Below are 221,932 nucleotides of genomic sequence, written 5' to 3'. Positions count from 1 at the left end.
TGAGCGTCCGGAGGCGGACGCGGGCGAGGTGCGGGCCATGGAACTACAGTACGGCGGCGCTCCCGGGGCGGCCATTCCGGCGTGCCGCGGGCGCGGAATCTTCACGAAGCCGATGCCGCGCCGTGATCCGGGCCGGTCCCGTGCTCCGCTGCGCGTGCGTCTCGTCTTTTTTGCCATGTGGCGACCGTCTCCATACAGTGGGGCGCAGAACGGATCAAGGTCGATCCGGGAGATGGAGGGACGGAGCATGACCATCGGGGGAGGCGCCTTCACGGGCGACAGCAGCTGGGCCACGCGCGGAGCGTGCGTGTCGATGGATCCCGACGGGTTCTTCGTCCAGGGCGCGGAGCAGCACGCCGTCAAGGCGGCCTGCGGCGCGTGCCCGGTGCGCACCGAATGTCTCGCCGACGCGCTCGACAACCGCGTCGACTTCGGTGTGTGGGGCGGGATGACCGAGCGCGAGCGCCGTCGGCTGCTGCGCCGCAACCCGCACGTCACCGACTGGTCCGCCGTGCTGCGGCGCGTCGAGCAGGAGGCCGTCGGAGGCTGACGCTCCCGGGTAGGCTCGCCCCATGAGCACACCGACCCGCTGGGAGTACCTGACCGTTCCGCTGCTGATCCACGCGACCAAGCAGATCCTGGACAACTACGGCGACGAGGGCTGGGAGCTGGTCCAGGTCGTGCCGGGCCCGAACCCGGAGAACCTGGTCGCCTATCTCAAGCGCCCCCGCGTCGAGGGCTGAGCGGATGACCGAGCCCGCGTCCGTCGCCGACGCCCGCAGCGCCCGCATCCGTGCCCGGCTCGCCGAGCTCGGGCACACCCTGCCCGAGGTGGCCGCACCGGTCGCCGCCTACGTGCCGGCCGTGCAGACCGGCGCCCACGTCCACACCTCCGGGCAGCTGCCCTTCGTGGACGGCGCCCTGCCCGCCACCGGCAAGGTCGGGGCCGAGGTGACGGCCGAGCAGGCCGCCGAGCTCGCCGCGACCTGCTGCCTGAACGCGCTCGCCGCGGTCGAGGCCCTCGTCGGGGACCTCGACCGCGTGGCGAGGATCGTGAAGGTGACCGGCTTCGTCGCCTCCGATCCCGCCTTCACCGGGCAGCCCGGCGTGATCAACGGGGCGAGCACCCTGCTCGGCGAGGTCTTCGGCGAGGCCGGCCGCCACGCTCGCTCCGCGGTCGGCGTGGCCGTGCTCCCGCTCGATGCCCCGGTCGAGCTCGAGCTCGTCGTCGAGCTCTCCGCGCCGCTCGCCCCCACCGCCTGAGACGGGGCGAGCATGGACGAGCACCTCGCGCAGCGCGCGCCCGACGCCCCGCCCGTCGAGCTGATCACGGTCCGGGCCGACAACCCCGGCCCGATGACTCTCACCGGCACGAACAGCCACGTGCTGCGCGACGGGGACCAGGTCTGGGTGGTCGATCCCGGCCCGAAGGACCCTGAGCACCTCGCCGAGCTGCTGCTGAGCTGCGGCGACGACGCCAGGCCCGAGGGGGTGCTGGTGACCCACCGGCACCTCGACCACGCCGCGGGCGCGGCGACCCTCGCCCGTCAGCTCGGTGCCCGCAGCGGCCGCGAGGTGCCGCTGTGGGCCGCGGACCAGGCCGCGGTGCCGGGCTCGCGCCCGCTGCCGGCGACCCTCCTTGGCGACAATGGCACCGTCGGCCATGTCATCCATCTGCCCGGGCACACCTCCGACTCGGTCGGCGTGCTCGTCGACGGGGGGCGGCTGCTGACGGGGGACACGCTGCTGGGCGGCTCCTCCACCGTGATCGTGCCCGACGACGGCGGCTCCCTCGCCGAGTACCTGCAGTCCCTCGCGATCCTGCGCGCCCTCACCGAGGACGGCCGGATCGCCTCGCTCCACCCCGGGCACGGCCCGGCCGTCGACTCGCCGCTCGAGGTGCTCGCGACGATCGAGCAGGCGATCGCGCACCGGCAGGAGCGGATCGAGCAGGTGCGCCGGGCCCGGATGGCCGGGGTGTTCACCCTCGAGCGCCTGCTGCGCGTGGTCTACGGCCCGGAGCTGCCCGAGGAGCTGCAGGGCGCGGCGCGCTGGAACCTCCGCGCGACCCTCGACCACCTCGCCCAGGAGCGCTGAGCGGGGCGGCGCCGTGAGTCGCTGCACCGCCCGGCGGACGTCGCGGCACCGTCGGCGAGAGTCATTACTCCCCGGTATCCCGTGTGGGGTGTCGGAATCAGGGATGATTCCGACACCCCACACGGGATGCTCCTGCTGGCTCGTGCTTCGCGTCGTGCGTCGGCGCGGGGCGCGCCCGGCGGGCCTCAGCGGGCGCGGCGGCGCAGGCGCTCCACGTCGACGATCAGGACCGCGCGGGCCTCGAGCCGGATCCAGCCGCGGGAGGCGAAGTCCGCCAGGGCCTTGTTCACGGTCTCGCGGGAGGCCCCGACCAGCTGGGCGAGCTCCTCCTGGGTGAGGCCGTGGGCGACCATCACGCCGTCGTCCGTCTGGCGGCCGAAGCGCTGGGCGAGGTCCAGCACGTTCTTCGCCACGCGGCCGGGGACATCGGCGAAGACCAGGTCCGCGAGGGACTCGTTGGTCTTGCGCAGACGACGCGCGAGCGAGGCGAGCAGATGGCGGCCCACCTCCGGACGCTGCGCGAGGACCCGGTACAGGTCCTGCTGGGAGAGGGAGTAGAGCGTCGACTCGGCGACCACGGTCGCGGTCGCGTTGCGCGGCGCCGGGTCGAAGAGCGAGAGCTCGCCGAGGGTCTCGCCCGGGCCGAGCACCGCGAGCAGGTTCTCGCGGCCGTCCCCCGAGGCATGGCCCACCTTGACCTTGCCGGAGCCGATGATGAAGAGCCGATCGCCCGGATCCCCCTCGCGGAAGATGATGGCGCTGCGGTGGTAGTCCTCCTGCTTCATCGACGCCAGCACGGCCTGCTTGCCGTCCTCGTCGAGCGCGGCGAACAGCGGCGACGACCGTACGATGTTCTCGTCCACGGAACCTCCTGGATGTGGGGTCCCGACATGTCGGGACCGTGCTGTGCAACCTGTGGCGGACGCCACGTTGAGCGGTGGCGGCTGTCACACGATGGTCAAACACTATCGCGCTCATGGCGTCGTCGCCCATCTCCCGGGAAGGAAGGGCCTCCGGCATGTCGAGCAGAACGTCTGTGCGGACCGCTGCGGAGCCGCGTCGCGGCCCCGCGGACGCGGGGCTCGTCGCACAGCGTCTCGAGCAGCTCCACGCCGGGGCGCGCACCGAGCTCGACCACACGGACGCCTTCGAACTGCTGGTCGCGACGGTGCTCTCCGCCCAGACCACGGACGTGCGCGTCAATCAGGTCACGCCCGGGCTGTTCTCCCGCTGGCCCGGCCCCGCCGCGCTCGCCGCGGCCGACGAGGCGGAGGTGACCGCCCAGGTGCGGCCCCTCGGGATGGGGGCGACCCGGGCGCGTCGGATCATCGGGCTCTCCCGCGCGCTGCTCGCGGACCACGATGGAGAGGTCCCCGACGACCAGGCGGCGCTCGAGGCGCTGCCAGGGGTGGGGCGCAAGACCGCGCATGTCGTCCGCGGGGCCTGGTTCGGCCACTCCCTGCTGGCCGTGGACACGCACGTCGGCCGACTCGCTCGCCGCCTGGGCTGGACCTCGGCCACCGATCCGCGCGCCGTCGAGGAGGACGTCGTGGCCCGGCTCGCGGCCGACGGCACCGGTGCCGAGGCCGAGGACCTCACGATGCTCGGGCTGCGTCTGATCCTCCACGGACGCCGCGTGTGCACCGCCCGCACGCCCCGCTGCGGCCAGTGCGTCCTGGCGGACATCTGCCCGAGCGCGGAGGTGGTCGCATGAGTTCCGCCGGCGGCGGTCTGCCGGAGGGCGCGGGCTTCCTCGCGCCGCTCGCAGCCCGGGCCCGACGAGGCGAGGTGCTCGTCCAGAACCGGCCCCGGCGCGGCTCCCCGCCGATGCCGGCCGACGGCGGCCGCCGCAGCGCCGTGCTCATCCACGTCGCCGGCAGGGACCTCGGCTCCGCCCGGCTCGTGCTCGAGGAGCGCGGCCACGGGCTGCGCTCCCAGCCCGGTCAGTTCTCCCTGCCCGGCGGGAAGCGGGACCCCGGCGACCGCGACGACGTGCACACCGCCCTGCGCGAGGCGCGCGAGGAGACCGGGCTCGACCCTGCGGACGTGCACGTCCTGGGCGCCTTCGCCCCGATCCCGATGCCCTGGCGCGGCCAGCGGGTCATCCCCGTGCTGAGCTGGTCCACCGTGCCGCCGCCGCTCGGGGTGCAGGACCCGGTGGAGGTCGAGCGCCTGGTGTGGGCGCCGCTGACCGGGCCCGGCTCCCTGGGCGATCCCGCGCTGCGCAGGCGCGGCCGGCTCGGCGGGCACGACGTCGGTCCCGTGTTCGAGCTGCCCGGGGATGCCTTCGTGTGGGGCTTCACCGCCATGATCCTCGAGCAGGTCCTCGCCGGGCTCGGTCTCGATCCCGTCCCGGACGACGCACCGGTGCGGGAGATCCCGCCCGAACGGCGCCGCTGAGCAGTCCCGTCGACCCGGGCGGTGGCCGTGGTCACCTCCGAAGAACCGGCTCGCCGCCCCCGCTCGCCGCGCGATAGCATGGAGCGTTGCCGGACCCGCTCCGGCAGCCTCCGGGGCGGAGGCGGCCGGCACGCACGGTCCGCACGCGCCCCGGATCCAGGAACACACCGCGACGACCACCAGATGAGGAATGGGATCCAGGTGCCACGAGGCAAGGTGAAGTTCTACGACGCCGAGAAGGGCTTCGGCTTCATCCTCGACGACGAGGACGGTCAGAGCGTGTACGTGCACGCCACCACCCTGCCCGAGGGGGTCACGACCCTGCGTCCCGGCGCCCGCGTCGAGTTCGACATGGTCGACGGCCGTCGCGGCCCGCAGGTGCTCTCGCTGCAGCTGCTCGAGCCCGCCCCGTCGGTCGCCCGCGCCCGCCGCCAGAAGCCCGAGGACCTCGCCGGCATGGTCGAGGACCTCATCCGGCTCCTCGACGACGCCGGGACCGGGCTGCGCCACGGCCGGTATCCCGACCGCGGCCACTCCCAGAAGATCGCCACCGTGCTGCGAGCCGTCGCCGACAACTTCGAGGCCTGAGAATGACGTCCCCGACCACCGCCCCCCGCCGCCCCCGCACCGCGCGCCCGAAGCTCGACGCGGTCGCCGCGGCCGCCGTCGAGCTCGCCCGCGAGGCGCTCGCGGACGTCACCGAGCCCGGACAGGTCGGTGAGCACCTCCGCGTCGAGGCCTCCGGGGAACGGCTGGTCACGCACGTCTTCGAGTGCACGATGCCCGGCTACCGCGGCTGGTCCTGGGTGGTCGTGCTGACCCGAGCCTCCCGCGCGAAGGCCGCGACGGTCGCCGAGACCGCGCTGCTGCCGGGCGAGGACGCGATCCTCGCCCCCGACTGGGAGCCCTGGTCCGAGCGGCTGAGGCCCGAGGACGTCGGCACCGAGGACCTGCTGCCCTATCGCGAGCAGGACGAGCGGCTCGAGCAGGGCTACGAGGCCACCGGCGACGAGGACGAGGACCGCGTCGCGCAGTGGGAGCTCGGCCTCGGCCGCGCCCGCGTGCTCTCCCCGGAGGGTCGCTCCGAGGCCGCCGAGCGCTGGCTGGCCGGGGAGTTCGGGCCGCGCCAGATCTCCTCCCGCGGTCGTCGCGGCACCGTCCAGGCGAGCTGCACCAGCTGCGGCTTCCTCATGAAGCTCTCCGGATCGCTGCGCCAGGAGTTCGGGGTGTGCACCAACGAGTGGTCCCCGGCCGACGGTCGCGTGGTCCACCTCGACTTCGGCTGCGGCGCCCACTCCGAGACGGGCCAGGACGACGGCGAGCACGAGATCCCCCGCGCTGGGAACGTGATCGTCGACGAGCTCGACGTCGAGGTCGTCGAGGGCGGCGGCACCGAGGCACAGGCCGAGGCCGCCGGAGACGCGACGCCGGCCGAGGAGTCCTCGTCCGCGGCGGCACCGCTCGCCGACGAGGTCCCGGAGGCGGATTCGCCCGAGGACTGATCCTCCCCGGTCGCCCCGGTGCCGGGTACCCACGAGCCATGTGCGCCCCTGTTCCAGATCCGGAACAGGGGCGCACATGGCTTTCCAGTAACCCTCTCGCGGGCACGGGCACGGGCTCGGCCCCGGGGCGCGGCGCGGGGCGTCAGCGCTGGGAGACGGCGATCCGGGTGAGCAGCGCCTCGACGGCGAGCAGCGGCGGCACGTTGCCGGCGATCCTCTCCCGCGCCTCCTGCACCGCCTCCAGCAGCGACAGGGTGATCCGGCCCGTGCCCTGCGCCGCGGCCTGCTCGATCTCGCCCGTCACGTCGACGTTCACGAGCTCCGCGCCCGTACCCAGCTGACGGCTGAGCACATCGCGCAGCACCGAGTGCGCATCGAGCAGATACCGGTCCAGCACGTCCCGGACCAGACGCGTCTGGCGCCGCTTCGCGTCCTCCTCGAGCTGACGCACCTGCGAGCGCAGCGACGGCGGCACCTTCCCGTCGTCGATCCCGGCCGAGCGCAGGAAGCGCGCCTTCTCCTCGAGCGCGACCTGGTCGGCGTGCTCCTTCGCCTCGGCCGTCGCCCGCTCCACCAGGGCCTGGGCGGCGAGGACCGCCTCCCCGGCGCCGCGCAGCCCCAGCAGCGTGCGCGCGGACTCCACCCGCGCGGCGAGAGCACCCTCCTGCGTCGCGTAGCGCAGCGCGAGACCGATATGACCCTGCGCGGCGCGCGCTGACCGCAGGGCGAGGTCCTCCTCGACGCCGTCGCGTCGGCGCAGCAGCTCGGCGACCACGTCGGAGCCGGGCACCGACAGGGTCACCAGCCGGCAGCGGGAGCGGATCGTGGGGGCGAGGTCCTCCGCAGAGGGGGCGCACAGCATCCACACGGTCGCCGGAGGCGGCTCCTCGATCGACTTCAGCAGCACGTTGAAGGTGCCGGCGCTCATCCGGTCCGCGTCCTCGACCACGAGCACCCGGTGCCGCCCCGTCGCGGGGGCGCGCTGCGCGGTCATCACCAGCGAGCGCACCTCCTCCTTCGCGATGGAGAGCTTGTCCGTCGCGACCACGGTGACATCCGGGTGCGTGCCGGCCAGCGAGGTGCGGCAGGCGCGGCACTGCCCGCACCCGGTGCCGTGGTCGCACTGGAGCATCGCTGCGAAGGCGCGCGCGGCCGTCGACCGGCCGGAGCCGGGCGGGCCCGTGATCAGCCACGCCTGGGCCAGCGAGCCGCCCGGCGAGGCGGCACGACGGAACTGCGCGACCGCCGCGTCCTGGCCCACGACATCCGCCCACACGCCCGGCGCGGAGGGCGCCGGCTGACCGGGCTGCCCGCTCAGATCGGTCTGCACCGTGCTCACTGCTCGTCCCGGTGGCGCGGCGGGGGCGCCGGCTCGAAGGTCGGGTCGAACAGGCTCAGCACCTCGGAGACGGCGGCGAGCACCGCGGCATGGACCTCCTCGCGAGGCAGGGTCCCGTCGATCACCGCGAAGCGCTCGGGGTCGGCGCGCGCGAGCTCGAGGAACTCCTCGCGCACCGCCTCGTGGAACTCGAGACCGGCCCGCTCGAGCCGGTCCCGGCCGGTCTCGTCCCGGCGCTCGTCCAGGGCGCTGGTGGGCACGTCCAGCAGGATCGTGCGATGGGGGAGGAGCCCGCCGACCGCCCACAGCGACAGGGCCGCGATCTCATCGGACTCCAGCTCCCGCCCCGCACCCTGATAGGCGACGGAGGAGTCGAGGAAGCGGTCCCCGAGCACGAGGCCGCCGCGTGCGAGATGAGGCCGCACGACGGTGGCGATGTGGTGGGCGCGGTCGGCCGCGTACAGCAGCGCCTCGGCACGGGCATCGACGTGCTCCCCGTGCAGCAGCAGCTCGCGGATGCTCTCCCCGAGCGGGGTGCCGCCCGGCTCGCGGGTGGTGAGCACGAGGTCCTCGTCGACGGAGCGCTCGGTGACCAGATGGTCGTGCAGCATCTTCATCTGGGTGGACTTGCCCGCCCCGTCCCCGCCCTCGAAGGAGATGAACACGCCGCGGCGCGGCGGATGGGTGGCCGGCACGCGCAGCGCCGGCACGCTGAGGGGGCGATCGCCGAGGGGGTGATCGCCGAGAGGGTGGTCCTCCTCGAGCAGGCTCATGCCGCCTCCTCCCCGGGGTAGACCACGCCGAGCGCGGCGCGCACCGCATCCATCGTCTCCATCACGGAGAGGGTGTCCGCCCAGCTCATGATCGGGGACTCGAGGTCCCCGGCGCTGATCCGGCGGGCCGCTTCCGCGATCTCGTAGGCCATCCCGTCCTCGGGCGCGCCCGGATGCTCGAAGCGCGCCGAACGGCCGTCCAGCAGCTCCACGGAGAGGGTGCCCGGGGCGAAGAACGCCCCGGCCAGACGCGCGATGCCCGCGGTGCCGGAGACGAGCGCCTCCGTGGGGGTGCGGGCGCGCAGCGTCGTGCCGAGGCGGGCCGTGCCGCCCCGGGCGCCGCGCGCCAGCAGGCTCGCGCTCGCGTCCACGCCGGTGGGGGACAGCTCGCCGCGCACCGCGAGATCGCCGAGGTCGCCGAGCACCATCTGCGCGAAGGAGATCGGGTACACGCCCAGGTCCAGCAGCGCGCCGCCACCAAGCTCCGGAGCGTTCATGCGGTGAGCGGGATCGGTGGGCATCGCCTGCCCGTGATCGGCCGTGACCTCGACGATCTCGCCGAGCAGCCCGGACTCGAGCACCTGTCGCAGCACGTCCTGCTGCGGCAGGAAGCGCGCCCACATCGCCTCCATCGCGAACACGCCGCGGTCCCGGGCGAGGTCGAGCAGGTCGCGTGCCTGGCCGGTGTTCAGCGTGAACGCCTTCTCCACCAGCACGGGCACGCCGGCCTCGAGCACGGGGCGGGCGAGCGCATGGTGCTGGGCGTGCGGGGAGGCGATGTAGACCGCGTCCAGCCCGCCCGCGGCGAGCATCGCGCCGACGTCGTCGAAGGAGCGCTCCACGCCGTGCTCCGCGGCGAAGGCCGCGGCCCGCTCGGCGGAGCGGGAGACGACGGAGACCACGCGCGAGGCCGTCGCCCGATGCGCGGTCTGCGTGAACTGGGTGCCGATGTGCCCCGGCGAGATCACGCCCCAGCGCAGGCCCGGAGCGCCCGCGGGATCGGGGACGGCGGACTCGGGCAGGACCAGTGCGGGCAGCGCGGCGCCGCGGGTCTCGTCGGTCTGGCTCATGGGGTCCAATCTATCGAGCGTCCCCGACACCACGGGGGTGCCGGGGACGCTGTGGACGGGTTTGCGCCGATGGCTGAATCGGCTCGAGACGCTGCCGTCGCTCAGCCCTTGACAGACCCCGCGGTCATGCCGCGCACCAGGAAGCGCTGCAGGGAGAAGAACACGATCATCGGGATGACCATCGACAGGAAGGCGCCTGCGGTCAGCAGCTCCTCGCCCTGTCCCTGGGTGCCCAGCATCTGCTGCAGGTCCACGATGACCGTCTTGTTCGCCCCGCCGCCCAGGAACAGCTTCGCGATGAGCAGGTCGTTCCACACCCACAGGAACTGCAGGGTGGCGAAGGCGGCGATCGCCGGCATCGACATCGGTGCGGCGAGCCTCCAGAAGGTCTGGAAGTGCGAGGCGCCGTCGATCTTCGCCGACTCGATCACCGAGTTCGGCAGCGTGGCCATGTAGTTGCGCAGCGTGTACACCGCCAGCGGCATCCCGAAGCCGGTGTGCAGCAGCCACACCGCCACGAACTGCCCGTTGATCCCCAGGCCGCGCGGACCGAGCAGGTCCAGCATCGGCTGGAACGCCACCTGGATCGGCACCACCATCACCGCGACGATGAGGATGAACAGGAGCTCGCGGCCCGGGAACCGCATGAAGGTGAACGCGTACGCGGCGAAGGCCGCGAACATGATCGGCAGCACCGTCGCCGGCACCGCCACGATCACCGAGTTCAGCAGCGAGGACCCGGCCGTGGTGGACTCGAAGAGCCGTTCGTAGTTCGCCAGCGTCCAGCCGGCGCCGAAGGGGTTCAGCAGCGCGTCCCACCATCCCGAGGAGGCGACGTCCTCGCGAGCGCGGAACGACGTGACCAGCAGCCCGATCGTCGGGACGGTCCACAGCAGGGCGAGCACCACCATGGTGACGATCGCGAGCAGGGAACGGGGACGGCCATCCTTCATCGTGCCCATCATCGGTTCGCCTCCTGCGCCTTGAAGGACCGCACCTGGTAGATCAGGATCGGGACGATCAGCACCAGCAGCACCACCACGATCGCGGAGGACTCCCCGGCCTGACGTTCCACGAACAGCTTGCGGAAGTACAGGTTGGCGATGACGTCGGTGTTGTCGCGGCCGTTGGTCATCACGTAGATGATGTCGAAGACCTTCAGCACCAGGATCAGCACCGTGATGAACACGGCGAGCAGGGTGGGTCGCACCTGCGGGAAGATGATCTGCCAGAAGATCCGCGCCTCGCCGGCACCGTCCATCCGGCCCGCTTCGATGGTGTCCTCGGGAACGCCCTTGATCGCGGAGCTGATGAGCACCATCGCGAAGCCCGTCTGCAGCCACACCAGGATCACCATGAGCAGCAGCGAGTTCAGCCGCGCCGCGTCGATCTGCAGCCACGCCTGCGGCTCGCCGCCCAGCGCCACCACGATCGCGTTGAGCAGCCCGGTCTGGGAGGCGCCGGGCGGGCGGAACGCGTAGATCAGGCCCCAGATCGTCGAGGCGCCCACGAAGCTGATCGACATCGGCAGGAAGACCATCGACTTCGAGACCCGCTCGCCGGTGGCCGAGAGCTTGTCCGCCAGCACCGCGACCGCGAGGCCGAAGGCGACCGTGATCAGCGGGACGATGAGGATCCACAGGAAGTTGTTCAGCATGGCCTGCCAGAACGCCCCGGAGCCGAAGATCGCCCGATAGTTGTCCAGCCCCACCCAGGCGGTGGAGTCGGCGTTCGCGAAGGAGTACACGATCGTCTGCACCGTCGGGTAGATCAGCATCAGGCCCAGCAGGGCGAGCGCCGGCAGCAGGAAGGCGTAGGGGATCAGCCCCTCGCTGAGCCGTGAGGGGAGCCCCTCGATGATCATGTTCAGGAAGCGGAAGAACACGACTGCGCCGCCGATGCCGAACACAAGGCCCAGAGCGCCGATGAGGAGCTTGGAGTGCAGGAACCACTGCGGGTAGTAGGCGAAGGCGAGGAACGCGTTGCACACCAGCCACACGGTCGCCACCAGCCCGATCGCCCCGAGGATCAGCAGCGCGGGACGGGCGGGGGAGCCCGCCCGTTCGCGCGGCGGGATCGGGGGCGAGTCCGGGGAGCGGGTCTCCGTGGCGGTCACTGCGGCCACCCCGCCTCGATCTCGTCGCACACCTGCTGGGCGCTCTTCGAGCCGTTCAGCCACTCGACCATGCCGGTCCAGAAGCTGCCGCCGCCGACGGCGTTGGGCATGACGTCCGAGCCGTCGTAGCGGAAGACCTCGGCGCTGGAGGCGATCTCCGCGACCCGCCGCGTGGTCTCGTCGGCGTAGTGGGAGGTGTCGAAGGTCTTGTGCGGGCTGAGCCAGCCGCCGGCCTGCGCCCACTCGGCGCCGAAATCCGGGGAGGTCAGGAACTTCATCAGCGCGACCGAGTCGTCGTTGAGGGTGAACAGCGCCGCGAGGTCGCCGCCGCCCAGGATCGGCTGGCCCTCGAATCCGCCCTCCCAGGTGGGCATCGCGAACACCCCGACCTCCTCGTCCATGTTCGCCAGGATGTCCTCCGGGAAGAAGCCGGTGACGAAGTTGCCCTGCCGCACGAACATCGCCCGGGGCGGGTCCTCGAACAGCGGCAGCGGCGCCTCGGAGAAGGGCGTGTTGATGATCGTGGTGGGGCCGCCCAGCACGTTCCCGTCGGTCTTCAGCAGCTCGCCCACGATGTCGAAGACCTCGACGACCTCGGGGGAGTTGAAGGGGATGCGGTGGTGGATCCACTCGTCGTAGACGTCCGGGCCGTGGACCCGGAGCATGAACTCCTCGATCCAGTCGGTGCCCACCCAGCCCGTGGCCTGGTCGGCGTTCCAGCCGTCGGACCACGGGGTGATGCCCGTGTCCTTGATCTCGTCGGCGATCGAGTAGAGCTCCTGCATGGTGGCGGGATCGGTCGCGTACCCGCCCTCCTCGTACGCCTTCTTCGGGTACCAGATGAGGGACTTGCACGCCATTCTCATCGGGGCGCCGTACACGCGGCCCTGGTAGCGGGCCGAGTCGAGGAAGCCCGGGATCAGGGTCGAGTTCAGGGCGTCGTAGTCGAGGAAGGCGTCGATCGCGGTGATGTGCCCCTGCGCAGCGAGGTCGAAGAGGCCGCCCGGCTGGGGGAACAGCGCCACGTCGGGAGCATCCCCGGAGCCCACCCGCTGCTGGATGGTGGTGGTGAAGTCCTGGTCGGGCGTGTACTGGACGGAGATCCCCGTCTCCTCCTCGAAGGGGGCGAGCGAGGCCATGAAGGCCTCCTCCTCCTGACCGCCGAAGGCGCCGAGGACGCTGACGGACCCGGGCCCCGGGACCTCGCCCTCGGTGTACTTCTCGGAGCCGCCTCCGCCGCCGCCGCGGCTGGGATCGGGATTCTGCAGGCATCCGGTCATCCCGACCGCGGCGGCCGCCGCGGTCCCGGCCATGACCGTGCGCCGACTCGGTCGTCGATCCATGAGATCACTCCTTCGTGAGTCCTCTGAGAGCACGTGCGCACACTGTAAGCCAGATCCGCTGGTCGTGGCGTGCCTCGGGTGCCGACGACGCCGCGTCGTGACCCAGGTGCGCGCACTCCTGACCGCTTTCCGCTCGAATACGGACATTTCGGGCATCGAGGGTGCCGGGGTGATCGCGCGACGGGCCCCGCCCTCCGCCGGGAAGCCGACGGACCCCGCCCTCCTCGGCGAGGTGGACGGGGCCCGGTGGTGCCGATGGGTCGACCCCCGGCGAGGGGCGACGACCCGAGATGATCGGGGGCGCGAGGCGCCGGCTCACTTCTTGGCGGCCGTGGACTTCTTCCGCGTGGTGGTGGAGCGCTTGGCGGGGGCCTTCTTCTTCGCGGGGCCCTTCGCGCGCTTCTCCGCGAGCTTCTCGATCGCGACCTGCTCGGTGATCTCCTCGACCTTCTCGGTCGCCCGCAGCGAGACGTTCGTGGTGCCGTCGGTGATGTACGGGCCGAAGCGGCCGTCCTTGATGACGATCGGCTTCTCCGAGGTCGGGTCGGTGCCGAGCTCCTTCAGCGGGGGCTTGGCCGCGGCCCGGCCGCGGGTCTTGGGCTGGGCGTAGATCTTCTCGGCCTCCTCGAGGGTGATCGAGAAGATCTGCTCCTCCGTCTCCAGCGAGCGGGAGTCGGTGCCCTTCTTCATGTACGGGCCGTAGCGGCCGTTCTGGGCGGTGATCTCGGTGCCGTCCGCGGCGGTGCCGACCACGCGCGGCAGGCTCAGCAGCTTCAGCGCGTCCTCGAGGGTGACGGTCGAGAGGTCCATCGACTTCAGCAGCGAGCCGGTGCGGGGCCTGGGCTGCTTGGACTTCGGGACCTTCTTGCCGCCGGTCTCCTCCGGATCGGGAAGCACCTCGGTGACATAGGGGCCGTAGCGGCCGTCCTTGGCGATGATCTCGTGGCCGGTCTCGGGATCGGTGCCGAGCACGCGGCCGTCGTCCTTGGCGCGCTCGAGCAGCTCCTTCGCCTTCTCGACGGTGAGCTCGTCGGGCGCGATCTCGTCGGAGACGTTCGCGCGGCGCGGGTCCGCGCCCTCGACGACGTCGCCGTCCTCGTCGGTCGGGAGCTGCTCGACGTAGGCGCCGTAGCGGCCCACGCGCAGGGTGATCCCCTCGCCGATCTCGATCGAGTTGATCGCGCGGGCGTCGATCTCCCCGAGGTGGTCGACCATGGGCTTCAGCCCGATGGGGCCGTCGGTCCCATCGGAGAGGTAGAAGGAGCGCAGGTAGTCCGCGCGGCCCAGCTCGCCGCGGGCCATGCGGTCCAGCTGAGCCTCCATCTGGGCGGTGAAGTCGTAGTCGATGAACGGTCCGAAGTGCTCCTCGAGCAGACGCACCACAGCGAACGCCGTCCACGAGGGCACCAGCGCCGTGCCGCGGCGCAGCACGTAGCCGCGGTCCTGGATCGTGGCGACCGTCGAGGCGTAGGTCGAGGGGCGGCCGATGCCGCGCTCCTCGAGGGCCCGCACCAGCGAGGCCTCGGTGTACCGCGGGGGAGGGGTGGTGGTGTGGCCGTCCGGCACCAGCTCGCGGGTGGGGAGGGACTGGCCCTCCTCCATCTGCGGCAGGCGCTTGTCCCCGCCCTTGTCGTCGTCCGCGTAGCGGGAGGCGTCGCGCCCCTCCTCGTAGGCGGCGAGGAAGCCGCGGAAGGTGATCACGGTGCCGGAGGCGCGGAAGGTCGCGGTGCGGCCCTCGTTCTCCACCTGCAGCTCGACGGTCGAGGTGGTGCCCTTCGCGTCGGCCATCTGCGAGGCGACGGTGCGCTTCCAGATCAGCTCGTAGAGGCGGAACTCGTCGCCCGAGAGCTGCCCGGCGACGTCCGCGGGGGTGCGGAAGTGGTCGCCGGCGGGGCGGATCGCCTCGTGCGCCTCCTGCGCCGCCTGGGACTTGTTCTGGTAGTAGCGGGGCTTGTCGGGCACGAACCGGGAGCCGTAGAGCTCCGCGGCCTGAGAGCGGGAGGCGCGGATCGCCTCGCCGGAGAGCGTCACCGAGTCGGTGCGCATGTAGGTGATGTAGCCGTTCTCGTACAGCGACTGCGCGACCCGCATCGCCTGGCGCGCGCCGAGACGCAGCTTGCGGCTGGCCTCCTGCTGCAGCGAGGAGGTGGTGAAGGGCGCAGCGGGCCGACGCGTGTACGGCTTGGACTCCAGCGAGGTGACGGTCGCCGGGGTGGCGCCGAGGGTCTCGACGAGCTCGCGGGCGGAGGCCTCGGTCAGCACCGTCGCGCTCTTCGCGCGGGGCTTGAGGGTGCCGTCGTCGGCGAAGTCGCTGCCGGTGGCCACGCGCGCGCCGTCGACGGTGGCGATCTTGGCGGTGAACTGCTCCGCGTCGGGGCCGAAGGTGCCGGTCACGTCCCAGTAGTCGGAGGCCACGAAGGCCATCCGCTCCCGCTCCCGCTCGACCACCAGGCGCGTCGCGACGGACTGCACGCGACCGGCCGACAGGGACGGCTTGATCTTGCGCCACAGCACCGGGGAGAGCTCGAAGCCGACCAGCCGGTCCAGGATGCGCCGCGTCTCCTGCGCGTCGACGAGGCTCGTGTCGAGGTCGCGCGTGTTATCGAGCGCTCCGCGGATCGCGTCCGCGGTGATCTCGTGGAACACCATGCGCTTGACGGGCGTGGACTTCTTGGGCTTGAGGGTCTCCAGCAGGTGCCAGGCGATCGCCTCCCCCTCGCGGTCCTCATCGGTGGCGAGGTAGAGGGTGTCGGCCTCCTTGAGAGCCTTCTTCAGCTCCGCGACGGTCTTCTTCTTGTCGGGGCTGACGATGTAGTACGGGTCGAAGCCGCCCTCGACGTCGACGCCGAACTTCCCGTACGGGCCCTTCTTCATCTCGGCCGGCAGGTCGCGGGGCACGGGGATGTCGCGGATGTGGCCCACCGACGCCTTGACGTCGTACTCATCGCCCAGATACCGGCCGATGGTCCGCGCCTTCGCCGGGGACTCGACGATCACCAGATGCCGTCCGCCTGTCACGTTGCCTGCGTCCTTCCTCGCCGCGTCGCTCGCGGCCCGTCCGTCGCGACCCCGTCGCGGGGCCGTGGATCCACCGTGCGCTCACGCGGCGCTCGGCGAGTGCTCACGGTACACGCTCGGCGGCATCGGCCCGCAGGACCCTCGGCGTGCGCAGCACCATGACCAGAGCCACCCAGGCCGCGGTCGCGCCGGCGATCACGGCGCTCGTGGCGCGGAACGCCGCCTGCTGCAGCGCGCTGTCCGCGAGGTCCAGCGGCAGCGGCAGCCCGGCGAGAGCGACGACCCCGTACAGCAGCCCCGCGGCACCGGCCGCGCCGAGCACCGCCGCGCACGCCGTCTCGAGGTGCGGCGGGCGTGCCGCGGCCCGGCCGGCGTCCCTCCCGCGGCGGCGGCGACCTCGCGCGCCGGGGGAGGCGGCACGGCGCAGCAGCGACCGGGTGCGCAGCCCGTCCAGGCCCAGGACGAGGAAGGTCCAGGTCGCGGTCACGGCGACCGCGCCGAGCACGTCGCTGGGCCGGTGCCAGCCGTTGACGAGCGTGCCGAGACCGACCGCGGTGCTCCACAGCACTCCCAGCGGCGCGATCAGCGGCCGGGCCCGGCCGGAGGCCAGCACGAGCGCGATCATCGCGGTCGCGGCGAGGGTGGTGTGCCCCGAGGGGAAGGAGTTCGCGGTCGGCTCGATGCCGGGGCCGAGCACCTCGCGGCTGAGCAGCAGGTGCTTGACCACCTGGGTGGTGAGGTTCGCGCCGAGCACGAGGGCCGCGAGCGGCACCAGCAGGCCCGGCCGGCGCCGCAGCAGCGCGATCGCCGTCGTCAGCACGAGCAGGGCGATGATCACCGGCATGCTCACCGTCCCCACCGCGAGCTCGGCGAGCTGGGCGAGGCGTCCCTCGTGGCCGCGCGAGCCGGAGAGCGTCAGCTGGTCCAGCCGCTGGCCGCTCGCGGTGCCCACGGCGCTGCGGGCCAGCAGCGCCGTGGCCGCGGCGCACAGCGCCGCGACCAGCAGCGACAGCAGCGGCCGGACGAGGCCGACGGGACGACCCGCGCGGTCGGAGCGATCGGGGCGAGGGCCGCCGGCGGGCAACGGCCCGGCCCCGGTCTCGGGCGCGGTCACAGCGCGACCATCCCGGTGATCGCGAGCTCCCGCACGGCGGGCAGGATCCGGTCGCGGGTCTGCTCCTCGTCGGCGTCGGTCAGCGCGCAGACCGCGGCGACGACCTGGCCGAGGGTGAGGGTGCCGTCGAGCGCGCCGACGGTCGCGGCGAGCGCCTGGTCGGCGCGGACCGTTCGCGCCAGGCCCGCTCCCTGGACGAGCTCGATGAGCAGCGGGTCCCACTGTCCGGGCGTGAGATGGCGGCGCTCGACCACGTCCTCGGCGCGGACGGGGCGGCTCGCCGCCAGCTCCTCGTCCGTCAGCGCGGACACGGACCGCAGCGCCGCGAGGGAGGCGGCGAGGTGCGCGGCCAGCGGTCCGCTGCCGGTGCCCGGCGCCTGCTCGGTGCGCAGCAGTCCGTGGCCGTCGGCGGCGGGGTCGGGGCGGCGCAGCAGCACGTAGCCGAATCCGATCGCCTCCACCTCGCGGGAGGCGAAGTCCTCGAGCCAGGCGCCGACGAGCGCTCCCCAGCGCGCATCGCGAGGGGTGATCCCGCCGTCGCGGGCCCAGGTCGCGGCGTACTCGGCGGGGTCCTCCTGCTCGCGCTGCAGCACCCAGGCGTCGACCCCGGCCTCGCGGGCGGGGGCGAGCCAGGCACGGGGGTGGGTGTCCCAGTCCTCGCCGGCGCCGATCTCCCAGTTGCCGAGCATCACGGCGCTGCCGCCCGGGGCGAGATGCGCGGGGAGCTGCGTGAGCAGCTCGCCGAGCAGGGTGTCGCCGGCGCGGCCGCCGTCGCGGTAGGTCCAGGCGCCGTGCTCGGCGTCGGCCGAGCGCGGGGTGATGACGAAGGGAGGGTTGGAGACGACGAGGTCGAAGCTCTCCCCGGCGACGGGCTCGAGCAGTGAGCCGTGGCGCAGCTCCAGCTCGATCCCGTTCAGCGCCGCGTTGAAGGCCGCGAAGGCGAGCGCCCTCTCGGAGAGATCGGTCGCCACGACGTGCTCGGCATGGCGGGAGGCGTGCAGCGCCTGGATCCCACCGCCGCAGCCGAGGTCGAGCACCCGGCGGACAGGGGAGCGGGGCGTGATCCGCGCCAGGGTCAGGGAGGCCCCACCCACCCCGAGCACGTGCTCGGGGGAGAGCGGGGCGCCGGTCGCGAGCTCGGAGAGGTCCGAGGCGATCCACCAGTCGACGCTCCCGGCGTCGTCCTCGGCGGAGTAGGGGGCGAGGTCCACGAGGGCGCGCACGCAGGGGCCGTCGGCCGGATCCGGGGCGTCGGCCGGGGCGAGGAGCCCGAGGCGCTGCGCCCCCTGGATCCCGAGCGTCGGCAGCGCGGCGGCGACGCGCGCGGCGGGCAGTGCCGCACCGAGGGTGAACAGGTCCAGGAGCGTCGCGGCCGGGTCCTCGCTCGCCGCGAGACGGCGCCGCGCCGGGACGGGGTCCTCACGGCGCAGCGCGGCGGCGGCGACCTCGCCCAGCAGCTCCTCGACGTGCTCGGTGACGTACCGGGCGTCGAGCAGGTCCCTGCGCAGGGCGGAGATCTCCGCGGACAGGACGATCGGGGCGGCCGGTGGGAGGGCCGCGGCGGCGGTCGACGCGGAGGCCGGTGCGGTGTCGGGCATGGCTACGATTGTGCCCCAGCGCGCCGGGACCGATCCGGGGGCGAGGTGCGGAGGATGCGCAGACCCTGTGGGGATGCGGAGGGAGCGGTGAGGGATGCGTGCAGGCAGGGCGTCCGAGCTGCTCAGCGACCTCAGCGCGCCGCTGACGCGCCGCGACTGCCTCACCCACGTCGAGCGCCGGCCCGCTCGTCCGGGCCGCCGGGGGAGCTTCCCGGAATGGACCGATCCGCGCCTGGTGCTCCACCTCGCCGAGCGCGGCATCACCGCCCCCTGGATCCATCAGGAGCAGGCCGGGCGCCTCGCCCACGACGGGCAGGACGTGGTGCTCGCCACCGCCACCGCCTCCGGCAAGTCCCTCGCCTATCTGCTGCCTGCACTCACCGCGATCGGCGCGAGGGAGCTGGATCCGGAGGCGCCGCGCGCGACGGCGCTGTATCTCGCGCCCACCAAGGCGCTCGCCGCGGACCAGCTCACCAACATCACCGCGATGGCCGACGGCGCCGGGATCCGCGATGCCCGGATCGCCGTGTACGACGGGGACACGCCGACCGAGCAGCGCCGCTGGGTGCGCCGCCACGGCACCTTCGTGCTCACCAACCCCGACATGCTCCACTTCGGGATCCTGCCCGGCCACGAGCAGTGGGCGCACTTCTTCCGCGCCCTGCGCTACGTGGTGGTCGACGAGTGCCACAGCTACCGCGGCGTGTTCGGCAGCCATGTGTCGATGGTGCTGCGACGCCTGCGCCGGATCGCCGCGCACTACCGCGCCGACCCCACGTTCGTCCTCGCCTCGGCCACGACCGCGAACCCGGAGCTGTCCGCCTCACGGCTGATCGGCCGGGACGTCGAGGCAGTGACCGAGGACGGCTCGCCCCGGGCCGGGCTCACGATCGGTCTGTGGGAGCCGGGCACCCGCACCCGCGTCGACGGCCGCGGCGACCCGGCCCGCTGGGAGGAGCCCGGGCACGGCGGCCCCGGGGACGCGGGCGACGGGGAGGCTCGCCGCGAGGACCCGCTGCGCCGCTCGGCGACGAGCGAGGCGGCGACCCTGCTGGCCGATCTCGTCGAGCGTCAGGTGCAGACCCTCGTCTTCGCCCGCTCCCGCCGCGGCGCCGAGCTCGTCTCCTCCGGAGCGCGGAGGCTGCTGGGGCAGAAGGCCGAGGAGCACGCCGACGCGCGCCTGGCCGCGGACGCGCAGCGCATCGCCGCCTATCGCGGCGGCTATCTCGCCCGCGAGCGGCGCGTGCTCGAGGACTCCCTGCGCAGCGGCGAGCTGCGGGCGCTGGCCTCGACCAACGCCCTCGAGCTCGGGATCGACATCTCGGGACTGGACGCCGTGATCGTCGCCGGCTGGCCCGGCACACGGGCCTCGCTGTGGCAGCAGTTCGGCCGCGCCGGACGCCGTCAGGACGCCGGCGGCGGCTCCCTCGCCCTGTTCGTCGCGAGGGAGGACCCGCTGGACACCTACGTCGTCCACCACCCCGAGACGGTCTTCGGCGCGGAGGTCGAGGCCGCGGTGTTCGATCCCGCGAACCCGTACGTGATGACCCCGCACCTGTGCGCCGCCGCCTCCGAGCTCGCGATCCGCGACGGCGAGGAGGAGATCTTCGGCCCCACGGCGCGCGAGCTGCTGACGACCCTCGCCGCGCGCGGCGTGCTCCGCTCCCGCGCGACCGGCTGGTACTGGACGCTCAGCGAGTCCGCGCACGAGCTCACCGACCTGCGAGGCAGCGGCGGCGAGCCGGTGCGGATCGTCGAGGAGGCCGGCGGGGAGCTGCTGGGCACCGTCGACGCCGCGAGCGCCCACACCCAGGTGCACGACGGCGCCGTCTACCTCCACCAGGGGCGCAGCTATGTGGTGAACCGTCTGGACGTGGACCAGGCCGTGGCCTTCGTGCGCCGGGAGGACCCGCTGCACTCCACCCATCCGCAGACGGCCTCGACGCTGCGTGTCCGCCAGGTCGATCGGGAGCTGCCCTGGGCGCAGGGGGTGCGGCTGTGCTTCGGCACCGTGGACGTCACCGACCAGGTCACCGGCTACCAGGTGCGGGACGTGTTCACGCAGGCCGTCCTCGCCCAGCACCCCCTGGACCTGCCGCCGCGCACCCTGACCACCAAGGCCGTGTGGTGGGTGATCCCGCGCGAGCGCACCGATGCCGCGGAGATCCCCGGCGAGGAGCTGCCCGGCGCGCTGCACGCCGCCGAGCACGCCGCCATCTCGATGCTCCCGCTGCTGGCCACCTGCGACCGCTGGGACATCGGCGGGCTCTCCGCCGCCCAGCACGAGGACACCGGCGAGCCGACGATCTTCGTCTACGACGGCGCGCCCGGCGGGGCGGGCTTCGCCGAGCGCGGGGCCGACGACGCTGCGGCCTGGGTGCGGGCCACGGCCGACATGATCGCCGAATGCCCTTGCGAGGCCGGCTGCCCGGCGTGCGTGGTCTCCCCGAAGTGCGGCAATGGCAACGAGCCGCTGTCGAAGGCGCAGGCGGTGCGCCTGCTGGCCCTGCTCGAGGAGTGAGCCGGGCCCGGTCCTCGGGCGGGGGCGGCTGTCGGGCGGGGGCGGCTGTCTGGCGGGGGCGGGGTCGCAGGCCAGATCGTGTGCAGGGTGCTGCCGGCACCCCTGAGGGCTCATCGCCGCCGCCTCCGTGTCGCCGTCGGGCCTATGGTGACGAGAGGTGGCCATATAGCCAGCTCGTGTCGCCATAGGCCCGCGGACGACGGCCGGCGTGGCCAGGCGCCGCTCCGAGGCCCGCACCGCCCCGGAGCCCCCCCCACGGCACGCCCCGGCCGCACACACATCGTGGCCAGTCACCCCGCGGATGCCCGCCCGTGGACGAAATGTCCGATTCGGGGTCATACTGTGTCGCGTCGCCCGGTCGGGCGGAGCCCGCAGGGCCCGAGCGCCGCACGGGCCCCTCGAGCGGGCAGCGGCGCTGAGCCGCGCACGGAGGAGGAGCCGCCCATGAGCAGTGCAGTCCTGCACGCGCCCGTGCAGAAGCGCACCCCCGCCGCGACAGGCCCGCGCCGGCGACTGCGCGCACTGGTCTCGCCGCCGCGGATCAACGCCCTCGACATCGCACGGGCGCTCGCGATCCTCGGGATGATCGGCGCGCACGTCGGCGACATCCCGCCCTTCGACCCGACCTGGCCGCCGAGCTACCTCGCCGTGGTCCACGGACACTCCTCGATGCTCTTCGCCGTGCTCGCCGGCGTGTCCATCGCGCTGGTCACGGGTCGGCAGAGCATCCCCGCCCGCGCCGAGCTGCCGCGGCTGCGCTTCGCCCTGCTCGGGCGGGGCGTGACGATCTTCCTGATCGGGCTCGTGCTCGAGCTCCTCGGCACCGGGGTCGCGGTGATCCTCACCTTCTACGGCGTCGTGTACATCGCGGCGATGCCCGTGCTGCGCCTGCGTCCCTCCCGGCTCCTGCTGCTCGCGCTGCCGATCGCGCTGCTGGGCCCCGTCCTCGTCGCGCTCGCCGAGGTGCTCTCCCTGGGCTCGACCGGCAGCGGCACGGATCTCGTGCTCACCGGGAGCTACCGCTTCACCGCCTGGGCGCCGCTGATCCTGCTCGGCATGGCGCTGGGACGGATGCCGCTGGGCCGACCGCGCCTGGCTGCGGCGCTGACCGGCATCGGCGCCGGCGCCGCCCTGCTCGTCACCGCCGTCGGGCTCGGGCTCGCGGCGCTGCTGGGGACCCTCGCGCCCTCGACCTTCGGCCCGGTCGAGGAGACCTCCGGTATCGAGGAGACCTCCGGCGTCACCGCGAGCGAGGCCGCCTCGAGCGAGGACCCGGTCGACGAGGAAGCGCCCGAGCTGGGCTGGGACGGCTACGGCGAGGCGTTTGCGCAGACGGACCCTTGGCGCACGCTCCAGGAGGCCGTGCTGTCCCCGTCCCCGCACTCCGGCTCGACGATCGAGATCATCCGCTCCGCCGGGCTCGCTCTCGCCCTGATCGGAGGCCTGCTGCTGGTGGCCCGGCCCCTGCGCTGGGTGCTGCTGCCGCTGTCCGCGATGGGGTCGATGCCGCTGACCTCTTACACCGTCCATCTGTTCTCCCTGGTCATCCTCGTCGGCCCCGGCGGCTGGATCGCCGACAACCGGGTGTGGGCCGTCTCCGCCCTGGCCCTGCTCGCCGCCTGCACCACCTGGTCCGCGCTGAAGGGGCGCGGCCCGCTCGAGCGCGTGACCGCCTGGGCGGCTCGGCGCGCGGGCGAGTCCGTCGGCGAGACGGTCAGGTCTCCGGCAGCTCCGTAGGCCCCGGCCCCGCCCGTGCGCGTGCGGACATGGCCGGCAGCGGCCCCGCATCGACCTCCACCCGGACCAGGACATCCCACTCGCGCAGCTCGCAGCTGCCCAGCCGCGCGCCGTTGCGCTCGGCGACCGCAGCGGCGACCTGGCAGGGATGCGGATGGGCGACCGCGAGCGCGTCGGCGCCGGCGAGGGAGGCGAGGTCCGCGGCGGTCCCCGCCTGGGAGCGGGCAAGCACCCCGCCGCCCAGCAGCGCGAGCGCCGCGACGACCGCGGTGGTGGTGCCCGTCCACGCCAGCACCGATGCGCCGCCCGTGCTCATGTCCCCGCTCCCTGGGCCGCGCCCTGCTCGAGCAGCTGCGGCTCGAGGCGGGCCTCCGCGTCGGCGCTCAGCGCCCAGGAGGCCCCGCCCAGAGCGCCCGACGGGGCATCCAGCGTGCGCGTCACCTCGACCCGCACCCACTCGCCGGACCCGGAGACGGCCACCTGGGTGCCGGGGCCGCCGATCCGCTCCGCCGCGGCGACCGCGACAGCCTGGTCCTCGCCGCGGGCGAGCTCCCGTGCCGCGCCGCGCGCCGCGCTCTCCAGACGCAGCTGGGAGCCGAGCCCCGCCCCGGTCAGCAGCACCAGCACCACCATCACCACCACGACCGGCAGCACGATCGCCGTCTCCGCCGTGGCGGACCCCCGGTCGTCCCGCAGACGGGACGACCGGGCGGACCGCGTCCTCACGACCCCATGGACAGCGCCGAGGTGATGATCCCCATCAGCAGCGTCCGCACCTCCCCGGATGCCAGCAGGGCGACCAGGACCGCAGCGAAGCCGCAGGCGGCGGCCATGAACGAGCTAGGGCATACTCAGCCAGCTGTCCCCCTGGCCCGCCCATGCCGTGGTCAGCGTAGACGAACACCAGGCGACTCTGTAGCTTGACCTACGAGGCGACCCGGTCGCAGGGCGGCGTCCCCGCCCCGCTCTCTCGACCGGTCAGGACGCGAGGAGAGGCATGGATCGGAACGAGAAGAAGCGGCTCCGAGAGCGCATCGGAGAGCACCTGGACGTGTCCGGCGCACGACTCACCGATGACGAGGCGCTGCAGCTGGCTGACCTGGTGGACAACTACGAGAACTACCGGGGGCAGAGCGAGACGCGGACCAGCAGCTACGACGGCTGGAGCTCCGACGGCAAGTACACCCGCGAGGTGACCGTCACGCACACGTTCACGGACGACGTCGGCATCAGGACGGACTCGTCGTACCGGGACGACGACGGCCAGAGCGGAGAGTCAAGCACCGAGACGAAGGACGCGCGCGGCATCCTGAACTGGCTCCGGGACCACCGCTAGGCGGGTCCCAACTGTCGGAGGCAGGGACGAGACTGGCCCCATGCCCCGTCGCCAGCACCTCCCCGATGACCTCACGCCCGGCCAGGTCGTCGCGCTGCAGGACGCCCTGCTCTCCAACGCCGACCGGCTCCTGCAGGCCGCCGTGGCGATGCTCGAGGGCGACAGCGCGCCGCTGGCGCGGTCGCTGGCCATTCTCGGCATGGAGGAGTCCGGCAAGGCGATCGCGTTGCACGAGCGCCGCGTCCGCATGGCCTACGCGCCCGAAGGCGAGCCGTTCGTCGACGTGCGGCTCCAGGAGGTCTGGGGCGACCACGGCCTGAAGCTCGAGACTGTGCACCGCTTCCTCGTGCACGAGGAGTACTGGTTCGGCGTGGAGCCGTCCGACCCCGAGGAGAACGCCCGCGTCCTCGGCGCGATCGAGCAGTGGCGGCGCGACCACAACCAGCTCAAGCAGCGCGGCTTCTACGTCGACGTCTCGCCGGAGGGCGATCCGGTGACGCCCGAGGGGGTGGCCGACGTCGACGCCGTGCGCGAGGTAGTCGGCCACGTCCACCAGATCGGGTGGCAGCTGCGCCTCGGCGAGCACATCGAGGGCAAGCGCCGCCTCGAGCGCGAGCAGGACGTCCCCCCGGCGACGGAGGAGCACATCGAGGACATGCGGCGGATCTTTCGCCGCCTGGACCCCGCGATGGCCGAGCGGATGCTCGAGTCCATGCGCGAAGGGACGAAGGGCGAGAAGCTCAACAACGCCGCCTACGCGTTCGAGCTCCCAGAGAACCCGTTCGAGACCGTGGGCAGGCTCGGGCACGAGGCGGAGGACCGCGAGCTGCGGGCGCTGTGGGAGCACGTGCACCCAGAGAGCCCGGAGGACCCTGCCAGCAGCTCCTGAGGGGCAGCCCGCGCGGCCGGTGCGCCGTGCCGGCGCGGCTCACCTCAGTGCTCGACGCCCTGCAGGCCCTCGAGGCGGTGCTCGGCGTAGGCGAGAGCCAGATCTGCGTCCCGGACGGCGTGCTCGCCCTCCTGGATTCGGTCCAGGAGGCGCTGCACGGGCACGGCGTCGGCCTCCTGGGCCACGAGCTCGCCTGGGATGTGGACTCCCTGGTCGAGCAGCCAGTACGCCGCCCGCACGGCGATGCGCTCGTCGACGGTGAGGTGCTCATGCCGATCGCGCCTGAACGCGAGGAGCTCCATGGCGGCCGCGAGGTAGTCCCGCTCCGCCGTCCGATGACAAGGCTGGCCGAGGCGGCCGAGGTGCATCGCAAGTCGATCATCCAGATCGAAGCGGGTCGGGTCGTGGCGAAGGTCTCCACGCTGTACGGCATCGCCCACGCGCTCGGCGTCCCGCTGCCGGAGCTGGTCGCGCCGGTGTGCGCCCGGCACCCAAAGGCCGTGGGGACGCCCACGCCCATCGTGTAGGGCCACCCGCCGCTCACACTCCCTCCCCCACGGCCACCGGCTCCGCGGCGGCGACTGCCCTCGTCGTGCCCCTGAGGAGCGCGGCGACCACGCCGATGATCACGATCGCCGCCACCGAGACGATCGCCGCCCTCGAGGATCTCCTGCCCCAGTCGTGGCCCACGGCCGAGGGGCCCCTGGAGGAGCTTCTGACGCTCGCGCACCTCACGGGCGAGGACCGAGTCCTGACGACCGCGATCGCCACGGCGCTGCGCGACGAGGTCACGCTCGACGACGGCACCCTGCCGCTGGGGATCAGGTTCCTGTCCAAGCATGGGCACCCCGCCCAGGGCACCGGGACCTGTTGGGCGTACTGGATGCGGTACGTCGATCGCGGTCTCGACGAGCCGGCGACCAAGACGCGCCAGACGGAGATCCGCGAGGATGACGCTGATCTGATCGCCGTCCAGACCTACTGCAAGATCAAGAGCCGCTGAGCTCACCGCGGTGAGGGCCACGGGAGGGCTCCTCGCTCGGCTGTATGCGGCCGGGTCGGGGGCTGGCGCTCTGGGCCTCCGGTCGGCCGGCCGCGCGGGCGATCTCCTGCCCCATCGCCTTTGCCTCTTCGCCGGTCAGCACCCTATGTCCGACCAGAACATCAACATCAAGCTCGACCGCGGCGGCCCCGAGAACCACGCCTGGACGGTGCTGGGCACCCTGCTCGCCTGCGGCGCTGTCGGCATGGCCGCCTGGGCGATCTCCAATGCCGGAGCCCTGGACCTGGCTGTGACCGGCATGTCCTTCTTCTTCATGCAGCTCATCTCCATGATGTTCAAGGCTGGGCTCATCGTCGTCCCGGAGAAGAACAGCAAGGACTTCGGCGAGACGCGCGGCCTGCTCAAGACCGCCTGGCGCGAGTTCCAGGAGTTCCAGGGTCGCTCGCCCATCTGGCGGATGGCGCTGCTGGCGCTCGGCTTCACCCTCGGCTACATGATCTTTCGCTGGGGACTCTCGGTGGCGCTCGGCATCTTCAGCAACATCTGGATCGCCGGTGCCGCCTCCGCGCTCATCGCGTCCTTCATCGTCGCGCCGCAGCTGTTCATGAACCTGGTCTCGAAGATGAAGACGAAGTCGGGCGTCCAGGTGAAGACGACCACTGGTACGCCCGATGCCGAGAGGGGTGACGTCTGATGACGAAGGCGGCGATCACGACCATCGGCGCAGCACTGCTGGTCGCCGCTGCTCTCGCGCTCAGCGGGTGCAGCTACCGCGGCGACGACGAGGACCGCGCCGCGTTCCATGCCGAAGCGCAGGATCCAGTCCCCTCGGCACCGGCTACCGAGCCTACCGAGCCGGAGACCCCGGCCGAGGAGACAGGCGACGAGAGCACCGAGGAAGGCGGCCAGGGCGAGAAGTCGGGCGCGACCGCGGAACTGGGCGTCGAGGACGGGCAGGTCCAGTATCTCCGCGCGATCCAGAACTTCTCGCCCGCGCTTGAGCGCTGGGTGCTCGACGAGGAGGCGGGCGAGGTCACCTACGGGATCGTCAACTGCGCCGGCCAGACGAAGTCCGAGGGCGTCGCCACCTTCGAGCGGGTCGACGGCGGCGATGGAACAGCGTTCGAGGCGACGTGGATCGGCAAGTCGCCGTTGGAGAACGTCGCGGCGGAATCGATCCGTCTCGAGATCAATGACGAAACTCCCACCAACTTCTCGGACGTCGCCACCTCGCGCACGAAGACCGAGGGCGGGAACTTCGCTTCGATGTGCGCCGAGGCCGGCGAGACAGCCGCCGACTTCGTCTTCTGAGAATGACCACAAGAACGCCCCCAGATCTACTCCGGGGCCTTCTCCGCGCGAGCAGGGTCGGACGCGACTCGGGAACAATGGTGCCGTGGCAGATTTCGATCTCCTCTGCGCGGCGCTTGTCTCCGCCCCGAAGACACCATCGAAGGTCTCGTCGCGGGCGTTCCGAAGCTCCGGCACGACGAAGCCTGATCGTCGTCGTCCCGAGAAGATCTAGGCTCGTCCGGCGCGAAGGGCGATGAGGGCTGCTTCTACGCGGTTGCGCGCTTCAGTGGTCCGCAGGATCGCGGACACGTGCACCTTGACGGTGCCGGGAGCGAGGTGCAGCGCTGTCGCGATCTCAGCGTTCGTCTCTCCTTGGCTGAGCCGGATCAGGATCTCTCGCTCGCGAGCCGTGAGGCGTTCGAAGCGTTCGACGGCGCTCGCGTACTGGGTGTACGTCGTCGAGACGCCGGAGTCGAGCAGACGCCGGGCGACCGAGGGCGAGAAGAACGCTCCGCGACCGGCGACGGCGTGCACACCGGCGATCAGCTGGCGCGGATCGCCGGACTTGAGGACAAACCCGTCTGCGTCGAGCCGGATGGCCTCGGCGATGTAGTCGTCCTCCCCGAACGTGGTGACGAACAGGCAGGGGAGCGCGCTCCCGTCGGAGCGGAGCCGTTGCAGCGCGTCGAGTCCGCTCATCCCGGGCATCTGGATGTCGAAGAGGGCGACGTCGGGACGGTGCGCGTCGATCTTGCGCAGGGCCTCTGCTCCGTCGGCGGCCTGGGCTACGACCTCGATGGCGGGATCGGTGTCGAGGATCCCGACGATGCCGGTCCTCACGAGGGGGTCGTCGTCGGCGACCAGGACTCTGACCGGGGCCTTGGTCGCTGTCATCGTTGTCCTCCTGCGATGTACTCGGTGCTGGAGACCTTGTCCTGCGCGAAGCAGATCCGGTACACGTCCCCGGCAGCGTCGTCAAAGGTGTTCGCGGTCACGGCGTAGTCGTGGCAGTCGTCCGGTCGGTTCTCGCCCCGGCTGGCCGGCAGCTCGTGGCCGGGCAGGATCCGCTCGGTCTCCGCCCGCGTGTCTCCGACGCTGATGCTTGAGAAGGCCCCTGCCGACAGCAGCGCGCGGTGGTTCTGCACCACCGTCAGCGCCTCGACCGCTGCGAGCCCGACGACGACGATCGCCGCAGTCGAGGCGAGAATCAGTCGCTGGCGGAGCTTCGTTCTGCCGGTCGAGCGCTCATCGACGTCTCTCGTCGTCTCCACAGCGCGATCATCGTGCGTGCTCTGCTCCTGACGGCGAGCCGGGAGGGCCGCTGAGAGGACGAACGCACTGTCCGTCTTCTCCGCGGCGAGTTCTCCGCCGTGGGCGCGGAGCTCACTTTCCAAAGTGCTCAGGCCCGTGCCCGCTGTGTGCGCGTCGGCAGGAGTCTCGCCGAGAGCGTTCTCGATCTTCAGACGCAGCTCGGCACCGGCGTCGGCAGCGGTGATGTCGATCGGGGTGCCGGGAGCGTGCCTGCTTGCGTTCGTGATCGCTTCTTGTAGGACCCTCGTGACCTGCTCGCCTCCAAAGTCCTGCAGCCGCCTGGGTTCCGGCAGTCCTTGCACGGTGATGCGCGCACCGGCTGCGCGGGCCCGGGCCAGCAGTGCATCGACAGATGCTGCGCCCATTGGCAGCACGGGAGCGCCGGATCTGAGGTCGGAGACGGAGTCCCCCAGGCGTTCGACCGCGTGGGCGAGGTCGTTGCGGGCGTGTAAGAGCGAGGTGCGGGCGCTCTCGGGCAGTGCCGGGTCGATCTCGAGCCGTCCGAGATTGAGCGCGACGAGGCTCAACGAGTGGCCGAGGTCGTCGTGCAGCGCCTGCGCGAGGGCGAGCCGGTCGGCGGTGGCGCGCTCCTTGAGCTCGGCCAGGCGCTGGACCTGCCGCAGCTCTCGCTCGCGGTCTGCCCTCCGCCCGAGGACGATGTACTGGCGCACGGCGAGACCGATCAGCCAGGGCACACCAGCGCGCATGAGCGCCGGGGGCAACTCCTCCGCGACGTAGAGCCAGTGTCCGTCGAGCCACGTGGCCCGGGCCATGCTCACGACGACCAGCACTGCCAGTCCTCCCAGGCCCGCGCGCGGACCCCTGGACCAGAGCCCGATTGCGATCGCGGCGATGCCGGTGAGCAGGGCCATGAAGAGGCCCGGCTCCGGCGCGGAGGCCAGCACCCCGAAACCGATCGCCGTTAGCGCGTCGACGCTCCGGCGCGCAGACGGGCGATCAATTAGGGTCATGCGCTCCATTTTACCGGGGACCGTGGGCTCGCCGCCTCCCCCGATCGGGCGTGCGCAGCACCTCGCCGGTATGACCGTGGGCATAGACGAGTCGCCCCGCATGGCAGATTCTGAGGCCGAACCGCGTCCATAGCGTGGATTTCATGACTCACGAAACTTCGACGCGCACGCTTTCGTCGCCGCGCAGATCCTCGTCCCGCCCCGTGCCGTGGCCCGCGCTGTTGATTGCCGTTGCAGCTCTTGCTGCCCTCGCTCTGGCGACGTATCCGGTGCGTGAGCGCCTCTTCACCGCTGTCGCCGGTCTCGCCGAGGGCTCGGCACTGGCCTCGGCGGTGGGATCCGTGGCCGAATTCGGTCTGCTTGCCCTCGTGGCGGCCGCCGGCGTCCTCGCTCTCTGGTGCTGGCTGCGCGAGCGCCGGCGGTTCTGGCTCCTGGCGCTGGCTGGACTCGGCGTGATCACGGCCTACGGATTGAGCGAGGCCGTCAAGCTGCTGGTCGAGGAGCCGCGGCCCTGCAGCGTCGTCGACACTGCCACTGTGCTCAGCTGCCCCGGGAGCGGGGACTGGTCGTGGCCGTCGAATCACGCCGTCCTGGCCGCTGCCTTCGCCACCGCCTGCATCCTCGTCGTCCCCCGCCTCGCCTGGTTCGCGTTGCCTCTCGCGCTGGCGATCGCCGCCTCTCGAGTGGCCGCCGGAGTCCACTACGTCCACGACGTGCTCTCCGGTCTCGCGCTCGGTGCCCTCGTCGTCGCGGCCGTCGTCGCCGCGGCGTCGCCGGTGCTGGACCGGCGTCTGACTGGCGGACGGGACGGCCATCCGGATTCGGCCAGCCGGTCCCAGGGCGGGCGCGCATGATCGAGGTCGACCGTCTCTCGAAGCGCTACGGCCAGGTGACCGTTGTTGAAGGATTGAGCTTCACGGTCCCCGACGGATCCATCACCGGGTTCCTCGGCCCGAACGGAGCCGGCAAGTCCACGACCATGCGATGCCTCCTCGGGCTCCACAAGCCCACCACCGGAACCGTGCTCATCGACGGGCTCCCGCTGACCGCCCAGACGAGGCCGGCCGAGGTCGTCGGAGCCGTCCTCGACGCCTCCTGGTTCCACCCCGGCCGGACCGGACTGGCGCACCTGACGACCATCGCTGCTTCTTCCGGCCTACCCGACCGCCGTGCCTGGGAGGTACTCGAGGCCGTCGCGATGACCCAGGCAGCTCATCGCAGGATCGGCGGCTACTCGCTCGGGATGAAGCAGCGCCTGGGGCTCGCGGCCGCCCTGCTGGGCAGACCACGCAACATCGTCCTCGACGAGCCGATGAATGGCCTCGACCCGCAGGGGATGGAGTGGATGCGCGCCTTCCTGCGCGATGCCGCCGCGAGCGGCCACGCCGTCCTTGTCTCCTCCCACCTGCTCGGCGAGATGGAGACCCTCGCCGACCGCCTCCTCGTCATCGACAACGGCCGCTCGCTCGGCCAGTGGGACGTCGCCGATCTTCTGCACGCGCGCAGCCGCCAAGCGCTCCTCCGCACCGACGACGACGAACGCCTCGAGCAGGCTCTGCGCGGACTGCGGGTCCCCGTGACCGCACTTCCCGAGGGACTCTGCGTGACATTCGACGAGACGGTCCCCGACGCGCTCACGCTCTCGCGGACCTGCCGAGACCTCGACGTGCTCATCACTGCCCTGACGGACAAGCCGATCCGGCTGGAAGAGGAATTCCTCCGCCTCACCGACCGATCATCCGAAGCCGAACATGGCACAGAAAGGCCCGAGCGATGACACGAGCATTGACAGCTGAGGTGCGCCGACTGCTCACCGTGCGCTCCACAGGCATCTTCGCTGCGCTGCTGATCGGCTGCTGCGTCGGCCCTATCGTCCTGATGGGCATCGTCTACGACCCGGCCTATCGAGGGCCGATCGACGCCGGTGATCTGGGCAAGTGCGTGAGCATCTTCCATGTGCTGGCCATCGTGTTCGCCGGCACACACACCGCGACCGAGATCAATGCGGGGTCGACGGCGCTGTCCTTCCTTACGCAGAAGAGTCGATGGGCCTCGTTGGCGGCACAGGCAGCGGTCCAGTGGGCGTTCCTCGCATTCGCGTACGTCGTCGGCATCGGCCTCGCACTCGTCGCGGCGAGGTTCTATCCCGACGGGCTGGCCATGTCGCCGCGGGGGTGGGCCTATCTCGCGGCCTATCTCCTCGTCGTTCTCCTGTGGGTGACGATGGCGACGGCGCTTGCCGTCCTCACGCGCTCCGTCGCGGTGTCCGTCGCCGCGCCGATCACGTGGATGCTCCTGATCGAACAGCTCGCGTCCATGGTCCCGATGCTCGAGGCGATCACGCCGTGGCTGCCGTTCAACGCCAGCCACATGCTCCTCGCCCAGGCACTTGGAGAGGCCCCTGCAGGCATGTCCGTGTGGCCTCCTGCCGTCGCGCTTCTCGTACCGGCACTCGGCCTGGCGGGCGCGGGGCTATGTGCCCATGTCCGACGGGACTCGGCGTGATGGGCAGGCCTGCGCCTCGCATCCGCCGCCCAAGACGGTTCGTGGCGTCGCAGGGCTGGGGCTGACTCACACCGCCGTTCAACAAACGGTCGTTGACGTGAACAGTGGTCCGGAGGAGCCGATCGCGAGCATTTCGCCGAGTGGGTGTTCACAAACCCGTTCAACTACTTCTAGACTAGACAGAGGCAGTTGAACGGGTTAAATGGCTCTTCAGAGCTGAGTGTGGGCGCGCCGGTGGTGCGGCGTAGCTGGGTGCAGACGTCGAGGTCCTCAATGATGAGCGGACTCTTACCTCTGCTCGCACCAAGGACCTCGACGATGCCTAACCCTAGTTGCGTATGCCCGAACGCGCTCGATCGCTGCAACCTATATCGCTCTAGGGAGTATTTAGTTCCGTTCGCTGGGGTGCCTGTGCGGACAGGCTGAGGGGTGGCGAGAGTTGACAAGACCTGATAGGATCGCGTTAGTTCTTGTCGGTCGCGATCGTGAGGCTTGCAGGAAGGGATAACCCCGAGGGTGGATGCGAGCTACGATCTCGCACCACGGAGTAGCGCTCCGAACGGTCAGCGGCCGGTAGATCCTCCGACACGTAGAGAACGCGTAAGCCCTGGAGTGGCAGGCCAGGCGGCGATTAGAGGCTGGGTAGGGAGTCAGCGCTCCCGTAAAGCGATGGTGGCTCCGGCCGCCAGCGAGTAGAGCACGGCACACGCAGGCCGCCCAGACAGCAAGCCGGGAAAGCACCCCTCTCCGGACAGTTCAAGCTGTCTGGAGTTCCATCATGGCCGCACCGGCCCTCCTGTCTTTGAAGTCGCTATCCGAGCGCTTCGACACCCCTGTTTCTACCCTCCGCTACCACATCCGCACCGGGAAGCTGAGCGCCGTCAAGGTCGGCGGTCGGGTGATGGTGCCTGAGGAGGAGGCGGTCGCCTTCCTCCAGCCCGTCTGTCCGGCGGGCAAGGTCGACGCCGCGGTCAAGGCGATCGTTGACGCCGCACCCAGACTGACCACCGAGCAGCGCGAGCAGCTCGCGGTCATCCTCGGGGGTGCCGCATGAGCGCCTCGACGACTGTTCTGGACCTTGGCGATAAGGCCAGCGCACTTGAGGATAAGGGCTTATCGTCAAGTGAAATCGCGCAAAACCCCAGGTCAGAAGTGCTGGCGGCAACGCCGTATGGGGAAAGCCCAGTTGCCGCCGCCGCCGCCAATGGGTGGCGCGCCACGGTCGTGGAGGACACCGCCACGTCCAAGAAGCACCCGGCGAGCTTCGCGGTGCTGACCCGGACCATCGACCGCGCCAGGCGGAGCGGCACCGGCGGCTTCGGCACCTACCAGTCCGTCGCTGCCATGGGCTCGGGCACCGGGTCCGTCGTGATCGGCTTCGACACCGAGTTCGTGGGTGTCAGCGAGACTGACCCCGAGCGTGGGTGGGTCGGGGAGAGCACCGAGGTGGTGCGGCGCATCGTCTCCTATCAGTTCGCTGCGATTGATCCCACGGACGAGACCAGGCTGCGCCTGGTTGTGGTGTTGCCGCAGACCTACGACGGTCCCTTGGGGCCGCGCCAGGCGCGCCTGTCGGTGGAGAAGGCCCTCGGCATCGCCATCGAGCACCTTGGGCTCCACGAGCACCCGCTCGCGGTGGGGTGGGGCGCACAGGGGGCTGCACGCGACGACGTGAAGGACTCCGAGGGCAAGTATCGCCCCAGCCGGTGGTTCACCACCAAGGTGGACTCGCGGGCGCTGCCGATCACGCTGGTGGCGCACCTCCAGCATGCGGACCTGACCACGTTTGTGGACCGGCGCAAGGCCCTCGACACCTGGAATCTCGCCTATCCCGATCGTGCTCGGGAAGCACCCTCGCGTGCGGGCTGGTCGGGCTACAGGGGGCGCTGGCTGGACTCTGACGTGCCGGACATCCTGCGAGCGGTGATCTCGGCCAGCGCAGGCATGGTCTCGCCGACCCCCGTGCGCATGGTGCTCGACGGGGCGAACTGGTGGTGGGCGCGGCCTATCGAGCTTTCCATCCGCGACACCATGGCGCAGTCCGGTGCGCAGCCGCTCCGCGCCCTCGGTGAGGCGGTTGGGGTGCCGAAGCTCAAGGTGCCCGGCGGCCGGATCAAGCGCATGGACGAGTACCTCGCCAAGCACCCGGTCGACTTCATGGACTACGCCGCGAACGATGCGGTGATCGCGCTGGAGTACGTCTCCCAGGTCTACGGGGACCACAAGTCGGTGCCGCTCACGCTGCCCACGGCTGCTGCCCGCGTAGTCCGCGAGAGCATCACCTGCGCGATCGAGAAGGGCGGGTTCAACAGCGTCTTTGGCGGGCTGGTGAAGGTGGACAAGACGGTCGATGCCATCACCAGCGTGGAGAACCAGCTGGACTACTACCGCAAGCGCGAGCTCCAGCCCATCGACGGCTCGGCCGCGACGTGGATTCACGCGAGCGCTCTGGCCTTCCGAGGCGGCTACAACATGAGCGCCGAGCTCGGGCTGTTCGAGCAGGAGACGCATGACCTGGACCTGCAGTCGTGCTACCCCACCTCGAGCTCGACGATCTGGGACGTGGACTACCTCCATCCCGACGGCGTGATCCGCAAGACGGTCAACAACCAGCAGCTCAAGCTCGAGGACTTCCAGGAGGGCGGTCCGCTGACCCCGTTCGTGGGGTTCGTCAGCTTCGAGTTCCCTGAGGGTGTGGCCTTCCCGTGCCTGCCGGTACCGGTCGAGGGGTCGATGATCTACCCCCGTACTTCCGGCGATGCGCGAGGGGTCTGGGCTGTGGGTCCCGAGGTCTGGCTGGCTCTCACGCTCGGCGCGACCGTGACCTGCCAGATCGGCCACTTCGGGCACACGCGGCGAGATGAGGAGGGCACCCCCTCGCGCCTGCTGCGCGGGGCCTACAAGCAGCTCCTGGATGACCGCTCGCGGGCGAAGCGGGAGTACGGGCCAGAGTCCTTCCAGCAGGGCGTGCTCAAGCTGATGGCCAATGCCCCGTACGGCAAGCTCGCGCAGGGTGTCATGGGCCAGCGCGGCTGGGATGCGTGGGCTCAGGAGCGCGATGCTGTGGGCGGCTCCGCCATCACTTCGCCGTGGCATGCGTCGATGACCACGGGGCTGGTGCGTGCGGTGCTGCTCGCTACGCTGAACCAGCTTCACGACCTGGGGTGTTCCACGCCGAGCTGCACAACGGATGGGTTCATCACCGATGCAAAGCTCGATGTCGTTGATGGGCTCGACCTCTACGGGCTCGGTGATCTGTGGCGTGAGACCCGCGAGGCGCTCACCGGATCACGGTCCATGTGGGAGGAGAAGCACGCCCAGACCGACCTGCTGAACGTCACCACGCGGGCGAACTTCTCGCGCCAGCCGGGCGGCGTCCTCGCTCATGGCGGGTACAAGCTGCCCGAGGGCATCAAGAAGGACAGCCAGAAAGACCGCGACCACATGTACGAGCTCATGGTCACGCGGGACGGTGCCCTGCCGGTGACGATGAAGGTCTTCCCCTCAATGCAGGAGCTCACCCGCACGGAGAACCGCCTGGACTTCGCGCCGAAGACGGTGCGCAAGCAGCAGACCATCGAGTTCGATCGTAAGCGGCGTCCCGTCCCCGAGGGGATGACCGCGCACATGGTGATGATCGGCGAGAAGGTCTACGAGGTCGCCCACGTCCACACCGTGCCGTGGGAGTCGCCTGCTGACGCTGAGCTCGGGCGGTCGGTGGACAAGGGCCTGAAGCGCTGGGACGACGAACTGGGTGAGCCGGTCTGGGAGCGCTCGCCCGTGCGCCGTACCCGTGAGCAGTGGAACGACTACTTCGAGCGCCTCGAGGCCGTGCTGGATGAGGACGGTCGGGTCGCTGAGGCGGAGCGCCGGGATCGCATTAGCAAGGGCATTGTCATCGCGCACCGCCAGGAGATCATCCACATTCCGTGGTTGTCGGCCTCGCGTCCGCTGGCTGACCGTCTCGATGCGTTCGAGGAGTTCGGGCTGCCCCGGCCACGTGAGCGGTTCTGGTCGCACGCGCGCTCGAAGGCCGAGCGGCAGATCGACGTGGACCTCGATGCCATCGCCCCGTACGTGGCCGAGATGTTGGCCATCGACCCGTTCGAGCCGACTGAGGAGGGGCGATGAGCTACACACTCGGCGGCCAGCGATTCGCCACCAAGCGCGACGTCCGCGCTCACGCCAGCGCCGTGCTCAACCGAACTGGTCTTGGCGAGGTCATGCAGGGCGAGGACGAGCTCTTCACCCGTGAGCTGCTCGCCCAGCACCCCCGAGTCGCCCAGAAGCACGGCGTGGGTGTTGCGGCTATCACGGTCGCGGTCATGCCCGAGTGGGGTACCCGGAACTTCCTCGTCCTGCGCGAGGACGGGTCGGTCGACAACTGGTCGATCAAGAAGTGCATCACCAACCTGCGGCCCGATGCCGCGCCTACCGGAAGGAGCAATCATGTCCACTCTCGCTGAGGAGATCGCCGCCGCCCAGGCCAAGGTCGCCGCGCTCAAGGTCCAGCAGGCTGAGCAGGAGAAGAGGGAGCGCCGCGAGCTCGCGGACACCCTTCTTGTGCTGGTCGAGGAGCGCGCCGACGGTCCCGAGCACCACACGACGGGCACCGAGCTGCTGACCGAGGCCAGGCGTCGTGTCAGGCGCGAGGCCGAGGCTGTCAGGGCCCGGCGTCGGGAGGCTGCGCGTAAGGCGGCTGCCACGAGGAAGCAGGCTCGCGCTGCTGCCGAGAACCACGCGCAGGAGGTCACCCATGACCACTGACCAGCGTGGGACAACGGGGAGGGGTCCAGGGGAGGGGCGTAGCCCACTCCCCGGCCAGCACGATGAGGCGGCAGCCGAATCGTCTGCTGGCCGTAGTACCAGCACCAGGGACCCGCACGAACGTAGTTCGGACGGGCAAGGGGCTGGTACTACCTCCCCGGCGGGCGCGGCGTCCTCCCCTCGGTCACGAGATCAGGGAGGCGACCGCCGGGGTGCGCGCCGCCAGGCGCGCGGGCACCGCCTCACTGTACGGCTTGACGATGAGGAGGCGGGGCAGGTCGCAGACCTCGCCGAGCGGTACGGCATCTCGGGCGCCGGGGTGTTTCGGGCCGGGGTGGCCGTGCTGGCTGGTGCGCCCGTGCCGCAGCCGCCGAACGTGGACTTGCTGGCCGTGCGGCGTGAGGTGAACGCGCTGGGCGTCAACGTCAACCAGATCGCGCGGCGTGTGAACGGTGGCGAGCGTGTGGCGGCGGTCGAGCTGCAGCAGATGGTCGACATGTTGCACGAGCTGGTGCGGAGGTGGTCATCATGAGCGTCACCAAGGTCTCGCCGTCCGTGCGGGCTGCAGCGTCGATCATCTACGCCTACTACGGACGGCCTGCGGACTTTTCACGCTCGCGTGCGGCGGGTGAGCTCTCCGACTTCGCCTCGCCGATGGACGCGGTCGAGCAGATGGAGGCGATGACGCGGGGCACCGGGCGCAAGAACCAGGCGCTCACGATCATCCAGTCCTTCTCGAAGGAGGAGATCGACGCGAGCGACCCCGAGCAGCTCGCGCTCGTCACGGAGGCGGGCTACCGGCTCGCACGGCGGGTCGCGCCCGGCTCGCCGTGCGTGGTCGTGACGCACGATGACAGCGAGGGCGGGCACCCGCACAACCACATCATCATCGCCAACCATGACCTGGAGACAGGGATGGCGGCTCGTGGCGGGCAGGGCCTTCGTCATCACGAGCTGGCCGGGGCGAACGACGCCGTGATGCGCGAGATGGGCCTGCAGGTCGTGGCGCGCACCGAGCTGGCCCACGACGTGAACCGCTCCCGCGCTGTGGAGAAGACCGACCTCTCCCAGCTCAGCGTGGACGAGCTCGACAAGTCCACGTGGCGGGAGTTCCTCGCTGACCGCGTGGACGAGGCCCTCCAGGACTCGCGCTCGGTTGACCTCGACTCCCTGGCCGAAGTGGCCAAGGAGCACGGTGTCTCGATCCGGGCGAAGACAGGCAAGCGGGCGACGGGTCTGACCTACGCCCTGGTGGATGAGAACGGCGAGGTGCGCAGGGCAGGCCGCTCGAAGTTCGCCAGCACGGGCACGAAGCTCGGCGCTGATTACACGTACGAGGGCGTGCTGGCGAGCATCCAGCAGCTCCGGGAAGCAGAGAAGGAGATCGACGATGAGCAGGGCTATGGAGAAGGTGATGAGCTCAGCGCAGCCGTCGCACGGCTCGCAGCAGACGGACCCCGCCGAGGCGGTGGGGGTACTCGTCACCGCGATGGAGAAGCAGGCGGAACGGCTGGGGTATCTGGAGGCGGCGATCGAGGAGCTGGAGAAGGAGATGTCCACGCGCGCTTCGACAGCGGACAGCTCGCTGCACTCCGAACTGCGCTCGCTCGCGAACGCTCAGAGCGAGATGAGCAAGACGCTCGCCGAGATCGGCAAGACCGTGAGCGACGAGCGCGTCGTGAAGACCAGCGACGGCGAGACCGTGAGCGCCTCGCAGCTCTCAGCTCACTCCCTGGTGTCGAGGCTGGAGAAGCAGATCGCGGTGATGAGCTCGAGCTCGGCTGAGCTCGCGGAAGCTGTCCGCAAGCGCGGCAGGATCACCTTCGACATGAAGGAGCTGCAGAGTCACGTGGCCGGGCTGCTCGACCAGCGCCTCCAGCGCGCCGTGGAAGCGCCTGTCGCGCGTCTGGAGAAGGCCCTGGGTGGTCGGATCGATGCTGTGGGTGCGGAGGCTCGTGAGGCTGGAGAGCGGGCGGAGGCGGCGTCGAAGCAGGCTGCTCGGAGCATCGAGGCCAGCGCCTCCCGCATCGAGAAGTCCCGGAAGGTCGGCTGGCCCGAGGTCGGTAACCTCGCCGCGGCACTGCTCCCCTTGCTGGTCGCGGTCACCCTCGTGCTCGGGCTCGGGCGCGTGCTGGTCGTGGATGTGCTGGGCTTGCCGGTGGTGACCGCGTGGCTGTGGGGGCAGGTGTCCGCTGCGTCCTCGTGGTGGGCGGCTGGCCTGTGGGTGCTCGCTCTGGTCTCTGTGGTCGGCGGGACGGTGGCGCTCGTGGCGTGGGCATCGAGGCGGCTCTACGAGTGGTATCAGCGCTGGTGAAGAAACGAAAAGAAGAACCCCAGCCCGCGAGGGCTGGGGTTCATCGCTATGCGTCAGAGGTTGTGGAAGACGTACACGCCGCCGTCGGGCGCGTCCTCCACGGTGTAGTCATGGCGCAGGTCACGGGTCCAGGAGTCCCAGTTGAAGTACCGCTGGGCATCCGCTGACCACCCGGCCATCATGCCGGTGGACTCGACCTGATCCTCGGCGTACTCCCGGAAGCTCTCCCAGTGACCGACGTAGCGCTCAAGGAAGTCCGGTACAGACGGGATGTCGCCGGTGCCCTGCGCGACGTAGCAGCCCGAACGAACCCAGGCGCACAGTGCGGGCCACAGTTCCTCGCCTACCTCCTCGTAGACCTCGCCCCACTCCGCAGCCTCCAGGAGGTCCATCTCGCGGTCCACGGGGAGGTTCTCCACGTCGAGACACCAGATCTCTTCGCAGTAGGGGCTACGACGGCGCTGGCCACGGTGGACGGACTCGAGGTCAACGGCCCCGGCCTCGGTGCAGTTGAACCAGTCGCCGACGAGATGGCCGTTGTTGCAGCAGCTCAAGCACACCGCCCAGACGCGTGGGACGTAGCTGACGATGATGGTCGTGGCGGTCATGATGGGTCTCCTTCGAGCGGCAGGCGGTAGAGGCTGTAGAGCCCGAGCTGGTGGTCGATCAGCAGCCAGTAGTGCTGGTGACCGACATGCGCGCTGTGGAGCTGATGGGATAGTTTTCCGAGGTCAGAGGCGGTCGAGCGGTAAGGATCGAGCTCAGCGGCCGCGTCTGTCTCATCGCCGTAGTCCCACGCCGAGAGCACCGCGGCCACAGCATCGACGGAGCCGCCCATCGCGTTCGCCTCGTCCACGACCTGCTCGTATGCGTCACCAGTGAGCGTGATGATGTGGCTCAGCGGCTCGCTGGTACGCAGGTAGGGAGGGTTGAAGCGGACATCGGCGCTCACAGGCACACCACCTCGTCCAGCACGCGCACGCGGTAGGCACGGGACGAGAAGGGCCCTACGCGCAGGGACTCCAGGGGCGATACGACGCCAGCGATGGCCAGCGCATCGGCGAGGCCAGCGTGCTCGGACCAGTCCTTGATGAAGACCTCGCCCATACCTGCGACGTAGCCGTAGACGGAGAGATCGGTGGACAGGCGCTCCACACCTTGCTCATCGAGGAGGTCGAGCGTGCCTGCGCCGCGGTCGTGCCGGATGTGGCCGGTGAGCGTGATGTGCGGGAGGACGAGGCTGACGGGGATTGCCGTGGTCGTGGACATGGTGACTCCTTCGATCGGTTCACCACCTCTCCCGGCGCGGCCTCGCCGCGTCCTGGATGCTCTCCCCAGGAAGGTGCTGAGCCAGGGATGCCACGGTGTCCACAGATCGGTGTCGCGGTTGTGCGACGTGCGGTAAGATCCTCGACAGGAATATTGGACACTTTTCTGGGCCGTCCTCGGGGCTACGGGGCTGCTCAGCGGGGTGTCCAGCAATGGACCGGTCTTTTCACACGCGAGAGTTGAGGGCAGATGGCGAACACGAACCTGGGCGAAGCTCGGAAGAAGAAGAAAGACGAGTTCTACACGATGTACCCCGACATCGAGCGGGAGATGGTCGCGTACTGGAACTTCAACAAGGACGTGTTCCGAGACAAGGTGGTGCTGTGCCCCGCCGACGACCCCGAATGGTCGAACTTCGGCAAGTTCTTCGCCGACGTGTTCGACGAGTGGGGGCTGAAGAAACTCATCTGCACGAGCTACGCACCGAAGTCGAACCAGGGCGCACTGTTCGCAGTCGACATCCCCGAAGAGCAGAACGCGCCCCACTACGACCCGGACCTGTCCATGACGCGGGGCCGAGTGCGGGTGCTGGAGCGCAAAGACCTCAACGGCGACGGAAAGTTCGACCGCCAGGACATGAGATGGTCCTACCTCGAAGGCGACGGCGACTTCACATCACCAGAGGTCACATCCCTCCGCGACGAGGCGGACATCGTGGTGACCAACCCGCCGTTCTCGATGTTCCGCGACTTCGTGGCATGGCTCATGGCCGGCGACGTGCAGTTCTCGATCATCGGCAGCATCAATGCCGTCACCTACAAAGAGGTCTTCCAGCTCATCCGGGACAACAAGCTCTGGAAGGGTGCGACCGCGAACTCGACAGACATGATCTTCCGAGTGCCGGAGAGCGCGGAGGTGAAGCCGGACGACCGTGCGAAAGCCATCCGCATGCTCCGGGCCATGGGCGGGCAGTATGCCAACCTGCCGGATGACGCGAACTACACACGGCAGGGGAACTCCTGCTGGTTCACGAACATCGAGCACGGCAAGCGCCACGAGTGGCTCGACCTCGACACGATGGAGCGCAACCGGACCAAGCGCAAGGCGAAGAAGGTGATCCGCGACCGCGGCTACCCCAAGTACGACAACTACGACGTGATCGAAGTGGGCTTCACCGACGCGATCCCGAGCGACTACGACGGGGTGATGGGTGTGCCCATCTCCTACCTGGACAAGCACAACCCGGAGCAGTTCGAGATCATCGGGCTGGCGGCCGGGAATATCCGCGGCCTGGCCGGCGTGCCGACGAGCACAGGCAAGGACGGCCCCTACATCGACGGGAAGCTGAAGTACGGACGCATCTTCATCCGCAACCGCAATCCGGAGGCATCAGCATGAAGACCACACTGCTGCAAGACACGACCGTCCGCGACATCCTGGACGGCTTCACCTGGGACCCCACGGAAGACAAGGGCCTCCACGGGTGGGGCGGCAAGCTCACCATCCAGCCCGAGTACCAGCGGAACTACGTCTACGGCCTGGACGGCGGCGCGAAAGAGGTCAAGGTCATCGAGTCGCTGCTCAGGGGTTACCCCCTGGGCCTGCTGTACTTCGTCCACGACCCCAAGAAGACGGATCACCCCTATGAGGTGCTCGACGGGCAGCAGCGGATCACCTCGATCGGCCGCTACCTGCAAGGCCAGTTCTCGGTGCTGGTGGATGGCTACGAGAAGCGCTATGCCAGCCTGGACCCTGCCATCAAGGACAGGATCCTGGACGCGAAACTTCTCGTGTACGTCTGCGAGGGCACGGAGGCCCAGATCAAGCGGTGGTTCGAGACGATCAACATCGCAGGTGAGCCGCTGACGAAGCAGGAGCTGCGCAATGCGGTCTACGCCGGACCGTTCGTGACGGCCGCCAAACGGTCCTTCTCGAAGGTCAACAACAACAAGAACCTGGAGCGGTGGCTGGAGTGGCTGCCGTTCAGCCCGGCGGACGCGAAGCGGCAGCGAGTGCTGGAACGCGCACTCGAATGGGTCAGCTCCAGGGACGATCCGGCTGAGGCCGATGACGACCGCCGAGTGAACCTGTATATGGACGCCCATCAGCCCAGTGGTGACGTGAGCGCGATCGTGGGGCACATGGACACCGTCACCGGCTGGGCCGAGTCGCTGTTCCCGAACGGGGGCAGCGGCCGGCTGGGTCTGACGAAGCAGGACTGGCACCAGCTGTGGACCGACTACCGCGGCGTGGTCGGTGATGACGCGGACGCACGCCTCACCGCCGCGGAGTTCGAAGCGCGCTGCATGGAGCTGGTCAAGGACGATGAGATCAGGGGAGCCAACGGCATCATCGAGTTCGTGCTCGGCGACGAGACCGACGGCAGGCTGCTGAACCTCAGGGGGTTCGACCCGTCCACGAAGAAGCGGGTCTACAACCGGCAGACGGCCGAAGCTCAGCGCAGGCAGGTCAGCAACTGCCCCGACTGCGCGCAGTATCCGGCCGATCGCAACGACCAGGGCACCAGAGTGTGGGCACTGTCCGACATGGACGGCGACCACATCAAGCCCTGGTCGAAAGGCGGGAAGACGGTCGAGGACAACTGCCAGATGCTGTGCAAGAGGCACAACAGCGCCAAGAGGGACATCTGGTGACCGGCTGATGCTCATCGGATATGCCCGAGTGTCCACACGGGACCAGGAGGGCTCTCTGGCGGGCCAGGAGGCTGCTCTGAGTGATGCGGGATGCGAGAAGGTCTTCCACGACCGTTTGAGCGGCGCGAAGGCCGACAGGCCCGGTCTGCAGGCCGCGCTGGACTACGCCCGCGACGACGACACGCTCGTGGTCGCACGTCTGGATCGTCTCGGACGGTCACTGCCGGATGCGCTGCGGACGGTCCAGGACCTGACTGAGCGAGGCATCGGTCTCAAGGCGCTCGACGTCGAGCTGGACACGTCCACGGCTGCGGGGAGGCTGATGCTCAACATGTTGCTGGTGCTCGCGGACTGGGAGCGTGACCTGCTGCGCGAACGCACGCGGGAGGGGGTGGCACGAGCACGGGCTGCAGGCAAGCGGCCGGGGCCACGACCCAAGCTCTCGGACGAGCAGATCTCGGCTGTGCGGGCGGCCGTGGCCGGTGGCGAGACGGTCTCTGCTGTGGCTCGGTCGTTCGGGGTCAGCCGACAGACGGTCTACAAGGCCCTGAATGGGGCCGGGAGCGCCACATGAGCGACGTGCGGGGCGTCCGTGGGGACGAGTCACTTCCCGGTCCGTTCATGCCGCTGGAGGGCGTCCAGGAGGTCCTGAGCATCTCCAGGGCCCAGGCGTACGCGCTCGTGCGCTCGGGTGAGCTACGGGCTATCCAGGTCGGCGGGCGTGGCCAGTGGCGCGTGGAGGAAGCGGAGCTGGAGGCGTATATCGAGCGTGCCTATGCCGCCACGGCGGAGGAGCTCGGGATCAGCCCTTCGCCCCGCGCTTCCAGCTGATCGTCAAGGTCGGCGCGATCTCCTCGAAGGTGCGCAGGCGCTTCCCGTACCCGACAGGGTGGATCACGATGTCCATCAACGCCTCGATGATTGCCCGTCGGCGCGCCAGGGTGGCTGCCTCCCACCAGGCCCGGGCGTCATCGGAGGCTGCGACCTCGGCCAGCGGGTCTTTTGAGACGGCATCAGCGATCTGCTGGTTGACCACGGCGAGCTCGCGGGCAAGTTCATCGAGGGAATCCTCGGCGGCCTTCGGGGACAGCTTGCCGCGCACCAGCAGGCCAGCGATGGCGGCATCACGGCTCTCAAGCTCGGTACGCTGGGCGCTCAAGACCGCGAGGTCAGGGCCATCTGCCGGGCGTTCAACCAGGTCGACAGCATCTGGCCGTGAGAGGCGTTCGATGCAGACTTCGGCGATGAAGGCGTCGATCAGCTTGCCCCGGCGGACGAAATGGCCGTCGAGGCACCGGTAGCTCGCGTTGTACTTCTGGGGCGCACGTCCCCCGTCCTTGCGCGTGGTGGGGTGGGTACGAGCTCGCGACGATCGGACTGGCCCGCCACAGACGCCGCAGGTGGGGATGCCGGAGAGCAGGTGGGCACGGGCGGTGCCCTGGTGGTTCGGTGCCTTGCCGACGAGCAGTCCACGGGCGGCCAGCAGGTGCTCGATCTCGATGATGGGCTCCCATGCGCCGGGCACACAGTCCTCGATGGCGATCTTGGCCTGGTCGTTCTGCCCCTCGGGCTGGGCAGGTGGGAGGAGTGCCGCATAGTGGGGGTTGATGAGGATGCGGCGCAGGGTGGGGGTGTGCCAGCGGAAGCCCTCGCGCGTCCGGAGTCCCTCGCTGTTGAGGTCGCGGGTGATCTGACCGAGAGGTGCCTGGGCCAGGAACTCGCTGAAGATGCGCTTGACGATGGCGGCTTCGTCCTCGTCGATGCGGAATCGAGTGCCCTTCTCGTCGCGGTCAGCGGCGCGGACCCACCGGTACCCGAAGGCAGTTCGTCCGGCGGGCGGGTGGCCCTTGGCGCGGCGCTCCTTGGCGTAGCGGGCGGAACGGATGGTCTTGAGCCTGACCTCACGCTCGGCCAGCACGACCAGGAGCTTGAGGGTGGTGTCGTCCTCGTGGGTGTCGATGCCGCCTCGGACGGTCAATACGCGCACATCGCGCTTGGGTGGGCGGAGTTCGAGGACGTCCGTGAGGCTGCGGGTGAGGCGGTCTACGTCGTTGGCGAGCACCGCCTCGAACTTGCCCGCATCGAAGTCGGCGAGCATGTGTGCCCACTGCGTCTTCTCCCCACGGGCCTTGGTCCCGCTGACGTCATCGTCGGGGTAGGTGTCGATGACCGTCCACCCACGGCGCTGCGCCTCGACACGACAGTCTTCGAGCTGCTGGAGGATGCCCTGCGGCTCCTCGACGGACTGCCGGGCATAGATCGCGACACGGAGTGAACTGGTCATGTACTAAGTATGCCCTAGCCAGTAGTTTGTGGCGAGCACGGTGATCGCGTACTCCGCGGTGGAGGCGCCCGTCTCGTCCCGCCAGCGGCGGGCGAGGGTGCGGCGCAGTCGGTTCCTCGTGCACTTCATGATGCTCCTCCTTCGTAGGGCGGGATCGGCGCTCGCCGTCCCGCGGCGGCGGCCGCAGCCGCCGTCGTCGCCCCCTGGCGGGGGAGACGCACCGGGACCGTCCCGGTGGTTCAGGGCCTCACGCATCGGGGCGTTCACGCTCCGGGGGCGGTGAGGGACAGGGGGCCGCCGAGCAGCGAGATCACCGTCGGCACGATCCCGAGGGCGACGAAGGCCGGCAGCAGCGCGACCCCGGTGGGCAGCACGAGGCGGACGGCCAGCTCGGCGGCCCGCACCTCGGCATCGCGGGCCCGGCCGCGCCGGGCATCCCGCGCCGCCGAGCGCAGCACCCGGGCCAGATCGGCGCCGGTCTCCTCGGCGAGCGTCGCCGAGCGCCCCAGCGCCTCGAGCTGCGCGGGCAGAGCGGCGACGGCGACCCGGGCGGGCACTCCCGAGGCGAGGGCTGCGGAGACGGCGCGCATCGACTCGGCATCCTCCCCGGCGGGAAGCGCCGTGCCCACTGCGTCGAGTGCCCGGGACAGCGGCAGCCCCGACTCGAGCGCCCCGGCGATCAGCTCGAGCACCACCGAGGCGTCCACCTCCGCACGGTGCGGCGGATCGGCGCTGCGCAGCAGGCGGCGCATCCACCACCAGCCGAGCGCCGTCAGCGCGAGCCCTGCGGCGCCGAGCAGCCGTCCCGAGGTCGAGGCGACCAGCAGGTGCAGCGGATCCCCGCCCAGCAGCATCCCGAGGCCGAGCCCGGCCAGTGGCAGAACCAGCAGGATCCGCGCGGTCGAGCGGGGGCCCGCGAAGGCGCTGCGCCGCGCCTGGGCGGCGTCGTGCAGATCGCGCAGCGCCTCGGCGAGGTGCTGCAGCATCACCGCGGCCGGTGCCCCGGTCCTCTCGCACACCGCGAGGGCCGCCCCGAGCGAGGCCACCGTCGGCGTGCCCTGCAGACGGCCGCCTGCCGCACGCCGCACGTCCGCCCCCGACGCGGAGGCGCGCGACAGGTCCCGCAGATCGCCCTCAGGCAGGGTGCGCTCGAGCGCCGCCCAGCCCTGCCGGATGCTCGCCCCGGAGGCGATCACGCTCGAGAGCTGCTCGACCAGGCGCGCCATGTCCAGGGCGGCGGCGGGCGCTCGCCGCGTCCGGGCGGGACGGGCCGGCCCCGCGGAGGGGCGACGCGGCGGGGCGAGCACCCACGTCAGCAGGAGCCCGAGCGTCACGGCGGCGGGGATCATGCCGCCCTCCGTCCCGGGGCCCGGGCTGTCTGCTCGGCGGGACCGGCGCGGAGCCGTGCCTGCTCGCCGGCACCCGTGCGCAGCCGCGCCGCGAGCGCGCCTGCGGCGGGGCCCTCCCGCAGCTCGTCCGCTCCCGAGCGCAGCGCGGTCTCGGCGAGGAGCATCCCGTCCTCCCCGCGGCGCAGCACCGCGATCTCCTCGAGGATGCGCACGCCGTCCCGCCGGCCGAGGTGGACGACCACCTCGAGAGCGCTCGCGACCTGCGCGGCGAGCGCCGCGCGGTCCAGGCCGCCGAGCGCGCCGAGCGCCTCGAGCCGGGCGGGGACGTCCGCGGCGGTGTTCGCGTGGACGGTGCCGCAGCCGCCGTCGTGCCCGGTGTTCAGCGCCTGCAGCAGCTCCCGGATCTCCCCGCCGCGGCACTCGCCGAGCACGATCCGATCCGGGCGCATGCGCAGGCTCTGGCGCACGAGCGCGGTGAGATCCACCGCCCCGGCACCCTCGCTGTTCGCGTGCCGGGACTGCAGATGCACCACGTGCGGGTGCTCCACCGCCAGCTCCAGCACGTCCTCGACCACCACGATCCGCTCGCCCGGCGGCGCCTCGTGCAGCATCGCGGCGAGCAGGGTCGACTTCCCGGTGCCGGTCCCGCCGGTGACCAGGAACGGCACCCGGGAGCGGACGAGCGCGCGGAGCACCTCGCGCACCGCAGGGGTCAGCGCGCCGAGGCGCTCGAGATCATCGAGGTCCAGCCGCTCCCGCGAGGGCAGGCGCAGGGAGAGGATCGCCCCGCCGGGGGACAGCGGCGGCAGCACCGCGTGGAAGCGGATCCCCGAGGGCAGATGCGCATCGGCCCACGGCACGGCGTCGTCGAGGCGCCGCCCGCCGGTGGTCGCCAGGCGCACCGCGAGGTCCCGTGCCTGGCCGGCATCGAGCCGGAGTCCGGCCTCCCGCAGCCCGTCCGCGTCATCGATCCAGACGCTCCCGTCGTCGTTGACCAGCAGATCCGTGACCCCGGGCGCGACGAGGCCCTGCAGCGGGCCGAGCCCGTCGACGTGATCGCGCACCCGGGCGGTGAGCTCGAGGGTCGCCGCGGCGCCGAGCACCCGTCCCTGCGCCCGCAGCACGCGCGCGATCCGCGCGACGTCGACCGCGCCGGGGGAGCGCACCAGGTCCTCCCGCACCCCGGCCAGGAGCGTGGTCAGCTCGTCCTCGCCGGTGCCGCGACCGGTCGCGGCGGTGCCGAAGTTCTCGGGGGGCGCGGCAGGCGCGGCCGTGGTCATGAGCCCTCCTCGGCCAGCAGCGCCGCGAGCAGCTCCCGGGCGGCGCGGTCCGCGCCCCGACGGCGCACGTCCAGCAGAGGGACGGTGCCGCGCGCGCTGTCGCGGAAGGCGGCGGCGAGCGGGAGGGCGAGATCCTCGGCGACCTCGGACGGGGTGAGCCCGCCGCCGCGCCGCACCACGAGCGAGATGAGCCCGGATGGGGCGGACCAGTCGCGCAGACGTCGTGCCGCGGCGCGCACCGCGTGGTCGGCGGCGGGCACCACGAGCAGCAGCTCGTCGAGATGCTCGAGCGCGCACGGCACGAGGGAGGCGGCGAGGTCCACGACGACCGTGCCGTCCAGCGGGGCCAGCGCACCGAGCACGCGCGGGAGGTCCTCCTCGTCGGGGCCGGGCTGCTCCCCGGCCACGAGCAGGCGCACCTCGTCCACCCGCGGCAGCCCCGCCCGCAGCGCCTCCCCGTCGTCCGCCCCGAGGGCGAGGGTCCCGGACCAGTCCAGTCCCGGCGCCCCGGCCGCCTCGACGAGCAGGTCGAGCCCGCCGCCGAGCGGATCCGCGTCCAGCAGGGCGATGGGGCCGTGACGGCGGGCGGCCGCCGCGAGCCGCGCCGCGAAGCTCGAGGCCCCGGCACCGCCGCAGCCGCCGGTGACCCCGATCGTCCGGGCGCCCGCCCGGGAGCGGGTCAGCTCCGCCAGGCGGGAGAGCAGCTCCTCCGAGGCGGCGGGCAGGGGCAGGACGGCGAGGGCCCCGGCCTCGAGGGCACGCGGCCACAGCGCCGCCGGCACCTCGTCGCCCTCGACGATCACGAGCAGGGGCGTGCGGCTGCGGGAGGGGAGAGCGGTCGTGCCGAGAGCGTCGGCGGCGACCACCGTGCAGCCGGAGCTCTCGGCGGGGTCCTCCAGCAGCCAGGAGCCGGCCGCGGTGGCGTGGTCCGCGACGAGCCCCTGCAGGGAGCCGGCCGGTCCGACCCAGCGGACCCCTCGTCGGGGTGCTCCGGGCTGCGCGGAGGACGGCCCGCCGGCGCGCGGGAAGCGCGAGCGGCGTCGTCGCGGAGCACCGTCCGGCGCCGTCCCGAAGGACGCGCCGAGCGAGCCCGCGGCGGCGACGCCGGGCGCGCGGATCGCGGGCTCGGGCTCAACGGAGGAGCGTGCGGCGGAGGCAGTGGTCGTGCTGGTCATGCCGCCATCGTGGCGAGGCTGACGGCCGTGCGACAGGGCGATGCCCGCGCGGTGGATGACGGGGTGATGTGGAGGAGAGGTCGCCCCTCGCGCGGTGCTTGCGCCCTCCCGAGCGAACGCGTAGTGTGATCTGCACAACGACGGATACCGGCATCGGAACCCACGTACGACTGGTCCCCGCAACGGACCGGCTGTGAGACGTCGACAGCGTCACCGCAGCTGCTTCACGTGTACGCCTGATCCCGATGCAGAAGGCCCGTCAGGAGCGGCGCCGCGGCTCGATCCCGGCGCCGCTCCGCCATGTCCGGACGCAGACCGGCATGTCACGTCACGTCCGCGTCACGTCGACGGTCCTGGGTGATAGGCCGAGATATGGGTATGGCCGGGACATGTCGTGGGGGCGCCGGGGCGGTGCCGGTCTCGGAGCGGCCTCCGGCGAGATCGGCGGTCGTCCGCGGGCCTATGGCGACACGAGCTGGCTATATGGCCACCTCGTGTCCCCATCGGCCCGACGGCGACACGGAGCCGGCGGCGACGAGTCCTCGAGGACCGACACCACGACAGCACTCCGGGCGTCGCCCGGCGGGCAGGGCCCCGGCCGCCCGCAGACCGCACCCACGGACTGCCCCACGGACCGCACCAGCGGACCGGGGCCCGCTGACGACCTCTCCGGCGCGCTCCTCAGAGCTCGAGGTCCACCACGACCGGTGCGTGATCCGAGGCGCCCTTGCCCTTGCGCTCCTCGCGGTCGATGAACGAGCCGGTCACCGCCTTCTGCACGGCGGGGGAGCCGAGCACGAAGTCGATGCGCATGCCCTCCTTCTTCGGGAAGCGCAGCGCCTGGTAGTCCCAGTAGGTGTACACGCCGGGTCCGGGATGCTCGGGCCGCACCACGTCGGCGAAGCCCTCGTCCACGACCGCCCGGAAGGCGGCCCGCTCCGGCTCGGTGACATGGGTCTTCCCCTCGAAGAAGGCCATGTCCCACACGTCCTCGTCCAGCGGGGCGACGTTGAAGTCGCCGACGAGCACCGACCGGGCGGCCGGATCCGCGGCGAGCTCGCGCGCGCCCTCCGCGCGCAGCGCCTCCAGCCAGCGCAGCTTGTAGCCGTAGTGCGGGTGGTCCAGCTCCCGGCCGTTGGGCACGTACAGCGACCAGATCCGCAGGCCGTCGCCGACGATCCCGCCGAGCGCCCGCGCCTCGACCACGCCGGTCCCGTCCTCCGGCCAGGTGGGCGCCTCCGGCAGCTCCGTGCGCACATCGGACAGGCCCACGCGGGAGATCAGCGCGACCCCGTTCCACTGGTTCAGGCCGTGCGCGGCGACCTCGTAGCCGGACGCCTCGAGCGCGGTGAGGTCCAGCTGGGCGGGCCTGGCCTTGATCTCCTGCAGGGCGAGCACGTCCACCTCGTGCCGCTCGAGGAAGGCGAGCACCCGGTCCATCCGGGCCCGCAGCGAATTGATGTTCCAGGTCGCGATGCGCATGACCCCGATCCTACGGGGCATGCTCGGGGCGTCGGCCGGGATGGTCCACGGCATCGCCCGGACCTTCGTACACTCTGTCCATGGCGCGCGCACTCGTCACGGGATCGACCTCAGGACTGGGCCTCGAGTTCGGCTGGCAGCTGGCCGGCACCGGGCATGACCTGGTCCTCGTCGCGCGCGACGAGGACCGTCTGCGCGCCGTCGCCGAGCAGATCCGCGACGTCCACGACGTGCAGGTCGAGGTGCTGCCCGTGGATCTCTCGGACCGTCGCCAGCTCGAGCGCGTCGAGACGCGGCTGACCGACCCCGTGGACCGCGTGGACCTGCTCGTGAACAACGCCGGCTACGGGCTGCGCGGCGGCTTCCTCGAGGTGGGCGTCGAGGACCACGAGATGCAGATGGACACCCTCATGCGCGCCGTGCTCGTGCTCTCCCATGCCGCCGCCCGGACCATGGTCCAGCGTCGCCGCGGAGCGATCCTCAACGTCAGCTCGTTGGCGGGCTACACCACCGCCGGCCCCTACGCCGCCTCCAAGAGCTGGGTCACGGTGTTCACCGAGTCGCTCGCCATGGAGCTGAAGGGCACGGGCGTCACCGCGACCGCGCTGCTGCCCGGCTTCGTCCAGACAGAGTTCCACGAGCGCGCCGCGATGAGCATGGACGGCCTGCCCCGCATCACCTGGCTGAAGGCGCCCTATGTGGTCGAGCAGGCGCTGAAGGACACGGCCAAGGGTGCGGTGCTGTCGATCCCCTCGGTGAAGTACCGCACCGCGAGCGAGGTCTCGCGGCTCGCGCCGCGCCCCCTCGTGCGGGCGATGACCTCCCCGAACTGGTACCGCCGCCTGCAGGCCCGCTCCGTGGAGCGCTCCCGCCGCCGCGCCTCGCGCCGCAACCTCCGCGCCCCCTGGCAGCGCGAGGACGGCGCCGGCTGAGCGCCGCGGGCACGCCCTCGGCCGACGGCGCGTCCCGCTCCCGGAGCGCACGATCCATTACCCTTGCCGCATGCCCTCCACCAGCACGGATCCCGCCCACCTGCTCCCGATCGACGAGGCTCGTGAGCGCCTGCGCGTCCTCATCCGCGACCTCGCCGTGGTGCGCGGCCGCGTCACCCTCTCCTCGGGCGCCGAGGCGGACCACTACGTCGACCTGCGGCGCATCACCCTCCATCACGAGGCCGCGCCGCTCGTCGGCCGCGTGATGCTCGACCTGCTGCGCCGCGAGGGACTCGTCCCCGGCGTCGAGGCCGTCGGCGGGCTCACCCTCGGCGCGGACCCGGTCGCGACCTCGATCCTCCACGCCTCCGCGGCCGACGCCGCGCTCGATCCGCTGGACGCCTTCGTGGTGCGCAAGGCGAACAAGGCCCACGGCCTGCAGCGGCGCATCGAGGGTCCGGACGTCACCGGCCGTCGCGTCGTCGCCGTGGAGGACACCTCCACCACCGGCGGCAGCGTGCTCACCGCGTGCGAGGCGCTCGCCGAGGCCGGGGCGGAGATCTCCGCGGTCGCCGTGATCGTGCACCGCTCCGACGCCTCCCGCGAGGCTGTCGAGCAGGCCGGGCACCGCTATCTGGCCGCCTACGACATCTCCGAGCTCGAGATCTGAGGCCGCGGGCCCTGCCCCGCGGGCCCTGCCCGGGCCTCACACCTCCGGGGCGGCGAAGGTGTCGCACGAGCCGATCGTGCCCTGCTCGTAGCCGGTGGTGAACCAGCTCCGGCGCTGCTGCGAGGAGCCGTGGGTCCACGTGTCCGGCTGCACCCGGCCGCCGGCGACCTCGCCCTGGATGTGGTCGTCGCCGACGGCGCTGGCCGCCGAGAGCGCGGAGTCGATGTCCTGCTCGGTCAGCGGCGCGAGCATCGCGTTGCCCTCGTCGTCCACCGAGTTCGCGGCGTGATGCGCCCACACCCCGGCGTAGCAGTCGGCCTGCAGCTCGAGCCGCACCCCGTCGGACTGCGGCCCGGTCCGCGAGCGGTCCGCGCTCGCCATCACGCCCGAGAGGTTCTGGATGTGGTGTCCGTACTCGTGCGCGATCACGTACATCTTCGCGAGCTGCCCGTCGTCGGCCCCGTACTGCGTGGCGAGCGCATCGAAGAAGGACACGTCGACGTACAGGGTCATGTCCGCCGGGCAGTAGAAGGGGCCGACGTCGGCGGTGGCGGCGCCGCAGCCCGTCTGGACCTGGTCCTCGAAGATGACGCCCTGCGCCTCGACGAAGTCGATGCCCGCCTCGGGCGCGAGCCTGCCCCACGTCGAATCCGCCGACTCGACCGTGGCCTGGACCAGGCAGTCGTCGCGCTCGTTCGCATCGGCACCGGTCAGGCAGCTCTCCAGCGAGCTGCCCGCGGCGGCCGGGCCCTGCTGCGTGCTGTCGCCGACGAACAGGTCCAGCGGGTTCCCGCCGAGCAGCGCATAGACCAGCACGACCACCAGCAGCAGGCAGCCGGCCCCGCCGCCGAGTGCGAGCCCGCCCCGACCGCCGCGTCCGCCTCGGCCGCCGCGCGGCGAGAAGCCGCCGCCGCCCCGCCCAGCGGCGGAGACGTTGTCGGAGCGGATCTCCGCGTTCGGGTTGAACGTCATGCGCACAGGGTAGACCGCGCGCACCCCTCGGACCGGGGGAACCGAGGAGAGCGTGCGTACGGGATGAACAGCAGGAACTGTACGCGTGAAGGTCCTGGGCAGGTGACCTCCCGGTCATCGGGAGCCGCCCGCGGCCGCTCTAGACTCGGACCCGGATCGCGACCGGTCCGATCCCGCCTCCGCGCCCCACAGGAGCCCCCGCATGAACATCGTCGACTGGGCCGTCTCGACCATGGACGCCCTCGGGCCGCTCGGCGTGTTCCTGCTGATCTTCCTCGAGAACGTCTTCCCCCCGATCCCCTCCGAGGTGATCCTGCCGCTGGCGGGCGTGACTTCCGCCGGACCCAGCCAGTCCTTCTGGGTGATGCTGCCGGCCTCGATCGCCGGCTCCGTGGTCGGGGCGTGGCTGCTCTACGGGATCGGGCGCCTGCTGGGCCCCGAGCGGCTGCGGGTGCTCTTCATCCGCCTGCCGCTCGTGCACGTGGAGGACTACGACAAGACCGTCGCCTTCATGGACCGCCACGGCTACAAGGCCATCTTCTTCGGCCGCTTCGTCCCCGGCATCCGCTCGCTGATCTCGATCCCGGCCGGTCTGTACGCGATGCCGCTGGGGATGTTCACCCTGCTCACCGCGCTCGGCAGCGGGATCTGGAACACGATCTTCGTGACCATCGGCTACGTCATGGGCTCGAACTGGACCGTCATCGAGCCCTACACCGACATCTTCTCCGACGTCGCCTACGCCATCATCCTGCTGGTCCTCGTCGTGATCGGGGTCCGGCTCCTGCTGCGAGAGCGCAAGCGCCGCGCCCTGGGCCTGCCCGACCCGGACCAGGAGGAGATCGAGGCGCTCGACGAGAAGAAGGCCGCGCACCAGGACGCCGCGCAGGAGGACTCCGAGAAGCGATGAGCGAGCCATCCCGCGAGGTCGGCGTCGGCCCGCACCCCGAGCCCTGGCCCGACGACCCCCGCCTGGACCCCGAGCTGCTCGCCGCCGGGGACCGTCGCAACGTCGAGGACCGCTTCCGCTACTGGCGGCGCGAGGCCATCGTCGCCGAGCTCGACACGCGCCGCCACGACCTCCACGTCGCGATCGAGAACCTCGAGCACGACGCGAACATCGGCTCCGTGGTCCGCACCGCGAACGCCTTCGCCGTCGGCGCCTTCCACATCGTCGGCCGGCGCCGCTGGAACCGGCGCGGTGCGATGGTCACCGACCGCTACCAGCACGAGATCCACCACCCCGACGCCGCGCATCTCGTGGACTGGGCTCGCGAGCAGGGCCGGCCGCTGGTCGCGATCGACCTCGTGCCCGGGGCGCTCCCGCTCGAGCGCACGCCCCTGCCGCGCGACGCGGTGCTGATCGTGGGCCAGGAGGGGCCCGGGCTGAGCCCCGAGCTGCTCGCGGCGGCGGACCTCGTCGTCGGCATCACCCAGTTCGGCTCGACGCGGTCGATCAACGTCGCCGCCGCCGCGGCGATCGCGATGCACACCTGGGTCCTGCAGCACGCCGAGATCCCCGACGGCCCGCTGCGCTGAGCGAGGGGCGGCCCGCGCCGGGACGCCGGGCGCCACCTCTCCACGGACGGGACCTGCGCCGACGGCCACCTGCCCGCCGCGCCGTCCACGCGGGACCCTCGGTCGTTCCGGCCCGGGCGCGCTGTGGAACAATGAGGACGATCGGACGACCCCGTGCGGAGACGCGCCGGTCGTCACGGACCCCCACCGACGAAGGAGAGTGCCTCATGGCAGTCGTTACCCCGGATCAGTACGCAGAGATGATCGACCGCGCGAAGGCGGGCAAGTTCGCCTACCCGGCCGTGAACGTCTCCAGCTCGCAGACCGCCACCGCCGCTCTCCAGGGCTTCGCCGAGGCGAACTCCGACGGCATCATCCAGGTCTCCTTCGGCGGTGCCGAGTACCTCTCCGGCTCCACCGTCAAGGACCGCGTCGCCGGCTCCATCGCGCTGGCCGAGTACGTCCACGCCGTCGCGAAGAACTACCCGATCAACGTCGCGCTGCACACCGACCACTGCGCCAAGGAGGTCCTGCCCACCTGGGTCGAGCCCCTCATCGAGTGGGACCTCGAGAACCGCGTGAGCAAGGGCCTGGACCCGCTGTTCCAGTCGCACATGTGGGACGGCTCCGCCGTGCCGGTCGACGAGAACCTGGAGATCGCCGAGAAGCTGCTCGAGAAGTCCGTCGCCGCGAAGAAGATCCTCGAGATCGAGGTCGGCGTCGTCGGCGGCGAGGAGGACGGCGTCGAGGCGAACGTCTCCAACGACAAGCTCTTCTCCACCCCCGAGGACGGCCTGAAGACCGCCGCCAAGCTCGGCCTGGGTGAGAACGGCCGCTACCTCACGGCCCTCACCTTCGGCAACGTGCACGGCGTCTACAAGCCGGGCAACGTGAAGCTGCGCCCCTCGGTGCTGCTGGACATCCAGAAGGCCGTCGGCGCCGAGTACGGCAAGGACATGCCCTTCGACCTGGTCATGCACGGCGGCTCCGGCTCGACCCTGGAGGAGATCCAGGAGGCGGTCGACAACGGCGTCATCAAGATGAACATCGACACCGACACCCAGTACGCCTTCACCCGCCCCGTGGTCTCGCACATGTTCGAGAACTACGACGGCGTGCTGAAGGTCGACGGCGAGGTCGGCAACAAGAAGGCCTACGACCCCCGCGCCTGGGGCAAGAAGGCCGAGGCCGGCATGGCCGCCCGCATCGTCGAGGCCTGCGAGAACCTCCGCTCGGCCGGCACCCACGTCTGAGCGACGAGCTGCGAGTCCCGGGGCGTCGGTGAGGAACGAGCCGGCGGTCCGGGACGAGCGGGAGGAGCTCGGACAGAGGGATCACATCTGAGCGACGAGCTGTCCCTGAGCGTCCCGGCGCTCGAGCAGGAAGGACCCCGGAGCCCGCGGCTCCGGGGTCCTTCCGCGTCCGCGGCCGGGCCGGGAGCCCGGGCTGTCGGCCATGATGTGCGTGTGGTCGGGGCGTGTCGTGGGGGCTCCGGGACAGGGGCGGCCCCGGAGTGTCGTTCAGCGCCCGGTGCCCGGAGACATCGGCTGTCGTCCGCAGGCCTATGGCGACACGAGCTGGTCATATAGCCACCTCTTGCCGCTATCGGCCCGGCGGGGCGAGGGGGTCAGCTCACCAGCGGCTGCCCTGGGCGCGGCCCATGACCCGCTTCAGCGCGGGCAGCACGTCGGCCAGGAAGATGCCGGCGATGATCACCCCGGCCAGCATGAACAGCATGCTGCTGCCGCGCCCGATCGGGTAGGGGAGCGAGAGGAAGCCCAGCAGCATCGCGACACCGGTCAGCACGCACCAGAACACCTTGGTGCGCTTGCTCGCGGCGGTGTAGGCGTCGGGGCGGAAGCGCAGGGCGTTGACGAAGGCCCAGATCTCGAGGGCGAGGAGGGCCAGGGCGAGGATCAGGAAGATCCACATCTGGATGAGGGCGATCATCGGACCAGGATAGGGGCGGCGCCTGGACGCACCCCGCAGACGCGCCCCGCTCAGCCGCGGCGGTCGGGGTCCGAGCGGTCGGCGATGAGCAGCTCGAGCGCCTCGGTGGTGGCGGGCGGCTCGACCGCCTTCATCTCCACCGTCATCGGGCGCGGACCGATCGCGTCACCGTCGGAGGCGATGACGAGGCTGGGCAGGAACCGCTTGGCCTCGACGGAGGTCAGCCCCGTGGCCTGCAGCAGGTCGATCGCGAGCGAGCGCAGCTGGACGGTGAGGGTGACCCCCTCGAAGTGCCCGGCGCGGCCGGGCCGCAGGCCCTCGTCGTTGCGCAGCAGCATCTCGGGGGAGAGGTACGAGCAGAACAGGCGCAGCTGACGTCGCGCATCGGTGAAGTCGACCTCCTCGTGGGAGACCGCGACCCGCAGCTCCTGCACGGCGTCGCGGGCGGCGAGCAGCGCGTCGGCGAGGGTCGAGTGGGCGTCCCCGCGCACCGCCTCGAGGAACTCCACCTGACGTCGCGCGATCATGCGCATGTTCCGCATCGCCCGGTCGGAGCCGACCAGCAGGTGCTGGATGCGGCCGACGTCCTCGGCATGGCGCAGCCCGGAGGGGGAGAAGGTCGCCATCTCGTTGGCGACGTCGTTCGCGAGCCGCCACTCGTCGGTGTACTTCTGGGAGACGTCGCGCAGCGTGCGCAGGGTCGCACCGGCCACGCCCCGGTCCCCGGTGCGTGCCGAGAGAGCGAGGCTGACCAGGGCGTCCTCGAGCTCGCGGTAGAAGGACTGCGCCGCGCGGGTCTGCAGGCGCCGCGGATTGCCGGAGAGCAGCAGGTGGATCAGCAGCGCGACGGTCACGCCGGTCAGCGCGTCGAGCGCCCGTCCGCCGGGGCTCATGCCGGGGGTGACCGGCATGATCATCACCAGCAGCGACTGGATCGTGACCTGGAAGCCGAACAGTCCGCTGGAGTCGAGGAAGCGAGCGAGCATCCCCGCGCAGAACACGACGATGAAGATCTGCCACGGCCCCGAGCCGATCACCTGACGGGCGAGCTCTCCCAGCAGCACCCCGAGCATCACCCCGCCGGCCATCTCGACGACCTTGCGCATCTTCTTCTCGATGCCGAAGCCGATGATCACGAAGGCGACGATCGAGGAGAAGAACGGGAACTCGTGCCCCCAGATCAGGCCGCTGGCCAGATAGGCGAGCCCTGCGGCGAGGGCGGCGCGGGCGATGGTCAGGGCGTCGTTGCGGCCGCGGTCGGCGCCGCCGCGCAGCCAGTCCCGCACCGCGCCGCGAGCCCGCTCGACCACAGGCAGCGGAGCGGTGGTGGTCAGCGGGATGCGGTTCATGCGGGCACCGGATCCCGCCGGCGCATGCGCAGCAGCTCCTCGATCCCGAAGGTGTCCCCGTCACGTGCGCCGCGCCCGACGACGAGCGGGGCGGGGGAGGGGTCGGGAGCCTCGCCGCGCAGCCGGGAGAGCAGACCGCCCTCGACCCGCAGCACGTAGAAGCGGCCCTCGGCGTCCACGGCCAGGGAGCGGTCCTGCTTGAGGTACCAGCCCTCGAGGCCTGTGCGCACGCTGCCTCGGCCGCGATAGGGCCGGGCGCGCAGGGGCACGGGCGCGATGCCCGCCTCGAGGAATCCCGCGACGGCCTCCCGGATCAGGGCCGTGGCGCGCTCGTGCTCGTCCTGACGAGCCGCCTTCAGGGCTCGCTCCTTGGCCTCGACCGCCTCGCGGCGGTGGCGGGACCATTCCTCTTGCTCTCCCTGCTCACGCTGCTCGCCCTGGCTGTTCATGCCGTCATTGTTCCAGGCCGGCGTGTTCCGCACAGCGGATGACGGGTAGGAAGGCGGTAGAGGGGATGTGCGGGGAGCGTGGAGACGCGACGGCGCCGGGTCGCAGGAGGTGCTCCGCGGTCGGGGTCAGAGCTTCGCGGTCGCGGGGCGGGTGCCGTGCTCGCGCGGCAGCACGATCGGCTCCTGGGAGGCGTCGATCCACACCTCGGCGCTCTCGCCGTCGGCCTCCCCGAGGTGGACCTGCACGGACAGGGCCGCATCCAGCGGCGCCGCCCGTCGCACCACGGCCAGGGCGATCGGGCCGAGGTCCGCGTGCAGGGCGGAGGAGGTGATCGTGCCGACGACCTTCCCGTCCGAGCCGCCCAGGCGCACCTCGCCGCCGGCGGCGACGGGGACGTCCTGGGAGCCGTCGAGGTGCAGCATCACCAGGCGACGCGGCGGTTGGCCGAGGTTCAGCACCTTCGCGACGGTCTCCTGACCGCGATAGCAGCCCTTCTCGGTGTGCACCGTGGTGCGCAGCAGGTCCAGCTCGTGCGGGATGGTCCGCTCGTCGACCTCTCGCGCGAAGCGGGCCCGATGGTCCGCGATCCGCAGGGCCTCCCACGAGCTCATCCCCGCCAGCTGCCGCCCCTGCCAGGGCAGCGCCTCGAGGGCCTCGGCCGGGAACAGGGAGAGCACCTGGCCGACGGGGTCCTCCGGCGGCGGGCCGTAGGCGACACCGCCGGGGGCGACCTCGGGCCACGGCTCGGCCCACACGGCGACGGGCTCGGGCAGGTCCAGATCGGTCAGCACCTCGCCCGCAGGGGCGAGGGCGCCGAGGACCCGCAGGTCGTCGCGGTCGACGATCTCGACCCGCGCCGCGAAGCGCATCATCTCCAGATAGCCCCGCAGCCCGGCGCGCGCCCCGGGATCGAGCACCAGCAGCAGCGTCTCCTCGCCCGCGACCACGGCAGAGGCCATGTGCTCGACCCGACCCTGCGGGGAGAGCACGGCGAGGGATGCGGAGGCGCCGACGGGACGGCCGGTGACGACCTGGGTGGTGACGGTGGTCATCCAGGTGCGGGCGTCCGCGCCGCTGACCTCGAGGACCTCGAGCTGGCCGAGGTCCACCACGGCCTCGCCGTCCAGCAGGCGGCGCTGCTCGCGCAGCGGGGCGCCGTAGTGGGCGGGCACGGCCTGATCGGGTCCCTCGCCGAGGACGGCCCCGGCGGTGAACAGGGGGCGGACGGTGCGGGCTGTGTCAGACACGGTCGAGCTCCAAGGAGAGGTGGGGGAGGAGCGCCGTCTCGCCGGCGGCGCCCTCGGGGGCGGGTCCGCGCTGCTCCCACAGCCACATGAGGCGCCCGCTGATGTAGCCGAACATGCGGGTCGCGACGACCTCGCCGTCGGCGCCGGCGAGCGCGAGCTGCACCCGCGGCCCCCGCACCTCGCCGCTCCAGGTCTCGGCGCTCTCGCCGCGGCGCTCGAGACGGGCCTCGAGATGATGGGAGAGATGCCCGGCGGGGCTGCCGGGCCGGGCGGCCTCGGCGGCGGCGACGTCCTGGCCGGGCAGGAGATCGCCGACGGTCCAGATCCCGTCCTCGCGGTGCAGCAGGCTGCGCTCCCCGGAGGAGGCCGCGGCCGGTGCCGGCTCCTCCTGCTCGCGGGCGAAGACGCTCGTCGGGGGCAGCGGGGCGGGCGCGTCGACCCGATGGATGATCGAGCGCCAGGCGAGGGTGCCGTCCTCCTGCGCGGTGCACTCGAGACGCTGCTCGATGCGCAGGTCGGGGGTGTCGGGCGAGGGAGCGGTCAGAGCCCCGCTGCCCTCCCAGCTCCCGATCAGCCAGGCGAGCGGGTACAGCGAGCGCGGGAGCGAGGTGTCGAGCGTGATGGGCATCGGCGCCGGGATCCGCTCAGTGGTCGAACAGGCGGGTGATCACCAGCACGGTGAAGCCGAGGACGATCAGACCCACCAGGATGACGAGGGCGAGGAAGAACAGCGACAGCGCGGACATGGTCAGGAGTCTAGCGCCCGTCAGCCGACCACGGACAGCGTGAGATGGGCGAGCACGCCCACGGTCGCCACCGGCACCGCCGCGACCGCGAGGGAGGGGACCGGCTCATGGGCGACCAGGGAGGAGCCGACCAGCAGATGCGCGCTGCTCGCCCCGATCGCGGTCGCGGCCCCGAGCAGCGCCGCGATCGGCAGCGCGAGGGAGGCGAGGGAGACCGCGAGCACGCCCGTCAGGACGGCGCCGGCCAGCACGGAGAGCACGAAGCGGGGCAGCGCCGGCAGCGGGGTCGAGTCCAGCAGCAGCGTCGCGGCGAGCCCGGCCGCGACGGCGGTGACCACCTCCGTGCCGCCCAGCGCGAAGCCGTCGGCCTGGGCGATCACCCAGGTCGCCGCGATGCCGGCGAGGAACACCCCGGCGACGGTGCCGGTGAGGGAGGCGGTGAGGTCTCGGCGTTCGCGGCGGAGCATCTGCTGGACGAAGGAGGCGAAGACCCCGATGGCGCACAGCATCACGATGGCGGGCACCGGGGAGAGGCGCTCGGGGGCGAGGACCGCCAGCAGCGCGCCGCCGATCCCGGTGCCGGCGACGACCACGCGGGTCCCCGCCGCGGCGGGCAGCTCCAGCAGATCTGGCCAGGCGATGCCGATCAGCAGGCCGAGCAGTCCGATCGCGATCGCCATCAGCACGGGGGAGAGAGGCCCGGTGAGCGAGACGAGCGCCAGCAGCAGCGCGAGGGCGGCGCCGAGGGGTGCGCGCTCGGGAGCGGTCACGGGGCCTCCCTCGCTGTCGGTGCCGGCTGCTCGATGGGCGCGGACGAGCCGTCGTCCGCAACATTACTGTGGCAGTCTACGAGTGCCCGCAGGTGGAGGCATACTCGTGCCCCGCACCACCACCCGCAGACGTCCCCGGAAGGACCTCATGATCTCCACGGCCGAGCTGTCGCGCGAGCACCGTGACCAGGTCGAGAGCCTGCTCGGCGCGGTCACCGCGCACGACGGCGTCTCCCCGCTCGATGAAGCGGCGCGCCTCGCCCTCGCCGGCGGATCGGCCCAGCACCTGCTCCTGGCGGAGGACCAGGCGGTGATCGCCTATGCGAGCGTGCTCGCCGACGGGACCGTCCAGGGGATGGTCCGCCCCGAGGCGCGGCGCCGCGGCCACGGCACCGCGCTGCTCGAGGCCGCCCTCGCGCAGCGCGCCGATGCGGGCGTGTGGGCGCACGGCGCGCTCGAGAGCTCCCTCGCCTTCCTCTCCGCGAACGGGCTCGTCGAGACCCGCCGCCTGCTGACGCTGCACCGCGAGCTCGCCGCCGGCACCCCGATCGAGGTGCCCGCCTCGACCCTGCCGGGCCTGACCCTGGGCACCTTCGAACCCGCGCACGACGCGGACGCCTGGGTCGCGGTCAACGCGCGCGCCTTCGCGTCCCATCCCGAGCAGGGCTCGATGACCCGCGAGGATCTCGAGCAGCGGATGGCCCAGCCCTGGTTCGACCCCGAGGACATGGTCGTCGCCCGCCGCGACGGGCAGCTCGTGGGCTTCGTCTGGGTCAAGCGGGAACGACCCGGCGCGACCGATGCCGACGCGGAGATCTACGTCGTGGCGACCGACCCCTCGGTGCAGGGCCACGGGATTGCGGGAGTGCTCCTGGCGACGGCGCTGGAGCGTCTGGTCCAGGGCGGCGTGCCCGGCGTCGAGCTGTACGTCGAGGCCGACAACGCCGCAGCGCTGCGCCTGTACGAGGCGTGGGGGTTCGCCGTCTCCGGCCGCGACGTCCAGATGCGTCGGCCTGCGCCGGCCGGGGCGTGAGCGTGAGCGTCGCCCCCGGGAAGCCGCCGCCCGTCCTCGCCGCCGGCGCGCTGGCCTGGCGGGAGAAGGGCGGACGGCTCCAGGTGCTGCTCGTGCACCGTCCCCGCTACGACGACTGGTCGATCCCCAAGGGCAAGCTCGACAAGGGCGAGACCTTCCCCGCCGCGGCGGTGCGCGAGGTCGCGGAGGAGACCGGATACCGGGTGCGCCTGCATCGGCCGCTGCCGGCCTCGGTGTACCTGCTGCCCGACGGTCGCACCAAGATCGTCCAGTACTGGATGGGGACCGTGCGGGCGAAGATCGGGCCCGGGCCCGAGAGCGCCGCGGAGATCGATCGGGTGCGCTGGGTGGGGCTCGACGAGGCCGAGTCGATGGTCACGCGGCAGGGCGACCAGGTCCCGCTGCAGACCCTGCGACGTCACGCGGAGGCGGGGGAGCTGCGCACCGCACCGATCGTCATCCAGCGCCACGGCGCCGCGGTCTCACGCTCCAAGTGGCGTCGCGGCGAGGGGGAACGGCCCCTGAACTCCAAGGGGAAGAAGCAGGCCAAGGCCCTTCCCGCTCTGCTGGACGCCTTCGATCCGGTGAGCGTGGTGAGCAGCCCCTGGGAGCGGTGCCTGAGCACGGTCGAGCCGTTCGCGCGCGCCGGGGGGTTGAAGGTGCGGACCAAGGACGAGCTGACCGAGGCGGGGCATGCGAAGCATCCCTCGCGCACGGAGGCCGTGATCGACCGGGTGCTGCGTGAGGCGCGTCCGACGGTGGTGTGCACCCACCGGCCCGTGCTGCCCACCGTCATCGAGGCGGTGCGGCGCTCCGCGCAGCCCGGGGCGTCCCTCGAGCTGCCGCGCGAGGACCCGTATCTCGCCGCCGGTGAGGCGCTGCTGCTGCATGTCACGCCCGACGGGGCGGTCGTGGCGATCGAGAGACATCTGCCGAACATCGGCTGACGACGGAACGGAGAGGGGACGCGGATGAGCACGCAATGGGGGCAGGACCCGGACGGGCACGAGCAGGACCCGTACGCCGCCCAGCAGTCGCCCTACGGCGCGGCGCAGTCGCCGTACGGGGCGGAGCAGAACGGCTACAGCGCCCCGCAGTTCGATGCGGGCGCCCAGCCGTACGGCGTCGGCGTCCCCGGCCCGTACGCCTCCCCGCTGGTCATGGCCCCGCCGAGCTCCGGACTCGGCATCGCAGGTTTCGTCCTGGGCCTGCTGTCGATCACGCTCTGCACCGGGATCACGGGACCCTTCGGGCTCGTCCTGTCGATCATGGGCATGCGGGAGACCTCCCCGGAGGCGGCCTCGCCCAGGAGCGGCCGGGGCCTCGCGATCGCCGGTCTGGTGCTGTCGATCCTGGGCACGCTGCTCCTGCTGGCCTTCGTGGCGTACGTGATCTTCGCGATCGTCGTGGTCGGGCTCAGCGCGAGCTCCGGCCGCTGAGCGAGACGGGCTCCGCGCCCGACCCCTGAGCGGACGTGGCACGGCCCACCCCGGCACGCGTCGGCCCAGGCCGACCTGACGGTGTGACGCAACCGTAATTGCGTTCCCACCAGCGAGTTCATCGACTGCGGCGGCCTGTTCACCTGCTGTTCACACAAGGACGGGTCCCGTGTCACCTGCCCTCCCTAGGTTCGCCGCTGACAGACCTCAGCAGGCAGACCTCGGGCCCCTGGGCCCCGAAAGGACTCGCAGTGAACGTTCGCCAGAACAAGCTCGTCTCGCTCGCAGCGCTCGGACTCGTCGGCGGCCTCGCGCTGTCGGCCTGCGGCGGCTCGGATGCCGGCGAGAGCGGCGGCTCGGACGCCGGCGGCGCCGCGTCCGGCGGCTACGCCGAGCTGACCGGCAACCTCGCCGGCTCGGGCGCCTCCTCCGCCCAGAACGCCCAGACCGCGTGGAGCGAGTCCTTCATGGGCCTCACCCAGGCCGAGGGCGGCGACCTCACGGTCACCTACGACCCCACCGGCTCCGGCACCGGCCGTGAGCAGTTCCTCTCCGGCCAGGTGCAGTTCGCCGGCACCGACGCGGCCCTCGACGAGGAGGAGCTCGCCTCCTCCGCCGAGGTCTGCAACGACTCGCAGGCCTTCGACCTGCCGATCTACATCTCGCCGATCGCCGTCGTGTTCAACATCGAGGGCGTCGACTCCCTGAACCTCACCCCCGAGGTCATCGCCGGGATCTTCGCCGGGGACATCACCAACTGGAACGATCCGGCGATCGCCGAGTCGAACCCCGATGCCGACCTGCCCGACCTCGACATCGTGCCGGTCCACCGCTCCGACGACTCGGGCACCACCGAGAACTTCACCGAGTACCTCTCCGAGAACGCTCCCGACGCCTGGACCCACGGCCCGGTCGAGACCTGGCCCATCGACGGCGGCCAGTCCGGCGACGGCACCTCCGGCATGATCTCCACCGTCGAGGGCGGCAACGGCACCATCGGCTACGCCGACGCCTCCCAGGCCGGCAACCTCGGCACCGCCGCGATCCAGGTCGGCGAGGAGTTCGTCGAGTACAGCGCCGACGCCGCCGCCAAGGCCGTCGACGTCTCCCCGCGCGAGGAGGGCCGCGAGGAGAACGACATCGTCGTGGAGCTCGACCGCACCACCACCGAGGAGGGCGTCTACCCGATCGTCCTGGTCTCCTATCTCGCGCTGTGCGGCTCCTACGCCGACTCCGCTCAGGGCGAGGCCGTGAAGGCCTACGCCTCCTACATCGTCTCCTCGGAGGGCCAGCAGGCCGCCGCCGAGGCCGCGGGCTCCGCCCCGATCTCGGACGAGCTCAGCTCCGAGGCGCAGACCGCGATCGACGCCATCACCGTCGGCTGATCGAGCCCTCGTCCCCAGACCGTGTCGCCGGGCCGGACCGGCCCGGCGACACGGCCGTCCCCGCCCACGTCATCCCGGCCCCGCGGCCCGCACGCGGGACGCGCTCGCAGGAAGGTCCCCATGAGCACAGCTGACACCGCCCCGGAGAAGGAGCGGTCCGCTCCGGACACCATGAGCTCCGGCGGCCGCAGGGCGGGCGACTCGGTCTTCTCCGTCCTGAGCATCGGCTCCGGGCTCCTCATCTTCGTCACCCTCGCCGCGGTCGCGATCTTCCTGACCACCGAGTCGATCCCCGCGATCACCGCGAGCCGCGAGTTCTCCGGCACCGCCGAGTTCTCGCTGGTCGAGTACACGCTGCCGCTCGTGTTCGGCACCGTGCTCGCCTCGGCGATCGCCCTGCTGATCGCGATCCCGGTCTCCGTCGGCATCGCCCTGTTCATCTCCCACTTCGCGCCGCGCCGCATGGCCTCGGGCCTCGGCTACATGATCGACCTGCTGGCCGCGGTGCCCTCGGTCGTCTACGGCCTGTGGGGCGGGGTGTGGCTGGTGCCCAAGCTCGAGCCGCTCTACGTCTTCCTCAACACCTACTTCGGCTGGATCCCGCTGTTCGCGGGGGAGCCGACGGCGCCGATGCGCAATCTCGCCTCGGCCTCCGTGGTCCTGGCCGTGATGGTCCTGCCGATCATCACCGCCGTCTCCCGCGAGGTGTTCCTGCAGACCCCGCGTCTGCAGGAGGAGGCGGCGCTCGCCCTCGGCGCGACCCGCTGGGAGACCATCCGCACCGTCGTGCTGCCCTTCGGCCGCGGCGGCGTGGTCGCCGCGTCGATGCTGGGCCTCGGCCGCGCGCTCGGCGAGACGATGGCCGTGCTGATGATCCTCGCGCCCGGCGCGACCTTCTCCCTGCACATCCTCGAGGTCGGCCGCCACAACTCGATCGCTGCGAACATCGCCTCGAAGTCGGCGGAGGCCTCCGGCGTCGACATGTCCCTGCTCATCTTCACCGGCCTGGTGCTGTTCGTGCTGACCTTCGTCATCAACGCCATCGCCCGGTGGATCGTCGCCCGCAGCGGGCCCAAGAGCTGAGAGGTCCCCATGAGCACCCCCACCGACACCTCGGCGAGCACCTCGAACGACATGCGGCCGACCGGCTCGTCCTCGTCGTCCTCGGCCCACCGGCCCCGGGACGAGCGGCGCCTGCCCTGGTACCACCTCCTCCTGACCGGGCTGGCGGGCCTGCTGGTCGCCGTCGCCGTGCTCGCGATCGCCGACGCACTCTCCGTCGCCAGCGCGATCCTGCTGGGCTTCGTGCTGCACCTCCTGTTCGGCTGGGGCTACTCCCTGGTCCGGGAGGGCCCGCGCTGGGCGAAGGACCGGCTGATGACCCTGCTGGTCATCGGCGCCTTCGCGATCTCGATGTTCCCGCTGCTGTCGCTGCTGTGGTCCGTGGTCGCCCGCGGCATGACCCGCGTCCTCGCCGCGAAGCCCACCACCCTCGCCTTCTGGACCACGGACATGTCCGGGATCATCGGAGGGGCGGACGCCGGCGGCGTCTCCCACGCGATCGTCGGCACCCTGCTGATCACGCTGTGGGCCTCGCTGATCTCGATCCCCGTCGGCCTGTTCACCGCGATCTTCCTGGTCGAATATGCGGACCAGGGCTGGAAGCGCACCCTCGGCCGCGGCGTGACCTTCCTCGTGGACGTCATGACCGGCATCCCCTCGATCGTCGCGGGTCTGTTCGGCCTCGCCCTGTTCATCACGTTCATGCCCGATCAGAGCGTGCGCATGGGCATCATGGGCGCGGTCGCGCTCTCGCTGCTGATGATCCCCACCGTGGTGCGCAACAGCGAGGAGATGCTGCGGCTGGTCCCGATGGACCTGCGCGAGGCCGCCTACGCGCTCGGCGTTCCCAAGTGGCTCACGATCGTCAAGGTCGTGCTGCGCACCGCGATCGCGGGCCTGACCACCGGCATCACCCTCGCTATCGCGCGCGTGATCGGCGAGACCGCCCCGCTGCTGCTCACGGTCGGCATGGTCACCTCGGTGAACTGGAACATGTTCGACGGACGCATGGCGACCCTGCCGACGTTCATCAACCAGCAGTACCGCAACGGCAATGCGAACTGCATGTCGGACACCGTCACCAACCCGGTCAACCAGGAGGTGTACGCCTGCTCGATCAGCACCAACATCGATCGTGCCTGGGCCGCCGCCTTCACCCTGATCGTCATCGTCATGATCCTGAACATCATCGCGCGACTGATCAGCCACTACTTCTCCCCGAAGCTCAGCCGCTGAGCCGGGCCCCACGCGAAAGGACACCTGATGGCAGCGCCCCAGCCCATCAACGTCGAGGACCTGAACATCTACTACGGCGACTTCCTCGCCGTGGAGGGCGTCGACATGCAGATCCGGCCTCGCTCGGTGACCGCGCTCATCGGCCCTTCCGGCTGCGGGAAGTCGACCTTCCTGCGCACCCTGAACCGCATGCACGAGGTCATCCCCGGCGCCTACGCGAAGGGGCGGGTCGAGATCAACGGCGAGGACATCTACGACCCGAAGATCGACCCGGTCAACGTGCGCCGCCGCGTCGGGATGGTGTTCCAGAAGGCCAACCCGTTCCCGACCATGTCGATCCGCGACAACGTGCTCGCCGGCGTGAAGCTCAACAATCGTCGGATCTCGAGATCCGATGCCGACGAGCTCGTCGAGCGGGCGCTGAAGGGCGCGAACCTCTGGAACGAGGTCAAGGACCGCCTGGACAAGCCCGGCATGGGGCTCTCCGGCGGGCAGCAGCAGCGCCTGTGCATCGCACGCACCATCGCGGTCAAGCCCGAGGTGGTCCTCATGGACGAGCCCTGCTCGGCGCTCGACCCGATCTCCACCCTCGCGATCGAGGACCTCATCCACGAGCTGAAGGAGGACTACACGATCGTGATCGTCACGCACAACATGCAGCAGGCCTCCCGCGTCTCGGACCGCACGGGCTTCTTCAACATCGCCGGCACCGGCAAGCCCGGCCGCCTCATCGAGATCGACGACACCGACACGATCTTCACCAACCCCACGAACACGCAGACCGAGGACTACATCTCCGGTCGCTTCGGCTGATCGACGTGCTGGGGAGGGACGAGCCGGCAGGAGATCAGCGGGTGGGTGGAGCCTGATCGACGTGCTGGGGAGGGACGAGCCGGCAGGAGATCAGCGGGTGGGTGGAGCCTGATCGACGTGCTGGCGAGGGACGAGCCGGCAGGAGATCAGCGGGTGGGTGGAGCCTGAGAGGGCGGCCGGCGGTCGCACCCTCGTGTCATCCCACGGTCTGATCCCGCAGGCGCGGAACCGCTCCGGGGGCTGACGCGCGGGGACAGGGCCGCGGCGGATCGTGGATGCCATGAACACCGCACCGCCCGCCCCGCATCAGAATCACGCTCCGCATCAGGGACCCGCTCCCGCGGCCGGCGCCGCCCCGTCGGGCGCGCACCCCGCGCCGATCCTCTCCGCCCGAGGCCTGGTGCGCACCTACGGCCGCGACCAGGCCGCCACCCGGGCCCTGGACGGCGTGGACCTCGACATCGCCCGCGCGGACTCGCTCGCCGTCATGGGCCCTTCGGGCTGCGGGAAGACGACCCTGCTGCACGTGCTCGCGGGGATCCTCGAACCCACCGCCGGCACCGTGCGCCTGGACGGGAAGAACCTGGCCGAGCTCGGCGAGAAGCGCCGCACCCTGCTGCGACGCAGCGACTTCGGCTTCGTCTTCCAGGACGGGCAGCTGCTGCCCGAGCTCACCGCGCTCGAGAACGTGATCCTGCCGCGCATGCTGGGCGGCACCTCCCGTCGCGCCGCGACCGCCGAGGCACGCTCCTGGCTGGACCGGCTGGGCCTGGGCGGGATGCACGACCGGCGCCCCACCCAGCTCTCCGGCGGGCAGGCCCAGCGCGTCGCGGTCGCGCGCGCCCTCGCCGGCCGCCCCTCGGTCGTCTTCGCCGACGAGCCCACCGGCGCCCTGGACCAGGAGACCGGCCGCTCCGTGCTGTCCACCCTCGTGGACTCGTGCCTGGAGACCGGCGCGAGCCTGGTCATGGTCACGCACGACGCGAAGGTCGCCGCGGCCTGCCGCCGCACCGTCGCCATGCGGGACGGCCGCATCGCCCGCGAGTACGTGCGCCCCGAGTCCGCGCCGGCCACGGCGCAGACCCCCGCCCAGGTGGCCGAGGCGCAGGCAGCGGGGATGCCCCGATGAACGCGCTGCTCGCCTCCGCTCCGCTGCTGCTGCGCCGGCGCGGCGCCCTCGCCGACCTCCTGCCCGTGATCGCCTTCGCCGCCGCGACCGCGATCACCGGCACGGTGCTCGGCGGCGCCGCGGCGTTCGTGGGACGCCTGCCTGCCGAAGACGCCCCCGCCATGAGCGGGGAGGCCTCCCTGATCCCCTTCCTCGTCATGTGTGCGATGGTCGCCTCGGTGCTGCTGATCCCGAGCGCCGTCGGACTCGGCGGCTCCGCGGCCCGGCTGTCCCTGGCCCGCCGGGAGCAGGACCTCGCCACCATCCGGCTCGTCGGCGGGACCGGCGGGCAGGTCGGCGGCGTGGCCGTGCTCGACGTCGCCGCGCAGGCCCTGCTCGGGGCGCTGCTCGGCGTGGGGCTCCACCTCGTGGTGACCCCTGCGCTGACCGCCCTCGACTTCGGCATCACCCCGTTCACCACGGCGGATCTGCTCATGCCCTGGTGGGCCTACCCGCTGCTCGTGCTCGGGATGGTGCTGCTCGCGGCCGGCTCCGCCGCCGTCTCCCTCACCGGCGTGGTGCTCAGCCCCCTCGGCGTCGCCCGCGACTCGCGCGTGGTGCGCATGTCCGTGCTGCGGGTCATCATCTGGGCGGTGCTGATCGTCGGCTTCCTCGTGTTCGCGCAGTTCGGCTCGATGCTGCTGGGCCCGATCGCCGACGGGATGGTCTTCTTCGCGGTGATGATCCTGTTCATCGGTGCGGTCGTCGCGGGCGTGAACGTGGTCGGGCCGTTCATCGTGTGGGGCGTCGCGCTGTTCGTCGCCCGGACCGCCCCGGTGCCCGGGCTGCTGGTCGGCGCGCGCCGACTGGCCGCCGATCCGAAGGCCGGCTGGCGCGCCGTCTCCGGGATCACCTTCGCCCTGGTGATCGCGGGCTTCCTCACCGTCCTCGCCCTCCTCACCCGCGACGACGGGACCGGCGGGGCCGAGGACGCCATGATGGCCACCGCCATGTCCACCGGCGGGCTGCTCACCCTGGGCATCGCCGCCGTGCTCGCCGCGGTCAGCACCGGCGTCACCCAGACCGCGCGCGTCATCGACCAGGCCCCGGTGCTGCGCTCCCAGCACATCGCCGGCGCCCAGGTGGGCCAGCTCCACCGGGCCCGGATCGCTGAGATCGTCCTGCCGGTGCTGCTGAGCTCGGTGCTGGCGACGTTCACCTCGCTGCTCGTGGTGATGGCGGTGCTGGGCGGCGCCCCGAATGATCCGATCGTGGCGGTGCAGTACCTCGCGAGCGTGCTCGGGGCCTATGCGCTGGTGATCGCCGCGGTGCTCATCGGGTCCCCGCTCGTGCGCCGCTACGCCGAGCGCGGCGCCTGAGCGCCCGCCGAGCCGGCCCCGCCCCGCCGCGCCGAGCCGGCCCCGCCCCGCCCCGCCCCGCCGAGGCGAGGGCGGATGGTCAGGTGGTGGCGTATGGCGTCCCACTATGCCAATAGAGGCGTAGCGGGACGCCATACGCCAGTACATGACCATCACCCTGCCCCGCTCCTCCACGCCCCGCGCGCAGCCCTGCCAGGCCCTGCCCCGGGCCGTTAGGCTGGGCCGATGGACATGGAGGACATGCAGACCGTCGCCCCGAAGGACGTGCCCGAGGGCGCGCATCTGATCGACGTGCGCGAGCAGAGCGAGTGGGACGCAGGCCATGCGCCCGGTGCCCAGCACCTGCCCGCGAGCACGCTCCTGCAGAACCTGGACCGGCTCCCGGAGACCGACGACGACCTGTACATCGTCTGCCGCACCGGCGGGCGCAGCTTCCAGGTCACGCAGTGGCTGAACGCGAACGGCTTCGACGCGATCAACGTCGGCGGCGGCATGGACGAGTGGTTCGAGTCCGGTCTCCCGATCGAGGCCGACGGAGACGGCGAGGCCTTCATCCTCTGAGCTGCGCCCGGTGCCGCGCCGTCGCCTGCCGCCACGGAGCCCCGCGCCGCCATGAAGCCCCCACGGCGGGTCGGGGCTCAGATCCCGAGCACGTCCTTCAGCAGCGCGTAGCCCACGAAGGCGACCACGTCCAGCAGGGTGTGCGCGATGACCAGCGGCATCGCGCGCCGGGTGCGCAGGTACCAGGTCCCGAACACGAGCCCCATCACGAGGTTCGCGAGCCCCGGACCCACCCCCTGATAGGTGTGGTACGCCCCGCGCAGCACGGCCGAGGCGAGCACGATCGCGCGCGGCGACCAGCCCAGGCGCTCGAGGCGCTGGACCAGATAGCCCACCACGATCACCTCCTCGAGCACCGCGTTCTTCAGCGCGTGCAGCACCAGGACCGGCACGCTCCACCAGTGCTCGCCGAGCGCCGCGGGGATCACCTCGACCGTCGCGCCGAGCATCCGCCCCAGCGCATACACGGCGAGGCCCGGGATCCCGATCCCCGCCGTGATCAGCACGCCGTGCAGCAGGTCCCGCGCCGGCCGGGCGAGATCGAGCCCCAGGTCCCCGAGCGCCTGGCGCAGCGAGCCCGCGGTCGCCGCGAGCAGCAGCACCACGAGGCCGACGGGCGCGAGGGTGAAGCCGATCGAGAGCAGCTGGCGCAGCAGGTCCAGCCAGGGGTTCTCCTGCAGGGAGGGGTTCAGCGCGGTGGACTGGGTCGAGAGCGGACCGGCCGCGAGCGCCTCGGCGAGGGCGAGCAGCGAGTAGACGGCGCTGCGCCCCAGCGACAGCGCGAGGACGACCAGCACCTCGGCGCGCACCCACCCGCGGCCCGGACTCCAGCTCTGCATCCGCTCATGCTCTCACCCTGCATGGCGGGGGACCGCGAGCACCCCTGCACGGCGGGGGTGCGAGGGACCGGGTGCGCAGAGCCCACCGGCACCCAGTCGTGCCAGACTCGGGGGCATGACCACCGCACAGCCTGCCGCCCGTCCCGCCGTCCTCGTCACCGGGGCGAACCGGGGGATCGGGCGGGCCCTCGCCCATGAGCTCGCCGCCGACCACCACCTGATCCTCGGCGGCCGCGACGAGGAGGCCCTCGCCGCGCTCGCCGCCGAGCTGTCGTCGGCCGAGCCCTTCGTCGCCGAGCTCACCGATCCTGTCGCGACCGCCGCGGCCGTCGCCGCGCTCGACCTGCCCCACGGCCTCGACGGGCTCGTCCACTGTGCGGGGATCCTGGTCAGCGGGTCCGTCGCGGAGCTCAGCGCCGCGGACTGGGAGCGGAACTTCGCCGTGAACGTCACCGCCGTCTCGGAGCTGACGCGACTGCTGCTGCCCGCGCTGCGCGAGGCGCGCGGCACAGTGGTGGCCGTGAACTCCGGCTCCGGCTACAACGCCAAGGGCGACCGCGGCGCGTACTCCGCCTCGAAGTTCGCGCTGCGCGCCTGGACCGATGCGCTGCGCCAGGAGGAGACCTCCCACGGGGTGCGGGTCAGCTCCGTGCATCCCGGACGGGTCGACACCGACATGCAGCACGAGCTGCGCGCCGCCGAGCAGGGCGAGTACGAGCGGGAGCGCTACCTGCGCCCCGCCACGGTCGCCGCCGCGATCGGGTACGTGCTTCGCGCCCCGGAGGACGCGGTCGTGGCGAGCCTGGACCTGCGACCCCGCGCGATCGGCTGAGCCATCGGGGCACCCGCCCCGCCCTCGTGCCGCCGGCCGACGGCCCCTCGGCCTGTCGGACGGCCGACGGCCCCTCCTGCTCCGGTGAGCAGGAGGGGCCGTCGGCCGTGCGGGACGCCGCGCGCCGCGGGGGTCAGCCGCGCGCGTCGTCCAGGTGGTCGACGAGCCGGGCGGCGAGGCCCACGTAGGTCTGCGGGGTCAGGGCCAGCAGCCGCTCCCGCTCCGCCTCGGGCAGGCCGAGCGAGGAGATGAACTCGCGCATCCCCGCCCCGTTCACGCGGTGGCCGCGGGTGAGCTCCTTGAGCCGCTCGTAGGGGTTGTCCAGGCCCTCATGGCCCTGCACGCCCAGGGTGCGCATCACCGACTGCACCGCCTCGCCGAGCACCTCCCAGTTCCCCTCGAGGTCTGCCGCCATCGCGTCCGCATCCACGTCCAGGCCCGCCAGGCCCTTGCGGATGTTCGCGATCGCGAGCAGGGAGTGCCCGAGCGCGGGGCCGACGTTGCGCTGCGTGGTCGAGTCGGTGAGGTCGCGCTGCAGGCGCGAGGTGACCAGGGTCTGGGAGAGCACGTCCAGCAGCGCGCCGGAGATCTCCAGGTTCGCCTCCGCGTTCTCGAAGCGGATGGGGTTGACCTTGTGCGGCATCGTCGAGGAGCCGGTGCCGCCCTGGGCGGACAGGCGCTGGCGGAAGTAGCCCAGCGAGATGTAGGTCCACACGTCGGTGGCGAGGTTGTGCAGGATCCGGCCGGCGCGGGCGATGTCCGCGTAGACCTCGGCCTGCCAGTCGTGGGACTCGATCTGGGTGGTCAGCGGGTTCCACGTCAGGCCCAGGTGCTCCACGAAGGTGCGGGCGACGCGCTCCCAGTCCGCACCCGGCACGGATACCGCGTGCGCGGCGTAGGTGCCGGTCGCTCCGTTGATCTTGCCGAGCATCCGGTTCGCGGAGATGCGGCGCGCCTGCCGGCCCAGGCGGTGCGCGAAGACCGCGATCTCCTTGCCGAGCGTGGTGGGGGTCGCGGCCTGGCCGTGGGTGCGCGAGAGCATCGGCACCTCGGCGGTCTCGCGGGCGAGGGCCTCGAGGTCCCCGATCAGCGCCTCGAAGGCGGGCATCCACACCTCGTGCACGGCCCCGCGGATCATGAGGGCGTAGGCGAGGTTGTTGACGTCCTCGCTGGTGCAGTAGATGTGCACGACCTCGGCGAGCGGCTCGAGGGAGGTGCCGGCCAGGCGGCGCTTGATGTAGTACTCGATCGCCTTGACGTCGTGGACGGTCTCCCGCTCGATCTCGGCGTGCTCGGCGATGCCCTCTGCGCCGAAGTCCTCCGGGATCGCCCGCAGCAGCGCCCGCTCGTCATCGGTGAGGGTGCGCAGGCCGGGGATGACCTCGCCGTCCAGCAGGTGGATCATCCACTCGGTCTCCACCACCAGGCGGGAGCGGTTCAGCGCCGCCTCGGACAGGTGGTCGACCAGCGGCGCGACCTGGCCGCGGTAGCGGCCGTCGAGCGGGGTCAGGGCGATCGGGGGAGTGATGTCCGCGAAGGAGTGAGCCATGGCGGCATTGTCCCAGACCGCCGCGCCCCCGTGCCGGAGCGTCCCGCGCCCCGCCGTCACCCGGCCGGGCGCGGCGTCACCCGCAGCCACAGCACCCCGTGAGCGGGCAGCGTGAGCCCGTCGCCGAGGTCCGTCGCCTCGTCGGCGAGCAGCTCGTGAGCACCGGGCTCGAGCCCGGAGAACGTCACCGCGGGCACTCGAGCGGGGTGGTCGCCGACGTTCGCGAGCACCAGCACCCGCTGACCGGGAAGTCCGTCGGCCCGCTCCTCGAGCCCGGGCCGCTGATAGCCGAGCACCGCGGGATGCGGCACGTCGAAGGGCAGCAGCGCGTTGCCGCCGAGCTCGGGGGTCCGCTTCCGCACGGTGATCATCCGCCGCAGGCGGGCATGGATCCGTCCGGCCACGGTGCGGGGATCGTGCCGGGCCGCATAGGCCTGGGCCGGGCGCATCGGCCGGCCCACCCAGCGGCTGTCGTCGGCCTCCGCCGGGCGGTTGCGGTGGTCGTGGTCGTTGAACTGGCCCACCTCGTCGCCCAGGTACAGCAGCGGCAGCCCACCCGTGGACAGCGCGATCGCGTGGGCGAGGAGCACCCGGTCCTCCCCGCCGGCGTCGGCCGTCTCCACCCCCGCGAGCGCCGCCGTCGTGCCCGCCACCCGGGCGTCCCCGGTGCGGGGGTTCTCCTGGAAGGCGGCGCCGCGCGCGAAGCTGCCGGGGAAGCGGCCGGTGTAGAAGTCGTTGAGGAAGCGGCGATGGGAGAAGCCGTCGATGCCGAGCTCTGCGGCGTCCTCGTCCGCGAAGGTCCAGCCGATGTCGTCGTGGGAGCGCACGTAGTTCACCCACGCGGTCCCCTCCGGCAGGGCGTGGCGCCGCACGAGCGCCTGGGACAGCAGCCGCGCATCCCGCGTGGCCAGCGCCTCCCAGGTCAGCGCCATCTGCAGCGGGTTGTAGGAGAGCTGGCACTCGAGCGGATCGATGTACTCGACCACCTCATCGGGGTGGACGATCGCCTCGGACTTGAACAGCACCCCGGGCGCGGCCATGCGCAGCACCGCATTGAAGGCCCGCAGCAGCAGGTGCGCCTCCGGCAGCGACTCGCACGGCGTGCCCAGCCGTTTCCAGATGAACGCGACCGCATCCATCCGCAGCACCTCCACTCCCTGCCCGGCGAGGAACAGCATCTCCTCGGCCATCGCCCGGAACACGGCGGGGTTCGCGTAGTTCAGGTCCCACTGGAAGTGGTAGAAGGTCGACCAGATCCACCGGCCGTCGCCCAGCTGGACGAAGGAGCCGGGATGGTCCTCGGGGAAGATCTCGCGGGTGGTGCGCTCGTAGGCGTCCGGCAGGGTGCGGTCCTCGAAGATCAGGTAGAAGTCCTCGAACTCCGGGTCGCCCGCGACGGCGCGCCGCGCCCATTCGTGCTCGTCGCTGGTGTGGTTGAAGATGAAGTCCAGCACGAGGGAGATCCCGGCCTCGCGCAGGGCGGCGGCCAGCTCGGCGAGCTCCTCCATGGTGCCCAGCCCCTCGCGCACCTTCCGGTAGCTGCTGACCGCATAGCCGCCGTCGTCCTCGCCGGCGGGGGAGTCGAACAGCGGCATCAGGTGCAGGTACGTCAGGCCCAGCTCCTGGAAGTAGCCGATGTGCTCGTGCAGGGCGCGCAGCGAACCGGCGTAGCGGTCCACGTAGCAGACCCCGCCCAGCATGGCGGGGGACTCGAACCAGGTCGGGTCGGCGGTGCGGCGTGCGTCCAGGTCGCGCAGCGCCGCGGGCCGGCGCTGCCAGGAGTCGACCACCAGCTCCATCACGGAGGCCAGCGCATCGAAGGAGTCGTCCCTGTCGCCGTACAGCTGCACGAACAGGCTGTGCAGGGTGGGCAGGTGCTCCTCGATGCGGGCGGCGAGCTCCGGCTCGGGCGGCACGGGGCGGGCGGCGAGCAGGGCGCGGAGACGGGGCAGATCGGCGGTGATGTCGGTCTGGAGACGACTCATACCTCATGATCGCAGGCCCTCCCGCCCCGTGGGGCCGGGACGGGAGGGCCGGCGGCGGTGCTCGTGCGGGCGGGAGCGATCAGCCCTCGGAGCGCTCGCCGAGCCCGGTGACGGCCTCGACGATCGCGGAGAGGATCCCGATGATCACGCCGGCCAGCAGCGCCCACCAGAAGGAGTCGAACTCGAGGGTGAGCCCCACCAGGCCCGACACCCAGCTCGCCAGCAGCAGCATGAGCGTGTTGATCACCAGCTGGAACAGCCCCAGCGTCAGGCACGTGATCGGGAAGGCGAGGAACGACAGGATCGGCTTCACGAGGGTGTCGATCAGCGCGAGGATCAGCGCGATCGCGCCGATCGTGAGCACCTGCGTGAGCACGCTGGCGCTGTTCTGGCCCAGATGCATGCCCGGCAGGAGCAGCGCCGTGATCCACAGCGCGAGGCCGGTGACGATGATGTGTCCGAGGAATCGCATGGGGCCATTGTCCCTGCCTCGGCCGGACGGTGCACCGGGGCTATCCCCACTTCCTGCCGCATCGGCCGGCCGTCTGCCGCGCCGGTCCGGCGGGGGTGCTCCGGCAGCGTCGTCGTCCGGATCACGCCTCGTCGACGTCGAACCCGACCTCGCCGTCGCAGATGGAGCGGATGGTGATGGTCCAGGCGTCGTAGCGGCTGCTCTCGCCCACCTCGCCGTCGAAGTTCCCGTGAGCTCCCGGTTCCCCGGAGGTCGAGAAGGAGAGTCGTGCACGGGGCCCGTCCTCGGCGGTGTAGCCGAGGGAGACGGCGAGCTGTGTGCCGTCGGGTGAAGGGGCGTCGTCGAGAGTGCGCTCTGCCGAGGAGTCGACCGAGTAGGCGCCCTCGCCGTTGCAGGCCTCTCCGTAGGCCTCGTCGTCCGCGTCCTGACCTCTGATCCCGGTGGGGGTCGCCGGGAGGGTCGGCCCCTCTGCGGACGGCTCCGAGGGAGCGCCGGGGCCCAGCGGCCCGCAGCCGGCGAGCAGCCCGAGGGTGAGGAGCAGCAGCGCGCCGCGCCGGGCACGGCCGTTCCTCGGTCCCCGCGCCGATCCTGTTCGGGCCGTCGTGCGCTCAGTCATCATGACCCTCGGGCAGCAGTCGCAGCTCGGCACCCTTCTCAAGGCTCAAGCGCAGGACCTCGAATCGCCAGGCACGACTGCTGAACCGGTCTCCGACGTGCAGGTCCTCGTGCTCGACGGTCGCTGACCCCTCGACTCCCGCAGGACCGGTGTAGATGCGAGCACGGAGTCCGGAACGACCGGGGGCGACATAGCCGAGGGAGACGTCGAGACGCTCGCCGCCTCGCTCCGGGAGCGGGGGGAAGGCACCGGGGATCGAGGGTCGGACGGAATGGATGGTGCCCCTGGGGGAGTCAGTCATGGTGGACCTCCGCGCTCGAGGTGTACTTCTCGTACTGTTCACGGGTCAGCTCGACGGTGGGGGTGTCGGGGCCGTGCGGATTGCGCAGCACGATCACCTCTTCCCCGGAGTCGTCGGTGCTGACTCCGTCGACCCAGTATCCGTGCCCGCCGAGCCAGCCGCTCGGTGGGGTGTCCCCCTCCGAGAGCTCCACGGCGGTGCCGACGACCATCGGCTCGCTCCTCCGGGCCGCGTCGAAGGCGGCATCAGCATCGGTCGGCGGGATCGTCTCGACGTCGAGGCCCGTCAGTCTCGGGCCGACCTCCGGGCTGCCGTGGCCTTCGATGCCGGAGTAGTCGCCGCCCATCTGGATCGCGAGTGCCCGCTCCACGTAGCTCGGCCAGGTCGCGGAGGTCGGGTCGTCTGCGAGCGGCCCTCGGCCCGCGCCGACGACTCTCCCGTCCTCGGCGGGGAGCTCCTCGGGCATCGTGATCGGCTCCGGGTCGCCGTTCTCGTCGTAGAGCGTGACGGTCACGGTGCCGTTGCCGTTGTCCTGCACGTGCTCCGCCGCCCAGCCAGGGTCCTGGTCCATCATCATCGCGAGCGTCGCCATGGAGACGCAGTCCCCGTAGGAGCCCTGGCTCACGTCCCGCCACGAGGCGTCCTCCGGCACCACCTCTCCTGGCGGCGTGACGGTGCCGTCGGGATTCACGTCGTAGGTTCCCTGGGCGGCATCGCCGCCGCCGCGGCCGTCGGGGTGCAGCTCGGGGAAGAGCTCGGAGATCCGCTCGACGTCCGCGGGGTCCGCGTCGCGCAGGAGCTGGTCGAGCAGCGCTCGACGGGACTGGTCCGTGTTGCCGCCCATCCAGAACAGCCCGTCCCCGTCGGCGGCCATGGCGTCCCTGAGCGCGGCGAGCTCGTCGTCCTCGAGCCCGGCGATCCACTCCGCTCGCTCCTCGGGGGTCAGCTCCGCGAGGCGCTCGGCCAGGGCGTCGAGATCCCGCGAGTTGCCGCGCAGGTCCTCGAGGCCGCCGTCGTGGAGCGCGTCGGCCAGCAGGGAGTCCAGCTCGTCCTGCGTCTCGGGGGTCAGGGCGGCGGCGACGGCGGGGCAGCCCTGCCCGTCGTCGCCGTCGGAGGCGTCGTCCTGCTCGTCGGAATGGCCTGTCAGCTCGGCCCCGAGACCGCGCAGCAGATCGGCGGCCGCGAGACCACGGGCCACCTCTGCGCGTGCGCGCGTCCGGAACGACTCGGCGTCCGCCCCCGTCCATTCCGTCGAAAGAGCCACCTGCTCGATCGTCCCCAGCAGGGTCTCCAGTCGTGCCGCCCCGCCGTGTGTGACTGTCGCGTGCTTCGACAGCTGTGTGGTGTCCGCACCCCAGAACATCATCCGTCCTCCCCCTCGCGGCACGGTCCTGTGCCGCTGCCATCCTGCACCGCCCACCGCGCCGGAGGACATGGGGAGGACTCCCCACCCGGACCTCCGCACGGGACGCCGCGCGGCTCCGGACTCCTCCGCCCCGCGGCCGACAGGCGGCATACCCTGGCGGCATGTCCGCCCCCTCCGCCCGCCCCGACGAGCCCGCCGAGAACATCCGCCTGCGCCCCGCCCTCGAGGACCTGCCCGCCTACGTGGCCGGGAAGCCCGCCGCCGACGACGGGATCCACCGCTACAAGGTCTCCTCGAACGAGTCGCACCTGCCGCCGATCGCCTCGGTGCGCGAGGCCGCCGTCGCCGCGTTGGAGTCCTCGCACCGTTATCCGGACGCCGCCGCGCAGGAGCTGCGGGATGCGCTCGGGCGCAAGCACGGGGTGGCTCCCTCGCAGATCGCGCTGTCGACCGGCTCGGTCGCCGTCTCCGGCGACCTCGTGCGCGCCGTGGTCGGCGAGGGCGACGAGGTCGTCCACCCCTGGCGCTCCTTCGAGGCCTACCCGATCCTCGTCGGCTCCCACGGCGGCACGCCCGTCCCCGTGCCGCTGACCGAGGCGGGCGAGCACGACCTCGCCGCGATGGCCGCAGCGATCACCGACCGCACCCGACTGGTGCTGCTGTGCACCCCGAACAACCCCACCGGCCCCTCGCTCACCACCGAGCAGGTCGAGGAGTTCCTCGCCGCGGTGCCGCAGGACGTCGTCGTCGCGATCGACGAGGCGTACCGCGAGTTCCACGACCCCGCGACGGTGCTCGGCACCGCCGGGATCTTCCGCCGCCACGGCAACGTGGTGCTGCTGCGCACCTTCTCGAAGCTGCAGGGCCTGGCGGGGCTGCGGATCGGCTACGCCGTCGCGCACCCGCGCCTGGCCCGTGCGCTCGGCCAGGTCACCGTCCCCTTCGGCGCCTCCGCCCCGGCACAGGCCGCGGCGCTCGCCTCGCTCGAGCCCGCGGCGGCCGAGGAGCTCGAGCGCCGCGCCGAGCGGATCCGCGCCGAGCGCTCCCGCGTGCTCGCCGGCCTCCGCGCTCAGGGCTGGAACCTTCCCGCCAGCCAGGGCAACTTCGTCTACTTCCCCCTCGGGGAGCGCTCGGGTGAGTTCGCCGAGTTCGCCGACGCGCGCGGGCTCGTGCTGCGCGCCTACGGCAACGACGGGGTGCGCGCCACGATCGCGGAGGAGGAGGCCGACGACCGCCTCCTCGCGATCGCGCAGGAGTGGCGCGGGGTCTGACCCCCGGGCCCCGCCCGCTCCCGCGCGGCCACGTCCACGCGAACCACCCGATCAGCCCGTGCACCGCGGCGGAGGAGCCGGGCCGCGCGGCAACGGGCGGACATCACTACCGCCGGGACCTCGGTCCCGGATAACCTCGATCGAGGTCGGGCCCCTGCCGCTGCGGGACGGGCGCCCGAGGCGCCCGGTCCGACTGCTCGCCGCCCCGCACCTCCTGTCACGAAGGACTCCATGACCGCCCGCGCCGTCTCCGTCCCCGCCGCCGCCCTCGGCGGTCCCCGCGCCTACGGGGTGTGGATCGCGGCGGTCACCGCCTACGCGATCGCGGTGCTGCAGCGCACCACGATGGGGGTCGCCGGGCTCGAGGCGGCCGACCGCTTCGGCGCCTCCGCGACGATCGTCTCGACCTTCGTGGTGCTCCAGCTGGGCGTCTACGCCCTCACCCAGATCCCGGCCGGGGTGCTGCTGGACCGCTTCGGCTCCCGGGTGACCCTCACCTCCGGTGCCGTGCTGATGGCGCTCGGCCAGGTGCTCATGTCCCAGACGGAGACGGTGGGCGTGGCGATGATCGCCCGCATCGTCCTCGGGGCCGGCGACGCGCTCACCTTCGCGAGCGCCATCCGCCTGGTCCCGGCGTGGTTCCCCGCCGCCCGGGTGCCGCTGCTGACCCAGCTCACCGGCATCCTCGGCCAGGTCGGCCAGATCCTCTCGGCCGTGCCCTTCGTGGCCCTGCTCAGCGTCGCGGGCTGGACGCCCGCCTTCGCCTCCGCCGCCGGGATGAGCGCGGCCGCGGCGCTGCTGGTGCTGCTCGCCGTGCGGGCGACCCCGCCGGGGGTGGCGCGGCCGCGCGTGAGGCAGGACCTCGCCCGGATCCCCGTCGTGCTCGGGCGGATCATCCGCCATCCCTCGACGCAGCTGGGATTCTTCACCCACTTCACCGCCGGGTTCCCCGGCATCGCGTTCTCGATGATGTGGGGCTATCCGTATCTCACCGCGGGGGAGGGGCTCAGCCGCCCCGTGGCCTCCGCCGTGATGACCGTGCTGGTCGTGGTCGCGATCGTCGGCGGCCCGCTGATCGGAGCGCTCACCCAGCGCCATCCGCTGCGCCGCTCCAGCCTGGTGCTGCTGATCGTCGCCACGATCGTGGTGCCCCTGCTGGCGCTGCTGCTCTGGCCGGGGCCTGCCCCGATGTGGCTGCTGATCGTGCTGGTCTCGGGCTTCTCGATCGGCGGCCCCGCGAGCTCCGTCGGCTTCGACTTCCCCCGCACCGACCTCGCCCGCCACCGGCTCGGCACCGCGACGGGCGCCGTGATCATGGGCGGCTTCATCGGCGCGCTCACCGCGATCCTGCTGATCGGCGTGGTGCTGGACCTGCTGCGGCCCGGCGGGGACTACGACCTCGTCTCCTTCCGCCTCGCCTTCGCGGTGCAGCTGCCGCTGCTGGCGATCGGCGTGGCGGGGATGCTGATCACCCGCCGGAACCTGCGCCGCCGCATGGCCGCGCAGGGCCGCGAGGTCCCGCCCTGGCGGCACGTGTGGCGCTCGGGCCGCTGGCGCCGGCTCTGAGCCGCGGGGCCGACGTCGACCGGCCCGTCGGCTTCACCGCGGCCGACGCGGGCCCTGCGCCGGGCTTGCCGTCGGCTCCCGCCGTGCCGTAGCGTTCCTCCCAACACTTTGTTTCAAGGAGGAATTATGTCGTTCACGCTGGGCATCGTCGGGATCGGCCAGTTCGGATCCCATTTCGCGGAGCTCTTCGCCGCCCACCCCGAGATCGAGGCGCTCTACGCCGTCGACTCCGTCCCCGAGCGGATCGACGCCGTCGAGGCGCGCGGCGTGCACTTCGCCGGCCGCTACGACACCCTCGAGGACCTCCTGGCCTCCGACGTCGACGCCGTCGCGATCTTCACCCAGCGCTGGACCCACGGCGAGCACGCCCTGGCCGCCCTCCGCGCCGGCAAGCACGTCTACTCCGCCGTGCCCATGGCCATCCGCGAGGACGAGATCCGCGCGATCACCGAGGAGGTCCAGCGCACCGGGCTCGTCTACATGATGGGCGAGACCAGCCAGTACAACGCCGCCGTCGTCCTCGCCCGCCGCATCCACCGCTCCGGCGCCTTCGGCGAGGTGTTCTACGCCGAGGGCGACTACGTCCACGACATGGACCTCGGCTTCTACGACGCCTACAGGTACTCCGGCGGCGAGGAGTGGAAGTCCACCGCCTCCTACCCGCCCCTGCTGTACCCCACCCACTCCCTCGGCGGGATCCTCGGCGTGCTCGAGGGGCGCCACGCCGTCTCCGTCTCCGCGCTGGGCCGCCCCGACACCCGCGGCGACGGCGTCTTCGACAAGGACGTCTCGATGTTCGCCAACGACGTCTCCAACGCCTTCGCCCTGTTCGAGATGGACAACGGCGGCGCCTTCCGCACCAACGAGCTGCGCCGCGTCGGCTACCCCTCCCACAAGCGCGAGAGCCGCTTCCGCTTCTTCGGCGAGGAGTCCTCGTTCGAGGAGACCATCGACGTCACCTACTGGCACGACAAGAAGGACGTGCTCGAGGTGACCGAGCTGATCCGCACCGAGGGCACCATGAGCCTGGACGACCCGCGCCTCGCCGACGTCTCGCCCACCCTCCGCGACGCCTTCGTCGCCGGTGCCGCCCGGGCGCACCACCAGGAGCGGCTGCCGGCCGAGTTCCAGGGCATGCCCAACGGCCACGAGGGCGCCCACCACTTCCTCGTCGACGACTTCGCGCGTGCTGTCGCGGACTCGCACCAGCCGGTCGTCAACGCCTGGCAGGCCGCCCGGTACACGCTGCCCGGCGTCATCGCCCACGAGTCGATGAACCGCGGCGGGGAGCGCCTGCCCGTCCCGGACCTCGGCGACTGCCCGCTGCCCGTCGTCGACCTCGACGCCGGCCAGCCGGTGCTCGCCCCCGAGGCGCTCGCCGCCGCGGTCGAGGCGGCCGCCGCCGTCCGCGCCTGACCGACCGGCGCGCACAGGCCCGGCCTCGCCTCGGACCGACCAGCTGATCGACGATCCGTTCCGCCTTCCTGGAACGGCTCGTCGATCAGCTCGTCCGGGACGGAGCTCCAGGAGGCCGGGCCCCGCCCCCAGCATCACCGCCGGCGCTGTGCAAGGCTGAAGCATGCCGCAGACCGCCGACGATCCCGCAGCCGCCCATGACGGCCGCCCCGTCCATGACGCCGACGTGCTCGGCGTGCTCATGGCCCCCTTCACCGGCACCGCCGTGCCGCCCTTCCTCCAGGAGGCCCTCGACCGCGGCCTCGCCTCGGTGATCCTCTTCGGGCACAACACCCCTGATCCGCGGACGGCCCGCGACCTCGCCCGCGCCGTCCACGCGAGGTCCGAGGACTGCGTGGTCGCGATCGACGAGGAGGGCGGGGACGTCACCCGCCTGCAGGCCGCGACCGGCTCCTCCCTGCCCACCGCCTGGGCTCTCGGCGAGGTCGGCGACCCCGACCTGAGCCGCCGCGCCGGGCGGGCGCTCGGAGACCTGCTGAGCGCCTGCGACATCGACCTCGACCTCGCCCCGGTGCTCGACGTCTCCACCGACCCGGCGAACCCCGTGATCGGCACGCGCGCCTTCGGGGACGAGCCGGACCGGGTCGCCCTGCACGCCCGCGCCGTCGCGACCGGGCTGATCGAGGCGGGCCTGGGCACCTGCGCGAAGCACTTCCCCGGCCACGGCGCGACCGCCGCCGACTCCCACACCGCCCTGCCCCGGATCGACCTCGACGCCGCCGAGTTCGAGCGCGAGCACCTCGCTCCGTGGAGGATCGCGCCCTGGCTCGACGCGGTGATGACCGCTCACGTGCTCGTGCCCGCCCTGGGGGAGGGGCCCGCCTCCATCTCGCCCTGGTCCCGCCCGCTGCTGGACCGGGCCGTGGGCGGCGACTTCCACGGCCTGGTCATCACCGACGCGCTCGACATGGCCGCGGTCGCCGAGCGCCCCGGCTACGGGGAGGCGGCCGTGCGCGCCCTCGAGGCGGGCGCGGATCTGCTGTGTCTGGGCACCTCGCTGCGCCGCGACGACGAGCAGATGCTCCGCGAGGCGCACGACGCGGTGCTCGCCGCGGTCCGCTCCGGGCGCATCCCGCGCGAGGACCTGCACGAAAGGGCCGAGCGCACCCGGCAGCGGCTGCGCAGCCTGCGCACCCGGCGCCGCTTCGTGCCCGCCCCCGAGCTCGAGGACGCCCTCGCCCGCCTCGAGCAGCTCGGCGCCGAGGCCGCCGCCCGCGCCGTCCGCTCCCGCCACGACCACGCCCGCCTCGAGGGCCGATGCCCCGTCGCCGTCGTCGACCTGCGCGCCCGCGCCCAGCACGCCTCCGGTGCCCGCGCCCAGCAGCTGGTCGCCGCGCTGCGGGAGCGCGGCATCGACGCGGAAGCGCCCGAGCCTCCCGCGCCGATCGACCCCGCCGCGCAGCTCCTGGCGGTGACGCGGCTGCCGCGCAGCGACGCCGAGGAGGGCCGCCGCCTCGCCGCTCTGCTCGCCTCCCGTCCCGACACGATCGTGATCCACACCGGCGTGCCCGACGCCGCCCCCGACCACCGCCTGCTGGTGCGCGCCCACGGCGCGGGCCGCACGATGATGCGCGCCGCCGTCGACCTGCTCCTGCAGGGCGGAGAGCACGGGCGATGAGGGTCCTCGGCATGATGTCCGGCACGAGCCTGGACGCGATCGATGTGGCGCTCGTGGAGTTCACCCGCGACCGCACCGATCCCGCCGTGCTCGAGGCGCGCCCGCTCCACCTCGGCGAGGAGCCCTGGCCCGCCCGGACCCGCGACGCCCTGCGCGCGGTGCTGCCTCCGGCCCCCGCCGACGTCGCGACCTGGAACCGCCTGCACGCCGCCGTCGGCGACGCCTTCGCCGCAGCCGCCGCCCGGGTGCTGGGGGCCCACGGCGGCGCGGACCTCGTCGCCGCCCACGGCCAGACCGTCCACCACGACGTGCGCGAGGACGGCACCGTCGCCGCGACCCTCCAGATCGGCGACGCCTCCCGGATCGCCGCCGCCACGGAAGCGCCCGTCGTGCACGACCTGCGCGCGGCCGACGTCGCCGGCGGCGGCCAGGGCGCGCCGCTGGCCCCGCTCCTGGATCAGCTGCTGCTGGGCCACGAGCAGCCGACCGCGGTGCTGAACATCGGCGGGATCGCGAACCTCACCCTCGTCGGCGGCCCGGAGATCGTCGCGGGCGACACCGGCCCCGGCAACGCCCTGCTCGACGCCGCCGTCCACGCCGCGACCGGCGAGGCCGCCGACCATGACGCGGCCCTGGCCCGGCAGGGGAGCGTCGACGAGGCGGCGCTCGCCGCGCTGCTGACGCGCGAGCCCTTCTACGCCCGCCCCTTCCCGCGCTCCACCGGCCGGGAGCACTTCGATGCCGAGCACGTGCGCCGCCTCCTCGGCGAAGAGGCGCTGGCCGCGCTGACCCTGCCCGATCTGCTGGCGACCCTCGTCGAGCTGACCGCCGTGACGATCGCCCGCGCCGTCGTCCCGCTCGGCGCCCGCCGCGTCGTCGCCTCCGGGGGCGGGATCCGCAACCCCCTGCTGCGCGAGCGGCTCGCCGCCCACCTCGCACCGCTCCCGCTGCTGGACGCCGATGCCCTCGGCATCCCCGCCGACGGGAAGGAGGCGCTGCTGATCGCCCTGCTCGGCCATCACGCCGTGCACGGCCTGCCCGGCACCCTCGCCCTCCCGGGCGGCACCGCGCACACCGGCGCCCGCGCCCCCGTGGTGCTCGGCTCCCTCACCCCGCCCCACGCCGCCCCCGCCGCCGGCGCCGCCGCGGAGGCTCGCGGCCCCGTCACCCGTCTGCGCCTCGTGCCGGGGGAGGGGCGATGAGCGCCGCCGTGGTGCAGGGCCTCCGCGGCCGCCTCCCATGAGCCCGCCTTCCGCGCCGCGACGGCCGCCGAGCGCGCCGACGGACGGTTCCTTGGAACTTACGGCACCGTAGGTTACGCTCGCCCCCGTGAGCATCTTCCGATCCACGATCCCCGACGTCGCCACCGAGGAGCCGATGGTCCAGCTCCTGGGCCCCGACGGCACCCGCACCCCGCACGAGCAGCTCGACGCCGTGCTCGAGGAGGCGGATCTGGCAACCCCCGAGCGCCTGCGCGGCTACTACCGCGACATGGTGATGATCCGCGCGGCGGACCTCGAGGCGACGAGCCTGCAGCGCCAGGGCCAGCTGGGCCTGTGGGCGAGCGCGCTCGGCCAGGAGGCCGCGCAGATCGGCGCCGGCCACGCCTCCCGCGAGCAGGACTATCTGGTGCCCACCTATCGCGAGCACGGCGTCGCCTGGGCCCGCGGCATCGAGCCCTGGCGCCTGCTGGAGATGTTCCGCGGCGTCAGCCACGGCGGCTGGGACCCCAACGAGCTGCGCACCCACCCGTACATGATCGTGCTCGGCTCCCAGGCCCCGCACGCCGTCGGCTACGCGATGGGCCTGCAGCGCGACGGCGTCGTCGGCACGGGCGACGCGGAGACCGACACCGCCGTGCTCGCCCTCTTCGGCGACGGCGCCTCGAGCGAGGGAGAGGTCTCCGAGTCCTTCACCTTCGCCGCCTCCTTCCAGGCGCCGGTGGTGTTCTACACGCAGAACAACCAGTGGGCGATCTCCGTGCCCACCTCGGTGCAGTCCCGCGTCCCGCTCGCCCAGCGCTCCCGCGGCTGGGGCATCCCCTCGGTGCGCGTGGACGGCAACGACGTGCTCGCCGTGCTCGGCGCCGTGCGCAGCGCGCTGGACTCCGCGCGGGCAGGGAAGGGGCCCGTCTTCGTCGAGTCGCTCACCTACCGCATGGCCGCGCACACCACGAGCGACGACGCCTCCCGCTACCGCCCCGCCGCGGAGGAGCAGGAGTGGGCCGAGCGCGATCCGATCCTGCGCCTGCGCCGCCACCTCGAGCAGCTCGGCGAGATCGACGAGGCCTTCGTGGCCCGCTGCGACGAGGAGGCGCACGACCTCGCGATGCAGCTGCACCACCACATCCACGGCATGGAGGACCCCGACCCCGTGCACATGTTCGACCACCCCTACGCCGAGCCGCACCCGATCGTCGACGCCGAGCGCGAGGAGTACCTCGCCTACGTCGCCCAGTTCGAGGACGAGGAAGAGGGGGGCCGATGAGCACCTCCACTGCGACGACCACGCTCCCGATCGCGAAGGCCATCACCGCCGGGCTGCGCGATGCGATGACCGCCGACGACAAGGTCCTGCTCATGGGCGAGGACATCGGCCCTCTCGGCGGCGTCTTCCGCGTCACCGACGGGCTGCATGCCGAGTTCGGCTCCCAGCGCGTGGTCGACACGCCGCTGGCGGAGGCCGGGATCGTCGGCACCGCCGTGGGGCTGGCCGTGCGCGGCTACCGGCCCGTCGTCGAGATCCAGTTCGACGGCTTCGTCTTCCCCGCCTTCAACCAGATCACCACCCAGGTCGCGAAGATGCACAACCGCACCAGTGGCCGCGTGAACATGCCGCTGGTGATCCGCATCCCGCACGGCGGCGGGATCGGCGCGGTGGAGCACCACTCCGAGAGCCCCGAGACGTACTTCGCCCACACCGCCGGGCTGCGGATCCTCGCCCCCGCCACCTCCCACGACGCCTACTGGATGACCCGTCAGGCGATCGAGAGCGAGGACCCGGTGATCATGCTCGAGCCCAAGCGCCGCTACTGGGTCAAGGGCGACGTCGACATGGACCACCGCCCCGAGCTCTCCCCGTGGCAGGCCGCGGTGGTGCGCCCCGGCACGGATGCGACCGTGCTCGCCTGGGGGCCCAGCATGCCGCTGGTGCTCGAGAGCGCCGAGGCCGCCGCGGCCGAGGGCATCGACCTCGAGGTCATCGACGCGCGCTCGCTGGCCCCCGTCGACTACCCGACGATCGCGGACTCGGTGCGACGCACCGGCCGCCTGCTGATCGTCCACGAGGCCTCCGTGCTCGGCGGGCTGGGCGGCGAGATCGCCGCACGGATCTCCGAGCAGTGCTTCTACCACCTCGAGGCGCCCGTGCTGCGCGTGGGCGGCTACCACCTGCCCTACCCGCCCGCCCGCATGGAGCACGCCTTCCTGCCGGACCTCGACCGGGTGCTGGACGGCGTGGACCGTCTGCTCGAGCACTGACCCGCGCGTCCACCGCGTGAAAGGATCACGACCATGAACGCCTCCTCGATCGTCACGATCGCGCTCACCGACCCGGGCGAGGGCCTCACCGAGGCCGAGATCCTCGAGCTCAAGGTCGCCGTCGGCGACCGCCTCGAGATCAACGACCCCGTCGTCGAGGTCGAGACCGCCAAGAGCGCCGTCGAGCTGCCCAGCCATGTCGCCGGCACCGTCGTCGAGATCCTCGTCGCCGTCGGCGAGGAGGTCCCCGTCGGCGCACCGCTGCTGCGCGTGGACACCTCCGGCGGCCCCGCCCCGGCCGCCGCGAGCCCGGAGCCGGACCCGTCGGCCGAGGAGCTCGCCGAGCAGGCCGGCCCCGCTGCTGAGCAGGCGACTCCGTCTGCGGAGCAGGTCACCCCGGCCGCCGAGACCGGCGCGGAGCCGAAGAACCTCGTCGGTTACGGGGAGCGCTCCAGCTCCGCCGCCGGTCCGCGTCGTCGTCGCCGTCGCGCCGCCCCCGCGCAGGAGAGCACGGCCGGGCAGGTCCCCATCGACCGCATCCTCGCCAAGCCGCCGGTGCGCAAGCTCGCCCGCGACCTCGGCATCGCCCTGCACGACGTGCTCGCCACCGGCCCCGAGGGCACCGTCACGCGCCAGGACGTGCTCAACGCCCAGCAGCGCGCCTACGGCGCCGAGACCGACGGCGACTACTTCCCCGAGGAGTCCCCGCAGGCGCCCGAGCACCTCGGCACCGTCATGAAGACCACCCGCGACCAGCCCTTCTCGGGCGTGACCAGCGATGAGCGGACCACCCGCGTCCCCATCCGCTCGGTCCGCAAGCGCACCGCCGAGGCGATGGTGGCCTCCGCCTTCACCGCCCCGCACGTCACCGTCTTCAACGAGATCGACATGACCGGCGTGATGCGGATCGTCTCCCAGCTGCGCGCCGCCCGCGAATGGGCCGACGTGAAGGTCAGCCCCCTCGCCGTGATCGCGAAGGCGCTGCTGGTCGCGATCCGACGCAACCCCGAGGTCAACGCCTCCTGGGACGAGGACGCGCAGGAGATCGTCTACAAGCACTACGTGAACCTGGGCATCGCCGCCGCCACCCCGCGCGGCCTCATCGTCCCGAACCTCAAGGACGCCCACCTGATGACGCTGCGCGAGCTCGCCGAGGGGATCGGGGAGCTGGCCCGCACCGCCCGCGCCGGCCGCACCTCCCTGCGCGACACCCGCGACGGCACCATCACGATCACGAACTACGGCGTCTTCGACATCGACTCCGGCACCCCGATCCTCAACCCCGGCGAGTCCGCGATCCTCGGCGTCGGCGCGATCAAGGAGAAGCCGTGGGTGGTCGAGGGGCGGATCGAGCCGCGCCGGGTCGCGACCCTCTCGCTGAGCTTCGACCACCGCCTGATCGACGGGGCGCTCGGCGCGGAGCTGCTGCGGGACGTCTCCGCCGTGCTCGAGGACCCCTCGCTGGGGCTCGTCTGGGGGTGAGGGTCGCCCAGCCTCTGCTCGGTACCCTGTTCCGGTGACCTCGAGCCCCACCCCGCCCCCGCGGCGCGACGACCCGCGGATGCAGACCGTCGAGATGGCGGCGCTGCGCTTCGTGGACGTCACGGAGTCCGACACGCTCGGCTCCGGCCCGCCGCCCGTCCGCCTGCCCACCTGGCAGGTCGCGCTGCTGGTCGCGGTCGGCGGCGGCCTCGGGGCGGTGCTGCGCTTCGCCCTGTCCGTGCTCGCCCCCGCCGTCACCACCCCCACCCTGGTCGAGATCCCCTGGGCGACGCTCATCGTGAACCTGCTGGGCTGCCTCGGCCTCGGCACGCTCAACGGGTACCTCGAGATCACCCCGGGCCGGCCCTGGATGCACCCCCTGCTGGGCACGGGGCTGTGCGGCGGCTTCACCACCATGTCCACCGTCGTCCTCGAGGGCTCCGCCATGATCGGCGCCGACTTCCCTATCCTGGCCCTGATCTACGCCGGACTGACGCTCGTGCTGTGCCTCGCCGCGGTCGTGGCCGGCCTGCTGCTGGGGCACCGGCTGGCCGCGCGGACCGAGGCCCGGGCATGAGCGCCGGGCTGGTCGTGCTGACCTTCGTCCTCGTCGGCCTCGGCGGCGGTCTCGGCGCGCTCGCGCGCTGGGGCGTGCAGATCGGCGGCGCGCACCTGATCGCGCGGCGCGGCCTCGAGCACGGCGAGAAGCTCACACCCTGGCTGACCTTCCTCGTCAACGTCGCCGCCTGCTTCGTCCTCGGAGTGGTCGTGGCCCGGCTGGGCTCCGCGACGGGCACGGGCGGGGTGATCTACACGCTGCTCGGCGCCGGCTTCTGCGGCGGTCTGTCCACCCTCTCCACCGCCGCGGCGGACATCGTCGAGATCGTCCGCCGGGGCGCCTACTCGATCGCGCTGGCCTATCTCATGCTCAGCGTCGGCGCCGGCATGGGCGCGCTGTGGGTGGGCCTGGTGATCGCCTCGTGACCGCGCGCCGCACCCTCCTCGCCCTGCTGCCCGCGCTCGCGGTGCTGTGCCTGCTCGCCGTGCTCGCGGCCGACGCCGCCGGCGGCGACAACCTCGTGCTGCTGGACGCGGGCCCCGTCGCCCGCCTCGGCGCCCCGATCGCCGCGACCCTCGCCGACCTCGCCGGCGCGCTCACCATCGGCGGCGCCGTGGTCGCGGGCTGGCTCCTGCGCGAGCGGACCGACCGCGCCCGCGCCCTCGGGATCGTGGCGGGCGCCGCCGCGGTCACCACCCTCGCCCGCGGCGCCTCCCTCGCCTTCTCCTACGCGATCGCGACGGGTCAGCCCGTCGGATCGGACCGCTTCGGCTCCGACCTCGGGGTGTTCGTCGCGACCGAGCTCGGCGTGTGGCTGCTGGTGGGCCTGCTCGCGGCGGCGGCGACGACGACCGTCGCCGTGCTCGGCACCTCCGCGCTGCTGGCCCGGACCGTCGCGGTGCTCGCCTCCGTCGTCGCCTTCACCGCCGCGATGACCGGGCACGCCGCCGGCGACGAGACCCACGAGATCGCCACCTCCACGATGCTCGTGCACCTGCTCGCCGTCGGGATCTGGCTGGGCGGCCTGGCCGTGCTGCAGGTGCTGCCCGGCCGCGGCCGGGACGACGTGCGCGTGCTGCGCGGCTACTCCCATCTCGCGCTGATCTGCTGGATCGCGCTGGCCCTGTCCGGGGTGCTCGCGCTCGCGGTGCGCATGAACACGCCCGCGGAGATCCTCACCAGCGCCTACGTGCAGATCGGGCTCGGCAAGGCCGTGCTGCTGCTGCTCCTGGGGCTGCTCGGGGCGCTCCAGCGCCGCCAGCTCGCGACGGGTCTCGGCGAGGGCGCCGAGGGGCGCCGCGCCCTGGACACCTACCGACGACTGGCCCTGCTCGAGCTCGCGCTGATGGGGCTCGCCGTCGCGCTCGCCGCCGCGATGAGCTCCTCCCCGCCGCCCGCGGAGGCCGGCACCCCGCCCGCGGGCACCGCGGGCACGCTCACCGGGTACCCGCTGCCGCCCGCGCCGGATCTCCTCACCGTCGCGACCCAGTGGCGCCCGGACCCCTTCGGGATGGCGCTGGCCTGCGTGCTGATCCTGATCTGGTGGCGGCCTTCCGCCCCGGCCCGTCCGCGGGCCCGCACCGTCATGCTGGTGCTCGGCGCGGTGGTGCTGGTGCTGCTCACGTCCGGGCCGCTGAACGTCTACAGCAAGGTGCTGCTCTCCGCGCACGTCCTCCAGCACGTGCTGCTCCTGCTCCCCGCCGGGGTGCTCCTGGGCTGCGCGGCGACCGTCCCGTCGTGGCTGCGCATCCCGCTGAGCGGGCGGTGGCCGCTCGCGGCGCTCGCCGCCGCGGCGGGGCCCGCGCTGCTCGGCGCGGTCTACGCCATCCCGCCGGCGCTGCGCCTCGCCCTGGACAGCCACGCCGCCCATCTCGCGCTGCAGATGCTGGCGCTGGCCGCCGGGGCGCTGATCGCGCTCGCCGCGCGCCTCGCCCCGGCGCCGCGGCGCGTCGTGGTGGTCGCGGCGCCGCTGCTGCTGGGCCTCGCGGGAGGGGTCGCGCTGCGCGTCACCGACGTGCTGCTCGCGGCGAGCTGGTTCGGGGCGACCGGGCGCACCTGGCGGGCCGACGCGCTCGCCGATCAGCGCGACGCGGGCACGCTCGTGCTCATCGTGGTGGCGCTGGCCGCGCTGCTGCTCGGCGGGGCGGCGCTGCGGGCCCGCCGCCGCGGCTGAGCCCGCCCGGTCAGTCGAAGAGGCTGCGCACCGAGCGGAGCCGGGCGAGCTGCGTCTCGCGGTCCGCGGCCGGGATCAGCCCCTCGCTCGCGCCCTGCCCGGAGGGCAGCTCGCGGGCGGTAACCCGGCGGGTGCCAACGACGGTCTCGAGCCGTCCGCGCAGCCCCTCGGAGGCGGGCGCGGGCCGGGCCGGGATCGCGCTCTCGGCGCCGCCGCGCACACGCCGGAACTGCTCGAGCGCGGGGGAGGAGCCGCCGTCCCGGGTCGCGGCCATCATGTACGCGGCGATGTCGGCCTGCTCGACGAGGATGGGCAGCACCCCGCCGGAGACGCGCTGCTGGCCCAGGATCACGAGGTCGTCGCGGCCGCGCGCGAAGGCGCCGAGGAAGAGGTCCGCCTCGCCGCTCGCGGTGCGGGGCACGAGGTCCTCGGGGAGGTGGTCGGCCCCGGTCTCGTATCCGGTGGCCAGGACGATCACGTCTGCGGAGTAGGCGTCCGTGCCGGGCAGCCCCTCGCTGCGGGCGAGGGAGACGGTTCCCTCGGCGTCGACGCCCTGGACCGCGCCGGCCGGGGTGATGCGACCCTCGCGCACCCGCTGCAGCAGGTCGTCGGAGACGATCACCCGGTCCTCGAGCAGGGGCAGCGCGGGGCGGGGCAGGCCCGCCTCGACGGGGTCGCCGACGGTGCGGCGGATGACGGTCTCGGCGATCCGGGCGTTGAGCCCGCCCAGCAGGGCCGGCTCGCGGGAGGCGGCGACGTCGCCCGGCATGCCCGCGATGCGGCGCGGCACGATCCAGTGGCCGGTGCGCATCGACCAGCGCACCTCGAGGGCGCGCCTCGCGGCGTCGACGGCGATGTCCGCAGCGGACTGCCCGGAGCCGACCACGAGCACGCGCTTGCCCTCGAGCCCGTCGGCCCCGGTCCACTCCGAGGAGTGCAGGACCCGCACCGGGTCCGGCACGTCGGCGGCCCACCCGGGACGGTGGGGGCGCGAGGAGATGCCGTGCGCAGAGATCACCGCGCGGTAGATCCCGATCTCTCCCGTGGAGAGCTCGACCTCCCACACGCCCTCCTCGAAGGGGCGCGCGGAGCGCACGGCGGTGCGGGGGCGGAAGTGCTCGGTGATCCCGTGCCGGGAGGCGTAGGCGCGCAGGTACTTCGCCATGTGGGCGGGGGAGAGGAACTCGGGGAAGGAGACCGGCTGGAGGAGGTCCTCGTACTGGGTCTGCTCGCGTGAGGAGATCATCTCCATCGCGGGCCAGACCGGGGAGTCCTCGCGCTCGGGATCCCAGATCCCGCCGACGTGATCGGCGCGGTCCACGATGTCGAAGGGCACCTCGAGCGCCGTCAGCGAGGCGGCCGCGGCGAGGCCCGCCGGGCCGGCGCCGATGATCAGCACCTTCTCACGGGTGGGGATCTGGTCGTGGAGCTCGGGCATCGAGGGGAGCCTTCTTCCGGAGGGACGGCGCGGACGCCCGCCATCCTAGTCGTCGCGAGGGGCGTCGGTGCCCGGGAACGAGCCGCTCATCGACGGTCCCGATCGGCGTGCTCGCGCGCCAGCAGCAGCGCGCCGGGCAGTCCGTCGGGGGCGGCGCGGACCGTGCGGCGTCGGTCCTGCAGGGAGGCGGTGACCTCGTCGTGCAGGGGGCCGGGGCTGGTCAGCACCGAGCCGGCGAGCACCACGGCCAGCACCGCCTCGGGGTCCAGTGCTTCGATCGTGTCCAGCACGTGCGCGATCGCGGTGTGGAGGATGTCGCTCGCGACCGGGTCGGTGCGCACCCGGGCGGGCAGCGGGGCGAAGCGTCCCAGCGCCGCGGGCGCGCCGGCGGGCAGCTGCTCGTCCAGCGCGCGGATCAGATCCTGGCGCGGGTCGCCGGTGGGGGAGGGCGGGCGCTGCCCCTCGCGCAGGTCGAGGCCGAGGGCGGCGCCGACCTCCTCGGTGAGCAGGGTGCGGGGGCCGCGCCCGTCGAGGTCCGCGGCGACCGCCTCGAGGGTGCGTCGGCCGAGCCACACCGCGGAGCCGATGTCGCCGAGCAGCCAGCCCATCCCGTCCCGTCGCGCGACCGCCTGCCGGTCGTGGAAGCGGACCGCGACCGCGCCGGTGCCGGCGAGGACGAGCAGGCCGTCGTCGCCCACTCCGCCCGAGAGGAAGGCGGTGTGCAGGTCGTCGGTGATCAGGAGCCGCCGCGCGGGGATGCCGAGGCCCGTCAGGTGCTCGGCGACCGCGGCGCGCACCTCGGCCGCGCGGGCGGGCCCCGCCCCGGAGATGCCGAGCGCGACCGCCGCGACCTCGGCGCCCTCCGCGCACGCCCCCTCGGCCTCGAGCGCGCGCCGGGCCCGGGCGAGGACCTCCCCGATCGTGTCGGCGAGGTCCTCGAGCGCCGACGCCCCGGAGGAGCGGAGGTTCGCGCCGGGGCCGTCGAGCCGGGCGAGGACCGCGCCGTCCGGCGGTGCGGCGACCAGGCGGGAGCGGGTCCCCCCGACGTCCCCGGCGATCACCAGGTGCTGGCCCATCGATCTCTCCTCCCCGAGCGGTCACCACATCGTAGGGGCCGCCGCCTGTCCTACGCTGTCCCGTGCGACGCCCAGCGATCATCGGAGACCACGTGAGCACTGCCGGCCAGGACCCGAGCCCGTACGACGCCGACCTCGTGGGGCTCGCCTCGCCCACCGAGGAGCGCAATCCCGCCAGCGCCGAGCTCGACACCCTCGACGCCCGTGGGATGGTCGACGTGATCCTCGGCGAGGACGCGACCGTCGCCGCGGCGGTCCAGGCGCGGTCCGCCGAGATCGCGGAGCTGGTGGAGACGTGCGTGGCGGCGATCGCGGGCGGCGGCACGGTCCACTATCTCGGGGCCGGGACCTCGGGCCGGCTCGGGGTGCTCGACGCGGTCGAGCTCGCGCCCACCTTCGACGCCGACGAGTCCATGGTCACCGCCCACCTCGCGGGCGGGCCCGGTGCCTTCCTCACCGCGGTCGAGGGTGCCGAGGACTCCGCCGAGCAGGGCGCGCAGCTGGTGCGCGAGGCATGCCGAGAGGGCGACGTCGTGATCGGCCTCGCCGCGAGCGGCCGCACCCCGTTCGTGCGCGGCGCGCTCGAGGCGGCCCGCGCCGCGGGGATGCCCACCGCGCTGATCTCCGCGAACCCCGCCGCCGAGCTCGCCCCGCTCGCCGACCATCCGATCCTGCTGGACGTCGGCCCCGAGGTGGTCACCGGCTCCACCCGCATGAAGGCCGGCACCGCGCAGAAGCTGACCCTGAACGCCCTCTCCACCGCGACGATGGTCAGGCTCGGCACCACCTTCGGGAACCTCATGATCCAGGTCCGCCCCACCAACGCGAAGCTCGTCGCCCGCACCGTGCGGATGCTCGTGCAGGCCAGCGGCGCCGCCCCCGAGGAGGCCGCACGCGTGCTCGAGGCCGCAGGCGGCAGCGTCCGCGTCGCGCTGGTCGCGCTGCTGGCCGGGGCGGACGTCGAGGCGTCGGCCGCTGCGCTCGAGGACTTCCCGCAGGACCCCCGCCGCCTCGGCGACCCCGCTGGGATCCGCTCCGCGGTCGAGGCGCTCGGCGGGACGCCGCGCCCCGGGGACCCGCGTCGATAATCCGTCGACACGGTCGGGGCGCCGCCCCTAGCCTGGTCGGCATGCTCCTGTGATCAGCCCCGTCGCCCGTCGTCCCTCCGCGCCGAGGAGCTGATCCATGACCGCGCACACCCCCACGCCCGATCCCGCCCTGCACCTGCGGGCCGACGGGATCTCCTTCTCCTATCCCGGCCAGGCCGCGGACCGACGCGTCCTGACCGACGTGAGCCTCGTGGTGCCCGCCGGGCGCCCCACCGGTCTGCTCGGCGAGAACGGCAGCGGCAAGTCCACTCTGCTGCGCATCCTCGCCGGGGACCTGGCCGCCGACGCCGGGGCCTGCGACGTCCCCGGACCGGTCGGGATGCTGCGCCAGGAGCTGCCCTTCGGCCCGCGCACCCCGCTCGCCGACGTCGTCGCCGACGCGCTCGAGCGCTCCCGTCGGCTCGAGCGGGAGCTGGTCGCGGCGGGGGAGGAGCTCGCGGACGGCACCCCCGCGGCCGCCGCCCGCTACGACCGCCTGCTGACCGAGGCGACCCTCGCCGACGTCTGGAACGCGGGGCGCCGCGCCGAGGAGACCCTCGCCGGGCTCGGACTCGAAGCCCTGGCCGGCGACACCGCGCTCGGCGAGATCAGCGGCGGCCAGCGCGAGCGGCTCGCGCTCGCGCACCTGCTGATCGCCCGCCCCACCAGCTGGCTGCTCGACGAGCCGACGAACCACCTCGACGACGAGGCCGCCGCCTTCGTCGCCGCCGCGATCGCCGAGCATCCCGGCCCGGTGCTCATCGCGAGCCACGATCGCGCCTTCCTCGACGACGCGACCTCCGCACAGCTCGACCTCGACCCCGCTGAGTCTCCGCTCGGCGAGCAGCCCGGCGGGCTCACCGCGTACACCGGCACGTTCAGCGACTACCTGCTGGCCCGCTACGAGGCCCGCGACCGGTGGGAGCATCGCCATCGCACTGAGCAGGAGGAGCTGGCGCGGCTGCGGGAGGTCGCCCGGGACGCGCACACCCTGGGCCGCGAGTCCCATAGCCGGGCGGAGGTGCGGATGGCCCGGAAGTTCTTCGCCGACCGCAACGCCGTGCGTGTCTCCCGGCACGTGCGCGACGCCGAGCAGCGCCTCGACCAGCTCGAGCGGGACCAGGTGCGAAAGCCTCCGGCCGAGCTCGAGCTCACCCACCTGCCCGCCGCCCCTCGCGGCGCCGGCCAGGTCCAGCTGGCCCTCGCCGACGTCGCCGTCGCGGGACGGCTCGCACCCGTGTCCCTCGCCCTCTCGGCCGGGGAGCACCTGCTGGTCACCGGGCCGAACGGCAGCGGGAAGTCGACCCTGCTCGAGGTCGTCGCCGGGCGTCTGGAGCCGACCTCCGGCACCGTGAGCCGACCCCGCGCGCTGCGGATCGGCCACCTCGGGCAGGACGACGCGCCCGTGCCCGGCCGCACCGTCGGCGCGCACCTCCGCGCCGCCGCGGGCCTGCCGGACGAGGCGGTGCCGGAGCTGTTCGGGCTCGTCCACCCCCGGGACCTCGCCCGGCCGATGGAGACCCTCTCGCGCGGCCAGCTGCGCCGCGTCATGCTCGCCGCGGTGCTGCTGGACCCGCCCGAGCTGCTGATCCTCGACGAGCCCACCAACCATCTCGCCCTGGTCACCGCGACCCGGCTCGAGGCCGCGCTCGCGGGCTGGGACGGGACCGTGCTGATCGCCTCCCACGACCGCTGGCTGCGCAGCCGGTGGCAGGGCGGGGTGCTCGCCCTCGGGGCGTGAGCGGGGCGGCGCGAGGGCCGCCCGGGGCGGATCCATGCCGCACCGGGGCGGACACAGACGTTCACACTGCTCGCCCCCGCGCAGCGCCGCGGACAGGCTGAGCCCTCCCGCCCCCTGTGAAGGAGCACCGCCATGACGCAGCAGCCCCAGCAGTTCGAGACCCTCGCCGTCCACGCCGGACAGGCCCCCGACTCGGACGCCGGCTCGCGCGCCCTGCCGATCCATCAGACGACCAGCTTCGTCTTCCCCTCGACGCAGTCGGCCGCGGACCGCTTCGCGCTCGCCGAGCCCGCCCCGATCTACACCCGCATCACCAACCCCACCCAGGCCGTGGTCGAGGACCGCATCGCCGCACTCGAGGGCGGGGCGGCCGGCCTCCTGCTCGCCTCGGGCCAGAGCGCGATCACCCTGTCGATCCTGAACCTCGCCGGCGCCGGCGACTCGATCGCCGTCTCCCCGAGCCTGTACGGCGGCTCCTTCAACCTCTTCAAGCACACCCTCACGAAGCTGGGGATCACCCCGCAGTGGGTCGCGGACCCCACGGACCCCGAGTCCTGGCGCGCCGCGGCCGACGACACCACCCGCGCCTTCTTCGTCGAGTCCATCCCGAATCCGCAGCAGGACATCCCCGACCTGCGCGCCCTCGCCGACGTCGCCCACGAGGTCGGCGTGCCGCTGATCGTCGACAACACCGTCGCGACCCCGTGGCTGCTGCGCCCCCTCGAGCACGGGGCCGACGTCGTCGTCCACTCGGCGACCAAGTTCCTCGGCGGCCACGGCACCTCGATCGCCGGCGCGATCGTGGACGGGAACAGCTTCGACTTCACCGCTCACGCGCAGAAGTACCCCCAGTTCACCGAGCCCGACGAGTCCTACAACGGTCTTGTCTTCGCGGGCGTCCCCGCCCCCTTCGCGACTCGCGCCCGCACCAACCTGCTGCGCGACCTGGGCCCGGCCGTCTCCCCGTTCAACGCCTTCCTCATCGGGCAGGGCCTGGAGACGCTGCCGCTGCGGATGGAGCGCCATCTGGCCAACACCCACCGCGTCGCCGCCTTCCTCGAGGCCGACGAGCGGGTGGGCGCGGTCACCTGGGCCTCGCTCGAGTCCTCCCCTCACCACGAGCGAGCCCGGCGCTACCTGCCCCAGGGCGCCGGCAGCGTGCTCGGCTTCGAGCTGCCCGGCGGTCTCGAGGCCGGACGCCGCTTCGTGGACGCCCTGACGCTCCACTCGCACGTGGCGAACATCGGAGATGTGCGCAGCCTGGTCATCCACCCCGCCTCGACCACCCACTCGCAGCTGACCGAGCAGGAGCAGCGCGCGGCCGGGATCGCCCCCGGCTTCGTGCGCCTCTCGGTCGGCATCGAGCACATCGACGACATCCTCGCCGACCTCGAGCAGGGCCTCGCCGCCGCCTCGGCCTGAGCGGAGGAGGGGGGCGGAGGACGCGCCGATAGGCTGGGGGCATGAGTCCTCAGAGCGAGACCGCGGCCCCCTCCCCGCTGGAGACCTGGCCGCCGCAGTGGAGCCCGTCGGCCGTCGTCCTGGACTGCGACGGGCTGCTGGTGGACACCGAGGCGCGCTGGCTCGCGCTGCAGGAGGACTACCTCTCCCGTCATGGCGCCGGGCTCGACCCGGTCGCGCGCCGTGCCCTGACCGGCCGGCCCATCGAGGTGGTCGTCGCCGCGCTCGCCGAGGCCGTCGGGAAGGACCCGCACCTGGCCGGGGCGGAGCTGCTGGCCGAGCACGAGGAGCGCATGGGCGGACCGCTCGAGCCGCTGCCCGGCGTGGTCGACACGGTGCGGGCGATCGCGGCACGGCGCCCCCTGGCCGTCGCCTCGAACTCCCCGCGGGACCTGCTCGAGGGGACCCTCGAGGGGCTGGGCCTCGCCGACGCCTTCGACGCCGCGATCTCGTTCGACGACGTCGTCGCGGCGAAGCCCGCCCCGGACCTCTACCTCGCCGCCGCCGCGGCGCTCGGGGCCGCGCCCGCGGACTGCCTCGCGGTCGAGGACTCGGAGACCGGTGCGCAGGCCGCGCTCGCCGCCGGGATGCAGCTCATCGCGGTGCCGTCGATCCCCGGGCAGGAGCCCGTCGCGCCGCGCCGACTGGACTCCCTCGCCGATCCGGTGCTGGCCGAGTGGATCGCGGGCTGGGAGGTGCGGCGATGACTGCGATCCCGGAGCGCTTCGCCCGTGCCTTCGGGGACTGGACCCCGCGCGCCGTCGTCTTCGACTGCGACGGCCTGCTGCTGGACACCGAGTCGGTGTGGCAGCGCGCCCAGGACCGGGTCGTCGCCGCCCACGGCGCCGTGCTCGAGCCCGCGGACGACGCGGCGCTGCACGGCTCGACGATCGAGATCGCGGCCGAGCTGATCGCCCGCCGTGCCGGCCGCGACCAGCAGATCGTCCTCGCCGACCTGCACCGCGAGTTCGAGCGGGAGCTCGACGGAGGGATCCGCCCCCTGCCCGGCGCGGCCGAGGTGCTGCGCGCCGCCGCCGCCCGGAGGAGGCTCGGCTGCGCCTCGAACTCCTGGCTCGAGTCGCTGGACCACAAGCTCACCGCCGGCGGGCTGCGCGAGCACTTCACCGTGCTCGAGGCCTCCGACACCGTCGAGCGCCCCAAACCCGCCCCCGACATGTACGCGCAGGCCGCGATCGCACTCGGCGAGCGGCCCGAGGACTGCCTCGCGCTCGAGGACTCCGGGACCGGGGCCCGCGCCGCGCGCGATGCCGGGCTGCGCCTGATCGCGGTGCCCGCGCCCGGTCATCCCGTCCCGGCCGCGGACCTCGCGCTGACCTCCCTGACCGACCCCGACCTCGCCGCCTGGATCGCGACCTGGTGAGCGGCGGCGGAAGTCCGCGCATGTCACCTGAGTTGGCCCCGGGGCGCCGATCCGGTGTTCACTGGACCCCATGACCACACCGTCGGACCCTTCTGCGCCCCTGACCTCCCGCGCTCACGGCTCGCCGCTGCGCGGCCGGGGCTGGCTCAACACCGGCGGCGCGGAACTGGATCTCGAGGCGCTGCGCGGCAAGATCGTGCTGCTGGACTTCTGGACCTTCTGCTGCGTGAACTGCCTGCACGTCCTCGACGAGCTGCGGCCGCTCGAGGAGAAGTGGGCCGATGAGCTCGTCGTCGTCGGCGTGCACTCGCCGAAGTTCGAGTTCGAGAAGGACCCCGAGGCGCTGAAGGCCAACATCGAGCGCTACGAGGTCTCCCATCCCGTCATCGACGACCCCGAGCTCGAGACCTGGAGCGCCTACGGCGCCCGCGCCTGGCCCACCCTGATGGTCCTGGACACCCACGGCCGCATCGCCGGGAACCTCTCCGGCGAGGGGCACGCCGCGAACCTCGACCGCCTGGTCGCCGAGCTCGTCGCCGAGGGGGAGGCCGACGGGTCCCTGCGCCGCGGCCCCGCCCCGACCGTCCTCGCCGACCGTCCCGAGCAGACCCTCCGCTTCCCCTCGAAGCTCGCCGTCCTGCCCGACGGCCGCCTCGTCGTCTCCGACGCCGGCCAGCACCGCCTGGTCGTCTTCCAGGCCGACGGCGCGACCGTCGACGCGATCATCGGGACGGGGGAGCGCGGCCACACCGACGGCGACGAGACCGTCGCCCGCTTCGCCGAGCCCAACGGGGTCCTCGCCCTGCCCGCCGAGATCGCCGACGAGGTCGGCTACGACCTGCTGGTCGCGGACACCGCCGGCCACCGCCTGCGCGGCGTGCGCGTGGGCCAGGACCGCCTGTTCCGCTCCCGCAGCGCGACCGAGGTCATCACCGTCGCCGGCACCGGCGAGCAGTGGATGCAGGGCGAGCCGCTCCCGCGCGGCGAGGGCGACGCCCGCTCCTTCTCGCTGTCCACGCCATGGGACCTCACCTGGTCGCACGCCCTGAACCGGGCCGTGATCGCGATGGCCGGCATCCACCAGCTGTGGACCTTCGACCCCGCCACCGGCGCGCTGCTCGTCCTCGCGGGCACCACCCAGGAGGGCCTGGTCGACGGGCCGGCCGTCACCTCCTGGTGGGCGCAGCCCTCCGGCCTGGACGAGATGCCCGACGGGCGGATCGTCGTCGCCGACTCCGAGTCCTCCGCGGTGCGGCTCCTGGACCCGCAGACGATGCAGGTCAGCACCCTGGTGGGCAAGGGCCTGTTCGACTTCGGGCACGTGGACGGGCCGCTGGACCGCGCCCGCCTCCAGCACCCGCTCGGCGTGACCGCCCTGCCCGACGGCCGGGTCGCGATCGCCGACACCTACAACGGCGCGATCCGGCTCCTGGACGAGGAGACGGGCGATGTCGTCACCGTCGCGACCGACCTGCGCGAGCCCTCGGACGCGATCGTCGGCCCGCCCGTGGACGGGATCGGCCAGCTGATCGTCGTGGAGTCCGGCTCCCACCGCATCACCTGGGTGCCGGTCGCGAAGGCGGCCGAGCGCGTGATCGACGAGGGCGCGCAGCGCTCCGAGCGCCCCGCCGTCGAGGTCGGTCCCGGACCGCTCGCCGTGCGGGTGCTGTTCACCCCGCCGCCCGGGCACAAGCTCGACGACTCCCTCGGCCCCTCCACCCAGGTCACCATCGCCACCACCCCCACCTCGATGCTCACCGGCGGGGGAGGGGTCGACACGGCGCTCGAGCGCACGGTCACCCTCGACCCCGCGTACACCGAGGGCGTGCTGCACGTCAGCGCCCGCGCCGCCTCCTGCGACGCGGACCCTGCCGTGGAGTTCCCCGCCTGCCACATGCACCAGCAGGACTGGGGGGTCCCGCTCCGGGTCGTCGAGGGCGGCCCCGACCACCTGGACCTCTCCCTCCTCGCCTGACCCCCGCCGCCGACGGAAGCTGAAGCCGACCCGTGGACCTGATCACGCAATTCCCCCTCGGCGACGACCTCGCCGTCAGCCTGCTCGTCCTCGGCCTGCTGGCCGTGGCCGCGCTCGTCGTCGGGGCGGTCGTCCCCACCCGGCTGCGGCGCGACGAGGACACCGCCGAGGTCGACGCGGCGCTGGGCCGACGGCTCGGCGCGCCCCTGCTCTCCTCCGCCTCGATCCTGCTGTGGGTGGGGCTGCCGCTGGCCGTGCTGGTCTATCTCGCCCCCGGCGCGACCGACGACCGGATCCTGCGCTCGGCCCTGCTGCTGGTGGGGCTCGCGCTCGGCCCGCTCGCGGCCTGGCGCGGGCTCGCGATCCAGCTCGCCGCGCTCGGCGTCGAGCCCGAGCGGCGCGGCGCGATGGTCTCCCGCCTCGGCGCGCTGACCGTCGCCGGGGCGCTCGCCCTGGCCGTGCTGCCCGTCGTGATCGTCATCTGGTTCCTGCAGACCACGGCCGGTCCGGCGCTCGTCGCCCTCGCCGCGGGGGCCGCGATCTCCGCGCTCGCCGTGCGAGCCAGCGCCGCCCCCGTCGAGGCGGGAGCGGTCGCTGCGGCGGTGCTCGTCGGCACCGACGAGCACGAGCTCGAGCCCGACGACGAGGACAACCTCGGCGGCCCCCACCTGCGCAGCGCCCGGATGGTGCGGCGCGGCGGGGCGACCAGCGCCGACCTCGTGGCCGTCGCGACCGCCGGCGCGGCCCTCGGCGTGCTGCTGGGCGTGCCGGTGCTCGCCGCGGAGGGCTTCGTGGTGGTGCTGCTCGCGCTCGGCGTGGCGATGCTCGCCGCCGGAGCGAGCGCCGTCGTCCCGCACACCGGCCGCGCGGGCCACGAGCGCGGGGCGCTGCGGCTGGGCGGGCTGATCCCGTCCGTCCTCGGCACCGCCGGGGCCGTCGCCGCGGCCGCGCTGTGGCTCCCCTCGCAGTACAAGGACCTCCGCTTCGAGGACGTCGGGATGGAGAACTTCACCGACCCCGCGATCACCGGCGGCACCGACACGCCCCGCGAGGAGCTCGAGCCGCAGATCGAGGAGCTCGGCGGGGACCTCAGCCAGTTCATCTCCCAGACCGACGACTCCCAGTACGCCTCCTCCTTCCTGGACATGCTGGCCCTGTACGGCATCACCCCGAACGTGGTGGTCGCCGTCGCGCTCGGCCTCGGGGCGCTCGCCGCGCTCGCGACCGTGCTGCTGCTGGGCGGGACCGGGAACCGGCTCGGCGGCTCCGTGCTGCGCACCGCCCGCACCTCCCGCACCGGCGGGGCGCTCGGGATCACCGCGGGCCTCGGCGCGACCGCGCTGACCGCCGCGGGGGCCCTCGCGCTCGTGGTGCTGATCGCGGCGGTCCTCTCGGTGCTCGCCGCGGGCGTGCCCTCGCTCGCCCTCGCCCTCGCCGCCCATGCGGGCCTCGGCGCGCTGATCGTCGTCGCCGGCCACTCCGGCTCCCTGCTCGCCTCGACGCTGCTGGACCGGCCCGGGACGGAGCCGGGGCCGCGCCGCGCCGCCGCCGGGCTCGCGACCGGCACGCTCGGCGCGCTGCTGCTGGCCGCGGTGCTCATCGGCCTCGGCGCCCTCGGCCCCGTCGTCTCCGCGCTGCAGCTCGCGCCGCGCGCCGCGACCGTGTGGGAGGACCGGGCCCTGCACGGCGCGACCCCTGCCTCCCTCACCGTGCTCGGCGGCGTCGGGATCGGCGTGCTGACCGTGCTGCTGATCACCGCCTCGCTGCTGGACGCCGCGCGGCGTCTCGGCGCGAACGCCGTCGTCGGCACGCGCGCGGCGATGCTGGAGGGGCGCGACGGGACGGAGCTGCCGGAGCTGCCCGAGATGGTGCGCCGGGCGGCGGTGACCCCTCTCGTCGTCGCGGTGCTCGCCCCGGTCGTGGCCGGCTTCGGCCTGGGCCCGGCCGCGCTGGCCGGCCTCGTCGTCGGCGTCGTGCTCACCGCGGCGGGGCTCGGGCTGTGGACCCTCGGCGCCTCCTCCACCCTCGCCGGCGCCGCCGCCGTGATCGGCTCCGGTCGCTACGGCGGGCCCGGCTCCTGGGGCCATTCCGGGGCGCTCGGCGGTGCGGTGCTCACCTCCGTGCTGCGTTCGGTGATCGGTGCGGTCGCGCTGCCGCTGTCGCTGGTCGTGTCCCTGCTCTCCGCGCTCGGGGTGAGCGCCGTGGTGGGCATGAGCACCGACGGCACGAACGCGTTCCTGCGCTGGGGCATCGCCGTGCTCGCGATCATCATCGCGCTGACCTGCTGGGTGATCACCGCCACTGCTCCCGAGGTCGACCTCGAGGACGAGCACGAGGAGCTCTCCCGCCCGCTCTTCTCCCGCGCCGAGGAGGAGACCCTCGACGCGATGGACTGGGAGGTCGAGGAGGAGTCCCCGACGCGCAGGAAGCGCCGGGGCTGAGGCGCGGGGCCCGGGGCGGCCCTCAGACCTCCGCGCCGAGGCCCCGGAGCACGAAGCGCTCGAGCGCCGAGCGCGAGTAGCGCTTCGCGGAGGAGCCGACGAGCAGGCCGTTGATGATGCGGACCGTCGCGACCACGTCGAGGTCCGCGGCGAAGTCGCCGGACTCGATCCCCTGCTCCACGATGGTGCTGAGCACCTCCTCGATCAGGACCACGTGCTCGCGCATCCGTGCCGCGGCGTCCGGGGTGAGCGAGGCGCGACCGGCGGCCTGCGGGACGTGGAAGGACACGTTGAGGTCCAGCTGGGTGCGCACATAGGCGACGACGGCCTCGCACGGGGTCGCGGAGTCGCTGACCCCGGCGCGCAGCTGGGCGATGTAGTCGGTCGTCTCGTGGATCGCGTACTCGATCAGGAGGGTCTCGCGATCGGGGAAGTGGTTGTACATCGCGGTGCGGCCCACTCCCGCCGCGCTCGCGATCCGCGAGAACGTGACGGTCTCGAACTCCTGGGTCTCGAGCAGCTCGGCCAGCGCGGCGAAGATCTTCTCCCGCGTGCGTTCCCGGTGCTCCTCGAGCGACCCTCCGATGATCTTGGGCATGCCGCATTCTTACACCGGCCGGGGCGTCCGACAGAATCCTGGGCCGGAACAGGGGCGTCCGGAGGGATCACGGGGCCTGGAGCGAGGCGGTCGGGGAGCTCCCCGATGCCGGATCCGGGGGCTGAGAGCGATGGAGCCGCGACCTCCGGTGCGGGAGGTCGCGGCTCCGGCCACGAGAGCGGGTGACGGGAATCGAACCCGCGCTGTCAGCTTGGGAAGCTGAAGTTCTACCATTGAACTACACCCGCGAAGAGCTGCCCGGCCGGTGCGGAGGCCCCGCCGTCCGAGCGAACGGGTCACAGCATACCCCCTTCCCGGCGTGCTCCGCGAACCGGAGGAATCGGGACGGGCTCCCCCGCGGCGCCGGTCGGGGGCTAGTCTGTTCGCCGTGCTGCTGAGCGATCGTGACATCCGGGCCGAGATCGAGGCCGAGCGGGTGCGGCTGACCCCCTCCGACGAGACGATGATCCAGCCCGCCTCGGTGGACGTGCGGATCGACCGCTTCTTCCGCCTCTTCGACAACCACAAGCACGCCCTCATCGATCCCTCGATCGAGCAGGCGGACCTCACGCGCGAGGTCGCCGTGGACCCCGACGAGGCGTACATGCTGCACCCGGGGGAGTTCGTGCTCGCCTCGACCTACGAGCAGATCGCCCTGCCAGGCGACATCGCCGCCCGCCTCGAGGGCAAGAGCTCGCTGGGACGGCTGGGCCTGCTGACCCATTCGACGGCCGGGTTCATCGATCCCGGATTCGAGGGGCACATCACGCTGGAGCTGTCGAACATGGCCACCCTCCCCGTCGCGCTGTGGCCCGGGATGAAGATCGGCCAGCTGTGCTTCTTCCGCCTCTCGAGCCCGTCCGAGCGGCCCTACGGCAGCGCCGGGAACCTCAACCGCTATCTCGGCCAGCGCGGCCCCACGCCCTCCCGCTCCGCGCAGAACTTCCACCGCACCCGGATCCCCCTCCAGGAGGAGCAGCAGTGACCGAGCCGGTCCGCACCAGCCATCGACTCCAGCTGCCCCGGGACACCGATCCCGCGGAGGTGCTCACGATGATCCGCAACGTCCGCCCGGAGGCACGGGAGCACGAGGAGGGGGTGATCGAGCTCGGCGAGGACGTCCGGCTCGTCCCCGACCGCACGCCGCGGGGCGTCGGCCGCTGGACGCTCGAGACGCCGCAGGTGCGCGAGGACCCCGCCCCGGAAGGGATGGGCGACTCCCACGGCTATGCCCGCGCCTTCCCCGAGGGGATGCCCTTCGGCGTCGAGCGCGACAGCCTGGACCTCGCCTGGTCCCTCGCCCGGCGCCTCTACGGCGCGGTCGTCACCGACGGCCACGTCCGTCTCGAGCCGCATCCGTATCACGTGCGGGACCTGACGGTCACGAGCCCTCACGCCCTCGCCCCGGAGTCCCTCGCGCAGCTGATCGCCCCGCTCGAGCCCGAGGCCGAGCTCGACCGGGTCCCCGAGGACGCCCCTCGTGCCGGCTACGGGCTCACCGCCCCGCTGGCGGGCGGCGACGTGATCGAGGTGCGGGTGGGGCGCAGCTCCCGTCCGGCGGCGCTCACCGCCCTGGACTGGCTCGAGGACGCCGTGGACTACCAGCTCGTGCACGTCACCGCCGACGAGGAGGAGGATGCGATCGAGACGCCCGACGCGGCCACCGTCGAGCGCTGGCAGGACGCATATCGGAGGATCGGGCTGATCGCCGGGCTGATCGCCGAGAGCGTCGGGGGCTACGTCACCGACCTCGAGGGCCTGCTCGTGGACCCCGCCGACCTGGCCTGAGCCCTGCTCACCCCGGCTGGTCCGCGCCGGCCCGGCCCCTTCTCGCCCGTGCCCGGCCCGGGTCATGGTCAGGTGGTGGCGCTGGGCGTCCCTCTATGCCACATGTGGCACAGAGGGACGCCATCCGCCAGCAGTCGACCATGCCGTGCGGCGAACCGGCACAGGCGAACCGGCACAGGCGAACCGGCACAGGCGGCGCGGGCACAGGCGGGCCGCCGTCACCTGACCAGCTCCGTCACGGAGCGACCCGCCGTCGGCCGGCCGGTGCGCTCGCCGCGCGGCCGGCGGCGCCGAGCCGGATCGGCAGGAAGGCCGCCAGGCCCAGCACCATCACCAGCACGATGCCGAGGATGCCGGTGCGGGTCTCGCCGGAGATCGCGACCGCTGCGGCGAAGGCTGCGGTGCCGAGGAAGCCCAGTGCCCGGCCCGTCGTCGCGTACAGCCCGAAGTTCTCCGTCTCGCGGCCCGGCAGCGACAGCCGGGTCAGCAGGTTCCGCGAGGCGGACTGCACGGGGCCGACGAACAGGCAGATCGCCAGGCCCGCGACCCAGAACACCGCGGTCGCGTCGAGGGCCAGCACCACCAGGCCCAGCACGATGATCCCCACGCAGCCGGCGATGATCACGGGGCGGGGGCCGACCCGGTCGTCGACCCGCCCGCCGAGGAACACCCCGAAGCCCGCGACGAGGTTCGCGGCGATGCCGAAGACGATGATCTCCACCGTCGAGAAGCCGTAGGCGTTCGCCGCGAGAACGCCCGCGATCGAGAACACCGCCCCGAGCCCGTCGCGGTAGATCGCGGAGGCGACGAGGTACTGCAGCATCACCGGCTCCTCCTTCACCGCCCGGATCACGCGGCGCACGATCGAGGCGTAGCCCTGCCAGGGGGTCCACCGCTCGCCGGGGGCACCGGCGGGATGCCGCGGGGTGCGCAGCATGAGCGGGAGCGTCCCGGCGAGGATCCACAGCGCCACGAACAGGGGGATCGCCCGGTAGTTCCAGCCGTCCTCGTCCGTGATCCCCAGCAGCCCCGTTCCGGGCATGACGAAGAGCACCAGCACGAGCCCCAGGCACACGATCGAGCCCCAGTAGCCCACTGCCCAGGCCGTGCCCGAGACCCGTCCCCGGTTCGCGGGCGTGGAGATCTCCGGCAGCACCGAGTTCACGAACACCCCGGCGAGCTCGCTGAACACCACAGCGAGCGCGATCAGCACCGCCCCGAGGGTCAGGTAGTCCGCGTCGAGGGCGACCAGCGGCATCAGCGCGATCGTCACCACGGTCGCGAGGGTCGTGATCCGCAGCAGCGCGTTGCGCGCGCCGCCCGCGTCGGCGAGGTTCCCCAGCAGCGGGGCGAGCAGCGCCACGGCGACCGCGCCGATCGACTGCCAGGTGGTCAGCACCTGCGAGCCGTGGGACTGTGCGGCGCGGACCGCCTCCTCGCCCACGGCGCCCTCGGAGGCGACGGCGCTGGCCACATAGGTGGCGAAGACGAAGGTGAGGATGACGGAGCTGAAGGCGGACATGCCGCCGTCCCACAGCGCGAAGGGGACGACCGGGGGACGATGCCGACGGGGCGAGGTCATGGGGCACACTCTACGGATCCGACCTGCGGGTCCGGCCCCGGCACGGGGCTGAGGATCCGGCTCGTGGTCCGGCCCTCGACCTGGCCCGCGATCCGGCTCCCGGATCCGCCTCCGGATCAGCGCGGGCCCAGGAACGCGATCCCGCCGTCCCGTAGGATGGTCCCGGCCCTTTTCCCGCCTCCGGATGGAGAATCCGTGATCACGATGCTGCTCGCCCACCTCGTGGCGGCGCTCGTGGCCCCTTTTCTCGTCCGCTGGATCGGACGCAGCGCCTTCTACCCCCTCGCCCTCGTGCCCGGAGCCTCCGCGGTGTGGCTGGCGACCTTCGACCCGCGCACCCTCGGCGACGCCCCCGTCGACGTCTCCGTGCCCTGGATCCCCGCCTTCGGCATCGATCTGGCGTTCCACCTGGACACCCTCAGCTGGGTGCTCGCCGTCATCGCGACGGGCATCGGTGCGATGGTGCTGCTGTACTGCGCCCGCTACTTCAAGGACACCGAGCCGGGGCTCGGCCGCTTCGCCGGGATCCTGACCGCCTTCGCGGGCGCGATGGTGGGCCTGGTGCTCTCCGACGACGTCATGGTGATCTACACCTTCTGGGAGCTCACCACGATCTTCTCCTACCTGCTGGTGGGGCATTACCAGGACAAGCAGGCCTCGCGTCGCGCCGCGCTGAACGCGCTGATCGCCACGACCTTCGGCGGTCTGGCGATGCTGGTGGGGATGCTGATGGTCGCCGCGGAGGCCGGCTCCCTGCGCCTGTCCGAGATCGTCGCGGACCCGATGTGGGCCGAGGCCGGGCCGTTCCTGATCACCGCCATGGTGCTGATGCTCGCGGGCGCGACCAGCAAGTCCGCGCTCGTGCCCACCCACTTCTGGCTGCCCGGCGCGATGGCCGCCCCCACCCCGGTCTCCGCCTACCTGCACGCCGCGGCGATGGTCAAGGCGGGCGTCTACCTCATCCTCCGCCTCGCCCCCGCCCTCACCCATCTCGAGGTCGTCACGATCGTGCTCTCGGTGCTGGGCGCCGCCACGATGCTGCTGGGCGGATGGCGGGCCCTGCGGCAGACGGACATCAAGCTCCTGCTCGCCTACGGCACCGTCTCCCAGCTGGGCTTCCTCACCGCGGTGACGGGCCTGGCCACGCACGACGCGGTCCTGGCGGGCCTGGCCATGCTGATCGCCCACGCGCTGTTCAAGGCGCCTCTGTTCATGGTCGTCGGCATCATCGACAAGAAGTTCGGCACCCGCGATCTGCGCGTGCTGTCCGGGGTGTGGCGGGTCGCACCGGTGGTGACGGTGATCGGCACGCTCTCGGCCGCCTCGATGGCCGCGGTCCCGCCGCTGTACGGCTTCGTCGCCAAGGAGTCGATCTACACGGCCCTGTGGTACGCGGGCGGATGGCAGCGTCTGCTGCTGCTCGCGCTGGTCGCCGGCTCGATCCTCACCGTCGCCTACTCGTGGCGGTTCGTGCGCGGCGCCTTCGGCAACGCTCCGGGCGCGCCGCGGGTCGCGGGCGTCGGCATCACCCCGCTGTACTGGCTGCCGCCGGCGCTCCTGCTCGTCGCGTCCCTCGCCCTGGTGGCGCTGACCTCCCCGCTCGAGGAGGTGCTGCGCGCCTACTCCTCGGCGTTGCCGGAGACGGGGGAGGGGATCCACCTCGCCGTCGTCCCGCACCTGGGCGTGCCGCTGCTCGCCTCCGCCCTCACCCTCACCCTCGGCATCGTGCTGTGCCTGCTCCCGCGCCGCGTCTCCCTCGTGCAGAAGGCACTCTCGCCGCTGACCTGGGCGTCGGAGCGGATGCTGGACGTGCTGGACGCCGAGCGCGGGTTCCGCCGGATCCTGCGCACCGTCGACAAGCTCTCCATCGTCGTCACCCCCCTGTTCCAGCGGGGCTCGCTGCCCTACACGCTCGGGACCATGCTCGTGGTGCTGCTGGCGCTGGTCGCCCCGGTCGCGCTGACCCAGTCCCCGCTGCCCAGCAACCTCGTGCTCTTCCAGCACCCCGTCGAGCTGATCGTGCTGCCGGTCGCGGCGCTCGCGGCGATCGGCGCGGCCCGCTCGCGGCGCCGTCTGCGCGCGGTCTTCCTCATCACCGTGACCGGCTACAGCGTCGCCGTGCTCTTCCTGGTCGCGGGCGCCCCCGACGTCGCCACCACCCAGGTGCTCGTCGAGACCGCGATGACGGTCGTGCTGGTGCTGGTGCTGCGGCGACTGCCGCTGCACTTCTCCCGTCGGCCGCTGCGCATCGGCGCCTGGGGCCGCTGGGCGATCGCGATCTCGACCGCGCTGGTGCTGTGCGGAGGCACCCTCTACGCGGCCGACGCGCGCTATCGCGAGGCGCTCGGCAAAGGCCTGATCGAGCCGGCCTACGAGATCGGGGGCGGGCACAACGTCGTCAACGTGACGCTCGTCGACGCCCGCGTCTGGGACACGATGGGCGAGATCTCGGTGCTGCTCGTGGTCGCCACCGGCGTCGCCTCCCTGATCTTCGTCACCCGGCGCGAGCGGCCCATCGCCCGCGTGCGCGACCTCGACTCCACGCGCACCTCCATCTGGCGCCGCCGCGCCGACGCGGACCTGCCCCAGAACGCGCTGGACTTCGACGCGCGCCCCGACGACGTCACCGGCGGCAACCGCTGGCGCACGTGGCTCTCGGCCGGGCTGACCCTCGCGCCGGAGCGGCGCATGGTGGTCCTCGAGGTCATCACCCGCATCGCCTTCCCGATGATGATGATGTTCTCGGTGTACCTGCTCATGGCCGGGCACAACCTGCCCGGCGGCGGGTTCGCGGGAGGCCTCGTGGCCGGGCTCGCCCTCGCGGTGCGCTATCTCGCCGGCGGGCGCTACGAGCTCTCCGAGGCGGCGCCGGTCCAGCCCGGATTCGTGCTCGGCGCGGGCATGGCGCTCGCGGTGGTCTCCGGCGTGCTGCCCGTGCTCTTCGGCGGCAGCGTCTTCTCCCAGGTCACGCCCGTGGTGGACGTGCCGCTGCTGGGGGAGCTGCACTTCCCGACCGCGCTCCTGTTCGACCTCGGCGTCTACCTCGTGGTGGTCGGCGTGGTCCTGGACTTCCTGCGCTCCCTCGGCGTCCAGATCGATCTGCAGCAGGAGGCCGACGCCGATGCACGTTAGCCTCGCCCTCCTCCTGACCGCCGGGGTGCTGATCGCCTGCGGCATCTACCTCGTGCTCGAGCGGACCCTGAGCCGCATCGTGCTCGGCTTCGTCCTGGCCGGCAACGGCGTGAACCTGCTGTTCATCGTCGCTGCCGGACCGATCGGGAGCCCGCCCTTCGAGGGCAGCGGCGATCCCGAGTCGATGACCGATCCGCTGCCCTTCGCGATGGTGCTCACCGCGATCGTGATCTCGCTGGGCATCACCGCCTTCGGCATGGCTCTGGCCTACCGCGCGTGGCAGCTGTTCGGCCACGACGAGGTCCCCGACGACGTCGAGGACCGGCGCGTGCTGCGCCGTCGCCGTCGGCGCAGCGAGGACGCCGAGCGGCTGCCCTGGTCGCAGGCGCTGTCCGAGGAGGCGCGTCGCGGCGCGATCGCCCACTCGCAGGGCCTGGGCACAGGGGAGGACGAGGACCCGCTGGGCTCGGACCTCACCAGCGCCGAGGACGTCCCGCAGGATGCGACCGAGGCCGACGAGGGAGACGCCGACTCGCTGCGCGAGGCGATGCGGCGCCGCCGGGAGCACCGGCGCGGGGACGCGGCGGCGCTGCGCCACGAGATCCGCGACCGCACGAGCGACGAGGAGGACATCTGAGCATGGAGCTCCTCCTCGCGCTGCCCGTGATGCTGCCGCTGCTCGGCGCCGCGATCACCCTGCTGCTGCGCCACCACACGCGGCTGCAGCTGGGCCTGGCCGTGGTGACCCTGGTCGCGATCTTCACCATCGCCCTGCTGCTCGCCTGGCACGTCACCCAGCACGGAGTGCTGGTCCTCCAGATCGGCAACTGGACCCCGCAGCTGGGGATCGTGCTGGTCGCGGACAGGCTCACGGCTCTGATGCTGACCGTCTCGAGCTTCGTCACCCTCGCCGTGCTCGTGTACTCGAGCGCCCAGAGCGTGAGCGAGAACGTCGAGCGGACCCCGGTGGCGATCTACCACCCCACCTATCTCACCCTCGTCGCCGGCGTGTCCATGGCGTTCCTCGCAGGGGACCTGTTCAACCTCTACGTCGGCTTCGAGGTGCTGCTCGCCTCGAGCTACGTGCTGCTCACCCTCGGCGGCTCCGCGAGCCGCGTGCGCGCCGCGACCACCTACGTGATCGTCTCGGTGCTCAGCTCGGTGATCTTCCTGTCCGCGATCGCGGCGGTGTACGCCGCGGCGGGCACCGTGAACATGGCCGAGCTGGCGGTGCGGCTGGACGGCCTCGAGCCCGGGACCCGCATGATCCTCGAGCTGATGCTGCTGGTCGCCTTCGCGATCAAGGCCGCGATCTTCCCGCTGAGCGCCTGGCTGCCGGACTCCTACCCGACCGCGCCCGCGCCGGTCACCGCGGTGTTCGCGGGCCTGCTGACGAAGGTCGGCATCTACGCGATCCTGCGCCTGGAGACGCTGCTGTTCCCGTTCTCGCAGATCTCGAACCTGCTGCTGGCCGCGGCGGGGCTGAGCCTGTTCATCGGGATCCTCGGCGCCGTCGCACAGACGGACCTCAAGCGCGTGCTGTCCTTCACGCTCGTCTCCCACATGGGGTACATGCTCTTCGGCATCGGCATGGTCACCCAGCTCGGGATGGCCGCGACGATCTACTACGTCGCCCACCACATCACCGTGCAGTCCACGCTGTTCCTCGCCGCCGGCCTGATCGAGCATCGCGGCGGCACCACCGATCTCATCAAGCTCGGCGGTCTGCAGAAGCTCGCCCCGCTGATCGCGGTGCTGTTCTTCATCCCGGCGATGAACCTCGCCGGGATCCCGCCCTTCTCCGGCTTCATCGGGAAGGTGGGCCTGATCGAGGCGGGCATCGCCTATGACCGCACCTCCGGCTGGATCCTCATCGCGGTCAGCGTCCTGACGAGCCTGCTGACCCTCTACGCGATCGCGAAGATCTGGAACCGCGCCTTCTGGCAGGAGCCCAGCGAGGAGATCATCGCCCGCGACGTGCCCACGCCCCGGGTCATGACCGGCGCGACCACCGCCATGATCGCCTTCTCCCTCGCGCTGACCGTGTTCGCGGGCCCGCTGATGACCTACGCCGACGAGGCCGCGCACTCGGTCCTGCAGCGCACCCCGTACGTCGGGGCGGTGCTCGGCGACGAGGCGGCCGGGGACCTGCGCTACCGGATCGACGATCAGGGCCAGCGCGTCGACAACGGCATCACGCAGCTCGACGGCGCCGCGCAGGAGGTGGGGGGATGATCCGCCGACGCCTGAAGGACCTGCGCGGCTCCCTGATGTGGATCCTCGCCGCGGTCGCGGTCTGGTGCCTGCTGTGGGGCGGGATCGATCTGAAGAACGTCCTCGGCGGCGCGCTCGTGGCCGTGCTCGTGTTCGTCATGTTCCCGATGCCGCCCACGGGCCACGAGCTCACGCTGCGGCCCGTGCGCTTCACCCTGTTCGTGGTGCGCTTCCTCGCCGACTGCGCCGTCTCCGCGGTCCAGGTGGGCTACTTCGCGCTGCGGCCCGGACCGCAGCCGCCCAGCTCCGTGATCGCGGTGCAGATGGCCTCCCGCTCCGACTTCTTCCTGACCTTCACCGGGGTGCTGTGCACGCTGATCCCCGGCTCCGTCGTGGTCGAGGCGCAGCGCGCCACCGGCACCCTGTTCCTGCACACCTTCAACGCCGGCACCCCGGAGGCGGTCGAGAAGGCGCGCCGCGACGTGCGCGCCCAGGAGGAGCGTCTGCTGTGGGCGGTCGGCCGCCGCGAGATCCTCGAGGAGGCGGGTCTGCGATGAGCGCCTTCGAGATCCTCCTGGTCCTCTACGGGGCGGTGCTGGCGCTGGCCGCGCTCGCCGTCGTCGTCCGCATGATCATCGGCCCCACCATCCTGGACCGCGCGATCGCGAGCGACTCCCTGGTCACGCTCGTGATCATGGGGATGGCCCTGCACGTCGCGCACAGCGGCGCGAACTGGGCAGGGCCGGCGATGATGAGCCTCGCCGGCCTCGCCTTCGTCGGCACCGTGACCTTCGCCCGCTTCGTCGCCCGGGAGGATCCGCTGCAGGGCCGACGTCGCCATCCCGACGAGCCCGTGACCGACACCGGCCCGCACGACGCGATCCACCTCGAGACCGATTCCTCCTCCGAGAACGGCTTCGCGGAGGACGGCGGCTTCGGGGACGGCTTCGTCGAGGAGCACGGCGCCGCCGACGGCGCTCCGTACGAGCCCGAGAACGTCATCGGCGAGGACCTCGGCCCCGACCGGACCGAGGAGGGCGCCGTGGACGGCGTCGAGGAGGGCTTCGGGGCGGCGGACGAGACGGGCTTCGGGGCCGAGGGCCCGCGCGGGTTCGAGGACGAGCCGGGAGGAGGGGCGCGATGAGCGCGACCGAGATCGTCTCCGCCGTGCTGATGGGCGGCGGGCTCGTGCTGGGCGTCGTCTCCGCGGTCGGGCTGAACCGCTTCGACGGGGTGCTCATGCGCATCCATGCGGCCTCGAAGCCGCAGGTCCTCGGCCTGATCCTGGTCTTCGCCGGGGCCGCGCTCGCGGCCGGGTCGTGGAGCCTGGCCGGCTTCCTGCTGCTGGTGCTGCTCGCGCAGATGCTCACCGTCCCCGTGGCGAGCGTGATGGTGGGACGCGCCGCCTTCCGGCGCGGATTCGTGCGCGGGGGCGACTACGCGATCGACGAGCTCAGCGAGAGGCTGGCGAGCCCCTCGGACGACGATGACGACGAGGACGGCTTCGTCGACGACGAGGGCGACGACCACGAGGGCATGCACGAGGGGACCCGCGAGTTGTTCCCGGAGAACGTCGTGGTCGACACGGTCACCCCGCTCACCGATCACAACTGGGTGGAGCCCGAGGACGTCGCCGACGACGTCGAGGACGAGGACGTGCTGGACATCGATCTCGAGGACGAGACCGAGCTCGAGGCCGGGCAGGTCGCCGAGCGCGACGAGCGGCGCTGACCGCAGCCGCGCAGCGTCCCGGGTGCCCCTGTCGCCCGGATCCGGCCTCAGAACAGCCCGATCGACTCCCCGGCGTCCGTGACGCCCATGCGCAGGGCGGCCGGCTCCTTCGGCAGGCCCGGCATCGTCATGATCGCGCCGGTCAGGGCCACGACGAAGCCCGCCCCGATCTTCGGCACCAGATCGCGCACGTGCAGCACGTGCCCGGTGGGCGCGCCGAGCGCGGCGGGGTCGTCGGAGAAGGAGTACTGGGTCTTCGCCACGCACACCGGCAGCGTGTCCCAGCCGTTGCGCTTCAGCATCCGCAGCTGCGCCGGGGCGCGGTCCTCGAAGACGACGTCGTCGGCGCCGTAGACCTCGCGGGCGAGCGTGCGCAGGGACTCCTCGATCCCGGCTTCGGGGTCGTAGAGGTGGTGGAAGTCCGGGACGTCCTCCTCGATCGCGGCGAGGACCTGCTCGGCGACGGCGCGGCCGCCCTCCCCGCCCCTCGCCCACACCTCGGACAGCGCGGCGCGGAAGCCCTGCTCGCGCGCCCAGTCGAGCACCGCCTCGAGCTCCGCCTCGGTGTCGGAGGGGAAGCGGTTCAGCGCGATCACCGGCTCGATGCCGAACTTGCGCAGGTTCTCGACGTGCCGGGCGAGGTTCTCGGTGCCGCGCAGCGCGGCTTCGACGTCCTCGATCTCCAGGTCCGCCTTGGCGACGCCGCCGTGCAACTTCAGCGCCCGCACCGTCCCGACCACCACGGCGGCATCGGGGGAGAGGCCGCCCACGCGGGACTTGATGTCGAGGAACTTCTCCGCCCCCAGGTCGGAGCCGAAGCCGGCCTCGGTGACGGTGATGTCCGCGAGGGAGAGGGCCAGGCGGGTCGCGGCCAGGGAGTTGCAGCCGTGGGCGATGTTCGCGAAGGGGCCGCCGTGCACGAGCGCGGGCGTGCCTCCGAGGGTCTGCACGAGGTTCGGCAGCAGCGCGTCCTTGAGCAGCATAGTGATCGCCCCGCCCACGCCGAGGTCCGCGACCGACACCGGAGCGCGGTCGTAGCTGAAGCCCACGACGATCCGGTCGATCCGGGCCTGCAGGTCCTCGAGGTCCGCGGCCAGGCACAGCACCGCCATGATCTCGGAGGCGACGACGATGTCGAAGCCGTCCTCGCGCGGGACGCCCTGCGCGGGCCCGCCCAGCCCGATCACGATGCTGCGCAGGGCGCGGTCGTTGACGTCCACGACACGCTTCCACTGGATGCGGCGCGGATCGATGCCCAGCGCATTGCCCTGCTGGATGTGGTTGTCCACGAGCGCGGCGAGGGTGTTGTTCGCGATCTGGATGGCATGGAAGTCACCGGTGAAGTGGAGGTTGATGTCCTCCATCGGCACCACCTGGGCGTGCCCGCCGCCGGTCGCCCCGCCCTTGATGCCCATGATCGGGCCGAGCGCCGGCTCGCGCAGCGCGACCATCGTGCGCCGGCCCATGAGCGAGAACGCATCGGCGAGGCCGACGGTCGTGGTCGACTTGCCCTCGCCGGCCGGGGTCGGACTCATCGCCGAGACCAGCACCAGGCGCCCGGTGCGGCCGGTCGGCTCCATCCTGCGCACATCGACCTTGGCCTTGTCGGTGCCGTAGGGCACCAGCGCCTCGGCCGGCACCCCGGCCCGTTCGGCGATCGCGGTGATGGGCTCGAGCGTCGCCGCCTGAGCGATCGCGAGGTCGGGGTTCTCGGCTGACATCATCGTCCTCCACTGAGTGGTCGTCGCGTCGGGGCGTCGGTGCCCGGGCGGTGTCGGGCCCCAGCCTACGGGGCGCGGGCCTGCAGCCCGTGCCTCCGTCGGCACCTGGTCACCTGCCGGCGGATGGCGTCCCACTACGACGATATCGCCGTAGCGGGACGCCATCCGCCACTGCATGACCATCCAGCTCGGCCGACGTGCCGCAGACGACGACGAAGCCCCCTGGCGGACCAGGGGGCTTCGTGGTGGTGGCTCCGACCGGCGTCGATCCGGTGACCTTTCGATTTTCAGTCGAACGCTCTACCAACTGAGCTACAGAGCCGTGGTCGCGCAGGCGACCGAGGACAAGCGTAACAGCCGCGGAGGGGTGCCTCCCACCCGGCAGGGCCCGGTGAGAGGCACACCACGGCGCCGCTCGTCAGGAGACCCTGATGAGCGTCTTGCCGAGGTTGTCCCCGCGCAGCATGCCCACGAAGGTCTCCGGTGCGCGGTCCAGCCCCTCCGTGACGTCCTCGGTGTAGCGCACCTGTCCGTTCTCGACCCAGGTGCTCATGTCGCGCAGGAAGTCGTCGAAGAGAGTCGGCACGAACTCGCGCTGGATGAAGCCCCGCAGGGTGAGGCTCTTGGCGAGCACCTGGCCGAGGAGGGCGCCGCTGCGGTCCGGCCCCTCGGGCAGGGAGGTCGCGTTGTAGCTCGCGGCCAGCCCGCACACGGGCACCCGTGCGAACTCGTTCAGCAGCGGCAGCACGGCGTCCCACACCGCTCCGCCGACGTTCTCGAAGTACACGTCGATGCCGTCCGGTGCGGCCTCGGCGAGACGGCCGGGGAGGTCCGGCGCACGATGGTCGAGCGCCGCGTCGACGCCGAGCTCCTGCAGATGGGCGACCTTGCGGGCACCGCCGGCGATACCGATGGTGCGGGCGCCGCTCAGGTGCGCGATCTGGGCGACCGCGGAGCCGACGGGGCCGGTCGCCGCGGCCACGGCGAGCGTCTCCCCGGGACGTGGTCGACCGATCGCGGTGAGCCCGGCGTAGGCGGTGAAGCCTGGCATGCCGAGCACCCCCAGTGCCGTGGTGACGGGCGCGCGGGACGGGTCCAGCACGCGCAGCCCTGAAGCGTCCTCGACGCTGTACTCCTGCCAGCCGCCGTAGCCGAGCACGATGTCGCCGGGGGAGACGGCGTCGGAGGCGGACTCGACGACCTCCGCGACGGTGCCGCCGACGATCACGTCCCCGACCTCCATCGGTGCGGCGTAGGACTTCGCATCGCTCATGCGCCCGCGCACGTACGGGTCCAAGGAGACGTACCGGGTGCGCAGCAGCGCCTGGCCGGGCCCGGGCGAGGGGACCGGTGCGGTGTCGCGGAGGAAGTCCGACGGGACCGGTTCACCGTGCGGGCGGGAGGCGAGGCGGATCAGATGATTCCGGAGGTCGGTGCTCATCCCTCGAGCGTAGGCGGTGCGGGCCGGGCCGGGACAGCGAGAAGGCCCCGGAACGATGTTCCGGGGCCTTCTGGAGGGGCGACCCTGACCGGGCTTGAACCGGCGACCTCCGCCGTGACAGGGCGGCACTCTAACCAACTGAGCTACAGGGCCTTGCTTGGTGTCTCCGCTGCTCGCTTCGACCTGGATAACTCTACCGGACGTTCCCGGGGCTCACGACCACTTTCGCTGTGAGCCGCCTCGCACCTCGGCGGAGCAGTACCCCCAACGGGATTCGAACCCGTGTCGCCGGCGTGAAAGGCCGGTGTCCTGGGCCACTAGACGATGGGGGCCCGAGCAGTCGTGACTGCCCGTGCCAGAGCATACCCACCGGCCCGGCACGGGCGCCCGCGAGTTGGGCGCGATGCGTCCTATCCGACACCGCGGGCGGCCCGGCGGCGTGGTTCGATGGCGGCATGATCAGCATCAGCCGCGAGGAGTTCGAGGAGGCGGTCGACGACGCCCTGGACTCGCTGCCCGAGGAGATCGCGCGCGCGATCGCCGAGGCGAACCTCGCGATCCTCGTCGAGGAGGAGCCGACGCGCGAGCAGGCGGGCGGCGCGGAGCTGCTGGGCCTGTACGAGGGGGTGCCTCTGGATCGGCGCTCGGTGTTCGACGGCTTCCGCCAGCCGGACCGGATCTTCGTCTTCCGCGGTCCGCTGCAGCGCCACGCCCGCTCCCGCGAGCACCTGGTGCGGGAGATCGCGGTGACGGTGCTGCACGAGCTGGGCCATCTCTTCGGGATCAGCGACGAGCGCCTCCACGAGCTGGGCTGGGGGTGAACGACGCGCTGTCGCGCCGACGGGCCGCCGTCGCCGGTGCGCCGTCGCCGGTGCGCCGTCCGCTCAGACCTGGTCCGCGTCCAGGTCCGTCAGCCCGGCCTCGTGGGCGATGATCGCGATCTGCACCCGGTTGGTGCAGTCGAGCTTCGCGAAGATCTTCGAGACGTGCGCCTTCACCGTCGCCTCGCTCATGAACAGGCGCATCCCGATCTGCGCGTTGGACAGCCCCGCGCCGACCGCGCCGAGCACCTCGGTCTCCCGCTCGGTGAGCTGGTCCAGGCCCGGGTGGCGCTCCTGCCGGGCGCCGGGGTTCGCGTCGGAGAAGTGGGAGAGCATCCGGCGCGTCACGGTGGGGGAGAGCATCGCCTCGCCGCCGGCGACCACGTGCACGGCCCGGGCGAGGTCCTGGGGCGGGGTGTCCTTGAGCAGGAACCCGCTGGCCCCGGCCTCGAGCGCCTGGAAGACGTACTCGTCCATGTCGAAGGTGGTCAGCATGATGATCTTCGGCGGGCTGGGCAGCGCCGTGACCGCCTTGGTCGCGGCGATTCCGTCGAGGGTGGGCATGCGCACGTCCATCAGCAGCACGTCGGGGCGGTGCTTCTGCACGAGCGGCACGGCCTCGGAGCCGTCGGCCCCCTGCCCCACCACCTCGATGCCGGGATCGGCGCCCAGGATCATCGCCAGGCCCGCCCGGACCAGGGAGTCGTCGTCGATCAGTCCCACGCGTCTCACGTCGCCGTCGGCCACGGGATCACCGCCCTCACTTCGAATCGTCCGTCGTCGGTGGGGCCCGAGGTGATGGACCCTCCCGCGTGGGTCACGCGCGTCTCGATGCCGGAGAGCCCCATCCGGGCCCCCGGCAGATCCGTCGTGAACCCCTTGGGGAGCACATTACTGACCTCGATCACGAGGTCGGTGCCGGGCTCGCCGATCAGCGCGACGCGGGCCCGCGTGTGCATGGCGTGCTTGTGGATGTTGGTCAGCCCCTCCTGCACCACCCGGTAGGCGGTGCGGGCCAGGGGGTCCGGGACGGGGTCGTCGATGAAGTCGAACAGGTCCACCGACACCCCCGCCTCCTGCGAGGTGGTGACCAGGCGCCGCACGTCGTCCCAGGTGGGCTGCGGGGCCAGCGGCGCCTGGTCCTCGTCGCCGCGCAGCACCCCCAGCACCTCCCGCAGCTCCGAGAGCGCGGTCGTGGCGGTGCCGCGGATGAGGGCGGCGGACTGCTGGACCTGCTCCCGATCCGCCCCGGGGTTCACCTCGAGCGCCCCGGCCTGCAGCGCGACCAGCGAGATCTTGTGCGCGACGATGTCGTGCATCTCGCGGGCGATGCGGGTGCGCTCGGCGCGGCGCGCCTGCTCCTCCGCCGCGGCCCGTCCCGACTCGGCCTGCTCGGCCCGCTCCCGCAGCTCGGCGAGCAGGGCGCGCCTCACCGACGTGTACAGCCCGATCGAGGTCGCCGCGGCGACCAGCAGCGTGGTCAGCGCGATCGTCATCATCGCGGCCGCGGGCTCGTCGCCCATCAGCAGCAGCGGGGTCAGCGTCGCGGTCCCTGCGGCCAGCAGCGCGAACAGCAGGGTCAGCAGCCGGTTCGGGCAGCGGGTGGCGAAGGTGTAGGTCGCGATGACCAGCACCGTGATCGATCCCGAGACGGCGTTGAGCACCTGCACCAGCGGCAGCAGCCACGGCCAGTGCCGGTGGCGGGCCAGCAGCGCGAGGCCGAGCAGGAGGGCGAGGCCGCCCTGCCAGAGGCCCAGCGCGGTGGCGGCGAGGAGCGTCTGCGTCCCCGCCTCCGCGACGACGGCGGCCACGATCAGGCCCTCCTGCCAGCGGCGACGTGCAGGCGCTCCCGGATGATCCACCCCGTCACTGTAACGGCGTGCGCCGCGCGACCGAGCCCGTGGGCCTGCCGACGGAGGCGTCGGCGACGATCGTCGATCGGCCGACGGGCGGGGCCCGACGATGGTCGCCCGGGCGCGGGCCCGAGGTCGCTGTCGCGGCGGCCGACGGAGGAGGAGCGTGGAGCCCATGACCTCCACGACCTCCTCGGCGCCGACCCTCGAGCTGCGCGCGCTGACCAAGCGCTACGGCGCCCGTCCGGCCGTCGACGGCCTGAGCTTCGAGTGCCGCCCCGGCACCGTCACCGGCTTCCTGGGCCCCAACGGTGCGGGGAAGTCCACGACCCTGCGCATCCTCACCGGCCTCGCCGAGGCCGACGAGGGCGCGGCGCTGATCGGCGGTCGCCGCTACCGCGAGCTGGAGCGCCCCGCCCGCACGATCGGCGTGATGCTCGACGCCGGGTCGCTGCACGGCGGCCGCAGCGGGCTCGAGACCCTGCGCCTGGTCGCCCGCACGCTCGGGATGCCCGCCGCCCGGGCCGAGGAGGTGCTGGAGATCGTCGGTCTCGCCGCCGCCGCGCGGAAGCGGGTCTCCGGCTACTCCTACGGCATGCGCCAGCGGCTCGGGATCGGCGTCGCGCTGATGGGCGACCCCTGCGTGCTCGTGCTCGACGAGCCGGCCAACGGCCTGGACCCCGAGGGGATCCGCTGGATGCGCCGGCTGCTGCGCTCCTTCGCCGACGCGGGCGGCACCGTGCTGCTGTCCAGCCACCAGCTGCGCGAGGTCGAGGCGACCGTGGACCACCTGGTGGTGATCTCCGGCGGGCGCCTCGTGCGCGAGGGGCCCCTCGAGGAGCTCACCGCGGTCGCCGGCACCCGGGTCGCCGCCCTGGACGAGACCGCGCTGCGTCGAGCCCTGGACGCGCACGGCATCGCCTTCGAGCCGCGCGCGGACGGCGAGCTCGCCGTGAGCCTCGCCCCGGAGGACATGGGCCGCCTCGCCCTGCGCGAGCAGCTCGTGCTCACCTCCCTCGGCGCGGACGTCGGAGCCGGCCTCGAGGAGGTGTTCTTCTCCCTGACCGGGCAGGAGGAGCCGATCGCCGACGAGCCCGCCCCCGCCCTCCGCACCGCCTGAAGGAGACCCCGTGCGACCCGACATCGACCTGCGCGCCGCCCTCGACACCCGCGGCGCCGCGATCCTGCTGCCCCTGTCCCTGCTCGCGGTGATCGGCTTCGCCGCGCTCGGTGGGCTGCTCCAGCCGGCGCTGACCCCCGATGCGACCTCCGACCTCGAGTCGACGGTCTTCGTGCTCACCCTGCCGCTGAGCCTGATCATCCCGGTGCTGACCGTGTGGATCACCGCGGGGGAGTGGTCCGACCGCTCCATCCAGACCACCCTCCTGCAGCGCCCCGGCCGCCTCGGCGTGCTCGCCTCGAAGTGCCTCGCGGCGCTCACGGTGTTCGCGGTGCTCGTGGCGGTCTCGATCGGGCTCGCCGCGGCGAGCACGTGGATCGGAGGGGAGCTGATCGGCGAGGGCGCGGACCTCTCCAGCATCGACGGCGTGATGACCACGCAGCTCGCGACGCTCACGGCGACCTTCCTGTTCTCCCTCGCGATGGGCGTCGCACTGCAGTCGACGGTGCTGGGCCTGGTCGCCGCGATCGGCGTGCCCTTCGTGGTGGGGACCGCCGGCACGCTCGCGGCGGCCTTCGGCTCGGAGACGCTGGCCGACGTGATCCGCGCGGTGGACCTCTCCTCCGCGGCGGTCGCGCTGGCCGACGGGTCCGCGGGAGCCTTCGAGCTGCTGCCGCTGCTGCTGCTCGTGGCGGTGCCCGTCGTGCTCGGGGCGCAGCGGTGGAGGCATCGCGAGATCGGCTGAGATGCCGCCTAGGATGGCCGGGCCCGTCGGATGCTCCCCCATGGACAAGGACCCCGCATGACGCCTCTTCCCGGCACCCGCAGCCCGCTCTCCCGCCTCGCCGCCGCGACGGCCGTGGCGGTGATGCTCCTGGCGGGGTGCACCGAGGGCTCCGTGCCCCAGGGCGGTGCCTCCGAGGGCGGGTCCTCCGCAGCGAGCGACGAGGGCGGCGCGACCGCCGCACCCGAGGACGACTCCCCGGCGCTCCAGGAGACAGGGAGCTCCGCGGCGCTGGACCTGCCGACCGACCCCGCCGAGGACCCGGCCTACGAGGCCTACTACTCCCAGCAGATCGACTGGGGCACCTGTGAGGACCTGATGGTCGAGGACGCCGAGTGCGGCACGCTCACGGTGCCGCTGGCCTGGGACGACCCGGGCGCCGGCGACATCGAGATCGCCGTGGCGCGGGTCGCGGCCGAGGGCGAGTCCCGGGGCTCGCTCGTGGTGAATCCCGGCGGCCCCGGCGGCTCGGGCGTGAACTTCCTCGAATCGGCCCCCTATCTCATCTCGCCCGAGGTGCGCGCGGGCTATGACCTGGTGGGCTTCGATCCGCGCGGCGTGAACCGCTCCGCGGGCATCGAGTGCCTCGACGACGCGGAGACCGACGAGTACCTCTCCGCGACCGGCGAGCCGGGCACCGAGGAGGCGAGCGAGCTCGCCGAGGAGTGGGGCACCCGCGTGGCCGAGGCCTGCGAGGCGAACTCCGGGGACGAGCTGCCCTACGTGGACACCTACTCCGCCGCGCGCGACATGGACGTGCTGCGCGCCGCGCTCGGCAGCGAGGAGCTGGACTACCTCGGCTACTCCTACGGCACCTATCTCGGGGCGAGCTACGCCGAGCTCTACGCCGACCGCGTGGGCCGCTTCGTGCTCGACGGCGCGCTGGACCCCGACATGTCGATGAACGAGTTCTCCGCCGGGCAGGCCGAGGGCTTCGAGCACGCGATCGAGGCCTTCCTCGCCGACTGCCTCGAGCAGGGGGACTCCTGCCCCTTCCGCGGCGAGGTGCCCGAGGCGAAGCAGCAGCTGCAGAGCTTCTTCGACAGCGTGGACGAGACCCCGCTGGACACCGGCGACCCCGACCGTCCCCTGACCGGGGCGCTGGCCCGCTCCGCAGTGCTGGTGCTGCTCTACGACGACGCCCAGTGGGAGATGGGCCGGCAGGCGCTCGCCTCGGCGATGAGCGGCGACGGCGCGGATCTGCTGTACATCTCGGACCTCTCCTCCGAGCGCCGGGCCGACGGCTCCTATCGCACCAACGCCGCCTTCGCGATCTCCGCGGTGAACTGCCTGGACCATCCCGGCGTCGCCGACGAGGAGTGGGTCGCGCAGGAGGCCGACCGCCTGGCCGAGGAGTTCCCGACCTTCGGTCCGATGCTCGGCGGGGACGGCTGCGCCCAGTGGCCCGTCGATCCCGTCCGGGAGCCGGGTCCGATCAGCGCCGAGGGCTCCGGTCCCATCGTCGTCATCGGCACCACGGGCGATCCCGCGACGCCGTACGAGTGGGCGCAGAACCTCTCCTCCCAGCTGGACGAGGGCGTGCTGCTGACCTTCGAGGGCGAGGGGCACACCGCCTATGGCCGCTCGGGCGGCTGCATCGAGGAGCAGGTCGACGCCTATCTCCTCGAGGGCACGGTGCCCGAGGACGGGCTGCGCTGCGGAGGCTGACGAGGGGGCGACGAGGGCTGCGCCGCCGAGGGTGACGCGGATCGCGCCTGCGCGCTTTGCGCCTGGCCAGGCAGGTCACGTACAGTGAACCGGTCCGCCGCGCATGCGCGGCGACGCCGCCTTAGCTCAGTCGGTAGAGCGATTCACTCGTAATGAATAGGTCGCCGGTTCGATTCCGGCAGGCGGCTCCCCAGGTCAGGCCCGGCACTCCTCTCGGAGGCCGGGCCTGTCGCGTGTCGGGGATGCCCATCCTGAGGCCCGAGCACGTCGAGCCCGGACGGCTGGTGCCGTGCCCGCGCCCCGTTCGCGCCCCTCGTCCGTCCGCTGCGCTGCTCGCTCGACTGGGCCGAGACGCTTTCTTGAGATTGTCCAGATAAGTGGTTACAGTGGAGCCATGACGACCACCGACCACACCTCCGCCCTGCGCGGAGTCGGCCTGCGCGTGACCGCTCCGCGGCTCGCGACGCTGGCCGCGGTCGAGGCACATCCGCACTCGGATGCGGAGACCATCGCCCAGGCCGTGCGCGAGCACCTGGGCACCGTCTCCCGCCAGGCCGTCTACGACGTGCTCAACGCCCTCTCCGACGCCGAGCTGCTGCGCCGCGTCTCCGTCGGCGGTCGCAGCATGCGCTACGAGATGCACCGTCACGACAACCATCACCATCTGGTGTGCCGCAGCTGCGGGCGTCTCGAGGACGTCCCCTGCGCCGTCGGCGCGGCCCCATGCCTCATCCCGCACGAGGACCACGGCTTCTCCATCGAGATGGCCGACGTGGTCTACCGCGGCCTGTGCACCGAGTGCCGCGAGCGAGAGGCCACCACCCCCCGAACCCCCTGAGCCGGTCCCGCCGGCGCAGGGTCCCTGACCGCCCACCACTGTCAGAACGTTTAGACACGACCTGTCAGAAAACCATCCCGAGGAGAACTCCATGACCCAGCTGGATCCCACGGCCCATCACGATTCGTCGATCGCCTCGACCACCGAGTCCGGCGCGCCCCGCGAGTCCGATGCGCACTCGCTGAGCGTCGGCGCCGACGGCCCGCTCCTGCTCCACGACGTCGCCCTGGTCGAGAAGCTCGCCCGCTTCGATCGCGAGCGCGTCCCGGAGCGCAGCCCCCATGCGAAGGGCTCCGGCGCCTTCGGCGAGTTCGAGGTCACCGAGGACGTCTCGCAGTACACCAAGGCCGGCTTCCTGCAGAAGGGCGTCAAGACCCCGCTGCTGGCCCGTTTCTCCACCGTCGCCGGCGAGCTGGGCTCGCCCGACACCTGGCGGGACGTGCGCGGCTTCGCGCTGAAGTTCTACACCCAGGAGGGGAACTTCGACATGGTCGGCAACAACACGCCGATCTTCTTCGTGCGCGATCCCATGAAGTTCCCCGACTTCATCCACTCCCAGAAGCGCACCCCGGATTCCGGCCTGCGCTCCAACACCATGCAGTGGGACTTCTGGGCGAACTCCCCCGAGAGCGCCCACCAGGTCACCTACCTCATGGGCGACCGCGGCCTGCCCAAGACCTGGCGTCACATGAACGGCTACTCCTCCCACACGTACCTGTGGGTGAACGAGGCCGGCGAGAAGTTCTGGGTCCAGTACCACTTCCTCACCGAGCAGGGTCTGGAGTTCCTCACCAACGAGGAGGCCGACGAGCTCGCCGGCACCGATGCGGACTACCACCGCCGCGACCTCTTCGAGTCCATCGAGAACGGGGACTTCCCGTCCTGGCGGCTCGAGGTCCAGGTCATGCCCTACGAGGACGCGAAGACCTACCGCTTCAACCCCTTCGACCTCACCAAGACCTGGTCGAAGAAGGACTACCCGCGCATCCCGGTGGGCCGGTTCACCCTGAACCAGAACCCCGTCAACCACTTCGCGCAGGTCGAGCAGGCCGCCTTCAGCCCCTCGAACACGGTGCCGGGCACCGGCGTCTCCCCGGACAAGATGCTGCTGGGCCGTGTCTTCTCCTACCCGGATGCGCACCGCAACCGGATCGGCACCAACTTCAACCAGCTGCCCGTGAACCGTCCGATCATCGCCACGAACTCCTACGACAAGGAGGGCGCGATGAACTTCTTCCACAGCGGCGACGCGCCGGTCTACGCGCCGAACTCCTTCGGCCGCGCCTACCAGGACGAGCAGGGGAAGGTCGACAACGGCTGGGAGTCCGACGGCACGCTGGTGCGCTCGGCCTACTCCCTCCACGCCGAGGACGACGACTTCGGCCAGGCCCACACCCTGATCCGCGAGGTCATGGACGAGGCCGAGCGCGGGCGTCTGATCGACACGGTCACCGGTGCGCTGTCGACCGTCGAGGAGCCGGTGCTCTCGAAGGCCTTCCAGTACTGGAAGAACATCGACCAGGAGGTCGGCGAGACCATCGAGGCCAAGGTCAAGGCTGGTCAGACGGAGCAGGTCCCCGGCGCGGACCCCGTCTCCGAGTGATGCTCCGTCGCTCGACCGTCTGAGCGGTCCTGCACAGCACGGCGGCCCGGCCCCTTCCGAGGAGGGGTCGGGCCGCCGTCGTCGTGCCGGGGAACGCCGTCGTGCTCGGCGTCGTCGTCGCGGTGGCGCGCTCAGACGACCAGCACGTCGCTGGGGGAGGAGAGCAGGAGCTTCTGCACGGTCAGGCCGAGCAGGTGGCGGGCGAGGTCGTTCTGGCGTCGCACGCCGAGCACGAGCAGCTCCGCCTTCTCCTCCTCGACCACCTGCAGCAGGACGTCGGCGATGTCGTCCTCGGTGGTCTCCTGGCGGAAGGCGACGCGCACGGTCGCGCGGCGGAGCTGGTCGCGGGCGATCTCGAGCTGCTGGTCATCGGCGTGGCGAGGATCCTCCTCGACCCCGGCGCGCAGCACGTTGACCACCACGAGCGGGCCGCCGCGCTGCTCGGCCTCCTCGCGAGCCGCGGTCAGCGCCTTGAAGCCCACCTCGGTGGGGATGAATCCGACGACGACGGCCATCTGCTCTCCTGGCTGGGATGCGGTGCGGGCATCGGCCGCCACTGCGGCGTGCGGCCTGCTGTGATCCTACTGGTCCTGGGGCCGTGCTGAGGAGTCGTAGGCCCTGCGCTGACCGGACAGCGCCTGGATCTCGTCCATGACCCGCGCGGTCAGCAGGCGACGACGCACCCCCTTCGAGGCGGTGGGGTCGATCTCCTCGATCCGGATCGGGGTGCCCACCCGGATCGTCATCTCCCCGCGGCGCGGGATCAGGGAGGAGAACATGTGCTGGGTGCCCTTGACCCCGACGGGGATCACGGGGCAGCCGGACTCGAGCGCGAGCCAGGCGGCTCCCTGCTTGCCCGGATGGAGCAGGCCGTCCTTGGAGCGGTGCCCCTCGGGGTAGACGGCGAACCCCTCGCCGCTGCGCAGCACCTCGAGGCCGGCCTGGAGGGCGCCCTTGCCGGAGGAGAGCGCCTCGCGGTCCACCGGCACTGCGCCGACGGCGTCGAAGAACCAGCGCAGCACCGCCCCGTGCGGCCCCTTCTGCGTCCACAGCGAGTCCTTGGCCACGAAGCGGACCGGGCGCGGCAGCACCACGGGGATCATGAAGCTGTCGATGTTGGCCAGATGGTTCGAGGCGATGACGAAGCCGCCTTCGCGAGGGACGTTCTCCAGCCCGCTGACCCGCGGGTTCCACAGCAGTCCCACGGGACCGCGCACGACAGCGCGGGCCCCGGTGTAGAAGCGTCCGACCACAGGTCCTCCTCAGGCGTTCGGTCAGCGCCCTACGATAGCGCCGCGTCGGAGGCCGGGGTGACGGTGACCGAGAGCTCGAGCTCCGGGCCGGTGTGGTAGAACAGGCGTGCGATCGTGCCTGGTCCTGGCGCGATGCCGGAGAGGGCCCGGCGCCCGTCGGCCCGACGGAGCAGCCGCCCCCGACTGCCGAGCCCCCGAGGAGCCTGTCGATGCCGAAGATCCTGAACGTCGCCGTGATCGGCGCCGGAACCATGGCGCAGGCCGTGCACCTGCCCGTGCTGCGCCGGCGCTGGGACCGGTTCGCCGTCGCCGCGCTGGTCGACCACTCGCCCCGTCGGCGCCGCGAGGCCGCGGACGTGTGGGGGATCCCTGAGGAGCGGCGCTACGAGACGGTCGCCGATCTCGTGGCGGCCGTGCGCGCGCGGACCCTCGCGCTGGACGGGGTGCTGCTCTCGACCGACGGCCTGCACGTGGACGACCTGCTCGCCCTGGTGCGCCGCGGCATCCCGGTGATGGTCGAGCCGCCGCTGGGCTACTCCGCGGAGGAGATCGCGAAGGTCACCGAGTTCGAGCGGATCGCGGGACGGCGCCTGGTGATGATGGCCCACCCCCAGCAGTACGACGACTCCGTGACCCGGATGGCCGAGCACATCGCGGTGAAGGACCTGCGGATGGTGGACCACGAGGTGCTGATGCCCGCGAGCCAGCCGCTGTTCGGGCAGGCCCACGTGACGACCTCCTCCTACGACCTGCCCACCGAGAAGCGGACCGAGCGGCGCAAGGCCCTCCAGGCCGCGGTCGAGGCGGGGGCCGGGGACGGCGCCACCCAGCGCGACCGCGACCTCTACGTCAAGGGGCTGCTGACCGGGGTCGCCCACCAGATGGCGGTGACCGAGGCGGCCTACGGCCCGATCGCGAAGCTCGTCGCGGTGCGGCACTGGCCCAAGGGCGTGATCCCCGGCTCGATCGAGCTGCTGGGCGAGCTCGACAGCGGCGCGCAGGTGCGCCTGGTGTGGCACTACCTCCCCTTCGCCCCCGAGTACTCCGAGACGGTGCAGGTGCTCTCGGCCCGACGCCGCATGCGGCTGGAGCTGCCCGCCCCCTCCCACGGCGACTCCCGCTCGACCCTCTCGCTGCGGGAGAAGAAGTCCGGCGTCGTCCAGGAGACCGCGACCAGGGCGCCGAAGGGCGCGGCCGAGCTGATGTGGGAGGCGTTCCACGCCTTCGTCGAGAAGGGGGTCGCCCCCGTGGCGGGCGCCGCCGAGGCGCAGCGCCAGGTGACGCTGCTGCGTGAGGTGCTCGCGACCATCGTCGAGGCCGACGGGCGCAGCCTCGAGAAGGAGCCCGAGCAGGAGTCGGCGGAGACCGGCATGGAGTCGGAGGCGGAGACTGCGGAGCAGGCCGACGGCGAGCAGGCCGACGGCGAACCGGGTGCGGCCGAACCGGGTGCGGCCGAGCCGGACACGGCTGAGCCGGGCGCGGCCGACGCACCGGCCTCCTCGGCGACCGGCGAGGGCGAGCCCGCGCCGGAGACCCTCGAGCAGCCTGCCGCCCCGAGCGCCGAGGAGGTCGTGGACGTGTGGTCCGCGGAGCCGGTGCCCGAGGCCGAGCCGGACCCGACCGCCGAGCAGGGCTCCGCCCCCGCCGAGTCGGCTCCCGCCGCAGGGCAGGACCCCGCCGGCGGACCCGAGGCGGAGGACTCCGCGCGCTGAGCCGCCGCCTCGAGAGCCCCCGTCGTCCCCGTCCCCGGGGAGGGCGGGGGCTCTCGCCGTGCCGGGCCGGTCGCCGGGCTCCGCGCTGCAGCCGCGCGCCGGGCCGCGCACCGGGGGACGGGCGGGGGACGGACGGGGGACGACGGGGGAGGAGCGCGGGGACACGCCGACGACACGCCGAGGAGGTCGCGTGACACGCCGGGATCCACCTCACCCGAAGGCGCCGTCCGAGGGCTGCGCGGCCGGTTCCCGCGTCGGTCGTCCACCGCCGGCGTCGGGCACCGCAGCCACCGTCCACACCGGGATGTGCACGTCCCCGCCGTGTTCGCACGGGGCGCGGAGGCTCCGTCCCCAGCGAGTCCTCGTCCATCCACATGCCGTCAACATCGCATTGTGGATGACAGAGATGTAGTTCAGTACATCTTGTGGTCGTCTCACCCGGGCACCACTAGGTGTAGTGTTGTCGATGTCGCGGCGCGCCGGACTCCCCCGAGGAGTCCACAGCCTCGCGGCATGGTCCTCGGACCTCCGGAACATCTGCTCGACGCCCCGTCCTGCGCTTCGGCGCGACGCTCCTGAAAGGCCCTTCCCTTGGACATCACCGTGTACTCGAAGCCCCTCTGCGTGCAGTGCGATGCGACCAAGCGCGCGCTGAACAAGGCGGGTGTCGCCTACGACGTCGTCGACATCACCGAGGACGCCGACGCGCTCGCGAAGGTGAAGTCCCTCGGCTACGTCCAGGCCCCCGTCGTCATCACCGGCGAGGACCACTGGTCCGGCTTCCGTCCCGACAAGATCAAGGCGCTCGCGGGCGTCGGCGCCGAGCAGCGCCGCACCGCCGCGATCTGAGCAGCGGGGGAGGCGTCGGCGTGACCCGTCTCGTCTACTTCTCCTCGGTATCCGGCAACACCAAGCGCTTCGTCGAGAAGCTCGGCATGCCGGCCCGCCGGATCCCGCTCTACGCGAAGGAGGAGCCCCTCGTCGTCGACGAGGACTACGTCCTCCTGGTCCCGACCTACGGCGGGGGCAACGGCCGCGGTGCCGTGCCCAAGCAGGTCATCAAGTTCCTCAACGACGAACGCAACCGGCAGCACATCCGCGGCGTGATCGGTGCGGGGAACACCAACTTCGGGGAGGCCTACTGCTTGGCCGGGGACATCATCTCCGCCAAGTGCCAGGTCCCCCACATGTACAAGTTCGAACTGTTCGGTACTCCGCGCGACGTGACGCGGGTCCATGACGGATTGGAAGAGTTTTGGCGACACTGACCGAGATGCCCCCGGTCGAGCACAACCGGCGGCTCGACTACCACGCGCTGAACGCGATGCTGAACCTGTACGGGCCCGACGGCAGCATCCAGTTCGACAAGGACCGCGAGGCCGCGCGGGAGTACTTCCTGCAGCACGTGAACCCCAACACGGTGTTCTTCCACTCGCTGCGCGAGAAGATGGACTACCTCGTCGAGAACAAGTACTACGAGCCCGAGATCCTCGAGCAGTACGACTTCTCCTTCATCGAGTCGCTCTCCGAGCAGGCCTTCGCGAAGAAGTTCCGCTTCCCCACCTTCCTCGGCGCGTTCAAGTACTACACCTCGTACACGCTGAAGACCTTCGACGGCAAGCGGTACCTCGAGCGCTTCGAGGACCGCGTGGTGATGGTCGCCCTGACCCTCGCCCGCGGCGACGAGCAGCTCGCCCGCAACCTCGTCGACGAGATCCTCGACGGCCGCTTCCAGCCGGCCACCCCCACCTTCCTCAATGCCGGCAAGGCCCAGCGCGGAGAGCTCGTGAGCTGCTTCCTGCTGCGCATCGAGGACAACATGGAGTCCATCGGCCGCTCCATCAACTCCGCGCTGCAGCTGTCCAAGCGCGGCGGCGGCGTCGCGCTGCTGCTCTCGAACCTGCGTGAGTACGGCGCGCCGATCAAGCACATCGAGAACCAGTCCAGCGGCGTCATCCCCGTGATGAAGCTGCTCGAGGACTCCTTCTCCTACGCCAACCAGCTCGGGGCCCGCCAGGGCGCCGGTGCGGTGTACCTCAACGCCCACCACCCCGACATCCTGCGCTTCCTGGACACCAAGCGCGAGAACGCCGACGAGAAGATCCGCATCAAGACCCTCTCCCTCGGCGTGGTCATCCCCGACATCACCTTCGAGCTCGCGAAGAACAACGAGCCGATGTACCTGTTCTCCCCGTACGACGTGGAGCGCGAGTACGGCAAGCCCTTCGCGGACGTCAACGTCTCGGAGGTCTACCACGAGATGGTGGACAACCCCCGCATCTCGAAGAAGAAGATCAAGGCCCGCGACTTCTTCCAGGTCCTCGCCGAGATCCAGTTCGAGTCCGGCTACCCGTACATCATGTTCGAGGACACCGTGAACCGCGCGAACCCCATCGCCGGCAAGGTCACCCACTCGAACCTGTGCTCGGAGATCCTGCAGGTCTCGACCCCCTCGACCATGAACGTCGACCTCACGTACGACGAGCTGGGTCGGGACATCTCCTGCAACCTGGGCTCGCTGAACATCGCCAAGGCGATGGACTCCGAGGACTTCGCCCTCACCATCGAGACCGCGATCCGCGGCCTCAGCGCGGTCTCGGACACCTCGGACATCGAGTCCGTGCCCACGATCGCCGAGGGCAACCGCAAGTCCCACGCGATCGGCCTCGGCCAGATGAACCTCCACGGCTATCTCGCCCGCGAGCGGGTGTTCTACGGCTCCCAGGAGGGCATCGACTTCACCAACATGTACTTCTACGCGGTCACCTATCACGCCATCCTGGCGTCGATGAAGATCGCGAAGGAGCGCGGGGAGAAGTTCTACGACTTCGAGAACTCGAAGTACGCCACCGGCGAGTACTTCGAGAAGTACACCCAGCAGGTGTGGGAGCCCGCGACCGACAAGGTCCGCCAGCTGTTCGCCGACTCGAAGGTGCACCTGCCCACCGTCGAGGACTGGAAGCAGCTGCAGGCCGACGTCGCCGAGCACGGGATGTACAACGCCTACCTGCAGGCCGTGCCGCCCACCGGCTCGATCTCGTACATCAACCACTCCACCTCCTCGATCCACCCGATCGTCTCCAAGATCGAGATCCGCAAGGAGGGCAAGATCGGCCGGGTGTACTACCCCGCGCCGTACATGACCAACGACAACCTCGAGTACTACGAGGACGCGTACGAGATCGGCTACGAGAAGATCATCGACACCTACGCCGCGGCCACCCAGCACGTGGACCAGGGGCTGTCGCTGACGCTGTTCTTCAAGGACACCGCCACCACGCGCGACGTCAACCGGGCGCAGATCTACGCCTGGCGCAAGGGCATCAAGACCCTCTACTACATCCGCCTGCGGCAGATGGCGATCGAGGGCACCGAGGTCGAGGGCTGCGTGAGCTGCATGCTCTGACCGGTCCCGCCCGGATCATGATCGGCCCGTCCCGAGAGTTCTCGGGGCGGGCCGTTCGACGTCCCCGGGGAGGATCAGCGGCCGCAGCTCCCGGGCACGTGCGACGAGTGGCGCTGAGCCAGCATCCATCCCCGTATGCAGGGATGGATGCTGGCTGAGCGCCACCTGGTGCAACGGCCTGCGCCGCCGGGACCCCTCAGCGGTGGAACGGGAGCCCTCAGCGGTGGAGCAGGGCTCAGGCCCGACGGGCGCGCGGGCGGGGGTCGTCCTCGTCCCGGCGCAGGGCGACGGCGAGCCCGGACAGGCCCGCGTAGAGCACCCCGGCCACCGGCCACAGCACCCAGGAGAGGTGCCAGTCGCCGCTGAGGAAGCTCCATGCCAGGTAGGCCGCGACGACGACCGGCCAGTAGACCGCGGCGATCGCGCGGATCCCCGGGCTGCTGCTGTGCTCCGGCGAGTCCTCGTCCCTCTCCTGCAGCAGGGTCCCCGCCGCCGACTCCGCCCAGGTCCCTCGGATCATGACGGCGAGTCCCAGCGCGACCATCGCCAGGGTCAGGCCGACGCCGTAGAGCACGGTGAGGTCGTTCGCGCGGACCAGGAATGCGAAGAGCAGGGTGGGCAGGGCGCACAGGATCCACAAGCCGATCGCCACGGCGCCGCTGAGCGTGGAGGTGCGCCGGTGCTCGCGCTCGACCCGCTGGGCGTGCCCCCGCACCTCGGCGGTGAGGGTGAACTCCCCCTCCTCGATGTCCGCGAAGTCCTTCATGAGGGCGTCGCGCGCCACCAGCAGGAGCACGCCCGCGGTGACCAGCACCAGCACCGCGGCGATCCCGGACGCGACCGCCCAGCCCGCCGGGTCCCCCTGCGCATCCGGTGTGGCGGCGATCAGCAGCAGCAGCGGGACCGCGCAGAGCACGAACAGGGGCACCGCGGACGCCAGGAGCCACTGGGTGCGTCGCACGGCCTGGACGTAGGCGCGGGCGCGGTCCGTGCCGAGCACGGGGGCCGACGGCGTCGAGGTCGCCGCGGCGGTGGAGGAGCGGCCCAGCTCCGCATCGATCCCGAGCTCCGTGGCGACCTCCTCGAGGCTGCCGAACTCGGCGATCACGCGGCCCACGGCCTGGGACTCGGTGAGCCCGTCCGCGAGCAGGCCCTGCTGCTGGTCCTCCATCATGGCGCGCAGCTCGCGGCGTGCTTCCCGCAGCCGGGCGGTGTCGGGGTAGGGGGAGAAGAGGGTGTCGAGATAGGAGTCGATGACGTTCACGGGGCGTCCTTCCCTGTGGCGAAGTGGTCCACGAGCTCGCGGGTGCTGCGCCATTCGGCGCGTTTGGCCTCGAGCTGGTCGAGGCCGTCGGCGGTGAGCTCGTAGTAGGTGCGGGGCTTGCCCGTGGCGGAGACGTCCTCGTAGCTGTCGAGCTGGCCCTGGGACTGCAGGCGCTTGAGCGCGGTGTAGAGCGTGGTCTGCTTGATGAGATATTCCCCGCGGGAGCGGTCGGTGATGGTCCTGGAGATCTCGTAGGCGTACGAGGGGCGGGTCTCGAGGATCGCGAGCAGGATCAGGTCGATGTGGCCGCGGATCGCGTCGGCTCCGATCACTCCGGTGCCCTTCCTTCCGGTGGGTGACGGGGGATGCTCCGCCCAACGTACTACGGCACACGTAGTACGGCAACAGGGGTGCCGGAACGGCTCTCCGGGGCGTCCGATCACGGGACCTCGGTCCCGATGTGGGGCGCCGGACGGAACCTTGCGACCCAACATGTCGTGGTGACGGCGTGGCGCCGCCACTAGATGTTGTGTCTCGTGCCTAACGTGAGCCCATCGCCGCCATCGGCGACCGCTCCGGGCATCCGCCCCGGGGTCTCTCCCCACCCCACCCCAGATCAGGAGAGAGCCATGACCTCGACAGCCTCCACCCCCTCGGCAGCCACCGGTACGGCCAGCCTCACCGCGGCCGACACCGCCGCCGCCCGCCCTCTCGTCGACCCCGTCACGACGATCACCGAGTACGTGGACCGCTCCGACTGGCGCGTGAACGCCAACGCCAACCAGGGCTACTCGGTGGGCGGGATGATCCTCAACGCCGCCGGGAAGATGACCGCCGAGCACTGGCTCGGGGAGGTGTTCAGCCCGGCGGCCGGGCGCGCCCACCGCGAGGGCGACCTGCACATCCACGACCTCGACATGCTCACCGGGTACTGCGCGGGCTGGTCCCTGCGCGCCCTGCTCGAGGAGGGCTTCAACGGGGTCGCCGGGGCGATCGCCTCGCGCCCGCCGAAGCACTTCTCCTCCGCCTGCGGCCAGATCGTGAACTTCCTGGGCACCCTCCAGAACGAGTGGGCCGGGGCCCAGGCCTTCAGCTCCTTCGACACGTACATGGCGCCCTTCGTGCGCCTGGACGCCATGAGCTACGAGCAGGTGCGCCAGCACATGCAGGAGCTGATCCACAACCTGAACGTCCCCAGCCGCTGGGGGTCGCAGTGCCCCTTCACCAACCTCACCTTCGACTGGACCTGCCCGGCGGACCTGCGCGAGCAGCGACCGCTCGTCGGCGGCGAGGTCCAGCCCTTCGCCTACGGCGAGCTGCAGGCCGAGATGGACCTGATCAACCGCGCCTACCTGGACGTGATGACCGAGGGGGACGCCGACGGCCGCGCCTTCACCTTCCCGATCCCCACCTACAACATCACCGCGGACTTCGACTGGGACTCCGCCAACGCCGAGCGGCTGTTCGCGATGACCGCGAAGTACGGCCTGCCCTACTTCCAGAACTTCCTGAACTCGGACCTGGATCCGGGGATGATCCGCTCGATGTGCTGCCGCCTCCAGCTGGACATGCGCGAGCTGCTCAAGCGCGGCAACGGCCTGTTCGGCTCCGCGGAGCTGACCGGCTCGATCGGCGTGGTGACCGTGAACATGGCGCGGCTGGGCCACCTGCACGCAGGGGACGAGGCGGCGCTGCTGGGTGCGCTGGACGCTCTGCTCGAGCTCGGGTGCGACACCCTCGAGCGGCGCCGGGCGACGGTGCAGGAGCTGATGGACGCCGGCCTCTACCCGTACACGAAGCGGTACATGGGCCATCTCGAGAACCACTTCTCGACCCTCGGCGTGAACGGCATGAACGAGATGGTCCGCAACTTCACCGGCGACCGCCACGACCTCATGGACGAGGAGGGGCTGGCGATGTGCCTGCGGACCCTGGACCATGTGCGGGCGCGGATGGTCGAGTTCCAGGAGGCCACCGGCCATCTCTACAACCTCGAGGCCTCCCCGGCCGAGGGCGCCACCTACCGCTTCGCGAAGGAGGACCGCGCCCGCTTCCCCGGGATCCTCACCGCCGGGACCGCGCAGAACCCGTACTACACGAACTCCTCGCAGATCCCCGTCGGCGCCACCGAGGACCCCTTCGAGGCGCTCGAGCGGCAGGACGAGCTGCAGACGAAGTACACCGGCGGCACCGTGCTGCACCTCTACATGAACGAGGCCATGAGCTCCGCGACGACCTGCCGGGAGCTGGTGCGGCGGGCGCTGACCCGCTTCCGCCTGCCCTATCTCACCGTCACGCCGACCTTCTCCATCTGCCCCACCCACGGCTATCTCTCCGGCGAGCACCTCGAGTGCGAGCGCTGCGGGCAGGCCTGCGAGGTGTGGACGCGGGTGATGGGCTACTTCCGTCCGGTCGCCTCCTTCAACATCGGCAAGAAGGGCGAGCATGCCGAGCGCACCTTCTTCACCGAGCGGGCCGCGCAGGTGGGCGCCCCGGCCTCCGCCCCTGCTCCGGCTGCTGCTCCGGTGCCGACGGCGTGAGGACCGTCCAGATCGCGGCATCGGACCTGCAGATCGCAGGTCTGGTGCCGCTGTCCACGGTCGACTGGCCCGGACATCTCACCGCGACCGTCTTCTGCCAGGGATGCCCGTGGTCGTGCGCCTACTGCCACAACACGGCGATCCTCGACCCCGCCGTGCCGGGGGCGGTGCCCTTCGCCGCGCTCGAGGAGCTGTGCGCGAGGCGGCACGGGCTGCTGGACGGCGTGGTGTTCAGCGGGGGAGAGGCCACGGCGCAGCACGCGCTGGTCCCCGCGGCCCGGCAGGTGCGGGCGGCGGGCTTCGCCGTCGGCCTGCACACCGGCGGCGCCTATCCCTCCCGGCTGCGCACCCTGCTGGGCCTGGACCGGGAGGGCCGACGGGTCGAGGACCCGCTCGTGGACTGGGTCGGCTTCGACGTGAAGGCGGCGCCCGCCGGATACGCGGCGCTGGTGGGCCGCGGCGGCGCCTTCGCGAAGGCGGAGCAGTCGCTGCACCTGCTGCTCGGCTCCGGGATCTCGCACGAGCTGCGGATGACCCTCACCCCGGCGCTCGCGGCGCAGGTCGAGGACGTCGTCGACCTGCTGGCCGGGGTCGGGGCGGACCATCTGGTGCTCCAGCGCGCCCGCCCCGACGGCACCGACCCCGGCTTCGCCCGCGAGCTCGGTGCGGTGGCGGACTGGCCGGAGCGCTTCGAGGCGGCGGCCGACCGCGCTCGCCGGCACGGCCGGGACCGCGGGGTCGAGGTGAGCCGACGCGCGGACTGAGGGTCGAGGCCCCGCAGGGCCCCGGAGGGTGCGCCACGAGACGTCCTCGGGCTGCGCGCCCTCCGGGCGGTGCCGCTCACCGTCCCGCCGGGTCGATCGTCCCGTAGGTCATCCGCCGCAGCAGCTTCTCGGCCGGTCCGCGCAGGCCGCGCGAGCCCATCCACGCCGCGATCGGGAGGGAGACCAGCCACACCCCGAACGCGATCGCGAGCGCGGGGGCGGTCGACAGGGTCCCGCCGAGCCCGAGGCCCCAGGCGGCCATGAGCGGCGCGAGCAGGAGCGACTGGAACAGGTAGAAGGTCAGCGAGCGCTGGCCGACCGCGGCGAGGCTCCGCTCGAGCCGGCCGGGCTCGCGGGTGCGGGCCGGGGCGGTCTCCGTGCGGGGCGCGCCGTAGGCCCGCTCGGCGGGGGAGAGGTCCCGGTCGGCCGACGGGTCGGGGCGCGGCGCCTCCTCGCCCGGCTCCCTCCCCTCGAGGTGCAGCGCGAGCAGCCCGAACAGGGCCGCATAGCCGAGACCGCAGGCGACGCCGCTGAGCGTGTTCCAGCCCGTGAGCATCCAGGGCGCCGCGGCAGGCAGCTCGTACGCCCCGAGGATCGCCAGCGCCTCGGGCAGGCCGCCGAGCCAGCCGATCGCGATGCCGACCACCGCCGTGCGCCGCAGCAGGCGGCGGTGCCGCCACGGCTCGTCGAGGATCCTCCGCCGTGCCGCGAGCCAGCCCAGCAGGATCGGCAGCGGGGCGCCCATCAGCGCCGCGGCGGGCAGGGTGACGCTCCACAGCCCGAGCCGGTACAGCATCGAGACCAGGTACGGGGTGTCGTAGGCGAGGGGGCGCGCGAAGCCGGTGCCCATGTCCACGCTCGCCATCTCGGCGGTCACCTCCGCCGGCACGAACAGCGCCAGCGCCACGCCGCTGACGATGCTGAACAGGGCGAAGAGCGCCATCAGCGCAGCGAGCACGATCGCCCAGATCCGCAGGGTCCGGGAGCGTCGGCCGAAGAGGCACCACACCAGCACCAGCGCGCTGAGCGCATACACCCCGAGGATGTCGCCGTAGAACAGCAGCGCGGCATGCAGCGCACCGAGCAGCAGCATCGCCCAGTGGCGGCGGCGCATCATCGTCCGCACCGCGCCGGGATCCAGGCCGCGATCGATGCGCGAGCGGTAGAACTGCACCATCCCGTAGCCGAACAGGAAGGCGAACAGCGGCATCGCCCGGTGGTCCACCGCGACCGTCATCACGGCCTGCGCGATCGCATCCAGCGGTCCGTCGGCGGGGATGTGCGGGGTGCCGCCGACGGACTCCGTCGAGCGCCACAGGAACCAGGAGACGTTGGCCACCGCGATGAGCGCGAGCATCAGGCCCCGGGCGATGTCCGGGGCGAGGGAGCGGTCAGGCGCCGTGGGGGCGGCGATGTCGACGGCGGGGACGGGAGCGGAGGTCACGGCAGGGCCTTCCGGAGGAGCGGGCGTCGTCGCGCCCACGCTAGTGCGGCGGGCGCCGACCGCCCCACGACGAAAGTCATGGATCGCCCGTCCGATCGGTGGCCGGAACCACCTCGGCACCGGCGGGCCGGAGGGCCTTTCACGAGCCGCGGATGCCTAGACTGGAGGGCATCCGACGCCGACCCCCTGACCCCCTGAGGAGCAAGTGAGGCTGTGGTGAACGACCACCTGAAGACGACGGTCCAGGCGATCAACTGGAACCGGATCCCGGACCCGAAGGACCAGGAGGTCTGGGACCGCCTGACCGGCAACTTCTGGCTTCCCGAGAAGGTGCCGCTGTCCAACGACGTCCAGTCCTGGAACCGCCTGGCCGAGTCCGAGCAGCAGCTCGTCATGCGCGTGTTCACGGGCCTGACCCTGCTGGACACGGTGCAGGGCACCGTCGGCGCGGTCTCCCTGATCCCCGACGCGATCACCCCGCACGAGGAGGCGGTGTACACCAACATCGCGTTCATGGAGTCGGTGCACGCGAAGTCCTACTCCCAGATCTTCTCGACGCTGGCGAACACCAAGCAGATCGACGAGGCCTTCCGCTGGAGCGAGTTCAACGAGCCGCTCCAGAAGAAGGCGAACATCGTCATGGACTACTACCAGGGCGACGATGCGGAGAAGCGCAAGGTCGCCTCGACCCTGCTGGAGTCCTTCCTCTTCTACTCCGGCTTCTACCTGCCGATGCACTACTCCAGCCGCGGCGAGCTGACGAACACGGCGGACATCATCCGCCTGATCATCCGCGACGAGGCCGTGCACGGCTACTACATCGGCTACAAGTTCCAGAAGGCCGTGGAGAAGTCCGACGCCGCCCGCCAGGCGGAGCTGAAGGACTACACCTTCTCGCTGCTCATGGAGCTGTACGAGAACGAGGAGGAGTACACCGAGGACCTCTACGACCCGGTCGGCTGGACCGAGGAGGTCAAGACCTTCCTGCGCTACAACGCGAACAAGGCGCTGATGAACCTCGGCTACGAGTCGCTGTTCCCGCAGGACCAGACCGAGGTGAACCCCGCGATCCTCGCCTCGCTGTCCCCGAACGCGGACGAGAACCACGACTTCTTCTCCGGCTCCGGCTCGAGCTACGTCATGGGCAAGGCCGTCGAGACCGAGGACGACGACTGGGACTTCTGAGCCCCACGGCTCGCACCCGGCCCGCACGAGGCTGACGAGAGGCCCGGACCTGCACAGCGCTGCAGCTCCGGGCCTCTCCCATGCGCGCCGATGCGTGCCGGGCGGGGGCGGTCCCACGGCTGGGTGGAGCACCTCGCCGGGGCGGTCCGAGCGAGGGGATCGCCTCGCACGAACCGGTCGGTCATCGTCGTGACCTGCACTCTTGTGTATTCCCGCGCCATGCGGGCGGGAGAAGCGCACAATGGGGCCAGCACGTCCACCCTTCCCCCTCAGAAAAGGAGCACCGTCATGGGCTTCATCGGACTGATCATCTCCTGGCTGATCATCGGCGCGATCATCGGCCTCCTCGCCCGCGCCGTCATGCCCGGCAAGCAGGCCATGGGCCTGGGCATGACGATCATCCTCGGCATCGTCGGCGCGATCGTCGGCGGCTTCATCGGCGGCCTCCTCGGCGGTGACGGCGTCGGCGGGATCATGAGCAACCCCTGGAGCATCGGCACGATCCTCCTCGCCGTGATCGGCGCGATCATCGTCATGGTCGTCTACGGCCTGGCCACCAAGAACCGCGCCTGACCCCGCGCCGCACCGGCGCACCCCTCTCAGCGCGGCGCCGTCCCGGATGCTCCGGGGCGGCGCCGCCGTGCGTCCGCGACCACCTGGCGCTCTGCGCGGCGAAGGGCGAGACTGGGGCATGGACACCTTCGAATCGCTGATCACCGCCGATCTGGCGCGCGCCGGCCGGGCGCTGTCCCAGGTCTCCCTCGACGATCTCACCGACCGCACGGGCATCGACGCCGAGCTGCTCCACGCCTTCGAGCGCGGCCGTCACGACCTCACGGCCGAGCAGAAGCAGAGCCTCCGCCACGCGCTGGAGGAGTACGGCGTCCACTTCCTCCCCGCCGACGACGAGGCGGGGGTCGGCCACGGGGTGCGTCAGAAGTTCAACCCCCGCACCGTCAAGCGCCTCGAGAACTGGGAGAACGAGGGCGGGCCCGCCCGCGAGGACGACATCTGAGGCCGACGAGCGACGGGCCGCGCACGACGGGCGTTCGAGCGGGCATGTGCGAGAACTGGCGCTGAGCCAGCATCCACCCGCGTATACGGGGATGGATGCTGGCTGAGCGCCACCCGGTGCAACGTCCTGATCCGCCGCGACCCCATCACGGCGGATCAGGGCTCACAGCGGCACATCGGCCGTGCGGCGCCCCACCTCCCGGACGGTGCGCCGACCTGCGGACCAGCGGGCCGTGTCCTCGCGCAGGTCCTCGAGATCCGCGGGATCCACGAGCACGGTGAGGACCGCGGACCGGGCACCGTACTCGGTGGGCTCCACCGCGGCGGCGTGGGCCGCGGCCCAGATCCGCACCGCGTTCTCCGCGATGCCTGCCTCCGCCGGCGGTACCTCGATCCGCGCCACGAGCAGCTCCTTGCGGCGCAGCAGCGAGGCGGCGGCGACGGCCTGCTCGATGCCCGCGGTGTAGGCGCGCACCAGGCCGCCCGCCCCGAGCTTCACCCCGCCGAAGTAGCGGATCACGATCGCGAAGGCGTCCACCAGCCGTGCGTTCAGCAGCGACTGCAGCATCGGCATCCCTGCGGTGCCGGCCGGCTCGCCGTCGTCGTTGCTGCGATGGACCTCGGCGCGCTCGCTCGTCTCGTCCAGCACGAGGGCGGTGCAGTGGTGGCGGGCGCCGGGATGCTCGGCGCGGGCCGCGCGCAGCAGGGTGTCGGCCTGCTCGACCTCGCTCACGCGGTGCAGGCGGGTGAGGAAGCGGGACTTCTTCTCGACCAGCTCGGTCTCGACGTCGGTGGCGAGGACGAGGGGAGCGGGCATGCAGGCGAGTGTAGGCGCGATGGACGCGATCCCGCCCTGCCGCTCGCGGCGGGCACCCGCTAGCCTGTCCCTGTCGTCGCGGGTCGGCATCGCTCCTCGTCGGCGTCCAGTCCGCGAACGCTCCAGGAGCTCACCGTGACCCAGCCTCCCCCGCCCTCCTCGCCCTCCGGACCGCTCGCCCCGCAGCCGGCCGGCTGGAACCAGCCGGGCTCGCAGCCCGGGGGCGGCTGGAACCAGCCCCCTGGTGCGCCCGCTCCGGCGACGAAGCCGTCGAAGGCGCCGAAGGTGCTGATCATCCTCGGTGCGGTGGTGCTCGCGCTCAGCCTCGTCATCGGGATCGTCGTGGCGGTGATCGGCTTCGGCGGCGTGGCCAGCGGCGCCTCGAAGTACCAGGTCTTCGAGAGCGGCAGCGGCACCTACGCCGCCGAGGCCGACGAGACCGTGCAGCTGTACGCCGAGGAGGGCGTGCCCGCCCCCGAGTGCGTGGTCGACGGGCCCGCGGTGGGGGAGGGCACCATCCAGACCAGCGGCTTCGGCAACGAAGGGCGGGAGTGGGACTCCTTCGACTCCTTCACCGCCGAGCAGGCCGGCGACTACACGATCGACTGCGCCGGCACCCCGGTGATGGTGGGTCCGCCCGTGTCGATCGGCGGGATCTTCGCCGGGCTCGGCGGGATCTTCCTCGCCATCGGCGGCGGGGCGCTCGGCATCCTGCTCCTGCTGATCGGGGTGATCATCCTGCTCGTGCGGCGCAGCCGAGCCTGAGCCGCAGGGCCTGGACCGTCGGCGCTGACGGCACCATGACGGACGGGCCCGGCCGGAGCGATCGCTCCGACCGGGCCCGTCCTGGCGAGGAGAGCGCTCAGGCGTCCTCGGTGATCAGCGGGTACACGCCGTTCTCGTCGTGCACCTCGCGCCCGGTGACGGGCGGGTTGAACACGCACACGCAGCGGATCTCCTTGCGCACGCGCACCTTGTGCTTGTCGTGGTCGTTGAGCAGGTACAGCGTGCCCGGGGCCAGCTGGTGCACCTCACCGGTGGCGAGGTCCTCGATCTCGCCCTCGCCGTGGGTGATGAACACGGCCTCGATGTGGTTGGCGTACCAGAAGTAGCTCTCGGTGCCCTCGTAGAGGGTGGTCTCGTGGACGGAGAAGCCGACACCCTCCTTCGCCAGGATGATGCGCTTGGAGCGCCAGTTCTCCGACTTGATGTCGGCGTCGGTGTCCTCGATCTCGGCGAGCGAGCGGACGAGCATGATGGGGGTCCTTCCGGTGGTCGGTCCAGGGTCGGGGGCTGCGCAGGGTGGTCCCGGCGCAGAGCGTCGGCCCGCCGACGGCTGTCGACGGGCCGACGAGGATGTGGTCAGGCGCTCGCGAGCGCCTCGTCGACGGCGGCCTCGATGATGTCCAGGCCCTTCTCGAGCAGCTCCTCGGGGATGGTCAGCGCCGGCAGGAGCTTGACGACCTCGTCGGAGGGGCCGGAGGTCTCCACCAGCAGGCCCTCCTCGAAGGCGCGCGCGGCGATGGCGCCGGCGATCTCGCCCGAGGGCATCTGCAGGCCGCGGGCGAGGCCGCGACCCTTGACGATCAGCTCGTGCTCGGGATGCTTCGCCGCGATGCGGTTGAAGCGGCTCTCCACGTAGGCGCCCTTGGCGATGGTCGCCTTCTCGAACTCGTCATCGCCCCAGAACAGCTCGATCGCCTTGGTGGCGGTGGCGAAGGCCGGGCCGAAGCCGCGGAAGGTGCCGTTGTGCTCGCCGGGCTCCCAGATGTCCAGCTCGGGCTTGATCAGGGTGAGCGCGAGCGGGTGGCCGTAGCCGCTGATGGACTTCGACAGGGTGACCATGTCCGGCTCGATCCCCGCCTCCTCGAAGCTGAAGAAGCCGCCGGTGCGGCCGCAGCCCATCTGGATGTCGTCGACGATCAGGAGGATCTCGTGCTCCTTGCAGAGCGCCGCGAGGCCGCGCAGCCACTCGGCGCGGGCCGCGTTGATGCCGCCCTCGCCCTGCACGGTCTCGACGATCACGGCGGCGGGCTTGTTCAGGCCGGAGCCGCCGTCGGTGAGCAGCCGCTCGAGGTACATGAAGTCGGGGATGACCTGGCCGAAGTAGTCGTCGAAGGGCATCGGGGTGGCGTGCACCAGGGGGATCCCGGCGCCGCCGCGCTTCATCGAGTTGCCGGTGACGGACAGGGCGCCGAGGGTCATGCCGTGGAAGCCGTTGGTGAAGCTCACGACGGACTCGCGCCCGGTGACCTTGCGGGCCAGCTTCAGCGCGGCCTCGACGGCGTTCGCGCCGCCCGGGCCGGGGAAGGCGACCTTGTAGTCCAGGCCGCGGGGCCGGAGGATCTTCTCGTCGAAGGTCTGGAGGAACTCGCGGCGCACGTCGGTGAACATGTCCAGGCCGTGCACGACCCGGTCCTCGAGGTAGTGGTCGATCACGACCTGCTTCAGCTCGGGGTGGTTGTGGCCGTAGTTCAGGGTGCCGGCGCCGGCGAAGAAGTCGATGTACTCGCGGCCGTCCTCGGCGGTCAGGATCGAGCCCTTGGCGTGCGTGAACACGGCGGGCCAGCCGCGGGAGTAGGAGCGGACGCCGGACTCGAGCTCCGTCGGGTCGACGGTCGGGGCGCCGGCCGTCTCGGCCGGCTGCGGCTTGGCGGTGGTCTCGGTCGGTGCGGTCATGGTCATGACATCTCCTGGGTGGGGGGTGCGGTGGTGTGCGGGGGCAGGAGGGCGCGCGGCGGCGCCCCTGCCCGGTGGGGCACGGGCGGGGGACTCAGCTCCCGGCGTGCAGGGGGCTGATCGTGTGCAGCAGCTCGGCGCCGTGGCCGGCGTCCGGGAAGTGCTGCTCGGTGATCAGCGGCTCGATGCGCTCCTCGGCGCCGTGGCGCCGGGCGAAGGAGGCGAACAGCCTCTGGGAGGCGGTGTTGTCCTCGGTGATGGTGGTCTCCAGCTGCGTGACCTGCGGGAGGTCTTCCAGCAGCGCGTCGAGCATGCGCCCGGCGACCTGCTTGCCCCGCTGGGAGGCGTCCACCGCGATCTGCCAGATGAACAGCGTCCCCGGCGCGGTGGGCCGGAGGTACCCGAGCACGAAGCCCACGGCCTCGCCGTCCTGGAGGACGAGGCGGGAGCTGGCCGCGAAGTCGCGGGCCAGCAGGAGGTAGGCGTAGGAGGTGTTCAGGTCGAGCGTGCCGCTGTCACGGGCGAGGCGCCACATGTCGGCGCCGTCGGCCAGGGACGGAGGGCGGATCTGCAGGTCCTGGCTGCTGTCGGGAGCCTGCTCGGTGGATGAATGGTGGTCTGCGCTGTGCGTCGTCAACGGGCCCATATCGCCGTCCACGCTAGCCCGGCTGCGCGCGCTTCGGGACCCCTCGGTCGGGCCGGGGAGGGGGTTCCTCGGTGTGTCGTGACGCAATCGTGACGATCGGACGTCTGTCCGGCGGATTGTCCGACAACCCCGTTCGATGTGTGGCGACCTGCGGTGTTGCCATGCAGGCCGGGGCGTGGATCGGGGGCCTCGACCGTGCGCAGTGGCGTGTGTCACATGTCCGTGCTGTGGGACGCACTCCTCGCGCGCGCGGGTATCCAGAGGACTTGCCGTCCCGCGCGGGCGGCCGGGCCACGAGGGCGGTGCATGCCGCGCCCGCTACCGTCGAGCCCATGAATCCCCTCGAATCGCTCAACGAGTTCCTCGGCAACGCCGAGGGGTGGCTGTGGACCTGGGCAGGGATGCCCGTGGTCATCGTGCTCGGCCTCTACTTCAGCGTCCGCACCGGCGTGGTGCAGCTGCGGATGATCCCCGCGATGTTCTCCGCGATCGCGCAGAAGCCGGTGCAGGAGGAGGTCCAGGCCTCCGGCGGCGACGCGAAGCGCTCGAAGTCCCTCAGCGCCTTCCAGGCCTTCTCCGTCTCGGCCGCGGCCCGCGTGGGGACCGGCAACATCTCCGGCGTGGCCGGCGCGATCTTCCTCGGCGGCCCCGGCGCGGTGCTGTGGATGTGGGTGATGTGCATCCTCACCGGCGCGGCGAGCTTCATCGAGTCGACCCTCGCCCAGTTGTGGAAGACCCGCGCCGACGACACCTACAAGGGCGGACCCGCCTTCTACATCCACCGCGGTCTCGGCTCACGCGGCTTCGGCGCCTTCTTCGCGGTGCTGTTCATCTTCTGCTTCGCCTTCGCCTTCACCTCGCTGCAGGCCAACACCATCGTCGACGCTGTCTCCGGCGCGGTCGCCGTCTACGCCGATCCCGAGGGCATGCCGTGGCTCGCTCCCGTGCTCGGGATCCTGCTCGCGGCGCTCACCGCCGGGATCATCTTCGGCGGCATGCGCCGCGTCGCGAACGTCGCCCAGAACATGGTCCCGATCATGGCCGGTCTCTACCTGCTGATCGGCATCGTCATCGTCGGCCTGCACCTGGGCGAGCTGCCCCGCGTGCTCACCCAGATCGTCACCGAGGCCGTCTCGCCGCAAGCCGCGATCGGCGGCGGCCTCGGCGCCGTGATCGTCAACGGCGTCCAGCGCGGCATGCTCTCGAACGAGGCCGGCATGGGCTCGGTCCCCAACGTCGCCGCGACCGCCTCGGTGAGCCACCCGGTCAAGCAGGGCCTCGTCCAGACCCTCGGCGTCTACTTCGACACCCTGCTGATCTGCTCGATCACCGCGTTCATCGTGCTGGTCTCCTTCCCGGACGTCTCCACCGGCGGGGAGGGCCTGGTGATGGTCCAGCAGTCGCTGTCGACGACCCTCGGGCCGTGGGCCGCGATCGTGCTGGCGCTGATCATGTTCCTGCTCGCCTTCACCTCGGTGCTGGGCAACTACTCCTACGGCGAGGCGAACATGCACTTCCTGACCTCGAAGCGGGGCTGGCACATGGCGTTCGGCGCCGCCGTGGTCGCGCTCGTGCTGATCGGCTCCGTGATCGCGGTCGACCTCGCCTGGACCATCGCAGGCGTCTCGATGGTGTTCATCGCACTGATCAACCTCGTGGTGATCGCGCTGCTGGCCCCCACGGCGGTGAAGCTGCTGAAGCACTACAACGCCCAGCGCGCCCAGGGCCTGGATCCGATCTTCCTCGCCTCCGACCTCCCCGAGATCAAGAACGTCGAGGTCTGGGTCGACGAGGACGTGTGCGACTACCAGGACGAGCGCGAGGAGGCCGCCGTGGCGGGGTGATCCTCCGGCCGGCCATCGCCGTGCCACGAGGCCCGCGCCGAGGACTCCCGTCCTCTGCGCGGGCCTCGCCGTGTCCGGTGCCGACGGGTGGTCAGGGCGCCCGACAGGGCGCCCCGCGCCGGTAGGATGGACCGGTCCGCGCAGCGGGCAGGGGCCTGTAGCTCAGTGGTAGAGCATCGGACTTTTAATCCGCGGGTCGAGGGTTCGATCCCCTCCGGGCCCACCCTGGTCAGGACTATGCTCGTGGTTGCGGGCCTCGCCCCAAAATGGGCAATGACAGCAACGCTGACAGCAACGCGGCTGTGTGTGCTGTGCGGGACGAGGGGTGACAGCAACCGATCCTTCGCCACTCCGCGAGCGCCGTCGGGACAGATTCAGAATGCCTCGGCCACAGTGCTCCACGTCCTGGTGGAGGGCGGGCGAGCATTCCGAACATCAGCTCCTCAGTCACGGAGGTATGTGCATGAGTGCCGCCGAACGGCCCAGAGTTGTCTGCCTCTGCGGTTCGCTGCGCTTCCAGAGCCTGTTCGAGTCGGAGCGGCGTCGTCTTACTGCGCTCGGGATGATCGTGCTCGCCCCCGAGGCGATCGATGAAGACCTGACACCAGCCCGACGTGAGGCTCTGGGGGAGCTGCATCTACGCCGTATCGACGTGTCGGACGAGGTGCGAGTGGTGAGCGAAAGCGGATACCTCGGATCGGCAACGCGGCGTGAAATTGCGTACGCGAGAAAGAGGTGCAAGAGCATCAGCTCAATGGATCCGATCCTCGACCTCTAAAGCCATCGGGGCATCCCCCTTTTCTTCATCGCGCGAGTTGCGGGATTAATGGCCGGTTCCGATTCTCGGTGTCGTCTCGACGCTCATGGTGGGCCTTGATCGTGGAGTACTGCGTTGACGACGATCATGAGAGGTTCCGTTCTGTGAGCGGGATCAGCGTCGGTCGCGCAGGGCCGCGACAGTTGCTTCCGGGTGCAGGTCGAGGCGTCGCAGGAGCTGGGCGTTCATCGCGACGACGACGGTGGACAGGGACATGAGGATCGCGCCGACGGACATGGGCAGCACGAATCCGATAGGGGCGAGGATTCCGGCGGCGAGCGGCACGGAGATAAGGTTGTAGCCGGCTGCCCACCAGAGGTTCTGCTTCATCTTCCGGTAGGCGGCGCGGGAGAGCTCGATCACTGAGAGCACCGAGCGAGGATCGGAGCTGGCAAGCACCACACCGGCCGAGGCGATCGCGACGTCGGTGCCGGCCCCGATGGCGATGCCGACATCGGCCTGGGCGAGGGCGGGGGCGTCGTTGACGCCGTCGCCGATCATCGCGACCTTCTTGCCCTCCTTCTGGAGCTGGGCGACCTTCGAGGACTTGTCCTCGGGACGTACCCCGGCGAAGATACGGTCGATGCCGAGCTCACGGCCGACGCTGTTCGCGACCGCCTCGGCGTCGCCGGTGATCATGACGACCTCGACCCCCAGGCTGTGCAGGGCATCGATGGCTTCGCGAGATTCGGGGCGCACTTCGTCGTGGAGCTTGAGACCGCCGATCACCTCGCCGTCCCGGAGGACGTGGAGGATGATCGCGCCCTCCTGGCGCCAGGCCTCAGCGTCTTCGATCTCGCGTGCTCCGGTTTCCTCGAGCAGGCGGGGGCCGCCTACGCGGATCTCGTCTCCATCTACTTGGGCGCTCACTCCCAAGGCAGGGGTAGAGCTGATGTCGGAGCCCGTCGGGATCCGGACTCCCTCGGCCTGCGCCTTGGCGATGATGGCGCGGGCGAGCGGATGCTCGCTCTCGGCTTCGGCGGCAGCTGCCAGGGCCAGCACGTCGGTCTCCTCCGCGCCGCGGGTGATGATCTCAGCGAGGACGGGCTCGCCCTTGGTGAGAGTGCCGGTCTTGTCGAACAGGACGGCGTCGACGGTGCGCATCGCCTCCAGCGCCAGGCGGTCCTTCACCAGGACGCCGCCGCGGGCAGCCCGCTCTGTCGCGATCGAGACCACCAGCGGGATCGCGAGCCCCAGGGCGTGGGGGCAGGCGATGACCAGGACGGTCACCGTGCGGACCACTGCCTCATCGGGCATTCCGAGCAGTGACCAGGCGATTGCCGTGATCACGGCAGCGCCGAGAGCGAACCAGAACAGCCAGGCCGATGCCTTGTCTGCGATGCGCTGTGCCCGGGAGGTGGAGTTCTGCGCCTCGGTCACCAGGCGCTGGATGCCGGCGAGGGCGGTGTCGTCACCGGTGGCGGTGACCTCAATGCGCAGGCTGGAATCCGTGGCGACGGTCCCCGCCACGACGGAGTCTCCGGTGGAGCGCGTCACGGGACGGGACTCGCCGGTGACCATGGACTCGTCCACGTCGGCGCGGCCTTCGCGGATCGTGCCGTCGGCCGGGACGCTCGCCCCCGGGCGCACCAGGACCAGATCCCCGTGTTGCAGCTCAGTCGGTGAGACATTCACGATCTCGTCACCGTCGATGCGTTCTGCCATGTCGGGAAGCAGTGCGGCCAGGGAGTCGAGCGCGGAGGTCGTCTGGGCGAGGGATCGCATCTCGACCCAGTGCCCCAGCAGCATGATGACGATCAGCAGGGCGAGCTCCCACCAGAATTCCAGCTGGTGGTCGAGGAGGCCAAGGGTGGCTCCCCAGGAGGCGATGAACGCAACCGTGATCGCGAGCCCGATCAGGAGCATCATTCCGGGTTGACGGGAGCGGATCTCGGAGACTGCGCCGGTGAGGAACGGGCGGCCGCCCCAGATGTACATGACGGTGCCGAGGAGCGGGGCGATCCACATCGCGCCGGGAAGATCGGGAACGCTGTAGCCGAGCAGCATCGCGAACATCGGCGAGAATGCGACAACTGGGACCGCGATGATCAGGTTGATCCAGAACAACCGCCGGAACTGCCCGACGTGGTCTCCATGACCGGAATGGCCACCATGTCCTGAGTGACCCTCGTGGCCTGAGTGGTCCTCATGGTCGCCGTGAGATCCATCGTCGCTATTCGCGTCGGATGCGTCGCGCTCAGCAATGCCGGTGCCGGGAGATGTGTGGGAGGGATGAGGGTGCTGCATGTCGGGTTCTCCGTGGGCGTGACGGTGTGTGGGGTTGCCAGCGTTCATACGCCTGACCATATACCCCTGGGGGGTATGGGTCGAGGGGTTGGAGTCCGCTGTGAGCATCGGCGTGATCCAGGTGCGGAGGTGTGGCACTCGAGATATCACGTCGGCGCCAGAGTCCAAGCCGCTGACTCCGACCTGCTGGCCCGCTCACCCTTGAGCGAGGCCCAGGAGAGCGACACCAATGTCAGCCTTCTTCGGCGCCGGGGGCCGGAACGCACGGCGTCAGGATGCGTAATCGATCCCTGTCATCATGCCGGCTTCCTGGTGGTAAGCGTTGTGGCAGTGTGCCGCCCATCGACCCGGATTGTCCGCATCGAAGTCGAGGGCGACCGATTCCATGGGTGCCAGCAGCACGGTGTCCTTGCGGAGACCGGAGGGCAGGGCGAAGGTGTGGCCGTGGATGTGCAGGGGATGGGTCATCATCGTCTGGTTGGACGCGATGATCCGCACCCGCTGTCCTTCGCGGATGCCGAGCGGAGTGTTCTGCCCGTAGGGTCTTCCGTTGATTGCCCAGCGGTAGGGCTGCATCGAGCCTTGGAACGCAAGCTCCAGTTCGGTGTCGACGGCGCGGTCCTCGAGCCGCGCGGTCTCGGCCGGTTCCAGGGTGGACCCGATGAGAACCTCCCCGTCGAGCTCTCTGACCTGGACGTTCGGAGCGGGAACGGAACCGGAGCCGGTCCTCAGCACCGCGAGCCCCTGGCCGCCGCTGGTCTTCCCGACAGGACGGGCCACCAGAGGGAACATGCCGTCCTTCACGGTGACCACCACGTCGTACCGTTCACCCATGCCGAGATAGAGCGCCTTGGCGGTGACGGGTTCGACGGCGAATCCGTCCGAGTGGGTGACGGAGAGGTCGTGGTCGCCGAGCGCGAGGGCGAAGATGGTGTCGGCGGAGGCGTTGATCAGGCGGACGCGCAGGCGCTGGCCAGGCTTCGCCTCGAAGATCTCCGGCGCTTCGGGAACCTGGCCGTTGACGAGGAAGTGGGGGTAGGCCACGTCACCCGCGTCGCCCCAGGGCTCGCCCCCCATCGGCATGCCGCCGTGGTCCATGCTGCCGGGTCCGTCGTCGCCCATGGGCATGTCGCCGTGGTCCATGCCGCCGGCATCTGAGGGCCCGGCGCCGGTGAGCGCGGCCAGGACCTCGTCTGGGGTCTGCCCGGTGCCATCGATCCAGTCATCGAGGGTCACGATCCATTCCGCGTCGTAGTCACCGTTTTCGTCGGGATCATCGATGATCAGTGGTGCGTAGAGCCCGCGGTCGAGCTGCAAGCCGACATGGGAGTGGAGGAAGTAGGTGCCGGGGTCGGGGGCGACGAACTCGTAGGTGAAAGAGGCTTCCGGCTCGACGGCGTCCTGCGTCATCCCCGGCACCCCGTCGGCTGCGTTGTGCAGTCGGATGCCGTGCCAGTGGATCGTGGAGGTCTCGGGAAGGCGGTTCTCGAGCGTGATGTGCAGCAGGTCGCCGGCCGTGGCGCGGATCAGCGGCCCGGGGAGGCTCTCGCCGTATGCCCAGGTCGAGACCGTTTTCCCTCCGAGGTCCACCGTCGTCGGTGCCGCGGTGAGGGTCTGGGTGACGACGTTCTGACCGGCTTTCGGCGTAAGGGCAGGAGGCGGTGCGAAGGTCCCCGCCTCAGTCGGGGTGGTGCGGTTACCGCATGCCGCGAGTGTCAGCGCTGCCGCGCCGAGGCCTCCGGTGAACACGGTGCGGCGGGAAAAGGTCTTCACAGGTGTAGTCCTTCTGGAGTGAGGGGGTGGTGTCATGGCCGAAATGCGTTCAAGACCAGTCGTTGCCGTTGCTCGGACTCGTCGGCCGTGATCTCTCCTCGAGCCAGGCGCAGGGAGAGTTCCCCGATCGCCTCGTTCTCGTCCCGAGCGCGTCGGGGGCGCCCGGGCAGCACGGTGCGTGCCAGCAGCAGTGCCGAGGCCCAGAGGAGAACGAGGAGACCGGCGACCATCGCCCACATCAGCCACGACATCGCATCGGTCGGCATCATCGAGGGTCTCCCTTGGTCGAGTACGTACGCGGCACGGTCCACATCAGATTCCCCCGGGGCGGGCGAAGTTCTCGTCGAGAGTTCCTCAAGATCTGGTCCAGATAGTCCGTCTGCGCCTCCGTAGACGCGCGGTGTCCAGGAACGGAGACCAGACTGGAGCCATGAGGAGCGAAGCGGATCGAGCAGCGGCGATGGTTCTCGTCGTCGAGGACGAGGTCGCGCTGTCGGACGTGGTCCAGGCGTATCTCGCGAAGGCCGGCTACGCGACTGCGAGCGCGCGGAGCGGTCCGGAGGCGGTGGAGGCAGCCCGCACTCTGTCACCGGACGTGATCGTCCTCGATCTCGGCCTGCCCGGGCTCGACGGTCTGGAGGTGATGCGCAGGATCCGCGCCTTCTCCGACTGCTACGTGCTGATCACGACGGCACGGTCAGAGGAGGTGGACCGCCTGGTGGGGCTGTCGGTGGGGGCGGATGACTACCTCACCAAGCCGTTCAGCGTGCGTGAGCTCGTCGCTCGGGTCCAGGCCGTATTGCGCAGGCCCCGCGCCGATTCCGGGACGGCGTCTTCGGACACAGTGCGCACTTTTGGAGAGCTCGAGATCGACACAGCTGCCCAGGAGGTGCGGCTCGCCAGCCGGCCACTTCCGCTGACCCCCACCGAGAGGGGACTCTTGATGACCCTGGCGCTCAGTCCTGGCCAGGCCTTCAGTCGCAGACAGCTGATGGAGGCCGTCTGGGGCGACAGCTGGATCGGAGACGACCATCTCGTCGATGTGCACATCGCCAACCTCCGACGAAAACTCGACGAGACGGCTGAATCTGCACGGTTCGTCACCACGGTGCGCGGTATCGGATACCGGATGGGGAAGGGGTGAGCTCGTGACCGCACCGAATACATCTGTGCGAACGGTTCGCCCTAGCACCAGCTTGGCCTCGCGCCTGATGATCGGCCAGCTCATCGTGCTGCTCGCCGGCGCGCTCACCATCACGGTGCTGACGGTGATCATCGGGCCCGCCGTCTTCCACTACCACCTGCTCCAGACCGATCTCCCGGTGGGCAGCGACGAGCTCGTCCACATCGAACGCGCCTACCGTGACGCGCTCGCACTTGCCCTCGGGGTCGGACTGGTGGTCTCCCTCCTGGCCGCCGGCCTGGTCACCTGGAACCTGGCACGACGACTCCGCCAGACGCTTCACGGCCTCACCTCGGCTGTCGATGAACTGTCCCGCGGCCACTACTCCACGCGCGTGCCCTCCGTCGGAGCCGGGACCGAACTCGACTCCCTGGCCGCCACGCTCAACGACATGGCAGCGCGCCTGGACGCCGTCGAGGAGACCCGACGCCAACTGCTCTCCGACCTCGCCCATGAGCTGCGCACCCCCATCGCCACCCTCTCGGCACATCACGAGGCCATGGCCGATGGCGTCATCGAGCCGGAGGCAGCCATGCCCATCCTCGCCAGCCAGACCATGCGACTTTCGCGGCTGGCTGACGACATCAGTGAAGTGTCCCGGGCCGAGGAGGGCCAGCTCCCGGTACAGCTGCACCCCCTCACCGTCGACGACCTGCTGGAGTCGATACTCCCGGCATGGGATGAACGGTTCGAGACAGCGGGCGTGGCACTACGACGAGAAACGGCCCTGCCCCACTCCGTGACGATCCACGCGGACCCGGACCGCCTCGCCCAAGTCCTCGGAAACCTGCTGAGCAACGCTCTACGGCACACTTCCCCCGGAGGCACCGTCACGGTCTCGGCAGCCACCCACGGCAGCACGGTGGAGATCACGGTAGCGGACGACGGCGAAGGCTTCACCAATGAGGACCGGTCACGCCTGTTCGAACGGTTCTTCCGCGCCGACAGCTCACGCACCCGTGACAACTCCGGCTCAGGCATCGGCCTGACGATCAGTCGAGCCCTGGTCGATGCGCACGGCGGGACCGTGGCCGCGGCCAGTGAGGGCCCAGGACGGGGCGCCACCTTCACCATACGGTTGCCGCGAGCGATCACTGATCGCTGAGCCGGCCGCGTACGGCGGGCTCAGCTCTCAGACGATCGTGGTGAAGGTGCCGATCCGCACCTGCAGCAATGCCATCCACTGCTCCCACACGCCGGTGACCAGCAGGAGTCCGATGGCGATGAGCACGGAGCCACCGACGATCTGGAGCGTCCGGCGATGCCGGGACAACGCTCGGGAGATGCCCAGGGCACGCCGAAACACGAGAGCGAAGAGGATGAACGGGATCCCGAGCCCGATCGCATAGCCGAAAGCCAGGAGAGCGCCGCGACTGGCGGAGGCCTCCCCGAGGCTGAGCGCCGCGACTGCGGCGAACGTCGGCCCGATGCACGGGGTCCACGAGAAGCCGAACGTGATCCCGAGCAACGGGGCACCGGCGAGTCCGGCATCGGGGCGCTTCCGGATCCGTTTCTCACCGGAGAGGCGGGGGAAGATTCCCACAAACACCAGGCCCATGAGGATCACCAGCACCCCGGAGATCCGATTGATCGCTGTTGCGTACTGAATCATCAATGACCCGAGTGCACCGACGAAGCCGCCGATGACCAGGAACACCGTAGTGAAGCCCGCGACGAACAGCACCGCTCCGGTGACCAGGCGCCATGGCCGTTCCCCAGGATCGCCGGTACGGCACGGCCCGGCGTTCTGTCCTGTGAGCCCGGTGATGTATCCGAGGTAGCCGGGGACCACAGGAAGCACGCACGGAGACAGAAACGCGACCAGACCAGCCACGATCGACAGCAGCAGGGCTGCGGCCAGGGGTCCGCTCAGCACGGTGGTGGCGAACAGTTCACCCATCAGGCGGCCTCCGCCAGCACGGTATCCAGGAGGCTCTCGAGGGTGCTCTGGTTGGCCGCGCCCGTGATCCGGGCGGCTACTCGTCCTTCAGCATCCAGGATCAAAGTCGTGGGGACGGCGTTGGGCGAGACGCTGCCGTCCATGGAAGAGATGACGACTCCGTCGGGATCGGGGATCGAGGGGTAGGTGATGCCGAAGGTCGTTTCGAACGCGGCGGCCGGCCCCGCTTGGTCGCGGGTGTTCACGCCCATGAATGCCACTCCCGGGCGTTGTATTCGCTATGCACGGCCTTCAGCGCGGGGGCTTCGAGCCGGCATGGTGGACACGAGGCGTACCAGATGTTGAGCACCAAGGGTGCGCCGCGCAGCGCCGTGGAGTCGAAGTCGTCGCCGTCGTAGGTGGTTCCCTGGATCGCCAGAGGATCGGCGCGTCCCTCTGGGGGGATCTCGACGACGACGCCATCGCCGGAGACGTACCCGGCGTTCGCCTCACTCGCCACATCTGAGGAATTGCTGCACGCCGCAAGGACGGGGGCGAGGACGAGCAGGCTCCCGCCCAGTCGGAGCGTGGTCCGACGACTCAGGCCTGGTGTGACGCTCCGCCCAGCTGGGCCGACCACCGAGTGCCAGAAGGCGGACCGGGTGTTTCGCCTGCTCACGTCAATTGGAGACTGGTCAGACAGGTCAGATCATCCTCCGCCTGGGTCGAGATGGACGCGGTCCCTGTGTAGTCCTCGAGGGTGCACGTGAGCTCCGCGGTGATCCCGCGCGGCAGCCAGAGACCGAGGAACCCGTTGTCATGCGTGGTGCGAGGGCCCTCCGCAAGGACGTCGCCCGAGCCGCTGTCGACCACGCTCACAGTGAGCTCGCGGCTGCGCAGTTCCCCGCGGCAGGTGGTCAGGCTGTGGAAGGCGCACTCGTGGGTGGTCTCCACGAACGGGGCCACCGACAAGTAGAACTGGTCCTCGGGAAGGGGCAGCTCGGCCTCTCGCCCTGCATCGTCTTGGAGCTGAAGAGACGTCGCGGTGACGCTGGCGATCAGGTCCTGCGGTCGTTCAGCCACCGGGAGCGCTTCGAGCCTGTCGATGATCTCGTGCGCGTCCGCGTCGGCGAAGCCATGTTCCTGGAGCAACTCCTGATCACTCGTGACGGATGCGGGCTCGGACCCGCCGGTCCCGCAACCGGCGACCACGAGCGGGAACAAGCCAGCACCGATCAAGACCGATCGCCGGGGCAGCCGCACAGTGCGACGACGCGGCCCATCCCCGGAGGAGGCGAATGCACTTCGAGGGCTCGACGGGGTGGTCATCACGCAGGCTCGATCTCGCTCTCGACGACCCACTTGTGGTTCGTCATCATCATCCCGTCGGCCTCGTAGTCGACCATGTACACAGTCTCCTCGGTGGCACTGTCGATGGTGGCTTCAGCACCCTCCATACCCGCCATGTGATCAGCGGTGATGACCACCTCGGTGCCCTCTGCCAGCGGTGCCTTGCCCGGGTTCTCGAGCTCCTCATGGACGACCCACTTGTGGTCAGTGACCGGCTCGCCGCCGTCGGTCGGGGTGAAGCTGACCGAGTAGGTCGTGGTGTCGAAGGCACCGGAGATCGTCGCTGTCGCTCCCTCCATGTCCTCCATGTGGTCCGCCGTGAGCGTCACCTCTGTGCCGACTGGGAACTCGGGATCCTCCGCAGGCACCATCCCCTCAGGCGCAGGGCCGCCATCCATCGGGTGCTCCATGCCCCCGTGGCCACCACCATCGGACGCCTCCGATGCTTCGGACCCACCGGACGTCTGACCGTCGTCAGACCCGTTGTCGGTGCATCCGGCAAACACAATCGCACCGGTGAAGACGACGGCCGCGAGACGGCCGAAAGAGCGACGAGAACGCATTATTACTCCTAGTCAGAGGACATTTTGCGCCAGCCTACGACCCTCAGATCAAGGTCTCCTCAAGGTCAGGTTTGGACTTCTTGAGCACAGCGCTGACCAGTCGGCCCGCACTGCCTGCGAACGAACGGTCTGCTCGCTTCCGTCATTGGTGACGCCCCGGCTACCGTCGTCAGAGCGGGCCGGTATCCGCGGTCTGTTCGGAACGAGAAGGAGCACGACCATGAACCATCACGTCGCCTCAATGCTTCAGACCTACCCGAAGGGCCTCGGCACCATCGACCAGCAGAAGCTCGCCGCATGCATCGAGGCCTGCTTCGAGTGCGCCCAGACCTGCACCGCCTGCGCGGACGCCTGCTTGGCCGAGGAAATGGTGGCGGAGTTGACCCAGTGCGTCCGACGGAACCAGGACTGCGCCGACGTCTGCGAGACGACCGGCCGGGTCCTCTCCCGTCAGACGGGTAAGAACGTCGCCCTCAACCGTGCACTGCTCGAGGCGTGTCAGGCGGCGTGCCAGTCCTGCGCCGGGGAGTGCGAGAAGCACGCCGAAATGCACGAACACTGCAAGATCTGCGCCCAGGCTTGCCGTCGCTGCGAGCAGACCTGCACCGAGCTGCTGGCCTCGATCAGCTGACGACGCTGCCTCTGCACGCAGAGGGAGCCCCGACCGGTGGTCGAGGCTCCCGCTGCGCTGGCGTTGTGGCGTGCGGTCAGCGGAAGGTGACGAAGGTCGGCGAACCCCAGATGGTCCGCTCGGTGACGGCACCCGGGGTGCGTCCCGCGTCGATGATCGTGTCGCCGCCGGCGTAGATGCCGAGGTGGCCGGGCCACACGACCAAGTCACCCGGCTGGGCCTCGGACTTCGAGATCGTGGTGCCGGCCGCAACCTGCTGCGACGAAGTACGGGGCAGGTCGATACCGGCCTGCTTGTATGCGTACGAGCTCAGGCCCGAGCAGTCGAAGCTGACACCCGGCTTGGAGGAGCCCCACGAGTACGAGGCACCGATCTGGCTGCGCGCGGCGTCGACGATTGCCTTCTGCGAGTTCGTCGCAGAGTGTGTCGGGGCGGGAGCAGAGGTCCCGCCGCCCGAGATGGAAGCGCCGCCGCCGTTCAGTGCACCGCGCGTCTCGGGGCCCACCACGCCGTCGACCTTCAGGTCGTGCGTGCCCTGGAAATCCTTCACGGCCCCATGGGTGAGCTTGCCGAACTTGCCGTCGACGGCCAGCGAGGCACCATGCTCATTGAGCGTGGTCTGGAGCTGTTCCACGGCAGAGCCCTGCGAACCCCACCGCAGCTTCTCGGCGGCCAGTACAGACGTCGCATGGGCAGGAGCCGGCGCCGCGGGTGCGGCAGCCTGCGCAGCAACGGCCGGTGCGGCGGGCGAGACGGCGGGGGCGGCCTGCGCGGGGCCCGCGAGTAATGCGGAGCCGATCACGACCGTGCCGAGCACAGCGGCACCGCCGGTGCCCCGCAGAGCGCGGCCAGCGGTCCCGACGGGGGTGACAGCGCGGCCGAAGGCGCGGTGGGTGTTGTTCTGGGCCATGGTTCTACTCCGTAATTTTCCCTCCTCGATACGAGAGGGAGTCGATGAATGCGTCTGTGCCCCAGCGACAGCGGAACGAGCAACAAGGTGACGGCTCATGTCGGGACGGCGAGATCAACCTACGGTCCTGGACGGCCCAGCAGAACAGCGATGGGCAACCCCGCCCGAGGATTTAGCTGAGGCTTGACGCCGTCCCCACAGGTACCCCCGGAGGGTAGCACTCGTCTTTACACCTTGGGGGTATGAACTTGGGTGCGGGATCAGCTGGTACTCAGCTACTTGGGTGATGCCAACTTGCCGAGAACCTACAGAAGTCAAGCGCGTCGACTGAAACGCAGAGTCGGGAGGATGCCTACGAGCGGGAGGGTTGAGCTGCCGCGACTCAAACTCGTGGCGTCTGCTGCCAGCCGCGGCTGAGTGCCACCGAACATGGCGCGTCGCGGGGCCTACGATCGATGTGCTCCTACAAACCACGCTCCCGACTCCGTGATCCGCCGTGCTCACCGCGCCGGACGCGAAAAAGGACCGATTGCAGCGGCCGCCGGGTTAGCGAAGTGTCGCCACTCATCGCGGGACGCTAGCTCATCAGCGTCGAGCCAAGCATCTGCGAGCAGCACGGTTGACTGCAGCGTCAGCCCAGGGATTCCCGCCCATACGATCGCCGCACGGTAGATGGTCAGGTAGGCATCTCCATCGACCAGCGAGGTCTGTTTCGCAGCTCCGAGGAATGCTCGAGCGCTCGCGATGTCAGCGAAGGGCAGCGCACAGCAGCTACCGGCGCCGAACGACGCCGACGCGATGAAGCAGTGCTCGACGGTAACTTCGCTGTCTGACTCTGCGGGCAGCGTCTCGACCTCGTAAGCCGGCCCGTTGAACAACTCCCATGGAATCGACTCACGGTCAATAACCCCGATCGGATGCCTCAAGACCACGTAGTTCATCTCCTTCACCTTGACTGGCAATATTTGTAGATTGCTGTAATCAGCGCGAGTGCTTGGCGGGGTGGATCTCGAGTGGGCTTGCCCACTGCACTTCCGTCCCCGGCTGCCACTCGAGAGCTTCTGCATCGACGACGATCGATCTATCGTCAATCTCAGTGGTGGGATTCCATTTTGTGATCGACGCGGCGCGAAACAATAAGGAGTGGTCGCTATTAAATCCCTTCATCGCCAACCGACCGAACTCCAAAGCGTCGTCGAAGTCCTCGAGGAGGACTCCCTGAGCGACTCCGAGGTGAGTGGCCCACGCGACGATGAATCCAGCTCCGATGATGCAGTCGGGCCTGCTGCATCTTCTTGGGAGGCGGTCGACATAGAGGACCTGAGATGGTAGTTCCTTCTGGTACCGGCGAGCAGCGACTCGGTCGTATGCGTCGAGTTGGGCGATCGGCTCAACCCTGTTCCCGTAGATCGACTGATCATTCAGGTGGGTCAAGGGAAGCGCACCGAGCACTTCGATGGATGGTATGAGCGGATGCTTCACGGAAATCTCCTCTTGGTGAGTCCATGAAAGATAGGTCGCAGATAGAGTCATTTGCAAGTTCAGACGGAAATCCGTAACCTCGCACTGTCGTAACCTCGTAACCTCGTAACCTCGTAAACTAGGCTCGGAAAAGGGCATCCATCCGCTGAGCGGAATCGTCCTGCAATGCAGGAATGACGTGCGAATAAGAGTTCATGGTGACAGCGATGGCGGAGTGCCCCAGCAGTTCCATGACGACGCGCGGAGCGACGCCTTCAGCGAGGAGCAGGGAGGCGCAGGTATGGCGGAGGTCATGCAGCTTGACCCGGCGCAGCTCCGCCTTCTTCAGCAGTGCCTCGAAGGCACGGTTCACATTGCGGGGCTCGATCGGAGTGCCGGCCTGGGAGGTGAAGACGAGTGTTGTCGGGCCAACGGGCAGCCCGAGCGAAGCAAGCTTCTCTCGCTCGGAAGTGCGGTGACGGGTGAGTGCGTCGATGCAGAAGGCGGGAAGCACGATCCGTCGGCGCGAGGTGTCCGTCTTGGGGCTCTTTAGGCGCAGCTCGCCTCTGGAGCGCTGAAGGGACTGCACGATCCGCAGGCGACCGTTCTCGAGGTCGACGTCGCTCCACCGGAGCCCGAGGGCTTCACCCCGTCGCAGCCCAAGCCCGACGTAAAGGGTCCACAAGGCTTCCCAATCGTGACCCTTCGCCGCTTTCAGAAGCTTCTTCGCCTCCTCCGGCGTCAGCGGCTCGACCTCCTTGCGCACCGGATTGGAGACCACGACCAGCTTCGCCACGTTCCTTGGGACGAGGTCTTCCCGCATTGCATGCTGGAGTGCGGAGCGGATGATCGCGTGGATCTGCTTGACCGTCGCGGCGCTCTTGCCCTCACGTCTCTTCGCGCCGAGGAACTCCCTCAGATCCGAAGCGGTGAGCTGCCCCAGCGGCTTTGACCCGAGCGCGGGCACGACGTGGTTCCGGATGTACCCCTCGTAGGTCTGGTAGGTCGCCGGGCTCAAACGTGGTTCCTGCACGTCCTGCATCCACGACTCCAAGAAGGCCTTCAAGGTGAGGCGGCCGGGCGTTGCAGCGATGCCAGAGCGGGACTTCTCCTGCATGCCGGCGAGTTTCGTGGCGACGTCCTTGCGGGTCTTCCCGTAGGCAGTCTTCCGCTTGCGGGTGCCGTCCGGGGTGAGGATGTACGCCGCACCTGCCCACCGACCATCTGTGCGCCGGTAGATGCTGCCCTCCCCATTTGCGCGGCTCATGCGACGACGGGGGCCGGTTCGAGGTTCTCGACGTACGCGAGAAGATCGACGGCCTTAATCAGCCGGGAGCGACCGAGCTTGACGCTGGGCAGCTCCCCGCAGCGCATCAGGTCGTATACCCGGGTCTTCGAGACGCTGAGCCGATCAGCGACCTCGTCAGCTGTGAAGCAGAGCTTCTCCATTGTTCTTTCCTTTCTCGTGGAGTCGACGGGCGGCGCAGCGAGAGTCCTTCCACTCGCGTGCTGCGTCGGCAGCAGAGCGGGCGAGCTCGGCATCGCCGGGGGTGAGCCAGCCCTGTCCGGCGAAGCGGAACTCGTTGATCACGACGGTGTATTCAGTGCCGTCGAACGAGCCAGCGGTTCCCGTGGAGCCTGCGGGTGTCCTGAGCTGCTCACGGTCGCGGTGGTACTTGCGCCGCGCATCGCGGAGCGCGCCGAGGGTCGTGGAGAACCGGCGGGACTTGCTCGCAAAGTGACCGCGGAAGCCCAGGGCATCAGCCCACTTCCCGAGCAGCGCGTAGGGGCTGGTGAATCCGTCGGTGAGGAGCGCCCGCCCACACAGCTCGAGGCAGGTCTCCCGCAGGCGTCTGAGGTGGCGATTCGGTTCGCCCTCCGCTGCGACATCACCAGCCGCCTTGGTGGCGTACTTGGCAAGGTAGGCCGCCACCATCTCGGGGGAGACGTCGCCGCCATCGTCTGTGTGTCGCTGGACAGGGCGAGCGTCGACCTGACGCCCGAAGCGGAGAGCGCGAGCGGAGTTATTGCAGTCGACCGGCGCAGCGTCGACCTCAACGTCCTGCGCGGCTTCGAGACAGCGCTTAGCAAGCCAGGAGGCGGGGACGTCGATTGCGGGGGAGGGGAAGGGCTCCTCGTCCGTCGGGGCCCCATCGAGCCGGACAAGTGCGTGCAGGTGGATCGCGCCGCGCTTCTGATACTCGCCGACCTTGGCGAACTGCACGCGAAGGAGATCCCTCGAGGCCTTCTCGCTCATGCCGAGATGAGTCGCGACCAGACGGCGCAGGCGGATCGTGAAGCGCCGCCAGAGTTCGGGGCAGTGCCACTGCCAGACGGTCTGCCCCTCGTAGTCGTAGCAGTCCGGGCACAGTGGCTGCCCGATCCGGGCGTCGTCGGCGTCGTGGTGCTCGGTGCAGCGGCGAGGGCGACCGTGCTCGCACAGGCCCGGCGCAGCGTTGACGGTGCACTGCCGAGGCTGGGCACCGGCACGAGTGGACGAGTGCACAGCGCCGAACGACGGTGCGGTCAGAGTGAGGAACACCAGCGGGTGCGTGGAGACGCTCTCCGGGACCCCCTTGTCCCCGCCGGAGACCCCTGCCGAGAGGAGGTGCCACATGTCGCCCTGGTACTCATGAGAGCACGAAGGGCAGCGGGAGGCCCGCCGGTTGCCGCAGCGGACGTAGAGAACGCTGTCAGGGAGGTCGCGGCTGTCGAACGTGTGGAGGTGCTGGCCGGACCTGCGATCGAAGGTGCGCGCCCGACCGAAGAGGCGCACCGGGCGGGAGCAGAACCCGGTCGAGGCGGCCTGCTTGGACCAGTCCTCGAAGCCGTCGGAGAGCATCCGTGTCAGTGCGGTGGGGTCCTCGACGTCGAGGGTGTAGAGATCGGGGTCGATCACGATGCGGCTCCTTCCGAATCCGACTTGCTCCGAGCGCGAGCCCGCGAGCTACGAGGCTTCTCCGTGGGCTCCGGGACGACGACGGGGATCGTCGACGGAGCCGGGAACTGCTCGGCCGCTGCCCGGATCAGGTCGTCATCGACGAACGCAGCGCGCACGCGGATCGGCTCCGAGCCGTCTTCCGGGACCACATAGCCGATGCCCGGAGAGGCGAGCGGAATCTTGTGACAGAGGGCCCCAGATGCCACTGCACCGTCACCAAGGACCATCGAGGTCTCCTCGCGATCCCGCAGACGAAGCCCGACCATCTGCGTGAACAGGCCGCGGTTGGGGATCGTCTCCTTCCGGGGATCCTGGATGCAGGCAACCACGGTGTAGCCGACGGCGCGCCCCTGGGAGCAGAGCAGCGACATCGCGGTGCGCGCGCGGCTCTTGAGGTCGCGGTCCTCGATGTACGACGTCAGCGCGGCCACCTCGTCGATCAGCACGACGACCAGCGGTTCATCGGCACTCGCGGTGTGCTGGCGAGTATGACCGGCCATCCGTTCGAGGCGAGCACTCATTGCCTCGACGGCGTCCTCGAGCACCACCACGGCTTCAGCAGGCGTCACGGCGTAGCGGCTGAACAGATCCTTGCCCATTCCCAGCTCGACGCCGCCCTTGAGGTCGATCCCGTGTACCTGGGCTTCGCCGCGAGCGATGGCGGGAGCGAGGCCGATGGTGACGCCCCAGACGAGCGATGCCTTCCCGGAGCCCGAGGAACCAGCCACGAGGGTGTGTGTGCCCGCGATGCGGAGCCACCAGTCGTCGTCCCTGGTGTCGATGCCCATCCACACCGAGCGGCCATCCCAGGGATCTTCTGCTTCCGGGAGCCCGCGGTGGACGATCTCGGAGAGGGCATCGCCGAACGTGAAGATCAGCGTGAGGGAGAGGTCTCCCATCACGCGAATGTCTGTGGCGCCTGCCGTCGTGCGGAGGCGGTCCGCGACCTTCTGGAAGTCCTCAACGGTCTGGCCAGTGAGCAGTCCGGGCACTACGGCGAGCTCGTTGCGAGTCCACGTCTTACTCACGATGGTGGGGCAGACGAGGCGCTTCTGCCCCTCGCGATCAATGCTGGACGATGCCAGCCCGCACTCCTCCATCAGCAGCGGCCATGACTCGAGCAGGTCGAGCCACACGGACCGGCGTGTCAAAGGGTGTGAGACGGCCCGGCAGTACGTGTGGGGCTGGAACCGGGCCCAGAGTGCGAAGTACAGCGCGATGGCTCCGACGACGGCGAAGGGCTTCCAGCTCCCGAGCAGGTCGGCCGAGAGCCAGGTGAACATCGCGACGACGAACCAGAACCGGTGGAACCAACGCACGTGACCCCAGAGGCCCGTGAGAATCCACCGCAGCTCGGCGAGGCCGAAGCGGAAGGCGAGGGAGGCGGTGTGCATGGCTCACGCACCCCCGAACGCCAGCTGCCAGCAGAGCGGGATGACCTGCCAGAGCAGTATCCCGATCGCTGCGACGTTGAGCAGACGCATCGCCTTCCGCTCCATGATCACGCCGCCTCGGTGCTCGAGGTGCGAGCGGAAGCCTTCGCCTCGGCGAAGCCCGTAGCCCTCAGCGAGTACGCGATCTTCGGGAAGTTCCCGTTCTGGTCGACGTACGGCGTGAGGGTGAGCCCTTCGAAGGCGACAGCGCGGAAGGGGCCGGTAATCGGTCCCTTGGGCGGCACCGGCTGGTGGTCGGAGGAGACCTTCACGGTCACCTCGGCCTGACCCTTCCGGCTTTCGGGGTCCGGATCCAGAACCCTGACCTGCCAGACGCGCAGTCCGGAGACCTTGTCACGCACCTGGGGGTCGACCTCACCGGCTCTCTTCTTGTCGAAGTCTTCGGTGGCGGTGACCTCACCGATCATGTACGCGCCCTGGGGGAACACGTCCTCCATCTGGACGGGGAAACGAGTCTGCACAGCCATGGTTGGCCTCCTTGGGTTGGGATCAACTGCCCGACCAGTAGACACATGACACTTGACGGAAGTCAAGTGACAATGTGAGGGCATGCGTATGATGAGTGCATGAGCCAGCCGTACATCGCTACCAACGCGCAGGTCGGAGACGCCTTCAACCTGCCCGAGCCGATCCGCGATTTGGCGGAGAAGCTGAGGTTGCGTGCGCTTGAGACGAGCCACGAAGCAAGAGAGGAGCTCGAGGCGGGCCAGCGCGACGAGCTGTTCCTGCTGGCGTCTCTCGGGTTCGCGAACGAGGCCGAACGCGAAGCCAAGGACCTCCGGACGCTCCTGACGGCCTATGCTCACGCGGTCGCGAGCGAGCGGCCCAGCCTTCAGGAGGTCGCGAGCTGGCAACGAGTCACCCCGGGGAACCTGCGGCGAAGGTACTCGCCAATCCACGTAGACGCTGTCAAGTCCCTCCTGGGCGACCGAGTGTCCTTTGACCTGGTCGAGACCGCCTTTGCATCAGTCGATGATGAGATGCTGCGTGATCGGAACGACCAGGCTCGGAATGACTACCGCATGCGTGCGGATATCCGCAGCGCATTCACGACGTTCATTGATGAGACTGCCGATGTGCTGCACGGCGAAGGGTGGCGAGGTCGCACGTTGGTCGAGTCTCGCTTCGACCCGAATCCGCTGCGCGGATACACGGGGGTAAGCGCGCTAAGCGTGGAAACCAAGAGAGCGCTGACAGATGTCTCGCCGAACCTTATGGAACACGCACTGTCCCGCCTCAGCGACGACCACGCAAAATACTTTGAGTTCGAACGGCATGCCGTGGAGCAGGCTGGTGTTGTCCCGCGGGCCTGATCGCTACCGTTCCGAAGATCGAGAAGGTCGCCTGATCGTGGAACGGTGTGCAGGAGCGATATCAGCCGGCGAAGGAGTCTTCCACGACGGCATCCGCAGCGCGTGCGACGGCGGCAAGTCGGCCTTGGCGTAACGCGTCCACAGGCGACTCGTCGTCGAGCCACGGGTTGGCCCCCGTGAACCATGTGCGTGCGACTGCCTCGCCCTCGGCCTCAGAGACCGTGCACCAGGCGGAGTAGGCAGCGCGAAGACGTCGTTCGCTTGCTGGACCCGGGGCTGCTGATCCCGCTACCCACGCACGAGCATGCTGAGGACCTCTGGATCCGGCTAGGGCCGAAACCAGCGTGGGTCCAAGACGCGCGTTGAGCCTCCTGGTGCACTCGCGGAGCTCGATGCTCAGGCCGGAGGGCTCAAGAGTCGAACTCGGCTCCCCGCCATGTCTGGTGAACGTTTGACCTGCCTCAGAGGACCCCACTGATGTGCTCCTTCCAGAGGACCTTGGTCAAGGAGGCTACCTCGAAGGCTTCCGGGCGCGCCGTCGGGCAGAAGCGAAGGCGCTTCATCTGGGCGGAGCGCCCCTCGCCGGCCGCCGCCAGGGGGTAGATATCGGACTTGCTGCCGTGAAGGTTCCCGACACACGAGCCCCGTCAGCTCCGCCCCACTACCATCAACCGCATAGCTGCACCATCGCAGTGGTGTCAGAAGCTGACCTCGGGAGTTCCTGCCGGACGTCAGGGCCCGAGGTCAGCGCCCGCAATTCCACTGGAGGTCTCGACGTCGAGTACTGGCTCGTGAGAACTTTCCCTACTCCTTCAAGGGGCGGCTCCGCCGCCCGCCGTGAGTGGCACATGATCGCTTCCGGTCCTCGCTTCGCTGCGGGCCTCAGCGCTCACCGTGCCACTCACTCCGCAAGCCGCACCTGAAATTCGCTTGGTAAAACTGTAACTATTGACCCAAGGAAAGTCGATTGGCCCAGCACAAACGCAATCTCCAGCTATCATTCGACTATGTAATCTGCGAGCGCTGCGATGAACAGCGGCTTCTCGCCCGCCCGTGCATCAACTGCGGGAGAGGGCCGGAGCCTGATGAATGTCAGCAGGATCTCTCGCGGAGAATCGGTCTTGTGGACGACTTTCGAGCGACCCGGAGCTCCCCGACTTCGCCATCCGGTGCCGATCTGAGCCAGCTCGAACGACAAGTGGACGAAACAACTCGAACAGTTGAGCGCGCGTTAGCTAAAGCGTCCCGAGAAGGCGAGGCGCCGGGAGCTCTTCTGGCCGCTTTCTATCAGCTCGACAGCCTTGTGCTTTCGTGGCAATCGCCGCAGCCTCGACCAAATAGAAATCTAGGAAAGCTCATCGGTCGCGCACTCGGGCAGTTGCGGGCTGGGTACGAGAAGTTCCTTGATGCGATGTGTGCCCCAGACATGAACGAGGCACAAAGGTTCGAAGCTGAAGGCAACGCAGAGATTCGGTTGGGCGAACGCCATCTTGCGCAAATCGAGGAGTTGATCTGGGCGGACGAGGTTTCCAAAGACTCAGACCCCCTCCAGGTGGCTAACAGTGCCGGCCGGGCTATTCGCGACAGGCTAGGCAACCCGGCCACAATCGAGGAGCTGGAGCTTGAGCTCAGGCGTATCGAGGGTGCGAGTTCGGTAAGTGGAGGATCAGGCATTGAGTATCAAATGATGCGCATTATGGCGCTCACGCAATTTGACTTTGATCGCTTCACCGGTATTCGGGACCGAGTTGCGGATGTGCTCGGGAAGTCCAGTGCCTTCTTGGAGCTGGGAAAGGGTGAGGCGTGGCGGCGTCAACATGCAAGGGCGCAGGCAAACCTTTCGGGCTCACTTGGTGCGGCAAATCTTGTCGTGAACTCTGAAGACTCGGGGGAGCTGGACATTGTCAACAGTGCGGTTCAATGTGTTGCAACTCTTCGAGATGGCGTATTACGACACGCAGTTGCAACTGTCGTGGCTCTCGAACCGGGCGAGTATGATTCGTTCGTAAGTAAGAGTGGCGGACATTCTCTCAAGGCTGCCGATAGGCGTTTTCCAGAGATCCCGATATCTGAGGGGCTCGAGTCGAGTTTTCGTAACGCCGGGGGGCATGGGGGAGTGGACGACCTGAACGGCGACGAGGTGACTATTCAGGGGAAAACATTCTCTTCTGAGCAGTTCACCGATGTGTATCTGGCTTACCTTGAAACTGTTCTTTCTGTTTGGAGCGGCCTGAATCTCGCGCTCGACCGGTTTGGGGGTGAGTTCAGGATGCTGGACTACATTTCACCCAGGGATGTGAAAACAGCGATCACTGCCGGGGTGGGAATCTTGGGCGTGGAGTGCGCCTCGATTGAGATGCGCGGAGATTGGCTCAGTTTGAAGGTCCAAAGTTCTGAACACGATTGGCTGCGAGTCGCGGCGTTCATTAGTGGAATTGAACTAGTGGAGGCGGAGTCGTTGCTAGTTGAGTTTCTGGACGGCGGAGACGTTCGTCATTTCACGGCTAGTCTGAGTGTGTTTAGGGAGGCGGATTATGGCGCGGCGGCCATGAGTGATGAAGAGAATGCACTTCTGGTTGCTGGAGCGCTTGCGGGGTGCGCACTGGACGGGGTCTCGTTATGGCATAGGCAAGATTGGTCTGCCGTCTTGTCGAAATTGACCTCGCGAGATGGTGTTGAGGATTATAAGGCTTGGATTGCTCGACTTAAGGCCTTCAGGCGTCTAGCGATCGAAGTTGGTGATGATAATGCTGCGGCGTCATGCCTGTCTGCAATTCGGAGTTTTCGGATGGCGTGAGTGTGGTTCGGGCATAATTGCCATTGATGCGCCCCCAAATCCCTGACAGCAACGATGACAGCAACGCGATGGTGTCCGTCGGCCTCGAATCTGCTGTACGAGCTCGCTGACCTGGTAGAACCTGGTCGGCCACCCGTGTCCGGACGGACTTTTAATCCGCGGGTCGAGGGTTCGATCCCCTCCGGGCCCACTGGTCAGAGCTCATTTTCGGCGACACCATCGTGTCCTGCGGAGTGGTTTGACAGCAACGTGGTAGCGATCCCGGCTCGCTTGACGGGGGAGCACGCCTGCCGGCCGCGTTCGCGGGACGAGAGCGATATCCGCGATGAGAGTCTTGCGGGAACGGCAGTCCGGGGTCGGGGCTGATTCCACCGCACGGCAATCTTCGGGATCGAATTTTCTCTGTGGGGCATCGGTCAGTTGCTCTACGGCGAAGTTTGGGCGCGCGCTCGGAATCTGGTTACCTGTTGGGTTTTTGCAGACCGCAAGCAATCGCGCTGGGTTGTGGTCCGGTGCAGCACGATTCCTAGCTGGGTGCGGACGCTCCGCAGACGTCGGTGGCCTTCGTGGGCGCATCGCAGCTGCCGCCGAGGTCGGTGGTGCACACGCCGGTCTCGGGCAGTTCGAGGTGGACCGCGTCTGCTGCGTCGCGGTCGCCGGCGAGAGACGCTGCGATGGAGCGGACCTGCTCATAGCCGGTCGCCATGAGGAACGTGGGGGCGCGTCCGTAGCTCTTCATGCCGACGATGTAGAAGTTCTTCTCGGGGTGGGCGAGGACTCTCTCCCCGTGAGGCTCGACAGAGCCGCAGGAGTGGAACTCAGGGTCGATGAGCGGTCCCAGTTGGGCGGGGGCCTCGACCGCCGGGTCCAGGTTCAGCCTGAGCTCGGAGAGCATCCTCAGTTCAGGACGGAACCCGGTCGCAGGCACCAGCACGTCCACAGTGACCTCGCGCTCTCCGTCCGGGGTCACCGCGTGAACGGTAAGCGCGTCCTCGCCGGAGAAGCGGGTGATGGTGAAGGAGGTGAGGACCTTGATGCGTCCGGAGTCGACCAGCTCGCGCAACTGGGAGCCGAGCGCTCCTCGGGCCGAGAGCTCGTCCTGTTCACCGCCGCCGTAGACGCGAGTGAGGTCCGCGGTGCGGACGGCCCAGGTGATCACGGTGGTCGAACCCAGTTCTGCGAGGTTTAGCAGGGTGTTCGCGGCCGAGTGGCCAGCGCCGGTGACCATCACGCGCTTGCCGGCGACACGATCGCGATCACGACCCAGCACATCCGGCAGTGGCGGGGTGATGCGGCCCGCAGCGACGGCCTGTCGTTCACCGGGGGCGAGGAGACCGGCCTGGCCCAGCGGGTTAGGGGTGGACCAGGTGCCGGAGGCATCGATGACGGCGGAGGCTAGGACGTCTTCGCTGTGTCCGTCAGCGGTCTCGGTCCGGATGAGGAAGGGGGTCTCCTCCCGGCGTGCGGTACGCGTCCTGTCCATGCCGGCTCGGGAGACGGCGGTGACGCGTGCGTCGTAGCGGATCGACTCGGCGAGCTGCGAAAGCTGGGCGAGGGGTTCAAGGTACTGCTCGCGCAATTCGTGGCCGGTTGGCAGGGCGTCCACGTCGGGAGCGGTCCAGCCGTCGGCCTCGAGGAGACGCCGCGCGGCGGCATCGAGGTTGTACTGCCACGGGGAGAAGAGGCGTGTGTGCCCCCAGTCGGCGATCGCTGCTCCTGCTGCGGTCCCGGCCTCGAGGACGAGGAACGGCAGGCCACGCTCGGAGAGGTGGGCGGCGGCCGACAGGCCGATGGGGCCAGCGCCGATGACGACGACGGGATGCGAGCTCGTTGCGGTTGTCAGCATGATGGGTCTCCTTGCTGCGGGTGCGGTCAGTTCGCGGTAGGGGTGAGGTCGTTCATGAGTGCGCGGACGTGGGCGTCGATGTCGTCCCGCACCAGGCGCATACGCTCCATCCCTTCGATGCCCCGCTGGGAGGGCTCATCGGTGTGCCAGGTGGTGACCGGCGCGGTCATTCCCTCGACGGGTTCGATGACGGCTTCGCCGCCGATGACGATCACGTGGTCGACGCTGCGCAGCAGCTCGGGGGTCACCGGCTGCGGGACGGCGGAGGACATGTCCGCGCCGACCTCGGCGATCGCCTCAGCGGACTCGGCATTGATGGCGGTGCCGGGGCGGGTGCCGGCGGAGTGCACCTCGACGGCATCTCCGGCGTGGTGGCGCATGAGGGCGGCCGCCATCTGGGACTTGCCGCCGTTCTTCACGCACACGAACAGGACTGCGGGGCGTTTTGCGGTCATGGTGACTCGAACTCTCTGCTGGTTCATCGGGTGGGAACGGTTGGGTCGCCTGGGAAGAGCCGGCGGCCCATCGCGAGAGCGACGTAGACGAGGGCGACGAGGACCGGGACCTCGATCAGGGGGCCCACGACGCCGGCGAGGGCTTGGCCGGAGGTGACGCCGAAGGTGCCGATGGCGACGGCGATGGCGAGCTCGAAGTTGTTGCCTGAGGCGGTGAACGCGACGGTCGTGGACTTCGCGTAGTCGAGGCCGATCGCGCGGCCGAGCAGGAAGGACCCCAGGAACATGACCACGAAGTAGACCAGCAGGGGCAGGGCGATGCGGGCCACGTCGCCTGGGGCGGAGAGGATCGCGTCGCCCTGGAGGGCGAACAGCAGCACGATGGTGAACAGCAGCCCGTACAGCGCCCACGGGCCGACCTTCGGGAGGAACCGCTCCTCGTACCAGGTCCGGCCCTTCGCCCGCTCCCCGAGGACGCGGGTCAGGAACCCGGCGACCAGAGGGATCCCGAGGAAGATCAGCACGCTGAGGACGATCGCGCCGATCGAGAACTCGGCCGACGTGGTCGGCAGTCCCAGCCACGACGGCAGCGCCTGGAGGTATAACCAGCCCAGGGCACCGAAGGCGATCACCTGGAAGACGGAGTTGATCGCGACCAGCACGGCGGCAGCTTCGCGGTCACCGCAGGCGAGGTCGTTCCAGATGAGCACCATCGCGATGCAGCGCGCGAGACCGACGATGATCAAGCCGGTCCGGTACTCCGGCAGGTCGGCAAGGAAGATCCACGCGAGGCCGAACATGAGGGCCGGTCCGACGAGCCAGTTCAGCACCAGCGAGGTCACCAGCAGGCGTCGGTCAGCTCCGATTCTCCGGGTCTCGTCGTAGCGGACCTTCGCCAGGACCGGGTACATCATCACCAACAGCCCGATCGCGATGGGGAGGGACACAGACCCGATCTTCACCGCCTCCAGCGCGGTGTTCAGGCCGGGGACGAACCGCCCCAGCAGGAGTCCCACGGCCATGGCGGCCAGGATCCATACCGGGAGCCAGCGATCGAGGAAGGACATCTCCTTCATCACGCGCGGTTGCTCCACATCCTTGGTGGTCGTACTCATCAGGGCTATGTACCTTCCATCGACGGTTATCGATGAGTACGCTATGTTCCACATCGATGACTGTCAATGTAAGGTGAGGGCATGACCACGACGACCGACGCCACAGCCACAGGATTCGCGGCGAGGACCGGCTCTGAGGAGTGCTGCTCGCTGTCAGCAGGGCCGGTCGACACCGTCGACGCCGAACGGATCGCCACCCTGCTCAAGGCGCTGTCCGACCCCACGCGGCTCCGGCTCCTCTCCCACGTCGCCGCTCAGGGTTGCGAGTCGGTCTGCGCATGCGATCTCACCGAGCCGCTCGGCATCAGTCAGCCCACCGTCAGCCACCACATGAAGAAGCTCGTCGACGCCGGCCTGCTCACGCGCGAGCAGAAGGGCCGCTGGGCCCACTACTCCGTCGTCCCGTCAGCCTTCGCCGAACTCCGCGCGTTCCTCGACATCGCCTGAACCTCACCCCCGGTCGGGAGGCTCCCATGACCGCTCGCCCCAGCGTCTTGCTCGTCTGTGTCCACAACGCCGGTCGATCCCAGATGGCAGCCGGGTGGCTGCGGGAGCTCGCCGGAGACCGCATCGAGGTCCGCTCCGCCGGGTCAGCGCCCGCCGACTCGATCAACCCCGCAGCGGTGGAGGCCATGGCCGGAGGTCGGCATCGACATCTCCCACCAGAACCCGAAGATCCTCACCCCCGAATCCGTCCAGGCCTCCGACGTGGTCATCACCATGGGATGCGGCGACGCTTGCCCCTACCACCTCGGCAAGCGGTACGAGGACTGGAAACTCGAGGACCCAGCCGGCAAGGGCGTCGCGGAAGTCCCCCCGGTGCGCGACGAGATCCGCACCCGCATCGAGGAGCTCATCGGCAGCTTGCTGTCCCGCGAGCCACTCGACATTCCAGTCCAAGGTTGAGGAAAGCCGAGCGCACGTGTGACTAGGGCTTCTGGAGACACCATCCCCAAGGAACAGATGCCGACTCGTCTCGAACACCTCTTGACAGCAACGCTGACAGCAACGCGATGGTGTCCGTCGCGCTTCGGGTAGCAGTACGAGCCCTCTGACCTGCTTGTGCACGCTCTGCGGCCGATGCTCTGGCGGACTTTTAATCCGCGGGTCGAGGGTTCGATCCCCTCCGGGCCCACCGTGACCAGACGTCCGTGGTCCTGCCCCCGCATCCGAACTCGCTGATGACAGCCACTGGACCGCAGCGCGCCGTTGGCGGCACGGACTCTCGGCCGCTGATGGCACCATGGTGGCATGAGGATCGAGCTGACGAGGTTCCGCGTGCGCGAGGGCAAGGCTGAGCGGGTCGATGAGTGGATGCAGATGCTCAACGATCACCCAGACGCTCTGCGAGAGACGCTGGAACCGGAGCACATGTACGTAGAGACGATCTTCTCCGAGTCGATCGATGGAGTCGACTATCTCTACTGGTACAGCGTGCAGGGCGAGGAAGGCTGTGCTGACGTGACGGAATCCAGCCACTGGCTGGACGAGAAGCACGTGGAGTTCTGGCGGGAGTGCATCGACGATAGCTACCCGCCTCAGGACCTCACGAGTCGGGTCTTCACGCTCCCCGAGCGAGTCGCGGCCGCCATGAGGCCGAGATCTGCAGGCGTGCTGTAGAGGACCATTGGTCGCGCAGGGCTTCTTCGCGTGGAAGCCTCCCTCTCCGTGAGCTGCCTGAGAGGGCTGGGCCATGACACCGACATCGTGCGTGTTCTGCGGCCTCCTTGCGGGGCACGGCGAGGCGAGCTGGGTGGCAAGGCGGGACGGGGCTTTGGCGCTTCTTCCCCTGGCCGAGGGGCGGCTGTCTCCTGCCCGCACGGTCGTCCTGCCCAACGCGCACGCCGCGGGTTTCCACGATTCTTCTGCCGAGTCGTTGCAGGCAGTCGTTCTGCTCGCTCAGGAAGTGGCCCGCGCCATGGAGAAGTGCATTGGCGCGAGGGGCGTGAACATCTTGAGCGCCAGCGGGCCCGACTCGGATCAGTCCGTGCCGCACCTCCACCTGCATGTCATTCCGCGTAGGAAGGGCGATGGCCTCGACACCTGGCCATCGACCGTCACGAGCCACCCTCTCGAAGATGCGTGGCACAGCGCGGTCCGCGCAGCGATGACCTCGTAAGAACGTCTCGGACCATCCGTTCCGGGCGCTGTTTGTGAATCGGCCATCGAGTTCTCGTCAGGTCCGGGGAAGCCCCGTCCGTGCGCGGTGTTCCCTTCGCAAGCGTCGTTGCGTCCGTGGCCAGCGGGGTACAGCACCTCAGGCAACGGGATCGCCGAGATCCGCGTGACCACGAGCGCCAGGAAGAAGGGGATCGTGAGCAGAGTGGCCGGGAGGCGCAGCATCTCGTCGTCCTTCCAGCGACGAGCCATCGCGCTGAGGCAGAGTCTGCGCCGGATGACGTGGACGACGATCGCCAGTGCGATCACCGCAGCGGCGAGCGCGAGCTGCAAGTGGGGAATCACCTCTGCTGTCTGCCAGCAGCCCCTTTCCAGCCCGGCTATCCGGATCGTCATCCGAGCTGCCCCGCGATCGCCTGCCATGATGAGCCGATGACACCCCTGCTGCAGGTCCCTGGCACCTTCCGCCGGCGTCTGCTCCACCAGGACCGCTCGACGGCCTCGTGGCTCGACGCCGCACCGGAGCACGCCGCGCGGATGCTCGGCCGCTGGGAGCTCACGGCCGACGGGGAGGCGATGTACGGCGGCACCAGCATCGTCCTGCCCGTGCGCACGGCCGACGGGGACCCGGCCGCGCTGAAGCTCGTCTCCCCGCTCGCCGAGCCCGCCCTCGAGATCTCCGCGCTCTCGGCCCTCGCCGGTCACGGCGTCGTGGACCTGCTGCGTGCGGACCGCGAGGAACGGGCGCTGCTGCTGGAGCGCCTGCCGGGCCCGTCCCTGATAGAGCATCCCGACCCGCTCGCGGCGGCGCGGATCGCGGGCGCAGTCGCGGCCCGGATCGCGACCGTCCCCGCCCCACCGGACGCGCCGCGCCTCGCGGAGACCTCCCGGGCCTGGGCCGAGGCGTTCCAGGCGCAGCACGCCCGCGCCGTCGCCGACGGGCTGCCGATCCCGGCCGGGGCGGGGGAGCGGGCCGCAGAGGTCATCGACGACCTCGCCGCCGACACCTCCCGCACCCTCACCCACGGCGACCTGAGCTTCGAGAACGTGCTGCGCTGCGGCGACGGGCGATGGGTCGCGATCGACCCCGGCCACCTGTGCGGTCCCGTCGAGAACGAGGCCCACACCGTCGTGCGCAGCGTGCTGCCCGCCATGCTCGAGGCGTCCCGTCCGCGCGAGGCGCTGCGCGAGGTGGTCGCGGCGTTCTGCGAGGCCGCCGGCGCAGACGCGGACCGGGCCGAGGAGATCTCCTTCGCCCGCGCCGTCGCCTCCTGGTTCTGGGAGGCACAGCACACCGGCCGCACCGACGACATCGAGCGCCTGCGCCGTCTCGTCGAGATCACCGTAGAGTAGACGAGCACGGCGCCGCGGGTGCGTCGCGCCCGCGAGGACCCGGCGAAGGCCAGCACGCCTTCTGCGACGGCGCCTTCTGAGCCGTCCCCCTCACCGGATAGGCTCGCGAGCGGGGGAGCGCATCAGCGCTCGCAGAGCCGGGCACGTGAGAGGGACATGCATGTCGGAGTCGAACCAGCCCATCGGCGACCAGGGGAACGGTCGCAGCGACGCGGTCCCGGGGGCCGGCAGCGCGTACGGATACGGCATCACGCCGCCCGGCGCCGCGCCGGCGCCCGAGCCCGCAGCCACGCCTGGACCCGCGCCGGCGCCCGGGTCCGCTGCTGAGCACGCAGTGCCGTCGGGCTCCGATCCTGCGGGGACTCCCGGGCCTGCGGCGTGGGGGCCTGCGGCACGGGGGCCCTCCGCGCCGTCCGCCCCGGCAGCTCCCGCGCCGGAGGCGGTGGGAGCAGACAACGCCCCCGCCGCTGCGCAGCCCCCGTCCGCAGCGCAGGTCGGTGCCACGCTGCGCAAGGTCGGGATCGGCACCCCGGTGCCGACCCTCGTCATCGGCGCTCTGGCCTATGTCGTCGCGCTCGGCGCGGCGCTGGTCGTGATCGCCTCGGCCATCCTCTCCGTGCTCACCCTCGACCCCGGCGGCACCCCGGACCCGACCGGCGGCGCAGCCGCCCCGTCGGCCGACGACGCGGGATTCGAGGGGCTCATCGGCCTGCTCGGCATCCCGTTCCAGCTGGTCGCCCTCGCCTGCTTCGGCTCCTATGACGCCGAGCTCGGCATGGGCTTCTTCGGCACCATGACCCTCAGCTGGCGCGGGCTGCCGCTGCTGATCACCGTCGCCATGACGGCCGTGGCCTTCCTCGCCGCCCGCTCCGCCCAGCGGCGCTGGAGCTCGAACGGGCCGCTCGGCGCCGCGGTGTGGTCCGGTCTCTCGGGCTTCGGCGTCGCCCTGTTCGCCGTGCTCGCCACGCGCCTGACCGCCTTCTCGATCGAGGACGACTCGATCGGGCTGACCCTGTCGATGCACTCCGCCGGGTCCGACATGTTCTTCGGCACCTGGGCGCTGATCACGCTGCCGCTGCTGCTGGGCCACCTCGCCGGTATGCGCAAGCCCGCCTGGTGGCCGCTGGTCGCCGACCTCGCCGCCGCTCCCCGGCTCGCCCTCGTCCACGCCCTGGTGTTCGCGCTGCCGGTCGGGATCCTCGCCCTCGCGGGCGGAGCCATCGCGCAGATCGCCGACGGGGAGGGGCAGTCCGTGCTCGGCATGCTGCTGTCCCTGCCGATCTGGGGGCTCACGGCCCTCGGCCTCCTGCCGGGGCTCGGAATGCTGGTCGTGCCCGTGCGCGCCTCCGCCCGCGGGGACGTGGAGAGCCTCGGGCTGGACCGCACCCAGGGCTACCTGTGGTTCTTCGACCTGCCCTGGTACGTGTGGGTGCCGATGGTGCTGATCGCCCTGCTGGTCCCGCTGCTGATGGCCCTGCTGTGGCACCGGGACCGGGAGATCCCCGGGAACGCGATCGCACAGGTCACCTCCTGGGCGGCGCTGCCGCTGGCCTACACCGCCTGCTCGCTCGTGCTGCTCGCCCTGGTGCCTGTGACCGCGAGCGCCGAGATGGGGATGCTCGGATACGTCGGCGTCTCGCTCTCCCTCGCGCTGTGGATGCCGGTCGTCGCCTTCGTCATCGGCCTGGCCGTCGAGGTGCTCGCCCGCTTCGGCGCGCCCTTCGCGGACCGCTTCGTGCCCGGCGTCCTCGTCAACTGGTTCCGCCGCTCGGCCCGGGCACGGCGGGCCGACGGGACAGCGACGGCGCAGACGCGCACAAGGAGCGACGCATGACGGACCAGGACGCGATGGAGCAGACCACGGTGATGCACACCGGCGCCGACGGGACCGACCCTGCGGCCTACTTCGGCCCCGTCGGCCCCGACGCCTACCTGCCCACCGAGCACGTGGGCGGCGCATGGAGCGACGACGAGCTGCACATCAGCCCCGTCGGCGCCCTGCTCGTCCACCACCTCGAGCGGTGGCGGGCCGAGCACGCCGACCCGGACAAGCTGATCGGCCGGATCTCGATCGACATCCTCGGCCGGCTGCGCCGCGGCGAGATCTCGCTCAGCACGGAGATGCTCCGCCCCGGCCGCACCATCGAGCTGATGGAGACCACCGTCGACATCGCCGGCCGCACCACGCTGCGGGCCCGCACCTGGGCGATGTCCGCGGGGGAGACCGCGCAGGTCGCCGGCGGCGAGCACCCGCCGCTGCCCGGACCGGAGGGCCTTCCCGAGCGGGACATGGCCGAGGTCTGGACCGGCGGGTTCATCCATTCCCTCAGCCTGCGCGACGCCGAGCCGCCCCGCCCCGGCCGCGCCCGCTCCTGGCTGCGTGCCGACCATCCGCTCGTGGCGGGGGAGGAGGCGGGCCGGCTCGCGAGCTTCCTCATCCCCGTCGACGCCGCCAACGGCATCGCGGTGCGCGAGCATCCCCGTCAGTGGATGTTCCCGAACCTCGACCTCACCGTGCACCTGTTCCGGCAGCCGGCGGGAGGCTGGCTGGGTCTGGACACGACCGTCTCCTTCGGCCCCGCCGGGCAGGGCCTGACCAGCTCCGTGCTCCACGACGAGCAGGGGCCGCTCGGCTCCGTGCAGCAGACGCTCACCGTGCGTCCGCTGCCTCCGCCCGCCTGTTCGAGCTGTCCCTGATCACGCAGGCCGAGCCGGGACGGGTCAGCGGCCTGGGTCCGCGTGTCCGTCCGCGTCGGGATCGGCCTCGGGCTCGGCCGTGCGCAGCACGGTCAGGGCGATATCGCGCGGGACCCGCTTGCCGAAGGCGTGCACGTCGGCCGCCACGACCCCGCGATGCTCCGCGATCACGTCGCGCACCCGGTGCTCGAGCTCGTCGAGCGTCGGGGCGTGCACGGACAGCGGCGGGTCCAGCACCACGCCGACTTGCACCGGGCCCTCCGCGTAGTAGGTGAACAGCGCCCACTGCGATGCCGGCCCGAACAGCCCCTCGCGCGCGGGCTCCGGCAGCACGCCGAGCGCCGTGAACAGCGCCGACGACTCCGCGGCGCGGGCACGGGCGTCCCGTCGCGAGCCGGCGTCCGGATCCGTGAGCGCTCCTCCGGCGGCGCGGAGCGCGAGCGTCGCGCGGCGGTCCTCGTCCTCGTCGACCATGATGCTTCGATGCCTCCCAGGATGCGGTGGTCTCCAGTATCCCCGACCCGCGCGCTCCCGCCCAGCCCTGCGAGGGCTGCCGCCGACCGCAGCCCGCCTACCCTGAGAGCCATGCCGTTCCTGCTCTGCCTCGACCTGGGCACCTCCGCCGCGAAAGCCGCCCTCCTCGACCTCCACGGCACGGTCCGGGCCCGGGCCGATGCCGCCTACCCGACCCGTCGCGCGGCCGACGGGACCGCCGAGCAGGACCCCGCCGACTGGGAACGCGCCGCACACCGGGTGCTCCGGGAGCTGCTCGCGGAGGTGGCGACGGGGGAGGTGCTCGCACTCGCGCTGACCGGGCAGATGCAGGACCTCGTGCCCGTTCCGGCGCGGCGCGCTCCGGTGCGGAGCGGGACGGCGCAGAGCCGCGAGCGTCCCGCGGTGCTCTACTCCGACACGCGAGCCGCCGCCGAGGCGGAGGAGCTGCACCGTGCGCTCTGCGCGACCGGGACCGGCTGGGAGGAGGTGACCGGCAACCGGCAGGACGCGACCAGCTGCGCCGCGATGCACCTGCGCCTGCAGCGCATCGATCCCGCGCGTCTCGCGGATCTGGAAGGACTGGTGTTCGGTCCCGCCGGGTACCTGGTCGCGCGGATGGGGCTGGGCCTGTGGTGCGATCCGACGACCGCCTCCGCCACCGGGCTGCTCGATGCCCGCACCCGGGACTGGTCCCCTGCCGTCGCACGGGCCGCAGGGATCGCCCCGGGGCTGCTGCCGGCGCTGACCCGAACGGCCGGGCAGGTGGTCGGGCGCACGGGGAAGAGAGCGGCCGCCCAGCTGGACCTGCCCGAGGGGATCCCGGTCGTGCTGGCGCCGGGCGACGCAGGAGCCACCACCTGCGGGATCGTCGGCCTCGCGCCGGGGGACAGCTATGCCTACCTCGGCACCAGCGGCTGGCTGGCCATGGTGCAGCCCTCCGCGCCCGCCGGCCCCGTGACCGGGAGCTCGCACCACCTCGCCCTCGGCGGTCCGACGGCGACGGTGCGGCCCCGGGAGGAGAGGTCGAGGGCGGCGCAGCGGTGGACGACGACCGCCGTCACGGGGACGAGCACGAGTCGGACCGCCGGCGAGGGGGCCGTGCTGCGGATCTCCGCCCTGCTCGCGGCGGGCGCCGCCGCGGACTGGGCTCGCACAGCCTTCCTGGGCGGTGTCGGCACGGACCAGGCCGATGCGCAGCTCATGGCCCGCGAGCGCGAGCTCGGACGGGCGCCGACCGGCCTGCTCGCCCTGCCGTCGATCCTGGGGGAGCGGTTCCCCGTGCGCGACGCGGAGCTGCGCGGCGCGGTGCTCGGGATGGGGCCGCGGACGCGCGGGATCGACCTCTACGCCGCGGTGCTCGAGGGCGTCGCGCACGGACTGGCCCACGGACTCGAGGAGCCGGGGTCGGAGCACGCCGCGGGCGGTGACCGCGCCCGGACCGCAGTGCCGGGCCAGGAGCCCGTCCCGCTCCCGGTGGCCGGAGGCGGGGCGGCCTCCGCGCCGTGGCTGCGGATCCTCGCCGACGTCACCGGGCGCCCCGTCCGCACCGTCGACGGAGCCGATGCCGCGCTGCTGGGATGCGCTCTCGTCGCCGCGGACGCCCTCGGCCTCGAGCATTTGCTGCGACCGCTGGGGGAGCGGACGGCGGCCGGGACGACAGCGCCGGACCCGTCGGCCGCCGCCGCGCATGCTGCGCTCCGCCCGGCGCACCGCGCTCTCTACGACGCGGTCGCGCAGATGCAGGCGGCGGCTCGAGGGACAGGCTCGGTACCCTGGTCGGACGTGCGCCGCGACAGGTCGGCGCGATCCGACGGGGCAGGAGCGGGACCTCGATGAGCCAGGGGCAGTCGTCGCCGAGCTCGGCCGAGCGTGCCTACGACGCGCTGCGTGCCCGGATCCTCGACGGCGAGGTGCCGCCCGGCACGATGCTCGGGGAGTCCGGGCTCGCCGCCGAGCTCGGCATGAGCCGCACCCCGGTGCGTGCCGCGCTGTCCCGCCTGCAGGACGAGGGGTGGATCGCCATCTACCCCAGGCGAGGTGCTCTCGTGCGCGGACTGGGACAGCGGGCCGTCGGCGAGCTGGCGGAGGCGCGAGTGCTGCTGGAGACATCGGGGGAGAGGGCCGCCACCGCTGCGGCTCGGGTCGAGATCGTGCCCCGCCTCGAGGAGCTGATCGCCACCCACCGCCGCGCGCTCGCGGCGGGTGACCTTCCCCTGCTGGTGCGAACGCTGCAGTCCTTCCACCGCTGCTTCGTCGAGGCCGGTGGCAATCGCGTGCTGCTCGAGCTCTACGGCCGTCTTGCCGACAGGCACCGCTTCGCTCTCTCGAGCGCCGGTGCCTCCCTCTTCGATCGCGGTGAGGAGGCGATCTCCGAGCACGTCCTGCTCCTGGAGTGCTTCCGCGACGGTGATTCCGCGGGCTTCGAGCGCACCCTGCGCGCACACGTCTCGGAGCACGGGGCACCGTACGAGGCCGACTGAGCGCCGTCCCGGTCGTCCGGGGGCCGGGATGGCGGAATCTCTCTCCGCGCATCTAGGATACAAGTTGTGTCCGAGCGAGGTGGTGCCCGAAGCGCCACGAGGGAGGAGCGGTGCGATGACCGCGACCAGCACGACAGCCACGGCAGGGCCCGGCGGTCCGGCGCCTGCCGGGATCGCCGCCGATCCGATGCAGAGGCGCACCCTCGTCGTGCTGGTGGTCGCGCAGATCCTCGGCACGATCGGGCTCGGTGTCGCGCCGTCGATCGGCATCCTGCTCGCGGGCGAGGTCACCGACAGCGAGGCCTGGGCCGGCCTCGCCCGCACCTCCTCCACCCTCGGCGCCGCGGTGCTCGGGGTCCCGCTGGGCTCCCTCGCCGCCCGTCGCGGCCGTCGCATCGCGTTGACCACCGGCTGGTGGACGGCGGCCGCCGGCGCCGGGCTCCTGGTCGCGGCGGCCCAGTGGCAGCTCGTGGGGCCCCTGTTCCTCGGCCTGCTGATGACCGGGGCGGGGACCGCCGCCGCCCTCCAGGCCCGATTCACCGCGACCGACCTCGCGACTCCCGGCACCCGTGCCCGTTCTCTCTCCCTCGTCGTATGGATGGGCGCGATCGGCAACGTGCTCGGGCCGAACCTCGGCGTGCCCGGTGAAGCGCTGGGTACGGTGACAGGGCTGTCCACGTACGCGGCCGCCTTCCTCATCGCCGCCGTCGGCTCCGCGTTCGCCGGCACGGTGATCCTGGTGCTGCTGCGTCCGGATCCGCTCCATGTCCTCGCCCGGCGCCAGGCCGATGTGCTCCCCTCGGAGGACTCCGCTCCCGCGGACGGGCCGGCTCTCGCGTCGGCGGTCGGGGCCGCGCTCCCGGCGACTCCGCGCCCCGGCGCCGTCGTGCGCCTGCGCCGCGTGGCCGGTGCGCTGCAGGGCAACCGGCGTGCGCGCACCGCCCTCATCGCGCTGCTGACGTCCCAGGTCGTCATGGTCTCGCTGATGACCATGACTCCGGTGCATCTCGAGCACCAGGGTGACTCGCTGACCATCATCGGGCTGACCATCAGCCTCCACGTGGCCGGCATGTACGGGCTCTCCCCCGTGGTCGGATATCTCGTGGATCGTCTCGGTCCTCGCGCCGTCGTGGGGCTCGGGATCGTCCTGTTCGCCATGTCGCTCGGTCTCGCGATCGGTGCCTCCGGCTCGACGGTGGGGATCGTGGCCTCCCTGATCCTGCTGGGACTCGGCTGGTCCTTCATGAACGTCGCGGGGGCGGCGATGTTCAGCACCGTCGTCGAGGACCGCTCGCGCGCCTCCGCCCAGGGCGGAGCCGATGCCCTGTCGAACCTCTTCGGGGCGAGCGCCGCCTTCGTCGCCGGGCCGCTGATGGCCGTGACCAGTTTCGCGGCACTCGGCGTCGCAGCGGCAGTGGTGATGATCCCGGTCGTGCTGCTGGTGCTGCGACCGGGCGCCTGGAGCGCCCCTCCGCTCTCCTCGAGCCCGCCGATGTCCGGGAGGGCGCCGGACGCTCGTGACGGCCCACGGCCCACGGCCCACGGCCCACGGCCCACGGCCCACGGCCCACGGTGCTCCCGTGACCGTCGGTGCCCAGCTCAGTCGAGGCAGAACTCGTTGCCCTCCGGGTCGGTCATCACGATGAACCCGCCGCTCATCGGCGGCTCCGGCTCATGGCGTCGTATGCGAGCGGCGCCGAGGGCGACCAGGCGCTCGCACTCGGCCTCGAGCGCCGCCATCCGTGCCTCGCCCTCGAGCCCGGGAGCTGCACGGACGTCGAGATGGACACGGTTCTTGGCGGTCTTGTCCTCGGGGACACGCTGGAAGAACAGCCGCGGCCCGTCGCCGTCGGGGTCCTCGAGCGCGGAGACGCCGTTGCGCTCGGAGGCCGGCACCCCGATCCGGTCGAGGAAGCCCTCCCAGGCCTCGTGGGGATCCGCACCCGTCGCATGGTCGAATCCCGGTGGGCCGGGATGCACGTAGCCGAGCACCTCCTTCCAGAACAGAGAGAGGCGATGCGGGTCGTGGGTGTCGAAGGTGATCTGGATCGTGGCGCTCATGGTGACTCCGTCGTCGTGGTGGGCTGTGCTCTTCGATCCTGCCGACTTCGGAGGACAGCCTCTGTCCTCGAAGCGGTGCCGGCGTGGTCCTGTATCCGAGGGGCCGACGGCGGCGAGGGGTCAGGCCTGCTGCGCGGCCTCGACCGCACGGGCGAACTCCTCGTCGGTGACGGGGTCGAGCCAGGTGACGGTCTCGTCGTCCTCGTCCGCCTCCTGCGCGGCGATGTGCGCCATCCGGGTCCCCGCCATCGCACCGTGCCAATGCTCCTCCTGAGGCGGGATCCAGACGGTGCGTCCGGGCTCGAGGGTCAGCACCTCCCCGGCGCGCGTCACGACGAGCCCCACGCCCGCCGTGCCGTGGAGGGTCTGACCCCGCGGGTGGGTGTGCCAGGAGGTGCGCGCACCGGGCGCGAAGTGCACATGGGCCATCGCCAGGCGTGACCCCTCGAGCGGCCCGCGCAGCGACTCCACGAGCACGGAGCCGGTGAAGGCGTCGGCCGGCCCCGGGGCGGACGGGGGAACAGGGAACTTCTGCATCGATGCCTCCTCGACGGACGGTGCGGCTCCTCCTATGAGATACCCCCGGAGCGGGCGCGGCAAGAGGTCGCAGCAGATGGGGATCGAGGAATCCACTGTCCCTCCACAAAGAATGCTTCCAAGAATCGTGGCGGGGAATCGATGTGGAGGAAAGGTCGCGGCACGTACCGCCGGTGTCGTGCCGCGTGGTGAGTGGCAAAGCCCCAGCTCACAAGGGTGGGGATGGGTGGCGGTCGGCAGGGTGCAGGGCGTCCGCACGGCCGTGGGTCGAGACCGCGGGCGGCTGCATCCACAATTTCCGCCGCCCCTTCCGGATGCTCGGGGCGCGCGGGAGCATGGAGCCATGTCCACGACGATCTCCCCGCAGCCCGCTCCGGAGCGCCCCGCTCCCGAGGCGGCTCTGGCTGCGCTGCACCGGGGAGGCCCCTCCGCGCTCGCCGAGATGCTCGGGGACGTCGACCACCTGCTGACCTCCGTGGCCGTCGATCCGCAGGAGATGTTCCAGGTGGGGACCCGGCCACGGCAGGAGATCAAGAACCTCCTCGACATGGTCCACGGCATGCTCAGCTCCCTCGCCGCGCTCGAAGCACGCACCCTCGTCGCCTTCGCCGAAGCCCATCGCCGAGATCGGGTCGACGCAGCCCGCGACGACATCGCGCACGAGGATGACTTCCTCCCGCCGCTCGAGCAGCTCATCCGCCAGGCCGATCGGCGCGCCTCGGCGGACATCACCCTGTCGACCCACCGTTCCCCCTCCACCGCGAGCTCGAGCCTCGCCGCCGCCCGTCGCCTCGTCGGCTCGATGCCGCGCATGCTCAGCGCCCTCGGCCGCGGCACGATCACCCCCGGCATCGCCTATGCCGCGGCCACCACGTCCGCACCGCTCACGGATCAGCAGCGGCGAGACGTGGACGAGGTCCTCTACGAGCGGCTGCCCGAGATGGAGGGCGCCGGGGTCAAGGCGTGGCGGGGAGCGGTCGCGGCGGTCGTCAGCGAGCTCGACCCCGAAGGTGCTGCGCACCGCCATCGCCTCGCGCGCACGACCCGCCACGTCACGCTGACCCCCGGAGAGCACGGGATGGCGACGCTCAGCGCCCATCTCCCCGCCCTCGACGCGAAGCGCGTCCACAAGCGCCTCTCCCTCGAGGCGGAGCGCCGCCGAGCCGAGGGCGAGCGATCAGGGCACGGTGCGATCATGGCCGACGCCATGGTGGGAACCCTGCTCGGCCGCGACAGCGGGATGGAGCTCGAGACCCTCGATGTGGGCGTGGTCATCACGGACCGTGCACTGCTCTCGCCCGAGCACGGCGATCCCGCACACATCGAGGGCTACGGTCCCGTCCCCGCCGAGGCTCTGCGTGAGGAGCTGCGCCAGGCGCTCGCCGAGCCGGAGGGCCCGGACCAGGACCGCTTCGGTGCGGACGGGCCACAGATCAGAGCAGTCCTGCGCACGCTGTTCACGCACCCCACCGCCGGGGAGGTCGTCGCCGTCGAGTCGACGGCGCGAGAGTTCCCACCCGCGTTGAAGCGGTTCCTGCTCCTGCGCGACGGAGGATGCCGCGCCCCGTACTGCAATGCCGCCGTGCGCCAGTGCGACCACATCACCCCGCACAGCATGGGCGGTGCGACCAGCCTCGACAACGGGCAGGGTCTGTGCGGGCGCGACAACCTCGGCAAGGAGGACGCATACGCACGCGTCGAGCGCCACCGCGGGCAAGGGGACCGCGCCGCCGCCGACGGCGCATGGCCCGACCGCTCAGCCGTGGAGGAGCGCCCGGATGAAGGACACCAGGTCGCCTGGACCGGCCACAGCGGGGACAGCGTCGTGCGCCGAGGCCAGCGCCTCGGACCTGTCGCCGCTCCCGACAGCCCGGGGCAGGAGAGCAGCGGCACTGCCGACACGGACGCCTGCGCCACGACCCCGACGGGCGCCGTGCAGTCCCTGACCTGTACGGTCCCGCCCGAGCCCGAGCCCGAGCCCGAGCCCGAGCCCGAGCCCGAGCGACCGGCGGCTCCGCCGACGATCAGCGCGACTCGCGCCGCAGCCAGACCGTGGCCGCGCCGATCACTTGACGGCGCCCTGGGTCAGGCCGGAGATCACCCACTTCTGGGTGAGCACGTACACGACAACGGCCGGCGCCATCGCCATCAGGTACGAGGCGAAGGCGATGTTGTAGTTGTTGCTGAACTGGGTCTGGAACATCTGCTGCAGCACGGGCAGGGTCTGCAGCTCGGGATTCGTGGTGATCAGGCTCGGCATCATGAAGTCGTTCCACGATCCCAGGAACGCGAAGATGCCCACCGTCGCCGACATCGGCGCCAGCAGCGGGAAGATCAGTCGGACGAACACCTGCCAGGTCGACGCGCCGTCCACTCGCATCGACTCCTCCAGGGAGAGCGGGATCGAGCGGAGGAAGGCGGTGAACAGCAGCGTGTTGAACGCGAGCGCGAAGACGATGTGCAGGATCGCTACGCCGATCGGGTTGTCGAGCCCGACGATGCCGGTGAGCTTCACCTGCGGCAGCGCCACCACCGGGAACGGGATGAACATCGCCGCCAGCAGGTAGAAGAAGGACCAGCGGAACAGGCGCCGGTCCCAGTTGCGCACGATCGCGAAGGCGGCGAGAGCGGAGATGACGATCTCCCCGATCACGGACACGGCGGTGATGAAGGCGGAGATCGCCAGCCCCCGTGGGAAGTTCGTCAGCTGCCATGCCTCGGCGAATCCCTCGAGGGAGAACGGTGCCGGCGGCGTGAACGCGGAGCCGTCGACCGCCTGCGCGGTGGTCTTCAGCGACATGTTGATCGTCACCAGCAGCGGCACCAGCACCGCGAGCGAGCACACGATCAGGGCCACGGTCAGCGGCCAGTTGGGCCGGTCGGTGCCGATGCCGGTGCGGCGTCGGCGCGGGGCCTCGCCCGCGAGGTCGGGGCGGGGGACGGTCGGCTGGATGGTGCTCATGCTCCGAAGCTCGCTTTCCCGGCGGTGAGCCGCAGCTGGATCCCGGCGAGGATCACGGTGATCACGAAGAAGACGGCCGCATTGGCCATCTGGTAGCCGTAGTCGCCGCCGCCGAAGCCCTTGAAGATCGACATGGCGATCGAGGTGGTGGCGGTGCCGGGTCCGCCGTCGGTGAGGCCGACGATGACGTCGTAGGCGTTGAGGAAGCCCTTGAAGCCCAGGATCGTGTTGATGAGGATGAAGCCCGAGACCATCGGCAGGGTGATCCGCATCAGACGCTGTCGGCCGGAGGCGCCGTCGATCGCGGCGGCCTCGTAGAGCTCCGCCGGGATCGTCACGAGGCCCGCGATGTAGATCAGCATCGCGCCCGGGATCGCGGACCAGGCGGTGACGATCACGACGGCGATCCAGGCGAGGTTCTCGTCGGCGAGGATCGACTCGGACAGCACGCCGAGGCCGAGCGTCTGCCCGAGGGCGGGCAGCGAGTTGGCGAACAGGAACTTGAACACGAAGGCGATGATGATCCCCGAGATCACCATCGGGATCACGAAGATCGTGCGCAGCGCCGTCTGGAAGCGGATCCGCGCGGTGAGCGCCACGGCGAGGGCGAAGGCGATCGCGTTGACCACGATCACCGTGACCAGGGCGAAGCCGAGGGTGAAGAGATAGGCGTGGAGGATGTTCGGGTCCTGGAACAGCGCGATGTAGTTGCGCAGTCCGATGAACTCGAAGTCCCCGAAGCCCACCGAGTTGGTGAAGCTGTAGAAGAAGCCGATCACGGCGGGCAGGGTGATCGCGAGGGTGAAGATCGCGAGCGCGGGGAAGAGGAACAGGTAGTAGATCGGATCCACCCGGTGGCGCGTGGTCCGGGCGGGGGAGGGCGAGGAGGTCGCGGCGCGATCCTCCTCGATCCTGGGAACGGATGATGTCTGCACTGACATGGTGACGTCCTCGGGGTCGACGGCGGGGGAGGCGCTCAGGCGCGGTAGGCGAGACGGGCGAAGTCGGAGTCGAGCTGGGCCAGCACCGGCTCCGGATCGGCGCCCAGCACGATCGACTGCACGTAGTTCCCGAACGGGATCGTGGGCGGCACGAACTGGGAGGGGCCCATGTAGAAGCGGCCCTCGTCGTAGTACGGCTGCATCTCGGAGATCCGCGGGTCGGTCACCTCGGGGGCGTCGTCCGTGGTGGAGAAGGCGAGGGCCATCTCGTTGTAGGGGAACTGGATCTCGGGGAGCATCAGGTGCTGCAGGAGCTCGCGCGCCCCCTCCTTCTGATCGGCCTGCTCCGGGATCCACAGCGAGAGGTCGATGTTCACGCGGATCCTCAGGTCCGCGGGATCGTCGGTCACCGGCAGCGGGAACGAGCCGAGCTCGATGTCCGTCCCCGCCTTCTCGATCTCGACCAGCGCCCACGGCCCCTGGAGGTACATGGCCGCCTCGCCGTTCGCCATCGCGGTGTTGCCGTCCCCGTAGGAGCGCGCCGAGGCGTCCTCGTTGAAGTACGGCAGCAGCTCGAGCATCTGCTGCACCGGCTCGGCGAGCGTGCGCTGGAAGGAGACCTCCGAATCGGGACCCACGTCCTCGCCGATCGCGTTCAGCTGGTCGAAGAAGTCCCGCACGTCGATCCGGCCGCCGACCACGTAGTCGAAGATCCCCTGGGTGACCGTCCAGATCTCGGGGAAGGTGCCGTAGATCGGGGTGACGTCGGCGCCCTCCAGCGTCTCGCAGACGGCGAGGAGCTCGTCCCAGGTCGTCGGGACCTCGAGGTCGTTGTCGGCGAAGATCCGCTTGTTGTAGATCACCGAGGCGGCCGCGACGGAGAAGGGGATCACGCTGGTGCGTCCTTAATATCCCGGGTACCACTCAGCCAGTTCCAGGACGTCGTCCCGGATGCGTCCGGCCTCGGGGAGATCCGCGAGGTCGGAGAGCGCGCCGCGCTCCATGAACCTCGCCATGTCCAGGTTGTAGTTCTGCAGCGCGATGTCGGGCGGCGAGGCTCGGACGAACCCGGCCTGCAGGTTCGTGGCCATGTCGTGCACGTAGGTGTAGTCCGACTGCGCGCTGTTGAACTCGCCGATCAGCTCACGGAAGTGGGGGACCACCTCGCGTTTGGACTGGTAGAAGGTCACTCTCGGCCGCGCGGAGCCGCCGCAGCCGGTGAGCCTCCGACGGCGAGTGCGCCGGCGGCACCGGCGGTGAGCAGGGAACGACGGGACGGTCGACCGACCGCTGGGGTCCTGGATGACAACTCTGTCTCCTCGACGGCATCGCAACGACTGGATGGCGAACCAATAGATTCAGTTGCTAGATTTAATGCGTGGAGAAAGTATGGGTCCCGTCACAGCCGACGTCAAGGACCCTCTGAGGAGGCGGGCATGGCGGCATCGATGAGCGAGCTGCGCCGGCAGAACAGCCGCGCGCTGCTGCGCCACGCCCTCGAGGCCGAGCACTTCACCGCCGCCGAGGCGATGGCTGCGACCGGCCTGACCAGGGCGACCGTGCTGGGGCTCTGCGATGAGCTGACCGTCTCCGGCTGGCTCGAGGAGATCGACGACAGCCGCGCGGCGGGGCTCTCCCGGCGCGGCCGTCCCGCCCGTCGGCACCGACTGTGCGAACGCGCGGGGATCCTCGTCGGCGTCGACGCCGGGCGCAGCGGCTTCACCGCAGTGGCCGCCGATCTCCGCGGCACGGTCCTCGCCTCCGCGCGTCGCGATCTCGCCGGCCGGCAGGCGGACCGAGCCCTGCGCGTGCGGACGGTGCAGGAGCTCGTCGCCGAGGTGCTCGCGCCGATGCACCTCGACGGTCCGCCTCTGCTCACCGTCATCGGCATCCCCGCCCCGGTCGACGAGCACGGCGTCTCCCCGGTGGGCGTGAGCGACTTCTGGCACCTGATGAACGCCGACTTCCCCGAGCACCTCGAGGGCCGCGTCAGCGTGGAGAACGACGCGAACCTCACCGCGCTCGCCGAGCACGCCCTCCACCGCAGCGAGAACATGGCAGCCCTCCTGGTGGGGGAGAGGATCGGCGCGGGGCTCGTCGTCGACGGCCGCCTGCTGCACGGCGCCCGCGGCGGTGCCGGTGAGATGCGGTTCCTGGACGCCGTGCTGCAGGACGACGCGGGCGCCGAGGGCGTCGGCGCGCTGGCCCGCCGCTGGGCGCTCGAGGCGCTCGAGCGCGGAGCGGACTCGCCCGCGCTCGCCGACGTCGACCCCGCTCGGCTGAGCGCTGTGGACGTCTTCGCCGCCGCGGAGGACGACGACCCGCTCGCCCGCGAGATCCTCGATCGGCTCGGCGAGCGCGTGGCCCGCATCGCCGCGACCCTCGTGAGCCTCCTCGGCATCGAGCGGGTCGTCGTCGCCGGTGCCGTCGCGGAGTCGATGACGCCGGTCCTCGAGCGCGCCCGTGCGACCCTCCCCGAGATCGCACGGGCTCCGTTCCCCGACATCGTCGCCAGCACCCTCGGCCGTGACGTCGTGGTGCACGGCGCGATCCAGCTCGCCCTGGATCGGCTGCGACGCGACCCCCTGGAGCTCCTCGAGCCGTCCCCGGGGCGGCGAGAGGCGGAGGCCGAGGCGACGGCGGCGCCGTCGTCGCAACCGGCCCCACCGCACGACCCGACCGCACGACCCCGAAGAGAACACCACCGAGAAGAGGAACCCGCATGACCTCAGCAGCACCCGAGGACGCCCCTCGCCGCCTCCGCGCCGGAGTGATCGGCCTGGGCTGGGCCGGCCAGCAGCACGTCGCCGCCTACGCCGAGGACCCCACCGTCGACCTCGTCGCGCTCTCCGCGATGGAGGAGCACCTCCTGGCGGAGTTCGGCGAGCGCCACCAGGTGCCCGGCCGGTACCAGGACTGGAAGGAGATGCTCGCCGAGGCCGAGCTCGACGTCGTCTCGATCGCCACCCCGACCTTCCTCCACGCCACCATGGCGATCGCCGCCCTCGAGGCCGGCGTGCACGTCATGACCGAGAAGCCGATGGCCCAGACCGGTGAGGCCGCCGCCACCATGGTCGAGGCCGCCCGACGGGCCGGTCGCGTGCTCGAGGTGTCCTTCAACCACCGCCAGCGCGGTGACGTCGCGGCGCTGAAGTCCGTCATCGACACCGGCGTGCTCGGCCCGGTCTACTACGCCAAGACCGGCTGGATCCGTCGCCAGGGCATCCCCGGGATGGGCACCTGGTTCACCAAGGCGGCCAGCTCCGGCGGCGGCGCGATGATGGACATCGGCATCCACATGCTCGACATGACCCTCCACCTGCTCGGCGAGCCCGAGGTCACTGCCGCCTCCGCCTCGACCCACGCCGAGTTCGGCCCCCGCGGCCGCGGAGGGTCGGGCTTCGGCATCTCCCAGGTCGAGAGCGGCGCGCCCTTCGAGGTCGAGGACCTCGCCACCGCCTTCCTGCGTCTGGAGGGCGGGGCCACGATGCTGCTGGAGTCCAGCTGGGCCCAGTGGATCCCCGAGGACCTCTGCTACGTCACCCTCTACGGGGCCGATGGCGGGGCGACCATCGAATGGGGCGGCGGCCCCGGCAACCACCGGATCACCGTGTGGACCGAGGTCGCGGGGATCCCGGCCGAGCTCAGCCCGGAGGTCGGGGAGGACGGCCGGCACGCGGCCGCCGTCGCCCAGTTCCTCCAGAAGGTCCGCTCCGGGGATGTCGCCGCGCACGACGGCTCCCTCGCCCTGCGCCGCGCGCGGGTCCTCGACGCCTGCTACGCCTCGGCGCGGGCAGGGGCGGAGGTGCAGATCGAGGGCTGACCGGTGCCCGACAGCGCAGCGCCCCCGGCACCGCATGGTGCCGGGGGCGCTGCGCAGGGGGCGTCCGCTCAGGGACGCCGACGGGGCCGGGTCACTCGCCCTCGACGGGCGGGAGGACGTCGGGGTTCTCCTCGAGCCAGGCCTCGACCGCCTCGGCCTCCTTGCCCTCGCCGAACTCGTTGACGACCTTGTCCTCGAGGGAGCCGAACTGCTCGTCGGTCAGCTTCGCACCGGCGATCCACTCGGCGGCGTCGGGGAAGTCCTCCTTGAAGCCGCTGCGGCCCAGGTGGTGCAGCGCCTCGGCCTCGCCGAAGTTCCCCTCCGGGTCCTCGAGCGCCTTCATGTCGTAGGCCGGCATCGCCCAGAACGGGGTCCACAGCGTGACGACGATGTCCTCCTCCGCCTTGATCGCGTTCTCGAGCTCCGTGATCATCGCGGCGGTGGAGGAGGTGACCAGCTCGTAGTCGTCGAGCCCGTAGCCGGGGATCACCTTGTCCTGGGTCGCCTCGGTGATGCCGGCGCCGGGCTCGATGCCGACGATCCGGCCGCCGAAGCGGTCGGCCTGCCCCGCGAGGTCCTCGATCGAGTTGATGTCGTCGATGTACGGGGGGACGGCGAGGTTCAGCACCGCGCCCTCGTAGTAGGCGACGATGTCCTCGATGTCGTCGCCGTACTCCTCCATGTAGGAGGCGTGGGTGACCTCGGGCCAGGCCGAGGGGTACATGTCCACATCGCCCTGGGCGAGGCCCGCGTAGAGCACGCCGGCCTCGGTGATCTGCTCGTGCTCGACGGTGTAGCCCATTGCGGTCAGGCGGTTGTCCAGCAGGTATGCGGTGGACAGTCCGTCGGTCCAGGAGGGGATGTAGCCGAGCGTGATGGTGTCCCCGCCGCCGGAGCCGCCGCCGTCGGAGCCGCCGTCGCCGCCGCTGCAGGCGGCGAGGCCGAGGCCCATCAGGCCGGCGCCGCCGAGCAGGGCGGAGCGGCGGGTGAGCGGCCGGCGCGCCGCGGAGCGGCTGCCGGAGGTGAAGGGGTCTCGTCGGGTCCTCATGATCAGAATTCCTTTCGTGGGGCGTTCTTCGGAGGGGTCTCGGGGTCGCGATCGGGGCGTCCCGATCGGACCGTCGTGATCAGATCGTCGTGGTGGCGCGCTGCGCGATGGTGCGCTGGGCCAGGGCGATCAGGGAGCCGCGGTACTCGCCGGGGCTCCCGAGCGCCGCGGTGAGGCGGTCGAGGTAGACGGCCAGGACCACGACGCCGAGGCCGGCCTCGACGCCGAGGGGCAGGTTCTGCGTGGAGATCGCCTGGACGACCTCCTTGCCCAGGCCGTCCGCGCCGACCATGCCGGCGACCACGGCCATCGACAGGGACAGCATGATCACCTGGTTGACGCCGGCCATGATCGTCGGGATCGCCAGCGGCAGCTGGATGCCGCGGAGGATCTGGCCGCGGGTCGCACCGAAGGCCTCGCCGGCCTCGACGGTCTCGCCGTCGACCTGGCGGATGCCGAGCTCGGTCATCCGCACGCCGGGCGGCAGGGCGAAGATGATCGTGGAGAAGATGCCGGGGACCACGCCGATCGAGAAGAAGGTGACCGCCGGGATCAGGTAGACGAAGGCAGGCATCGTCTGCATGAAGTCCATGACGGGCTTCACGATCGCGCTGACCGTGCTCGAGACGGCCGCGAGGATGCCCAGCGGCACCGCGATCACGACCGCGAAGACGGTCGCGACCAGCACCAGCGCCATGGTCTGCATCATCGTCTCCCACTGCTCCATCGAGAGCACGATGGCGAAGCCGATGAGGGTGGCCAGCGACAGCTTCCAGGAGCGCACCAGCAGGGCGATCGCGGCGAAGACCACGACCATGACCAGCGCGGGGGCGAGCAGCAGCAGGTCGGTGAGGTTCCCGACCAGGAAGTTCATCACCGTGGTGAACAGGTCGAACAGCCAGGACACGTTGTCCTTGAGCCAGTCGATCCCGGCATCGATCCAGTCGCCGATCGGGAGGCGGGGCATCAGGGCGTCATCGGGGTTCATCGCGCGTCACCTCCGCGGCTGTCGTCGGCGGTCAGGGCAGCCGGGGCGTCGGCCCCGTCCGGTGTGTCGGGCGCCTCGGGAGGCGGGACGGCGGGATCGCCGTCGGCGGGCGCGTCCGCGCCCATCGTGCCGAGCGCGGTCAGGAGGGTGACCCGCGGGATCACGCCGGCGAAGCGGCCCTCGTCGTCGACGACCACGAGGGGCGAGTCGTGCTGCGCGGACTTCCCGAACAGCTCCGCGACGGGGGTGTCGTGCCGGACCACGGGCATGTCGTGCCGGTCGGACCAGGGCAGCTCCTCCCGGCCCAGGCGCACGGCCTCGGCGACGTCGTCCTGCCACAGCACCCCGGCGGGGGTGCGATCGCGCTCGAGCACGACGAGCCAGGAGTTCTGGGTCTCGCGCAGCAGCTTGTGGGCGGTGCGCGGCCCCTGGCCGGCGCCGAGCGTCTCGGGCGGCTGCTCCATGATGGCGCCCGCGAGCAGCACGCGGGTGCGGTCCACGTCCTGGATGAACTTCGCGACGTAGTCGTTCGCGGGCTCGTTGAGGATCTCCTCGGAGGTGCCCACCTGCACGATCCGGCCGTCGCGCATCATCGCGATCCGGTCGCCGATGCGCATGGCCTCGTTGAGGTCGTGGGTGATGAACAGGATCGTCTTCTCCAGGCGCTGCTGGAGCTCCACGAGCTGATCCTGCATGTCGCGGCGGATCAGGGGGTCCAGGGCCGAGAACGCCTCGTCCATCAGCATCACGTCGGTGCCCGCGGCGAGGGCGCGGGCGAGGCCCACGCGCTGCTGCATGCCGCCGGAGAGGGCGGAGGGCCGGTAGGAGTCCCAGCCCTTCAGGCCCACCATCTCCAGCGCCTCCTTCGCCTTCTTCTCGCGCTCGGAGCGGTTCATCCCGCTGACCTCGAGCCCGTAGGCGGCGTTCTCGCCGACGGTGCGGTGGGGGAGCAGCGCGAAGTTCTGGAAGACCATCGAGATCCGACGGCGGCGCACCTCGCGGATCTGCGCGGGCGTCATCCGGGAGAGCACCTCGTCGCCGATGCGCAGCTCGCCGTCGGTCGCGGGCAGGAGGCCGTTGACCATGCGGATGAGGGTGGACTTCCCGGAGCCGGACAGCCCCATCACCACGAAGATCTCTCCGGGGTCGACGCTGAAGCTCGCATCGATCACGGCGGCGGTGAGGCCCTGCTCCCGCAGGTCCTCGCGAGTGCGGCCGCTGCGCAGCTCGCGCACTCCTCGCTGTGGGCGGCGGCCGAAGATCTTGTACAGACCCTCGGCGGAGATGACTGGCGTCACGAGGACTCCTTCGGAGGGGACGGGGTGAGGTGTCGATCGAGCCCTCGGCGGAAGACGGCGCGGAGGGGCAGGACGGCACGCGGCGGTCTCCCACCTTAAGCCGCTCCGCTGGTGAAAACCGCTCCGGAACAGGCATTTCAGAGCTCGGCGGGGAGATGCGCCCGGGGTGTCGGGCCGGGACGGCGCGGTGGAGCAGGCCTCGCGGAGGGGCTGTGGCCTGCGCCGATGTGCGCCTCGACGAGCCCCTGCGACGGCGGATCCGCCTGTCCGACAATCAGGACATAACTATTCGGTCACGTCAGGTGTCGAGCGCCACTCGGGCTCCCGAGACGGCCGACGGGACGGGTCAGTCGGGGCGCGGCGGGGTCAGCCGCGAGCGGGCAGGACCTCGGCGAGGACGTCGAGGGTCTGCCGCCAGGCGGCCTCGGACGCCGCGGCGTGGTGCAGGCCGGGATGGGGGTTGTCGAAGGCGTGGCCCGCTCCCTCGTGGAGCACGAAGCGCACCTGCTCCCGGTCACCGCCGGCGGTGACCGCCTCCCGGATCCGCTCGACCTGCTCGAGGGGGATGAAGGCGTCGGCCGTGCCGAAGTGGTGCAGGCTCGGCACGTCCACCGCGGGGGCGCGGTGAAGCAGCGTCGGCAGCGCGGAGCCGTAGTAGCTCACGAGGACCGAGACCGGGCGGTCCTCCTCGGCGGCGGAGGCCGCGGCGGAGAACGCGAGCCCGCCGCCGTAGCAGAAGCCGACGAGCCCCACCCGCTCCGCGTCGACCGCGCCGTGGGCGCGCAGCGCCCCGATCGCGGCGAGGGCGTCGGCCTCCGCCCGCTCCCAGGGCAGGCGCGCGGTGAGCGCCATGCCCTCCTCGAGCCAGGGCTCGAGCTCCTCGCCGTCCTCGATCCCGGCGACGGGCGGGTCGAGGCGGGCGAAGAGCTGCGGGGCGAGCACCGCGTAGCCGCGGGCGGCGAGGTCGGCGCAGCGCTGCTGCATGGAGGCGGAGAGACCGAAGATCTCCTGCAGCACGACGAGGCCCGGCACGGGCTCCTCGAGGTTCTCGGGCAGCCAGAGCATCCCGGGCAGGTCTCCGGCGTCGGTCGGGATCGGAAGCGTCGTCGCACTCACGCCGCGACCTTACCCCGCGCGCGCCGTGCGGGGCCCGGCGCTCCACGGGGCGGCGGCCCAGCGGCGGCCCGGGGTCAGGCGAACAGCGCGAGCGCGTAGACCGCGAACAGCAGCAGGTGCACCACGCCGTGGACGGCAGTGACCCGGGGCGCCGCCGCGGAGACCGCCGAGACCGCCAGGGTCGCGCCGAGCAGCAGCAGGTTCGCGGGCGACTCCGCGAGCACGACCGGGCTGCCGGTGGCCAGCCCGATCACGAGCACGGTCGGGATGGTCAGGGCCAGCGTCGAGACCAGCGCGCCGTGGCACAGGTTCACCACCCGCTGCATCTCGCCGCCGAGCGCGGCCCGCACCGCCGTCAGCGACTCCGGGGTGAACACGATCGCGGCGATCAGCGCCCCGCCGAGCGCGAGCGGGGCGCCCAGCCGATCCAGCCCCTCGTCGAGCAGCCCCGCCATGTCGTGGGAGAGCAGCACGATCGGCAGCACCGTCGCGACGAGCAGCAGCACGCGCAGCGTGAGCTCGCGCCGGTGCAGAGAGAGGGTCTCGGTGATCGCGGGGGAGTCCGACGGCTCCTCGGGCGAGGGCTCCGCGGCCGAGGGTCCCGGCGCCACCTCCTGGAAGTCCTCCGCCTGTGCGCCCGTCTGCCGCCACAGGAACAGCGCGTACAGCACCACGGTGAGCGCAGCGATCACGAGCGCCTGCCCGGGCGCGTACCGGCCGCCGTCGCCGAGCACCGCCGGGAGCGCGAAGGCCGTCGTCGCGAGCGCGATCAGCAGCACCAGATAGGTCGAGGTGCCCACCCGGTGCACGGCGAGGTCCCCGTGGCGCAGGCCCCCGACCAGCAGGCACAGCCCGAGCACGAGGTTCATGATGATCATCGACACGGCCATGACCGAGTCCCGCGCGATGGTCGTGTGATCGCCCGGGCCCAGCATCACCGCGGCGATGAGCACCACCTCGATCACCACGATCGACAGGGTCAGCACGAGCGTGCCGTAGGGGTCGCCGAGACGGTGCGCGAGCGCCTCCGCCTGCGCGACCACCCCGCCCGCGGCGACCACGATCACCGCGACGATCGCGGCGAGGAGGAGTGCGAGCAGCGCCGGGGCGAGCACGGCGGGGGAGGGGGAGAGCAGGGCGAGGGCGGCGACGCCGGTCCAGCCGGTGCCCAGGCGCACGAGGGCGCTGCGGTCCAGGACGGTGCGCGCGAGGGCGCGGCCGGTCAGGGCAGGTTCGCTCCGGGTGGTGTGCGACGGGGTCATGAGGTCTCCTCCGAGGCCGTCCCCGTCGTGCTCCCGCGGGCCGGGTCGTCCCGGCCGGGGCGCCGCCCGGCCGGCGGCGCGCCCCCACCGTAGCCGGTCGCGGCCGCGCGGGTCAGCTCATGGTGAGCGGCCTGACCGGGGCGGGGCGGCTCAGCCGCCGACCGTGCCCTCGATCCCGACCAGCACCCCCGGATCGTTGTCGGCATAGGTGCCGGGGGCGACGTGCAGCTGCCAGGTCGCGCCGTCGGCGGTCGCCGCAGTGCAGCCCACGGTGCGGAAGTCGGTGAAGTCCAGGCCGTCCTCGCAGGTCACCTCCGACCAGTCGGCCTCGTCGGCGACCTGCACGTAGGCGTTCTCGGAGGTGAGGGTCTGCAGGGTCGCATCAGCGAGCTCCTCGGCGCTGAGCGGCTCCACGCCGAACATCGAGCCGACGCCCACCCCGGTCAGGGTCACGCCCTCCCGGGCGAGGTCGCTCGCCCCCTCGGGCAGCGCGGTCCCCGCCGAGAACAGCACCGCCACCCGGTAGCCCTCTCCGAGAGCGGCGTCCTCGGACGGGACGGCCACGGCCGTCGCGGCCCAGTCCTGGTCCTCGTCGTCGCCCTCGAGCGAGGCCGGCCCCGTGCACTGCGCGCTCTGCCCCAGCTCGAGGACGAGCTCGTCCGTGCACTCCGCCTCGCCGCCGAGGGGCTCCGCGAGCAGGCCCGCGAGATCGTCGGCGGTGAGCGTCGGGGCTCCCTCGCCGGAGCCGTCGTCGATGCCGAGCTCCGTGACCAGGATGATCGAGGTGCGTTCTGCGGTGGGGCCCGGGTCCTCGTCCGTCGCGTCCTCGTCGTCGGAGCTCGAGGCGCCGCCGTCCGACGCCTCCGCGCTCGACTCCTCGGCGCTCGAGGCCTCGGGATCCGCCCCGGACCCGTCGTCCGTGCCGCAGGCCGACAGGCCCAGCAACGCGGTGCAGGCGGCGAGCGCCATGCCGCAGCGCAGTCGGCGGGCGGTGGTGGTGCGTGCCCCGGTCCTCATGGCGGTCTCCGTTCCGGCCGGCCCCGGCGCGGCTGCGGCGGCGGCCGTCGTGGACCGGGAGCGGTGGCCCGCGTCACACCGTGCCAAAAGGTCAAGAGACGGTCAAGCGGTGAGCCGGCGGGAGCCGCGGCGGAGCTGTGGAGATCTCGTGCACACGCAGCTGCAGGTCAGTGCCGCTCGCCCGGGCGCGGATCGCCGTGACGGCGACGGTACTCGTCGTCCTCCGCGTCCTCGTCCCGGGTCAGCGCATCGCCCCCGCCGCGCAGGCCCAGCAGCACGCCGAGCAGGGCGCCGACGAGCACTCCGACGATCGCCCCGATCAGCAGGTCGTCGACGACGGCGAGCCCCATCCCGACCCCCACCACGAAGCCCAGCATCATCCCGAAGGGCAGCCAGGTGGCGTCGAAGCGGCGGCGAGCGGGCGGGGCCATGGAACCTCTGTCGGACGGGAGGGCGGGAGCCACAGCGTAGACCGCCGCGAGCGCGGATAGCATCTCCGCGTGACCGCCTCCCCCTCCTCTCCCACCTCGCTGCAGGCCCTGCGCAGCCCCCGTCTGCTCACCACCGAGGTGCTCGCCGGCGCCGTGACCACCCTCGCCCTGATCCCCGAGGTGATCTCCTTCTCGGTGATCGCGGGCGTGGACCCGAAGGTGAGCCTCATCGCCTCCGTGGTGCTGACGATCTCGATGTCGTTCCTCGGCGGCCGCCCCGCGATGATCACCGCCGCCGCAGGCGCCGTCGCCCTCGTCGTCGCCCCGCTCGTGCACACCCACGGCGTCCAGTACCTGCTGCCCACGGTGATCCTCGCGGGGCTCGTCCAGATCGTGTTCGGCCTCGCCGGGCTCGCGCGGATCATGCGCTTCATCCCGCGCTCGGTGATGATCGGCTTCGTCAACGCGCTGGGCATCCTCATCTTCACCGCGCAGCTGCCGCACGTCCTCGACGTCCCCGCTGCGGTCTACCCGCTGTTCGCGCTCACCCTCGTGGTGGTGCTCGCGCTGCCGCGCGTGACCAGGGCGGTCCCCGCCCCGCTGGTCGCGATCATCCTGGTCACCGCCATCGCGATCCTCGCCCACCTCACGGTCCCCACCGTCGGCGACCAGGGCGAGGTCTCCGGCGGGCTGCCCGGCATCACGCCCCTCGAGGTGCCGCTGACCCTCGAGACGCTGCAGCTGATCGCCCCGACCGCGCTGTCGGTCGCCTTCGTGGGCCTGATGGAGACGCTGCTGACCGCGAAGCTCGTCGACGATCTCACCGACACCCGCTCCTCGAAGAGCCGGGAGTCCTGGGCGCTGGGCGCGGCGAACATCCTCGCCGGGCTCTGGGGCGGCATCGCCGGCTGCGCGATGATCGGCCAGACGGTGATGAACGTGAAGCTGGGCCGGGCCCGCACCCGCATCTCCACGCTCGTCGCCGGGGTGCTGCTGCTGATCCTGGTCACCGTGCTCTCGGACCTCATGGAGCAGATCCCGATGGCGGCGCTCGCCGCGGTGATGATGGTGGTCGCGGTCTCCACCGTGGACTTCCACAGCGTCCGGCCCGCGACGCTGAAGCGCATGCCGCTGTCCGAGACGCTGGTGATGGTCACGACCGTCGTGGTCGTGGTGCTCACCAGCAACCTCGCCCTCGGCGTCGCCGCCGGGGCGCTGCTGGCCGTGGCGCTCTTCGCCCGGCGCGTCGCGCACGTGACCACGGTGCGGCGCGCGGAGGACGAGGACCGCACCCGCTACGCCGTGCACGGCCCGCTGTTCTTCGGCTCGAGCAACGACCTCGTCGAGCAGTTCGACTACGCGGCAGACGCGCAGCGCGGCACCCCGGTCGCCGTGGACTTCACCGCGGCGCAGATCTGGGACGCCTCCACCGTGGCGGTGCTCGACTCGGTGCGGACCAAGTACGCCGAGCACGGCCTCGAGGTCACCTTCACGGGTCTCGACGAGCGCTCCGCCGCCTTCCACGGCCGGCTCACGGGGACGCTGAACTAGCGGCGGAGCCCCGCGGGCGGGCGGCGTTCCGCCGGCCGGCGGGGTCTCACCAGCTGATCGCCGCGTCCGCGCTCGGACCGCCCAGCACGTGCTGATCGCAGAAGGCGAGCACGGCCCGGTTCCAGACCACGGCGTTGGACGGGGTGAGCACCCAGTGGTTCTCGCTGGTCAGCTGCAGGAAGCGGTGCGGCATGTCCGCCGGGTCTCCGTCCCAGGCCGAGACCAGGTCCCACCACAGCCGCAGCGCCTCGGAGATCGGGACGCGGTGGTCGCGGTTGCCGTGGGTGACCAGCATCGGCGTGGTGATCGCGTCGATCTCGTGATGCGGGGAGAAGGCGCGGTACCAGTCCGGGTCCTCGTCCTCGTGGCCGTGCACGCGCATCTTCCATGCGGCGGCGTCGGTGGTGCGGTGCTGCTGGGGCAGCGCCCACAGCCCCGCATGCGAGACGATCGCGTCGAAGCGGTCGCTGTGCCCGGCGATCCAGTTCGCCATGAACCCGCCGAAGGACGCCCCGAGCATCGCGGTGCGGCTCCCGTCCAGCTCGGCCCGCTCGAGCACCGCATCCAGCAGCGTCTCGCACTCGTGGAAGACGACGTCGGGGCGGCGCGGCCAGCCGCGGTTCAGCCCCGCGTCCCCGTAGCCGGTGGACATCGCCGGATCCGGCATGAGCACCGCGTAGCCGCGCTCGACCGCGAGCCACGGGCACCAGCGCCAGCTCCAGGCGTTGTACGAGCCGTGCGGCCCGCCGTGGACCCACAGCATCACCGGCGCCGGCTCTGCGGCCGACGCCTTCGCGGGCACGCACAGCCAGCCGCCCACCTCGATCCCGTCCACGTCGATGCTCACCCGTTCCAGGGTGCCCGGCAGCGCCCCGACCGCGCCGGGGGCGGGCAGCTCCCGGACCGCGCCGTCCGGCGAGATCCGCACGGGTCGCGGCGGGGTGCCGACGTCGCTGCGCAGGGCATGGACGGTGCCGTCCTCGGCGACCGAGAGGGAGGAGAACACCCCGTCCGCGGCGAGGGTGCGGGAGGCGCCGGTCGCGGCGTCGACCGCGAGGACCGCGCCGGAGGAGTGCAGGTCCCCGGCCACCAGCAGCGTGCCCGGATCCTGCCATTCGAGATCCGTCGCGGTGAGATCGCCGAGCTCGGCCGTGACCGTCTCGCCGGTCGCGAGGTCCCGCAGCTCGAGGCGGGCGAGGCTCGTCCCGGCCGGGGAGGGCAGCGTGGAGCGGATGTAGGCGAGACGTTCCCCGTCGGGGGAGTAGCACGGGGAGGAGAACTGCGCCTCGTCGTCCGCGGCGAGCAGCACGGTCCGCTCGGTGGAGCCGACGTCCAGCAGCACCAGGTCGCTGCGCGTCTCCCCGCCCGTGACGCGGCGGGTCCACGAGGTCGCGACGGTGCGGGCGTCGGGGGAGAGGCCCGCGGAGGCGGAGGTCAGCGCCACCGTGCCCACCCCCGGGGTGAGATCGGCGAGCTCCCCGGCGGGGGAGACGAGCACCAGGTGGCGCTCCTGGTCGCCGATCTCGTGGTCCCACTGCCGGATCGGCATGCCGGTGTGCCAGATCGCGGTGCGCTTCGCGTCCTTGCGGGCGGTGCGCTGCTCGGCGTCGTCCTCGAGGGTGCCGCCGGGCAGCACGCTCGTCGCGGCGAGCATCGAGCCGTCGCGGGCGACGGAGAGCAGCTCGAGCCCGCCCGGCGCCGCGGCGACCAGCTCCGCCTCGCCGCTCGCCGGCAGGCGCCAGATCGCCGCCCGGTCCTCGAAGGTCCTGCCTGCGGGGTCGGGGCGGGCGGAGGTGAACAGCACCGTGCCGTCCGGGGCGGGGCGCGGACCGGACTCGCCCTCCTCCGAGCGCGTCAGCCGCCGCGCGGGCGCGCTGCCCGCAGGATCCAGCTCCCACAGGGCCGACGGGGTGCGGGCGCCGTGCTCGTCGGCCTCCTGGATCGTGGCGAGCGCGCGCCCGCCCGGCAGCGCGGTCACGGAGGTGAGGCGGGGCAGGCGCAGCAGCGCCTCGGGATCGGAGAAGTCGGTGAACGCGCCGGACGGCGCGGTGGGGACGGGTGAGGCGGCGGTGTCAGCGTCGGTGGTGGTCACCCGCTCCACGCTACCGCCGGGTCAGCAGAGGTGGGGCGAGTGCCAGGGGATCTGCGCGCGGTCAGGGGATCAGCACGATCTTGCCGGCGCTGTGCCCCGTCTCGACCGCGGCCATCGCCTCGGCCGCGGCGACCAGCGGGTACCGGGCGGTGATGTGCGGGTCCACCGCACCGCTCGCTACCAGTCGCGTGATCTGCGCGAGCGCGTCCGCGGAGGAGGGGCGGCCGGCGCCGCCGAGCTCCTCGGCGGTGGTGTGGTCCGCGGCGGAGAGGATCCGGGCGGGGTCCGTCACGAGCGGGGCGAGGGCGCGCAGCGGGTCCCCGCCGACGAGGTCGACGAGGAGGTCCGCGCCGTCCGGGGCGAGGCCGCGCACCGCCTCCGCCGCGCCCTCGCCGGAGGGCACGTGCTCGGCCCCGGCGGATTCGACGAGCTCCCGCTTGCCCCGCGAGGCGACACCGAGCACGCGGGTGCCCCGTGCGACGGCGACCTGCACCGCCATCCGGCCGACGCCCCCGCCCGCGCCGAGCACCAGCACCGTCTCGCCGGGGGCGGCGGAGGAGGCGAGGTCCCAGGCGGTCGTGCCCGCGACGGGCAGCGTCGCCGCCTGCTCGCAGGCGACCTCTGCGGGGCGGTGCACGGCGGCGGAGGCCTTCAGGACGGTGTGCTCGGCGAAGGTTCCCTGGCCGCGGGCGGGCGGGCCGAGCACGTCGTCCCCGACGGTGAAGCCCGTGACGCCCTCGCCGAGCGCGGTGACCACGCCGGCCGCCTCGAGGCCGAGCGCGAGCGGCAGCGCCCCGGAGGTGCCGAACAGGCCTTCGCGACGCTTCGCGTCGGCCGGGTTCACCCCCGCCACCCGCACCTCGATCGCGATCTCGCCGGGGCGCGGCGCGGGCGCCTCCCGCTCGATGAACTGCTGGTTCTCCGGTCCGCCGTAGGCGGTGGTGACGAAGACGGTGCTCATGCCCGGATCCTTCGCCGGTTCACTGCGCGGGTCAAGGGGCGTCCTCGGCGCGGGGGTCACGGGGCGTCGCGCCGTCGTCGTCGGCGGCGGGAGCGCCACGGCGCTCTGAGCCATTCGGCGAGGACGTCGACCACGATCTCCAGCAGGAGTCCCATGCGGTGATCATAGGGACCGGCTCGACCCGCCCGCTCAGATCTCCTGACGGCGCACGATGTGCACCAGCGCAAGCTCGCCCTGTCCGGGCCCGGCAGGGTGTGTGCTGAAGGAATCGGCGTACATCATGTACATCGTGTACGCCGCTCTCGGCATCACACGCGCCCGCCGGGCGGCGGCGCCGGTCGGCGACGGCTGTTTCGGGCGGAGCGGCCGGGCCGGACGGCCAGATCGCGCCGGTGAGCGCGGCTGGCAGGCGGTGCTTGTGGTGCCCCCGGCAGGATTCGAACCTGCGACACCCGCTTTAGGAGAGCGGTGCTCTATCCCCTGAGCTACGGAGGCGCTCGGTCCCGTCGCGGGAGACTCCCCGTGACCGAGGCCTGGGTCATCGTAGCCTCCCGTGGCAGGATCGCTCCATGTCGACCGCACCGCACGAGACCACCGCCACCGTCGCCGCCGTGATCCTCGCCGGGGGCGCCGCCTCGCGCCTCGGCGGCACCGACAAGACCCGTCTGCCCATCGCGGGAGCGAGCGTGCTCGAACGCGTGCTGCGCGCTGCCCCCGTCGGTCGCCGCATCGTCGTGGGCCCCAGCGGCGCCGACGGCGGCGACCTCGCCGCCCGCCACGGCGCCCGCTTCGTGCTCGAGGACCCGCCGCGCTCCGGGCCGCTCGCGGCGCTCGCCCGCGGGATCGCCGAGATCTCCGAGGCGCCCGACGAGGCGACCGTGCTCGTGCTCGGCGGGGACATGCCGCTGCTGCGCCCCGAGACCCTCACCACGCTCGCCGCCCGCAGCGCGGAGCTCGCCCGCGTCGTCGCCCTCGAATCGAAGTACGGGCACGTGCAGTTCCTCGGCGCCGCCTGGCCGCTGGGCCGGATGCGCGCCGCGCTCGCCGCCGTCGAGCGCGAGGACGGCGGCTGGGCGGACCTCAGCCTGCGCCGCCTCTACGGCGCCCTCGACGAGGACGAGCTCACGAGCCTGCCCGTCACCGGCGCGGAGGCCGCCGACATCGACACCCCCGACGCGCTGGACCAGGTGCGCCGCGCCGCCGGGCCGCGTATCGCCCTCGCCCAGATCGAGGTGCCCACCGACCATGACTCGATGGTCGCCGTGGTGCGCGGCGCCGTCGCCGAGGCCGCGCAGCAGGGCGCCCACCTCGTCGTCCTGCCCGAGGCGACCCTCACCCCCTTCGGCACCGACCTGCGCGCGGCCGCCGAGACCCGCCACGAGGGCTTCGTCCGCCTGCTCGAGGAGCTCGCCGAGGAGCACTCGCTCGTCGTGGTCGCCGGCTCCTTCAGCCCCGCCGCGGACGGCCGGGTCCACAACACCGTGCTCGTGCGCGGCCCCGGCGGCAGCCCCTCGCTCGAGTACCGCAAGATCCACCTCTTCGACGCCTTCGACGCCGACGAGTCCGCGACCGTCGCTCCCGGGCAGGAACTGGTCACCTTCGACCTCGCCGGCACCTGCTTCGGCGTCGCCACCTGCTACGACATGCGTTTCCCCGAGCAGTTCACGGCGCTCGCCCGCCGCGGCGCGCAGGCGATCGTGCTGCCCACCGCCTGGGCCGCGGGGCCGGGCAAGCGCGAGCAGCTCCAGCTGCTGCTGCGCGCGCGGGCACTGGATTCCACCTCCGTGATCCTCGCCGCGGACCAGTCCCCGCCCGCCTGCTACGCGGGCAAGGCGCCGCGCGGGATCGGGCGCTCCGCCGCCGTCGGCCCCCTGGGGCGCATCCGCCAGGAGCTCGGCCTCGAGCCGGGAACTGCTGATGGTCGACCTCGACCTCGCCGAGATCGAGGCCGCGCGCGCCGCCCTGCCGGTGCTGCGCCACGCCGTGCCGCTGCCCGAGCGGTGAGCGGGGGCACAGCCCCGTCGCAACCCCCTGGCGTAGCCTGCCGGGGTGAACACAGTGCTCAGCCGTCGCACCACCGCCCGTCCTGCCGCGTTCGCCGCGGTCTTCGCCGCCCTGCTCGCCGCGCTCCTCCTGCTCGGCGCGCCCGCGCAGGCCCATGACACGCTGCTGGAGTCCGACCCGGCCGACGGCGCGACGCTCGAGACCTCGCCCGAGGCGATCACCCTCACCTACTCCGCGGACATCCTCGACGTGAGCCCGCTGGTGCGGATCACCGACGAGGACGGCGAGCAGCTCGCCGAGATCACCCCGAGCATCGACGGCCCCGTCGCCACCGCCGCCCTCGAGGAGCCGCTGCCCGCCGGTGAGAGCACGATCCAGTGGCGCGTCGTCTCCAGCGACGGCCACCCGATCGAGGGCACCTTCACCGTGACCGTCGAGCAGGACGCCGCGGAGGAGCCCGCCGACGAGGAGGCCCCGGCCGCGAGCGACGGCGGCGAGGACTCCGCCGCGCAGGACACCGCCTCCGACGACGCGGCCTCCGATGCCGCCGACGACAGCGCCGCCGAGGACTCCGCGGCCGAGGAGGACAGCGGCTCCTCCCTCACCCCGATCCTCGTGGTGCTCGGCGTGGTCGTCGTCGGCGCCGTCGTCGCCGTCGTGGTCATCGTGCGCCGCCGCGACTGACCTCCGGAGCCGGGTGCGGCCCGCCGGCTCGAGCCGCCGAGCCGGGCGCGGCCCCGAACGCAGAAGAACCCCCGAGGATCTCTCCTCGGGGGTTCTCCGCTGTTCAGGGGGAGCCGGGACTCACTTGTCCTTCTTGTCGTCCCCGCCGAGTCCGAGCTTGTCGCGGGCGGCGTCCGCACCGGTGTCGACGTGCTGGTCGACGTTGTCCGGGGTGCGCTCCTTGACCTGATCCGCGGCACCGTCGATGCCCTTGCTGACCTGGTCGGAGTGCTCGCCGGCGAGATCCTTGGCCTTGTTCAGCGCGTCATCGAAACCCATGATCATGTCCTTTCGTTCGCGGAACCACCCCGTGTCCGGGGCGACGGCGCCAACGTAACCACCGATCCGGGCGTGACTCAAACGTGACCTGAGAATCCGTCCGCAGCTGGACGGTTCTGCGCGGTTCTCCGCCATCTCGTCACCGGTCGCGCAATACTGGCTGCGTGACCATGCGCGATCCCGGGCCCGGCCCCACCTCCTCCTCCCCGTCGGCGCCCCCCTCGCCGCCCCGAACTGACGCGCACGAGCGCGCAGCCGCCGCCGGCGCTCGCCGCCCGGGGACCACGGGGCGCAGCGCCCGCTGGGACCACGTGCTCTCGCAGCTGACCACCACCAAGCGCCTCAGCGTTGCCGAGGTCGCCGTCGAGCTCGGCGTCAGCGAGTCGACGGTGCGACGGGACTTCATGGAGATGGAGCGCGCGCAGCTCGCCCGCCGCACCCACGGCGGGATCGTCGCCGTCGACGTCGCCTACTCGCTGGCGACCGTGCCGCGTGCGGCCGACGAGGGCTCCGCCCAGCGCGAGCGCGTCGCGGACCGCGCCGCGTCCCTGGTCGAGCCGGGTCAGATCATCGGCTTCAACGGCGGGCGCACCACCACCTCCGTCGCCCGACGGGCCGTCTCCCGCCCCGACCTCGACTCCCGCGACGGCTCCCCGGGGCTGACCGTCGTGTGCGCGGCGCTGAACATCGCGACCGAGGCAGTGCTGCGCCCCTCCGTGCGCACGGTCGTGCTCGGCGGCGTCGCCGAGCCCTACTCCTTCGAGCTCACCGGCCCCCTCGCCACCGCGACGATGCGCGACCTGTGGCTGGACACGATGTTCGTCGGCACCGTCGGCCTCGACCTCGGTGCGGGTCTGACCTGCAACTCCGACGCCGAGGCCGGGGTCACCCGGATCATGATCGGCCACTCCCGCCGCGTCGTCGGCCTCGCCACCGCAGACAAGATCGGCCACCGGGCGCTCGCCGGGATCTGCCCCGTCTCGGTGCTCACCGACCTCGTGATCGCCGGCCCGGTCCCCGAGGATCTCCGCGCGCATCTCGAGGAGAGCTCGGTGCGCCTGCACGAGGTGTGATCCGGTCCCGTCCTCCCGGCGCGGCACGCCTGCGCGGACGCCCGCCGCGCTGCCGGTAGCGTGGGCTCCCATGTGGAGTTTCCTGCGCGGGAAGAAGCGTCCGGAGGGCACGGACCAGGCGGCGTCGTCACGTGACGACGCCCTGTCGGCCCTGGCCCGGGAGCGTCGCGGCGAGCGGGACGGGACCTCCCCGGAGCCGACCGACCGGCCGGAGACCGCCCCCGAGAGCGCCGCGCGGGAGCAGCCCGCCGAGCAGCAGCCCGCACCGCACCGCGGCGGCCAGGGCGGCGCACCGACCCGCACGGGCGGCTACGAGGTCGTGCTCGACCCCCACTACGACGAGGTCGGTGCCGGGATCGCGCCCGAGCAGGACGAGGACGGCATGCCCGTCATCCGCCGGGAGCACCGCCCCCTCAGCCGCGAGGACCGCGTCGCCGACGCCCTGGACCGCTGGGCCCAGCAGATCACCGGCGGCGTCACCGCCCCCTCCTTCCTCACCCAGATCCGCGCCGGCGGCACGGTGCTGGACCTCACCCACTCCCACCCCTCCGGGCTCGCCCAGCTCCTCGCCGGGCGCGGCCCCACCCGCCTGTCCTCGCTGGTGCGCGAGGTCGGCGCGCTCGCCGACGCCCGCGCCCACGCCCGCACGATCCGCGAGGCCGCCGAGCGGCATGCGGAGGAGGTGGGCCTGACCACCTGCCATCTCGGCATCGGCGAGGCGATCTGGTACCCCGAGGACGGTTCAGAGCCGATCCACGCCCCCGTGCTCGTGCGCCCCGTGACCCTGCGCCTGCGCGGCAACGCCCGCGAGGACGTCGACCTCGAGGTCGACGCGACCGCGGACCTCAACCCCGTCCTGCTGCGTGCCCTGCGCGAGGCCGGCGTCGCGGTCGACGCCCGAGCGCTGCTGGCCACGACCGACGGCGCCCACGGCTTCGACCCCAACCCCGTCCTGGACGCCTTCCGCTCCCTCGGCCAGCCCCTGACCGGCTTCCGCATCCTCCACGCGCTCGTGGTCGGCAACCTCATGGACGCCGCCGGCTCCGTCGCCGAGGACCTCGCCGAGGCGCGCGAGGACTGGGCCGCCTCCCCGCTCGTCGCCGCGCTCGCCGGCGACGAGACCGCCCGCGCGGAGGTGCAGGGCGCAGGCGACGCCCCGAGCCCCGAGGTGCCCGAGGACGAGCTGGTCGCCGCCGTGGACCCCGGCCATCGCGCCGTGCTCGAGCGGGTCCTCGCCGGCGGGGACCTCGCCGTGCCCACCCCGCCCGGCACCACCGGCCTCGACCTCGTCGTCGACCTGGCCGAGGAGCTCAACGCCCGCGGCCGCAGCGTGCTCGTCGTCTCCCAGCGCCGCCGCAACCTCTCCCAGCTCGTCGAGATCGCGCGCGGCCGCGGCCTCGAGGAGCTCGTCTTCGACCTCTCCCCGGACCCGTCCCTGCAGCGCAACGCCTCCGCCTCGCTGCTGCGCAGCCTGCGCCGCGCCGGCTCCCACGGGCTCGGCCCCGAGGACGGCGCGCCCGAGGAGCTCGCCGCCAGCCGCGACATCCTCGTCGGCCACGTCGAGGCGATGCACCGCCTCCAGGAGCCGTGGAACGCCTCGGCCCACGACGCGATCTCCGCGCTCGCCGCCCTGACCCGCCTGCACCCCGCGCCCCGCACCGGCGTGCGCCTGCCCGCCTCGGTCGCCGCGCAGATGGTGGGCGAGGAGCGCGAGCGCTACGCCGAGGCGCTGCGCGAGGCGGCCGAGGTGGGCGTGCTCAGCACCGGCCCCGAGCAGACCGCCTGGTACGGCGCGCCGATCAGCAGCGACACCCAGGCCGCCCGCGCCGAGGAGCTCATCGACCAGCTGCGCGGCGAGATCCTCCCGCAGCTGCGCCGCGCCGCGGCCCGGGCCGGCGGCGAGCTCGGCCTCGCCGAGCCCGCGACCCTCGCCCAGCTCGTCGAGCGCCTCGCCCTCCTGGACCGGGTGCGGGCGCTGCTGGGCACCTTCCAGCCGGCCGTGTTCTCCGCCCCGCTGCCCGATCTCGTCGCCGCCACCGCCGACAAGCGCTGGCGCGAGGAGCGCGGCGTGGAGATGGGCTTCCGCGCCCGCCGCCGCCTGCGCAAGGACGCCGCCGCGCTGCAGCGACCCGCCTCGCTCTCGACGGACCTGCACCGCGACCTCGTCGAGGCGCGCGACGTCGCCGACCAGTGGCGCAGCCGCACCGCCCCGGTCGAAGGCGCCGCGCCCTCGCGCCCTGCGCTGCCCGAGGACCTCGAGGCGGTCCACCGCGTCGCCGCCCGCTCCCAGAAGGTGCTCGACGAGCTGGCCGTGCTGCTGGACGGCACCCCCGCCGGCACGGACCTCGCCGGCACCGAGCTCGACGAGCTCGAGCGGCGCATCGAGGCGCTCGCCGCGGACCGCGCCGACCTCGAGACCCTGCCGCGCCGCACCGAGCTGCTGCGCCGCCTCGGCTTCGACGGGCTCGGCGAGCTCGTCGAGGACCTCCGCGCCCGGCGCGTCCCGATCGACCAGGTCGGCGCCGAGCTGGAGCTGGCCTGGTGGCGCAGCGTGCTCGAGCTGATCGCCGGCGCCGAGCCGACGATCTCGCAGTACGACGGCACCTCCCTGTCCCAGGTCGCCGAGCGGTTCCGCCGCCTGGACGCCGCCTATCTCGCCGACGCCTCCGCCCGGGTGCACGCCGCGGCCGACGAGACCCGGGTCGCGACCATGAAGCGCTACCCGGACACCTCCCGCTCCGCGATCGCGGAGCTCGCCCGCTCCTCGACCGTGTCCATCCGCGACCTCGCCGCGAAGTACGAGGACATCCTCTTCGCGGCGCGCCCGGCCTGGCTCGCCTCCCCGTATCTCGTCCCGCAGGTGATCCCGCGGGGACGCCACTTCGACGTGCTGATCGTCGCCGACGGCGGGCGGCTGCCCACCGCCGCGGCGCTGCCCTCGATCGTCCGGGCGCGGCAGACCGTCGTCGTCGGCGATGTGCTCGAGTACGGCGGCGACTCCGTGCCGAGCCTCCTGGACGACATGCTGCGCATCGCCCCGCACCAGGAGATCCTGCGCGATCCGCATCCCGCGACCGAGGGGCTGCGCGCCTTCGCGCAGCGCCGCGCCCTGGTGGGCGAGGTCGTGGCCGTGCCGAGCCCCGTCGCGCCCGAGCAGGACCGCCTGGTGACCGTCGAGAACGGCCGCGGCCCCGTCACCGAGTCGATGGAGTACGTCGAGAGCACCGAGGCCGAGCTGCGCCGCGTCACCGACCTCGTGATCGAGCACGCCCGCACCCGGCCGGAGCGCTCCCTGGCCGTGCTGACCTTCACCGAGGAGCACGCCCGGCGCCTCATGGAGCGGATCATGAACACCGTCTCCGTGATCCCCGCGCTGCGGGACTACTTCGACCCCGGCGCCCGCGAGGTCTTCACCGTGCTGCCGGCCGCGCAGGCCACCTCGGTGCTGCGCGACGACATCATCGTCTCGGTCGGCTTCGGCAAGACCCCGCACGGCCGGCTGCTGCACCGCTTCGGCCCGCTGTCCGAGGAGAGCGGCCGCAAGGCCCTGGCCACCGTGATCACCCGGGCCCGCGGCCGCACCACCGTGGTCTCCTCCCTCGGGGTGCAGGACCTCGACCACGCCCGCATGCGCACCGACGGCGCCCGCGACCTGCGCGCCCTGCTGTGGGTGCTGCAGGGCGGTCACGACGTCCCCGTCGTCCCCCACGTCGCCGCGCTCACCGGCAGCGAGGAGGCGGTCGCCCCGCCCCTTCCCGAGGCGCCCCGCGCCGCCCCCGCCGCGCCGGAGCAGGAGGAGCTCGCCGCGGCCGCCGAGCAGAGCGCCGCTGGGACCGGGCAGGAGTCCGGGACGGCCGACGCGGCGGGCGAGGACCTCTCCGACGAGGACCTCGACGCCGCGATCGAGGCGGCGCTGGCGAGGAAGGCGAGCGCCTCCGCGGACAGCGCCGATGCGGCGCCCGAGACCGAGCAGGGCGCCGAGGCGGAGCAGGAGACGGGCCCGGAGGCCGGTCCTGCCGACGAGACCGACGCCGGGGACGGCGCCGGTCCCGATGGCGAGACCGTGCCTGTCGGCGACACTGCGCCAGACGGCGACACCGCGGCAGACGGCGACACCGCGCCGGATGGCGCGGACGGGCCCTCCGAGGAGCTCGCGCCCGAGGGCGGGACCGCGCCGCTCGACGCGGCCCCGGCGCCGCGCGAGCTCGAGACCGACGCGCTCGTGCAGGACCTCGCCGATCGCCTGCGCCGCCTGGGCCTGCTGGTCGAGCGGGACTTCGGCCTCTCCGGCGACCGGATCGAGCTGGCGCTCGGCCATCCCGACATGCCCGGCCGGCTCCTGCTCGCCGTGGACACCGACGGCTCCCACTACGTCGACACCCCGAGCCAGCGCGAGCGCGACCGGCTGCGGGCCGAACGGCTCGAGGCGGCCGGATGGGCGACCGAGCGGGTGTGGTCCTGGGCCCTGTTCATCGACCCCGACGGCGAGGCCGAGCGGATCCGCCGCGCCCTGGACCGGGCGCTGCGCCTGGTCCAGGCCGAGGAGAGCTCCGACTCCCCGTCGGGCGTGGGCACCGTGCGCCACCGCCTGCCGCGCCCGCAGATCCCCGCCGGACACCCGCTGAGCTTCTACTCGAGCGACGACTTCGACGCGGTGGTCGAGTACATCTGCTCCGACGGCCGGGCACGGCTCGAGGAGCACCTGGCCACCGAGGTGCGCAGCTTCCTCGGCTTCGAGCAGCGCTCGGTGCTGCTGGACGTCTCCGTCTCCAGCGCGATCCGTCGCTACCAGGAACGGCAGTGAGCGCGAAGCGCGTGGTGATCTCCTCGATCACCGGCAAGCCGATGCAGTGGGAGGACGGCTCGGGTCCCGCGCCCGCGACCTCCCGCGAGGCGCCGAAGGTGCTCCCGGACCGCCTCGCCGAGGACGCCCCCGAGCCCGGGGCCGACGAGTCCAACGACGCCCGCCTCAGCGGCGACGTGCCCCCGCACTGGGGCCGCGGCCGCTGACGGGGCAGGGCGCGGGCCGCTCGGTGCCGCGCCCCTGACCGCCCCGGCAGCGGACCGGGAAGCACCGGCGCGGAGTCGGTCACTCGCCGCGGGGCTCGATGCCGGGACCGAGAGCCCCGCTCCGTAGGCTGGCCCCATGACGGACACCGCCCCCGCCGCCGCGCTCGCCGACACCGCCCTCCCGCGCCACCGCAACCCGCTCGGGAACCTCCTGCGCGGCGCGCTGATCGGCGTGGTCGAGACCGTCCCCGGCGTCAGCGGCGGGACCGTCGCCCTCGTCACCGGGATCTACGACGAGGCGATCGAGGCGGGCCACCGGGTCACCGCCGCCGCCCGGCGCCTCGTGACCGGCCCCGACCGCGTCGCCGGCGCGCAGGAGCAGCTGCGCGGCGTGAACTGGCTCCTCGTGCTCCCGCTGCTGGTCGGGATGGCGGCGGCCGTCCTCACCGTCGCCGGGCCCGTCGCGGGCCTCGTCGAGGACCATCCCCTCACCATGCGCGCCCTGTTCCTCGGACTCGTGGCCGGCTCCGTGCTGGTGCCCGTGCGGCTCTCCGGCGGGGCGTGGCGCGGAGCGGAGGTCGGCCTGTTCGCCGTCGGGGCGGCCGGCGGGCTGCTGCTGACATCCCTGCCCTCGACGACTCTCGAGCCGAGTCCCTGGGTGGTCGCCCCCGCCGCCGCGGTCGCCGTGTGCGCGCTCGTGCTGCCGGGAGTCTCGGGCTCCTTCCTGCTGCTGAGCGTCGGCCTCTACCAGCCCACCCTGCAGGCCGTGGACCAGCGGGACCTCGGCTACATCGCCTGGTTCGGGCTCTGGGCGCTCGTGGGCCTGGTCGTCATCGTGAAGCTCATGCGCCTTCTGCTGACCCGCCATCACCGCGGCACCATGGTGGTGCTCGCCGGTGTCATGATCGGCGCCCTGCGCAGCCTCTGGCCCTGGCAGGACGCCGCAGGCGCCCTGCAGGGGCCGGGCGCGGACTGGCCGCTGATGCTGCTCCTCGCCGTCCTCGGCGCGGCGGCCGTCCAGCTGCTCGTCCTGGTCGAGTCCCGCATCGCCCGGGCCCGGTAGCTCGGGCCCTCCCCGCCGGGCACGGGTGCCGACCCCGGCGCCGGCGCCGTACGCTGGCGGGATGACTGACACGAGCACCGGGACCATCGACCTCTCCGCCGTCCGCATCGCCCTCATCGGCGCCGGGAACATGGGTGGGCCCGTCGGCCGCACCATGCTCGACGCGGGCGTGCGGCCCGAGAACCTGCAGGTCGTGAACTCGAGCCCGGAGAGCAGCGAGCGCGCTGCGAGCGAGCTCGGCGCGATCGCCGCCGCTTCCCGCGCCGAGGCCGTGCGGGACGCCGACGTCGTCGTGCTCGGCGTGAAGCCGTACCAGATCCTCGACCTCGCCGCCGAGCTGCGGGACGACCTCCCCGAGGGCGCGGTCGTGCTCTCCCTCGCCGCCGGCATCACCCTCGCGCAGCTCGAAGAGGCACTGCCGCCCGGCACCGCGGCGGCCCGGGCCATGCCGAACACACCGATCTCGGTGGGGGAGGGGGCCGTCGGCCTCATGCGCGGCGACGCCGTCGCCGATGCCCAGCACGAGCTGCTGCACGCCCTGTTCTCCCGCGCCGGGGTGGCCGTGGACATCACCGAGGAGCAGGTCCACGCCTTCATCGGCGCGGCCGGGTCGCTGTCGGCCTTCGTCTTCGCGATCATCGAGGCGATGACCGACGAGGCCGTGCGCCTGGGGCTGAAGCGCGACCTCGCCGCCGCCCTCGTCCAGCAGACGGTGCGGGGTGCGGCGACGATGCTCGCCGAGAGCGGCATGCACCCCGCGGTCGCGAAGAACGGCGTCTCCAGCCCCGGCGGCACCACCGTCCAGGGCCTCGCCGCCCTCGAGCGCGAGGGCGTCCGCTCCGGCGTCGCGGCCGCGATGGCCGCCGCGGCCGACGCCTCCCGCGCCATGACCAAGGGCTGAGCGCTCCCCGCCGCGGCCGACCCCGCTCAGGTGGCCTCCCCGCGCTGGAGATGGTCATGTACTGGCTGTGGGCGTCCCGCTACGCCTATATAGCCGTAGTGGGACGCCCACAGCCAGTACATGACCACGCCCCACCCGCGCCCGGCCCGTTCCGGTGCCCGGCCCGCTCCCGCGCCCGTCCCGTTCCGGTGCCGCCCCCACCCGCGCCCGGCCCGACGCCGCATGCCCTTCAGGCGCGCTGGGAGAACTTCTCGATCAGGCCGGTGCGGCCGGAGACGATCAGCAGGTCGTGCGCGGCGACCACCGTCTCCGGCACCGCGTAGGTGAAGTCCTTGCCGGGGGTCTTCACCCCCACGACGGTGACGCCGAAGCGCTGGCGGATGTCGGCCTCGGCCAGGGTCTTGCCCTCGACCTCGCGCGGGGCGCGCATCTTCACGATGGCGAAGTCGTCGTCGAACTCGATGAAGTCCAGCAGCCGCCCGTTGACCAGGTGCGCGACGCGCTTGCCGGCATCCGCCTCGGGATAGACCACGTGGTGGGCGCCGATGCGCTGCAGGATCCGGCCGTGCGCGGAGGAGATCGCCTTCGCCCAGATCACGGGCTTGCCGAGGTCGACGAGGTTCGTCGAGATGAGCACGCTGGACTCGATCGAGGTGCCCACCCCCACCACGGCGATGCGGAAGTCCCCGGCGCCGACCTGCTCGAGCACCTCGGGCTGGGTGGCGTCGGCGCGCACCACGTGGGTGAGCTGGCCGGAGTACTTCTGCACGAGCTCCGCGTCGGTGTCGATCGCGAGGACCTGCGTGCCGAGCTTCTCGAGGGTCAGGGCGATCGCGGCGCCGAAGCGGCCCAGGCCGATCACGAGCACTCCCTCGTCACGGACGGTGCGGGGCATGTCGGCTCCTTCGGGGACAGGTGCGGGCAGGGCGGGGACGGACAGGTGCGGGCAGGGCGGGCATGGGCGGGCATGGGCGGGACGGGCAGGGCCGGCCCAGTCTAGGTCGACGGGCGCTCAGCCCACGATCGGGCGCTCCTCGGGGTACTGGATCATCCGCACCCGGGAGCGGACCGCGAGCGCGGCGCCGAGCGTCATCGGCCCCAGGCGCCCCACGTACATGCACAGCGCGAGCACGGCCTTGGCCTCCGGGGGCAGCAGCGGCGTGATCCCCGTGCTCAGCCCCACCGTGCCGAAGGCGGACAGGGCCTCGAAGAGCACCTGGTCCAGCGAGTACGGGGTCATGCGCAGCAGCACGAAGGTCGCCGCGAACACGATCGTCGCGCTCATCACCAGCACGCCGATCGCCTGCCGGATCGTCTCGTGGGGGATGCGGCGCCCGAACACCTCCACGTCCGGGTTGCCGCGCACCTCCGCCCAGATCGACAGCATCAGCAGCGCGAAGGTGGTCACCCGGATCCCGCCGGCGGTGGAGCCGGAGCCGCCGCCGATGAACATCAGCAGGTCCGTCAGCAGGCGCGACTCGGCGGTCAGCTGCCCCACGTCCAGCTGTGAGAACCCGCCGGAGCGGGGCATGATCGCGGCGAATCCGCCGGCGAGCAGCTTCGTGCCCGAGCTCTGGCCGCCCAGGGTCGCGGGGTTCGACCACTCCATCGCGAGGAACCCCGCGAACGCCACCACCAGCAGCAGCGCCGTCGTGGTCAGGGTCAGCTTCGCGTGCACGCTCCACCGCCGCGGCGCGCGCAGCTTCCGCACCACCACCAGGATCACCGGGAAGCCGAGGGATCCCACCAGCACCGCGAGCCCGATCGGGACGGTGAAGAACGGGTCGCCGAGGTACTGCTCGGTCCCGGCGGGCTCGGGCACGAAGCCGGCGTTGTTGAAGGCGCTGATCGCGTAGAACAGCCCCAGGAACAGCGAGCGGCCCACGCCGTGCTCGGTGATCACCATGTACGGGGTCAGGGCCACGAAGGTCGCCGCCTCGAAGGCGGTGGAGGTGATGAGGATGACCCGCAGCACCCCGCCCACCTCGGCGAGCCGCTCGGCCCGGGTCTCCTGCGCGGTGATCACCCGCTGGGCGAGCCCGAGGCGGTGCATCACCGACATGCTCAGCAGCGAGGCGACGGTCATCAGCCCCAGACCGCCGAGCTTCACCGCGACCATGATCACCGTCAGCCCGAAGGTCGACCAGTGCGTGCCGGTCTCGACCGTGGACAGACCCGTCACGCAGATCGCGGAGACCGCGGTGAACAGCGCGTCGATCAGCGCGGTGCCCTGCCCGTCGGCGGAGGAGACCGGCAGCGCCAGCAGCGCCGTGAACAGCCCGATCAGCAGCGTGAACACGCCCAGAGCGAGCCGGGCCGGGGTCGCCTTCGCGAGCGACCTGACGTGATCGCGCCAGCCCGGGCGGCGGGCCCGCGGGACGGAGCCCGTCAGGCGCCTCGGCGTGGGCCGGATCCTCCGTTCGCTCATCGCTTCCCTCGTGCTCGTGGCGACCGGCGGTCGCGTCCGCGGCAGTCTAGACCCGGCCGCGCGGCCTCGGGCCGGGCGGCGCTCGCCCCTCGGGTCGAGCTGCGACGTGCCTCGCTCGGCGGCGCGGCTGGGTACGCTTCACGTCATGCTCGCCGACGCGCCCTCCCCGCAGCCCGTCCCCGCCCCCGACGGTATCGGGATCGTGTGGGACGACGTCCTGCCCGAGTACGACTTCGGTCCCTTCCACCCGATGGCCCCGATCCGGCTGTCGCTGACCCGCTCGCTCGCCGGCGCCGCCGGGGTCCTGGACCGCGAGGGCGTGCAGATCCTGCCCGCCCCCGTCGCGAGCGATGCGGAGCTCGGCACCGTCCACGACGGCGACTACATCGCGGCGGTGCGCCGGGCCTCGGCCGGCTTCGAGGGGCTGAGCGCGGAGGACCTCGACGAGCTGATCTCCTTCGGCATCGGCGGCGACGACGTCCCGCCCTTCCCCGGGATGCACACCGCCTCCGCCCGCATCGCCGGCGGCTCCCTCGCCGCGGTCGACGCGATCCTCGACGCCCGGGTGCGGCGCGCGGTCAACATCGCCGGCGGCCTCCACCACGCCAAGCCCGCCAGCGCCTCCGGCTTCTGCGTCTACAACGACGCCGCGCTCGCGGTGCGCCGCGCCCTCGAGCGCGGCGAGGAGCGCGTGATGTACGTCGACGTCGACGTCCACCACGGCGACGGCGTCGAGCGGGCGCTGTGGGACGAGCCCCGCGCCGTGACCCTCTCGATCCACGAGACGGGGGAGCGGCTCTTCCCCGGCACCGGATTCGTGCAGGACACCGGCGGGCCCGCCGCCCCCGGCACCGCGATCAACGTGCCGCTGCCGCCGAGGACCACGGCCGACGGCTGGGTGCGGGCGATCCGCGCGACCGTCCCCGCCCTGGTCCGGGCGGTGCGGCCCACGCTCCTGGTCACCCAGCACGGCGCCGACACCCATCGCAGCGACCCGCTGGCCGACTTCACCGTCACCCTCGAGGCGCAGCGCGAGGTGATGATGCTGATGCGGCAGCTGGCCGACGAGGTCTGCGAGGGGCGCTGGCTCGCCCTCGGCGGCGGCGGGTACGCGGTGATCGACGTGGTCCCGCGCTCCTGGACGCATCTGCTCGCTGTCGCGACCGGCGCCCCGATCGACCCCGCCGCCCCGCTGCCGCGGGACTTCCTCGCCGCGGCCGAGCGGGCCCGCACCGAGCACGGCCTCTCCCCGGATCCGGCGATCGTCCGCTTCGGGGACGACCGGCCCCTGGCGGTGCGGGACTGGGAGGAGGGCTACGACCCCGAGGACCCGCTGGACCGGGCCGTCCAGGCCGCGCGGCGCGGCGTCTTCCCCGAGTGGGGGCTGGACCCGTTCCTGGACTGAGCGGCGGCCGAGCGGCGCCGATCCCCGCGACCTCCCGCGCCGAGTCGCCCTCCTGCAGAGACGCGACCTGCCACAATGACGCTGTGGTGCCCCGTCCCCGGGGCCCGTGCCCGACCATTCCGGGGGGAGCCATGACCGATCGGACCACCCAGGTGCTCGACACCTTCGCGGAGCACCTCCGCGGCATCGAGCTGCCGCTGCCCGTGGACGGCGCGGACGCCGCCCGCACCGAGGCCCGCGCCGCGCTCTCCCAGCTCGCCGACCACGTCACGCCGCGTCTGGCCTCCCTCGACGCGCCTCTGCTGGTGGTGATCGGCGGTTCCACCGGCGCCGGCAAGTCCACCCTCGTCAACGCCCTCGTCGGCGAGCCGGTGAGCCGCTCCGGCGCGATCCGCCCCACCACCCGCCGCCCCGTGCTGCTGCACCATCCGGACGACGAGCCCTGGTTCACCGGCCCGCGCATCCTGCCGGGCCTGGCCCGGGTGCACGGCGGGATCGGCGCCCCCGATGCCGAGGCGCCGGGCCCGCAGGACACCACCGGCGACGTCGACCCCGCCACGTCCCTCGAGCTCCACGGCGAGGAGCGGATCCCGCAGGGGCTCGCCCTGCTGGACGCGCCCGACATCGACTCCGTCGCGACCGGCAACCGCGAGCTCGCCCGGCAGCTGCTGCGCGCCGCGGACCTGTGGCTGTTCGTGACCACCGCGAACCGCTACGCCGACGCCGTGCCCTGGGAGGTGCTGCGCACCGCCGCCGAGCGGGACGTGACCGTCGACGTGGTGATGAACCGGATCCCGGACCGCGCCGGCGTCGCCGAGGAGCTCTCCACCGATCTCACCGCGATGCTCGAGCGACAGGGCGTCGAGGTGGAGCACCTCTTCCTCGTCCCCGAGACGGAGATCGACGCCGAGGGCATGCTCCCGTCGGGCGTGATCGGCGAGCTCGCCGCACACTTCACGGCGCTGGCTGCCGACGGGGAGCAGCGCCGTCGCATCGCGCGCCGCACCCTCGCCGGCGCGGTCGACGGCCTCGCCGCCTCCGCCGGGGAGCTCGCCGCGCACGCCGCCCGCCAGGACGCCGAACGCCGGCGCCTGCGCGAGGAGGCCACCGGCGCCTTCGACGGCTCCCGCGAACGGATCGACGCGGCTCTCGGCGACGGCTCCCTGCTGCGCGGCGAGGTCCTCGCCCGCTGGCAGGACGTGGTCGGCACGGGGGAGCTGCTGCGCGGGGTGGAATCCCTCGTCACCCGGGCCCGCGACCGGCTCGGCCAGATGGTCTCCGGCCGCCCCGCCCCAGCCGTCGCGGCCGAGCAGGCGCTCGGCACCGGGCTGGTGCACGTGGTCGTCGACGAGACCGCGCACGGCGCCGAGCGCGCCGACGCCGCCTGGCGGGCGAGCCCCGCGGGCCGCTCCCTCGCCGAGGGGCGGGACCTCTCCCGCCTGCCCGACGGCTTCGCCGAGCAGGTCCGCGCCGCGGTCCGCGACTGGCAGGGGGACGTGCTCGAGCTGGTGCGCGCCGAGGGCGCCGACCGGCGCACGAAGGCGCGCCTGCTCTCCCTCGGCGTCAACGCCGTCGGCGTCGCCCTGATGGTCGTGGTCTTCGCCTCCACCGCCTTCATCCCCACCGGGCTGGAGGTCGGCGCGGGCGCCGCGACCGCCGTCGTCGGCCAGCGGCTGCTGGAGGCGGTCTTCGGCGACGAGGCGGTGCGCCGCATGGCCCGCACCGCGCGGGAGTCCCTCACCGGCCGGCTCGACGCCCTGGTCGCCGGCGGGGCCGCTCCCTTCCTCGAGCGCCTCGACGCGCTCGGCGGCGAGGACGAGGCGGAGGCGCTCGCCGGGGACGCCGAGGCGCTCGCCGCCCTTGCCCGCGAGATCCGGGAGGAGTCCCGATGAGCCGCCGCCGCGACCGCACCGCCCCGCTCCACGAGCGCCTCGAGGCCCTCGAACGGGCGCTCGCCGCCCTCGACGGGATCGCGCCCGGCCCGGCCGTGGACAGCACCCGCGAGCTGCTCGCACGCATCGACCACCGCCGCGCCCTCTCGGCCGAGCACACCGTGATCGGGCTCTTCGGCGCGACCGGCTCGGGGAAGTCCTCCCTGTTGAACGCCCTCGTCGGCCGGGACATCGCGCGCGCCGCGGTGCGCCGCCCCACCACCTCCGCGCCGCTGGCCGCCGTGCTCGGCGACGCCGGCAGCGAGGCGCTGCTGGACTGGCTCGAGGTCGAGGAGCGCCACGCCCTGGCGGAGGACTCCGCGCTCGCCCGCGCCGCCGCCGATCCCTCCCGCGGGCGCCGTGCCCGCCGCG

At 71.7% G+C, this 221,932-nt stretch carries 213 protein-coding genes, 8 tRNA genes and 2 pseudogenes (2 of these 223 running past the window's edge); 122 read left to right on the top strand and 101 right to left on the bottom strand.

Annotated elements, in window-relative coordinates; genetic code table 11:
* Positions 1–39: the beginning of a transglycosylase domain-containing protein gene (locus tag D1648_RS14600; RefSeq protein WP_164518735.1), read on the bottom strand. Its footprint begins 2,361 nt before the window's first position; 39 of the gene's 2,400 nt are visible here — the first part of the coding sequence; its start codon is at positions 37–39; its stop codon lies off the left edge, out of view.
* A 208-nt stretch (positions 40–247) separates the two neighbouring features.
* Here D1648_RS14600 and D1648_RS14595 point away from each other — a divergent pair, with 208 nt between their 5' ends.
* Genes D1648_RS14595 through D1648_RS14580 form a run of 4 tightly spaced genes read left to right on the top strand, consistent with a single transcriptional unit; the run spans position 248 to position 2,097 of the window.
* Entirely contained in the window at positions 248–550 is a 303-nt protein-coding gene (locus tag D1648_RS14595) for a WhiB family transcriptional regulator (protein ID WP_122943123.1), read from the top strand.
* Positions 551–572: 22 nt separating this feature from the next.
* Complete coding sequence (locus tag D1648_RS14590; protein ID WP_122943121.1) at positions 573–743, top strand: DUF4177 domain-containing protein; 171 nt, start codon at positions 573–575, stop codon at positions 741–743.
* Positions 744–747: 4 nt separating this feature from the next.
* Positions 748–1,263 (top strand): RidA family protein, encoded by a 516-nt coding sequence (locus D1648_RS14585; RefSeq protein WP_122943119.1) that lies wholly within the window; start codon positions 748–750, stop codon positions 1,261–1,263.
* Between the two features lie 12 nt (positions 1,264–1,275).
* Positions 1,276–2,097 (top strand): MBL fold metallo-hydrolase, encoded by an 822-nt coding sequence (locus D1648_RS14580; protein ID WP_122943117.1) that lies wholly within the window; start codon positions 1,276–1,278, stop codon positions 2,095–2,097.
* Between the two features lie 185 nt (positions 2,098–2,282).
* On the opposite strand, the gene D1648_RS14575 is transcribed toward D1648_RS14580, so the two are convergent.
* On the bottom strand, positions 2,283–2,960 hold the full coding sequence (locus D1648_RS14575; RefSeq protein ID WP_015776602.1) for a Crp/Fnr family transcriptional regulator: 678 nt from the start codon (positions 2,958–2,960) through the stop codon (positions 2,283–2,285).
* Between the two features lie 155 nt (positions 2,961–3,115).
* Here D1648_RS14575 and nth point away from each other — a divergent pair, with 155 nt between their 5' ends.
* The 4 genes from nth to D1648_RS14555 all read left to right on the top strand — a co-directional run bounded on the left by nth (position 3,116) and on the right by D1648_RS14555 (position 5,999).
* Positions 3,116–3,811, top strand: a complete 696-nt coding sequence (gene nth / locus D1648_RS14570; protein ID WP_122943115.1) for an endonuclease III — start codon at positions 3,116–3,118, stop codon at positions 3,809–3,811.
* A complete protein-coding gene (locus D1648_RS14565) occupies positions 3,808–4,497 on the top strand; it encodes a CoA pyrophosphatase (protein WP_122943113.1) in 690 nt (229 codons plus the stop codon). The genes nth and D1648_RS14565 overlap by 4 nt, the downstream gene beginning before the upstream one ends.
* 201 nt (positions 4,498–4,698) lie before the next feature.
* Complete coding sequence (locus tag D1648_RS14560) at positions 4,699–5,085, top strand: cold-shock protein (protein WP_122943111.1); 387 nt, start codon at positions 4,699–4,701, stop codon at positions 5,083–5,085.
* 2 nt (positions 5,086–5,087) lie between these two features.
* Positions 5,088–5,999 carry a DUF3027 domain-containing protein gene (locus tag D1648_RS14555; RefSeq protein WP_122943109.1) on the top strand — a complete coding sequence of 304 codons (912 nt, stop codon included), beginning with the start codon at positions 5,088–5,090 and terminating at the stop codon, positions 5,997–5,999.
* Positions 6,000–6,141: 142 nt separating this feature from the next.
* Here the strand turns inward: D1648_RS14555 and D1648_RS14550 are convergent, their stop codons facing one another.
* From D1648_RS14550 to D1648_RS14510, 9 genes are all read right to left on the bottom strand, one after another.
* Positions 6,142–7,329 carry a DNA polymerase III subunit delta' gene (locus tag D1648_RS14550; RefSeq protein ID WP_241155525.1) on the bottom strand — a complete coding sequence of 396 codons (1,188 nt, stop codon included), beginning with the start codon at positions 7,327–7,329 and terminating at the stop codon, positions 6,142–6,144.
* Between the two features lie 5 nt (positions 7,330–7,334).
* Positions 7,335–8,111, bottom strand: a complete 777-nt coding sequence (gene tmk / locus D1648_RS14545) for a dTMP kinase (RefSeq protein ID WP_122943107.1) — start codon at positions 8,109–8,111, stop codon at positions 7,335–7,337.
* Complete coding sequence (locus tag D1648_RS14540) at positions 8,108–9,181, bottom strand: Gfo/Idh/MocA family protein (RefSeq protein ID WP_122943105.1); 1,074 nt, start codon at positions 9,179–9,181, stop codon at positions 8,108–8,110. Before D1648_RS14540 ends, tmk begins: the two co-directional genes overlap by 4 nt.
* Before the next feature lie 101 nt (positions 9,182–9,282).
* On the bottom strand, positions 9,283–10,134 hold the full coding sequence (locus D1648_RS14535; protein ID WP_241155512.1) for a carbohydrate ABC transporter permease: 852 nt from the start codon (positions 10,132–10,134) through the stop codon (positions 9,283–9,285).
* Positions 10,135–10,142: 8 nt separating this feature from the next.
* A complete protein-coding gene (locus D1648_RS14530; protein WP_122943100.1) occupies positions 10,143–11,306 on the bottom strand; it encodes a carbohydrate ABC transporter permease in 1,164 nt (387 codons plus the stop codon).
* Entirely contained in the window at positions 11,294–12,640 is a 1,347-nt protein-coding gene (locus tag D1648_RS14525) for an ABC transporter substrate-binding protein (RefSeq protein ID WP_122943098.1), read from the bottom strand. The genes D1648_RS14530 and D1648_RS14525 overlap by 13 nt, the downstream gene beginning before the upstream one ends.
* Positions 12,641–12,955: 315 nt before the next feature.
* Positions 12,956–15,658 (bottom strand): type I DNA topoisomerase, encoded by a 2,703-nt coding sequence (gene topA, locus D1648_RS14520; protein ID WP_122943096.1) that lies wholly within the window; start codon positions 15,656–15,658, stop codon positions 12,956–12,958.
* A 103-nt stretch (positions 15,659–15,761) separates the two neighbouring features.
* Positions 15,762–16,772: a phosphatase PAP2 family protein gene (locus D1648_RS14515; RefSeq protein ID WP_241155511.1), complete on the bottom strand. Its 1,011-nt coding sequence runs from the start codon at positions 16,770–16,772 to the stop codon at positions 15,762–15,764.
* Positions 16,769–18,370, bottom strand: a complete 1,602-nt coding sequence (locus D1648_RS14510; RefSeq protein ID WP_122943093.1) for a methyltransferase — start codon at positions 18,368–18,370, stop codon at positions 16,769–16,771. Before D1648_RS14510 ends, D1648_RS14515 begins: the two co-directional genes overlap by 4 nt.
* Positions 18,371–18,464: 94 nt before the next feature.
* On the opposite strand from D1648_RS14510, the gene D1648_RS14505 reads away from it, so the two are divergent.
* Both D1648_RS14505 and D1648_RS14500 read left to right on the top strand, forming a co-directional pair.
* The gene (locus D1648_RS14505) at positions 18,465–20,891 is read left to right on the top strand and encodes a DEAD/DEAH box helicase (protein ID WP_122943091.1); all 2,427 of its coding nucleotides are present in this window, start codon (positions 18,465–18,467) and stop codon (positions 20,889–20,891) included.
* A gap of 444 nt (positions 20,892–21,335) precedes the next feature.
* Positions 21,336–22,628 (top strand): heparan-alpha-glucosaminide N-acetyltransferase domain-containing protein, encoded by a 1,293-nt coding sequence (locus D1648_RS14500; protein ID WP_164518734.1) that lies wholly within the window; start codon positions 21,336–21,338, stop codon positions 22,626–22,628.
* Here the strand turns inward: D1648_RS14500 and D1648_RS14495 are convergent.
* The 3 genes from D1648_RS14495 to D1648_RS14485 are packed head-to-tail and all read right to left on the bottom strand — an operon-like array spanning position 22,606 to position 23,461.
* Positions 22,606–22,944, bottom strand: coding sequence for an Rv3654c family TadE-like protein (locus tag D1648_RS14495; protein ID WP_122943085.1), 339 nt, complete (start codon positions 22,942–22,944; stop codon positions 22,606–22,608). The genes D1648_RS14500 and D1648_RS14495 overlap by 23 nt on opposite strands.
* The gene (locus tag D1648_RS14490; protein ID WP_122943083.1) at positions 22,941–23,354 is read right to left on the bottom strand and encodes a TadE family type IV pilus minor pilin; all 414 of its coding nucleotides are present in this window, start codon (positions 23,352–23,354) and stop codon (positions 22,941–22,943) included. The genes D1648_RS14495 and D1648_RS14490 overlap by 4 nt, the downstream gene beginning before the upstream one ends.
* Complete coding sequence (locus D1648_RS14485; RefSeq protein ID WP_122943080.1) at positions 23,351–23,461, bottom strand: DUF4244 domain-containing protein; 111 nt, start codon at positions 23,459–23,461, stop codon at positions 23,351–23,353. Before D1648_RS14485 ends, D1648_RS14490 begins: the two co-directional genes overlap by 4 nt.
* A gap of 164 nt (positions 23,462–23,625) precedes the next feature.
* Here D1648_RS14485 and D1648_RS14480 point away from each other — a divergent pair, with 164 nt between their 5' ends.
* Both D1648_RS14480 and D1648_RS14475 read left to right on the top strand, forming a co-directional pair.
* The gene (locus D1648_RS14480) at positions 23,626–23,964 is read left to right on the top strand and encodes a hypothetical protein (RefSeq protein ID WP_122943078.1); all 339 of its coding nucleotides are present in this window, start codon (positions 23,626–23,628) and stop codon (positions 23,962–23,964) included.
* A 40-nt stretch (positions 23,965–24,004) separates the two neighbouring features.
* Complete coding sequence (locus tag D1648_RS14475; RefSeq protein ID WP_122943075.1) at positions 24,005–24,853, top strand: AbiV family abortive infection protein; 849 nt, start codon at positions 24,005–24,007, stop codon at positions 24,851–24,853.
* Positions 24,854–24,897: 44 nt separating this feature from the next.
* Here D1648_RS14475 and D1648_RS17960 read toward each other — a convergent pair whose 3' ends face one another.
* Entirely contained in the window at positions 24,898–25,155 is a 258-nt protein-coding gene (locus D1648_RS17960; protein ID WP_122943073.1) for a hypothetical protein, read from the bottom strand.
* A gap of 33 nt (positions 25,156–25,188) precedes the next feature.
* On the opposite strand from D1648_RS17960, the gene D1648_RS17955 reads away from it, so the two are divergent.
* From D1648_RS17955 to D1648_RS14450, 4 genes are all read left to right on the top strand, one after another.
* Complete coding sequence (locus D1648_RS17955) at positions 25,189–25,380, top strand: helix-turn-helix transcriptional regulator (RefSeq protein WP_164518733.1); 192 nt, start codon at positions 25,189–25,191, stop codon at positions 25,378–25,380.
* Between the two features lie 65 nt (positions 25,381–25,445).
* The gene (locus tag D1648_RS14460; protein WP_126281997.1) at positions 25,446–25,856 is read left to right on the top strand and encodes a hypothetical protein; all 411 of its coding nucleotides are present in this window, start codon (positions 25,446–25,448) and stop codon (positions 25,854–25,856) included.
* Between the two features lie 145 nt (positions 25,857–26,001).
* A complete protein-coding gene (locus tag D1648_RS14455) occupies positions 26,002–26,550 on the top strand; it encodes a hypothetical protein (protein WP_122943066.1) in 549 nt (182 codons plus the stop codon).
* Positions 26,550–27,167 carry a hypothetical protein gene (locus tag D1648_RS14450; RefSeq protein WP_122943064.1) on the top strand — a complete coding sequence of 206 codons (618 nt, stop codon included), beginning with the start codon at positions 26,550–26,552 and terminating at the stop codon, positions 27,165–27,167. The genes D1648_RS14455 and D1648_RS14450 overlap by 1 nt, the downstream gene beginning before the upstream one ends.
* Before the next feature lie 210 nt (positions 27,168–27,377).
* Here D1648_RS14450 and D1648_RS14445 read toward each other — a convergent pair whose 3' ends face one another.
* Together D1648_RS14445 and D1648_RS14440 are read right to left on the bottom strand one after the other, a co-directional pair.
* Positions 27,378–28,043 (bottom strand): response regulator transcription factor, encoded by a 666-nt coding sequence (locus D1648_RS14445; RefSeq protein ID WP_122943062.1) that lies wholly within the window; start codon positions 28,041–28,043, stop codon positions 27,378–27,380.
* Entirely contained in the window at positions 28,040–29,431 is a 1,392-nt protein-coding gene (locus D1648_RS14440; RefSeq protein WP_164518732.1) for a sensor histidine kinase, read from the bottom strand. Before D1648_RS14440 ends, D1648_RS14445 begins: the two co-directional genes overlap by 4 nt.
* Positions 29,432–29,574: 143 nt before the next feature.
* On the opposite strand from D1648_RS14440, the gene D1648_RS14435 reads away from it, so the two are divergent.
* From D1648_RS14435 to D1648_RS17945, 10 genes are all read left to right on the top strand, one after another.
* The gene (locus tag D1648_RS14435; protein ID WP_122943058.1) at positions 29,575–30,285 is read left to right on the top strand and encodes a phosphatase PAP2 family protein; all 711 of its coding nucleotides are present in this window, start codon (positions 29,575–29,577) and stop codon (positions 30,283–30,285) included.
* Positions 30,282–31,208, top strand: a complete 927-nt coding sequence (locus D1648_RS14430; RefSeq protein ID WP_122943055.1) for an ATP-binding cassette domain-containing protein — start codon at positions 30,282–30,284, stop codon at positions 31,206–31,208. Before D1648_RS14435 ends, D1648_RS14430 begins: the two co-directional genes overlap by 4 nt.
* Positions 31,209–31,228: 20 nt before the next feature.
* A complete protein-coding gene (locus tag D1648_RS14425; RefSeq protein WP_122943053.1) occupies positions 31,229–31,936 on the top strand; it encodes an ABC transporter permease in 708 nt (235 codons plus the stop codon).
* Between the two features lie 778 nt (positions 31,937–32,714).
* Positions 32,715–32,990, top strand: coding sequence for a helix-turn-helix domain-containing protein (locus D1648_RS14420; RefSeq protein ID WP_122943050.1), 276 nt, complete (start codon positions 32,715–32,717; stop codon positions 32,988–32,990).
* A complete protein-coding gene (locus D1648_RS14415) occupies positions 32,987–36,067 on the top strand; it encodes a DNA-directed DNA polymerase (protein ID WP_241155510.1) in 3,081 nt (1,026 codons plus the stop codon). The genes D1648_RS14420 and D1648_RS14415 overlap by 4 nt, the downstream gene beginning before the upstream one ends.
* On the top strand, positions 36,064–36,402 hold the full coding sequence (locus D1648_RS14410; RefSeq protein WP_122943048.1) for a DCL family protein: 339 nt from the start codon (positions 36,064–36,066) through the stop codon (positions 36,400–36,402). Before D1648_RS14415 ends, D1648_RS14410 begins: the two co-directional genes overlap by 4 nt.
* Positions 36,386–36,703 carry a hypothetical protein gene (locus D1648_RS14405; protein WP_122943046.1) on the top strand — a complete coding sequence of 106 codons (318 nt, stop codon included), beginning with the start codon at positions 36,386–36,388 and terminating at the stop codon, positions 36,701–36,703. The genes D1648_RS14410 and D1648_RS14405 overlap by 17 nt, the downstream gene beginning before the upstream one ends.
* Positions 36,693–37,235 carry a plasmid mobilization relaxosome protein MobC gene (mobC, locus tag D1648_RS18540; RefSeq protein WP_122943042.1) on the top strand — a complete coding sequence of 181 codons (543 nt, stop codon included), beginning with the start codon at positions 36,693–36,695 and terminating at the stop codon, positions 37,233–37,235. The genes D1648_RS14405 and mobC overlap by 11 nt, the downstream gene beginning before the upstream one ends.
* On the top strand, positions 37,232–38,488 hold the full coding sequence (locus tag D1648_RS14395) for a relaxase/mobilization nuclease domain-containing protein (RefSeq protein WP_122943040.1): 1,257 nt from the start codon (positions 37,232–37,234) through the stop codon (positions 38,486–38,488). Before mobC ends, D1648_RS14395 begins: the two co-directional genes overlap by 4 nt.
* A complete protein-coding gene (locus tag D1648_RS17945) occupies positions 38,469–39,017 on the top strand; it encodes a hypothetical protein (protein WP_122943038.1) in 549 nt (182 codons plus the stop codon). The genes D1648_RS14395 and D1648_RS17945 overlap by 20 nt, the downstream gene beginning before the upstream one ends.
* 53 nt (positions 39,018–39,070) lie before the next feature.
* Here D1648_RS17945 and D1648_RS14385 read toward each other — a convergent pair whose 3' ends face one another.
* From D1648_RS14385 to D1648_RS14375, 3 genes are read right to left on the bottom strand one after another with little or no spacing between them, the layout of a single operon-like run.
* The gene (locus D1648_RS14385; protein ID WP_122943035.1) at positions 39,071–39,625 is read right to left on the bottom strand and encodes an antirestriction protein ArdA; all 555 of its coding nucleotides are present in this window, start codon (positions 39,623–39,625) and stop codon (positions 39,071–39,073) included.
* The gene (locus tag D1648_RS14380) at positions 39,622–39,969 is read right to left on the bottom strand and encodes a hypothetical protein (protein WP_122943033.1); all 348 of its coding nucleotides are present in this window, start codon (positions 39,967–39,969) and stop codon (positions 39,622–39,624) included. Before D1648_RS14380 ends, D1648_RS14385 begins: the two co-directional genes overlap by 4 nt.
* Complete coding sequence (locus D1648_RS14375) at positions 39,966–40,286, bottom strand: hypothetical protein (protein WP_122943031.1); 321 nt, start codon at positions 40,284–40,286, stop codon at positions 39,966–39,968. Before D1648_RS14375 ends, D1648_RS14380 begins: the two co-directional genes overlap by 4 nt.
* 249 nt (positions 40,287–40,535) lie before the next feature.
* Between D1648_RS14375 and D1648_RS14370 the strand changes: the two genes are divergently transcribed.
* The 4 genes from D1648_RS14370 to D1648_RS14355 are packed head-to-tail and all read left to right on the top strand — an operon-like array spanning position 40,536 to position 43,771.
* Entirely contained in the window at positions 40,536–41,684 is a 1,149-nt protein-coding gene (locus D1648_RS14370; RefSeq protein ID WP_122943028.1) for an adenine-specific methyltransferase EcoRI family protein, read from the top strand.
* A complete protein-coding gene (locus D1648_RS14365) occupies positions 41,681–42,940 on the top strand; it encodes a DUF262 domain-containing protein (protein ID WP_122943376.1) in 1,260 nt (419 codons plus the stop codon). Before D1648_RS14370 ends, D1648_RS14365 begins: the two co-directional genes overlap by 4 nt.
* Before the next feature lie 7 nt (positions 42,941–42,947).
* Complete coding sequence (locus tag D1648_RS14360) at positions 42,948–43,514, top strand: recombinase family protein (RefSeq protein ID WP_122943026.1); 567 nt, start codon at positions 42,948–42,950, stop codon at positions 43,512–43,514.
* Complete coding sequence (locus D1648_RS14355) at positions 43,511–43,771, top strand: helix-turn-helix domain-containing protein (protein WP_122943023.1); 261 nt, start codon at positions 43,511–43,513, stop codon at positions 43,769–43,771. The genes D1648_RS14360 and D1648_RS14355 overlap by 4 nt, the downstream gene beginning before the upstream one ends.
* Here the strand turns inward: D1648_RS14355 and D1648_RS14350 are convergent.
* The 6 genes from D1648_RS14350 to D1648_RS14325 all read right to left on the bottom strand — a co-directional run bounded on the left by D1648_RS14350 (position 43,743) and on the right by D1648_RS14325 (position 50,510).
* Positions 43,743–45,224 carry a recombinase family protein gene (locus D1648_RS14350; protein WP_122943021.1) on the bottom strand — a complete coding sequence of 494 codons (1,482 nt, stop codon included), beginning with the start codon at positions 45,222–45,224 and terminating at the stop codon, positions 43,743–43,745. The genes D1648_RS14355 and D1648_RS14350 overlap by 29 nt on opposite strands.
* A 3-nt stretch (positions 45,225–45,227) precedes the next feature.
* Complete coding sequence (locus D1648_RS14345) at positions 45,228–45,353, bottom strand: DUF4244 domain-containing protein (RefSeq protein ID WP_241155507.1); 126 nt, start codon at positions 45,351–45,353, stop codon at positions 45,228–45,230.
* Positions 45,354–45,487: 134 nt separating this feature from the next.
* Positions 45,488–46,573, bottom strand: a complete 1,086-nt coding sequence (locus tag D1648_RS14340; protein WP_122943019.1) for a type II secretion system F family protein — start codon at positions 46,571–46,573, stop codon at positions 45,488–45,490.
* Positions 46,570–47,853: a TadA family conjugal transfer-associated ATPase gene (locus D1648_RS14335; RefSeq protein WP_241155506.1), complete on the bottom strand. Its 1,284-nt coding sequence runs from the start codon at positions 47,851–47,853 to the stop codon at positions 46,570–46,572. Before D1648_RS14335 ends, D1648_RS14340 begins: the two co-directional genes overlap by 4 nt.
* Positions 47,850–49,028 (bottom strand): hypothetical protein, encoded by a 1,179-nt coding sequence (locus tag D1648_RS14330; RefSeq protein ID WP_122943018.1) that lies wholly within the window; start codon positions 49,026–49,028, stop codon positions 47,850–47,852. Before D1648_RS14330 ends, D1648_RS14335 begins: the two co-directional genes overlap by 4 nt.
* Before the next feature lie 681 nt (positions 49,029–49,709).
* Entirely contained in the window at positions 49,710–50,510 is an 801-nt protein-coding gene (locus D1648_RS14325; RefSeq protein ID WP_122943016.1) for an exodeoxyribonuclease III, read from the bottom strand.
* Between the two features lie 80 nt (positions 50,511–50,590).
* Between D1648_RS14325 and D1648_RS14320 the strand changes: the two genes are divergently transcribed.
* Together D1648_RS14320 and D1648_RS14315 are read left to right on the top strand one after the other, a co-directional pair.
* Positions 50,591–51,442, top strand: coding sequence for an SDR family oxidoreductase (locus D1648_RS14320; RefSeq protein ID WP_122943013.1), 852 nt, complete (start codon positions 50,591–50,593; stop codon positions 51,440–51,442).
* A 70-nt stretch (positions 51,443–51,512) separates the two neighbouring features.
* Entirely contained in the window at positions 51,513–52,112 is a 600-nt protein-coding gene (locus tag D1648_RS14315; RefSeq protein WP_122943011.1) for an orotate phosphoribosyltransferase, read from the top strand.
* 36 nt (positions 52,113–52,148) lie between these two features.
* Here D1648_RS14315 and D1648_RS14310 read toward each other — a convergent pair whose 3' ends face one another.
* Positions 52,149–53,084 carry a neutral zinc metallopeptidase gene (locus D1648_RS14310; RefSeq protein ID WP_122943009.1) on the bottom strand — a complete coding sequence of 312 codons (936 nt, stop codon included), beginning with the start codon at positions 53,082–53,084 and terminating at the stop codon, positions 52,149–52,151.
* 202 nt (positions 53,085–53,286) lie between these two features.
* Here D1648_RS14310 and D1648_RS14305 point away from each other — a divergent pair, with 202 nt between their 5' ends.
* The 3 genes from D1648_RS14305 to fbaA all read left to right on the top strand — a co-directional run bounded on the left by D1648_RS14305 (position 53,287) and on the right by fbaA (position 55,855).
* Positions 53,287–53,994: a DedA family protein gene (locus D1648_RS14305; protein WP_122943006.1), complete on the top strand. Its 708-nt coding sequence runs from the start codon at positions 53,287–53,289 to the stop codon at positions 53,992–53,994.
* The gene (locus D1648_RS14300; protein ID WP_122943004.1) at positions 53,991–54,623 is read left to right on the top strand and encodes a TrmH family RNA methyltransferase; all 633 of its coding nucleotides are present in this window, start codon (positions 53,991–53,993) and stop codon (positions 54,621–54,623) included. The genes D1648_RS14305 and D1648_RS14300 overlap by 4 nt, the downstream gene beginning before the upstream one ends.
* Positions 54,624–54,829: 206 nt before the next feature.
* Positions 54,830–55,855: a class II fructose-bisphosphate aldolase gene (gene fbaA, locus D1648_RS14295; protein ID WP_122943002.1), complete on the top strand. Its 1,026-nt coding sequence runs from the start codon at positions 54,830–54,832 to the stop codon at positions 55,853–55,855.
* 379 nt (positions 55,856–56,234) lie between these two features.
* On the opposite strand, the gene D1648_RS14290 is transcribed toward fbaA, so the two are convergent.
* The 6 genes from D1648_RS14290 to D1648_RS14265 all read right to left on the bottom strand — a co-directional run bounded on the left by D1648_RS14290 (position 56,235) and on the right by D1648_RS14265 (position 61,114).
* Positions 56,235–56,552 carry a DUF2516 family protein gene (locus D1648_RS14290; RefSeq protein ID WP_122943000.1) on the bottom strand — a complete coding sequence of 106 codons (318 nt, stop codon included), beginning with the start codon at positions 56,550–56,552 and terminating at the stop codon, positions 56,235–56,237.
* A gap of 50 nt (positions 56,553–56,602) precedes the next feature.
* Complete coding sequence (locus D1648_RS14285) at positions 56,603–57,901, bottom strand: aromatic acid exporter family protein (RefSeq protein WP_122942998.1); 1,299 nt, start codon at positions 57,899–57,901, stop codon at positions 56,603–56,605.
* The gene (locus D1648_RS14280; protein WP_122942995.1) at positions 57,898–58,350 is read right to left on the bottom strand and encodes a hypothetical protein; all 453 of its coding nucleotides are present in this window, start codon (positions 58,348–58,350) and stop codon (positions 57,898–57,900) included. Before D1648_RS14280 ends, D1648_RS14285 begins: the two co-directional genes overlap by 4 nt.
* Before the next feature lie 126 nt (positions 58,351–58,476).
* Positions 58,477–59,598 carry a folate-binding protein YgfZ gene (locus D1648_RS14275; protein ID WP_122942993.1) on the bottom strand — a complete coding sequence of 374 codons (1,122 nt, stop codon included), beginning with the start codon at positions 59,596–59,598 and terminating at the stop codon, positions 58,477–58,479.
* Positions 59,591–60,226 (bottom strand): heme-binding beta-barrel domain-containing protein, encoded by a 636-nt coding sequence (locus D1648_RS14270; RefSeq protein WP_122942991.1) that lies wholly within the window; start codon positions 60,224–60,226, stop codon positions 59,591–59,593. Before D1648_RS14270 ends, D1648_RS14275 begins: the two co-directional genes overlap by 8 nt.
* A gap of 138 nt (positions 60,227–60,364) precedes the next feature.
* Complete coding sequence (locus D1648_RS14265; protein ID WP_122942989.1) at positions 60,365–61,114, bottom strand: hypothetical protein; 750 nt, start codon at positions 61,112–61,114, stop codon at positions 60,365–60,367.
* 106 nt (positions 61,115–61,220) lie between these two features.
* Here D1648_RS14265 and mshD point away from each other — a divergent pair, with 106 nt between their 5' ends.
* The 10 genes from mshD (at position 61,221) to D1648_RS14215 (ending at position 71,130) form a co-directional block, all read left to right on the top strand.
* A complete protein-coding gene (gene mshD / locus D1648_RS14260) occupies positions 61,221–62,147 on the top strand; it encodes a mycothiol synthase (protein WP_241155505.1) in 927 nt (308 codons plus the stop codon).
* Positions 62,148–62,149: 2 nt separating this feature from the next.
* Complete coding sequence (locus tag D1648_RS14255; RefSeq protein WP_122943374.1) at positions 62,150–63,094, top strand: NUDIX hydrolase; 945 nt, start codon at positions 62,150–62,152, stop codon at positions 63,092–63,094.
* A 24-nt stretch (positions 63,095–63,118) separates the two neighbouring features.
* Entirely contained in the window at positions 63,119–63,586 is a 468-nt protein-coding gene (locus D1648_RS14250) for a DUF4190 domain-containing protein (RefSeq protein WP_122942986.1), read from the top strand.
* Between the two features lie 251 nt (positions 63,587–63,837).
* Positions 63,838–64,971: a phosphate ABC transporter substrate-binding protein PstS gene (gene pstS, locus D1648_RS14245; protein ID WP_122942984.1), complete on the top strand. Its 1,134-nt coding sequence runs from the start codon at positions 63,838–63,840 to the stop codon at positions 64,969–64,971.
* Between the two features lie 120 nt (positions 64,972–65,091).
* Entirely contained in the window at positions 65,092–66,054 is a 963-nt protein-coding gene (pstC, locus tag D1648_RS14240) for a phosphate ABC transporter permease subunit PstC (protein ID WP_122942982.1), read from the top strand.
* A gap of 51 nt (positions 66,055–66,105) precedes the next feature.
* Positions 66,106–67,269 carry a phosphate ABC transporter permease PstA gene (gene pstA, locus D1648_RS14235; RefSeq protein WP_122943371.1) on the top strand — a complete coding sequence of 388 codons (1,164 nt, stop codon included), beginning with the start codon at positions 66,106–66,108 and terminating at the stop codon, positions 67,267–67,269.
* A 27-nt stretch (positions 67,270–67,296) separates the two neighbouring features.
* Positions 67,297–68,082 carry a phosphate ABC transporter ATP-binding protein PstB gene (gene pstB / locus D1648_RS14230; RefSeq protein WP_122942979.1) on the top strand — a complete coding sequence of 262 codons (786 nt, stop codon included), beginning with the start codon at positions 67,297–67,299 and terminating at the stop codon, positions 68,080–68,082.
* 280 nt (positions 68,083–68,362) lie between these two features.
* Entirely contained in the window at positions 68,363–69,211 is an 849-nt protein-coding gene (locus D1648_RS14225; RefSeq protein WP_122942977.1) for an ABC transporter ATP-binding protein, read from the top strand.
* On the top strand, positions 69,208–70,569 hold the full coding sequence (locus D1648_RS14220) for an FtsX-like permease family protein (RefSeq protein WP_122942975.1): 1,362 nt from the start codon (positions 69,208–69,210) through the stop codon (positions 70,567–70,569). Before D1648_RS14225 ends, D1648_RS14220 begins: the two co-directional genes overlap by 4 nt.
* A gap of 231 nt (positions 70,570–70,800) precedes the next feature.
* A complete protein-coding gene (locus D1648_RS14215) occupies positions 70,801–71,130 on the top strand; it encodes a rhodanese-like domain-containing protein (RefSeq protein ID WP_122942973.1) in 330 nt (109 codons plus the stop codon).
* Between the two features lie 77 nt (positions 71,131–71,207).
* On the opposite strand, the gene D1648_RS14210 is transcribed toward D1648_RS14215, so the two are convergent.
* On the bottom strand, positions 71,208–71,969 hold the full coding sequence (locus tag D1648_RS14210; protein WP_122942971.1) for a CPBP family intramembrane glutamic endopeptidase: 762 nt from the start codon (positions 71,967–71,969) through the stop codon (positions 71,208–71,210).
* Positions 71,970–72,084: 115 nt separating this feature from the next.
* On the opposite strand from D1648_RS14210, the gene D1648_RS14205 reads away from it, so the two are divergent.
* Positions 72,085–72,801, top strand: coding sequence for an SDR family oxidoreductase (locus D1648_RS14205; protein ID WP_122942969.1), 717 nt, complete (start codon positions 72,085–72,087; stop codon positions 72,799–72,801).
* A gap of 133 nt (positions 72,802–72,934) precedes the next feature.
* Here D1648_RS14205 and purB read toward each other — a convergent pair whose 3' ends face one another.
* From purB to D1648_RS14185, 4 genes are all read right to left on the bottom strand, one after another.
* Positions 72,935–74,350, bottom strand: a complete 1,416-nt coding sequence (gene purB, locus D1648_RS14200) for an adenylosuccinate lyase (protein WP_122942967.1) — start codon at positions 74,348–74,350, stop codon at positions 72,935–72,937.
* A gap of 56 nt (positions 74,351–74,406) precedes the next feature.
* Positions 74,407–76,335 (bottom strand): alpha-amylase family protein, encoded by a 1,929-nt coding sequence (locus D1648_RS14195; RefSeq protein ID WP_122942965.1) that lies wholly within the window; start codon positions 76,333–76,335, stop codon positions 74,407–74,409.
* A gap of 79 nt (positions 76,336–76,414) precedes the next feature.
* A complete protein-coding gene (locus D1648_RS14190; protein WP_122942962.1) occupies positions 76,415–76,807 on the bottom strand; it encodes a phage holin family protein in 393 nt (130 codons plus the stop codon).
* Positions 76,808–76,928: 121 nt separating this feature from the next.
* Entirely contained in the window at positions 76,929–77,423 is a 495-nt protein-coding gene (locus D1648_RS14185) for a hypothetical protein (RefSeq protein ID WP_122942960.1), read from the bottom strand.
* 1 nt (position 77,424) lies between these two features.
* Here D1648_RS14185 and D1648_RS18400 point away from each other — a divergent pair, with 1 nt between their 5' ends.
* A complete protein-coding gene (locus tag D1648_RS18400; protein ID WP_255414297.1) occupies positions 77,425–77,550 on the top strand; it encodes a hypothetical protein in 126 nt (41 codons plus the stop codon).
* 166 nt (positions 77,551–77,716) lie between these two features.
* Here D1648_RS18400 and D1648_RS14180 read toward each other — a convergent pair whose 3' ends face one another.
* Positions 77,717–78,988 (bottom strand): C2 family cysteine protease, encoded by a 1,272-nt coding sequence (locus D1648_RS14180; RefSeq protein ID WP_126281996.1) that lies wholly within the window; start codon positions 78,986–78,988, stop codon positions 77,717–77,719.
* Between the two features lie 263 nt (positions 78,989–79,251).
* Here D1648_RS14180 and D1648_RS14175 point away from each other — a divergent pair, with 263 nt between their 5' ends.
* The 11 genes from D1648_RS14175 to D1648_RS14125 all read left to right on the top strand — a co-directional run bounded on the left by D1648_RS14175 (position 79,252) and on the right by D1648_RS14125 (position 92,714).
* Positions 79,252–80,361: a histidinol-phosphate transaminase gene (locus tag D1648_RS14175; protein ID WP_122942955.1), complete on the top strand. Its 1,110-nt coding sequence runs from the start codon at positions 79,252–79,254 to the stop codon at positions 80,359–80,361.
* A 231-nt stretch (positions 80,362–80,592) separates the two neighbouring features.
* Complete coding sequence (locus tag D1648_RS14170; protein ID WP_122942953.1) at positions 80,593–81,927, top strand: nitrate/nitrite transporter; 1,335 nt, start codon at positions 80,593–80,595, stop codon at positions 81,925–81,927.
* A gap of 126 nt (positions 81,928–82,053) precedes the next feature.
* On the top strand, positions 82,054–83,343 hold the full coding sequence (locus D1648_RS14165; protein WP_122942951.1) for a Gfo/Idh/MocA family protein: 1,290 nt from the start codon (positions 82,054–82,056) through the stop codon (positions 83,341–83,343).
* A 163-nt stretch (positions 83,344–83,506) separates the two neighbouring features.
* Positions 83,507–85,021 (top strand): glycoside hydrolase family 3 N-terminal domain-containing protein, encoded by a 1,515-nt coding sequence (locus tag D1648_RS14160; protein WP_122942948.1) that lies wholly within the window; start codon positions 83,507–83,509, stop codon positions 85,019–85,021.
* On the top strand, positions 85,018–86,223 hold the full coding sequence (locus D1648_RS14155; RefSeq protein ID WP_122942946.1) for an anhydro-N-acetylmuramic acid kinase: 1,206 nt from the start codon (positions 85,018–85,020) through the stop codon (positions 86,221–86,223). The genes D1648_RS14160 and D1648_RS14155 overlap by 4 nt, the downstream gene beginning before the upstream one ends.
* A 175-nt stretch (positions 86,224–86,398) precedes the next feature.
* Positions 86,399–87,508 carry a thiamine pyrophosphate-dependent dehydrogenase E1 component subunit alpha gene (locus D1648_RS14150; protein ID WP_122943369.1) on the top strand — a complete coding sequence of 370 codons (1,110 nt, stop codon included), beginning with the start codon at positions 86,399–86,401 and terminating at the stop codon, positions 87,506–87,508.
* Entirely contained in the window at positions 87,505–88,500 is a 996-nt protein-coding gene (locus D1648_RS14145; protein WP_122942943.1) for an alpha-ketoacid dehydrogenase subunit beta, read from the top strand. The genes D1648_RS14150 and D1648_RS14145 overlap by 4 nt, the downstream gene beginning before the upstream one ends.
* Before the next feature lie 33 nt (positions 88,501–88,533).
* Complete coding sequence (locus D1648_RS14140) at positions 88,534–89,982, top strand: dihydrolipoamide acetyltransferase family protein (protein WP_122942941.1); 1,449 nt, start codon at positions 88,534–88,536, stop codon at positions 89,980–89,982.
* 34 nt (positions 89,983–90,016) lie between these two features.
* Positions 90,017–90,559 (top strand): CrcB family protein, encoded by a 543-nt coding sequence (locus tag D1648_RS14135; protein WP_241155504.1) that lies wholly within the window; start codon positions 90,017–90,019, stop codon positions 90,557–90,559.
* Positions 90,556–90,966 (top strand): CrcB family protein, encoded by a 411-nt coding sequence (locus D1648_RS14130; protein WP_122942938.1) that lies wholly within the window; start codon positions 90,556–90,558, stop codon positions 90,964–90,966. The genes D1648_RS14135 and D1648_RS14130 overlap by 4 nt, the downstream gene beginning before the upstream one ends.
* Entirely contained in the window at positions 90,963–92,714 is a 1,752-nt protein-coding gene (locus D1648_RS14125; protein WP_122942936.1) for a cytochrome c oxidase assembly protein, read from the top strand. Before D1648_RS14130 ends, D1648_RS14125 begins: the two co-directional genes overlap by 4 nt.
* Positions 92,715–92,724: 10 nt before the next feature.
* Here the strand turns inward: D1648_RS14125 and D1648_RS14120 are convergent, their stop codons facing one another.
* Together D1648_RS14120 and D1648_RS14115 are read right to left on the bottom strand one after the other, a co-directional pair.
* The gene (locus D1648_RS14120) at positions 92,725–94,152 is read right to left on the bottom strand and encodes an NAD(P)/FAD-dependent oxidoreductase (protein WP_122942934.1); all 1,428 of its coding nucleotides are present in this window, start codon (positions 94,150–94,152) and stop codon (positions 92,725–92,727) included.
* A gap of 86 nt (positions 94,153–94,238) precedes the next feature.
* Complete coding sequence (locus D1648_RS14115) at positions 94,239–95,228, bottom strand: N-acetylglucosamine kinase (protein ID WP_122942931.1); 990 nt, start codon at positions 95,226–95,228, stop codon at positions 94,239–94,241.
* 92 nt (positions 95,229–95,320) lie between these two features.
* On the opposite strand from D1648_RS14115, the gene D1648_RS14110 reads away from it, so the two are divergent.
* From D1648_RS14110 to D1648_RS14080, 7 genes are all read left to right on the top strand, one after another.
* A complete protein-coding gene (locus D1648_RS14110) occupies positions 95,321–96,316 on the top strand; it encodes an N-acetylmuramic acid 6-phosphate etherase (RefSeq protein ID WP_122942929.1) in 996 nt (331 codons plus the stop codon).
* 97 nt (positions 96,317–96,413) lie between these two features.
* On the top strand, positions 96,414–98,057 hold the full coding sequence (locus D1648_RS14105; RefSeq protein WP_122942927.1) for an ABC-F family ATP-binding cassette domain-containing protein: 1,644 nt from the start codon (positions 96,414–96,416) through the stop codon (positions 98,055–98,057).
* A 132-nt stretch (positions 98,058–98,189) separates the two neighbouring features.
* Positions 98,190–99,479, top strand: coding sequence for an O-acetylhomoserine aminocarboxypropyltransferase/cysteine synthase family protein (locus D1648_RS14100; protein WP_122942925.1), 1,290 nt, complete (start codon positions 98,190–98,192; stop codon positions 99,477–99,479).
* A gap of 41 nt (positions 99,480–99,520) precedes the next feature.
* Positions 99,521–100,225: an HAD family phosphatase gene (locus D1648_RS14095; protein WP_122942923.1), complete on the top strand. Its 705-nt coding sequence runs from the start codon at positions 99,521–99,523 to the stop codon at positions 100,223–100,225.
* Positions 100,222–100,899 carry an HAD family phosphatase gene (locus D1648_RS14090; protein ID WP_122942921.1) on the top strand — a complete coding sequence of 226 codons (678 nt, stop codon included), beginning with the start codon at positions 100,222–100,224 and terminating at the stop codon, positions 100,897–100,899. The genes D1648_RS14095 and D1648_RS14090 overlap by 4 nt, the downstream gene beginning before the upstream one ends.
* Positions 100,900–100,969: 70 nt before the next feature.
* Positions 100,970–102,874, top strand: coding sequence for a thioredoxin-like domain-containing protein (locus tag D1648_RS14085; protein ID WP_122942919.1), 1,905 nt, complete (start codon positions 100,970–100,972; stop codon positions 102,872–102,874).
* A gap of 32 nt (positions 102,875–102,906) precedes the next feature.
* Positions 102,907–105,315 (top strand): pyrophosphatase, encoded by a 2,409-nt coding sequence (locus tag D1648_RS14080; RefSeq protein ID WP_122942917.1) that lies wholly within the window; start codon positions 102,907–102,909, stop codon positions 105,313–105,315.
* 22 nt (positions 105,316–105,337) lie between these two features.
* Here the strand turns inward: D1648_RS14080 and D1648_RS14075 are convergent, their stop codons facing one another.
* The gene (locus D1648_RS14075) at positions 105,338–105,913 is read right to left on the bottom strand and encodes a TetR/AcrR family transcriptional regulator (protein WP_122942915.1); all 576 of its coding nucleotides are present in this window, start codon (positions 105,911–105,913) and stop codon (positions 105,338–105,340) included.
* Between the two features lie 177 nt (positions 105,914–106,090).
* Positions 106,091–106,161: transfer RNA gene (locus tag D1648_RS14070), tRNA-Gly, on the bottom strand.
* Positions 106,162–106,301: 140 nt separating this feature from the next.
* On the opposite strand from D1648_RS14070, the gene dcd reads away from it, so the two are divergent.
* Together dcd and D1648_RS14060 are read left to right on the top strand one after the other, a co-directional pair.
* A complete protein-coding gene (gene dcd, locus D1648_RS14065; RefSeq protein WP_122942913.1) occupies positions 106,302–106,898 on the top strand; it encodes a dCTP deaminase in 597 nt (198 codons plus the stop codon).
* Complete coding sequence (locus tag D1648_RS14060) at positions 106,895–107,701, top strand: hypothetical protein (RefSeq protein WP_122942910.1); 807 nt, start codon at positions 106,895–106,897, stop codon at positions 107,699–107,701. Before dcd ends, D1648_RS14060 begins: the two co-directional genes overlap by 4 nt.
* A 235-nt stretch (positions 107,702–107,936) precedes the next feature.
* Here D1648_RS14060 and D1648_RS14055 read toward each other — a convergent pair whose 3' ends face one another.
* Complete coding sequence (locus D1648_RS14055) at positions 107,937–109,283, bottom strand: MFS transporter (RefSeq protein WP_122942908.1); 1,347 nt, start codon at positions 109,281–109,283, stop codon at positions 107,937–107,939.
* Between the two features lie 204 nt (positions 109,284–109,487).
* Between D1648_RS14055 and D1648_RS14050 the strand changes: the two genes are divergently transcribed.
* Genes D1648_RS14050 through D1648_RS14025 form a run of 6 tightly spaced genes read left to right on the top strand, consistent with a single transcriptional unit; the run spans position 109,488 to position 116,360 of the window.
* Complete coding sequence (locus D1648_RS14050) at positions 109,488–112,415, top strand: Na+/H+ antiporter subunit A (protein ID WP_241155524.1); 2,928 nt, start codon at positions 109,488–109,490, stop codon at positions 112,413–112,415.
* On the top strand, positions 112,405–113,052 hold the full coding sequence (locus D1648_RS14045; protein ID WP_122942903.1) for a Na(+)/H(+) antiporter subunit C: 648 nt from the start codon (positions 112,405–112,407) through the stop codon (positions 113,050–113,052). The genes D1648_RS14050 and D1648_RS14045 overlap by 11 nt, the downstream gene beginning before the upstream one ends.
* A gap of 2 nt (positions 113,053–113,054) precedes the next feature.
* The gene (locus tag D1648_RS14040) at positions 113,055–114,650 is read left to right on the top strand and encodes a Na+/H+ antiporter subunit D (protein WP_164518727.1); all 1,596 of its coding nucleotides are present in this window, start codon (positions 113,055–113,057) and stop codon (positions 114,648–114,650) included.
* Positions 114,647–115,186: a Na+/H+ antiporter subunit E gene (locus D1648_RS14035; protein ID WP_164518726.1), complete on the top strand. Its 540-nt coding sequence runs from the start codon at positions 114,647–114,649 to the stop codon at positions 115,184–115,186. The genes D1648_RS14040 and D1648_RS14035 overlap by 4 nt, the downstream gene beginning before the upstream one ends.
* The gene (locus D1648_RS14030) at positions 115,183–115,773 is read left to right on the top strand and encodes a monovalent cation/H+ antiporter complex subunit F (RefSeq protein WP_122942901.1); all 591 of its coding nucleotides are present in this window, start codon (positions 115,183–115,185) and stop codon (positions 115,771–115,773) included. Before D1648_RS14035 ends, D1648_RS14030 begins: the two co-directional genes overlap by 4 nt.
* Complete coding sequence (locus D1648_RS14025) at positions 115,770–116,360, top strand: monovalent cation/H(+) antiporter subunit G (RefSeq protein WP_122942899.1); 591 nt, start codon at positions 115,770–115,772, stop codon at positions 116,358–116,360. Before D1648_RS14030 ends, D1648_RS14025 begins: the two co-directional genes overlap by 4 nt.
* A 47-nt stretch (positions 116,361–116,407) precedes the next feature.
* Here the strand turns inward: D1648_RS14025 and D1648_RS14020 are convergent, their stop codons facing one another.
* From D1648_RS14020 to D1648_RS14000, 5 genes are all read right to left on the bottom strand, one after another.
* Complete coding sequence (locus D1648_RS14020) at positions 116,408–118,081, bottom strand: formate--tetrahydrofolate ligase (protein WP_122942897.1); 1,674 nt, start codon at positions 118,079–118,081, stop codon at positions 116,408–116,410.
* Positions 118,082–118,327: 246 nt separating this feature from the next.
* A tRNA-Phe gene (locus D1648_RS14015) sits at positions 118,328–118,403 on the bottom strand.
* 96 nt (positions 118,404–118,499) lie between these two features.
* Positions 118,500–119,522 (bottom strand): NADP-dependent oxidoreductase, encoded by a 1,023-nt coding sequence (locus tag D1648_RS14010; RefSeq protein ID WP_122942895.1) that lies wholly within the window; start codon positions 119,520–119,522, stop codon positions 118,500–118,502.
* A gap of 79 nt (positions 119,523–119,601) precedes the next feature.
* Positions 119,602–119,675 (bottom strand) — tRNA-Asp (locus tag D1648_RS14005).
* 106 nt (positions 119,676–119,781) lie between these two features.
* Positions 119,782–119,854: transfer RNA gene (locus D1648_RS14000), tRNA-Glu, on the bottom strand.
* A gap of 123 nt (positions 119,855–119,977) precedes the next feature.
* Here D1648_RS14000 and D1648_RS13995 point away from each other — a divergent pair.
* A complete protein-coding gene (locus tag D1648_RS13995; RefSeq protein WP_122942893.1) occupies positions 119,978–120,343 on the top strand; it encodes a metallopeptidase family protein in 366 nt (121 codons plus the stop codon).
* Positions 120,344–120,406: 63 nt separating this feature from the next.
* On the opposite strand, the gene D1648_RS13990 is transcribed toward D1648_RS13995, so the two are convergent.
* Positions 120,407–121,075 (bottom strand): response regulator transcription factor, encoded by a 669-nt coding sequence (locus tag D1648_RS13990; protein ID WP_122943361.1) that lies wholly within the window; start codon positions 121,073–121,075, stop codon positions 120,407–120,409.
* Positions 121,072–122,205: a sensor histidine kinase gene (locus tag D1648_RS13985; protein ID WP_241155503.1), complete on the bottom strand. Its 1,134-nt coding sequence runs from the start codon at positions 122,203–122,205 to the stop codon at positions 121,072–121,074. Before D1648_RS13985 ends, D1648_RS13990 begins: the two co-directional genes overlap by 4 nt.
* Positions 122,206–122,371: 166 nt before the next feature.
* On the opposite strand from D1648_RS13985, the gene D1648_RS13980 reads away from it, so the two are divergent.
* From D1648_RS13980 to D1648_RS13955, 6 genes are all read left to right on the top strand, one after another.
* The gene (locus D1648_RS13980) at positions 122,372–123,316 is read left to right on the top strand and encodes an ABC transporter ATP-binding protein (protein WP_122942889.1); all 945 of its coding nucleotides are present in this window, start codon (positions 122,372–122,374) and stop codon (positions 123,314–123,316) included.
* A gap of 10 nt (positions 123,317–123,326) precedes the next feature.
* Positions 123,327–124,061 carry an ABC transporter permease gene (locus D1648_RS13975; protein ID WP_122942886.1) on the top strand — a complete coding sequence of 245 codons (735 nt, stop codon included), beginning with the start codon at positions 123,327–123,329 and terminating at the stop codon, positions 124,059–124,061.
* A gap of 57 nt (positions 124,062–124,118) precedes the next feature.
* Positions 124,119–125,768 (top strand): alpha/beta hydrolase, encoded by a 1,650-nt coding sequence (locus D1648_RS13970; protein WP_122942884.1) that lies wholly within the window; start codon positions 124,119–124,121, stop codon positions 125,766–125,768.
* 115 nt (positions 125,769–125,883) lie between these two features.
* Positions 125,884–125,956: transfer RNA gene (locus tag D1648_RS13965), tRNA-Thr, on the top strand.
* Between the two features lie 206 nt (positions 125,957–126,162).
* Complete coding sequence (locus D1648_RS13960) at positions 126,163–126,606, top strand: Fur family transcriptional regulator (RefSeq protein ID WP_122942882.1); 444 nt, start codon at positions 126,163–126,165, stop codon at positions 126,604–126,606.
* Between the two features lie 91 nt (positions 126,607–126,697).
* Complete coding sequence (locus tag D1648_RS13955) at positions 126,698–128,209, top strand: catalase (RefSeq protein WP_122942879.1); 1,512 nt, start codon at positions 126,698–126,700, stop codon at positions 128,207–128,209.
* 131 nt (positions 128,210–128,340) lie between these two features.
* Here D1648_RS13955 and D1648_RS13950 read toward each other — a convergent pair whose 3' ends face one another.
* On the bottom strand, positions 128,341–128,724 hold the full coding sequence (locus tag D1648_RS13950; RefSeq protein ID WP_122942877.1) for a universal stress protein: 384 nt from the start codon (positions 128,722–128,724) through the stop codon (positions 128,341–128,343).
* Between the two features lie 66 nt (positions 128,725–128,790).
* Positions 128,791–129,462, bottom strand: coding sequence for a 1-acyl-sn-glycerol-3-phosphate acyltransferase (locus D1648_RS13945; protein ID WP_122942875.1), 672 nt, complete (start codon positions 129,460–129,462; stop codon positions 128,791–128,793).
* 209 nt (positions 129,463–129,671) lie between these two features.
* On the opposite strand from D1648_RS13945, the gene D1648_RS13940 reads away from it, so the two are divergent.
* The 4 genes from D1648_RS13940 to nrdE all read left to right on the top strand — a co-directional run bounded on the left by D1648_RS13940 (position 129,672) and on the right by nrdE (position 134,580).
* Positions 129,672–131,174 (top strand): Gfo/Idh/MocA family oxidoreductase, encoded by a 1,503-nt coding sequence (locus D1648_RS13940; RefSeq protein WP_122942872.1) that lies wholly within the window; start codon positions 129,672–129,674, stop codon positions 131,172–131,174.
* Between the two features lie 591 nt (positions 131,175–131,765).
* Positions 131,766–132,023 (top strand): glutaredoxin-like protein NrdH, encoded by a 258-nt coding sequence (nrdH, locus tag D1648_RS13935; RefSeq protein WP_010550466.1) that lies wholly within the window; start codon positions 131,766–131,768, stop codon positions 132,021–132,023.
* Positions 132,024–132,043: 20 nt separating this feature from the next.
* Complete coding sequence (nrdI, locus tag D1648_RS13930; RefSeq protein ID WP_122942870.1) at positions 132,044–132,442, top strand: class Ib ribonucleoside-diphosphate reductase assembly flavoprotein NrdI; 399 nt, start codon at positions 132,044–132,046, stop codon at positions 132,440–132,442.
* Positions 132,443–132,447: 5 nt separating this feature from the next.
* A complete protein-coding gene (gene nrdE, locus D1648_RS13925; protein WP_122942867.1) occupies positions 132,448–134,580 on the top strand; it encodes a class 1b ribonucleoside-diphosphate reductase subunit alpha in 2,133 nt (710 codons plus the stop codon).
* A 235-nt stretch (positions 134,581–134,815) separates the two neighbouring features.
* Here the strand turns inward: nrdE and D1648_RS17940 are convergent, their stop codons facing one another.
* Together D1648_RS17940 and D1648_RS13915 are read right to left on the bottom strand one after the other, a co-directional pair.
* The gene (locus tag D1648_RS17940; RefSeq protein ID WP_164518723.1) at positions 134,816–135,844 is read right to left on the bottom strand and encodes a permease prefix domain 1-containing protein; all 1,029 of its coding nucleotides are present in this window, start codon (positions 135,842–135,844) and stop codon (positions 134,816–134,818) included.
* Positions 135,841–136,176 (bottom strand): PadR family transcriptional regulator, encoded by a 336-nt coding sequence (locus tag D1648_RS13915; RefSeq protein WP_122942863.1) that lies wholly within the window; start codon positions 136,174–136,176, stop codon positions 135,841–135,843. Before D1648_RS13915 ends, D1648_RS17940 begins: the two co-directional genes overlap by 4 nt.
* Before the next feature lie 297 nt (positions 136,177–136,473).
* Between D1648_RS13915 and D1648_RS13910 the strand changes: the two genes are divergently transcribed.
* A complete protein-coding gene (locus tag D1648_RS13910) occupies positions 136,474–138,384 on the top strand; it encodes a ribonucleoside triphosphate reductase (protein ID WP_122942861.1) in 1,911 nt (636 codons plus the stop codon).
* Positions 138,381–139,148, top strand: coding sequence for an anaerobic ribonucleoside-triphosphate reductase activating protein (locus D1648_RS13905; protein WP_206424814.1), 768 nt, complete (start codon positions 138,381–138,383; stop codon positions 139,146–139,148). Before D1648_RS13910 ends, D1648_RS13905 begins: the two co-directional genes overlap by 4 nt.
* A gap of 76 nt (positions 139,149–139,224) precedes the next feature.
* Here the strand turns inward: D1648_RS13905 and D1648_RS13900 are convergent, their stop codons facing one another.
* On the bottom strand, positions 139,225–140,592 hold the full coding sequence (locus tag D1648_RS13900; protein ID WP_241155502.1) for a DUF418 domain-containing protein: 1,368 nt from the start codon (positions 140,590–140,592) through the stop codon (positions 139,225–139,227).
* Positions 140,593–140,808: 216 nt separating this feature from the next.
* On the opposite strand from D1648_RS13900, the gene nrdF reads away from it, so the two are divergent.
* The 3 genes from nrdF to D1648_RS13885 all read left to right on the top strand — a co-directional run bounded on the left by nrdF (position 140,809) and on the right by D1648_RS13885 (position 142,792).
* Complete coding sequence (gene nrdF, locus D1648_RS13895) at positions 140,809–141,777, top strand: class 1b ribonucleoside-diphosphate reductase subunit beta (RefSeq protein WP_122943354.1); 969 nt, start codon at positions 140,809–140,811, stop codon at positions 141,775–141,777.
* A gap of 288 nt (positions 141,778–142,065) precedes the next feature.
* Positions 142,066–142,350, top strand: coding sequence for a GlsB/YeaQ/YmgE family stress response membrane protein (locus D1648_RS13890; RefSeq protein WP_122942859.1), 285 nt, complete (start codon positions 142,066–142,068; stop codon positions 142,348–142,350).
* A gap of 118 nt (positions 142,351–142,468) precedes the next feature.
* A complete protein-coding gene (locus D1648_RS13885) occupies positions 142,469–142,792 on the top strand; it encodes a hypothetical protein (RefSeq protein ID WP_122942857.1) in 324 nt (107 codons plus the stop codon).
* Between the two features lie 162 nt (positions 142,793–142,954).
* On the opposite strand, the gene D1648_RS13880 is transcribed toward D1648_RS13885, so the two are convergent.
* Positions 142,955–143,608: a YigZ family protein gene (locus D1648_RS13880; protein ID WP_122942855.1), complete on the bottom strand. Its 654-nt coding sequence runs from the start codon at positions 143,606–143,608 to the stop codon at positions 142,955–142,957.
* 135 nt (positions 143,609–143,743) lie between these two features.
* On the opposite strand from D1648_RS13880, the gene D1648_RS13875 reads away from it, so the two are divergent.
* On the top strand, positions 143,744–144,373 hold the full coding sequence (locus tag D1648_RS13875) for a hypothetical protein (protein WP_122942852.1): 630 nt from the start codon (positions 143,744–143,746) through the stop codon (positions 144,371–144,373).
* 97 nt (positions 144,374–144,470) lie between these two features.
* Here D1648_RS13875 and D1648_RS13870 read toward each other — a convergent pair whose 3' ends face one another.
* From D1648_RS13870 to ectA, 3 genes are all read right to left on the bottom strand, one after another.
* Entirely contained in the window at positions 144,471–144,863 is a 393-nt protein-coding gene (locus D1648_RS13870; RefSeq protein ID WP_087484858.1) for an ectoine synthase, read from the bottom strand.
* 107 nt (positions 144,864–144,970) lie between these two features.
* Complete coding sequence (ectB, locus tag D1648_RS13865; RefSeq protein ID WP_122942850.1) at positions 144,971–146,293, bottom strand: diaminobutyrate--2-oxoglutarate transaminase; 1,323 nt, start codon at positions 146,291–146,293, stop codon at positions 144,971–144,973.
* Between the two features lie 88 nt (positions 146,294–146,381).
* A complete protein-coding gene (gene ectA, locus D1648_RS13860; RefSeq protein WP_241155501.1) occupies positions 146,382–146,924 on the bottom strand; it encodes a diaminobutyrate acetyltransferase in 543 nt (180 codons plus the stop codon).
* Positions 146,925–147,265: 341 nt separating this feature from the next.
* On the opposite strand from ectA, the gene D1648_RS13855 reads away from it, so the two are divergent.
* The 3 genes from D1648_RS13855 (at position 147,266) to D1648_RS13845 (ending at position 149,555) form a co-directional block, all read left to right on the top strand.
* Positions 147,266–148,777 (top strand): sodium:alanine symporter family protein, encoded by a 1,512-nt coding sequence (locus D1648_RS13855; RefSeq protein ID WP_122942846.1) that lies wholly within the window; start codon positions 147,266–147,268, stop codon positions 148,775–148,777.
* A 151-nt stretch (positions 148,778–148,928) separates the two neighbouring features.
* Positions 148,929–149,000, top strand: a tRNA-Lys gene (locus D1648_RS13850).
* 240 nt (positions 149,001–149,240) lie between these two features.
* Positions 149,241–149,555 (top strand): hypothetical protein, encoded by a 315-nt coding sequence (locus tag D1648_RS13845; RefSeq protein ID WP_122943351.1) that lies wholly within the window; start codon positions 149,241–149,243, stop codon positions 149,553–149,555.
* Between the two features lie 153 nt (positions 149,556–149,708).
* On the opposite strand, the gene D1648_RS13840 is transcribed toward D1648_RS13845, so the two are convergent.
* From D1648_RS13840 to D1648_RS13830, 3 genes are all read right to left on the bottom strand, one after another.
* Entirely contained in the window at positions 149,709–151,889 is a 2,181-nt protein-coding gene (locus tag D1648_RS13840) for a heavy metal translocating P-type ATPase (protein WP_228359032.1), read from the bottom strand.
* A gap of 222 nt (positions 151,890–152,111) precedes the next feature.
* The gene (locus tag D1648_RS13835) at positions 152,112–153,614 is read right to left on the bottom strand and encodes a multicopper oxidase family protein (protein WP_122942844.1); all 1,503 of its coding nucleotides are present in this window, start codon (positions 153,612–153,614) and stop codon (positions 152,112–152,114) included.
* Between the two features lie 32 nt (positions 153,615–153,646).
* Complete coding sequence (locus D1648_RS13830) at positions 153,647–153,883, bottom strand: SHOCT domain-containing protein (RefSeq protein WP_122942841.1); 237 nt, start codon at positions 153,881–153,883, stop codon at positions 153,647–153,649.
* Positions 153,884–154,044: 161 nt separating this feature from the next.
* Between D1648_RS13830 and D1648_RS13825 the strand changes: the two genes are divergently transcribed.
* Both D1648_RS13825 and D1648_RS13820 read left to right on the top strand, forming a co-directional pair.
* Positions 154,045–154,758: a response regulator transcription factor gene (locus D1648_RS13825; protein ID WP_228359030.1), complete on the top strand. Its 714-nt coding sequence runs from the start codon at positions 154,045–154,047 to the stop codon at positions 154,756–154,758.
* 67 nt (positions 154,759–154,825) lie between these two features.
* The gene (locus tag D1648_RS13820) at positions 154,826–155,902 is read left to right on the top strand and encodes a cell wall metabolism sensor histidine kinase WalK (protein ID WP_122942837.1); all 1,077 of its coding nucleotides are present in this window, start codon (positions 154,826–154,828) and stop codon (positions 155,900–155,902) included.
* 27 nt (positions 155,903–155,929) lie between these two features.
* Here the strand turns inward: D1648_RS13820 and D1648_RS13815 are convergent, their stop codons facing one another.
* The 5 genes from D1648_RS13815 to D1648_RS13800 form a co-directional block, all read right to left on the bottom strand.
* Positions 155,930–156,697 (bottom strand): cytochrome c biogenesis CcdA family protein, encoded by a 768-nt coding sequence (locus tag D1648_RS13815; protein ID WP_122942835.1) that lies wholly within the window; start codon positions 156,695–156,697, stop codon positions 155,930–155,932.
* A complete protein-coding gene (locus D1648_RS18535) occupies positions 156,697–156,948 on the bottom strand; it encodes a hypothetical protein (RefSeq protein WP_318152451.1) in 252 nt (83 codons plus the stop codon). The genes D1648_RS13815 and D1648_RS18535 overlap by 1 nt, the downstream gene beginning before the upstream one ends.
* Entirely contained in the window at positions 156,939–157,196 is a 258-nt protein-coding gene (locus D1648_RS18530; protein ID WP_319803200.1) for a TlpA disulfide reductase family protein, read from the bottom strand. The genes D1648_RS18535 and D1648_RS18530 overlap by 10 nt, the downstream gene beginning before the upstream one ends.
* Positions 157,197–157,351: 155 nt before the next feature.
* On the bottom strand, positions 157,352–157,900 hold the full coding sequence (locus D1648_RS13805; protein WP_227488028.1) for a CueP family metal-binding protein: 549 nt from the start codon (positions 157,898–157,900) through the stop codon (positions 157,352–157,354).
* Positions 157,901–158,004: 104 nt separating this feature from the next.
* Positions 158,005–158,589 carry a YdhK family protein gene (locus D1648_RS13800; protein WP_122942833.1) on the bottom strand — a complete coding sequence of 195 codons (585 nt, stop codon included), beginning with the start codon at positions 158,587–158,589 and terminating at the stop codon, positions 158,005–158,007.
* Between the two features lie 220 nt (positions 158,590–158,809).
* Here D1648_RS13800 and D1648_RS13795 point away from each other — a divergent pair, with 220 nt between their 5' ends.
* Positions 158,810–159,220, top strand: a complete 411-nt coding sequence (locus D1648_RS13795) for a four-helix bundle copper-binding protein (RefSeq protein WP_122942831.1) — start codon at positions 158,810–158,812, stop codon at positions 159,218–159,220.
* Positions 159,221–159,296: 76 nt separating this feature from the next.
* On the opposite strand, the gene D1648_RS13790 is transcribed toward D1648_RS13795, so the two are convergent.
* The 8 genes from D1648_RS13790 to D1648_RS13755 all read right to left on the bottom strand — a co-directional run bounded on the left by D1648_RS13790 (position 159,297) and on the right by D1648_RS13755 (position 166,453).
* Complete coding sequence (locus D1648_RS13790) at positions 159,297–160,130, bottom strand: C40 family peptidase (RefSeq protein ID WP_122942829.1); 834 nt, start codon at positions 160,128–160,130, stop codon at positions 159,297–159,299.
* Positions 160,131–160,630: 500 nt separating this feature from the next.
* Complete coding sequence (locus D1648_RS13785; protein WP_122942826.1) at positions 160,631–161,071, bottom strand: hypothetical protein; 441 nt, start codon at positions 161,069–161,071, stop codon at positions 160,631–160,633.
* A 40-nt stretch (positions 161,072–161,111) separates the two neighbouring features.
* Positions 161,112–161,612 carry a hypothetical protein gene (locus D1648_RS13780; RefSeq protein WP_122942824.1) on the bottom strand — a complete coding sequence of 167 codons (501 nt, stop codon included), beginning with the start codon at positions 161,610–161,612 and terminating at the stop codon, positions 161,112–161,114.
* Between the two features lie 118 nt (positions 161,613–161,730).
* A complete protein-coding gene (locus tag D1648_RS13775; RefSeq protein ID WP_122942822.1) occupies positions 161,731–162,858 on the bottom strand; it encodes a site-specific integrase in 1,128 nt (375 codons plus the stop codon).
* Positions 162,855–163,040, bottom strand: a complete 186-nt coding sequence (locus tag D1648_RS13770) for a helix-turn-helix domain-containing protein (protein WP_206424813.1) — start codon at positions 163,038–163,040, stop codon at positions 162,855–162,857. Before D1648_RS13770 ends, D1648_RS13775 begins: the two co-directional genes overlap by 4 nt.
* A complete protein-coding gene (locus D1648_RS13765) occupies positions 163,015–164,490 on the bottom strand; it encodes a replication initiator (RefSeq protein ID WP_122942817.1) in 1,476 nt (491 codons plus the stop codon). Before D1648_RS13765 ends, D1648_RS13770 begins: the two co-directional genes overlap by 26 nt.
* Positions 164,487–165,926 (bottom strand): FtsK/SpoIIIE domain-containing protein, encoded by a 1,440-nt coding sequence (locus D1648_RS13760; RefSeq protein ID WP_122942815.1) that lies wholly within the window; start codon positions 165,924–165,926, stop codon positions 164,487–164,489. Before D1648_RS13760 ends, D1648_RS13765 begins: the two co-directional genes overlap by 4 nt.
* 107 nt (positions 165,927–166,033) lie before the next feature.
* Positions 166,034–166,453 carry a plasmid replication, integration and excision activator gene (locus D1648_RS13755; protein ID WP_122942813.1) on the bottom strand — a complete coding sequence of 140 codons (420 nt, stop codon included), beginning with the start codon at positions 166,451–166,453 and terminating at the stop codon, positions 166,034–166,036.
* Positions 166,454–166,552: 99 nt separating this feature from the next.
* Here D1648_RS13755 and D1648_RS13750 point away from each other — a divergent pair, with 99 nt between their 5' ends.
* A complete protein-coding gene (locus tag D1648_RS13750; RefSeq protein WP_122942810.1) occupies positions 166,553–167,299 on the top strand; it encodes a hypothetical protein in 747 nt (248 codons plus the stop codon).
* A gap of 1,198 nt (positions 167,300–168,497) precedes the next feature.
* A complete protein-coding gene (locus D1648_RS17805) occupies positions 168,498–170,096 on the top strand; it encodes a hypothetical protein (RefSeq protein ID WP_126281994.1) in 1,599 nt (532 codons plus the stop codon).
* 526 nt (positions 170,097–170,622) lie between these two features.
* On the opposite strand, the gene D1648_RS13745 is transcribed toward D1648_RS17805, so the two are convergent.
* Genes D1648_RS13745 through arsB form a run of 3 tightly spaced genes read right to left on the bottom strand, consistent with a single transcriptional unit; the run spans position 170,623 to position 173,512 of the window.
* Positions 170,623–171,942, bottom strand: coding sequence for an FAD-dependent oxidoreductase (locus D1648_RS13745; RefSeq protein ID WP_122942808.1), 1,320 nt, complete (start codon positions 171,940–171,942; stop codon positions 170,623–170,625).
* 26 nt (positions 171,943–171,968) lie between these two features.
* Positions 171,969–172,397 (bottom strand): low molecular weight phosphatase family protein, encoded by a 429-nt coding sequence (locus tag D1648_RS13740; protein ID WP_122942806.1) that lies wholly within the window; start codon positions 172,395–172,397, stop codon positions 171,969–171,971.
* A 23-nt stretch (positions 172,398–172,420) separates the two neighbouring features.
* On the bottom strand, positions 172,421–173,512 hold the full coding sequence (gene arsB / locus D1648_RS13735; RefSeq protein WP_109275231.1) for an ACR3 family arsenite efflux transporter: 1,092 nt from the start codon (positions 173,510–173,512) through the stop codon (positions 172,421–172,423).
* 81 nt (positions 173,513–173,593) lie between these two features.
* Here arsB and D1648_RS13730 point away from each other — a divergent pair, with 81 nt between their 5' ends.
* The 8 genes and pseudogenes from D1648_RS13730 (at position 173,594) to D1648_RS13700 (ending at position 179,680) form a co-directional block, all read left to right on the top strand.
* Positions 173,594–173,959: a helix-turn-helix transcriptional regulator gene (locus tag D1648_RS13730; protein ID WP_122942803.1), complete on the top strand. Its 366-nt coding sequence runs from the start codon at positions 173,594–173,596 to the stop codon at positions 173,957–173,959.
* 26 nt (positions 173,960–173,985) lie between these two features.
* Positions 173,986–174,418 (top strand): annotated as a pseudogene (locus D1648_RS13725) (arsenate reductase ArsC).
* A 156-nt stretch (positions 174,419–174,574) separates the two neighbouring features.
* Positions 174,575–174,647, top strand: a tRNA-OTHER gene (locus D1648_RS17935).
* Between the two features lie 116 nt (positions 174,648–174,763).
* Positions 174,764–175,132 (top strand): DUF6176 family protein, encoded by a 369-nt coding sequence (locus D1648_RS13720; RefSeq protein ID WP_122942801.1) that lies wholly within the window; start codon positions 174,764–174,766, stop codon positions 175,130–175,132.
* Positions 175,133–175,205: 73 nt separating this feature from the next.
* The gene (locus D1648_RS18525) at positions 175,206–175,631 is read left to right on the top strand and encodes an HIT domain-containing protein (protein WP_122942799.1); all 426 of its coding nucleotides are present in this window, start codon (positions 175,206–175,208) and stop codon (positions 175,629–175,631) included.
* A 431-nt stretch (positions 175,632–176,062) separates the two neighbouring features.
* Positions 176,063–176,983 carry an aminoglycoside phosphotransferase family protein gene (locus tag D1648_RS13710; RefSeq protein WP_122942797.1) on the top strand — a complete coding sequence of 307 codons (921 nt, stop codon included), beginning with the start codon at positions 176,063–176,065 and terminating at the stop codon, positions 176,981–176,983.
* A 442-nt stretch (positions 176,984–177,425) separates the two neighbouring features.
* Positions 177,426–178,817 (top strand): hypothetical protein, encoded by a 1,392-nt coding sequence (locus D1648_RS13705; protein ID WP_122942795.1) that lies wholly within the window; start codon positions 177,426–177,428, stop codon positions 178,815–178,817.
* Entirely contained in the window at positions 178,814–179,680 is an 867-nt protein-coding gene (locus tag D1648_RS13700; RefSeq protein ID WP_206424812.1) for a thioesterase family protein, read from the top strand. Before D1648_RS13705 ends, D1648_RS13700 begins: the two co-directional genes overlap by 4 nt.
* Before the next feature lie 24 nt (positions 179,681–179,704).
* Here D1648_RS13700 and D1648_RS13695 read toward each other — a convergent pair whose 3' ends face one another.
* Positions 179,705–180,154: a hypothetical protein gene (locus tag D1648_RS13695; protein WP_122942792.1), complete on the bottom strand. Its 450-nt coding sequence runs from the start codon at positions 180,152–180,154 to the stop codon at positions 179,705–179,707.
* 111 nt (positions 180,155–180,265) lie between these two features.
* Here D1648_RS13695 and D1648_RS13690 point away from each other — a divergent pair, with 111 nt between their 5' ends.
* The 3 genes and pseudogenes from D1648_RS13690 to D1648_RS13680 form a co-directional block, all read left to right on the top strand.
* Positions 180,266–182,011 carry an FGGY family carbohydrate kinase gene (locus D1648_RS13690; protein ID WP_122942790.1) on the top strand — a complete coding sequence of 582 codons (1,746 nt, stop codon included), beginning with the start codon at positions 180,266–180,268 and terminating at the stop codon, positions 182,009–182,011.
* The gene (locus D1648_RS13685) at positions 182,008–182,655 is read left to right on the top strand and encodes a GntR family transcriptional regulator (protein ID WP_122942788.1); all 648 of its coding nucleotides are present in this window, start codon (positions 182,008–182,010) and stop codon (positions 182,653–182,655) included. Before D1648_RS13690 ends, D1648_RS13685 begins: the two co-directional genes overlap by 4 nt.
* A 28-nt stretch (positions 182,656–182,683) precedes the next feature.
* Positions 182,684–184,105 (top strand): annotated as a pseudogene (locus tag D1648_RS13680) (MFS transporter); the annotation flags it as partial.
* A 149-nt stretch (positions 184,106–184,254) separates the two neighbouring features.
* On the opposite strand, the gene D1648_RS13675 reads toward D1648_RS13680, so the two are convergent.
* The 8 genes from D1648_RS13675 to D1648_RS18520 form a co-directional block, all read right to left on the bottom strand.
* The gene (locus tag D1648_RS13675) at positions 184,255–184,716 is read right to left on the bottom strand and encodes a VOC family protein (protein WP_122943343.1); all 462 of its coding nucleotides are present in this window, start codon (positions 184,714–184,716) and stop codon (positions 184,255–184,257) included.
* A gap of 120 nt (positions 184,717–184,836) precedes the next feature.
* The gene (locus tag D1648_RS13670; protein ID WP_122942786.1) at positions 184,837–185,253 is read right to left on the bottom strand and encodes a cupin domain-containing protein; all 417 of its coding nucleotides are present in this window, start codon (positions 185,251–185,253) and stop codon (positions 184,837–184,839) included.
* A 208-nt stretch (positions 185,254–185,461) separates the two neighbouring features.
* On the bottom strand, positions 185,462–186,382 hold the full coding sequence (locus D1648_RS13665; RefSeq protein WP_122942784.1) for a hypothetical protein: 921 nt from the start codon (positions 186,380–186,382) through the stop codon (positions 185,462–185,464).
* 48 nt (positions 186,383–186,430) lie between these two features.
* Positions 186,431–186,961: a hypothetical protein gene (locus D1648_RS13660; RefSeq protein ID WP_122942782.1), complete on the bottom strand. Its 531-nt coding sequence runs from the start codon at positions 186,959–186,961 to the stop codon at positions 186,431–186,433.
* Positions 186,962–187,318: 357 nt separating this feature from the next.
* Positions 187,319–188,215, bottom strand: a complete 897-nt coding sequence (locus tag D1648_RS13655) for a carbohydrate ABC transporter permease (protein ID WP_122942780.1) — start codon at positions 188,213–188,215, stop codon at positions 187,319–187,321.
* Positions 188,212–189,156: a carbohydrate ABC transporter permease gene (locus tag D1648_RS13650; protein WP_122942778.1), complete on the bottom strand. Its 945-nt coding sequence runs from the start codon at positions 189,154–189,156 to the stop codon at positions 188,212–188,214. The genes D1648_RS13655 and D1648_RS13650 overlap by 4 nt, the downstream gene beginning before the upstream one ends.
* Before the next feature lie 35 nt (positions 189,157–189,191).
* On the bottom strand, positions 189,192–190,049 hold the full coding sequence (locus D1648_RS13645; protein WP_370239796.1) for an ABC transporter substrate-binding protein: 858 nt from the start codon (positions 190,047–190,049) through the stop codon (positions 189,192–189,194).
* 12 nt (positions 190,050–190,061) lie between these two features.
* Complete coding sequence (locus D1648_RS18520; protein ID WP_370239795.1) at positions 190,062–190,346, bottom strand: hypothetical protein; 285 nt, start codon at positions 190,344–190,346, stop codon at positions 190,062–190,064.
* 246 nt (positions 190,347–190,592) lie between these two features.
* Here D1648_RS18520 and D1648_RS13640 point away from each other — a divergent pair, with 246 nt between their 5' ends.
* Positions 190,593–191,882 carry an ROK family protein gene (locus D1648_RS13640; RefSeq protein WP_164518721.1) on the top strand — a complete coding sequence of 430 codons (1,290 nt, stop codon included), beginning with the start codon at positions 190,593–190,595 and terminating at the stop codon, positions 191,880–191,882.
* The gene (locus tag D1648_RS13635) at positions 191,879–192,979 is read left to right on the top strand and encodes a Gfo/Idh/MocA family protein (RefSeq protein ID WP_122942776.1); all 1,101 of its coding nucleotides are present in this window, start codon (positions 191,879–191,881) and stop codon (positions 192,977–192,979) included. Before D1648_RS13640 ends, D1648_RS13635 begins: the two co-directional genes overlap by 4 nt.
* 91 nt (positions 192,980–193,070) lie before the next feature.
* Here the strand turns inward: D1648_RS13635 and D1648_RS13630 are convergent, their stop codons facing one another.
* The 7 genes from D1648_RS13630 to D1648_RS13600 form a co-directional block, all read right to left on the bottom strand.
* Positions 193,071–194,027 (bottom strand): glycine betaine ABC transporter substrate-binding protein, encoded by a 957-nt coding sequence (locus D1648_RS13630; RefSeq protein WP_122942774.1) that lies wholly within the window; start codon positions 194,025–194,027, stop codon positions 193,071–193,073.
* 79 nt (positions 194,028–194,106) lie between these two features.
* Positions 194,107–195,015, bottom strand: coding sequence for a proline/glycine betaine ABC transporter permease (locus tag D1648_RS13625; protein WP_122942772.1), 909 nt, complete (start codon positions 195,013–195,015; stop codon positions 194,107–194,109).
* Positions 195,012–196,313: a glycine betaine/L-proline ABC transporter ATP-binding protein gene (locus D1648_RS13620; RefSeq protein ID WP_122942770.1), complete on the bottom strand. Its 1,302-nt coding sequence runs from the start codon at positions 196,311–196,313 to the stop codon at positions 195,012–195,014. Before D1648_RS13620 ends, D1648_RS13625 begins: the two co-directional genes overlap by 4 nt.
* Positions 196,314–196,679: 366 nt before the next feature.
* Positions 196,680–197,429 carry a dienelactone hydrolase family protein gene (locus tag D1648_RS13615; protein WP_122942768.1) on the bottom strand — a complete coding sequence of 250 codons (750 nt, stop codon included), beginning with the start codon at positions 197,427–197,429 and terminating at the stop codon, positions 196,680–196,682.
* 74 nt (positions 197,430–197,503) lie between these two features.
* On the bottom strand, positions 197,504–198,691 hold the full coding sequence (locus D1648_RS13610) for a calcium:proton antiporter (RefSeq protein WP_122942766.1): 1,188 nt from the start codon (positions 198,689–198,691) through the stop codon (positions 197,504–197,506).
* A 150-nt stretch (positions 198,692–198,841) separates the two neighbouring features.
* Positions 198,842–199,708, bottom strand: coding sequence for a hypothetical protein (locus D1648_RS13605; protein ID WP_122942764.1), 867 nt, complete (start codon positions 199,706–199,708; stop codon positions 198,842–198,844).
* 167 nt (positions 199,709–199,875) lie between these two features.
* Positions 199,876–200,139 carry a hypothetical protein gene (locus D1648_RS13600; protein ID WP_122942762.1) on the bottom strand — a complete coding sequence of 88 codons (264 nt, stop codon included), beginning with the start codon at positions 200,137–200,139 and terminating at the stop codon, positions 199,876–199,878.
* A 69-nt stretch (positions 200,140–200,208) separates the two neighbouring features.
* Between D1648_RS13600 and D1648_RS13595 the strand changes: the two genes are divergently transcribed.
* Positions 200,209–201,690 (top strand): SulP family inorganic anion transporter, encoded by a 1,482-nt coding sequence (locus D1648_RS13595; RefSeq protein ID WP_122942725.1) that lies wholly within the window; start codon positions 200,209–200,211, stop codon positions 201,688–201,690.
* A 46-nt stretch (positions 201,691–201,736) separates the two neighbouring features.
* On the opposite strand, the gene D1648_RS13590 is transcribed toward D1648_RS13595, so the two are convergent.
* From D1648_RS13590 to D1648_RS13580, 3 genes are all read right to left on the bottom strand, one after another.
* Positions 201,737–203,782, bottom strand: a complete 2,046-nt coding sequence (locus D1648_RS13590) for an alpha/beta fold hydrolase (protein ID WP_122942723.1) — start codon at positions 203,780–203,782, stop codon at positions 201,737–201,739.
* A 61-nt stretch (positions 203,783–203,843) separates the two neighbouring features.
* The gene (locus D1648_RS13585) at positions 203,844–204,743 is read right to left on the bottom strand and encodes an NADP-dependent oxidoreductase (RefSeq protein WP_122942720.1); all 900 of its coding nucleotides are present in this window, start codon (positions 204,741–204,743) and stop codon (positions 203,844–203,846) included.
* A gap of 419 nt (positions 204,744–205,162) precedes the next feature.
* Positions 205,163–205,238, bottom strand: a tRNA-Arg gene (locus D1648_RS13580).
* Positions 205,239–205,312: 74 nt separating this feature from the next.
* On the opposite strand from D1648_RS13580, the gene D1648_RS13575 reads away from it, so the two are divergent.
* Positions 205,313–206,905, top strand: a complete 1,593-nt coding sequence (locus tag D1648_RS13575) for a nitrilase-related carbon-nitrogen hydrolase (RefSeq protein WP_241155499.1) — start codon at positions 205,313–205,315, stop codon at positions 206,903–206,905.
* Entirely contained in the window at positions 206,793–207,431 is a 639-nt protein-coding gene (locus D1648_RS18455) for a copper resistance CopC family protein (protein WP_122942718.1), read from the top strand. The genes D1648_RS13575 and D1648_RS18455 overlap by 113 nt, the downstream gene beginning before the upstream one ends.
* Before the next feature lie 120 nt (positions 207,432–207,551).
* Here the strand turns inward: D1648_RS18455 and D1648_RS13565 are convergent, their stop codons facing one another.
* Positions 207,552–207,749: an antitoxin gene (locus tag D1648_RS13565; protein WP_122943339.1), complete on the bottom strand. Its 198-nt coding sequence runs from the start codon at positions 207,747–207,749 to the stop codon at positions 207,552–207,554.
* A gap of 170 nt (positions 207,750–207,919) precedes the next feature.
* On the opposite strand from D1648_RS13565, the gene D1648_RS13560 reads away from it, so the two are divergent.
* The 5 genes from D1648_RS13560 (at position 207,920) to proC (ending at position 215,796) form a co-directional block, all read left to right on the top strand.
* Entirely contained in the window at positions 207,920–208,822 is a 903-nt protein-coding gene (locus D1648_RS13560; RefSeq protein WP_241155522.1) for a DeoR/GlpR family DNA-binding transcription regulator, read from the top strand.
* 70 nt (positions 208,823–208,892) lie between these two features.
* Positions 208,893–213,626: a DUF4011 domain-containing protein gene (locus D1648_RS13555; RefSeq protein ID WP_122942713.1), complete on the top strand. Its 4,734-nt coding sequence runs from the start codon at positions 208,893–208,895 to the stop codon at positions 213,624–213,626.
* Positions 213,623–213,832: a hypothetical protein gene (locus D1648_RS13550; RefSeq protein WP_122942711.1), complete on the top strand. Its 210-nt coding sequence runs from the start codon at positions 213,623–213,625 to the stop codon at positions 213,830–213,832. Before D1648_RS13555 ends, D1648_RS13550 begins: the two co-directional genes overlap by 4 nt.
* 136 nt (positions 213,833–213,968) lie before the next feature.
* Positions 213,969–214,895, top strand: a complete 927-nt coding sequence (locus tag D1648_RS13545) for a DUF368 domain-containing protein (RefSeq protein WP_122942709.1) — start codon at positions 213,969–213,971, stop codon at positions 214,893–214,895.
* Between the two features lie 61 nt (positions 214,896–214,956).
* The gene (proC, locus tag D1648_RS13540) at positions 214,957–215,796 is read left to right on the top strand and encodes a pyrroline-5-carboxylate reductase (protein ID WP_122942707.1); all 840 of its coding nucleotides are present in this window, start codon (positions 214,957–214,959) and stop codon (positions 215,794–215,796) included.
* A gap of 229 nt (positions 215,797–216,025) precedes the next feature.
* Here proC and D1648_RS13535 read toward each other — a convergent pair whose 3' ends face one another.
* Positions 216,026–216,691: a TrkA family potassium uptake protein gene (locus D1648_RS13535; protein WP_122942705.1), complete on the bottom strand. Its 666-nt coding sequence runs from the start codon at positions 216,689–216,691 to the stop codon at positions 216,026–216,028.
* A gap of 117 nt (positions 216,692–216,808) precedes the next feature.
* The gene (locus D1648_RS13530) at positions 216,809–218,224 is read right to left on the bottom strand and encodes a TrkH family potassium uptake protein (RefSeq protein ID WP_122942702.1); all 1,416 of its coding nucleotides are present in this window, start codon (positions 218,222–218,224) and stop codon (positions 216,809–216,811) included.
* Between the two features lie 145 nt (positions 218,225–218,369).
* Here D1648_RS13530 and D1648_RS13525 point away from each other — a divergent pair, with 145 nt between their 5' ends.
* The 3 genes from D1648_RS13525 to D1648_RS13515 all read left to right on the top strand — a co-directional run.
* Positions 218,370–219,629, top strand: coding sequence for an acetoin utilization protein AcuC (locus D1648_RS13525; RefSeq protein WP_122942700.1), 1,260 nt, complete (start codon positions 218,370–218,372; stop codon positions 219,627–219,629).
* A gap of 131 nt (positions 219,630–219,760) precedes the next feature.
* Entirely contained in the window at positions 219,761–221,521 is a 1,761-nt protein-coding gene (locus D1648_RS13520) for a dynamin family protein (RefSeq protein ID WP_122942698.1), read from the top strand.
* On the top strand, positions 221,518–221,932 hold the 5' end (the start) of the coding sequence (locus D1648_RS13515; RefSeq protein WP_122942696.1) for a dynamin family protein. Its footprint extends 1,265 nt past the window's final position; the window shows 415 of its 1,680 coding nt (coding positions 1–415); it begins with the start codon at positions 221,518–221,520; its stop codon lies off the right edge, out of view. The genes D1648_RS13520 and D1648_RS13515 overlap by 4 nt, the downstream gene beginning before the upstream one ends.

Source organism: Brachybacterium sp. EE-P12, from assembly GCF_003711805.1.
Taxonomy (GTDB): domain Bacteria; phylum Actinomycetota; class Actinomycetes; order Actinomycetales; family Dermabacteraceae; genus Brachybacterium.
This window is presented reverse-complemented; position numbering and strand designations above follow the sequence as displayed.

What these genes read in the sequence shown, in the direction of transcription:
- pstB (WP_122942979.1), top strand. Translation starts at nt 67,297, where the DNA reads ATGGCAGCGCCCCAGCCCATCAACGTCGAGGACCTGAACATCTACTAC.
- D1648_RS13575 (WP_241155499.1), top strand. Translation starts at nt 205,313, where the DNA reads ATGTCGACCGCACCGCACGAGACCACCGCCACCGTCGCCGCCGTGATC.
- D1648_RS14105 (WP_122942927.1), top strand. Translation starts at nt 96,414, where the DNA reads ATGACCGCGCACACCCCCACGCCCGATCCCGCCCTGCACCTGCGGGCC.
- D1648_RS13880 (WP_122942855.1), bottom strand. Translation starts at nt 143,608, where the DNA reads ATGCCCGCTCCCCTCGTCCTCGCCACCGACGTCGAGACCGAGCTGGTC.
- D1648_RS13520 (WP_122942698.1), top strand. Translation starts at nt 219,761, where the DNA reads ATGACCGATCGGACCACCCAGGTGCTCGACACCTTCGCGGAGCACCTC.
- D1648_RS14090 (WP_122942921.1), top strand. Translation starts at nt 100,222, where the DNA reads ATGACTGCGATCCCGGAGCGCTTCGCCCGTGCCTTCGGGGACTGGACC.
- D1648_RS14045 (WP_122942903.1), top strand. Translation starts at nt 112,405, where the DNA reads ATGCACGTTAGCCTCGCCCTCCTCCTGACCGCCGGGGTGCTGATCGCC.
- D1648_RS14155 (WP_122942946.1), top strand. Translation starts at nt 85,018, where the DNA reads ATGAGGGTCCTCGGCATGATGTCCGGCACGAGCCTGGACGCGATCGAT.
- D1648_RS13640 (WP_164518721.1), top strand. Translation starts at nt 190,593, where the DNA reads ATGGCGGCATCGATGAGCGAGCTGCGCCGGCAGAACAGCCGCGCGCTG.
- D1648_RS13675 (WP_122943343.1), bottom strand. Translation starts at nt 184,716, where the DNA reads ATGAGCGCCACGATCCAGATCACCTTCGACACCCACGACCCGCATCGC.
- D1648_RS14335 (WP_241155506.1), bottom strand. Translation starts at nt 47,853, where the DNA reads ATGACCACGGCCGCGCCTGCCGCGCCCCCCGAGAACTTCGGCACCGCC.
- D1648_RS14010 (WP_122942895.1), bottom strand. Translation starts at nt 119,522, where the DNA reads ATGAGCACCGACCTCCGGAATCATCTGATCCGCCTCGCCTCCCGCCCG.
- D1648_RS13740 (WP_122942806.1), bottom strand. Translation starts at nt 172,397, where the DNA reads ATGACCGCAAAACGCCCCGCAGTCCTGTTCGTGTGCGTGAAGAACGGC.
- D1648_RS14205 (WP_122942969.1), top strand. Translation starts at nt 72,085, where the DNA reads ATGACCACCGCACAGCCTGCCGCCCGTCCCGCCGTCCTCGTCACCGGG.
- D1648_RS13855 (WP_122942846.1), top strand. Translation starts at nt 147,266, where the DNA reads ATGAATCCCCTCGAATCGCTCAACGAGTTCCTCGGCAACGCCGAGGGG.
- D1648_RS14440 (WP_164518732.1), bottom strand. Translation starts at nt 29,431, where the DNA reads ATGACCCTAATTGATCGCCCGTCTGCGCGCCGGAGCGTCGACGCGCTA.
- D1648_RS13630 (WP_122942774.1), bottom strand. Translation starts at nt 194,027, where the DNA reads ATGAGGACCCGACGAGACCCCTTCACCTCCGGCAGCCGCTCCGCGGCG.
- D1648_RS14395 (WP_122943040.1), top strand. Translation starts at nt 37,232, where the DNA reads ATGAGCGTCACCAAGGTCTCGCCGTCCGTGCGGGCTGCAGCGTCGATC.
- D1648_RS13525 (WP_122942700.1), top strand. Translation starts at nt 218,370, where the DNA reads ATGCTCGCCGACGCGCCCTCCCCGCAGCCCGTCCCCGCCCCCGACGGT.
- D1648_RS14500 (WP_164518734.1), top strand. Translation starts at nt 21,336, where the DNA reads ATGAGCAGTGCAGTCCTGCACGCGCCCGTGCAGAAGCGCACCCCCGCC.
- D1648_RS13800 (WP_122942833.1), bottom strand. Translation starts at nt 158,589, where the DNA reads ATGCGTTCTCGTCGCTCTTTCGGCCGTCTCGCGGCCGTCGTCTTCACC.
- D1648_RS18400 (WP_255414297.1), top strand. Translation starts at nt 77,425, where the DNA reads ATGACCCTCGGGCAGCAGTCGCAGCTCGGCACCCTTCTCAAGGCTCAA.
- D1648_RS13770 (WP_206424813.1), bottom strand. Translation starts at nt 163,040, where the DNA reads ATGGAGAAGCTCTGCTTCACAGCTGACGAGGTCGCTGATCGGCTCAGC.
- D1648_RS14375 (WP_122943031.1), bottom strand. Translation starts at nt 40,286, where the DNA reads ATGTCCACGACCACGGCAATCCCCGTCAGCCTCGTCCTCCCGCACATC.
- D1648_RS13560 (WP_241155522.1), top strand. Translation starts at nt 207,920, where the DNA reads ATGCGCGATCCCGGGCCCGGCCCCACCTCCTCCTCCCCGTCGGCGCCC.
- D1648_RS13980 (WP_122942889.1), top strand. Translation starts at nt 122,372, where the DNA reads ATGACCTCCACGACCTCCTCGGCGCCGACCCTCGAGCTGCGCGCGCTG.
- D1648_RS13535 (WP_122942705.1), bottom strand. Translation starts at nt 216,691, where the DNA reads ATGCCCCGCACCGTCCGTGACGAGGGAGTGCTCGTGATCGGCCTGGGC.
- D1648_RS13825 (WP_228359030.1), top strand. Translation starts at nt 154,045, where the DNA reads ATGAGGAGCGAAGCGGATCGAGCAGCGGCGATGGTTCTCGTCGTCGAG.
- D1648_RS14585 (WP_122943119.1), top strand. Translation starts at nt 748, where the DNA reads ATGACCGAGCCCGCGTCCGTCGCCGACGCCCGCAGCGCCCGCATCCGT.
- D1648_RS13950 (WP_122942877.1), bottom strand. Translation starts at nt 128,724, where the DNA reads ATGGCCGTCGTCGTCGGATTCATCCCCACCGAGGTGGGCTTCAAGGCG.
- D1648_RS13755 (WP_122942813.1), bottom strand. Translation starts at nt 166,453, where the DNA reads ATGGCTGTGCAGACTCGTTTCCCCGTCCAGATGGAGGACGTGTTCCCC.
- D1648_RS17960 (WP_122943073.1), bottom strand. Translation starts at nt 25,155, where the DNA reads ATGGAGCTCCTCGCGTTCAGGCGCGATCGGCATGAGCACCTCACCGTC.
- D1648_RS14350 (WP_122943021.1), bottom strand. Translation starts at nt 45,224, where the DNA reads ATGACCAGTTCACTCCGTGTCGCGATCTATGCCCGGCAGTCCGTCGAG.
- D1648_RS14150 (WP_122943369.1), top strand. Translation starts at nt 86,399, where the DNA reads ATGGTCCAGCTCCTGGGCCCCGACGGCACCCGCACCCCGCACGAGCAG.
- D1648_RS14075 (WP_122942915.1), bottom strand. Translation starts at nt 105,913, where the DNA reads ATGCCCAAGATCATCGGAGGGTCGCTCGAGGAGCACCGGGAACGCACG.
- D1648_RS13745 (WP_122942808.1), bottom strand. Translation starts at nt 171,942, where the DNA reads ATGCTGACAACCGCAACGAGCTCGCATCCCGTCGTCGTCATCGGCGCT.
- D1648_RS13565 (WP_122943339.1), bottom strand. Translation starts at nt 207,749, where the DNA reads ATGGGTTTCGATGACGCGCTGAACAAGGCCAAGGATCTCGCCGGCGAG.
- D1648_RS13815 (WP_122942835.1), bottom strand. Translation starts at nt 156,697, where the DNA reads ATGGGTGAACTGTTCGCCACCACCGTGCTGAGCGGACCCCTGGCCGCA.
- D1648_RS14365 (WP_122943376.1), top strand. Translation starts at nt 41,681, where the DNA reads ATGAAGACCACACTGCTGCAAGACACGACCGTCCGCGACATCCTGGAC.
- D1648_RS14430 (WP_122943055.1), top strand. Translation starts at nt 30,282, where the DNA reads ATGATCGAGGTCGACCGTCTCTCGAAGCGCTACGGCCAGGTGACCGTT.
- D1648_RS13545 (WP_122942709.1), top strand. Translation starts at nt 213,969, where the DNA reads ATGACGGACACCGCCCCCGCCGCCGCGCTCGCCGACACCGCCCTCCCG.
- pstC (WP_122942982.1), top strand. Translation starts at nt 65,092, where the DNA reads ATGAGCACAGCTGACACCGCCCCGGAGAAGGAGCGGTCCGCTCCGGAC.
- D1648_RS14185 (WP_122942960.1), bottom strand. Translation starts at nt 77,423, where the DNA reads ATGACTGAGCGCACGACGGCCCGAACAGGATCGGCGCGGGGACCGAGG.
- D1648_RS14410 (WP_122943048.1), top strand. Translation starts at nt 36,064, where the DNA reads ATGAGCTACACACTCGGCGGCCAGCGATTCGCCACCAAGCGCGACGTC.
- D1648_RS14250 (WP_122942986.1), top strand. Translation starts at nt 63,119, where the DNA reads ATGAGCACGCAATGGGGGCAGGACCCGGACGGGCACGAGCAGGACCCG.
- D1648_RS13585 (WP_122942720.1), bottom strand. Translation starts at nt 204,743, where the DNA reads ATGAGCACCGTCTTCGTCACCACCGCCTACGGCGGACCGGAGAACCAG.
- D1648_RS13910 (WP_122942861.1), top strand. Translation starts at nt 136,474, where the DNA reads ATGACCTCGACAGCCTCCACCCCCTCGGCAGCCACCGGTACGGCCAGC.
- D1648_RS14420 (WP_122943050.1), top strand. Translation starts at nt 32,715, where the DNA reads ATGGCCGCACCGGCCCTCCTGTCTTTGAAGTCGCTATCCGAGCGCTTC.
- D1648_RS14270 (WP_122942991.1), bottom strand. Translation starts at nt 60,226, where the DNA reads ATGCCCATCACGCTCGACACCTCGCTCCCGCGCTCGCTGTACCCGCTC.
- D1648_RS13690 (WP_122942790.1), top strand. Translation starts at nt 180,266, where the DNA reads ATGCCGTTCCTGCTCTGCCTCGACCTGGGCACCTCCGCCGCGAAAGCC.
- D1648_RS13885 (WP_122942857.1), top strand. Translation starts at nt 142,469, where the DNA reads ATGGACACCTTCGAATCGCTGATCACCGCCGATCTGGCGCGCGCCGGC.
- D1648_RS14210 (WP_122942971.1), bottom strand. Translation starts at nt 71,969, where the DNA reads ATGCAGAGCTGGAGTCCGGGCCGCGGGTGGGTGCGCGCCGAGGTGCTG.
- D1648_RS13530 (WP_122942702.1), bottom strand. Translation starts at nt 218,224, where the DNA reads ATGAGCGAACGGAGGATCCGGCCCACGCCGAGGCGCCTGACGGGCTCC.
- D1648_RS13820 (WP_122942837.1), top strand. Translation starts at nt 154,826, where the DNA reads ATGATCGGCCAGCTCATCGTGCTGCTCGCCGGCGCGCTCACCATCACG.
- D1648_RS14160 (WP_122942948.1), top strand. Translation starts at nt 83,507, where the DNA reads ATGCCGCAGACCGCCGACGATCCCGCAGCCGCCCATGACGGCCGCCCC.
- D1648_RS13720 (WP_122942801.1), top strand. Translation starts at nt 174,764, where the DNA reads ATGAGGATCGAGCTGACGAGGTTCCGCGTGCGCGAGGGCAAGGCTGAG.
- D1648_RS14480 (WP_122943078.1), top strand. Translation starts at nt 23,626, where the DNA reads ATGGATCGGAACGAGAAGAAGCGGCTCCGAGAGCGCATCGGAGAGCAC.
- D1648_RS14505 (WP_122943091.1), top strand. Translation starts at nt 18,465, where the DNA reads ATGCGTGCAGGCAGGGCGTCCGAGCTGCTCAGCGACCTCAGCGCGCCG.
- D1648_RS14450 (WP_122943064.1), top strand. Translation starts at nt 26,550, where the DNA reads ATGACGAAGGCGGCGATCACGACCATCGGCGCAGCACTGCTGGTCGCC.
- D1648_RS14050 (WP_241155524.1), top strand. Translation starts at nt 109,488, where the DNA reads ATGCTGCTCGCCCACCTCGTGGCGGCGCTCGTGGCCCCTTTTCTCGTC.
- D1648_RS13955 (WP_122942879.1), top strand. Translation starts at nt 126,698, where the DNA reads ATGACCCAGCTGGATCCCACGGCCCATCACGATTCGTCGATCGCCTCG.
- mobC (WP_122943042.1), top strand. Translation starts at nt 36,693, where the DNA reads ATGACCACTGACCAGCGTGGGACAACGGGGAGGGGTCCAGGGGAGGGG.
- D1648_RS14355 (WP_122943023.1), top strand. Translation starts at nt 43,511, where the DNA reads ATGAGCGACGTGCGGGGCGTCCGTGGGGACGAGTCACTTCCCGGTCCG.
- D1648_RS14525 (WP_122943098.1), bottom strand. Translation starts at nt 12,640, where the DNA reads ATGGATCGACGACCGAGTCGGCGCACGGTCATGGCCGGGACCGCGGCG.
- D1648_RS14590 (WP_122943121.1), top strand. Translation starts at nt 573, where the DNA reads ATGAGCACACCGACCCGCTGGGAGTACCTGACCGTTCCGCTGCTGATC.
- D1648_RS14565 (WP_122943113.1), top strand. Translation starts at nt 3,808, where the DNA reads ATGAGTTCCGCCGGCGGCGGTCTGCCGGAGGGCGCGGGCTTCCTCGCG.
- D1648_RS14035 (WP_164518726.1), top strand. Translation starts at nt 114,647, where the DNA reads ATGATCCGCCGACGCCTGAAGGACCTGCGCGGCTCCCTGATGTGGATC.
- D1648_RS13635 (WP_122942776.1), top strand. Translation starts at nt 191,879, where the DNA reads ATGACCTCAGCAGCACCCGAGGACGCCCCTCGCCGCCTCCGCGCCGGA.
- nth (WP_122943115.1), top strand. Translation starts at nt 3,116, where the DNA reads ATGTCGAGCAGAACGTCTGTGCGGACCGCTGCGGAGCCGCGTCGCGGC.
- D1648_RS13650 (WP_122942778.1), bottom strand. Translation starts at nt 189,156, where the DNA reads ATGTCAGTGCAGACATCATCCGTTCCCAGGATCGAGGAGGATCGCGCC.
- D1648_RS13840 (WP_228359032.1), bottom strand. Translation starts at nt 151,889, where the DNA reads ATGAACGCTGGCAACCCCACACACCGTCACGCCCACGGAGAACCCGAC.
- arsB (WP_109275231.1), bottom strand. Translation starts at nt 173,512, where the DNA reads ATGAGTACGACCACCAAGGATGTGGAGCAACCGCGCGTGATGAAGGAG.
- D1648_RS14455 (WP_122943066.1), top strand. Translation starts at nt 26,002, where the DNA reads ATGTCCGACCAGAACATCAACATCAAGCTCGACCGCGGCGGCCCCGAG.
- D1648_RS14100 (WP_122942925.1), top strand. Translation starts at nt 98,190, where the DNA reads ATGACGCAGCAGCCCCAGCAGTTCGAGACCCTCGCCGTCCACGCCGGA.
- D1648_RS14535 (WP_241155512.1), bottom strand. Translation starts at nt 10,134, where the DNA reads ATGAAGGATGGCCGTCCCCGTTCCCTGCTCGCGATCGTCACCATGGTG.
- proC (WP_122942707.1), top strand. Translation starts at nt 214,957, where the DNA reads ATGACTGACACGAGCACCGGGACCATCGACCTCTCCGCCGTCCGCATC.
- D1648_RS13730 (WP_122942803.1), top strand. Translation starts at nt 173,594, where the DNA reads ATGACCACGACGACCGACGCCACAGCCACAGGATTCGCGGCGAGGACC.
- D1648_RS17945 (WP_122943038.1), top strand. Translation starts at nt 38,469, where the DNA reads ATGAGCTCGAGCTCGGCTGAGCTCGCGGAAGCTGTCCGCAAGCGCGGC.
- D1648_RS14415 (WP_241155510.1), top strand. Translation starts at nt 32,987, where the DNA reads ATGAGCGCCTCGACGACTGTTCTGGACCTTGGCGATAAGGCCAGCGCA.
- D1648_RS13940 (WP_122942872.1), top strand. Translation starts at nt 129,672, where the DNA reads ATGCCGAAGATCCTGAACGTCGCCGTGATCGGCGCCGGAACCATGGCG.
- fbaA (WP_122943002.1), top strand. Translation starts at nt 54,830, where the DNA reads ATGGCAGTCGTTACCCCGGATCAGTACGCAGAGATGATCGACCGCGCG.
- D1648_RS14175 (WP_122942955.1), top strand. Translation starts at nt 79,252, where the DNA reads ATGTCCGCCCCCTCCGCCCGCCCCGACGAGCCCGCCGAGAACATCCGC.
- D1648_RS14475 (WP_122943075.1), top strand. Translation starts at nt 24,005, where the DNA reads ATGCCCCGTCGCCAGCACCTCCCCGATGACCTCACGCCCGGCCAGGTC.
- D1648_RS13790 (WP_122942829.1), bottom strand. Translation starts at nt 160,130, where the DNA reads ATGGCCCAGAACAACACCCACCGCGCCTTCGGCCGCGCTGTCACCCCC.
- D1648_RS17955 (WP_164518733.1), top strand. Translation starts at nt 25,189, where the DNA reads ATGACAAGGCTGGCCGAGGCGGCCGAGGTGCATCGCAAGTCGATCATC.
- D1648_RS13795 (WP_122942831.1), top strand. Translation starts at nt 158,810, where the DNA reads ATGAACCATCACGTCGCCTCAATGCTTCAGACCTACCCGAAGGGCCTC.
- D1648_RS14300 (WP_122943004.1), top strand. Translation starts at nt 53,991, where the DNA reads ATGAGCGAGCCATCCCGCGAGGTCGGCGTCGGCCCGCACCCCGAGCCC.
- D1648_RS14115 (WP_122942931.1), bottom strand. Translation starts at nt 95,228, where the DNA reads ATGGGCCAGCACCTGGTGATCGCCGGGGACGTCGGGGGGACCCGCTCC.
- D1648_RS14540 (WP_122943105.1), bottom strand. Translation starts at nt 9,181, where the DNA reads ATGAGCCAGACCGACGAGACCCGCGGCGCCGCGCTGCCCGCACTGGTC.
- D1648_RS13785 (WP_122942826.1), bottom strand. Translation starts at nt 161,071, where the DNA reads ATGAACTACGTGGTCTTGAGGCATCCGATCGGGGTTATTGACCGTGAG.
- D1648_RS13655 (WP_122942780.1), bottom strand. Translation starts at nt 188,215, where the DNA reads ATGAGCACCATCCAGCCGACCGTCCCCCGCCCCGACCTCGCGGGCGAG.
- D1648_RS13670 (WP_122942786.1), bottom strand. Translation starts at nt 185,253, where the DNA reads ATGCAGAAGTTCCCTGTTCCCCCGTCCGCCCCGGGGCCGGCCGACGCC.
- D1648_RS18535 (WP_318152451.1), bottom strand. Translation starts at nt 156,948, where the DNA reads ATGGGCGTGAACACCCGCGACCAAGCGGGGCCGGCCGCCGCGTTCGAA.
- D1648_RS13625 (WP_122942772.1), bottom strand. Translation starts at nt 195,015, where the DNA reads ATGAACCCCGATGACGCCCTGATGCCCCGCCTCCCGATCGGCGACTGG.
- nrdE (WP_122942867.1), top strand. Translation starts at nt 132,448, where the DNA reads ATGCCCCCGGTCGAGCACAACCGGCGGCTCGACTACCACGCGCTGAAC.
- D1648_RS13845 (WP_122943351.1), top strand. Translation starts at nt 149,241, where the DNA reads ATGAGTGCCGCCGAACGGCCCAGAGTTGTCTGCCTCTGCGGTTCGCTG.
- D1648_RS14165 (WP_122942951.1), top strand. Translation starts at nt 82,054, where the DNA reads ATGTCGTTCACGCTGGGCATCGTCGGGATCGGCCAGTTCGGATCCCAT.
- D1648_RS13685 (WP_122942788.1), top strand. Translation starts at nt 182,008, where the DNA reads ATGAGCCAGGGGCAGTCGTCGCCGAGCTCGGCCGAGCGTGCCTACGAC.
- ectB (WP_122942850.1), bottom strand. Translation starts at nt 146,293, where the DNA reads ATGACCATGACCGCACCGACCGAGACCACCGCCAAGCCGCAGCCGGCC.
- D1648_RS14095 (WP_122942923.1), top strand. Translation starts at nt 99,521, where the DNA reads ATGAGTCCTCAGAGCGAGACCGCGGCCCCCTCCCCGCTGGAGACCTGG.
- D1648_RS14220 (WP_122942975.1), top strand. Translation starts at nt 69,208, where the DNA reads ATGAACGCGCTGCTCGCCTCCGCTCCGCTGCTGCTGCGCCGGCGCGGC.
- D1648_RS14195 (WP_122942965.1), bottom strand. Translation starts at nt 76,335, where the DNA reads ATGAGTCGTCTCCAGACCGACATCACCGCCGATCTGCCCCGTCTCCGC.
- D1648_RS14385 (WP_122943035.1), bottom strand. Translation starts at nt 39,625, where the DNA reads ATGACCGCCACGACCATCATCGTCAGCTACGTCCCACGCGTCTGGGCG.
- D1648_RS14495 (WP_122943085.1), bottom strand. Translation starts at nt 22,944, where the DNA reads ATGAGCACGGGCGGCGCATCGGTGCTGGCGTGGACGGGCACCACCACC.
- tmk (WP_122943107.1), bottom strand. Translation starts at nt 8,111, where the DNA reads ATGAGCCTGCTCGAGGAGGACCACCCTCTCGGCGATCACCCCCTCGGC.
- D1648_RS14285 (WP_122942998.1), bottom strand. Translation starts at nt 57,901, where the DNA reads ATGAACCGCATCCCGCTGACCACCACCGCTCCGCTGCCTGTGGTCGAG.
- D1648_RS13610 (WP_122942766.1), bottom strand. Translation starts at nt 198,691, where the DNA reads ATGACCCCGTCGCACACCACCCGGAGCGAACCTGCCCTGACCGGCCGC.
- D1648_RS13555 (WP_122942713.1), top strand. Translation starts at nt 208,893, where the DNA reads ATGTGGAGTTTCCTGCGCGGGAAGAAGCGTCCGGAGGGCACGGACCAG.
- D1648_RS14435 (WP_122943058.1), top strand. Translation starts at nt 29,575, where the DNA reads ATGACTCACGAAACTTCGACGCGCACGCTTTCGTCGCCGCGCAGATCC.
- D1648_RS14595 (WP_122943123.1), top strand. Translation starts at nt 248, where the DNA reads ATGACCATCGGGGGAGGCGCCTTCACGGGCGACAGCAGCTGGGCCACG.
- D1648_RS13995 (WP_122942893.1), top strand. Translation starts at nt 119,978, where the DNA reads ATGATCAGCATCAGCCGCGAGGAGTTCGAGGAGGCGGTCGACGACGCC.
- D1648_RS18525 (WP_122942799.1), top strand. Translation starts at nt 175,206, where the DNA reads ATGACACCGACATCGTGCGTGTTCTGCGGCCTCCTTGCGGGGCACGGC.
- D1648_RS14030 (WP_122942901.1), top strand. Translation starts at nt 115,183, where the DNA reads ATGAGCGCCTTCGAGATCCTCCTGGTCCTCTACGGGGCGGTGCTGGCG.
- D1648_RS14315 (WP_122943011.1), top strand. Translation starts at nt 51,513, where the DNA reads ATGCCCTCCACCAGCACGGATCCCGCCCACCTGCTCCCGATCGACGAG.
- D1648_RS14405 (WP_122943046.1), top strand. Translation starts at nt 36,386, where the DNA reads ATGTCCACTCTCGCTGAGGAGATCGCCGCCGCCCAGGCCAAGGTCGCC.
- D1648_RS14025 (WP_122942899.1), top strand. Translation starts at nt 115,770, where the DNA reads ATGAGCGCGACCGAGATCGTCTCCGCCGTGCTGATGGGCGGCGGGCTC.
- D1648_RS14040 (WP_164518727.1), top strand. Translation starts at nt 113,055, where the DNA reads ATGGAGCTCCTCCTCGCGCTGCCCGTGATGCTGCCGCTGCTCGGCGCC.
- D1648_RS14170 (WP_122942953.1), top strand. Translation starts at nt 80,593, where the DNA reads ATGACCGCCCGCGCCGTCTCCGTCCCCGCCGCCGCCCTCGGCGGTCCC.
- D1648_RS13760 (WP_122942815.1), bottom strand. Translation starts at nt 165,926, where the DNA reads ATGCACACCGCCTCCCTCGCCTTCCGCTTCGGCCTCGCCGAGCTGCGG.
- D1648_RS14445 (WP_122943062.1), bottom strand. Translation starts at nt 28,043, where the DNA reads ATGACAGCGACCAAGGCCCCGGTCAGAGTCCTGGTCGCCGACGACGAC.
- D1648_RS13870 (WP_087484858.1), bottom strand. Translation starts at nt 144,863, where the DNA reads ATGCTCGTCCGCTCGCTCGCCGAGATCGAGGACACCGACGCCGACATC.
- D1648_RS13600 (WP_122942762.1), bottom strand. Translation starts at nt 200,139, where the DNA reads ATGGCCCCGCCCGCTCGCCGCCGCTTCGACGCCACCTGGCTGCCCTTC.
- D1648_RS14555 (WP_122943109.1), top strand. Translation starts at nt 5,088, where the DNA reads ATGACGTCCCCGACCACCGCCCCCCGCCGCCCCCGCACCGCGCGCCCG.
- D1648_RS14320 (WP_122943013.1), top strand. Translation starts at nt 50,591, where the DNA reads ATGGCGCGCGCACTCGTCACGGGATCGACCTCAGGACTGGGCCTCGAG.
- D1648_RS14360 (WP_122943026.1), top strand. Translation starts at nt 42,948, where the DNA reads ATGCTCATCGGATATGCCCGAGTGTCCACACGGGACCAGGAGGGCTCT.
- D1648_RS13960 (WP_122942882.1), top strand. Translation starts at nt 126,163, where the DNA reads ATGACGACCACCGACCACACCTCCGCCCTGCGCGGAGTCGGCCTGCGC.
- D1648_RS14085 (WP_122942919.1), top strand. Translation starts at nt 100,970, where the DNA reads ATGACCACACCGTCGGACCCTTCTGCGCCCCTGACCTCCCGCGCTCAC.
- pstA (WP_122943371.1), top strand. Translation starts at nt 66,106, where the DNA reads ATGCGGCCGACCGGCTCGTCCTCGTCGTCCTCGGCCCACCGGCCCCGG.
- purB (WP_122942967.1), bottom strand. Translation starts at nt 74,350, where the DNA reads ATGGCTCACTCCTTCGCGGACATCACTCCCCCGATCGCCCTGACCCCG.
- D1648_RS14510 (WP_122943093.1), bottom strand. Translation starts at nt 18,370, where the DNA reads ATGCCCGACACCGCACCGGCCTCCGCGTCGACCGCCGCCGCGGCCCTC.
- D1648_RS14190 (WP_122942962.1), bottom strand. Translation starts at nt 76,807, where the DNA reads ATGCGATTCCTCGGACACATCATCGTCACCGGCCTCGCGCTGTGGATC.
- D1648_RS14485 (WP_122943080.1), bottom strand. Translation starts at nt 23,461, where the DNA reads ATGGCCGCCGCCTGCGGCTTCGCTGCGGTCCTGGTCGCCCTGCTGGCA.
- D1648_RS14130 (WP_122942938.1), top strand. Translation starts at nt 90,556, where the DNA reads ATGAGCGCCGGGCTGGTCGTGCTGACCTTCGTCCTCGTCGGCCTCGGC.
- D1648_RS14145 (WP_122942943.1), top strand. Translation starts at nt 87,505, where the DNA reads ATGAGCACCTCCACTGCGACGACCACGCTCCCGATCGCGAAGGCCATC.
- D1648_RS13605 (WP_122942764.1), bottom strand. Translation starts at nt 199,708, where the DNA reads ATGAGGACCGGGGCACGCACCACCACCGCCCGCCGACTGCGCTGCGGC.
- D1648_RS13775 (WP_122942822.1), bottom strand. Translation starts at nt 162,858, where the DNA reads ATGAGCCGCGCAAATGGGGAGGGCAGCATCTACCGGCGCACAGATGGT.
- D1648_RS14305 (WP_122943006.1), top strand. Translation starts at nt 53,287, where the DNA reads ATGAACATCGTCGACTGGGCCGTCTCGACCATGGACGCCCTCGGGCCG.
- D1648_RS13695 (WP_122942792.1), bottom strand. Translation starts at nt 180,154, where the DNA reads ATGGTCGACGAGGACGAGGACCGCCGCGCGACGCTCGCGCTCCGCGCC.
- D1648_RS13710 (WP_122942797.1), top strand. Translation starts at nt 176,063, where the DNA reads ATGACACCCCTGCTGCAGGTCCCTGGCACCTTCCGCCGGCGTCTGCTC.
- D1648_RS13750 (WP_122942810.1), top strand. Translation starts at nt 166,553, where the DNA reads ATGAGCCAGCCGTACATCGCTACCAACGCGCAGGTCGGAGACGCCTTC.
- D1648_RS14325 (WP_122943016.1), bottom strand. Translation starts at nt 50,510, where the DNA reads ATGCGCATCGCGACCTGGAACATCAATTCGCTGCGGGCCCGGATGGAC.
- D1648_RS14345 (WP_241155507.1), bottom strand. Translation starts at nt 45,353, where the DNA reads ATGAAGTGCACGAGGAACCGACTGCGCCGCACCCTCGCCCGCCGCTGG.
- D1648_RS14020 (WP_122942897.1), bottom strand. Translation starts at nt 118,081, where the DNA reads ATGTCAGCCGAGAACCCCGACCTCGCGATCGCTCAGGCGGCGACGCTC.
- D1648_RS14055 (WP_122942908.1), bottom strand. Translation starts at nt 109,283, where the DNA reads ATGACCTCGCCCCGTCGGCATCGTCCCCCGGTCGTCCCCTTCGCGCTG.
- D1648_RS14280 (WP_122942995.1), bottom strand. Translation starts at nt 58,350, where the DNA reads ATGAACAGCCAGGGCGAGCAGCGTGAGCAGGGAGAGCAAGAGGAATGG.
- D1648_RS14120 (WP_122942934.1), bottom strand. Translation starts at nt 94,152, where the DNA reads ATGCCCGAGCTCCACGACCAGATCCCCACCCGTGAGAAGGTGCTGATC.
- D1648_RS14330 (WP_122943018.1), bottom strand. Translation starts at nt 49,028, where the DNA reads ATGACCAGCACGACCACTGCCTCCGCCGCACGCTCCTCCGTTGAGCCC.
- D1648_RS14370 (WP_122943028.1), top strand. Translation starts at nt 40,536, where the DNA reads ATGGCGAACACGAACCTGGGCGAAGCTCGGAAGAAGAAGAAAGACGAG.
- D1648_RS14290 (WP_122943000.1), bottom strand. Translation starts at nt 56,552, where the DNA reads ATGATCGCCCTCATCCAGATGTGGATCTTCCTGATCCTCGCCCTGGCC.
- D1648_RS14215 (WP_122942973.1), top strand. Translation starts at nt 70,801, where the DNA reads ATGGAGGACATGCAGACCGTCGCCCCGAAGGACGTGCCCGAGGGCGCG.
- D1648_RS13830 (WP_122942841.1), bottom strand. Translation starts at nt 153,883, where the DNA reads ATGATGCCGACCGATGCGATGTCGTGGCTGATGTGGGCGATGGTCGCC.
- D1648_RS14340 (WP_122943019.1), bottom strand. Translation starts at nt 46,573, where the DNA reads ATGATCCCCGCCGCCGTGACGCTCGGGCTCCTGCTGACGTGGGTGCTC.
- D1648_RS13970 (WP_122942884.1), top strand. Translation starts at nt 124,119, where the DNA reads ATGACGCCTCTTCCCGGCACCCGCAGCCCGCTCTCCCGCCTCGCCGCC.
- D1648_RS14310 (WP_122943009.1), bottom strand. Translation starts at nt 53,084, where the DNA reads ATGACGTTCAACCCGAACGCGGAGATCCGCTCCGACAACGTCTCCGCC.
- D1648_RS13890 (WP_122942859.1), top strand. Translation starts at nt 142,066, where the DNA reads ATGGGCTTCATCGGACTGATCATCTCCTGGCTGATCATCGGCGCGATC.
- D1648_RS13700 (WP_206424812.1), top strand. Translation starts at nt 178,814, where the DNA reads ATGACGGACCAGGACGCGATGGAGCAGACCACGGTGATGCACACCGGC.
- D1648_RS14140 (WP_122942941.1), top strand. Translation starts at nt 88,534, where the DNA reads ATGAACGCCTCCTCGATCGTCACGATCGCGCTCACCGACCCGGGCGAG.
- D1648_RS14225 (WP_122942977.1), top strand. Translation starts at nt 68,363, where the DNA reads ATGAACACCGCACCGCCCGCCCCGCATCAGAATCACGCTCCGCATCAG.
- D1648_RS14580 (WP_122943117.1), top strand. Translation starts at nt 1,276, where the DNA reads ATGGACGAGCACCTCGCGCAGCGCGCGCCCGACGCCCCGCCCGTCGAG.